Here is a 171041-nt window from a genome sequence, read left to right as displayed (position 1 = left end):
CTGCGTGCCGGGCGGCCGGCACCCGAGCCAGCACGGCCGGAGTTGCCTGATCCCGAACCGTAGGATCCGCCGGACGTAGCGCCAGTAGCGGAGGACCATACGGCCTTGTTTCCGCCGGTACGCGTCGAGGTGGTGGAAGCACTGCGCGGAGCCGAAGCTGAGCGCTGCCCGGTTGCCGGACGACCGCTGCGACCACCCTGGCCCTGCGAGCCGGGAACGTCATTGCGGTGAGTGGCACCAGCCTTGCCGCGACCGCGCGGGTTGCGGGCGACGTCGTCGTTCATTGCTGCGCGACGCTCGGCGCGGTTGACGTCGGTACGGACCGGCTCAGCCGCGACCTTTCCACGTCCTCCACGGCCGCCACGACCACCAGCGGTGGGAGCAGCCTGGTTGGAACGACGTGCGCGCTTGCGCTGGGCGTTGGCGCCGGTTGACGTGCCGCCACCCTGCGGGGATTTCGCCGCGAGGAGGGCCGCACGTGTGCGTGGGTCCACCTTGTCGGCGATGTCGCCAACCAGCTCAGCAACCAACGGGGAGTTGGCCGTGACGCGTTCGAACGAAACGTCCACTCCGGCAGCCTTCATGAGCTTCTTGACGTCGCTCTGCTGCTCGGGGAGGGTCAGCGTGACCACGGTGCCATCGGAACCGGCGCGGGCCGTGCGGCCGGAGCGGTGCAGGTAGGCCTTGTGCTCTGTGGGCGGGTCCACGTGGATGACGAGTTCGACGTCGTCAACGTGCACGCCGCGGGCTGCGACGTCGGTGGCCACCAGGACGCGGACGTCACCGTTGGAGAACTCGGCCAGGTTGCGGTCGCGGGCGTTCTGCGACAGGTTGCCGTGGAGGTCGACGGCGGGGATGCCGGCGTCGGTCAGGGTCTTGGCAAGCTTCCGGGCATGGTGCTTGGTCCGCATGAAGAGGACGCGACGACCGGCGCCGGAGGCCAGTTCAACGATGAGCTGCTTCTTGACGGTCTGGTCGTTGACCACCAGGACGTGGTGTTCCATGGTGGTGACGGCGGCCTGGGGATCGTCAACGGAGTGCGTCAGCGGGTTGGAGAGGTAACGGTTGACCAGCTTGTCAACACCGTTGTCCAACGTCGCGGAGAAGAGCAGGCGCTGGCCCTGGGTGGGGGTCATGTCCATGAGCTTCTTGACCACCGGGAGGAAGCCGAGGTCTGCCATGTGGTCGGCCTCGTCCAGCACGGTGACCTCAACGGCTTCGAGGGTCAGGATGCGCTGGCGGATCAGGTCTTCCAGGCGGCCGGGGCAGGCGATGACGATGTCGACGCCGGCGCGCAGCGCCTTCTCCTGGCGGGCCTGGGAGATGCCGCCGTAGATGACCGTGGTGTTCAGGCCCATGGCCTTGGCCAGCGGCTCGATGGTGGCGTTGATCTGGGTGGCCAGTTCACGCGTCGGCGCAAGGACGAGGCCCATGGGGCGGCCCGGCTTGCGGAAGTGCTTGGCTTCGCGCTCGGCAAGGCGTGCCACCAACGGGATGGCGAACGCGATGGTCTTGCCGGAGCCGGTGCGGCCACGGCCCAGGACATCGCGGCCCGCGAGGGTGTCCGGGAGGGTCTTGACCTGGATGGGGAATGCTTCTTCGATGCCGTCTGCGGCGAGGGATTCAGCAATGGCCTTGGGCGTGCCAAGGGCAGCAAAAGTAGTCATAAACTTCATGTCTTTCGGGCGGTGTCCAGTTGCGGACATCGGCCCCCGACACCGGTTGGGCCAGGGGTTCGCCGAGGAAAAGTCAGGTGGTCTACCGGTTCGCTGCAGCAGCGTTGGCCGGGACCAAATGGAACGCGTTCATCGACGCAGGATGTGCCTCTCACATGAAAAATGCCCCGCCGCGTAACCGTTCAGGTCACCTGCTTCAGGGCGTCACCGCACATCAAGTGTTCCCAGTCTAGCAGTGATTAGGGTGGAGCCTTGCATCGGCCAGAGTTGCGGGGCCCGCTTTGCGCGCTTCCGGGCCTGCAAAACGCGCAAAGCGGGCCTCACAACGAACCCACCTGGCGTTGCGGGGCCTGCTTTGCGTGCTTCCAGGCCCGCAAAACGCGCAAAGCAGGCCTCACAACTGGGGGTTAGGGGTGGTGCGTGAGTTCGGGTTGGGCGGTCCGGGTGCCGGATGCGCCCTTGCGGGCGGCGACCCGCGGCGCCATCACAACCCCGACGACGGCGATGACCGCCGTCAGTGCGAAGACCCCCGCAAATGGGTTCGTCGTCGTAAATGCCGCGAAGACCAGGCCCGTGGCAGCCAGCGACAGCGCACCGCCGAGGGAGTCGGAGATGGACATTGCTGCACTGTTGAAGCCCTGGTTTTCCTCGCTGGACAGCGCCAATGTCATGACGGAAAGCCGCGGGTACATGAGCCCCATGCCGCCGCCGGCCAGGATCCAGCCGCCGATGGCAACGCCCGCGGGCAGGGCAAACGTGGCGGTCGCGAGCGTCAAGACGATGGCCACCAGCACCAGCGCCGCCCCGATCCTGATGGCGAGACCATCAGGCATCCGGATCCCCAACCGCCCCTGGATCGCCGACGCCCCGGCCCACGCCAGTGCCGCACCGGTCAGGGTCAGCCCGGCGAACGTCGGCGTGAAGGCGTAACGCTCGGTCAGCAGGTACGGCAGGTACACCTCGGCCCCGAAGAACGCCGCGGAGGCCAGGCCCCTGACCAGGATCACGCTGGGCAATCCCCGCCGGGCCGTCAGGGTCCCTCGCGGCACCAACGGCCGAACAGCCACCAGCGCCAGGACAAGCGCGACGGCGGCAATCACCCCGCCCACGCCCGGAACCTCGGCGGACAGGTTCAGCCCAAGGACGGCAACGGCTGCGAGCGCCGCCCAGCCCATGCGCCCGAAGGCCCACGGAACCGTTTCAGCGGCAGGCTCGGAGTTCATCGCCCGTACTGCCGGCACCACCATCAGCAATGCGGGCACAACCAGTCCCACAACACCAAGGAACACCCAGTGCCAACTGCTTAACTGGGCAACGACACCCGCGGCAAAGGGCCCCACCAGGGAAGGGACCACCCAGGATGCGGCGAAGGCGGCAAAGATCTTGGGGTGCAGCGCCGGAGGGTAGACCCGGGCCACCAAAACGTAGAGGGCCACAGTCATCGCGCCGCCGCCCAAGCCCTGGACCAGCCGGCCCAGCACCAGGATCTCCATGCTTCCGGCCATACCGGCGATCAGCAGGCCCATGACGAACAAGGCCACCGATGAGTACAAGGGCGCGGCCGGACCTCGACGGTCGGACCAGTTGCCCGCCGCCACCATGCCCATCACACCGGTGGCCAGCGGTCCGGCGAAGGCCAGCGCGTAGAGGCTGGCTCCGTCCAGGTCACGGCTCACGAGCGGCATGATGGTTGTCACCGCGAGCGACTCGAACGCACTGAGGAACACCAGCGCGCACGCTCCCACGGTGGCAAGGAGGTAGGGGCGGCCCAGAATCCCGGCCGTTGAGGTGTCAGAGGTCATGGACGCCAGCCTAGAACCTCAACTAATGTTGAGGTCAATCCAGCAAACCACTACCGGAAGCAGCCCCATGCCCGCAGCGCCCGCCCACCGGCCCCTCACCATCGGTGAGCTTTCCGAGCGCAGCGGAGTGTCGCCGTCGGCCCTTCACTTCTACGAGCGCAACGGGCTCATCGAGGCTGAGCGCACTGCGGGCAACCAGCGCCGCTACCGGCGGGACACACTCAGGCGCGTGGCATTCATCAAGACCTCGCAGCGGGTGGGCTTGCCGCTGAAGGACATCCGGGAGGCCCTGGATTCGTTGCCGGAAGGCCGCACGCCCACCAAACGGGACTGGAGCAAGTTGTCGCTGCGCTGGGGGGAGGAACTCGACCAGCGGATCGCGGCATTGCAGCACCTCCGGAACGACCTTGATGGCTGCATCGGCTGTGGCTGCCTGAGCCTGAAGTCGTGCACCCTGCAGAATCCTTCGGACGAGCTCGGCGCCTCCGGGGCGGGGGCGCAGCGCTGGAACCAAGCCACGGAGCAGCATTAGAGGATGGCGGTCATGACGTTCCAGCCAGCCCCCACCTGCAGGTCCGCTTGCAGGCCTCCCGACTCCGTTCCGCTATAAAGCTTGAGATTTCCGATGGCATCGCGCGCCAGGACATCGGGCTGCCCGTCGCTGTTGACGTCGCCGGGTGTCACCAGCGCCGTCATGACGTTCCAGCCTGTCCCAACCTGTTTGCGTGGCAGCCATCCGCCCGTGCCGTTCCCTTCATAAAGCCACAGGGTGCCGGCTGCGTCCTTGGCCAAAATGTCCGCTCCCGGCGCCCCGAACTCCCCGGGCCCCAGAATGGTGGTCATTTGGTTCCAGCCACTTCCTGCTTTGGTTCGCGGAAGCCAGCCACCCGCGCCGTTGCCTGGGTACAGCCAGAGGTCCCCAACGGCGTCACGCGCCAGGACGTCCGCCTTGCCGTCACCATCAAAGTCGCCGGGGGTCACGACGGCGGTCATGGCATTCCAGCCCACGCCTACCTTGGTCCTGGGGAGCCAACCCGAACTGCCGTTCCCTGGATACAGCCAGAGGTCCCCGGCAGCATCACGTGCCAGCACGTCAGCATGCGCGTCTGCGTTGAAGTCACCGGGGGACAGAATGAGGCTCATGACGTTCCATCCTGAACCCACCGCCGACCGTGGCAGCCATCCCCGCTTTCCGTCGCCTGGGTAGAGCCACAAAACGCCTTCACCGTCCCGCGCAAGGACGTCGGTGGCGCCGTCGGAGTTATAGTCCTTCCACACGTTCCGTGGCGGGCCGGAGGTGTCCAGCACCCAGATGGCGTTCCCGTCAAAGGCAGCGGCATAAAGCTGGGATCCGTCCGGTGCTATCTGCCGGACGGACGCGGATACACCCAGTTGGACCTCTTCTACCAGCGGGATGGAGGACCCATCGGACCTGGCACCCCATTCTTGGATCACCGTTGACTGGGAGCGATAAAGCCGCGTTCCATCCGGGTGCATGACAATAGTGCTCCACTCCTGCCTGTCCGGAGTGGCCTGCCCCACCGTCAGGGTTTCGAGGTTGAGCTGGGACACCATCGGATTGTTTATCACCCGCCGGCCAGGCGACGGGTAATAGGGTTGGCCGTGGTCTTCGAAGAAGGCGCGTTTGCTGTCCGGAGTGAAAACGGGTGCGGACGGCTCCAAGAACGTTGAAAAAGTGGCCAGGACCGTATCAGTGGCGGTGTTTATGACGGACAGTCCCCATCCGTGCACCGTGACCAGGCGCGTTCCGTCCGGTGAGAGGGTGCCGTCCGTCCCGGTCATTGGGGTGGTGTCCAGAATTGAGCCGCTCTTCGTATCAATCACGGCTACCTCCGCTCCTCGGAGGGCATAGATCTTCGCCCCGTCGGGCGTAGCTATCAGTTTGGTGATATTGCCGCCAGCAGGTATTTGGGCTGCCACCTCGCCTTGGGCAACATCGACAACCTTCACGCCTGCGGTTTTTAGCCCGACGTACAACTCCGTTCCGTCGGGGCTGGGCACCATCCCGGCTACCCCATCGTCCATGGGGACCACTGCCTCAATGGCCATTGCTGCAGTGTCGATGATCGTGATGTTGTCACCCGTCGCCATGAATGCCGTTGATCCGTTCGAGCTCAGCACCAAGGCCGTGGTGGGCTCGGCTTGCACGGTCTTGGTTACTGCTCCCTGGGCCGTATCCACCACGGAAAGAAGGCCCTCGGGGCTCGCCACGAAGAGCCTCGTGCCATCTTTACTGAGTTCCACAAACCGCGGGCGGGCCACGTCGATCTTTTTGGGATCTGATCGGTTGGCCGTCTGGATTGCCACAGGTGCTGCCAACCCCGCGGCGTCGGACACCGGTGGAGCCGCTTGCGACGTCGGCACTGATGCCACAAACACCAAGGCCGCAAGGGCACCTGACAGGACGGCCCTAAGACTGGATTTTCGCGCTGGCAACACCATGAAATCCCCCAATTTTCAGGCGCCGTGATTCTCCAAAAGGCGCGTGTGGGTCAGAGAATACCCACCATCGATTGGAAAAACCATCCCCGGTTGCAACCCTGAACTTGCCGAAATAGCAAAGGGCATTGCCTTTGGCGGCCGCCTCGCGGGACGCTTGGGTCATGACTGAACAGACGCACGACGCCGGAACCCACCTCAGTGAACAGCCCGCCGGCGCAGCCACGCACCAGCATGGCCACCAGCACGAAGGCGCCCAGCAAGGCGGACTTAACCTCCACAAGGATGCAGACAACGCCGTGGACATGTGGGACGGAATGTACCGGGAGCGGCCAAAGATTTGGAGCGGGAATCCGAATCCGCAGCTGGTGGCGGAAGTTGCAGGACTGAAACCCGGCACAGCCCTGGACCTGGGCTGTGGGGAGGGTGGCGATGCCATCTGGCTCGCGAAGCAGGGCTGGACCGTCACCGCAATGGACGTGTCCGCCGTCGCGCTTGAACGGGCGGCCGTGCACGCCGAGGAGGCGGGAGTCGCCGACCGGATCATGTGGCAGCAACAGGACCTTACCGAATGGGATGCGCAACCGGAGTTCGATCTGGTCTCGGCGCAGTTCCTGCACTCGCCCCTGTTGCCGTGGCGTGACTCCGTCACCTCAGCGGCGGCTGCCGTGGCCCCTGGCGGAACGTTGCTGGTGGTCGGTCATCACCCGCACGGCCTCCCCTCCTGGAGTCAGCATCATCACGAGCCCGGGATGTTTTTCACTCCCGAACAGCTGGCTGGCGCGTTGCGGCTGGATCGCGAGCCGTGGTTCGTCAATGTCCTCACAGACAGGGAACGAACCGTTTCAGGGCCCAGCGGCGAATCCGGCACCACTTTGGACACCGTTCTGCGGGCCACGAAACACGTTTAGACACCCTCCGGCAACAAGTCACCGTAGGGCGGCACTACTGTTCCTGTGGCGGTCGAATCGGGGTTCAGCATCCACCCCACCCGCTTTGCGGTGTTCAGCATCACCACGCTTTCCACGAGTTCGATGCCCGGGATCCGTTGTTGGATGGTGAGCTCCATTTCCATGACGTCGGCCAGCGAGCGCAGCCACATGATCATGGTGAAGTTGGTCCGCCCCGTGGTGGACGCGGAGAAGCGGACATTGCGGATGGCCCTGAGCTCGGTGGCCGCAGCCTCATGCTGGCCTGCCGGGACATTCGCGAACCACTGCACCGTGATGGGGAATCCTGAGAACTGTTGGGCAATTTCGCAGCGGAAGGACAGCATCCGGCTGGCCAGCACGCGCCCGAGTTGGCGCTGGACGGTGGCGGGGTTGCGGTCCAGCGCCCTGGCGATCTCTGCTGCCGTGGCGCGTCCGTCCCGCGCCAGGAACGGGATGAGTGCCAGGTGGGTCTCGGGCAGCGGGGCCACTACCTTGTCCGGGGCTGACGGGTTGGCAGACTCAGGACCGGCGAGCGCCCGCAAGGCCTGTTGCTCGGCCTTGCTGAGCACGTTCAGCCGCCACGCATAGCCGCTTGTATGGATACGGGTGCAGAGTGCCGTGTGGTACTTGGTCAGCCCCCGCACTTCCTTGAGGCGGGGCAAAACGTGGGTGCTGAACTGTTCCAGGTCCGGGGTGATCACCGTCAATGTCAGGTCGCGGTTGCTGGCTGCTTCTTCCACTGTGATCACCTCGGGAAGTTGCGCGACCGCGGCTGTGACGTCGGGCCGCAGGTGCATTTCGCAGTCGATGTCCACCATGGCAAGGCACATGTCCTTGGGATCGCCCATCAGGTGTGCGGTGGTCCAGGCTGCGCCGGCGGCCCTGAGCCGGTCCCAGCGCGATGCGAGAGTGGTGGCGTGGACGCCCAGCACACTGCCGGCGTCGGACCAGCTGATACGTGGCGAGATCTGTAATGCATTGACCAGGCGTAGATCTTCTTCACTGAGCTCCATGAGTTGATTCTCCCAGATGAGCGCATGAATCCTGCTGTTTTGAGTCCGTTAATGCATATTTACAGTTGTTTCCAGACATGTGAAGCAGGTCACCCCAGAATGGCATGAGGAACACATAACCGGATAGATCCAGGAGAATCATGACCATCGTCGCCGACGCCAAGGAACTGCAGGGGGACATCGTCCGCCTCCGCCACGACCTCCACCGCGAACCGGAGATCGGGCTGCAACTTCCCCGCACCCAGGAGAAGGTGCTTAAAGCGCTGGACGGACTTCCGTACGAGATCACCCTCGGGAAGGAAACGACGTCGGTCACCGCGGTTCTGCGCGGCGGCGCGGCACACGCTTCGGCCGAGAAGCCCGTGGTGCTGTTGCGCGCGGACATGGACGGCCTTCCTGTGCAGGAGACCACCGGCGTTGACTACACCTCACGTGTGGATGGCGCCATGCACGCCTGCGGCCATGACCTCCACACCTCCATGCTCGCCGGCGCCGCCACCCTCCTTGCCGAGCGGCAGCACCAGCTGGCCGGCGACGTCATCCTCATGTTCCAACCCGGCGAAGAAGGCTTCGACGGCGCCAGCTACATGATCAAGGAGGGTGTCCTGGATGCCGCCGGCCGCCGCGCCGACACCGCCTACGGAATGCACGTCTTCTCGTCGCTGGAACCCCACGGCCACTTTGTCACCAAGCCCGGCGTCATGCTCAGCTCATCGGACGGACTGGTGGTGACAGTCCTCGGCGCAGGAGGGCACGGCTCAGCCCCGCATTCGGCCAAGGACCCCGTCACGGCCGCCGCCGAAATGGTCACGGCCCTGCAGGTCATGGTCACGCGGCAGTTCAACATGTTTGATCCCGTAGTCCTGACCGTGGGAGTCCTCCACGCCGGAACCAAGCGCAACGTGATCCCCGAGACCGCCCGGATCGAAGCCACCATCAGGACCTTCTCCGAGGAATCCCGCAGGAAGATGATGGAAGTAGTACCGCGGCTGCTCCACGGCATCGCGGCAGCCCACGGTCTGGAGGCTGACGTGCACTATCAGGAGGAATACCCCCTCACCATCAACAACGACGACGAGACCGCCACCGCGGAAAAGGTCATCGCCGGCATGTTCGGCGAGTCCCGGCACACCCGGATGGCCACTCCGCTGAGCGGCTCGGAGGACTTTTCCCGGGTCCTGGCCGAAGTCCCCGGAACTTTCGTGGGACTCAGCGCGGTCGCCCCCGGAGCCGACCACACGACGTCGCCGTTCAACCACTCGCCCTACGCCACGTTCGACGACGGCGTCCTCACCGACGGCGCGGCCCTGTACGCAGAGCTCGCCGTATCCCGCATCGCAACCCTCTCCGGCAACTAGCCTCCCACCCCCTTGGAGAACCACATGACCGCCACCGTAGGAACGTCCCCCGACGTCAAGGTCCACAAGTCCCATGTGCGCACGCTTATAGGAACCGGCATCGGCAACGCCGTTGAATGGTACGACTGGGCCATCTACGCCACGTTCTCGCCATTCATCGCCAGTGCCCTGTTCAGCCAGGCCGACCCCACCTCAGCCGTGCTGTCCACGTTGGCGATCTTCGCCGTCGGGTTTGTTGCCCGGCCGTTCGGCGGTTTCGTCTTCGGCTGGATCGGCGACAGGATCGGCCGCAAGACCTCCATGACTGTTGCAGTTGCCCTCGGTGCACTGGGCAGCCTGCTGATCGGCGTGGCCCCGACCTTCGAAGCCGTGGGCGCGTTCGCCTCGGTGATGTTGTTGATTGCCCGCCTGATCCAGGGCCTGGCGCACGGTGGCGAGTTGCCGTCGTCGCAAACGTATCTTTCTGAAATGGCCCCCAAGGAGAAGCGCGGCTTCTGGGCCACCCTCATCTACACCTCCGGCACCGCCGGCATCCTGGCGGGCACCTTGCTCGGCGCCATCCTCACCGGCGTCCTCAGCAAGGCGGAGATGAGTGCCTGGGGTTGGCGGATTCCGTTCCTGATCGGCGGCGCGCTGGGCATTTACGCCCTGTTCATGCGGGCCAAGATGAAGGAAACCGAAGCGTTCGAGGCCGAGGCTCCCAACGAGAAGCGCCTGCCGATCTGGCCGCAGATCGTCAAGTACCGCAAGCAGGCACTCCAGGTTATCGGCCTCACTGTTGGCCTCACGGTGGTCTACTACATCTGGGGTGTCGTGGCGCCGAGCTACGCGGCCACAGCGCTGAAAATGGACCGCGGCGCCGCACTCTGGGCCGGAGTGATCGCCAACGTCGTGTTCATCGCCGCCCTGCCGTTCTGGGGCAAGCTCTCCGACAGGATCGGCCGCAAGCCCGTGATCATCGTGTCCTCCGCCGGAGCCGCCTTGCTGCACTTCCCCATGACGTGGCTACTGAAAGACTCACCGTGGCAGCTGGCCGTGTCCATGTCCGTGATGCTGTTCTTCATCGCAGGCAGCGCCGCGATCGTCCCGGCTGTGTACGCCGAACTGTTCCCCACCCACATCAGGACCATCGGCGTCGGCGTTCCGTACTCCATCTGCGTGGCGGTCTTCGGTGGCACGGCCCCTTACCTGCAGACCTGGCTCGGGAGCGTCGGGCAGGGCTACCTGTTCAACGTGTACGCCGTGATCCTGCTCCTGGTGGGCATCGTGTTCGCGTTCTCGATCCCGGAGACGAAGGGCAAGGACCTCACCGTCTAGGTTCACCCAACTGAGTAACAGCAGATGTCGTTTTGAGGGCTCAAAACGACATCTGCTGTTACTTACTTGGGTTAAACGAAGCGGTCCCGGCCAGCCCGGTAGCCGAAGAACGCCGCCAACGAACCTACGATCAGGAACAGGATGCCGGCCGCCGCGAAGCCGCCTGTGGCCTGGTGCAGTTGCCCCACCATAAGCGTCCCGGCGGAACCCACTCCGTAGCCAACGCCCTGCATCATCCCGGAAAGGTGCGCGGCAGTGTGGGCGTCCCGGGTGCGGACCATGATCATGGTCAGGGCCACCGCAGTCAGTGACCCCTGCCCCAGTCCGTTGAGGCCGGTCCACACCCAGATGAATTCGGTGGGCCCGAAGATCGTCAGCGCGAAGCCGCCACCTGTCATCAAGGCCACCACCATGTTGATGATCCGCTGGTCCTTGAAGCGCGTCGCCAGGGCCGGAGCAAACAGGGAGCCGAGCATCTGCAGCACGATCGACACGGAAACAATGAGCCCGGCCGTTGCGCCGTCGATCCCCCGGTCACGCAGGATCGGCGCCATCCACGCGAACACGCTGAAAGACATCATGGCCTGCAGCACCATGAACATGGTTACTTGCCAGGCCACTGCCGAGCGCCACACGTTCACGCCGCCGTGGACGGCCTGGTGCTTGACGGACGGCTGCCGGATGGCCAGCGGCAGGAACAGCAGAAGCACGACGGCGGCAGGCGCCACCCAGAACCACAGCGCCGAAGTCCATTGGCCGGTTGCCGTAAAGACCGGATACGTGAAGCCCGCTCCCAAGGCAGCTGACGCGCAGATAGCCGTGGTGTAGAGGCCGCCCATCAAACCCAGGCGGTGTGGGAAATCCCTCTTGACCACGCCCGGAAGAAGCACGTTGCAGAGCGCGATCGCGGCACCGCTGGCCGCCGTACCCGCGAGAAGCGCAGGCAGATGGCCTGCTCCGGGGATGTCCAAGGGCCTGAGCAGTAGGCCCGCCGTAAGGACGGCCATGGCACCCAAAAGAACCCGTTCCGCGCCGAACCTGCGGGCCAGGATGGGGGCAAGCGGCGCGAAGACTCCCAGCAGGGTGACCGGCACCGTGGTGAGGACCACCAGCGACCAGCCCGGCAGACCGGCGTCGGACGTTATTTCCGGAAGGACCGCGGAGAAGCTGGAGAAGACCGTGCGCAGGTTCAGGCCGATGAGGACCAGGCAGATACCGAGGTAGACCAGGCCGCGCTTGCCCCTTAGCTGCGTGGGGTTCGCGGCGGGAACGTCGTCGATTTCGGCGTCGACTGTGAGGTCGGGGAAGACTGGCTTCTCTGCATTACCGGGGATCTTCGAGGAGGTCACACGTCCTATTCTGTCAGTGACGGACTTTGGTTTTTCGCGGATGAGGAAGCGTGCCGAACGAGCGTGCTCCTTCCAAGGAAATGGGACACGGTGAACCAACCAACGTTCAGGTTCCTCGTAGACTCACCGAATGGAATATAGCCAGAGGGTTTTTGACGGATTAGCGGACGTCGAGGCGGCAGATCCCGACGTCGTCGCGGCTCATCTCTTCGTTCGCTCTTTTGGAGATGGGATGAAAAGGTCCCAGACAAAACTGAACTGGTATCCCGTCATGAGGCATCTGGCGCAGCTCGGTGGGTTCGATTCGGAGTTCCGACTGTTTAGCCGCGGGGACGTCAGCAGACGAACGGACATGATCGTGCTGGAATCCGTGATTCTCTGGGAGTCTGCTTCGCTTGCGGGGCGAGCCATCCAAGAACTCTGGCTGCTCAGGGCGGGCCAGATGGCTCTCACGAGCATCGATCCGCTTGAAGCGACTCTTTCTGCCCTGCGACGCGACCGGCCGCAATCCCGGGACTAGCCCCGTCTTAGGTGCGTGCTGTCCTGGAGGGCACGAGGGTGGGGCCCCTCTGCAGAGCCGCCACCCGAACCCAAGTATTCTGGAAGTGATGAGTGAAACCCCAGATTCCCCGCGCCCCGTCACCCCCGGCAGCCAGGCTTCCTTCGGCACCTACGGTGGCCGGCCGGTCAGTTTCGTGCGCCGCGGCACCCGTTTGCAGGGCCGGAGGCAGGCGGCTTGGGAAGAGCACGCCGAGCGCTGGGCAATCCAGGTCCCCCGGCACGTCGCCAACACGTCCGTGCACCCGGATTACACCTTCGACGCCGAGGCCGTCTTCGGTCGCAAAGCGCCACTGATCGTGGAGATCGGTTCCGGACTGGGGGACGCCGTGGTCCATGCCGCCGAGCAGAACCCGGACAAGGACTTCCTGGCGGTGGAGGTTTACACGCCGGGCTTGGCGAACACCATCATCAAGATCAACAGCCGGGGCCTGACCAACGTGCGCGTGGTGGAAGCCAATGCCCCGGAGGTCCTCGAATCCATGCTGCCCGCAGGGTCAGTCAGCGAACTGTGGGTGTTCTTCCCGGACCCCTGGCATAAGGCACGCCATCACAAACGCCGGCTCATCCAGCCGGCTTTCGCCTCCGTTGCAGCCAAGGCACTCCAAAAGGGCGGCTACTGGAGGATCGCCACCGACTGGTCCAACTACGCCGTACATGTCCGCGAAGTCCTGGCAGGGTCCACCGAGTTCGAGAACATGCACGAAGGCGAGCGCAGCGGCGAGGAGAGCCCGCTGACCCAGGTGTGGCAATCCGGCGTCGAATCCGTTGTAGGCGGTGCACCGGTCAGGGAGGGCCGGGCGCCCGTCAGCACCGAGCACACCGGTCCCAATGAGGGCGTGGATGAGGAAGGCGGCTGGGCTCCCCGGTTCGATGGCCGGATCCGCACGAGCTTCGAGAACAAAGCCCACGAAGCCGGTCGTATGATCTTCGACCTCACGTATCGCAAGCTCTAGTCAACGGACTTTTGGGGGAATCATGAGCTACCAGCCACCGGTCGACTACTACCAACAGCCGCAGAGGCGGGGCAACCGCGGGCTGGGTGCCGGCATCACCAGCATTGTCTCGGCAGTCTTGTCGCCCATTGCCGCGGTGGTCAGCATTCCCCTCGGTCTGGCGGCCATCGCCTCGTCAATAAGCCGTTACAACCCGGACAACCAGGCATGGTGGATCGGCGCATTGATCCTGGTCGGGGTCGCGGTCCTGCTGGCCATCGTGGCCGTGATCTGTGGGCTAGTTGCCGTCTTCCGTGCTGGCCGAATGAGCGCGGGCCGCATCACCGGAATCATCGGGTTGGCGATCATGGCGGTCAACGTTTTCGGCATTGCCTTCATGGTGTTCCTGGTACTGGGATCAGGGCAGGGGTTCTGATGCCACAGGTACGGGCTGAACGTTTTATCCGGCTGGACCCCGAAACCGCTTTTGCACTCTCCCAGACAACGGGCGCGTTCCGGCTCAAGTGGGACCCCTTCATTTCCGCCCAGGCTTTCATGGATGGAGCCAAAGCGGCGGGAAAGGGCGTGCGGACCCGGACTGTTTCGCGCATGGGCCTGAAGATGGTCAGCGAGTATGTTTCCTACACTCCCCCGCGCAACGTGGGCATGACCATGGTTTCGGGCCCTTGGTTCTTCGACAACTTCGGCGGTGGCTGGCGCTTCACCCCGGACGACGGCGGCACCCGGGCAGTCTGGAAGTACACCTTTTCGTGCCGCCCGGCTTTCCTCAAGCCCGTGGCGGAGCGAATCGGCAGCTGGTTGCTCGGACGCGAGATTGAACGGCGGATCGAAGCTTTCGCAAGGGCGTGCGAGGATCCTGCACTGGTCGCCGAACTGAAGGCCCAGGCGAGCGGCGGCTAGGTTCAGGGCACCCGACGATTCAGGGCACCGAGAGATTCAGGGCACCCGACGATTCACGGCACCGAAATCGATGCCACCGTCTTCTGGGCCTCGTCCCGGAGTTCAACGCCGGCGATGCCCGCCAACTGCACAGGGGTCGCCCCGGTGATCTTGATCCGCCCACTGGGCGTTGCCGTCCACCCGCACGTGCGTTCTTCGGCCCCGTCGCGGCCCTTGACCCACAAGTACAGAGTGCCTTCAAGGGGCATGCTCCGGCCCTCAACGTCCAACTCCGTGCCCCACGTTTTCTTGACCATGCCCACCGTGAGCTGCAAGCCGCCGTCGGATTGCACCGAATAGCTCGCATCCGGTTTCGGAGGCTGGTTGAACAACGGCCCGGCCAGGAAACCGACGGCGAGGCAAGCAGCGGCAACGGCACCCACGAAAGCCGCCCACCGGCGTCGTGATTTCCGCCTGCGGACTGCAAGATCAACCAGGACCTTCTCCGGAAGTGGTTCGGGCTCAGGGGCCAACGGCGCAAGGGACGAGGATCCCGCGGCAGTCAGTGCCACGGCATCCGCGGCCGGCACCGCATCCAGGAGTGCCGGGAGGCTTGCGAGCTCCTCGAGTTCCTGCCGACAGTCGGCGCAGGAGTCAAGGTGGTCCTCAAAGGCGCGGACATCGCCAGGTTCCAGCCCACCCAGCAGGTAGGCGCCCAACAATTGGTGGACGGAGTTGCCGTTCATCGTTCCACCCCCATTTCATCGAGGATTGTTCGGAGGGCTTTCACCGCGTAGAAAGCCCGGGATTTCACTGTTCCGGCCGGGATGTTCAGCTGGAGGGCTGCTTCCACCACCGTGAACCGTTGGTAGTGCAGAGCCACCAGGACCTCCCGGTGCTCGACGCTGAGCCTGAGCAGGGCCTCCTCCATGAGCACCCGGTTCAGGAGCTCGTCAACACGTTCGGCCGCTGAGTTGTCAGGGAGGTCGTACTCCCCGGTCTCATGGGGACGCCGCTGGGCTTTCCGGTAGTTGTCGATGATCACGTTCCGGGCCGTCCTGAAAAGGTAGCTGCGCAAACTTCCCGTGATCTGAGGTGCGTGCTGCCAGACCCGGAGGATGGTTTCCTGCACCACGTCATCGGCCTGGTGCGTGTCCGAGGTACAGCTGACCACGAAGCGTTTCAGGGCGGTGCCGTGATCGCGATAAATCGCAGCCACCACATCTTCGTCCAACGGCATCGGCACCTCCCTCTTCAGCAGCCTTCGCCTATACGACGCGCCGGGCCGCAAAAAGGTTCAGCAGCCCTGAACCATTCTCACCCTGCCGGCGTCGTAGGGGTTAGCGCCGGCCCATCCCGACCGGCTCGTCACAAGGAGCTGGACATGAAAAACAAAGTTGGCTTTGGTCTGGGTGCATTGATCGTTGCAGCAGCACTGGCGGGGTGCGGCGGCAGTTCGGGAACGAGTACTTCAACTCCCCCGGCCGCTTCTTCCTCTTCCTCGTCCTCGTCCGCGTCCCCGGCATCCAGTGCCCCGACCACGGACACGATGACCAGCTCTGCTGCCGCTGAGATGAAAACAGCCTCATCCAGCGCCGGGCAGATCGTGGTGGACAGCAAAGGCATGAGCCTCTATTTCTTCACCAAGGACGTTAAGGACTCGGGAACCAGCGCATGCACCGGCGCCTGCCTGCAGGCTTGGCCCGTCTTTACGACGACGTCGGATAGCCCGGGCGTTGATGGCGTCAGCGGAACTGTGGGAACCATCGCAACGCCTGACGGGAAGAAGCAGGTCACGCTCAACGGCATGCCCTTGTACTACTACGCCAAGGACAAGGCCGCCGGCGACGTTACCGGCCAAGGGGTGGGCGGCGTTTGGTACCTTGTCAGCCCGACTGGCGAAATGATCAAGGGCGCGGCAGCGTCGGGATACTGAGGTTCGGGACCACCACCACCGAGTTCGCGGGAACCCTGTCGCCCCTCGCGCCGAGTTCGGGGGAACCCTGTCGCCCCTCGCGCCGAGTTCGCGGGAACCCTGCCAATACCCCTGCAAATTTGCAGGGGAACTCGCGGGCTTCCCGCGAACTGGGCACCGCCGCCATCATCTGAGCGCACGGAGGATGCGTTCCTTGAAAGCCCGCTCCTGGTACAGGTCCTTCCACTCGATGCGGATGAAGCGCCAGCCATCTTCCATGAGCGCCTTCTCCCGTTGACGTTCCTTGAAAATGACCTCTTCCGTGGGTTGGTAGTCGAAGTACTTTGTTCGCCCGTCGAATTCCAGAGCCAGCTTTTCTTCTTCCCAAGCGAAATCCATACGATGGCGGCCAACGCGGGACAGAACCGCGAACTGTGGCTGAGGGGGCTTGATGCATAACCTCTGCATCAGCTCCCGGGAGAGCGTCTCCCCGGCAGACTCCGAGCGCCGATCCGCGTTCTCCAGGGCCTTGCGCAGCGTACGGACACCACGTTTTCCGCTGGACGCCGCCAGCATCCTGGAGAGTAATTGGATGTCCGCGCCCAATCGCAGTCCGTGGTCCATGATCACCAGCGCTTTTGGATAGCTAAGCATCCTGGCGCAATCAAACATGGTGCGCTCAAGCGAGGTGGCCCGCAGGCCCCGAACCATCACGATTTCGTCTTCAGTGAAGCTCTCCGTGTGTCCCCGGACATCCTTGCCCCACCGGTCCGAAGAAGGCCTGGTGCCCTGCAGGATATGCACCTTCTCATCCACACCCCAGATGAAGAGACCGTGGAGCCGGGCCGCGGAGAGGTGGCTATAGACGAACCCGCCGGTTGATGTTGTCAGGGTTCCATGAGCGTGCGCCACAATGCGTTCCAAGGCCTGCCTCCTTGGACCCAATCCGTCCCATCTGCTGGCCCGGATGTAGCAGCCATACCTCAAACGACGCAGTTCGCCTGTGCCCACCAGCCTTTTGATGTTCCGGCTGTTGAGACCTATGCGAAGCAACTCGTCGGTTCGCCACATATATCCACGCACAGGGAGCTGACGGGCTGGGCGGATGGTGACTTCAGTCGATGTTGGATTCATTGGCCCAGCTTGGCAACGGCTGGGAAGCTGCACGAGGGCGGAATCGCCCTATGTGGATAGCTCGGTCCGACTGTGCCGAGGGAAGCCCGCGATATCGCCGGAAGCTTCCCTACGTGCCCGCAGGCTTGCCGCGACCTCGCGCAAGAGGGTCCCGTGCCCATGCTCAGCTAGGCTGGCAGCAAGCCACTCAGGGGGAGAGAAAATGGCAGAAAGCACGAGCACCAGGAATCCGCCGAATTTGGGATTCCTCGCATTACAGGAGACTGCCTGGACCTTGGGCGCCATAGCCATGGTCATCAACGCTGCAAGCCGAGGCTTTGACTGGATTTGGATAGGCCTGCTTGTCTGTTGGCAGGCGTCCATCATCTGGGGCTTCGTCAAGCTACGCAGGGCCTCCAGACAGCCAAGCCCTTAGCTCCGGGCGCTGCCGTACAACTGCCGGACCAGGTGTTCGATGTCTGGTTCGTGAAGTGACAGGTCGGCCACCTCGGCCCGGCTGGAGATGGCAGCAAGCACGGTGGCTGCCGAGAGCCTGCGGGGATCGAAGGAGACGCTGTGCCGGATTCCGTCGGCCTCGATGCCCTGGTGTACTGCGCCATCAGGCAGTGCCAGCAGATCAGGTGAGTGCACGGGGGCGGCAAGGTCCACCACCATGGTGCGCACGGCTCCGGCAACCTCAGCCAAACCGGTGAGCGGGCCGTCATAGGCGATGGCGCCGTCGTCGACTACCAGGACCCGTTGGCACAAACGCTGGATGTCGCTCATATCGTGGGTAGTCAGCAGCAGCGTGGTGCCGTTCGCGCGCCGCTCGGCGTCCAGGAACTGCCGTAGTTTCTCCTTGCTGATCATGTCCAGGCCAATGGTGGGCTCGTCAAGGATCACCAGCTCGGGCCTGTGAAGCAGGGCAGCCGCTACCTCCCCGCGCATGCGCTGGCCCAGGGAGAGCTGCCGGACCGGCGTGGTGAGGAAACCGCCCAGATCCATCTGATCGGACAGTTCACGGAACCTGGGCCTCCAGAGCGCCTCGGGCATTCGATGCATGGCGGCGAGGATCGGGTACGAGTCCTGCAGCGGCAGGTCCCACCAAAGCTGCGAGCGCTGCCCAAACACGACGCCGATCTTCCTGGCCAGCGCTTTGCGTTGCGGCACGGGGTTAAAGCCGCAAACGGTCACCCGTCCCGAGCTTGGCACCAGGACACCTGTCAGCATCTTGATGGTGGTGGACTTCCCGGCACCGTTGGCTCCGATGTAGCCAACTGCCTCTCCTGGCTCGATGGTGAAGTCGATCCCGCGGACGGCGTGCACAGTCTTCTTGCGCCGCCGGAACCGACCCGCTGGCTCCATGACCTGGAACCCCCGGCTCAGATTTTCCACTTCGATAATGGGCATGTCAGCCTCCTGCGCCGGTGTACTTTTTGATGGCCGCCCGCCAAAGGAGCAGCATGAGTCCGCTGAGGACGACGGCGGTCGGGACTCCCAGCCAACCCGTCCAGGCAGGGATGCCGGCAGGGCCGTCGAGCCCAAGGATGACCAGGCTCGGAGCGTAGGCCACCAGGGTTGCGGGGATGACGAACGTGAAAAGGATCTGTACCGGGAAGAACAGGGCTGCCCCGGGCATGGACGCCACGTACCGCCCGCCGTAGGTGAAGGCGTTGGCGAATTGTCTGCCGTCGAGGATCCAGAATTGCATCGCTCCTGCGCCGAGGAAAAGAGCGCAGAAGATGGCTGCCCCGGCAAGCGGTGTGATGGTGGCCAACAGTATTTTGGCCGCGTCCCACTGGACGTCTGCGATCAGTAACGCCACCACCAAGGCGGCGGCTCCGAACAACAACCGGCCAACCCGTCTCAGTTGGAAATCTGAGGTAGCCAATTGCAGCAGTACCGGCAAAGGCCGGACCAACAGCACCTCCAGCTTGCCGGACCTGATGGTCTCAGACATGGAGTCGGTCTCCCCCATCAGCAGGTCACCAAGGGCGAAGGCAACGGAGGCAAGCCCGAATACCAGAAGGGTCTGCGCCAGGGTCATGCCCCCGAATGTTGGGACGTTGTGGACGATCGCATAGAGCTCCACGAACTCGGTCACTCCCAAGAGGACCTGGCCGGCCACGTCGGAGAGGAAACTGCCCCTGTAGGCCAACTGCGAGCGCAGCCGCGCCGAGACGAGCAGCTTGAGGAGCACCAGGGTGGTCACCGGCGCGTGTGGGTCGCGGGCGCTAGCCACCCTGCACCACCAGCCTCCGCGAACCGAAGCGCACCATTACCTGCACCGCTACCAACAGCACGGCCAGCCACAGGAGTTGGAGACCCACCATCGCAAGGCTTTCGGCGCCGTCGGTCCTTCCCGCAAGAATGTCTACGGGCGTTTGAAGCATGGAGGGGAACGGCGTGGCCCGGGCAAAGTCGAGCAGCCACCCGGGGAACCAGGTGACCGGGACCAGGAACCCGGAGAGCAGGTTCATCACCACCATGTACAGCATCCAGAAACCCCGGATTTCGAGCACCCAGAAGGACAGCAGGTTGATGGCGAAGAAGCCCATGAAATTCAAGGAAACGGCAGCCAGGATGGACACGAACCCCAACAGGTAGGGTCCGGGAGTGCCCGGCATTGCCAGACCAGTCACCGCGGCCCCTACGACGAGTGGAGGCAGTCCACGTGGAAGGACGTCGAAGGCGGCGCGGCCAAGGTCCTGCGCCCAATAGGACGCGGTCAGGTTGACGGACCGGGAAAGGTCGACGGCGATGTCCCCGGACTTCACGCGACCGGCCAACTCAGCGGTGCCAAAGAGCCCCAAAGGTGCCAGAAGCGCCTGGCCCAGCCACACATAAGTAGCCGCCTCCGTTGCCGAGTAGCCGCCGATGGCGCCACCCGCCGTCGTAATTGCACTCAGCAGCAGCGATGCCCGGATCAGTCCGAAGACCGAATTGGTAAAAGCGCCGGCGACGGCGGCCGTACGGTACGTGGAATGGCGGCGGAATGATGACTTGGCCAGTTCCCAATACGCTCGCACTGGTCGAGTCTACTCACGAGTCCATTCCCACCTCCCAGAGCTCCGAGAGTGTCGCCGAGGTATCCGGGACATCGGGCCGAACGGCAGGCATCCGGAAGCGTGCGTCAAAGCGACGAAGTGGGCCCACGCCGTCCGGGTTCCTTGGCCGAGCTTGCGAGGCCAGGGGGACGGTGGGGCGCAGCACGCGTAGGATGTCAGCCGTCCGGCCCATCCAAGGGCTTACGCGTCGGCGAATTCCTCGGACTCTTCGAACTCTACGGCGGCGATGATTTCCTTCGTCTCCGGGTGGATCATGAAGGCCTCGTCGTCGTCCTCGATCATGAGGTAGTCGCCGTGGTCCGTGGAGAAGTGCCAGGCAAGGGTCTTCACACCGTCGTGCTCGTAGTTGGGATCGCCCATCGTGATCTTCTCCAGGGCATACCCGGCCACATCGCAGAGCTCGCGGATGATGACCTCGAACTCGGGGGCGTTGGCCAGGGCTTCCTCTTCGGCCTCGGCCTGGCGCTCGGCCAGATCCGGGATCCTGGCAACCTGTGCGGCGATGTGTGCCTCAATCTCTTCATCGGAGAGGACAAGCAGTTCGGACTGGTCGCGAAGGTAGGCAGCGTTGAGGTCGATGATGTCCTCCTCTTCCAGCAGGGCTTCGAACTCGCCGTCGAGCTCGTCCAAGGCAACAACGGTGGCGGGAGGCGTCTCGGACTCGTCCAGTTCGCCGTCGAGGTAGGCCTCGGCTTCGTCCTCCGTCAGCGCGTCAAATGCCCAAGCCGTGCGGTTGAACAGGTCAAGGTGCAGTTGGGCGCCCATTGCTTCAAGGCCCGCGCGGACGTAGGCATCGACTTCTTCACGCTCAGGGGCGGTGAAAACGTACTGGGCGAAACCGCCGGACAGTGCCTGGGTCAGGTAGAAATCCACAAAGTAGCTGTTGAGTGCAGCGGACGAGATCTCATCGCTGTTCAGGAGCTCCTGGTACATCCGGTTCACAACTGTGACGTTGGAATCCACTACGTCCGCGTTTCCGGCTTCGAAGCTGGTCTTGTTCAGGACCACGGGGTACTCGTTGATGGTCATGGGGAATCCTCACTGCTGAAAGCTGATGGCGCTCCGGACATCTTCAACGTACGCGTGGGAGCGGCGCCGCAATCGAGGTTGAGGTTAACGGAGGGCGAAGTTTGGGAGCTGTTTTCTGCTGACTAAGATTGAGCAGATAACCTCCTGCCGAAAGTAGCCCGACGCATGCCGTCCCACACAGACGAATCCTGGGAACTGGCCATTCAGACTCCAGCCATCAACGACCGCTCCCTGGCGGCCGGACTGGCCTATGCCATGGGCAGCAGGGTGAGCGGCATTTCCTTCGATTCGGCTACCGGCCTGCTCCTCGGCAAGGTCCGGGGCAACGGTCCGCAACCATATTCGACGTCGGCAAAACTGGTCCGTAAGCCCGCCGGCTGGAGCTGCACCGTGGGTATCTGCAGTTGCCCTGTGCGCAAGGACTGCAAGCACGTAGCGGCCCTGCTCTTCACTGCGGAGGACCACCCCACCATCCGCGCGCAGCTCCTGTCCCAGGCGCCCGGCATCCAGACCGCCAGGCCCTCGGCCAACGGCTCGGCGCGCCCTGCCTGGGAACAAGCCCTCAACAGGCTGATCACCAAGCCCGGAACTGCGCCCAGCGCCGCGGGGATCCAACTCGCCCTCCAATTCGAAGTGGAAGAACCCGCCGCCCACTTCTCCTACACAGGCCGGCGAGACCCCATGCGCAGCGTCCGCCAACTCAAGGCACGTCCGGTCATGATGGGCGCCAAGGGCAAGTGGATCCGCGGAGACGTGTCCTGGAACAACCTGAGCTATGTCAGCTTCCGGCGCGAATTCAACGAAGTCCAGGTCGAGTGGCTTCAGACTTTCCTGGCCGCGCACGGATCCAGCAACGGCCGGCAGCAACCCTCGGGCGCCATGTGGCTGAGCCTGAACGACTTCGCAGCCAAGAACCTGTGGACCCTCCTGGCCGACGCCACCAAAGCCGGCATCCCGCTCATCCACTCCGCTGGAAGCGAGCCTGTGCGCGTCGAGACGCAACCCGCCGTCGTCGGACTTAGTCTGGCGCGCCTGGACGCGAACGGAACCGAAAGCACAACGCACGACGGCGGCCTCCAGCTCGCGCCGTCGGTCACGGTCGGCGGGGAAGCCGTGGACCCTGGAACCGTTGGCTTCCTGGGAAAGCCGGCCAATGGCATCTTCTTCACCCACTCCGGGGACACGCTTCCGGGGGTGCCGCAGCAGAAGAACCTGATCACCCTTGCCCCGATCGAGGGCGCCATCACCGACGAGCTGCTGGAATTCGTTACCGAGGGGCAGACGCTCCAGATCCCGGCGGAGGACGAAAGCCGGTTCCTCACCTCCTTCTACCCCAAGCTGCGCCAATCCACGCCGGTGCAGGCGGCGGATGAGTCCGTCGAGTTGCCCACGCTGGCTGTTCCCAGCCTGTCCTTGCTCGCGAATTACGGCAACGACCACAAGGTCCGACTGCACTGGGAGTGGCACTACACCTCGGGCACGCTTGTCACGGCCCAGCCCCTCTGGCGGCACCCGGACGACCGCGGCTACCGCGACGACCCCGAAGAAGCCCGCATCCTTGAATCACTCGGCCGGCCATGGGACGTGGTTCCCGCGCTCGCGGAGTCGGCAACCGGCGGATGGGGTGCGCCGCGTCTGGCAGCCACAGCCGAACTGGGCGGCCTGGACACCCTCGCCTTCACCGAAGAGGTGCTGCCCGCGCTCAAGGAACTGCCCGACGTCGTGGTTGAAACGTCCGGTGACATCGCCGATTACCGCGAGGCCGCTGAAGCGCCCGTCGTGTCCATTTCCACCAAGGAAACCGCCAGCGGCGACTGGTTCGACCTCGGCATCGTCATCACACTCGAAGGCGAACCCGTCTCGTTCGCGGCCGTGTTCTCGGCGCTCGCAGCCGGGATGAGCCGCATGCTGCTGCCCAGCGGCGCGTACTTCTCGCTCGACCTGCCTGAACTCCACCAGTTGCGCGCCCTGATCGATGAAGCCCGCTCCCTGCAGGACAACCCGGACAACAAGGACGGCACCCTGCAGATCAGCCGTTTCCAGGCCGGGCTCTGGGACGAGCTCGCGCAGCTCGGAATTGTGGATGAGCAGGCCGCTGCGTGGCGCGAGGCGGTGGGTGGACTGCTCGACGACGGCGTGACCGGGCTTCCGCTGCCGGCCGGCCTTAATGCTGAGCTGCGTCCGTACCAGCTGGAGGGTTTCAACTGGCTCAGCTTCCTGTACAAGCACAGCCTGGGCGGGGTGCTCGCTGACGACATGGGCCTGGGCAAGACCGTGCAGGCCATCGCGTTGATCTGCGCTGCGAAAGATTTGGCCGCGGAAACTGCTGCTGCTGCGCAAGGCGCCTCTGCCGAGGTGACTCCGCGCGCCCCGTTCCTCGTGGTTGCCCCCACCAGCGTGGTCAGCAACTGGGCGCTGGAAGCGGAACGGTTCGCCCCCGGACTCGTGGTCCGGACGGTAGGTGAAACCTTCGCCAAGAGTGGCCTGTCCCCTGTCGAAGCGTTGGCGGGTGCCGACGTCATTATTACGTCCTATGCGCTGTTCCGCATTGACTATGACGCCTATGCGTCGTTCCAGTGGGCCGGCCTGATGCTGGACGAAGCCCAGTTCGTGAAGAACCACCAATCCAAGGCTTACCAGTGCGCACGGAAATTGCCGGCCCGTTTCAAGCTGGCCATCACTGGCACGCCGCTGGAGAACAACCTCATGGAGTTCTGGGCACTGACCTCCATCGTGGCCCCTGGTCTCTTCCCGAGCCCCAAGAGGTTCGCCGAGAACTACCAAAAGCCGGTGGAAAAGAACGGTGACTCGGCGCAGCTGGGCAAGCTCCGGCGTCGTGTCCGCCCGCTGATGATGCGCCGCACCAAAGAGCAGGTCATCAAGGATCTGCCACCCAAGCAGGAGCAAGTGCTGGAAGTGGTGCTGAACCCCCGGCACCAGAAGGTCTACCAAACGCATTTGCAGCGCGAACGTCAGAAAATCCTCGGACTGATCGATGACGTCAACAAAAACCGCTTCACGATCTTCCAGTCTTTGACGTTGCTGCGGCAGCTGAGTTTGGATGCGTCGCTGGTGGACTCTTCGCTGTCCGGTGTGCGCTCGTCCAAGCTGGACGTGCTGTTCGAACAGCTTGAAGACATCATCTCGGAAGGTCACCGCACCCTGATCTTCAGCCAGTTCACGGGGTTCCTGGGCAAGGTCCGCGAGCGCCTGGATGCCGAGGGCGTGGAGTACTGCTACCTCGATGGCAGCACCCGGAACCGCGGCGACGTGGTCAGCGAGTTCAAGAACGGCACCGCACCGGTGTTCCTGATTTCGCTCAAGGCCGGTGGCTTCGGGCTGAACCTGACTGAAGCCGATTACGTGTTCCTGCTGGATCCGTGGTGGAACCCTGCATCCGAAGCCCAAGCTGTGGACCGCACCCACCGCATCGGGCAGGCGCGGAACGTCATGGTTTACCGGCTGGTCGCGAAGGACACGATCGAAGAAAAGGTCATGGCGTTGAAGGCCAAGAAATCACAGCTGTTCGCGGACGTGATGGAGGGCGACGCGTTGGCCGGAGGCTCGTTGACGGCGGATGACCTGGCAGCGCTGTTCGCGGAGTAGCGCACTACCCCAGCCGCCTGTCGCTTTCACGGTTCACGGTGATGTCCGGGCGCTGGACGACGTTGATGCCCGTCACGTCCACATCTTCATCGACGCCGAAGAGACGCTGCCCGAAGCCGTTGATGTACACCCAGATTCCGCTGCCGTCGGGCATGACATCCACCACGACCCCGAAATTGGAGCCGGCGCCGGGCTGCTTCACCTCGACTTCGTCGCCGGGTATGAAATACTCCCACGCCTTGTAGTACCGCACCGGCAAGGCCTCCGGATCCCGCATCTTGAACACAGTGCTTTTCTCCACTGGAATTGCCCCCTCACTCCTCCGCTTAGTCAGCAGTGCATCGAGGGGGCGAAAAATGACGGGCCGGGTCAGTCGTCCAGGCGCACACCCCGCAGCAGAAGCATGGTTCCGCCCACGGCCACTGCAGAGGCGAGGAACACACCGGCCGCACCCAGACCCACCGCCACAACGCCGATGGCACTGGGCAGCAGCACTTGGCCAACCCGGTTTCCTGCCAACCTCAAGGCCAGCGCACGGCCCCGTTGACCGGCCGGCGCCTGCGCCGAGAGCCAGGACATGGTGAGCGGCTGCCCGATTCCCAGCCCCAACCCCAGGAACGCCATGACAACGAACAACAGCCACGCGGGCATCGGAATGGCCGCCACTGCTAAAGCGACAGTGGAGATAGCGAGGCTCAAAACCAGCAGCTTCATCCGCCCCAACCTGCGTGACATGCCGCCAAGACCGATCCGGGAAACCATGGAGAACAGCGCACGAACGGTCAGCATCAGGCCCACCGTCGCAGCGGTCAGGCCGCGCTCGGCACCCAGTGCCGGAAGGTAAACGACCGTCAGGTCCACCACAGCCAAAACAGTGGCACTCGTTGCAAGCGCCCGGACGACGCCGGGAGTCCTCAGCAACGCGATCGCGCCACCCTTGGAGGCGTTCTTGGCCTTTGCTTTGCCAGCCCGGCCACTGACTCGGCGCGAAACGACGAACGTGGTCAGGAACAGGACCAGGCTCATGCCAACCGACAGGATAAAGATGGCCTGCGTGTTCGGCCGCACCGAGGCGCCGCCCACCAACGAGATGGCCAGCGGACCAAGTGCCTGCCCCAGCGAGGCCGCGAACGTCAGGTACCCGAAAGCCGAGTCCAGGCGCGAAGACGCAGCATTGTTCGCCACCACCGCCTGTTGCCCCACCACGCACGCCAACTGTCCAGCGCCAAGAAGTGCCGTGCCCGCCACCAGCGCAGCCACCGACGTCCCCCAAAACAGCAGGAAGGCGGAACAACCAAGAACGACGGCGGAGCCGATCGCCATAAGCCGGCGCTCACCCAGTCGGTCCACCAGTCCGCCGATGGGCAGCGCGAGCAACAACGGGAAGACAGCATAACTGGCTGCGAGGACACCCAGGGCAAACGCGGGAACGTCCAGCTCAAGGGCCTGGTACGTGGCTGCAGGCCGGACCAGGAACGTCACGGCCTGGATCAACGCCGAGTGGACCAGCAGTGCCGTGGACGAGCGCCGCCCAAGTTCGCCGATCATCCGATCACGAGGCCGGTGCCTGAGATGACCCGCAAGGTTTCATCACGGGCGCCGATGACGTGATCAAAAGCTATCCTGGCTGCCCTCTCCGGGTCCTTTGACGCGATTGATTCAACCAGCAGCCGATGATTTGCGAGTGCCTCGTCACGACGTTCCGGGCCTTGGTTGGTGAAGTATCGGTAGCGTTCCACCTGGCTGGCGATCTGCTCATGAAAGCGTTGGGCCCAGGAGTTTCCGGCGATCCTGGCGATCGCGGCATGCAGGGCTACGCCGTACTTCATGGCCTCGTCGGCGAACTCCACCATCGCGGCATTCCGGGCAACAATCCCCCGAAGCTCTTCGAGGTCTTCCCCAGTGGCGTTGGCGCATGCTTCCCGTGCCATCAAGGACTCCAAGGCAGCGCGGACATCGTACAGCTCCGATATGGCCTTCTCGTCGAGCAATGGAACCAGCACCCCGCCGGTGGGCTGTTGCTCCAGCAGGCTCTCCGAGATCAGCCTGCGGATCGCTTCCCGCAGGGGTGTCCGGCTGACCTGAAGTTCGGCCGCCATCGCAGGCTCATAGATGCGCTCGCCTGGTCTAAGTTCCAGGCTGAGGATTCGCCGCTTGAGCTCGCTGTAAACCAGGTGCGCTCCCGTGTTCCGGGGTTGAGGGTCTGCCATTGGAGTCGCCATTCGGAGGTAGTGTACTTGTATACATCTATACACACAGCATCCTCCCCAGGCAACAAAAGCAACGCGGGGTCAGATATGGCCCATAATCGCGCCCAACATGGGCCGTAAGTGACCCCGCGTTGCTTGCTTTGGTTAGCTTTGCCCCCAACGGTACGGCGTCGTCGTCGAGACCTTAATCAATCCCGAGCGTTCCAGAATCGGGCGGGAGTACTCGGTTGAGTCGCTTTGAATGAAGGTCTTGCCGTTCGCCAGCGCGGCTTGGGCCCGGCGCGCGGTCAACGCACGGTAGATTCCACGGCCCCGCCACTCCGGCCGGGTTGCCCCTCCCCAGATACCGGCAAAATCAGTTCCAGCCACCGGTTCCAGGCGCCCGGCACTAATGACCCGGCCGTCAGCTTCTGCGACCCACAGTTCCATGCCGTCTTCCAGTGAGAGCCGATGCAGCAGGCCGTCAGCCATTTCGTCCGAGACGGGATCCCCGAACACTTCGTCCTGCATCGCTGTCATGGCCCGCACGTCCGGCTTCCCGACGACGCGACGCAACGTCACGCCGTCGGGAAGCGGCACGTCCACACTCAGTGGCTTGGCCTCGCCGATCATGATCGATTCGGGGGCCTCAGCGGTGAAGCCATTGGCGACGAGCGCTTCGTGGAGGCCCGGGGCGTCGTCGTGCCCGCGGGTCTTCCACTCAACCCGGGTGATTTCCGGGCGGTCCTTGTAGTAGTCGACGGCTTCGGCCACCAGACGACGGATGCCTTCCTTATCCGCCCCTCCCAAGTCCCGGTAGGTGATGAAGCCCCGGCCGCCGAGGTAGGTCGCCAGTCGCAATGGTCCATTGTTGGTGACCGTGAGGGCATCTGTAGTCTCCGCATCTGTGCGAAGTTGCTGGTCATAGGCAGCGAGGAGGCGTTTCTTTGCATCAACTTGGGTCATTGGGAGAGCCTACTTGAACCACCCAGGGCCGCGAGAGAGTCCGCTGGAGACAGCAACGCTCCCCCACCTGCAACTCCGGAGAGTTCAGTGGGAGAGCGTTGAATTGCAATCAGGCTATTACCCTGCCGAGCAGAGCTGGCCGAACCTGGAGCCGGCCTCCTGGAAGGCGGTGGTCAGTTCACCCATCCGGGCTTCATCCGGGGTCTCCTTGGCTTGCTCGTCCAAGTACTCAAGGATGGCGGTGACCACGGGCTTCATTTCATCCGAGGCCACTGACTCGATGGGCCGGACGGCGTTTGCTGCGCGGGTTGAAAGCGTCCGGCTCGGGGTTTGGGAGATGCCGCCTGCCGCGGCGACGTTAACGCGGTCGCAGGTCTCCTTGGTGGTCAGCTGCTGCTGAGCGGAACAGGCAGAAGCGGAGGCGATAAGCCCGGCAGCGATCAGGACAGTGGTGAGTTTCTTCATGATTCCCTCAGTGGTCGACGTCCCTTTGATTGTAAACAGAGCAAGGGCAAGGCCGCGCATTGGACGCCCTTAGAGTCCGGACACGGGCTGGCCTAGGCTGGAGGACATGGCGATCATTCACAAAGCAACCCTGTCCCCCACCAAGCTCGAACTCATCGCTGAATACCTGCCGACGCAGCCGTGGTTCATCCAGGACGGCACCCCGGAACTCGTCGGCGCGTACCGCTTCGACGACCCCGCCGGCGAGGTCGGCCTTGAAACACACGTGGTCACAGCCGGCGAAAGGATCTACCAGGTTCCCCTCAGCTACCGCGGCCACGAGTTGGGCGGAGCCGAGGAATGGCTGATCGGCACCATGGACCACTCCGTCCTCGGCAAGCGCTGGGTTTACGACGCCTGCGCCGACCCCATCTACGTCAAAGCCCTCGCAACAGCCATCCTCACCGGACAGCAGCAGGCCGAATTGAATGTTGAGGGCGAGTCGCAGCCCCGCCCCAGCACCGTGACGGTGAAGGGCAGCGGAACGCTCGACGGCGGCGTACCCGCCCTGAGTGCCTCGGCGCCGGTATCGGGCAGCGGCGTGACCATCATCGATGCAGGTGAGCTTCGGTTGAAGGTTACCCGCGTCCTGGACGTGGCAGCCGACGCATCGGCCACCACGGCCGCGGCCCCGGAACTTCACCATGAACTGATTCTCAAGGGTCAGTGGGCCGGCCTGGAGAAGCCAGTGGAGCTGGCCTCCGTGATCCGGAACTAGGTTCCGGGGCCCTCCTTCGGGCCTGTTGCCTGTAGGGAGCACGGCGTAGGCTGGCTCACGGGGCCATCTACTCCGTTAGGGGTGCACAATGTACAAACCGCAGAATATCTTTGCAGCGACCCAGGATCTTTCCCAGGAATGGGTAAACCACGCAGCAGAGGGAACCAGCTCACAGACCGATGCCGTGGTGCGGTGGGCCTTGGCCAGGATCAACCATGCAGACGTCCCGTCGGTGGTGCACGGCGTGATACTGACTCTGACCGGCAACCAGAGGACGGCCAAAGAGGCCCGGCGGTCAGCCGAGGCGGCAGTGAAACGGGCTACCCGGGCGCTTCGGCGCAGCTCGCCGAAAAGCGGTTCCGGTGGCGCGGCCTGGGTGGCTCTGATCGCGGCGGCGGGACTTATTGCCGGAGCGGTACTTGCCTGGCGGATGATGGTTCCCTCCGGCGAACCCTCCCCCGTCAGCCACCCGGAGAATCCGGACCGTCCTGCCCGTACCGGCGAAGACGGCGCCTAAGCACCAGTCTGCTCAGGAGCAGGTAAGCGCCTCCTCCGGCAACAAGGAACCCGGCAACACCCACTATCAGGATCTGGGTAATGATTCCGGCGATCACCAATGCGAAGCCAACAAGCAATGCCAGGCCGCCAATGATCATCCGGGCTGCGGTCCCGCGCAGCCGGCCGGACTTCAACTGCAAATCCAGATCGGGATCCGTCGCGGCAAGGCCACGCTCGAGCTCTTCGAGGCTTCTGCGCTCTTCCTCCGATAACGACATCGGAATCATTCCTCATCCCACGAGTCCACGGCGCCCTTCGGCGTCCACCGCTCATCCGTTGGCACGTACCCTGCTTGCCGTGCCCTGCCTTCATTATCTGACTGTTTATGCAGAGTAGCCACAGGCTCGCTTCCCTGGCCCCGCTACGGCCAAACCACCCGCAGGTGCGGCGATACTGTGGCAAGCTAGGAAAGCACCGGCTGACGTACGGCAAACAAACTGGAAGGCGATTCTTCCCATGGCACGACGAACTGCAAGTACATCGAAGCGCCTGAAGCCAAGAGTGGACGCGCGCCCCAAGCGCGGCCGCGCCGCCTGGTTGGTCTTCGCAGGGCTCTTGGCCGGCATCGCCGGAGGCGCTTTTGCCTGGCGGATACTGGCCCCCGAGGGAGAACCTGTACGTCCCACCGAGAGCGTCCCGGATGACGTCCAGCCCCAGGAGCTCGTAGTTCCCACCGAGCCCGTGGAAATCTCCACCCGCATGCGGCCGGGCGAATGGACCGAAGAGTCCCTGGCGGCCCGCATCGAGGATTACAAGCAGCAGATCCGGAACATGGGCGCAACCGACGCGGAAATCGTGACGAACATCGAGCGGACTGAAGAAGGCGCCTCCCGGGTGGTGGTCAGTTGGAACCGGTCAGGCGTCCAAGGCAACCACTAGCCCGCAAGTCGCTCCAGGAACAGCCTCCCCGAAAAGAACCGGCCACATCCATGCGGCGCGAGCGCATACTGTCGGTATGACCGACCGTGAAGATTTCCTGGCCTGGGTGACGTCCGATCTCCGTCACGCGGAGATCGCCCTTCATAGCGGCGATCCGGAACCCCGCCGCGCCATCTGGTCGCGCAACGAGCCCGTCAGCGTGCTGGGTGCGTGGAGGAATGCCCTGGGACAGCTCGCCTTGAACGACCTCTTCAAGCATTTGGCGGAGAGCTTCTCAGACTTTGTGTCCTACGAGTTCGAGCTCCAGAGTTATGACGTCGTTGGTGACCTGGCCTACACCGTCGGTCTGGAGCACACCACAACCTCTGTTAACGGCGAAGCCCGCAGCTATGTGCTGCGGGCTACCCAGGTCTACAGGCGCGAACACGACCAGTGGAAGGTCGTGCACCGGCACGCGGATACCGTTGGCGGCTAGAGCCTCGCCGAGACTTCGTCCGCTGCTTCACGCAGCAGGACGGCAAACTCAGCCTGGTGAGGCAAAACGTCGTCCCGCAGCCCGGCCACGGAGAGGGCTCCCCGCAGGAGGCCGTTCGAGTCGAACAACGGCACACCCAGCGCGGCAACACCAACGGTCACGTCCTGGTCGGAAACGCTGTAGCCACGCTCACGGATCCGAGCGGCATCGTCTTCCAGTTGCTTGGCACTGGTGAGTGTTTGGGGTGTGAATTCCCGGAATGGCGCAGCCTCCAAAACCTTGCTCCGAAGGGATTCGTCGTAAGCCAGTATCGCCCTGGACGTCGCACCGGCATGGGGCGGGAGGCTTTCGCCAGGCTTGAGCAACATCAGGGTGACCTTGGTGCCCTCGACCCAGTCCAGGCAAACTACGCGCCTGTCCCGGAGGGCACAGAGGTAAACGGTTTGGCCGGTCAGGTCGTTGAGCCGCTGCATCGCGGTGCGTGCCGCCGCGACTTCCGGAATTCCACTGAGGGCCGCGGAGGCGAGGTGAAGGATCCCGGTGCCAAGTTGGGCGCGCCCGTCCTGCCGCACCGTGATGAGGCCTACGTGGGCCAGCGCATCCAGGAGACGGTAGACGCTGGGCCGCGGCATGGAGATGGCATCGGCAATGTCCGCGACGCCCAAGGGTCCTTTATCTGCCAGTGCATTCAGCAGATCGGCACTGTTGGCCATGACTTTTATGGGCTTGGAAGACATCAGGCGCGCACACTTTCTTTGGCGGGGAGGTGTGACCTGCTGGTAGCTCCCAGTGCGCGGCTGACCGCCGCGGCGGCTGACACGACCATTTCCACCGGGTCGTATCCGGTGTGAAACAACCTGTGGGTTTGGCCACTGATGGATAAGGCCCCGACAACCTCATCGGCGTGGTTAAAGATCGGAGCTCCAACGCCGCCGATTCCCTGGCCCCAGTCGCTGTGGGCAACGGCGACGCCGTCGGCCGCTGTTTCTTTAAGACGGCGGCGGAGATCGTCGGCGTTCTTCGCCACAGGTCCGAAGAATTCGTCTTCGGGAAGCTCCCGCAAGTAACGCTCCACCAGTTCATCCGATTCAAACGCCAGGATGGCCCTGGGCGCTGCACCCTGTCCCAAGGGCATGGATTCACCCAACCTGAGATTGTGGATCTGCACGTCAAGGCCGTCGATCCTGTCGATGCACACTGCCCGAAGGTCCCTGCGGATACAGAGGAATGCCGTCTGGCCCGTCGCCGCGTGCAGCTTTTCGAGCTCGGGACGTGCCAGCTCCCGCAAATCCAGTTGGGCTTCGAGTTTGGCCCCCAGGCGAATGAAATCGATGCCTAGCCGCGTTTTTCCACGACGCGAGCCATCCTCAACCCAACCGATTGCCTGGAGCGTCGACAGCAGCCTGTACAACGAACTCGCTGGTTCGCCGGTGCGTTCCGCCAGCTCGCCCACCGTAAGTTCACCGGCGTCGGCGATCGCCTGGAGCACAGCGGCCGACTTGGTGACGAGGTTCATTCCACCAGTTGGGTCTGTTGCTTCCGACATTGGAAACCTCTCACGTAGCGGACAAAGACCATGACTCACGATACGGAAGGCGCGCCCCGCGACGCAAGCACGGTGATCTTCTCAATTTATCGCATGATGGACACAATGTTTGGTGACTGATAATTTAGAATACCGTCACCCCAAGCCGCCCCCGCAAAAGGAGTTGCAATGTCCACCATCACCAGTCCCGCAGCCACAAAAAGCCGTGCGGCAGTTCTCACAGGACCGGGTCAATTTGCCATTCAGCCTGTGTCGCCACCAGAACCAGGACCCGACGAGGCCTTGGTCCGCATCACCTACACAGGCATCTGCGGATCAGACTTTCCGATTGTCGATGGCGCACATCCCCGCGTTGCACTGCCCCTGGTCATGGGACACGAGATGACCGGGATCATCGAGCAGCCTGGTGGCAGCGGCCTGCCGGCAGGCACCATGGTGGCAGTCAACCCCCTCCTGCCATGCGGCAACTGCGGAGCCTGCGCGATGGAACTTCCCCACGCGTGCCGGAACCTGAGGCTACTGGGCATTGATGCTCCAGGATCGATGACAGAACTCATGGCAGTGCCAATTTCGAACATCACACCCTTTGCAGGCCCGGTTCCCGCTAGGGAGGCCGCCCTCGCAGAGCCGCTCGCGGTGGCCGTGCACGCTGTGCATCGGGCGCGGGTTGCCACCCAGGATCGCGTACTGATCTTCGGCGCAGGACCGATCGGGATTCTGGTCGCACTGGTCGCGCGGCACGCGGGCGCCGTGGTGGTTGGCATAGTCGAACCGAGCGAACGACGCCGGCAAGTGGTCGAGTCGCTCGGGCTCACCGCCCTTACCCCCGACCAGGCGCCCGTAGCCCGCTTGCATAACGACGGCAGCACCGACGTCGTTTTCGACTGCGCGGGCCACCGGAGCGTCACCCCGCGCCTCACCGAAGTGGCACCCGTCCGGGGTCGGATTGTCATTGTGGCCGTTCATCACGGCCCGGAGGAGGTGGACCTGCGCGAACTGGCTTTCGCCGAGCAGGAAATCATCGGGGTGCGTGTCTATGAACCCGAGGATTTCGCCGGAGCCGTCCAGCTGATCAGCCGCGGCGCGCTGCCCTTGGCCGACATTCCCGTCTCGGAGTATGCGCTTGCCGACGTAGCGCACGCCTTCGCAGAGGCGCGTTCCGGCTCGGGTGCCGTCAAGGTCCTCATCAAGAGTAACTAGTTTTATCATTTTATGGACATGTAGTCCGTTTCACGATAATAATTGAGTACAGACCTGCTGACACGATCAACGAGGACAAGTCATGTCAAACACAAACGCAACCCGGACCAGCACGGCCGAACTCCAGCAACTGGCAGCCGCCGGCCGCTGGCATGTCGTCGAAACCGTCGCCAAATCCAAGGCCGGTCACATCGGCGGCCCACTCTCCGCCATGGACCTGCTGGTGTCGCTCTACTTCAATGAGCTCGCCATCGACCCCCAACAACCGCAGGATCCCGCGAGGGACCGCTTCATCCTCTCGAAAGGACATTGCGCGATCGGCCTCTACGCCGTACTGGCCCTGCGGGGTTACTTCCCTCTGGAGGAACTGGCCACATTCGATCAGGGCGGTTCCCGGCTCCAAGGGCACCCGGACATGAAACTGACACCGGGGGTCGACTCGTCCAGCGGGTCGCTGGGCCAGGGCCTTTCGGCGGGGGCAGGGATAGCTATGGCGGCCAAGCAGCTCGGGGCCGGATTCCACACCTGGGTCATGCTGGGCGACGGAGAGCTGGAAGAAGGAATGGTTTGGGAGGCAGTCCACACAGCCCGGCGCTTCAAGCTGGATAACCTCACCGCAATCATCGACTTGAACGGGCTCCAGCAATACGGGTGGCCCGTCACGGAGGACGGCGACCGCTTTGACCGCTCAAACCCCTGGGCAGGGGTGGACCTTGAGGGCGTTTTCGATGGTTTCGGGTGGAACGTGGTCAGCATCAACGGACACGAATTCAATGAGATCCAGGCAGCCTTCGACCAGGTCCGCGCGGCCCGCTGTTCGGGCAAGCCGACCGTGATCCTTGCAAAGACCACCAAGGGCAAGGGCATCTCCTTCGCTGAGGGAACCTACAAGTGGCACAACGGGGTTGCCACCCCGGAACAGCTGGCCATCGCCGCTGCTGAACTCGGCCAGGCATTCGAAGGAGAAGCAAAGTGAAAGCACAACGCGATGTCTGGGGCCAGACCCTGGTGGACCTTGCCCGTAGCGACAACCGGGTGGTCCTGGTAGACGGCGACCTAGCCACCTCCACCAAGGCCGACCTGTTCGCAGACGCATTCCCGGACCGCTTTTTTGAGATCGGCATCGCCGAGCAAAACATGGTAGGTGTGGCCTTTGGCCTATCAACGCTTGGCTACAGGCCCTGGCTCTCCACTTTCGGGGTCTTCCTGACCCACCGTGCCCTGGACCCTATCCGTATGCTCGTGTCCCAAACCGGTGCACCCGTGAAGATTGCGGCTTCCTATGCAGGCCTCCTCAACGGCAGCAGCGGCAAAACGCACCAGGACATCGAAGATCTAGCGATCATGCGAGCCATGCCCGGTATGACGGTCATCGCCCCTGCCGACGCGGCTGAAGCCGAGGCAGCGATCCGCTGGGCGGCGGGCTACGACGGTCCGGTCTATCTCCGGCTCGCCCGCGACGCGGTGGCCGACGTCTTCGATCCCGGCCACGCCTTCAACCCCGGAGCAGTTCACGTACTGCGCGAAGGAAGCGACGCCATTCTGGTGTCCACGGGTGTTCAGACTTCACGGGTGATGGATGCCGCGGAGCTCTTGACCGAACAAGGACTCGAAGTCCGCGTCCTTCACGTTCCCTGCCTGAAACCCGTCGACGAAGCCGCTCTCCTGTCCGCGCTCTCCGGATCAGCACCGATCTTCACTATCGAAGAGCACAGCATCATAGGAGGCCTCGGCGGCCTGGTAAGCGAATTGGTAACCAGCACCACCTTGGGAAAAACCGTCACCCGGTTGGGTCTGGCGGATTCTTGGTCCGAGTCGGCGCCCAATGCCTACCTGCTGGACAAATACGGCCTCTCAGCCCAGCGGGTGGCCGAGCAGGTCCGGCACGCCCTGGCCGACGACTAGCCGCAGGTGCAAACAACATGAGCAGCCTCACCCACAGAACCATCCGCGGCGGTCTGGTCTACCGGTCCCGTGGTGGTGCCCACCCCATTACGCCCGCCCCATCACGGTTGCGCCAGCAGCGGGTGGTGACCCTGACGCCGTCGCCCGTTGTTGACCGCGTGTACTTTTTCACGGACCTGGTTCCCGGCACCGTCAACCGTGCGACCGCCGTCGAGGAGGGCTTGGGCGGCAACGGCATTAACGTTGCGCGCACCCTCAAGCTGGCAGGCAACCCCACCATGGCCGTGATCCCTGCCAGCGAAGCGGACAGGACCAAGGCTGCACTTCTGCAGTCGGTGTCAGCCCCGGTTGCAACCGTTCCCGTTTCCACGTCTTTCCGGGTTAACACGGTGCTGGTGGACTCCCGAGGCACCACAACCAATGCGAACCAGCGCCCTGGAATTCTTCCCCTGCGGGAATGGTGGTCCATTTGCGAAGCGACGCTGCGGGAGGTCCTGGCATTGGATGCCGACTGGCTTGTGGTCGCAGGCGCCCTGCCTCTCACGGAGGATGGCCAACCGGCCGATCTTGATTGGCTCCTTCGTGAGGCGCGGGCTGCCGGCACCAAGGTCTGCCTGGACGTCAACGGCCCTGACCTGTGCCGCTGGGCCGCCACAGGGCTCGTGGATCTGGTCAAACCCAACGTTCCCGAGCTCGAAGCGTTTGCCGGAAGGAAACTGACAACAATCGGCGACGTAGTCCGCGCGGCCGAAGCGCTCCGGCGGGCCGGCGTCGGGGCGGTCCTGGCCAGCATGGGCGCGGACGGACTCATCGGATCAGGGCCCGACGGTGTTCTGTGGGCCCGGGCGCCCAGGACCCCGGTGGTCAACACAACAGGCGCCGGAGACGCCGCCCTGGCCGGATTCCTGAGCGAGGCCTGCTTGGAACCTCAAGGCCCGGACGGACCGCGCAACCGTGCGTGGTCTTTCTCGAAAGCGTTGGCCAGGTCTGCTGCCTGGGGCGCCCTGGCCGTGGCACGTACAACGACGGCGCTCGGCAGCCTCTCCGGCGCGCCGGCCGTGTCAGTCCAAGACCCTGAAGAAGACTTCCGCCTTGGCGTGGCCTAAGGCGCACCCCGATGTCACAAAGGAGCACATCATGAACCCACGTACTGCCCTGATCACCGGAGGCGCCCAAGGAATCGGCGCCCGCGCAGCGCATACCTTGGCCGAAAAGGGCTGGCGCGTACTGCTAGCGGACCTCCACGAGGGGGCCGCCAAAGATCTCGCCGGGGAACTCAACCACATTGCACCAACGTACGCACCCCACCTCGGTTTCGGCGTGGATGTAGCGGACGAGACCAGCGTGGAAGGCCTCTTTGCCTCTGTGGCCCAGGAGACCGCCAGTTTGGACGGCTTGGTCAACTGCGCCGGCAACATCCTCCGGCAACCCGCCGAAGAGCTGGACATCGCTCAGTGGCGGCGCCTTTTGGACATCCACCTGACGGGTTCCATGCTGATGGCGAAGACCGGCTTTACACTGCTGAAAGCCAGCCACGGTTCGATCGTGAACATCGCTTCCGTGGGCTCATCGTTCGGACTCCCCGGCCGTTCCGCCTACTCCACGGCCAAGACGGGAATGCTGGGCCTGACCAGGACACTTGCCGTCGAATGGGGTAAGCACGGGATTCGTGTCAATGCGGTGGCTCCAGGTTACGTGAACACCGAGATGGTGCGCAGCGGCCTCCGGAACGGCACGCTCAGCGAAGCCTCGCTCTTGGGGCGGACGCCGCTGGGCCGGTTGGCGGAACCATCGGAAATTGCCTCCGTGATTGCTTTCCTGCTGTCTCCGGACGCATCGTTCATTCACGGCGAAGTGGTCAAGGTAGACGGCGGGCTTACCATCGACGGGACATTCGACTGACTCACCACACAAGAGGGCCGCAGCCACCGGACTTCCGGAGACTGCGGCTCTTTTGCGCTTTGGGACACGCTGGATTAATGGCACGACGGCGGAGCAACAGGCGTTGCCGTCAGGAACCATCCGTTTCCGGCTGGCAGACGGCTACGGCCCTGATGGGCGACCCTGACCCGTTGCGGATATGCAGTGGCAGTGCCATGAAAAAGAACTCTCCAGGGAGCCGGTTCAGATTGCACAGTCCTTCAAGGATGAGGATGTCCATCGGGAGGAAGTAAGTGTCGTGCCCAAACGAGCTGCGGATCTTGCCGTCCTTCACAGCGATATCGCACGCAGCGGTATCGGTTCCCACAGCCGTAGGTCCAACGCTTGCCAACCATTCACACAGATCCTCTGCGAATCCGGGGGCATTTCCACCCCACCAATTTTCCGCAGCCGCCGGCGGTTCAGTCGCATCTTTGTGCTTGTCCCAGCCAAACTCAACCAGCACGATGTCTCCCGCGCGCACGTCGACGCCTTGGCCCTCCGCGAGCTCGGTAAAAGCCCCCAGGGTTAGCTGCTCTCCAGGTTGGAGATTCAACGACGCGGCGGAGATCTTCTTTCCTGGACGGAGGAGAGTGTCCACCGGGAACGTGTCGATGGTGCGGTGCATCAGCGACTCATGAACATGGGCCGGAGCGTCCACATGGCTGCCAACGTGCTCGGGCATCACCAGCAACTGCAGGTAATAGCCGTCCTTTTCATGACTCCTCGAGTCACTGATGATGGTGATTTCCGGGTGGCTCTGCCAGCCGTCCATGCTGGTACTCAAAACAGGCGAGATGTCGATGAATCGCGCCCCGCTCAATAAGCGTTCCATCTCTGCTGTCAGCGACTCCATATGCGCTCCGATCGTTTCCAAAATCAATGCCTCTTCATAAATTATTGCCTTATAGACAACAAGTCCACAAGAAGATAATAATTTGTAAACGGGTGATGCCGCTCACGGCCCCCCACTGAAGGGGCATGGCACCCGCTCACCCAAATTCCGCCCCCTTTGCCGGGCGATGACACGAGACCAGAGGAGCAAAGACGCTTATGACAACCATGGGACGGGATCAATGAGGTCCCCACTCAACGCCCGCGCCGGAAAACTGCCGGGCCTGGCTACCAACAAATACTCTTGGATCGCCATGCTGCTGCTGTGGCTGCTGCTGGCCATGAACGACAACATGCGGTACTGGACCACCGGCGTCCTCCAGCCATCCATCGTCAACGAATTCCAAGTGGGTCCCGAGCTCATCGGCATCTTCGCCGGGGCCATGACAGTGGCACAGGGACTCCTGGCCATTCCGTTAACCGTTTGGTCCGACCGCGGCGGGCACGGTTGGGCCCGGAAGTACCGCTACGTGATCATCCTGGCCGCATATACGGTGTTCACGTTGCTGACGGGCATTAGTGCCCTGACTGCAAGCTTTGGCGTGTTCTTTATCTTCCAAGCCTTGAACAAGGTGTTCAGCGGGGCCGGCGAAGCCATCGAGGTGACGGCAGTTGCTGAGTGGTGGCCCTTGGAAAAGCGCGGCTTTGCCGTTGGCTTGCACCATACCGCAGTCCCCTGGGGAACGTTCCTGGGTGGCCTCGCCGTGTCCCTGGTCTTCACCGTGTTCGGGCCAGAGAACTGGCGCTGGACATTGCTCATTCCAGTCATACTGATCGCCCCGGTTGTTTTGGCCTACTGGCGGTTCTCATCGTCCCGGAACTACGGCCAATTCGAAGAATCCGTCCGCAGGCAGGGCGGGACCCCGCCGCTGAAAGCCTCCGGAGAAGAAGCCGTCAAACCGCCCAAGGGAGCGCTCCTGCGAGCCTTCCGTAATCCGAACCTGATGACGACCTCGATCACGGCAGGACTGGCATTGGCTGTCTACACGGGCATCTCCCTGTGGCTCCCGCTGTATTTGGCGTTCGTCGCCAACTATTCGCTGGCCGAAGTCGCGGCCTTCAGCGTCCTGTTCACCCTTACCGGCGGCATCGGCCAGATCGTCTGGGGCGGCGTGTCCGACCGAATTGGCCGCAAACCAACCTTGGTCATCACCTTCGTGTGGGTGGCCGTTGGCGTATTCCTCCTGCAGTTCATCGGCGAGGGCATTATTTGGCTGATCCTCATCCAGCTCTTCCTGGGCATGGCGACCAACGGTATCTACCCCATCCTTTATGCCTTCTCTTCCGATTCAAGCGAACCCGGTGCAATCGGCCTGGGCAACGGGCTCAACATGACAGGGCAGATGCTGGGCGGACTGGGCCCCGTGGTACTGGGTGTACTCATCGCCGCCGGGGGCGGCTTCTCCTCGCCGGACGGCTTCCTCTGGGGGCTCTACTTCATGGCGGGGGTCATGCTGCTCGGTGCATTGGCGATCATCCTCTTCACCAGGGAAAGCGTAGGCAGCTTCAAGCGGCGTGACAGGTCCTTGGTGAAGCTGGAGAACTGCCTTCCAGACCCCAAAATCAGGAACCAGGATCTCCCGCGGCAGGAAGAAACAGCCGACGCATCCGCCCTGGCCAACTGACCGCCGTCGTAGTAACCGCAACCCTAGGAGGCACAATGACCAACTCCACGCTCACCACCATCACCATCAACTCCATGCCGATGGCCGTCCGGGACACGGGGGAAGAGGGCCTTCCCGTCGTCCTCGCCCTGCATTCGCTGTTCCTTGACGGGAGGATGTTCGACGACTTCACCGCCGCCGCCCGAGGCAAATTCCGGGTAGTCAGTCCGGATTTTCGCGGCCAAGGCTATAGCGGCAGGGTCGAGGCCCCGCTGGTGGACATGGACACCCACGCCGCTGACATCGAACAGCTGATCCAGCATCTGGGCCTTAAGGAAATCAACCTGCTGGCACAGTCAATGGGCGGTGACGTGGGACTGCGCGCAGTGCACCGCAACCCCCGTCTCTTCAACTCCGTGGCACTCATTGGCTCCTCAGCGCGGTCCGAACCAATGGAAAAGCACGCTGGACTGGCTGCCTGGGTGGATAACATCAGGAAAGAGGGCTTCACCGGGGAAACCCTCGAGGAAACCATGCGGATCATGTTCGGGCCCACCACTCGCAACAGCCCGGCGCAGGCCGACGCCATGGAACTGTGGCGCTCACGCATTGCGGAAGCGGGCACCAACCTCGCTCCCCAATTGGCGGGAGTCAATGCCCGCGGAAGCCTGTTGGAAATCCTTCCTGAAATCAGCGTTCCGGCCCTTGTGATCTGTGGTGAAGAGGACATTGCGCGGCCGCCGGCATGGTCCAGGGAAATCGTGGACCGGATGCCCCGTGCAGAACTTATGGTGATGGAAGGCACCGGACACAGCCCCATTCTCGAAGACCCCACAACCGTCATTCCCAAGCTGCTGGCGTTCTTCAGCCGGTAAAGACGCGACGCAGAAGGCGGCCGGAACTGTGTTCCGGCCGCCTTCTCTTTTGCCGCCTTCTCCGCTGCAGCCAAGTGCATCAGGGCCTGGCGCCTCAGGGCACGACGGCGACCTTGGGCGCAGCGCCCCGGCCCACCTTCTCAAACGCCGCAGCGATATCATCAAGCGGGACGGTCTCAACCAGCAGTTCACCCAGGTCCGGATGCGTTAGGAGTATGGTCAGGGCAAGTTCATAGTCGGGCCGGTGGGAGCTGTAGCTCGTGATGATGTCCAGTTCTTTTCGCACGGCGACGTTGGCCGCAAGCACAGGGGGCGCGCCGTAGAGTGCCACCATCACCAAGCGGCCTCTGACCGGCAGGGCACTGACTGCTTCCTCCAAGGCAGCCGAGGCGCCGGCTGCTTCGATCCAAACCGTAGGTTTGAAACTTCCGGGCACTGATTCCACCAAGTCCAACCCGAGCCGGACGGTGAGACCAGTACGATCGGCGACGTCGCGCGCCGTGCCCTTCAGGACTACGCGGGCCCCAAGATACCGGCACACCAGGGCGGCCAGCATGCCAATTGTTCCCGGCCCGCTGACCACCACAGTGTCTTCTGCAGTGACCCCTCCCCGGGCGGCAACAGCGCGGGCTGCAACGGATAGTGGCTCCGTAAGGACGGCGGTATGGGACGGGACATCCTCCGGAACGCCCAGCAACTGCGCTGCCGGGATCCGTACGAAAGCTGCAGCGCCGCCGTCGCGGGTCAACCCCAAGGTGACCTTTCCCTCACAGCCGTTCGCATAGTCCTCCAGACAGGCCGGGCAGCTTCCACATCCGGACTGCGCAATGGCGGTGACCCTGTCCCCGACCTTGAATCCATGCCCGCCGCGGACCACGGTTCCAACAATTTCATGGCCTAAGGTTGTGCCGCAGGGTACCCAGTCGTAGCCGTCGTCGCCGTTCCAGATATGGAGGTCGGACCCGCACAGTCCGCAGTATTCGATGCGGACAAGGACCTCTCCCTGGCCGGGGACCGGGAGCTTCTTCATGCTGATGGTGACGCTGCGGGGGGCAGTCGATGATCGTACGGCGGCGGGTGCTGATGCCGGTAAATTCATTTGTTTCCTTCCGGAATGCGACAGTTCCCGGGGGCCTGGGGCACCGCCGGGAACTGCCTGTATATCCAGTGGTCGTAGTTACTGAATCTGGTCCAAGGGCTTGCCGGAGTTGTTCTTCCACCGCAAGACCACAATGGTGGAAACGGCAGCAACGGCGATGACGTAGAGGTTGAAGACCCAACCAATATCGATCGAGTTGAGCCACGTGCTGAGGTAGGACGCGGTGCCTCCGCAAATAGCGACGCCCAGGGAGATGGAGACCCCGAATATGCGGGTGCGGTACCGGGTTGGGATCTGTTCCGAGATAGCAGCCGGTTTGGAGCCCGTGATGAAGGCGACCAACAGGAGACCTGCGGTCTGGGCCACCAACAACGTCCACGGCTCGCTGTTCATCAAACCCCACAGTGGGAAGACGGTGGCGGCGATACCTACCAGCGAGATCAGTGTTGTGGTCTTGCGGCCCCAGTGATCGGAAATCCAGCCCGAGACAGGGAGGAACAAGATGTAGACCACCTGGGCAATCGCGCTCATCACGAAAGCCCGGCCCGGATCCATGCCCTTGACTCCGATCGCATAGATGGCCGCTGAGGTCACCCAGGTGTAATAGGTCAGTGTCGCCCCGGCCTCGTACAGGAACAACTTCGCGCCGGCAGCGACCACCTGCTTCCTGGTCCACGCAGGCGCTGCATTGGCTTCAGGAGCGGCAGGAACGTGCTCGCTTTCCATCATGCCCCGGCGCAGCCAGAGCGCTGCGACTGCCAGCAGGGCTCCGGCGGCGAACGGGATCCGCCATCCCCACTCCATCATCTCCGGCTTGCTTAACACGCCCGTCAGCAATGCCATGAAGAACGTGGCGAGCAGGGAACCGGATCCCACGGCAATGAAGACAGTGCTCGACCAAAGGCCGCGGCGCTTGGGCGGCGCGATCTCCGCAATGTAAGCGTACGACGTCGTCGACTCACCGCCGTGGGCAAAGCCCTGGATGAGGCGGGCAAGCAGGAGCAGCAGGGATGCCCAGCTTCCGATCGCGGCATAGGACGGGATCAGGGCAATGCCAAGGCTCGCCCCTGCCATCAGGAACATGGTGGTCAACAGCACTTTTCGCCGCCCCAGCTTGTCTGCGAGGGGGCCGAATACCAGCCCGCCGATGGGGCGCATGAGGAAGCCGACGGCGAAGACGGCCAAGGTGCTCAACAAAGCCGACATAGGGTTCCCGGAGCTGAAAAGGCTGCCGGCGATGTAGACCGAGGCAACGGTGTAGATGGTCCAGTCGAACCATTCGAGCAAGTTGCCTACTCCGGTGGCGAGCAAGGATTTGCGCTGAAGACGCAGCCGCTCGGGGCTGGTCCCCTGATTGGCAGCGTTCTGCTCAACAATCGTCATTGAATGCTCCCGCGTTGGGAAGCCACGTGATGTGGCTTGGACTCGGTAGTGGCCCGGACTCGGCGTGCGCACCTCTGGCGGGGCGCGGAAATCCGGGCTGTGGGCCGGACGGCTCACGTTCTGCGATCAACATCACCATGCGGACAAAGTGTCTGTCAAGTGATAATTTATATCCAGCGGCAGGGTGGCACAGTTCTCCCGGCCCCATTCCCAACCAGAAAACGCCGGACCGCGGCGTAAAGGAGGACCCATGGACAGGAACCTTGAGGGCAGGGTTGCCCTCGTCACCGGAGCAAGCAGCGGCATCGGGGCCAGCGTGGTCCGCCGGCTTCTCGCAGCAGGCGCCCGGGTACACGGAGTTGCACGCCGCCAGGAAGCCTTGAATGAAGTCAGCCCGGAACACTTGGCGGCCGGCCGGTTCGTTCCACACGCCCTGGATGTCTCGGACAGCGCCGCAGCCAGGGGATTGGCCGCCCAACTGGCCGGCTCCGACCCCATCGATATCCTGGTCTGCGCCGCCGGGACCAACGTTCCGGGTCGCCGGATGGCCGAGCTCACTGATGAGAGCTTCGACCAGATCATGAAAACGAACGTCTACGGCGTCTTTACGCTGCTCTCGGCAACCCTCGATCAATTGCGCGAACGCCAGGGAGACGTGGTCATTATTTCCAGCATCGCCGCGAGCTGGCCGGACCATAGCGGCGCAGCCTACGGAGCTTCGAAGTCCGCCCTGCTGGGCCTCGCCCGGGGAGCCTCGCGGGATGAGCACGGCAACGGAGTCCGGGTGTGCAGCATCCTGCCTGGCATTGTGGACACCCCCATCCTGGACCTGCGCCCCAGCCCCCCGCCACGGGAAGTGCGTGACTGGGCCATCCACCCTGACGACATTGCCGAAGCCGTGCACTGCGCCGTGAGCCTGCCACCCCGGACCAACATTGCCGAAATCAGTGTTGTTGCCACCCGACTTCAGTCCCTGAGCAACACACAGGCGGCCACTCCGGAACTTCCGGCCTCCATGCTGAGCTAACACAACAGGGCCGCCCGCCTCAGCGGGCGGTCCTGCGCTACTCCACCGTGACAGATTTTGCGAGATTGCGTGGCTGGTCAACGTCGAGTCCCTTTTCAGCGGCAAGACCAGCGGCAAACAATTGAAGCGGGACCGTGGTCAGCAAGGGCGCCAAAAGTGGCGAGGACTCCGGCACCGCGATCACTTCGTCCGCCCACTCGGCGACCACCCCATCGCCGTCGTCCGCAACGGCGACGACCCACCCGCCACGCGCCTTGACCTCCTGGATGGTGGACATGACCTTCGCGTGCAGAAGGCTGCTGTGCCTCAGCGAGGGAACAATCACGATGACCGGCTGACCCTGATCGATCAGTGCAATGGCGCCGTGCTTGAGCTCGCCCGCCGCGAACCCCTCGGCGTGGATGTACGCGAGCTCCTTGAGCTTGAGGGCGCCCTCCAAAGCCACCGGGAATCCAACATGCCGCCCAATGAAGAGCACGGATGTTGCCTCCCGCAAGTCGGCAGCCAAGGCATTAACCCGGCCCGCACGGTCGAGCGTGCGCTGGATCAGGTCCGGGATTCTCCGCAACTCCTTGGCCACGGCAAAGGTTTCCTCCCGCAATGCACTGCCACGAAATTGGGCCAGGTACAGCGCCAGGAGGAGGTTGGCGGTGACCTGGGCAAGGAAGGCCTTGGTGGAAGCAACGGCGATTTCGGGTCCGGCGAGCGTATGGAGGACGCCGTTCGATTCACGGGCAATGGTGGATCCTTGCGTGTTGCAGATGGACAGCACCACGGCACCCTGCTCCCGGGCGTAACGGACCGCCATCAAGGTGTCCATGGTTTCTCCGGACTGCGATATGGCCACCACCAGCGTCCGCGCATCGAGCAGGGGCGTGCGGTATCGGAATTCGTGGGCAAGATCGACTTCGACCGGTATCCGGCACCAGCGCTCGATGGCGTATTTGGCGATCTGCCCGCCGTAGGATGCCGTACCGCAGGCAACCACCACCACCTTGTTGATCCGGGCGAATGTGGACTCCTCGATGCCCAACCCATCCAGTCGGACAGATCCGTCAATGCCGATGCGGTCCTGGATGGTCCGGCGGACAGCTTCGGGCTGCTCCAGCATTTCCTTGACCATGAAGGAAGCATGGCCACCCTTGGATGCTGCCGCAGGGTCCCAGTCCACTGCCACTTCGGTGACCTGCACCGGTACGCCGTCGAAGTCGGTCGCCGCCACGGTGTCCGCGGTGACGGCGACAACCTGGTCCTGACCCAGCTCAACGGCACGCTTCGTAAATTCACCGAAGGCCGCAACGTCGGAGCCCAGGAAGTTTTCGCCGTCGCCAATTCCGACGACGAGCGGCGAGTTGCGCCGCGCGGCCACCACCAGCCCGGGATGCCCGGCGTGGACTGCCAGAAGGGTAAAGGAACCGTTCAGTTGCCGGCAGGCGCGGCGCATGGCGCCAACAAGCAGGTCATCACCGTCATCGGCGGCAGCCGGCCCGCGGTCATCGACGGCGGACCGGTACGCCTGCGCGAGCAGGGCGGCAGCCACCTCGGTATCGGTCTCGGATGTGAAGACATGCCCAGCGCCGGAGAGGGCCTGCCTGAGTTCCCCGGCGTTCTCGATGATGCCATTGTGGATCACGGCCAAGCGTCCGTGATCGGCCAGGTGGGGGTGGGCGTTGGCGTCCGTGGGGGCACCATGGGTAGCCCACCGGGTGTGCCCAATGGCAGCCTCCCCATTGGGAAGGGGCTTAGCGTCGATTGACGCAGCGAGGTTGCCGACCTTCCCGGCCTTCTTGCGGATATGGACCCTGCCTGCCGATTGAACGGCGACGCCCGACGAGTCGTATCCCCTGTACTCAAGGCGGCGCAAACCGCCCATGACCACATCCAGGGCACGTCGCCGGGGAGCTTGAACTGAGTCGGACCTGCCGACATAACCAACGATTCCACACATGCTGCCCAGCCTAACCGAGCTTGGAAATTTCTTCCAAACTATATTGATTGGTAGAAAATTCCTGCTAAAGTTGTGATCAACACCACCCCCCAACACCCAGCAGAGAGTTCTCTCGACAGAAAGGCCTCGAAATGACCGCTCGTACACAACGGCGTGGAATGACCGCCAAGGCAGCCGCCTTCATCGCCGCGGCCGGCCTCACGGCAAGCCTGGCCGCTTGCTCCTCCTCCGCAGCCGACTCCAAGCCACTCGTGGGGCTCATCACCAAGACCGATGACAACCCTTACTACGTGAAGATGCGTGAGGGTGCCGAGAAGAAGGCCGCGGAATTGGGCTTCGACCTTCAGTCCCTCTCCGGCCAGGGCCAAAGTGACAACGACTCGCAGGTCAAGGCGATCGAGAATCTTGTAGCCCGTGGCGCCAAGGGCATCATGATTGCCCCTTCAGACTCTGAAGCGATCCTCCCCGCCATCAAGAAGGCCCGGGATGCAGGAGTCTTCGTGGCAGTCCTCGACTCCCCCACCAACCCGACACATGCTGCCGACGCGACGTTCGCGACCGACAATTTCCAGGCCGGCGTACTGATCGGGCAGTGGGCCGCAGCGCAATTTGCCAACAAACCCGCAAGGATCGCCATGCTGGACCTCAGCCCGGCCCAGGTTGCCGTGGACGTTCAGCGAAACCAGGGATTCCTGCAGGGGTTCGGCGTGGACGTCGCGGACAAGAACAAGATTGGCGACGAAAAGGACCCCCGGATCGCGGGGCATGAAGTCACCAACGCCAACGAGGCCGGAGGCCGGGCCGCCATGGAGAAGCTCCTCCAACGGGACCGCACCATCAACCTCGTCTACACCATCAACGAGCCCGCCGCGGCAGGCGCCTACTCCTCCATCAAGGCCGCCGGCTTGGAAGGGCAGGTCACGGTGGTTTCCATCGACGGCGGCTGCCCGGGCGTCAATGACGTCAAGGCCGGGGCAATCGGCGCCACGTCCATGCAGTTCCCCATCAAGATGGCCAGCGACGCGCTCCAGGCCATCAGCGGTTACCTGAAGGACGGCACCAAGCCCGCCACCACGGATGGCCTCGATTTCACCAACACGGGCGTCACGCTCATCACGGACAAAGCCGCACCCGGCGTCACTTCCGAACCCACTTCCTGGGGCCTGGAGAACTGCTGGGGCTAAAGCCAGGCAGCCAGACCACACCGTTCATTGAACAGCGAAGGTACAACAATGAAGTCAGTATCCGCGACCCCCGGCAGCCCAGCGCCGGTCAAGAACGCCGAGGCACCGGCCCAACGCAGGGTCGGCGAGCGCCTGGATGACCAGCCACCCGTCCCGTTGCTCGGGAAGATCCAGCGCCAACTGCACGCCCACCCTCTCCTGGGGCCCACGGCCGTCCTGATCCTCGCTTGCGTCGTCTTCACCGCGATGGTGGGCCCACGGTTTATCGATCCGCTCAACGTCTCACTCATCCTCCAGCAGGTCCAGATCATCGGCATGGTGGGCATCGCACAAACGCTCATCATCCTGACAGCCGGCATTGATCTTTCCGTCGCAGCCGTAATGGTCTTCACCACCGTCATCTCCGGCAAGCTGGCCGCCGAAGCCGGGCTTCCCGCCGTCGTCGCGCTGGTTATTGCGTTGGCGACGGGTGCCGCCTGCGGTTTCCTCAACGGCATCCTGGTGACGCGTTTCCGTGTCCCCCCGTTCATCTCCACCTTGGGAACACTCAGCATCTTCACGGCCTTAAACCTGCTGGCATCAGGCAGCCAGACCATCAAGGCCAACGTCCTGCCGGACCTGCTGCTGTGGCCGGGCGAAACGTTCCGGGTCCTCGGAGCACCGGTCACGTACGGGTCCATCCTGGTGTTGCTGAGCTTCGTCGCTGTTGCGTTCATCCTCAAGCGCACCGCGTGGGGCGAGCACATCTACGCAGTGGGCGACAACGCCGAAGGAGCCCGGCTCAGCGGCATCCGCACCACGCGGGTGCTGCTCAGCGTCTACGTCGTGGCGGGCATCATTTGCGCCATTGCAGGCTGGTTGCTCATCGGCCGCGTCGGATCCGTCAGCCCGTTCTCCGGAGAAGGCGTCAACCTCGCCAGCATCACCGCGGTGGTCATCGGCGGAACTAGCCTCTTCGGTGGCCGCGGGAACGTCCTTGGCACCCTCCTGGGCGCCCTCATCATCGGGGTCTTCAGCAACGGCCTTACCCTGGCCGGCGTCGACGTCCTCTGGCAGGTATTCACTACAGGCGTGCTGGTCATCGTCGCCGTCGGACTGGACCAGTGGACCCGAAAGGTCGCAGGATGACTTCGAACCCAACCCTCACCACGCAGCCCATCCTCCAGGCACGGAACCTCGTGAAGCGGTACGGCCACGTTACCGCCCTGGCAGGCGCAGATCTGACCCTTTACCCCGGCGAAGTCCTGGCAGTGATCGGCGATAACGGTGCCGGTAAATCCTCCCTCATCAAGGCGCTCTCCGGTGCGCTGATCCCGGACGAAGGCGAAATCCAGGTTGATGGCGCCACGCAGAAGTTCCGTTCGCCCTTGGACGCCCGCAGCGCAGGCATCGAAACGGTCTATCAACACCTCGCCCTGGCACCGGCACGTGACATCGCCGCGAACCTCTTCCTGGGCCGCGAAATCCGGAAGCCCGGCCCGCTGGGATGGGGACTGCGGTTGCTGGACCACAAGAAAATGCGCAGTGAAACCGCCCGGATCATGGGCGACCTGGGGCTGCTGACCATCCAGAACATCGGCCAAGCGGTCGAGACGCTTTCCGGAGGCCAACGCCAAGGAGTAGCCGTTGCCCGCGCGGCAGCGTTCGGCAGCCGCGTGATCATCATGGACGAGCCCACAGCCGCCTTGGGCGTCAAGGAATCAGGCAAGGTCCTGGACCTGATCGCGGGCATCCGCGACCGGGGCATCCCTGTCATCCTCATCAGCCATGACATGCCCCACGTCTTCGAAGTAGCAGACAGGATCCATGTCCAGCGCCTCGGCCGCCGCATCGCCTGCGTCCAGAAAACGGACATCACCATGAACGATGCCGTGTCGCTGATGACCGGTGCGCAAACACCGCCCGCAGGGCACGATCCCGAAGCACTCCCAGCCCGGCTGGCCGTCCGATGAACGTTTACTTCACTGTTCGCGCCGAAAGTGACGGGCCCGACGTCGGGTACCTCACCCAAGCAGCCGACGACGACGGACGCCTCCGCTTCTGGTGGCTTGGCCAGGCGGGCTTCGCCTTTGAATATGCCGGACGGCGGATACTGCTGGACCCGTACCTTTCGGACAGCCTTGCGAAGAAGTACGCCGGAACCCTGTTCCCGCACACGCGGCTCCAGCCGGTGCCCGTGGACCCGGCGGAAGTACGCGGCGTGGAAGCCGTGCTGCACAGCCATGCCCACACGGACCATTTGGACCCGGACACGGTCGCCGGCCTGCTGGAGCGCAACTCCCCCGTGTTCGTGGCACCCAGGGCACGGCGCGACGTTGCCTTGGCACGGCACATTCCACAGGACCGGCTGCTTGCTGTCACCGACGGGGACGTAGCGGACCTCGGCGGCGGCGTGACCGTCACGGCCGTACCGGCGGCCCATGAAGAGCTCGAATACGACGCCAACGGCGATTCGGTCTTCCTCGGCTACATCCTGGACATCGCCGGCGTGCGGATCTACCACTCCGGCGACTGCGTCCCTTATGAGGGTCAAGCGGAACTACTCCGTAGCCACGCCGTGGACCTTGCCCTGCTGCCCATCAATGGACGCGACACGCACAGGCTGCGGAACGGCGTTCCCGGCAACTTCACAGTTCACGAAGCGGCGGCCCTCTGCAAGCAGGCGGCGATTCCCGTCGTCGTTGGCCACCACTTCGGCTTGTTCGACTTCAACACGGTGCCCCGCGAGGAAGCCGCCCGCGAACTTGGTGAGGTGGCCGGTGACCTGCAGTGGGCCCTTCCCGACGTGGGCCAATGCCACGTCATTGAGCCCGCCCACCACGCCGCACAACTGGAAGGACGCTGACATGGACCTCGAAAAATCGCTCCGTGGACTTCGGATCGTGCCCGTCATCGAAATCGCCGACGCCGACGATGCTGTCCCCTTGGGGCACACGCTGGTGGAGGCCGGGCTGCCGGTAGCTGAAGTGACCTTCAGGACACCGGCCGCGGCCGAGGCCATCGCACGCATGGTACGTGAGGTACCCGGATTGCTGGTAGGTGCCGGCACGGTCCTTTCCGAGGCGGATGTGGACGCAGCCGTCGACGCCGGCGCCCACTTCCTGGTCTCACCGGGGCTGAATCCCGCTGTGGTCGGGCGCTCCAACCGCGCCGGAGTCCCGATCATTCCCGGTGTCACCTCACCCACGGAAATCGAAGCAGCCCGTGCCCTTGGCCTCCGTTTGCTCAAGCTCTTCCCGGCTGAGGCAGTGGGCGGACTGCCGCTGGTGAAGGCCTTCGCCGCACCCTACCCGGATGTCACGTTCATGCCCACGGGTGGCATCACCGCCTCGACAGTGGAGGCCTGGCTGGACGCGCCCAACGTGGCCGCTTGCGGCGGTTCCTGGATCGCCACGAAGGCCGACATCGCCGGCCGGCGCTGGGACGACATCCGCAGCAAAGCCAGCCAGGCCGTGCGCCTGGCCTCCCCTTCAGTGGCGTCCTCCTGACGGCCACCGATCCCATCAAAACCACCTATTACAAGGAGAACCACAATGAGTGAAACATACGTCCCCCAGAACGGCGTGGCGCTGAGCGGCAAGGTCGCAATCGTCAGCGGCGCGGCATCCGGCATCGGCGAGGCCGTGGCCCGCATCTTCGCTGCCAACGAGAGCAAGGTCCTGTTGGTGGACATCGACGAGGAACGCTTGGACAAGGTCACCGCCAGCATCCGCGGCTACGGCCGCGGCGAAGTCCACTCCATCCTGGCCGACGTCACCGACGAGCAGTCCGTGATCGACCTCTTCGCCTGGGCCAAGACCAACTGGGGCAGCGTGGACCTCCTGGTGAACAGCGCCGGCCGCGACTCCCTCGCCCCACCCGTCACGGACGTCAGCCTGGACGAGTGGAACAAGACCCTGAACCCGAACCTGACCGCCGTGTTCCTGATGTGCCGCGAAGCCTTCCGCATCATGGAGAAGCAGGAGAACGGTGGACGCATCATCAACATGGGTTCCTCGTCGGCCCGCGTCGCCTCCGGTCCGGGCCACAGCCCCTACCGTGCGTCCAAGCACGGCCTCATGGGCTTCAGCAAGAACATCCTGCTGGAAGGCAAGGACAAGAAGATCGGCGTCACGGTCATCAACCCGTCCCATGTGAAGACCCCCATGACCGAAATCATCGACAAGGGCCTTTACGACGGCGATGTTCCCGCCTACATCGACGGCTGGCTGGACAAGAAGGAAATCGAGGAAGGCATCCACGCCAGCTGCATCGAGGTGGACAACGTCGCCGAGATCACCCTTTACGTGGCAACCCGGACACCGGACGTCACCATTCCGCAGATCGCCCTGTACCCCACCCACAAGGCACACCGCTACGGCATGGAGGTCTAGCCTGTCATGAAGGCTGCCATTCTCAATGGACTCAATGACCTGGAGTACCAGGACATCCCTGAGCCCGAGCCTGTAGGCGAGGACCCCGTCCTGGTGCGCGTCGGCGCCGTCGGGGTTTGTGGTTCCGACGTGCTCCGCTACGGCCACGGCAAGGCGTACCACTATCCGCTGGTCCTCGGCCACGAGTTCTCCGCGATCGTGGAAGAGGCGCCGGCGGACTCCGGGCTCAGGCCCGGTGACCGCGCTGCAGTCTTTCCCCTGCTGCACCAGCACGGGGACCCGATGTCCGAAATCGGTGAGCACGCTTTGGGGAAGGGGTACGACTACTTCGGTTCCCGTCGCCACGGTGCCATGTCCGAACGGATGTGGGTACCGGCCAAGAGCATCTTCCGTGTCCCGGAAAATACTCCCTTGACGCACGCCGCCATGGTGGAACCGGCAGGCGTAGCCCTGCACGCCATGCTCAAACTGGACATCCCCACCCACGCCACGGCCTTGGTGATCGGAGCAGGTCCCATTGGTGCCTTGGCGGCCCAGTGGCTCAGGATTCTGGGATGCTCACGGGTGCTTGTAGCCGATATCGATGACCGGAAACTGGAGATCATGTCCGGGCTGGGATTCGAGGTCCTCGATGCGAGGACCGGCGACACCGCCGACCTCGGACGGGCTGCCACCGACGGCTGGGGACCGCAGATCACCGTGGAAGCCACCGGGAACCCGAAGGCACTGGTCCAAGCAATCGACGCCGCTTCCGTCCAGGGGCAGGTAGTGCTGCTCGGTGACCTGAGCAGGGACCTCCACTTGGCCAAGGCGGAGGTATCCTCCCTGCTGCGCCGGGAACTGCGCCTCTACGGGACGTGGAACGCCAAAGTGACCCCCAAGGGTCACAGTGAGTGGGACATGGTCATCGCGCATCTGGGCAAGGACCTGAAAGTGGAGGAGCTCATCAGCCACGTCCGTCCCTTGAAAGAGGCCCCGGGCCTTTTCCGGCAGCTCACCGACCGCTCCATCTGGTACAACAAGGTGCTGTTCGCGGTCTCCGAAGAAGCGCAGGAGGAGGTGCGGTCACAGTGAAGGCTGCAAGGCTCCACTCCGCCGGCATCATCACCGTGGACGAGGTTGACCGTCCGGTGGCCGGACCCGGTGACATCGTCATCAAGGTCCGCGCGGCATCCATTTGCGGTACGGACCGCCGCATCGCCGCCAACGGCCACTTCAAGCTTCCGGAAGGAACGCCGAGGGTCCTTGGCCACGAGTTTGCCGGCGACATCGTCTCGGCCGGCGATGAAGTTTCCGGTTATGCCGTAGGCGACAGGGTCAGTGTCACCCCCAACGTAGGTTGCGGACGCTGCGCGAGCTGCCTGGTGGGACTCAACAACATGTGCCCGTCCTACGAGGCTTTCGGCATCACCATGGACGGTGGTTTCCAGGAATACGTCCTGATTCCGCGCTTCGCCATTGAACGCGGCAACGTCTTCCATCTTCCGGACACCGTGGACTATGCCGAGGCAGCCCTGGTGGAACCGCTGTCCTGCTGCTACAACGCCATCAGCAAGCTGGGCATCGGTCCCGAAACAACCGTGCTGGTCATGGGAGCCGGGCCGATCGGGGCTTGCCACGTGATGCTGTCCAAGCTCTACGGCGCCGCCAAGGTCATCGTCTCCAACAACCGCCAGGCACGGCTCGACTTCGCAGGCTCCGTTGGGGCCGACGTCCTGGTCAACCTGGGCGAGCGCGAGCTGGCGTCCGTGGTGGCGGAAGAAACGTCCGGCAGGGGCGTGGACGTTGCACTGACGTGCGTTTCCAAGCCGGAAGTCCAAGCCGAAGCGGTGGACCTGCTGGCCATGCACGGGCGGGTGAACTTCTTCGCCGGCCTCGGCAAGGCCCAGCGGGTTCCCGTGGATACCAACCGCGTCCACTACCAAGGCCTCACTATGACGGGAACCACCGGCTCCAGCAACTCCGATTACGCCGCCTCGCTGCGGCTCGTCGGACAAGGCCGGTTGAACCTCTCGCCACTGGTCACGGAGACCTTCACACTGGATGACATCGAGAAGGCCATGGACTACGCAGGATCGGGCGCGGGCATGAAAGCCATGATCCTTTTCGACTCGAAGTGAAGCGCGGGCCCACGGTTACCGCGCACGCAGAAACGGACATCTGATGACGACGAAGTACATCATGGCACTGGACTCCGGCACCACCGGAATCAGGTCAATCCTTTACAGCCAGGACCTTGAAATCGTGGGTGAAGCCAGCCAGGAGTTCACCCAGATCTATCCCAAGCCCGGTTGGGTGGAGCACGATCCCATCGAGATCTGGAACACCCAATTGGCTGTAGCCCGGCGGGCCACGGAGGCAGCGGGCATCGATCCGCGGGACATCGGCGCGATCGGTGTCACCAACCAACGCGAAACCACCGTGATCTGGGACCGGAGCACCGGCAAGCCCATCATGAACGCCATCGTGTGGCAGGACCGGCGGACGGCGGGGTTGTGCGATGAGCTGAAGGAAAAAGGCTTTGAAGAGTACGTCCGCACCACCACCGGCCTGGTGGTGGACGCCTACTTCTCCGGAACCAAGATCGCCTGGATCCTGGACAACGTTCCCGGCGCCCGGGCGCGCGCCGAGGCCGGAGAACTGTGCTTCGGCACCGTGGACAGCTGGCTGATCTGGAACCTCACTGGAGGCAAGGCCCACGTGACGGACTACTCCAACGCCGCACGGACCATGCTCTTCAACATCAACACCCTGGACTGGGACGACAAACTGTTGGACGAAGTGGGGGTTCCGCGGATGCTGCTCCCCCAGGTCCGGCCCAGCAGCGAAGTCTATGGCCACACCTGTGATGCGATCTTCGCGGGGGCCCGCATTCCCGTGGCTTCGGCCGTGGGTGACCAGCAGGCAGCCCTGTTCGGCCAGGCCTGCTTTGACCGTGGCATGGTCAAAGCCACCTACGGAACTGGAGCCAGCCTGGTGATGCACACCGGGGACGCGCCCGTGAGCTCAACCAACGGGATGCTCACCACCATCGCCTGGGGTTTGAACGGGAAGGTTGAGTACGCCCTGGAAGGCCTGATCTTTGTGGCTGCTGCCTCCATCCAGTGGTTGCGTGATGAGCTGCGCGTCATCTATGACTCGGCGGACAGCGAGTATGCCGCCATGCGCGTGGAGGACTCCGGCGGGGTCTACGTTGTGCCGGCATTCACGGGAATGGCCGCGCCGTATTGGGATCCTTATGCCCGCGGCGCGATCCTGGGCCTCACGCGGGGATCCAGCCGGAACCACATCATCCGGGCAACGTTGGAGTCCATCGCGTTCCAGATCAAGGACGTCATCAACTGCATGGAGACGGATGCAGGCATCCCGGTCTCCGAGATCCGGGTGGACGGAGGGGCCGTCCGCAACAACTTCCTGATGCAGTTCCAGGCGGACATGCTCAACGTCCGTGTGCTCCGGCCCCGGCAGGTGGAATCCACCGCGCGGGGCGCCGCCCTCCTGGCCGGGCTGGCGTGCGGAATATGGCACAGCCAGGACCAACTCCGCGAGACCTTTGCGCTGGACCGGGAATTCGTTCCGGACATGGCGGAGGAGAAGCGGCAGAAGTTGTACTCCGGCTGGCAGCGCGCCGTAGCCCGTGCCTCCGACTGGGAAGAGCACTAGACCATTGACCACTGCACATCGAGGAGAGCACCACTATGTTGTTGCCCGCCACTGAACCCACCATGTACTTCGTGGGGGTCACCACCAAGCAATCATCCATCATGCGCGTCTTCCCGGCATGGGCCGAGGAACTGGGCCTGTCCGCAGTCCTGAAGGGAATCGACCTCCCTCCGGGTGCACCGGCGCCCGACTACCAGGACGTTGTCCGTTTCCTCAAAACTGATCTCCTGTCGCTCGGCGCGCTGGTCACCACCCACAAGCTGGACATCGTCAGTGCAGCAAAGGATCACTTCGACGGCTTCGGTGAGGATGCACAGGTGCTGCACGAGATCAGCAGCATCTCCAAGAAGGACGGGAAGCTGTTGGGCAACGCCATGGACGCCGTCACCAGCGGGCTGTCCCTGGAAGCGATTGTTCCTGATGACTACTGGCAGGACAGCGGCGCCGAGCTGGTGTTGCTAGGGGCCGGTGGTTCATCCCTGGCCCTGACGTACTACCTGCACAAACGCGCAAGCGCAGGATTCCCGGTACCGGCCAGGGTCACGGTTACCAACCGCCGGGCCAGCCGATTGGAGGAAATGCGGGCCATGCATGCCAAGCTCGGCAGCAACCTGCCCATCAGCTACGTCCAGGTTGCAGACGCTTCGGAGAACGACACCGTGGTTTCCGCCGCTCCACCCGGCTCAGTGATCATCAACGCCACTGGCCTGGGGAAAGACCGGCCGGGCTCACCGCTCACGGACAAAGTGGTCTTCCCGCAGGACGCCGTTGCCTGGGACTTCAACTACCGGGGCGAGCTTGTGTTCCTGGACCAGGCCAAGGCCCAACAACCCAGCCTGAACCTCCGGGTAGAAGACGGCTGGGTCTACTTCCTCCACGGGTGGACGCGCGTGATCGCCGACGTCTTCGCCATCGACATTCCAACCCGCGGACCGGTCTTCGACCGCTTGTCCGACATCGCACTGAACGTTTCCAAGAAGGAGATTTCCTCATGAGCACCACCGCAGCCAAGACAACTGCAGCTGAGACGACCGTCCAGGCAGTATTGACAGACTTCGACGTCAAGACCGGGCTGTCCACCACGAAGCCACCGCTGCAGCGCCGGCTCTCAGCCATGGCGGACATGTATGCGGACCAAGCCGCCGCTGCCGCACAGGTGGCCGAGGACGACGTCCTGGTCTATGAATTCTTCGACATGGGCGTCCCGTCCACGTCCGGTGACGTGGCGTACGGAACCAGCATCACCTACCCGGGCAAGGTGGGTGATGAGTACTACATGACCAAGGGCCACTTCCACGAGGTTTTGGACACCGCGGAGATCTACTACTGCCTGAGCGGCCATGGCTACATGCTGATGGAGAACCCCGAGGGCGACTGGCAGGCCGCGGAATTCACGCCAGGACAGGCAGTCTACGTTCCGCGCCGCTACGCCCACCGGAGCATCAACGTCTCGGCCACGGAGCCGCTGGTGACCTTCTTCGCCTTCCCGGGCCACGCAGGCCACGACTACGGGACCATCGAGACCAAGGGCTTCCGCAAGTTGTGCGTCGAGCGGGACGGCAAGCCTGAGTTCATCGACAACCCGCGCTGGCAGGCCTGAGTGTTATGTCGCCGAACATAACGCACGACGGCGGTGCCCGCCGGATCGCGGTAACCCCCCGTTCCATTTCGGTTGGGGGGCACCCCGCCCTGCGCCAGCTCGAAAAGGCGGGGTTCGACGTCGTCTATCCCGCCCCGGGTGCCGTACCCAACGAACAGCAGCTACGCAGCGCCCTGCGGGGCTGCGTAGGCTACATCGCCGGTACGGAGCGCCTGAGCGGGCAGTTCCTGTCCGAATTTCCGGAACTCAAGGCAATTTCCCGTAACGGCGTGGGCGTTGATTCCATAGACGTTGACGCCGCCACGCGGCAAGGCATCAGCGTGCTGACTGCGCCCGGGGCGAACTCTCAAGGCGTCGCAGAGCTGACCATTGCCCTCATGTTGTCCGCAGTGCGGGGCATCCCGTGGCATGACAGTCAACTCAAGGCCGGGCAATGGGCCCGACGCCCTGGGCGGGAAGTGTCCGGGCAAACGCTCGGTTTGCTCGGTTGCGGCCAGATCGGACGGCGCGTGGCAATGATGGCGCTGGGGCTTGGGATGAAAGTGGTGGCTTTCGACGCCTACCCGTTGGAGACCTTCCGACCCTCGGAGGACTTCGCTTGGGGTTCGCTGAACGAAGTCCTGCGGTCCTCGGATGTGGTTTCCCTCCATATGCCCCCGTCGGAGGAGCCGGTGATAGGGCAGGCCACTATCGGCTTGCTTAAACGCGGAGCAGGGATCATCAACACAGCCCGGGCTTCCCTGGTGGATGATGATTCAGTTCTGGCCGCCCTGGAATCGGGGGCCGTGGCGTTCCTCGCCACCGATGTTTTCGAAACCGAGCCTCCCGGCCGCACATCCTTGGTGGGGCATCCGAATGTCATCGCGACCCCGCACATCGGTGGATACACTGGGGAAAGCGTTGACCGGGCCACCTGGGCTGCCGTGGACAACCTGCTTCAGGCCCTGGCCAACCAGCACTAGACCGGAGACTGCCATATGACGGAGACCTTTACCGACGGCGGACTGCTGCACCGGATATCGGCGCGGCTGCCTTACCTTCCGCCGTCGCTCCGTCTTGTGGCGGAAGCTGTTCTGAAATCGCCCGAACGCGCGCAGGCAATGACCATCACCGAACTGGCGCTGGCCGCAGGTGTTGGCGAATCGACCGTCTCGCGCTTTGTGCGCGAACTGGGCGTGGACGGCTACAAGTCCCTGCTGCTGGGTTTGGCCGAAGCGACCTTCATTTCCAAAGCAGCCACACAGGAGCAGACTGCGGCGTCGGACGTGGTTTACGAGGGCGTCAACCGGGGGGATACCCCCGAGGACATCGTGGGCAAGGTTGAACGCAGCAGCATCCAGTCACTGAGGCGTACAGGACAGCGCCAGGATGTAGAAGCCATCCAGCGCGCGGTGGACATGATCGATGCTGCCAACACCTTGGTGTTCTGCTGCATGGGATCCTCGAGCATTGCCGCGGAGGAAGCGGTAATGCGTTTCACCCGTGCCGGCAAGAAATGCATGTTGTACCGGGACACCACTATCCAGGTCATGCTCGCGACCATCCTTGCCCCGGGTGATCTTCTGATTGGCATCAGCGATTCGGGGCAAAGCACGCCCATCATCGAGGCGCTCCATCTGGCCCAACTACGTGGGGCAGCAACCCTGGCCATTACAGGCGCCGAAGGCTCTCCCCTCCTGGAGCACGCCGACATCGCACTGTTCACGGCCACGGCACCGAGCGGCGGTGAACTCTACGGGGAGTCGGTCACCAGCAAATGGGGGCAGCTGCTGGTCATCGACATCCTCTACGCCGCCTACGCCACACGGCACTACGACGCGACCGTTAAGAACCTCAAAGACACCTATCAGAGCAGCATCCGGCAATCGCGACGGAGTCCGTAGCTCCCTCAGCACCTACGCCCAGGCCGCTACCCAAGCCAGCAGATCCGGGGATTCCAAGGATCCGCAGAAGGCATGGGCGAGCGGCTTTTGGCTTGCCACTTGTGGTACGGCGACAACTTTCATGCCTGCGGCCACCGCAGCTTTGGCGCCGGCCTCGGAATCCTCGAAGGCGATGCAGTCCCCTGGGGCCGCGCCCAAAGCCTCCGCAGCGGCCAGGTAGACATCCGGGGCCGGCTTGGGCTGTGCCACCTCTTCAGCCGAAACCGTGGCCGTGAAATGTGATTCGAAGCCACTGCGGGAGATGGCCACGTCCAGAATGCGCCGGGCGGAGTTGCTCGCAACTGCCAACGGGACCTTAGCCCCCATGGCCTCCACAATTTCGCGGGCTCCGCGCATGGGACGCCCCGACTCCATCACAAGACGTTCATTGACATCCAGGAGCTGCTTGATGACAGAGGCCGACTCGGCACCCGCCCGCTGGGCCATGAGGGGCCCGATGCGGCTGGCAGGGAGACCCACCAACCGACGGCGCAACTCCCTGTCCAAGGCAATACCCAGTCGGGCACACACCACTTCCTGTGTGCGGGTCCACAGCGATTCGGTGTCCATCAGGAGACCGTCACAGTCGAACACAACGGCGTCCGGGCGCCATGTGCCGAAGACGTCCTGGATTGTGGAGGAGCGCTCGCCGGGAAGGGCAAGTTGCGGCGCTGCGGGGATCACCGCTGGTTCTCCTCCGACCGTGGACGCCATACGACGACGGCCTGGGACCTGCCGCGCGGACGCTGGCCCCGGGCGAGACTCACCACGTCTCCGGCAGCACCTGCGGCGAAAATGCGCGCATCCACCGGCGTGCGACGGCGCGACAACTCCTCGGTCAATTCAGCCACCCGGTACTGCAGCGCGGCCACCTGGTTTTCGAGGTCGAGGATACGCTTGATGCCCTCAAGGGAGACGCCGGACTGGGAGAGGCGCTGGACCTCCCGCAGCTTGTTGACGTCGTTCTGCGAATAGCGGCGGGACTTGCCCGGCGCACGGCTGGGCGAGACGATGCCCAGGCGGTCGTACTGGCGCAACGTCTGCGGATGCATGTCGGCAAGCTCCGCGGCGACGGAGATGACAAAGATCGGCTGGTTGACGTCGATTGCCATGGCCGCCTCCCTACAACCGGGCCTTCGCGGCCAGGTCGTGGCGCGGGTTGGCGTCCGTGGTGGCCGCAGCAAAAGCCTTCACGGCTTCTTCGGCTTCCTTGTTCAGGTTTTGGGGGACCGCGACGTCGATGGTCACCAACAGGTCGCCTGTCGCCTTGGACGTTTTCACGCCCCGGCCCTTGACCCTCAATGTGCGGCCGGCGGGTGTGCCCGCCGGGACGCGCAACTTGACGGTGTCGCCGTCGAGCGTTGGAACCTCAATGGTGGCGCCGAGCGCCGCTTCCGCAAACGTGACGGGCACGTGGACGCGGATGTTGTCGCCGTCGCGCTGGAAAAATTCGTGGGGCTTCACGCTGACCGTGATGATGAGGTCGCCGTTGCCGGCCGGGCCTACGTTGCCCTTGCCGCGTTGGCGGACCTTCTGCCCGTCCTTGATCCCGGCAGGAATCTTGACGTCGATCACGTTGCCGTTGCTTTCGCGCAGGCTCACTGTGGTGCCCTTGATGGAGCCTGCGAACGAAATGGTGGTAGTCGCCGTGCGGTCCGAGCCCTTTTGCGGAGCCCGCTGGAAGCCGGTCTGCCCGCCGCCACCGAAGCCGCCACCGAACAGGTCGGCAAACTCCGGAGGGATGCCACCCCCGCCGCCCGTAGGCTGACGAGCGCCAGGCCCGCCGCCGAAGAGGCCGCCAAAGAGGTCCTCGAACCCGCCGTTGGCACCGGCAGGACCACCACGGCCTCCGGCGCCAGGTGCGAACCGAGCACCGCCCATGGCCCGGATGGCGTCATACTGCTGCCGGTCCTCAGGACTCGACAACACCGAGTAAGCCTCGGAAATGTCCTTGAACTTCTTCTCCGCGGCAGCATCCCCGGCATTGGTATCCGGGTGGTACTGCCGGGCAAGCTTGCGGTAAGCCTTCTTGATATCCGCGTCGGACGCGTCCTTGGCGATACCAAGGATCGCGTAAAAATCCTTTTCAACCCAGTCCTGGCTGGCCAAGAGCGTTTCCTTTCGTTGTGGGAACGAGATGGCAGTTCATGCCAATGTTTCAGTCAAACACTGTCACGAACTGCCATCTCGAGATGCATTAAGCCGGAACCGCGACAATCACTTGGGCTGCACGCAGGACCCGCTCACCTGAGCGGTATCCGGAGCGCAGCACCTGGCTGACAGTGTCAACCTGGATGTCCTCGCCTGGCTGCTGGATGAGTGCTTCGTGGATGGTGGGGTCGAATTCGACTCCGGTTTCCGCGATGCGTTCCAGTCCGTACGTCTTCAGCGCGCTCTCCAGTTTGGTGGCGATGGCGGCGAAGGGGCCGTCCTCGAGGTCACCGTGCTGGCGGGCGGCGTCGACGTCGTCCAGTACCGGGAGCAGGGAGTTCAGGACGCCGATGACGGCCATCTCCCCTGCTACGGCGCGGTCGCGTTCGACGCGCTTGCGGTAGTTGACGTACTCAGCCTGGAGGCGAAGGAGATCGTTGCGGAGCTCCGCTGCCTGGGCTTCAGCTGCGGCACCGGAGGCTACCGACTCTTCAGCCGGCACCTCTACCCCGTTGAGGATTTCCTCAGCCTGGGAGAGGGCGTCGCCGTCCGTCGGAGCGGCGTTGCCTTCAGTGGGAGCCGCAGCGTCGCCTTCAGGGTGGCGGGCTGCACCGGTCTCCGGGTCAACCTTGCGGTTGTCCCGGATAACCGGCTTGCGCGGCTCGTTGCCTTCTGAGTGCTCTGCTTCGTTGCCGTGGTGAGGCATGGCTACTTCTTCGCTTCGTCTTCGTCGATGATTTCGGCGTCGACGATGTCCTCATCGGCCGAGGCAGAACCGGCACCACCGGCCGGAGCGCCTTCTGCACCGGCACCCGGAGCGTCAGCTGCGGAGGCCTGCGAGTAGATGGCTTCGCCAAGCTTGGTCTGGGAGGCCTGGAGCTTCTCGAACGCAGTCTTCACGGCGGCGTCGTCGGTGCCTTCCAGCGCGGACTTGAGGGCGTCGACGTCGGCCTTGACCTCGGTCTTGACCTCTTCAGGCAGCTTGTCGTCGTTGTCGGCGATCAGCTTGTCCACCGAGTAGGCGAGCTGCTCTGCGGAGTTACGGGTGTCCGTAGCTTCGCGGCGGGCCTTGTCCTCAGCGGCGTGCTCCTCGGCTTCACGGACCATGCGGTCGATGTCGTCCTTGGACAGTGCCGTGCCACCGGTGATGGTCATGGACTGTTCCTTGCCGGTGCCCTTGTCCTTGGCGGAGACGTGGACGATGCCGTTGGCGTCGATGTCGAAGGTGACCTCGACCTGCGGAACGCCACGCGGCGCCGGCGCGATGCCGGTCAGTTCGAACGTGCCCAGCGGCTTGTTGTCGCGGGTGAATTCACGCTCACCTTGGAAGACCTGGATGGCCACGGACGGCTGGTTGTCATCAGCGGTGGTGAAGGTCTCGGAACGCTTGGTGGGGATGGCCGTGTTGCGCTCGATGAGGTGCGTCATGACGCCACCCTTGGTTTCGATGCCCAGGGAAAGCGGAGTGACGTCGATGAGGAGGACGTCCTTGCGCTCACCCTTCAGGACACCGGCCTGGAGTGCAGCACCGACGGCCACAACTTCGTCCGGGTTGACGCCCTTGTTGGGCTCCTTGCCGCCGGCGAGTTCCTTGACGAGCTCGGAGACAGCAGGCATGCGGGTGGAGCCACCGACGAGGACGATGTGGTCGATGTCGGAAACCTTGATGCCGGCTTCAGCGATGACGTCGTGGAACGGCTTCTTGGTGCGGTCCAGCAGGTCCTTGGTGAGGTCCTGGAACTTGGCCCGGGTCAGCTGCTCATCCAGGTGGACCGGGCCATCGGGGGTGACGGAGAGGTACTGGAGGGAGATGTTGGTGCTGGTGGAGGAGGAGAGTTCCTTCTTGGCCTGCTCAGCAGCTTCGCGGAGGCGCTGGAGGGCGATCTTGTCCTTGGAGAGGTCGATGCCCTTGACCTTGAGCTGGTTCAGGAGCCACTCGACGACGCGGTTGTCCCAGTCGTCGCCACCGAGGCGGTTGTCACCTGCGGTTGCGCGGACCTGGATGGTGGAGAAGTTGTCTTCGTCCTTGCCAACCTCGAGGAGGGAGACGTCGAAGGTACCGCCACCGAGGTCGAAGACCAGGATGAGTTCGTCTTCCTTGCCCTTGTCCAGGCCGTAGGCCAGTGCGGCGGCCGTGGGCTCGTTGACAATGCGGAGGACGTTGAGGCCCGCGATTTCGCCGGCTTCCTTGGTGGACTGGCGCTCGGCGTCGTTGAAGTAGGCCGGAACGGTGATCACAGCGTCGGTGACTTTTTCACCCAGGTAGCTCTCGGCGTCGTTCTTGAGCTTCATGAGGATACGCGCGGAGATTTCCTGCGGCGTGTACTTCTTGTCGTCGATGGCGACGTTCCAGTCAGTGCCCATGTGGCGCTTGACGGAGGCGATGGTGCGATCGATGTTGTTGACGGCCTGGCGCTTGGCGATTTCGCCAACCAGGACTTCGCCGGACTTGGAGAACGCAACGACCGACGGCGTGGTCCGGCCGCCTTCTGCGTTGGCGATGACGGTGGGCTCGCCACCTTCGAGAACAGAGACCACGGAGTTGGTGGTTCCGAGGTCGATACCTACTGCACGTGACATATCTTGTTTCCTTTCAATGGCCGATGTTGACGATTGCGTCCGGCCCGCAGGGGTCCGCTGGCGCGGCCTTGCTGGTTCGGGAGCCTGCTCAACAATCGGCTAGTTGAGCGTTCTGCACTCAACTGTACTCAGCCTCGGAAAGATGTCAATCCAAAGTTGAGTCTAGTGCACTCAACTTTGTCCACGGCGCTCCAAACTTCCCCGGAATACAGGGCCTGCAGGGCTGGTTTCGCCCACGGTGAACTGGCAGACTGACGCGATGGAGATCACGGGATATCTGCCGCCGGACGAGTTCTGGGCGATGAATGACCGGATGGAGCGGGACATCCGGGAGAGCGCGCACCGCCTTCCGTTGTTCTCGTTGACGGACTGTGACTGCACGCCCATGTTGGGATCCTGGCAACTGGACGGCAATGAGGGCAGCGTGGTGCACGGCGATGCCTTTTCACCCACAGGACCTCTGGTTGACGTCATCACAACAAACCAGGATCCCCAGGGCACTGTCCGAAACCGGTGGCGCGCCTCGGCCGGAATTCCGCACAACTACGAGGAACTTCAGCAGCAGAACGCCACGTTCAATGCCCTCACCAGCCGTCGCATCACGATCATCATCGACGGCGCCGGCACGGACTTCACACTCTGGCCCGGCACGAACTCGTGGCTCGCCGCGGGCACCTTCGGCGGCTTCGGAATCGTGATAGACGCCCAACGCAAGCCGCCCTCGACGGAAGCTGTCAGCCTCAGGCGGGTCCCCGACGTCGAACCCTTGCTTCAGGCGCGCCGCGCGGCACTCAAGGCGATACGCGGCGAAGCCTAGGAACGTCCGCGTCGCTCGTATCCAGCGGCTCCGGCTTGTACACCCATGCCACCAGCACCACCGAGATGATCATCAGCAGAAACCATGCCAGGAGCTTGTCGATGGACACGGCCTGCCATCCCGCCAACTGGTTCGGATACAGCCACGCGCGCGACCATGTGCCGATATTCTCCGCGAACCAAATGAACAGCGCCACCAACAGGAACGACACCAGGATGGGCATCTTGAAGCGCTTCCGGAACACCCTGAAGTGCATAACGCACCGCCCGTAGACAAGCACGACGGCGGCGAGCAGCACCCAGCGCAGGTCAAGGATGTAGTGGTGCGAGAAGAAGTTGACGTAGATCGCGCCGGCAACCAGGGCAGTAATCCACCGCCGTGGGTAGTGGTCGAAACGGAGGTCGAAGAGTCGGAACACCCGGACCATGTAGGACCCGACGGCTGCATACATGAATCCGCTGAACAGGGGGACTGCGCCGATCCGGAGAACACCTTCGGCCTCGTAGGCCCAGGAGCCTACGTCCGTCTTGAACAGCTCCATCACCGTCCCCACAACGTGGAACAGCACGATGACCCGCAGTTCCCGCAGCGTCTCCAGTTTGAAGGCGATCATCAGGACCTGAATGACGACGGCGGCGAGGGTCAGGAAATCATTGCTGGCAAAGCCGGCGTCGGCGGGATACCAGAGTCGCACGCCGATGATCACCGCCAGCAGTGCCGCTCCGAAGACACAGGCCCACGCCTGCTTCAACCCAAAAACCACGAATTCCGTGAGCCGCCCACGCAGCCGTCCACCGTTGGCGCGATCCAGGTAGCGGTGGGCAGCAAGGTCGATCGACTGCTCCACCGATGTGAAATTACGCATGTGGCGCCTGGTCCACAGCAAGTTGCTTCAAGTAGTAGTCCCTCGGCCAGTGGCGGATCCGTTGCGGCAACCTGGGGTAGACCCGGCCCACAGTCTTCATGGTCCGGGTGAAACGCCGGGCGTGGCCGGGACTCCAGTCAAAACCGAAGCCTTCCCGGACATTTTCCGGCAAGAGGCCCGCCGTCAGGAAGCGGGCCAGCGGCATGGCCAGGCGCAGCAGTTGTGGTCCGCCGGATGGATAGAGCAGGTCCTTGGCAACCGCCAGCGCCTTCGCATCCGGCTGCAACGCCGCAACCTGCGTCTGCCAGTACTCGGCGAATGCCTTCCGGTCCCCCGGCCACAAGCTGGGCGGAAGCTGCAGGGCCGTCCCAATCCGCGCGTACTCGCGATAGATGTGGTCGGCGGCGTCGTCGTCGAGCGGTCCATGGACCTGTTCGTAGACGGTGACGGCGGTGTCGTAGAGGGTGGCAACCACCCACAGCTGGGACTCGGCGTCGAAGGCGCTGTAACCGGCGGAGGCGCCATCCGGTCCGCGCCGGACCGGCGCATGCGCCCGGTTGACCGCGCGCCGAACGGCCTTCAGTTGATCCTCGGAGCCGTAGACCACGGCGTATACATAGGTCATGGTGGCACGGAGCCTGTCCATGGGGCGCTCAGCAAAGTTGCTGTGCTCGGCCACGCCATGGCCAACCCGCGGATTGGCGATTTGCAGGAGAATCGCCCGGCCCGCACCGGCCAGCAGGACGCCCTCCGCACCAATATCCGCCAGTCCCCGAACCATTCGAATACTCTAGCGCCCCAACCTTAGAGCCCTGCGACGCCCGCGAGTACGGCCAATTGGTGCTCGAACAATTCGTCACGGGCTTTGAAAGTGTCCGGGCCGTATTGACCGAAAACCTCGAAGCTGATCGCGCCAAAAATGGAGGTCCACGCCAGCACCCCACGCGCCAGGGCCTCGTCCGGCAAGGAGAGGCCCAGTCCAGCACGGATCGCTTCCAGGTCCGCGGCAAGGTCCGGAGGAATCACGACGCCGGGACTCACCTCGGCGTTGAGCGCTCCTGCCCGCTGGGCTGCTTCGAAGATGCCTACCAAGCGGTAGATGACCCGGGTTCCCGGCGCCGTGGTGCGCTCCCCTGGAGCCTGGTATCCGGGGACGGGACTGCCAAAGAGGAGGGCATAGCTTGCGGGCTCCCGGATGGCCCACTGCCGGACCGCCCGGCCCAGTGCCCTGAATTGCCCGGCGAAGTCACCCTCCGGAGCCGCCGCAACGGCCGCATCCACCTGGTCACCGAGCTCGTTGTACCCGTCGATCAACAAGAGCGTCAGGAGTTCATCGCGGTTCTGGACGTAGCGGTAGACGGCAGAGGACACGACGCCGAGGTCCCTCGCCACTGCGCGCAAGGACAGCGCGGCGGCTCCGTGGACGGCCAAGTGCTCCCGACCGATCCGGACAATGTCCACAAGCGTCTGCGCGCGGGCCCGTTCGCGGGGAGTCGCCGGCTTGGCCTTTTTCGTTTCGAGGGACGGCATGGGACCAGCTTGCCACAAGAGAGAGCGACGTCAACATTCGAGAGCAGTGCTCTTGACAAGAACGGCTTAGGTGATCATTCTGAATGAGAGAGCAGTGCTCTCATACAGAATCACAACCTCGGAAGGAAGCCATCATGTACGTCGTCACCGGAGCAGGACCCGTGGGATACACCATCGCGGAACAACTCGCGGAGCAGGGCAATCGGGTGCGGGTACTGACCCGTTCCGGCAGCGGCCCCGAACATCCGCTGGTGGAACGCAGGCGGGTGGATGCCTCAGATCCCGCACAGCTCAATGAAGCGGTGGCCGGGGCATCGGCGGTTTTCCACTGCATCCACGGATCGGCGTACCGTGCCGCAGCCTGGGCAGCCGAACTCCCCCAGGCCGAGCAAGTGGTGATGGATGCAGCGGCAGCCGCTGGCGCCGTCGTCGTCTTTCCCGAAAGCCTCTACTCCTACAGCCAGCCGGACCGGGTCATGACGGAAGCGGGGCAGCGGACGGCGACCGGCGGCAAACGCGGTATCCGGACTGCCCTGCTGCGTGCGCGGCAGGCACATCCCGCCAATACCGTCAGCGTGGTGGCCGGCGATTTCTTTGGTCCCCGGGTGAAGACGGCCCATGCCGGCGAGCGCATGGTCACCCCCGTCCTGGCGGGCAAGGCGGTGCAGGTCATTGGAAGTTCACGCCAACCCCACTCGTTCACCTACGTTCCGGACCTCGCGGCCGCCATGATTGTTGCCGCCCGGAAGCCCGGGCTCTGGAACAGCGTGCTGCACGCTCCCACTGGAGCCGCCATCACCCAGCGGGAAATAGCGGCAGCGTATGCGAACGCCGCAGGCGTATCCGGCCCAAAGGTAGGCGCTGTGCCCGGGTGGGTGCTGCGTGCAGCAGGCCTCTTCTCCACGGACATGCGGGAACTGGCTGAACTGCTGTACCAGTTTGAACGGCCATTCGTGATGGAGTCCTCGGAAAGCCAGCGGCTCCTGGGACTTGAACCGACGCCCCTGAAGCAAGCGGCAGCGGCCACGGTGGCATGGTGGCGGGGTGGGGTAACCGCGGCCAGGTAAATACAGACGAAGCCAACTGCGGCTTGGCGCCTAACTGATATCGATACCTGTCACCGGCGCACCATTGCGGTCATAGGCGAGCAACACGGCCCCATTGGGAAATGCCTGTGGCGGCTGAGCCAGGCGGAAAGCTGCCGGGACGCCCGAGCCGTCGGGGAAGAGTCTCTTTCCCGTGCCAAAGGTCAACGGGTAAAGGTAGAGGTTCAACCGGTCAATCACATCGGCTTCAAGCAAAGAGCGTGCGAGGTCGCCGCTGCCGATCACGTGGATGTCGTTGAAACGATCTTTGAGCTCGGCAACGTCCGCAACATCCTGGAGCGCCGAGGTTCCTTCCCACTCAGGGTTGGTAAGGGAACGTGAGACCACGAACTTGGGCATGGCGTTGAAGGTCCGGGCTATATGGTCGTCCTGGTTGGGCCAGTAACCCGCGAAGATGTCGTAGGTCCTGCGTCCCAGAAGCAGCGCATCCATCCGGTCGATGCCCGCGACGTTCGCAGCTCCGGCCTCCTCATCCGAATATGCCGCTTGCCAGCCGCCGAAATCGAAACCGCCGGAACGGTCCTCGTCCGGACCGCCCGGTGCCTGGTAAACGCCGTCGATGGTCATGAATAGGTCCAAGGAGATAGTCCCCATGATGTGCTCCTGAAGTGACCGGGCTTTGTCGGGGTCATCCTAGCCCTGCTTCGGGGCTGCCGGGAGGGTCGCACGGTGGGCGGAATGGGTCTATCCTTTCGCGCATGGCCCAGGGAACGTCACCGGTGCGTGCGTGGACGGGAACAATAGTCTTCCTGTTCCTGGCGCCCGGCGTGGTGGCGGGACTTGTTCCGTGGATGATCACCGGTTGGCGCCCGTATGGATGGGGCGCGGCGTGGCCAGTGGTTTTGCTCGCTTGGATAGTCATCGCGGCCGGCGTTGTCGTCCTGCTTCACGCCTTCGCGCTGTTCGCCCTGCACCACGGAACGCCGGCGCCCGTGGTCCCCACCCGGACGCTGGTGGTCAATGGTACTTACCGTTACGTGCGCAATCCCATGTACCTAGCGGTTTTCAGCATCATCCTCGGGCAGGCCCTGCTGTTCGCCAGTTGGGGTGTGGTGATTTATGCGCTGATAACCATGGCCGTAGTTGTGGCGTTCGTGAAAGGCTACGAAGAACCGACGCTCACCGAGACGTATGGCGGGCAGTACCTCGATTACCAGCGGAATGTGCCGGGGTGGTGGCCGCGGATTACGCCATGGCGGGGATGAGCCGGAACGAGCCACCAACGGGGGAATGATTGCCAAACGAGAAGGATGATTCAGGGACAGCCCTCCGGGTAAGAGTTGCTTCCGCGCAGGGGCTGAATGCGGTAGAGGTTGCGGAAAGGGTCGCGGCCGGAAAAACCAACGCCTTTGTCCAGGACACCAGCCGCAGCGTGTGGAGCATTGTCCGTGCCAATGTGCTCACCTTGTTCAACGGCATCATCCTGGCCTGCTTCATTGTCCTTTTCGCCATTGGCCGCTGGCAGGATGCCCTCTTCGGTTTCAGCGCCATTGCCAACGCGGTGATTGGAAGCGTCCAGGAATACAGGGCCAAACGCGCTTTGGACCGGCTGGCCCTGCTGAATGCCCCGCACGCCCGCGTGATGCGGGACGGGTCGGAGGCGGAAATATCCCTGGACGACGTGGTCCTGGACGACACCCTGGTCCTCCGGGCCGGAGACCAAGTACCTGCAGACGGCGTAGTGGCCTCTTCCCGTGGGCTCCAAGTGGACGAGTCCATGCTCACCGGCGAATCCGATGCCGTGGAAAAGACAGAGGATGACCACGTCCTGTCCGGCTCCGTGGTGGTGGCCGGTGAAGGTACCGCCGTGGTGGATCGGGTGGGCGCCGATTCCTTCGCCAACTCGCTCGCTGCCGAAGCCAAGAGGTTCTCGCTGGTGGCCTCGGAGCTCCGGTCCTCCATTGACCGTGTCCTCAAATGGGTGACGTGGTTCGTGGGCCCTGTGGCGTTGCTGGTGCTGAACGCGCAGATGCTTGCCCAGGGCGGGTGGGCAGAGGCTGCGGCGAGCGGAGCGTGGCGTGACGCTGCGACGGCGACGATTGCCGCCGTCGTCGCCATGGTTCCGCTTGGGCTGGTACTGATGACCAGCATTACGTTCGCGGTGGGGGCGGTTAAGCTGGCGCGGCAGCAGGTGCTCGTGCAGGAGCTGCCCGCTGTGGAGGGCTTGGCGCGGGTGGACATCATCTGCCTGGACAAGACCGGCACGCTCACCCAGGGCGACATCGTTTTTGATGCCGCCCATCCCTTGGTTGCCCGTCCCGGCTGGGAAGCTGTCCTGTCCTGGTACGGAGTGCAGAAGGATGCCAACGCCACGGCCGGCAGCCTCGCCGGACACTTTACGGAGCCGCCCGATGATGAACCCGAAGACCGCGTTCCTTTCTCCTCAGCACGCAAGTGGAGCGCAGTGGTCTTCGGCAGTGACATGTGGATCCTGGGTGGGCCTGAAATGGTCTTCCCGGAGAGCAACCCAAGCGATCCTGAGCTTCGGCAACTTGCCACGCGAGCAGTGGAGTTGGCCGCTACCGGCCGGCGCACACTGGTCCTGGCACACGGAACGCCCACCCATGATGAAACCGTACCCGCGGATGCTGTCCCCGTGGCGTTGCTGACCTTCAAGGAAAATATCCGCCCCGATGCTGCCGGGACCCTCACGTACTTTGCCGCGCAGGACGTGGATGTGAGGATCATTTCCGGCGACAACCCCCGGACGGTTGCCGCTATCGCCCGGGAGGTGGGCCTGGACGCACCCCACGGCTTTGACGCCCGTGAGCTGCCGGAAGATGACAAGGAACTCCTGGAAGTCATCAACGCCAACGTGGTGTTTGGGCGTGTGTCGCCGGATCAGAAGAAGAGAATCGTCCTGGCACTCAAAGCCGCGGGCCGAACTGTGGCTATGACCGGTGACGGGGTGAACGATGCCCTCGCCATCAAGGAAGCGGACATCGGCGTTGCCATGAACTCCGGTGCCGCAGCCACCAAGGCCGTGGCCCGGCTGGTCCTCCTGGATGGCAAATTCTCGCACCTGCCCAGCGTCGTGGCTGAAGGCCGGCAGGTGATTGCCAACATCGAGCGGGTCTCCATGCTTTTCCTCACCAAGACCGCCTACGCCACTTTCCTTGCCATCGCTTTCGGCATCCTCCTGCTGCCGTTCCCGTTCCTTCCCCGCCAGCTTTCGGTGACAGATGGCCTGACCATCGGCATTCCGGCGTTCTTCCTGGCTTTGCTGCCCAACGCCCAGCGCTACGTCCCCGGTTTCCTGCGGCGCTCGCTCACGTTCGCGGTGCCCGCTGGGGTGGCTGTGACGCTGGGCCTTGCGGCGTACGCACGCCTCGCGGCGAACCTGTCCACTCCGGAAGCGGAGGTCCGGACGGGCTCAACCCTCATCCTCGCGATCATCGGGATCTGGATCCTGGTGGTCCTTTCACGGCCGGTCACCCGTTTCAAAGGGATGGTCATCGGCGCCATGATGGTGGGCCTCGTTGTGGTCTATTCCGTGCCTTTAGCCCGCGGATTCCTGCAGTTCACCGACCCTACGCTCCCCACGGCACTGCTGGTCCTTGGAACGTCCGTGGTTTGTATTGCCCTGATCGAGGTGGTCCGTTTCGTGCACCGCCGCGTTGCCTACCGGGACGCGCAGGAACAGTCCCGTCAGCGGCTCTCGAAGTAGCGGCGACCACGGCCAACCCACAGCGGCACAACAACCAGCACCGTGGCAATGGACTGCGAAATGACGGCGGACCAATCCCCGTCCGCAGCGACGATCAGGTCCACCACGGCGAAAGCCAGCCCAAGCAACATCACCGCCGTCGCTCCACTGCGCGCGGCCGCGCTTCCCCTCGCAACTCCCGACGCTAGCCCGATCACCAGCAAACCGAACAGGATCATTCCTGCCCCGAGCAAAGTCACGGGCAAGGCTACGCCGCCTGACTGGGCCTCGGGCGTGTAGCGCAGGAAGATCGTCAGGACTCCAAGGACCATCTGCGCGATGCCGCCGATGTACATCAGCACCACCGAGAAAGTTACCGCACCAGGCCGCTTAGGGCGCTCCCCCGTAGTCATGAATTGAGCATAGACGAGCCTCGTCCGGGCCGGAACGGCAATTAACCGTGCGTTCACACCACCCTTGAACCCAGTCAACCTGGGCTTCCTAGGGTCGGTGGCATGGAACGCATCTCCCGCAGATCCCTCATTTCAGCCGGCCTCGGAGCAGGACTCGTCGCCGGTGTTTCAGCAGCCCTGCCGCAGGCCGCCGTCGCGGTTTCAACAGCGGACGACGCCGGTCTCCGCACCGATCCGTTCACGCTTGGCATCGCCTCCGGCGAGCCATGGCCGGACGGCTTCGTCATCTGGACGCGCCTTGCAGTGAATCCCGTGGCCGAGGATGGACTGGGCGGCATGCCCTCCCGCAACGTCGCCGTCGCCTGGGAGGTCGCCGAGGATCCTGCGATGCGCCGGACCGTAGCCCGCGGCGTCGAACACGCACGGATTGAAACCGCCCACTCTGTGCACGTCGAGCTGAAGGGCCTCAAGCCTGGTCGCGAGTACTTCTACCGCTTCCGCACCGGACCGCATCTAAGCGAAGTGGGCCGCACCTTGACCAGCCCTGCCCCCGGCGAAACCCCGACTGCCCTGGCCATGGCATTCGCCAGCTGCGCCCAGTACGAGCACGGCTATTTCACTGCCTACAGGCGACTGGCCGAGGACCACCCGGACTTGGTGCTGCACCTGGGCGACTACGTCTATGAATACAAAAAGGGCAGCTACGTGATCGGTGGCGGGAACCCCCGGGACCACGAAGGCCCCGAGACCGTCAGCCTTGCGGGCTATCGCCAGCGGCACGCCCAGTACAAGGCCGACGCCGACCTGCAGGCGGCGCACGCAATCGCCCCCTGGCTGGTGGTCTGGGACGACCACGAAGTGGACAACAACTGGGCGGATGACATTCCCGAGAACACGGACGCGGGCCAACTCAACGACACCACGGAGCACTTCCGGCAGCGCCGTGCTGCAGCATTCCAGGCCTACTACGAGAACATGCCCTTGCGCACGTCCTCTGTACCGGCGGGTTTCGACATGAAGATCTACCGCACGATCAAGTGGGGCCAGTTGGCCAACTTCCACATGATGGACACGCGCCAGTACCGCGACGACCAACTCGCCGGTGACGGCTGGCAGAAAAACGTGGCCGGCCGCCTGGCCGAGAACCGCACCATCACCGGCGTCGAGCAGGAGAAGTGGTTGCTGGACGGCTTCCGGAACTCCACGCAGCGCTGGGACATCCTGGGCCAGCAGGTGTTCTTCGCCGAACGCGATCGGGACAAGGCGCCCGACATCGACGACGTCTCCATGGACGGCTGGGACGGGTACGCCGCCTCCCGCCGCCGCATCACGCAAGGCTGGGTGGACGCGAAGGTGCGCAACGCCGTCGTACTGACCGGCGACGTGCACCGCCACTGGGCCACCGACCTCAAGGTTGATTACAAGGACCCGGCGTCGCCGGTGGTCGGCTCGGAACTGGTGTGCACCTCCATCACATCCACGGGTGACGGCACGGGCTCCACCACCGATCCGACCATGGCGTGGAACCCGCACCTGAAGTTCTACAACGACAACCGCGGGTACGTGAACACCCGCATCACCAAGGACGCCATGACGGCCGACTTCCGGATTCTGGACTACGTGACCAAACCGGGCGCCCCGGCGAGCACCAGGAAGTCCTTCACCATCAACGACGGCGTCCCGGGCCTGACGTAGCGTTCCCTAGGAGCCAAGGATCAGCTCCGCTGCTTTTTCACCGATCATGATGGCGGGCGCGTTCGTATTGCCACTCGGAACGAAGGGAATGATGGACGCGTCCGCAACTCGGAGGCCCTCGATACCTCGGACCCGCAGCTGCGGATCAACCACGGAAAGATCATCGACCCCCATTTTGCACGTGCCCACTTGGTGGTGATAGGTGCCGGCGGCCTGGCGGGCGAACTCCCGGACCGCGTCACGGCCGGAGGGAGCCGACGACGGCGTGAACTCGCCCTTGCGGATCGATGCGAAAGCATCCTGCTGCCCGATTTCGCGGCACAAAATGATCGCGTCCACGAGGGCTTCGAGATCGTATTCTTCGGCCAGGATATTGGGATCCACCAGCGGGGCGAGAGCAGGATCGGAGGAAGCAAGTCGCAGCGTCCCCCGCGACCTCGGCCGAACAATTCCCGACGCAATGGTGTAGCCATGTGCCGGAGCGGGACCGCCGTCCGTGGGGTACGGGAGGTGTAGGAAGAGCGGCTGGAGGTCCGGCGCCTCCTCGTCCGTTTGATTGCTGTGGGCGTACAGCTGGCTCTCCAGGAGGTTGTGCCGGCCCGCCGGGAGCGGTTGCGAAGCCTCGTAGATGTTGCCTGCAAGCAGGTGGTCATGGAGGTTTTCGCCGACACCCGGCAAATCCACGACGGCGTCAATGTCCACCTCGCGGAGGTGGCCTGACGGTCCGATTCCGGAGAGCAGGAGGATCTTCGGTGATCCGATGGCACCGGCGCATATGATCACTTCGGCTGCCGCCTCACCACGATGCAGCTCATCGCCAACCCGGTATTCGACTGCTGTGGCGCGACGACCGTCGACCACTACACGGGTGACCAAGGCGTCCGTGGTGACGGTGAGACCAGGGTGGTCCAGCACCGGGGCGACAAAACTCTGCCATGCGCTGGCGCGCTTGCCGTTCTTGGTAGTGGTGTGGTTGAAGCCGACGCCGGTCATCTGGATGCCGTTGAAATCCTCTGTTTCCGTGTGGCCAAGCGCCTTCGCAGCGTCCACGAAGGCCTGGGCAGCCGGGTGCCGCTCGGCGATCCGTTCGACGTGCAGGGGCCCGCCTTTGCCGTGGAATTCGCTGGCACCGTCAACATGGTCTTCAGATTTCTTGAACAATGGCAGGACCTCGTCCCAGGACCAGCCCTCAGCTCCGTTGGCTGCCCAAGAGTCGTAGTCGTGCTTGTGTCCCCGGATGTAGATCATGCCGTTGAGCGAACTGCTCCCGCCCAGTACCCTGCCCCGGGGCCAGTAGAGGCTCCGGTTGTTGGCATGCTTCTGCGGTGTGGTCATCACAGCCCAGTCGTTGGCACCTGTCAGCAAGGCCGGCCAACCCTGGGGGCTGTGGATGTTGGGATCCGTGTCCACGGATCCTGCCTCAATTACGTGGACAGTGTGCCCGGCCTCCAGCAAGCGGCGAACTACAACGCTGCCTGCGGAGCCTGCGCCGACCACTACATAGTCCGAACTGTGGGTTGGGTTTTCAGCCATGGGGTTCCTCCTTGAACGGCATGAAAGTGAGCTTCCACCAGCAGTCTGTCGCGGCCCGACGTCGGAATTCTTGTCCCGGCGCGCACACCACTGCGCACCATCCGCACGCTTGTGATGCGTATCACGGCGCGCGCCGTGTTCGTGGGACACTGGGACAACCGCCTCATATGTCCGCAGCGTCATTTCGAAGGAGAGCCGACGTGTCCGGAGCAATCGCAAGACAGTCCCGCGAGGAATTCACCACGAAGGTCCTCGCCACGACCGACCGTTTCGATGCCTGGAACCAGGCAGTCAACAGCGCGTTCGTGCCACTTTCGGTGGTGGCCCGCGAGCCGGAACAGTTCGACGGCGGACTCATCAACCAGACAATCGGACCGGTGTTCCTCAGCGCAGTATCGGGGACGGCGAGCCACGTGAGCCGCGGCTCCAAAGAGATCCAAGCCAACGATCCCGGGTTGGTGAAACTTGGCCTCCAACTCAGAGGCTACTCAGTGGTCGCCCAGGATGGCCGCGAAGCCGCGCTGACCCCCGGAGACTTTGCCATCTACGACACCACGCGCCCGTACGATCTCTTTTTCGACGACGCCTTCAGGATGATGGTGGTCATGTTTCCGCCGGAAGCCCTTCACCTGAACCGCAAGAGTATCGCGGCCCTCACTGCGTCCAGGGTTTCCGGACGCCAAGGCCTGGGGTCGCTGACATCGGCACTTCTCGGCGCAGTAGCCCACCAGCTGCATGAAGGCTCCGTTGCCGAGGCCGCTACTGTTTCGGATGCCTTAATGAACCTGATCTCGGCTGTATTCGCTGAGCGGGTGCCCCCGTCGTCGCCGTTGACACCAGAGCGGCTAGCGCTCATGGAACGGATCGAGGCCTTCGTAGCTGCCCGGTTGAGCGACCCGGAACTGACGGTCGGCGACATCGCTGCCGCACATAACGTCTCCGTGCGCTACCTCCAGAAGCTCTTTGAGGAGCGCGACGACACTGTGAGCGCCTGGCTGCGCCGGCAGCGGTTGGAGAAGTGCCGAACAGACCTCGTGGACCCAAGCCTGCAGCAGCGGCCCGTGTCCGCCGTCGGCATGCATTGGGGCTTCACCGACGCATCGAGCTTTTCCCGCGCCTTCAAGAGCGCCTTCGGGTACTCGCCATCTGAGTACCGATACTCCTACCGTCCGGCGTGACCGGCACTCCATCGTTTGGAGTTGCCCATGGATCCCAGTGACTACGCGGAACAGCGGGAGTAGCCTTGTTCCAGTTGAAGTTATGGATCTTTGTCCGGCTGGGGTTCTGCCGTGGGCCATGTGCATTCGTCGCTGTCCGACCTCCTGGGGGTACTTTCCAACGCCGTCGCTCCCCAGCATGTAAGGTTCGACGACGGCTCCCCGACTGCCGGTGTTCCGCCACCTGACGCTCCGGTAACCGTCCGCGCCGTCGCACTCAACCGGGTGGGGAGGTCGCGGCGCGATGGGCCCGTCCTGGACCTCGAACTGCGGGTGGCCGTGGAATGCCATGGCCCGGACCAGCTGGACAACATGGAGCACCTGCTGTTGGCTGTTGAACTCCACGGCCACTACTCAGTGGTGTCCAGTGGAGAGTTGCGGCACGAGGAGTACTCCGACGCCATCCACCAGGGACTCGGGTTCATGGTGCGCGTTCCTGTGGCGCTGCCCTTCGAGGAACCTTCGGATCCCACGGCCGGCGAACCCGTTCCGGGCAAGGCAAGCGGGGTGCGACGCATTCGCGGCCGGTTGGTGGATGCGCACAACAAGGGGATTCCCGACGCCTACATCCATGCCCATTCATCAGCCACTGCCGTGGTCAGCGATGCCACCGGACATTTTGAAGTCCTGGCCTCAGCGGATGACCTTCAGCAGTTTGCCGTGGCAGTGGACGGCACGGAGCGGGAAGTTTCGGCAACCACCCGCAGCCTGCCAATGATTATCCGCTGGGTTTAGGGAGACTATTTCCGGAACAGTTTTCCTGCGCATGCCTGTGCCATGAAAAGATCAACCATGCGTCCCATGCAGCACTCCAGCAAACTCCAGAACGTCCGGTACGAACTCCGCGGACCAATCCTTCAAGCCGCCAAGGCCATGGAGGCCGAGGGGCACCGCATCCTGAAGATGAATCTCGGGGACACTGCGCCGTTCGGGCTGGAAGCGCCGGAGTCTGTTGTGGTGGACATGATCCATCACCTTCGCGGCGCGCAGGGCTACAGCGATTCCAAAGGCATCTTTTCTGCCCGGACAGCCATCTCGCAGTATTACCAAACGCGCGGTCTCATGAACATTGGTGTGGAGGACATCTTCGTCGGCAACGGTGTCAGCGAATTGATCTCCATGACCCTCCAGGCGTTCATGGAGAACGGCGACGAGATCCTCGTTCCGGCACCGGACTACCCGCTGTGGACCGCTGCCGTGACCCTTACCGGCGGCAAACCTGTCCACTACCTTTGCGACGAGGACGAGAACTGGTGGCCAGACATGGCCGACGTCGAAGCGAAGATCACGCCCCGCACCCGCGGAATAGTGATCATCAATCCCAACAATCCCACAGGCGCCGTCTACCCCCGGCACATCCTGGAGCAGTTCGCGGCGCTGGCCAGGAAACACGATCTTGTCTTGTTCTCGGACGAAATTTACGAGAAGATCCGCTACGTCGATGCCCCGCATATCCACACTGCAGGCGTTGCCGAGGACATTTGCGTGTTGACCTTCAGCGGCTTGTCCAAAGCGTATCGAATGCCTGGGTACCGGGCCGGCTGGGTTGCTGTGACGGGGCCGTTGACTGCCACCGCCGCGTACCGGGAGTCCTTGGAGCTGCTGGCATCGCTCCGGTTGTGTGCCAACGTGCCGGCCCAGCACGCCATCCAGACCTGCCTGGGTGGCTATCAAAGCATCGAAGCCCTCATCCGCCCGGGCGGACGACTCCGCGAACAACGCGACCTGGCTTGGAAGTTGCTCACGGCCATTCCCGGTGTCTCCTGCGTTCCCGCTGCTGGCGCGATGTATCTCTTCCCACGCCTGGATCCGGAGATTTACCCCATTGCTTCAGATGAGAAGTTCGTCCTTCAACTGCTGCAGGAACAGAAAATCCTGGTCTCGCACGGCACCGCCTTCAACTGGCCCACTCCGGACCACTTCCGGTTCGTGATCCTGCCGGCCGTGGAGGACATCGAGGAAGCCGTGCGCAGGATCTCGCACTTCCTGGCGGCGTACCGGAACCGCCCGGCGGACTGACGCAGGGGGACTACTGCGACTCTCCTTCAGCAGTAAACCGGGTCTCCCGCAGGGTCCTCTTGGCGATTTTCCCGGTGGACGTCTTGGGGATGTCAGTAACGATGACGACCCGTTCGGGAATCCACCACTTTGCCACTTTGCCTTCCAGGTGCGACCGCACGGATTCCGCAGTAACTGCGGCGTTCTGCCGGGGAGATACGTAGGCCACGGGCCGCTCGCCCCACTTCTCGTCAGGCATTCCGACGACGGCGGCCTCCCAGACGTGCGGGTGGCTCAGGATGGCATTCTCCAACTCCGTTGAGACGATCCACTCGCCGCCCGACTTGATCAAGTCCTTGAGGCGATCGACCACGTGGACACAGCCGTCCGGATCGATGGTTCCGACATCTCCGGTTTTCAGCCATCCGTCGGAAGTAAAAGCCTCCGAGCCGTCCGATGCACCGAAGTATCCTCCGGCGACCGTGGCTCCGCACACTTGCAGCTCCCCCGTTTCGTTGCCGTCGTGTGGGGCAATGGTTCCGTCCGGCCGAACGACGCGGATTTTGACCATGGGACTCGGATAGCCCGGAGCGCACATGGTGGCAAGCGCGGTGTCGGAGGCATGACCGTCCGCGCCTTGACTCCCACCAGGTGGCATCCGCGACGACGTAAGCAGCGGGCTTGCTTCGGTCATTCCCCAGGTTCCGACAAGCGCCACATCCACCCCGTCGAGGTACTGGCGGACAAGATCCACAGGTAGCGGACTTCCTCCATTGGCCAGTTTCCGCAGCGTGGACAGGTCCCGTCCGTGAAGATGCGGCAGGAGGCCCTTCCAGACTGTGGTCACCGCGGCTGACACAGTGACCCTCTCCCGTTCCAGCAGGTCGGCAAGCTTTTCTGGCGCCATCGCCCGGCCGGGCAGGACCAGGGAAGCCCCACACATCGCAGCCGCGTAGGGAAGTCCCCAGGCATTGGCATGGAACATAGGAACGATCGGCATCACCACGTCCCCTTCACCGAGGGCGAAGATATCAGCGAACAGCAGGGACATGGCGTGCAGGACAATGGAGCGGTGGTCGTAAAGCACACCTTTGGGGCGCCCGGTGGTGCCCGAGGTATAGCACAGGGCTGCTGCTGTCCGTTCATCACGGACGTCGAAAACCTCGACTCCGTTCGCGTCTCCCAGAATCGATTCGTAATCCAGGATTCGAGGATCCTGGGGCAAGGACGGCTTGTCGCAGTCGTCCATGACAACGATGTGGCGAAGGGTGGGCAGCTCATCCACGATCGGCCAGAGGACATCAAGCAGGGATCGATCAACGAAAATGACATCATCCTGGGCATCGTTGACTATGTATTGGATGTCCGCCGGTGCCAGTCGGTGGTTGATCGTGTGCAGCACCCTGCCCGAGCTGGGCACTGCGAGGTAGAGCTCGAAATGGCGCTGGCTGTTCCATCCCATGGTTGCGACGCGGGCAGACCGGGGCACGGCCATCGCGTCCAAGGCGCCAGCCAGTTTCCTGGTCCGCCTCGCGACCTCGCCATAGGTGGCGGATTCGCGTTGAGGGTGCGCACCGGTGACCACTGTCTTGTGGGCAAATATGCCTTCGAGACGCTCCACCAGCATGGGCGTGCTCAGTGAATGGTCCTGCATTAGTCCGCGCATGGTGTCAGCCTTCCTGCCGTGAATCCATAAGTTCATTGGGTGCCAGTGCCGAATCCGGGTTGCTTTCCGGCCCGGTCGTCGAGGCGGAGTCACTGTCTTCGCGCTTCAGCGCCCACGTCAGGACCGGAGTGAGGGCTACGGAAATCCCGGATGCAGCAATGATGATGAAGAAACCGGTCGCCGGATCCCCCGTCGCCGTCTCGGCCACTCCGAAGAGATAGGGACCGACGAAGCCTCCGATCAGCCCGATCGTATTGATGAATGCCAGGCCGGCAGCGGCCACAATGCCGGACATACGTGCCATCGCAATGGACCAGAACACCGGCAACGTACCGAAGATGAAGACGGCTCCGAGCGCGATGAGCACCACCCTCACCACCGGGGGCTCAACGAAGACGTAGGCAACAGCGGTGACGAGGGTACCCAACGCCATGAAGCCCACCCAAGCAGCCTCTTTGTTCGAACGTCGGAACAGCCTTGGGATGAGCAGGACGCCGATCGTCGCCCCGATCCCGACGCTTCCGGAGATCAACCCGATCATGAACGGGCTCTTCACATGCATGGACTCAATGATCGCCGGGATGTTGAACACCAATCCAACGCTGCTTACCTGGTTCAGGAAGTAGACAAGGGCAATGATCACAATGAAAGGACGGCCAAAGGCCCTGCGCAGATTCCCCCGGATGCGGTGGTCGTGCTCGTCCGGCTTACTGGCATGACGGGACAGGCTGTCGGCTTCGTCCGCGGTCAACCAGCGAGCTTGCTGAGGTGTCGACGGCAACTTGAACCACACAACGACGCCAACCACCATCGTGAGCAGGCCCTCGATCATGAACATCCATTGCCAACCGTGCAGGCCGAACAGGGAGTCCAGTTCCATCAGGGCTCCGCCCGCTGGGCCGCCGATGATGAGGGCGATTGTCGGGGCGAGGTAGATGAATCCCATAACGCTGGCACGCTGGTTCTGCGCGAACCACACAGTCACCATGTAAGCCAATGCAGGAAACAGTCCAGCCTCCGCGGCACCCAGGATGAACCGCAGGACATAGAACGACGCCTCTCCCTGCACGAACATCATGAGTGCGGAAATTGCACCCCAGGTCAATGCGATCCTGGTGATCCACGCCCGCGGCCCAACATGGTACATGATCAGGTTGCTCGGGACTTCGAGGAACGCGTAGCTGATGAAGAAGATGCCTGCGCCCAACCCGTAGGCGGCGGCGCTGAGTCCTATGTCTGCCTCAAGGTGGGTCTTGGCCAGGGAAACGTTGGTCCTGTCCACGTAGGACATGAAGTAAACGACGCAAAGCAGTGGAATCAGCTTCAACAGGGCCTTGCGGGTAGCTCGTGCGTGAACGACGTCGGTACGCAGAGATGGTTCGGTCATGGTGCCTTGATCCTCGCTCGGAGTGGTCTTGGGTGTGCCTTGAAATAGTGGGAAGTCAGCAGACTTCGAACAGACCGGCGGCTCCCATTCCGCCGCCAACGCACATGGTCACGACGGCGTAGCGTGCGCCTCTGCGGCGTCCCTCCAGGAGGGCATGGCCCACCATGCGGGCGCCGGTCATTCCGTAGGGGTGGCCGATGGAGATTGCCCCTCCGTTGACGTTCATCCGGTCGGGGTCGATCCCGAGCCGGTCGCGGCAATACAGGGCCTGCGAGGCGAAGGCCTCATTGAGTTCCCACAGGTCTATGTCCTCTACCCGCAGCCTGTGTTCCCGGAGGAGTTTGGGGATCGCGATGACCGGTCCGGTGCCCATTTCACCAGGTTCGCAGCCAGCCACTGCCATACCGCGGTAGATGCCGAGAGGTTCAACCCCCCGCCGGGTTGCAATGCCAGCCTCCATGAGTACCAGGGCTGAAGCGCCGTCGGAAAGCTGGGAGGCGTTTCCGGCCGTGACCGTCGACGCTTGGGATGCCACGCCGTCAGCAAGGACCGGACGCAGCGTCGACAGGCCCTCCAAGGTGGTCGAAGGGCGATTGCCCTCGTCCCGCGCCAGCGCGACAGCGCCACCAGGTACCGTGAACGGAACAATCTCGTCGTCGAAAAGGCCAGAGGCCTGCGCTTGGGCGGTGCGTTGTTGGGATAGGAGGGCGAATTCGTCTTGCACCTCGCGGCCTATGCCGTACCGTTCGGCCACGATTTCGGCTGTCTCGAGCATGGACAGGTACATCGAGGGTCGGTGCTCCGCCAACCACGGATCCTGCGCACGGAAGCGATTCTGGTGCTCGTTCTGCACTAGTGAGATGGACTCCACGCCACCGCCGATGGCAATGGACATTCCGTCTGCCACGATCTGCTTTGCCGCGGTTGCCACAGCCATTAGCCCCGAAGCGCATTGGCGGTCGATGGTCATGGCCGGTACGGTCTCGGGCAGCCCGGCTCTAAGGAGAGCTTGCCGGGCAACGTTGAACCCTGTGGTGCCTTCCTGCATGGCACAGCCGAGCACGACGTCTTCGACCTCTTCGGGTTCGACGTCGGCGCGTGCGACGGCGGCCGCAATTGCGTGGGCGGCCAGCCCGGGTCCGGTAGCTGAACTCAGCGTCCCTTTGTAGGCACGGCCTATGGGCGTTCTCGCCGTCGAAACGACAACTGCCTCCCTCACAGTTCGGCCTCCGCAACAGCGTCACGCTGCGCGATGGCGATATACCGCCGCGTCTGCTCGAAGGCGCTGTGAGTGAGCACGGAACCGGACATGTCACTGACCCGCGACCATTCGAGGGCTAGCTGCTCGGCTGTTCGCTTGCCCTCCGGAAGGTAGACGCCGGCCGACTCTTCCATTCGTGCGACGGCGAATACTCCCGCGCCTGCCGCGAGAATGGTCTTGGTCGGGGCATCCGGCGACACCATAAACACTGCTCCGGGAGACACGGCTTCAGGAGCCAAGCGTGCAAGCTCCTGGGGTTCAAGCAGGTCTTCGGTCATTTGCGTCGCCGCGGTGGGGGCCAGCGAATTGACCCGGATGCCCTTGCTCTCGCCCTCAATCGCCAGAACGTTCATCAAACCCACCACGGCGGATTTCGCAGCGCCGTAGTTGGCCTGGCCGAAATTGCCATAAATACCGGAAGCCGACGTGGTCATGAGGATCCGCCCATACCCCTGCTTGACCATGTGCGGCCAGACCGCATGAGAGCAGTTCACGGATCCCATCAAATGGACATCCACTACTGTGCGGAATGCCTGGAGGTCCGACTTCGCGAAGGACTTGTCCCGCAGGATGCCCGCGTTGTTGATGAGGATGTCCACGCGCCCCCAGGTGTCGATGACCTGGGCAATCATCCCGGCGACTGCCTGTTCGTCCGAAACGTCGCACAGCGCCACCATGGCCTCGCCGCCTGCATCCTGGATCTCCCGCGCAACCCCAGCGGCAGCGGACTGGCTGCCAGAGTCGCGTGCTGGCCCGCCGACGTCGTTAATGACGACCTTGACGCCCCGCTCCGCCAGCGCCAAAGCGTGTGCACGCCCCAGTCCGGCGCCAGCTCCGGTGATGATCGCTACTTGCCCGCGGAGGTCGATGCCCACAGAGGTCTCCTTTGTTCGCCAACATACTACTCAGTATTATGTTGTGGACATCACAGTAACGTCAAGGGACCACAGAGAAGCGATGGCATGATGTTTTGGGACCAATGCGTGATGGAGGATAAGTGACCAGTACTGCCGACGCCGACCCGGGCATCAGGGCGCGTGTCCTGGATGCGGCCGCTTCTGCGTTCGCACGCAGGGGATTCGCGAAGACGACTATCGACGACATCGCTATGGCCGTCGGGGCCACCAAAGGCCTGGTCTACTATCACTTCCGGTCTAAGTTCGATATCTTCCTGGCCGCGTACGAGCTCGGCATGCACAAGGTGAAGGCAGTCGTGGAACCCTTGGCCGATTCACCCGGATCCGGGCTAGAGCGGCTCAAGCGCATGGCGACGGGGCACGTGATCAATTTGATGGAGGACGTGGACTACCACCACGTGGTGCATCAAGGGGTGCGGGACCAGTCTTCGGAGTCGCTAACCGTGGGGCAACGTGAAGCCTTGGTGAATCTCAACCAGCTCAGGAAGGACTACGAGCTCCTGTTTCGGCGCGTGGTGGAAGAAGGCGTCACCGACGGCTCACTCCGGAAGGTCGATCCACCACTGGCCACCCGCGTTCTACTGAGCAGCCTCAACGCCGTCGACGTTTGGTACCACGAGCAGGAGAAGCAGCACGCGGAGGGCATCAGGGCCCTGGCCGGGGACGTGGTGGACCTCATCCTCGGTGGAATCGCCTCCCCCTGACGCGACCGCCCTGGTGCCGGGCTAGAGGGCCGGGTCCACCATGGTCATGCCGGCGGGGTTGGCCTTGTCGAAGCCGGGTAGCAGTGACGCGGCATCCTCCAAACCAATGGTGCGTTCGATCAGCAGCTGCGGCTGGAGCGCGCCCTGTTCGATCAGCGCCATCATGCCCGGATAGTCAACGGCGGCCATGCCGTGGCTGCCCAAAAGATCAAGTTCCCAGCCGATCACACGCGCCATGGGAACCTGCGGGTTGCCATCGATGGAGGGCAGCAGGCCGATCTGGACGTGCCTGCCGCGCCTGCGAAGGCTTAGGATCGCATCGGCGCAGGTCTGTTCACTTCCGACGGCGTCAATCGCCACGTGGCTGCCGCCGTCAGTCAGGCGGTTCACAGCTTCCGGAATGTCCGTACCGTCAGCCGCCACTGTATGGTCGGCACCCAAACGCGCAGCCACAGCCAGCGCCTCCGGATTCCGGTCCACGGCGATGACCCTGGCGCCCATGGCCTTGGCGATCATCACTGCGCTCAGCCCCACGCCACCCGCGCCCACAACAGTGACCCATTCGCCTGCCTTCACCTGCGCCCGGGCCGCCAAAGCGCGGTAGGCCGTGGCGAAGCGGCAGCCGAGGCTTGCCGCCGTCGTAAATTCGACACTGTCAGGAATGGCAACCAGGTTGCTGTCGGCGGCATGCAAGGCCACGTATTCGGCGAAAGATCCCCAGTGGGTGAAGCCGGGCTGCTGCTGGTTGGGGCAGACCTGCGCGTCCCCGGCGAGGCACCATTCGCAGGTGCCGCAGCCGCATACGAAGGGGACGGTGACGCGATCGCCGACGTTCCAGTGTTGGACGTCTTCGCCGACGGCCTCGATCACGCCGGCGAGCTCGTGGCCCGGCACGTGGGGCATGGCAATGTCGTCGTGACCTGCCCAGGCATGCCAGTCGCTGCGGCACATTCCCGTCGCCAGCACTTTGACCACCACACCCCCGGAAGGAGCCTCGGGTTTGGCGACCTCCCGAACTTCGGGCTGGGTCCGGACCTCATCAAAAACAACTGCGCGCACAGACTGACTCTAACAATTGGCCGCAACTGTCACACTTACGGCGCAGCCTCCGACTTCACTGTTGTAACGCACCTACTCTGAAGGGAAGTCAGCATGACCCGCATCAACATCGGTCGCAGCAACAAACTCGGCTACGCCGCCGTCATTGGCCTGGAAAGTTATGCACGCACGGCCGTGGATCCGGACCTCTATGAACTCATCAAGCTCCGCGCCTCAATCCTCAATGGCTGTGGTTTCTGCGTGGATATGCACGCAACGGATGGCCGGAAGCGCGGGATACCGGAACGGAAGCTGCATGCGGTGGCTGCTTGGCAGCATTCAAAGGTGTTCTTCGACGCCCGCGAGCAGGCCGTTCTCGCCCTGACCGACGCCGTTACCCAACTTGGCCCAGACACCGTCACCGACGAGATCTGGAACGCAGCCGCCACCCATTTCGACGACGGTCAGATGGGTGGCCTGATCCTGGCGATCTCCACTATCAATGTCTGGAACAGGATCGCTATCAGCACGCAGATGGAGCCGCCGGTGGATGAGAAGAATCCGCTGGTCTGACCGGTAACGTGGGCAGCATGTCACTCGCAGTCTCGGCCACGGTGGCGTGGCAAAGCGAACGGAACCGCCTGCTGGGGATTGCCTACCGGATGCTGGGCGACTTCGGCCATGCCGAGGACGTGGTCTCCGAGGTTGCGATCGACGCTGTCCGGCAGGAACGGAACATCGACGGCGGCCGCGTGGACTCCTGGCCGGCGTGGCTGACCACCGTGTGCGTGCGCCGTTCCATTGACCGGGTGCGCCAGCTCGCGGCGGTCCGCGAGGACTACACGGGACCTTGGCTGCCGGAACCCGTTGACACGGCGCAACTGCCGGAAGAGACAGTGGCCAACCGCGAATTACTGTCTTTGACCTTGCTGCATTTGGCCGAGCAGCTTGCTCCGGAGGCGCGGGCGGCGTTGGTCCTGCACCGCGCCTTCGGGATGCCCGCCCCGGAAATCGCGGGGATCCTGGATAAGACGCCCGCGGCCGTGCGCCAGATGATTTCACGCGCCGAACGCCGGCTGGATATCGACCCCGAGGCGCCCGCTCCCCGGGCCAAGGACCGGGCTGTACTGGAAAAGCTCGTCCAGGCCATCGAGCAGGGTGAGATCAACACCGTTGTGGCGATGCTCCACCGGGACGCCGTGCTCTGGGCCGACGGCGGCGGCAAGGTCAAGAGCGCCATGAACCCGCTGTTCGGGGCGGCGAGGATCGCGCGCTTCTTCGGCGGCATCCTGGGCAAAGCGGTGGTCTTCGACCCCGTGGAGCCGGTCCGCGCATGGGTGGTCGAGATCAACGGTGGAACGGCATTGGTGCTCCGGCATCACGGCCGCTCCGACATCATCGAGGTGGACGCCGGTGCTGATGGGAGCATTCGCGGGCTACGGCAACTGTCCAACCCGGACAAACTTACGAGGGTCTCGCGTTCCTAGCTGCGAGTTCGCGGGAAAGCTTCGCGTTCGCCGGGAAACTTCCCTGCGAGGTGGCAGGCTTCCCGCGAACTCGCCCGGCAAGGAAAGCGGCGGCACCCAGCCCCGCCGGGACGAGCAGCGCCCATCCACTGAACAGCAGAACCACAAGCATTACGACGGCGGCCACGATCACTCCGTACCAGGCTGCGGTCCGTTGCGGCAACAGTCGCACGCCCGCCGCCAAGCCGAACGCGGTGACGGCTGTGAAGCAAGCCGAGGCCGCCCCGATCTGGAACTCCATGCTCAGCAGCCCGCATGCGGCCAGCGCGAAGGAGATCGAGGTCATCACCGCCAGCGAGCCAAGGCTTACGGCCGGCACCTCCCCCGGCCCGGCGCCACGTGCCAAAGCCCGCGGCAGCACGCCGTCGGACGCCAGCCTGGCACCGAGCTTGCTGGCGCCGGCCACGAAAGTGTTCAGCGGACCGAACGTGAGCACTGCCGCCGCCACTGCGGTCACAGGTGCCGCTGCGGGGCCGAGTCCCTTCGCCAGCAACTCGGCAACCGGAACGCTGCTGCCCGCTAGGCCAGGTCCGAGGACGGCCACGCAAGCAACCACGAGTCCGATGTACACCACCCCGACGACGACGAGCGTAAGCCAGGTTGCCCGCTTCAGGTCTCGCTCGGGGTTGCGGAACTCCCCCGCCAAATGCGTCACGGCCTCCCACCCGGCGAAGCAGAAGAACAACAGGCTGGCTGCCCCACCCACAGCCAGGTAGCCGTGCGGAGCGAACGGCTGGAAGTTCTCTGTCCTCGCATACGGCGCAGCCACTGCGACGGCGAACGCAAGCAACGCCACCAGCAACACCATCAGGAAAAGCTGGAGCTTGCTCGAGACCCGGATTCCCACGGCATTGCTCACAAATCCGGCCGCCAAAATCACTCCCGCCGCGATCAGGGCTGTCTCACGGCCACCTCCCAGGGCGTGGGCGATGTACTCCCCGCCGATCACCGCAGTGGCGGGCGCACCGAACGGAATGGCGAAGTAGAACAAGTACCCGGCCACAACCGAGGCGCGCTGCCCGAAAGCGCGCGTGACGAACGTTGCGATGCCTCCGGCGTCGGGCTGCTGACGGGACATTTCCGCGAAACTGAACGCCACCGGGGTGCAAAACACCAGGAGCAGGGCCCACGCCAGGATCGACGCCGGTCCCGCAACCTGGGCGGCAATGGCGGGTAGAACCAGCACCCCCGAGCCTAGAATCGCACCGACGTAAATACCCGTCGCCCTGAACAGCCCGAGGCCCGAATTACTGATAGCTCCACTCACTACTCCACTGAACAGTATTCGGAAGGGTCCCAACAAGCAGGAAAACTGCCCGCAAAGAGCAATATCCTGCCGAATTTCCGGGAATGGAACTAGACGAGCCGCGCCTGTGTGCGCCTGAGCCGCGCCACCAGCGTTGCGGCGAGCAACGCCGTTGTGAGTTCCAAGGCGATCACCAACAGCAGTTGCCCGGCGGCGGAGGTATCAATAGCGTTCGACGCCGGCCTGCCGCCGTGGGCGTGCCCGGCACCGCCGGCTCCGAGCAGCAGGACCGTGTGCAGGGCCACCATGGCAAGGGCTGAGATGGTCACTTGGTGGAGGGCGCCTACGCGGCTGTGGCGCCAGATGTGGACTGTGCACGGTACGCAGACTGCTGCCAGGGCGATCATGAGGATGCCAATCCAGGGGTCATGGTGCCCTGAGGCCGCGAACCAGAGATGCACCATGCAGGAGACAGCCGTAAGGGCAGCGCAGATCCGGGGATGGAGGACGGGTCCACTGGTGCGGACCCGTCCTGCAGCAAGTGCCATGGCTAGTGGCAGTGCCCGGAGGCTTCGTCGTGCCCGGTTTCAGCGTCCGCGCTGTGGCAGCTCGAGCCCGAGGCATTGGCCGGCACATCAAGGACTGGGCTGCGGTCGAAGAAGCCCTCGGGGCGGAGCTTGAAGCCAACGGTGTCCACGGGCATGATGGGCCAGTCCTCCACACGCGGGAAGTGAGTCAGCCCGAAGGTGTGCCAGAGGACGATGTCCTGCCCGTCGATGTCACGGTCCTGGGCAACGTAGGCGGGAAGGCCTGCGCCGCCGGAGTGCTGGTTGACGAAGTCGCCGGTCGGGTAACGTTCCTCGTCGGCGTAGCGCGTGACCCACAGATCCTTGGTGGCGAAGGCTGCGCGGCGGGCGATGGACGAGCCCGGATCGGCAAGCAGGGTGGGCTGGTTCTCGGCGTGGAGCTTGTACCCGACGGGCTCGCCCAGGCGGTTCTTCGACTCCGGGTTGGAGATGATCCAGGTCCTTCCGGCGCGGGCATCGGCTTCACGGACTGCCTCGGATTCGCGGGCCAGGACCGTGCGCTTGCGGGAGAAAGCGTTGCCGCGTTCGTTGCCCGGGCCCATGGCCTGGCGGACTACGTCTTCTTCTTCCACGCGGTTGGTGAAGCCATCAACTGCCATATCCAGGCGGGCACTGAACAGGTGCTGGTGGAACGGGGCGCCGAGGCCCGGCGCCAGCTGGGAGATGTTGTCCGAGCCGCCTTCCGGGAACGCGGATGTGAAGACGACGCCCGTGGCCTTGGCCTCGAACTCGATGGTGCCATCCAGGTAGAGGTACCAGTAGAAGCCGTAGTCGTAGTTGCCGATGGTGGTGAAGAAGGAGATCACCAGGCGCCGGTTGCGGCGGGTGTAGTTGATGCCGGTCCAGAGGTCTGAGTGTTTGGAGAGGATGCCCCAGTCTTCCTCGTGCATGCAGATCCCGTTGCGGATTTCGCGGGGGTTGCCGAACGCGTCGCTGATCACCGGGCTGAGGTAGGTGATGTCACCGAGGCAATCGCAGCCCAGTTCCAGCGAGTTGGCGTACTGGCCCACCAGGTATTCGCCGGTGTCAAAGTAGTTCTGCCAGGACCGGATCGGCGAGGGATCACCGTAGGGAACCACCATCTCGGCAATCGAGGCACGGTTGATGATCGGCCGCCTGCGGTCCCCGTCCTGGAAGGCCAAGTTGTGGAGGACTACTCCTTCGCGGACATCGAAGCCGACATCAACGCCCCACTTTTCCCACTCCACATGGTTCCCACCGGTGACCGTGAAGCTGGGGCCCTCGGGTTGGGTGATGCTGATGGGCTTCTGGGTTCCCCGGAGCGGCCCGGTCAGCTCGGGATCGGTGTAGTTTCCGTGCTCGGCGGGGATGGGCATCACGCCAAGATCAATGACCTGAGTGACTTCCTTGTTCACCACGTCCACATAGGCCACCAGGCCATCCACGGGGTGGGCCCAGGCACTGTCCTCCGGGAAATCCTGAACAAAGGCCAAGCCACGGAGAATGCGGCGGCCACGCTCTTCCTCGTACTCAAAGACGCCGGCCGACAACGGAGCGACCCGGACTTTTTCCAGGTCCAGCCCACGGGCGGCGAGCGCGGTGAGCCAACGCTCGTCCGTTGCGAGCAGCGTTTCCACCACTTCGAATTCTTCTTCCAGCACGGGGAGTTCGCCGGAGATCTTGGTATCGAGTTCAATCGCCGACAAGACCTCGCCGCGGGTCACCGAGATCAGGACGTCTGTGGGAGCGCCTCCGGAAATGTCATGGAGAAAGACGCGGAACCGGCGGTCTTCCTCCGACTGGGCGCGGGCAGGATCCACCAACCCCAAGTACGCGATCCGCTTCTCCGGCCCCAAGTGGCCTGCAGCTTGCAGGATTCCCTGGACCGCGGAGATCTCTTCACCCGTTGCCAGGCGGTACTGGGTTGTTGTTGTGGTTGCTGTGGGAGTCATGGCTGCCTCTTATCCAGGACTCTTGGAGAGTCAGGTGTTTATTTTCTATAGTTGTAGAGAATAAGCAAAAGTAAGATGGATCACAAGACCTGTCCAGCGATTTATTTCCCGGGAGCCAACCAAGTGCCAAAGATTGTGGACCACGATCAACGACGCCTCGAACTCGTGGACGCAACGTGGCGCATCATCGCCAGGCTCGGGATGGAAGGCGCCACCATGCGCGAGATAGCTGAGGAGGCAGGCTTTGCCAACGGGGCATTGAAGCCCTACTTCCCCACCAAGGACCTGCTGCTGACCTCGGCATTCGGTCACGTCTTCAACCGAACAAACCAGCGCATCGCCGCCATGACCTCGGGTTTGGCCGGCATAGCCGCCCTCCGCGCCTTCTGCGCCGAGGTTCTGCCTCTGGATGAGGACCGCGTCAACGAAGCCCGCATCGTGATCCCTTTCTGGCAGAAAGCACTCAACGACCCCGACATGGCCGCCCTGCACAGCGAGTCGATGAACCAGTGGCACACCACCATCACGGCACATGCCGGAGCAGCCCGGGCGGCCGGCGAGATCAGCACCCCCATCCCGGACGCCGCCGTCGCCGATCACCTGCTGAACATGATGCTTGGCGCGCAGATCGTCGCAGCTTTATCCCCGGATGAGCACTTTTCGCAGGACCTTTCGGGGCAACTGGAAAACTATCTGGCACTGCTGGCTGCGTAGGCATGTGCCCTGCGTGACTCGATTACATATTGGTAGCGACATCGCTAGGAATATGTAATCAGAACGCTGAACCAGCGACTTAGCTCGTCGCTCCCGACGCCACCACGCCGGCGCCCAGCCCCGCGATAATTCCGCTGGAAGTACGCTCGACGACGGTGCTCACCTTCGGCCGTTTCAGCCACCGCATCGCTTTGAAAGCAATGACGGCAATCATCGAGAGATACGCGAAGGCGATCACCGCAACCACCACGCCCAGAATGAGCGAGGTGCCCATGGTGTCGCCGCCGTGCGGGATGAACTGCGGGACCACGGCCAGATAGAACAGGCCGACCTTGGGGTTGAGCAACGTGGACAGCGCCCCCGCGCCCAGGGCGGAGAGCCTGCTGTACGGGAGGGGTTCGTTGGAGCCTCCTCCTTGGGCGCCCGCTTTTGCCGCCTTGCGTGACTTGATGAACGACGAAACGCCGAGGTACAGCAAGTACAGTCCGCCGGCGATCTTGACCCAGCGGAACAGCTCCGCGGACTGTTCAAGGATGGCGGCCAATCCGACGCCCACCAAGGCAGCCCATGCGATCGCCCCGAGTGCTGAGCCGGCAGCTGCGGCAATTCCCGCGCTCGGCCTGTTCAACGCGATGCGAAGGACCAGGAACGTGTCCGGACCGGGGGTCACGGACAGGACAAGGCAAAGGCCGGCGAACGCCGCGAGGGAAGCAAGAGTCACAAGGTCGATTATCAAGCACCAGGTATCAGGCGCAAAGCGTTCGCTTCCCGTCAATGCCTGTTCGTGCATAGACAAGGCCCTTTGGGGTGATGCCGACCACACTGGAAACATCGCCGCGCGCCTCACTGGCCGCCAAGACTTTACTACCCGAGCGGAGTACCAATGGAGACTTACGACGCCCTGCTGGCCTCGATTACCCCGGCCCCCGGCCAGAACAGCCGCACCATCCATGACCCGGCAACGGGCGAGGCTGTCGGCGAAGCGCCCGTGCACACGGTGGAGGATCTCCAGCGCGCGGTCGACGCGGCTGCCGCCGCCCAACCCGCATGGGCTGCCTTGGGCCACGACGCCAGGTCAGCTGCGCTCATGAAAGCAGCCGACGCCGTCGAACGTTCCGCTGAGGAACTCGCCCAACTGCTCTCCCGCGAGCAGGGCAAGCCGCTGAACGGCCCGAACGCCCGCTTCGAAGTCGGCGCCTGCGCCGCTTGGCTCCGCGCCACCGCGGCCACCCCGCTGGACCCTGAAACCGTGGTGGACGACGGCGAAACCCGCGCCGAGCTGCACTACCGGCCCATCGGCGTCGTAGGTGCCATTGGGCCCTGGAACTGGCCCATGATGATCACCGTCTGGCAGATCGCACCGGCACTGCGGATGGGCAACGCGGTGGTGGTCAAGCCTTCCGAATACACACCCCTGTCCGTGCTCGCACTGGCCGCGATCATCAACCAGGAACTGCCCGAAGGCCTGCTGTCCGTGGTTTCCGGCGGCCGGGATGTGGGTGAGGCCCTGGCCGCGCACGACGCGATCGGCAAGGTCATGTTCACCGGCTCCACAGCCACAGGCAAGGCGATCATTCGGTCCTCGGCCGATACCGTCAAGCGCCTCACGCTTGAACTCGGTGGCAACGACGCCGGCATTGTCCTGCCCGATTCCGATCCCAAAGCCATCGCCGAGGGCTTGTTCTGGGGCGCGTTCATCAACACCGGCCAGACCTGCGCCGCGCTGAAACGCCTGTATGTGCACGAGTCCCAGTACGAGGCCGTGTGCACTGAGCTCGCTGCTGTTGCCGCCGCGATGCCCATGGGTATCGGGCTGGATGAGAACAATGTCCTGGGTCCGCTGCAGAACCGTCAGCAATACGAAATCGTGGCCCGGCTGGTGGAAGCCGCCCGCGATTCCGGTGCACGCATCCTGCTCGGCGGCAACCCCGACGCGGACCAGCCCGGCAACTTCTACCCCACCACCCTGGTAGCCGATATCGACAACGACAACCCGCTGGTTGCCGAGGAACAGTTCGGCCCCGCCCTGCCCATCATCAAATACAGCACCGTTGATGAGGCCATCGCCAAGGCGAACGCGCTCGACGTCGGATTGGGCGCCTCGGTCTGGTCATCGGACCTGGGTGCCGCGCGCGAGGTCGCGTCCCGTATCCAGGCCGGAACGGTGTGGATCAACAAACACGGCGCCGTGGACCCGCGTGTCCCGTTCGGTGGAGCCAAGCAGTCCGGCTACGGCCTTGAGTTCGGCATCGAGGGCCTCAAGGCACTCGGCGTTCCCCAGGTCATCAACGGCTAGCCAGGGTGGCGGGGAAGCCAAGGTCCCTGATGGTTCGGGCTGTACCGAACCATCAGGGACCGATAGCGGTCCGCTAACGATCCACCCGTCCGGAGGTGCCCGGCTTCGGCGACCCCCGAAGCTTACGGAGCCGCATCGCCCGGAATTCCCGGCGGGCCAGTGTTAATGCATAGACGGCGAAGCCTCCACTACCGGCCATCAGAAACAGCGCACCCCACATCGGACCCTGCCCTTGACCGATAGGTGCCAGGAAAAGCACCATCGAAAAGACAGTGAGCAGCGCGGCAACCACTGCAAGGATTCCCATGCCCCACCAGGAGCTCACCTGGGCTTGCCCACGGCCTGGCGTGAAGCCGATTTCGTCCCCCGGATAGCTATGCAGATCGCCGGTACTGGTGGTGCGGAGCACGCGCTTTTCTCCGGCGGCGACTGCCGCCTTGTGCTCGGCGTACACGGCGTCATTCTGTTGCTCGCGGTCGGAAACCATCGCTCATTCTTCCTTCGTTGTGGTCCTACAACCGTTTCACATTAATGTCGATGAATAACATGAGTCCGGCCGTACTCGTCCAGTCACAGGGTGGACGCGGTTGGGCTGCCGGGCGCACACCATGTAAACATGAGCAGCATGGCCCAGAAGATTGCGTACCAAGGTGAGCCCGGAGCCAATTCGGATCTCGCGTGCAAGGAAATGTTTCCGGAACTCGAAAGCGTGCCTTGTGCCAGCTTTGAGGACGCTTTTGAACTGGTCTCCAGCGGCGACGTAGATCTTGCCATGATCCCCATCGAGAACTCAATCGCCGGGCGGGTGGCCGACATCCATGTCCTGCTCCCCCAGTCCAAGCTGCAGATCGTCGGCGAGTACTTCTTGCCGATCCACTTTGACCTCCTGGGAATTCCCGGCAGCACCATTGAGGATGCCACGGAAGTGCACAGCCACATCCACGCCCTGGGTCAGTGCCGCCGCGTCATCCGCGAAGCCGGCCTGAAACCTGTCATCGCCGGTGATACGGCTGGTTCAGCACGGGAGGTGCGGGACTGGAACGATCCCCGCAAGCTTTCGCTCGCTCCGCCGCTCGCCGCCCAGTTGTATGGACTCGACGTCCTTGCCTCCGGCGTCGAGGACGATCCCACGAACACCACCCGCTTTGTTGTTCTGGCTCGTGAGCGTGAACTCCCCACCAAGGAAGAACTGCCCGGTCCTGCGATCACCAGTTTCGTGTTCCGGGTCCGAAACGTCCCTTCGGCCTTGTACAAGGCACTTGGTGGCTTCGCCACCAACGGATTGAACATGACCCGGCTTGAGAGCTACATGGTGGGCGACGAGTTCGCAGCCACCATGTTCCTGTCCGACGTCGAAGGTCACCCTGAGGATGCGCGCCTGCGCCGCGCGCTGGAGGAACTGGAGTTCTTCACCACCGAAGTGCGCGTCCTTGGCGTCTACGCAGCGGACGCGTACAGGGAACGGAACACCGTCAGCGTCTGACCTAAAAGTGCGTCGGCTCCTCCACCAAAGCCGTCGCTATGCTGTCTGCGTCTTCCAAAGCGGCCAGGTACCGCTCGGCGTCGAGAGCAGCGGAACACCCCGTGCCGGCAGCGGTGATGGCTTGACGATAACGGTGATCCACAGCATCACCGCAGGCAAACACACCGGACAAGTTGGTGCACGTCGTCGGGGAGTCCACCTTAATGTAGCCCTCAGCGTCGAGGTCAACCTGTCCGCCAACGAGTTCAGTGCGTGGAAGGTGGCCGATCGCCACGAATATGCCGGTAGCTCCCTGCTCCCGCGTTTCACCGGTCCGGGTGTCCGTGAGGGTCACGCCGGTCACCTTGGTATCTCCATGGATCTTGGTAATGGCGGAGTTCCATGCAAACGTGATTTTGGGATTGTCCTTGGCGCGCTGGGCCATGATGCGGGATGCCCGGAGTTCACCCTTGCGGACCACCACAGTTACGGACTTTCCGAAGCGCGTCAGGAACGTAGCCTCCTCCATGGCTGAGTCTCCACCGCCAACCACAATGATGTCCTGCTCGCGGAAGAAGAAGCCGTCACAGGTGGCACACCAGGACACACCGTGTCCGCTGAGCTTCTTCTCTTCCGGGAGGCCAAGCTCTTTATAGGCAGAGCCGGTGGCGAGGATGACCGCCAGCGCCTCGTGAGTCTCGCCTGCCCCGGTGACTACCCGCTTTAGGTGACCTTTCAGATCAACCTCAGTGACGTCGTCGAACACTATGCGGGCGCCGAACTTTTCGGCCTGTTGCTGGAGACCGTCCATGAGCTCAGGACCCTGGATGCCGGCCGGGAAACCGGGGAAATTCTCTACTTCAGTGGTGTTCATGAGGGCTCCGCCGGCTGTGACGGAACCGGCCAGGACCAGGGGATTCAGGCCTGCCCGGGCGGCGTAGATTGCCGCCGTGTAGCCCGCCGGGCCAGACCCAATGATGATCAATTGTTCGTTGCTCACGGGAGTCACTCCTGTTTGGGCGTCTACGGATTCTCCTGCACCTGCTGATCGGAATTCTAGCGCGGTCGACGCAAGCACAGGCCGTTTCGACGACTGCCTACGCAGTAGACGGTAGGAGTCGTCTACTGCGCAGGAAGCCGTCTAATCGGATTCCGTCAGTCACGAATTACCGCCCCACGGACGCCCCCTCTTCCTCGAGCTCTCCCCGCGGACGGGCTAGAGGCGCCGAGGACTCGCGTCCGAGCTTGCCCGGCCACCAGATCTTGCTGCCGATGTCGTAGGCCAACGCGGGGACCAGCAATGACCGGACCAGCACCGTGTCCAGGAGGACACCGAACGCCACGATGAACGCCAGCTGCACCAGGAACATGATGGGGATGACGCCGAGCGCTGCGAACGTTGCGGCCAGCACCACGCCGGCGGAAGTGATAACCCCGCCGGTGACGGAGAGTCCACGCAGGATTCCGGGCCGGGTTCCATGCTTCAGCGATTCTTCACGGACACGGCTCATGAGGAAGATGTTGTAGTCCACACCCAGGGCAACAAGGAACACGAAACCGAACAGCGGCACTGTCGCGTCGGCACCCGAGAAGCCAAAGACCCCATTGAACACCCAGGCCGAAACCCCCATCGCGGCACCGTAAGACAGAACCACAGAGAGCACCAGCAGCACCGGGGCAACCACCGAACGCAGCAGGAGCATGAGGATGAAGAGGATAACCACCAGCACGATCGGGATGATGACCACCAGGTCACGTTGCGCAGTGGTGTTGGTGTCCAAGGCTGTGGCCGTCACCCCTCCCACCAGCGCTTGCGCATCAACTTCCCGCACGGATGCACGCAGCGATTTCACGGCATTTTCAGCCTCGATCGAGTCCGCGGCAGAGTTCAGCGTGGCATTGATCAGGACCCGGCCGTCGCGGACGGCAGGCTGCGAAGGAGCTCCTGGGGCTCCGGTGATGGGCACGCTACCGTCGGCCAGCAGGTAAGCGTCGCCAACGCCGTCGGCTGCTTTGACCTTGTCCAGGACCTGCTGCGCGGAACCTTCGGAAGCGACCACGACGGCGGGGCTGCCACTGCCGGCGTCGAAATGGCGCGCCAGCGCGTCCTGGCCGTCCACGGCGTCGGACTTGGAGAGGATAACGTCCGTCTGCGGGACACCGTTGGCCTTCAACTGCAGGACACCTGTTGCAGCCACCAGGAGAAGCAGCACCGAGGCGACCCAGACTACGCGCGGACGGCGCGAGACCAAGCGGCCGGTGGCGCGCCACAGACCTTTTTGCCCCTCGAGCCCGGTGACAATCTCGGGTTCGCGTTCGTCATCGGGCAGCAGCTTGGGCCGGAACGGCCAGAACGCGGCGCGACCCAGCAAAGCCATCAGCGCGGGCAGGAGCGTGAGCGCGGCGAACAGTGAACACAGGATCCCCGCGGCGGCCACAGGGCCCAGGGCCTTGTTGGAATTCAGGTCCGAGAAGAGGAGGCAGAGCAGGGCGATGATGACCGTAGCGCCGGAGGCAAGAATCGGCTCGAAGGACGCCTTCCATGCAGTCAGAACAGCCTGCGTGCGGTTGCGGGTGTGGGTCAGCGCCTCACGGAAACGGGCCACGAACAGCAGCGCGTAGTCCGTGGCTGCGCCGATCACCAGGATGGACAGGATGCCTTGGCTTTGGCCATTGAGCTGGATCCAACCGATCTTGGCCATGCCGAAGACCAAGAGGATTGCAGCGCACAGGGCGAACACCGAGGTGAACAGCACCGCCAGCGGAAGCACCACCGAGCGGTACACCAAAAGCAGGATCACGAACACCGCGCCCAGGGCCACCAGCAGCAGAATTCCATCAATGCCGCCGAATGCGTTGACCAAGTCAGCGGTTAGCCCGGCTGGGCCTGTGACGAACGCCTTCATCCCGTCCGGGGCGCCCGGCTGCACAACCTCACGCAACTCCTTCACCACGTCACGGATTTCATTCGTGGACGCGATCGGCACGATGAACTGCACCGCCTTGCCGTCCTGCGAAGGAATAGGACCGACGACGGCGCTCCCCAGCTTGAGTGCCTCGATGTCGCCTTTCAGCTTGGCTGCTTCGCCCAGTTGGGCCGGGGTGAACGCAGCATCGTTCTCGAGGATGACAACTGCAGGGATTTCCTCGGAGTCGCGGAACTTGGCCTGCCAATCGCCGGCTTCGGTGGCTTCGGCCCCAGCCGGGAGGAAGGAGGCCTGGTCATTGGAGGAGACTTCGTCCAGGCGCCCGAACGTGGGGCCGCCGATCCCGGCAATGCCCAGCCAGGTAACAACCAACACCACGGGCACCAGCCAGCGCAGCCAGAAGGGTACTTTCTGCGGTTTCATGAGTCCTTCTTCTTGGTGAAGCTTCTGAGGGAGGTGATTGAGGGCTTTATTCCATCATAGATTATCTCTATCATGGAACTAATCCAATACTCTTTCCATCCTGATGCGCTGAAGGGACGGCCCTGGGAGTAATATCCGGAGGGCAGCAAAGACCTAAGGAGGGCAGATGTCGGATAAGTGGGGCGAACAACCCGGCAACCCCGCCGCGAACCTCGGCGTCGCTCCCGAAGGTGCCATACCGCCGTCGGGCGCCACCCAGGACCTGGTCCGGCTTCTCCAGGACTTCACACTGGAAGCCAACCATTACGTGGACGCCGCTGGCGGGCAGAACGATATGCACCGCACCGACCTCAATGCGCTGGCGGTGATCATGCGCCATTCGGCAGCCGGCCGAGTGGTGACACCAGGCGTGCTGCGCAGCGAACTGCGCCTCAGCTCCCCCGCAACAACCGCCCTGGTCGACCGCTTGCATGCCTCCGGACACGTCGTCCGCGAACGATTGGGAACTGACCGCCGCCAGGTCCAGCTCCAGATGACCCCCAAGGCCTACCGCGATGGAAGTGCCATGTTCATGCCGCTAGCCATGCGCATGGGCAAAGCGATGGCCGCTTACAGCACGGAGGAACTGGAGCTCGTTCGACGCTTCATGGCCGACATGGTGGAGGCAACCATCCAAGCCCGCCAGTCCACGGGCACCGAACCCAAGTAAGTCGCAGCCAAGCGCGTTTTGAGCGCTCAAAACGCGCACAATTGCCACTGAGTTGGGCGGGGTGGCTGTAGCGTTTCCCTATGAACGCGCAGCAGCCTGAAGATGTCTATACCCACGGGCACCACGAGTCGGTTGTCCGGGCCCACGCCTCGCGGACGGTCGAAAATTCGGCCGCGTTTGTCATTCCGCATCTCACCGCCGGGATTTCAGTGCTCGACGTCGGTTGCGGACCAGGGAGCATAACTTGCGATTTCGCGGGGCTGGTTACGCCCGGGCAAGTGATCGGTTTGGATCGCTCCGCGGACATCGTGGCACAGGCGACGGAACTGGCCAGGGAGCGCGGAGTGGACAACGTGACCTTCCAGGCCGGCAACATCTACGATCTCGACTTCGAGGACGAAACGTTCGACCTCGTTCACGCCCACCAAGTTCTCCAACACCTCACGGACCCGGTCGCAGCGCTGCGCGAGATGCGTCGGGTAGCCAAGCCCGGGGCCATAGTCGCCGTGCGCGACGCCGATTTCCACGGCATGAGCTGGTACCCGGAAGTGCCCGAGCTCGATGACTGGATGGAGCTGTACCAGAAGATCGCACGACGCAACGGTGCAGAACCCGACGCCGGGCGGCGCCTGGTTTCGTGGGCGCAGCAGGCAGGTTTCACACAAGTGGCACCAACCAGCAGCAACTGGCTCTACGCCACGGCACAGCAGCGCGCCTGGCAGTCCCGGGTCTGGAGCGAACGGGTGCTCCATTCCGCGTTCGCCGAGCAGGCGCTGGAGTACGGCCTCGCCAACGAGGCCGATCTGGCCCGGATCGCCGCCGGCTGGCACCGCTGGGGCGCCACCGAGGACGGCTACTTCCTCATTCCGAACGGCGAAGTAATAGCCCGGGCGTAAAAAGTTTTGCGAACCATGTAGAAAAGCCCGCCGCAGTTCCGACCCATGAGTGAAGCACCCAAAAAGGGCGCCACGTCACAAGGAGTTTGAGATGAAATACATGATCATGATGTTCGGGTCGGCCGAGGGAATGATGGAGACCGCCGATCCGGCCTGGATCAAGGAAATGATTGATTTCATGATCCAGATCGACAAGGACCTCACCGAGTCCGGCGAACTCGTCTTCAACGCCGGCTTGGCCGACGGCAGCACCGCGAAACTGGTCAAGCAGACCCCCGATGGCGTCATCACCACCGACGGACCGTACGCCGAGTCCAAGGAGTCACTGGTTGGCTACTGGGTGGTTGACGTCGCCAGCGAAGAACGTGCTGTGGAGATCTGTTCCAGCATCGTGAAGTACTCCCAGGTGGTGGAGCTTCGGGCTATCCCGGACGGGCCTCCGGAGGTCTAGCTGGACTCCCCCGGGGAACTGCACATCGAGGACCTGCTGCGCACGCTTGCGCCGCAGGTCCTCGCCGTGCTGGCACGCAAGCATGGCCAGTTCGATGCCTGCGAGGACGCCGTCCAGGAAGCCCTTCTTGAGGCCGCGCTTCGCTGGCCAACGGAGCCGCCGCGGGACCCGAAAGCGTGGCTGATGGCGGTTGCCTCGAGGCGGTTGGTGGATTTCTACCGGAGCGAAAACGCCCGTCGCGCCCGCGAAGAGCGGGTAATGGCGATGGATGCCGACTTCTACTACAGCTCCGCCCCGGAGGCAGACGACACCCTCACCCTGATGTTCCTCTGCTGCCACCCCGCTTTGTCGGCCCCATCGCAGCTCGCCCTCACGCTACGGGCAGTTGGAGGACTCACGACGGCGGAAATCGCCTCAGCTTTCCTGGTCCCCGAAGCGACCATGGGACAACGAATCAGCCGCGCGAAACAGGGTATCCAGAAGGCGGGTGCCACGTTCAGCATGCCGCCGGCTTCCGAGCGCAAGGCGAGGCTCGGCGTCGTGCTTCACGTCCTGTACTTGATCTTCAACGAAGGTTACGCGGCGAGCTCCGGGGCGTCGCTGCAGCGCGAAGAGCTCACCACCGAAGCCATTCGGCTGGCGCGGTTGCTGGTGGCCGCCGCGCCGTCGGAGCTGGAGGCGACAGGTTTGCTGGCACTGATGCTCCTGACCGATTCGCGGCGCGCGGCACGCACCATGGCCGACGGGACGCCGGTGCCCCTGGCTGAGCAGGACCGGACTTTGTGGAACAGGGCGCAGATTGAGGAGGGCATTGCACTGTTGTCCTCGGTGCTCGGACGCGGCGCCGCCGGACCGTACCAACTGCAGGCCGCGATTGCTGCTGTGCATGCCGAGGCACAATCTGACGCCGGGACGGATTGGCCGCAGATCCTTGCCCTCTACACGGTCCTGGAGGCGGTCGCTCCCAGTCCCGTGGTGACGTTGAACCGTGCCGTGGCGGTGGCCATGGTGAAAGGGCCGGCCGCAGGACTTGAGCTGCTCGCTGGCCTGGATGCCGCGCTTGGGCGATCCCACCGGCTGGATGCAGTCAGGGGGCACCTGTACGAAATGGCCGGCTCATTGCCGGAAGCCCGCGCGGCCTTTCTGGCCGCGGCCAAGAAAACCAACAGCCTGCAGGAGCGGCGGTACCTGATGGGCAAAGTCGCAAAGCTGGACTCCACCGGGTCCTGACCCCATATAGTCGGAACCATGGAACAGCGCATACTTGGCAGGACCGGCCGATCCGTTTCAACCGTGGGGCTGGGAACGTGGCAACTCGGAGCCGACTGGGGTTCCGTCACTGAAGGGGATGCCTTTGCCGTCCTGGAAGCCTCGGTAGAGCACGGAGTCACGTTCTTCGACACCGCCGATGTTTACGGCGACGGGCGCAGCGAGCAGTTCATTGGGCAATTCCTCAGCGCCAACCCGGACCTGAACGTCACGGTGGCCACCAAGATGGGACGCCGCGTGGACCAGGTCCCCGAAAACTACACCCTCAAGAACTTCCGCGAGTGGACCGACCGGTCCAGGCGCAACCTCCAACAGGACACCCTGGACCTCGTCCAGTTGCACTGCCCGCCCACCTCCGTTTACAGCAACGCCGAAGTGTACGACGCCCTGGATACGTTGGTCAGCGAGGGCGCCATCCGCAACTACGGCGTCAGCGTGGAACGCACGGACGAGGCCCTGGAAGCGATCAAGCGCGGGAACACGGCCTCCGTGCAGATCATCCTGAATGCCTTCCGGTTGAAGCCCCTCGACGAAGTCCTCCCCACAGCGAAGGAAGCCGGTGTGGGCATCATCGCCCGTGTGCCTCTGGCGTCGGGGCTGCTCTCGGGAAAGTACACGCAGGAAACCCAGTTCCCGGCCGACGACCACCGTAACTACAACCGTTCCGGGGCGGCCTTCGACGTTGGCGAGACCTTCTCCGGCGTGGACTTCGCCACAGGCGTCAAGGCAGCGCAGGAGTTCAGCTCGTTGGTTCCCGACGGCGTCACCACCCCGCAAGCGGCCCTCGCCTGGATCGTCGCCCAGGACGGTGTCACTTCGGTGATCCCCGGAGCGCGCTCGGCCCAGCAAGCTGCAGCCAATGCGGAGGCTGGGGACATGAAGGTTGTTGGGGCGGGTCTGTCTGACGGAGTACGCGAGATCTACGACCGGTACTTCCGCGAAGCGATCCACCCGCGCTGGTAGGCGGCAGACTGGCGTCGGTCGGCGGCAGACCGGCGTCGCTACGCGGCGGGCCGGCGTCGGGCGTTCCTACCAACCGCTCCGCGTTGGTGTGTGGCCCTTGCGGGCTTCCTCCGGCATCGACATTTCTGCCCTCAGTCCCAGGAGGCGGATGGGACGGTCGGGCTCGATCTTGGCCGTGAGGTCCAGCGCCTGAGCCAGGACTTCGTCGCGGTCATAGGTCTCTGGAATTTTCCTGGCGTAAGTCTTGGTGAAGAAGGGTTTGTAACGGACCTTGAGGGTCAGCCCGACCACGGGCCGGCCCTCCGCCGCGACGTCCTCAAGAACGCGGGCAGTCAACTCCTTGAGGGCTTCGCTGATCTGGTCCGGTTCCGTAAGGTCCTGCTGAAACGTCGTCTCGCGGCCATGTGCCCGGGCAACCCAAGGGGTGTCGTCCACTTCCGTGGCCCCCTCGCCACGGCCCAGTTGCGCGTACCACGGGCCCATTTTCGGCCCGAACTCCGGCACCAGGCTTGCCGGGTCCGCGGCGGCGAGTTCGTTCACCGTGGTGATGCCGTGGGTGGCCAGGCGCTTGGAGATCTTGGGGCCGATCCCCCACAACCCGATGGTGGGCTTGTCCCCCATGACGTCCAGCCAGTTGTCCTTCGTCAGGCGGAAGATGCCGGCGGGTTTGCCAAAATCCGTGGCGTTCTTGGCCCGGACCAGGGTGTCCCCGATGCCTACGCTGCAATGGAGTTGGGTGTTCTCGAGGACGGCCGCCTGAATGCGCCGGGCGTAGCCTTCGGGGTCCTCGGTTTGGATGCCGACGAAGGCTTCATCCCAACCGAGCACTTGCACCGTGGCTCCCGGCTGCTCGCGGAGGGTGTCCATCACGGTCTCCGAAGCAGCCAGATACGCCTCCTGGTCGACGGGCAGGATGATGGCGTCCGGGACTTTCCGGGCTGCGATGCGGAGCGGCATTCCGGACCCGACGCCAAACGCCCTGGCTTCGTAGGACGCTGTGGAAACGACGGCCCGCTCGGTGGGGTCACCGCGGCCGCCCACGATGATCGGCTTGCCGGCCAGCTCAGGCCGCCTGAGTACCTCGACCGCCGCAATGAACTGGTCGAGATCGACGTGCAGCACCCATGGAGTTCCGCTCACGGGATCAGTCTGCCTCATTGTGTTGGAGCTTGGCTGTACCTTCACGACCCTCTTTCAGCTCCATCGACCCTGAAATCAACCGATTCCGGGTGCCTTAGCCGCTCAGCGAGGGCAAAGTGGGTCGTGGCGGCACAGGGCCGCGTCCCAGCTTTGTCCACATAGGCCTACTGCCGCCGCCACTCGATGCCGATACGGCTGTAGCTTCAAGGCATGATCATTCAAAGCGGCTTTGACTTCCAGGTGCTGGCCCGGCCATACATACTTCCCAATGGCGTTCTGCTCCCCCGGCTCGTGGTGGTCGGCCTCGACTCTGACATGTGTTTCAGAAGCGCCGGCATTGCGAGTTTTCAATTTGACGGGTGGCAGGAACCACTCATTGACGACATACTCGAGGTGCTTCCGGCCGATGGAACCAGATACTTTGCCATCGCGTACCCCGGTTTCTGGCGAACACATAACTTTGAGAGTGCGCAGCCCTCTGCCGCTGACGTGGAGAGCCTCCGGGAACGGGCCGGCGAGCGAGGCTTGTACCTGCTTGGGCATTTCGGCATCGGCGAAGAGCATGAAATGCAGGTCAATCTGGAGTCGTACTTTGACCAGAGCGAGATGGTGGTGCCTCGGACCATGCTCCACTGGCGCCATTCGGTCTTGCCCAATTGTCCTTAGCCCGGATGCCCTCCGTGGGCACTTCACGTCAGCGGCCGGCGTCGTACATAGGGTCGACAACACCTCCGCGACCCACTTTCAACCCGAAGCCGACGGGAATCAACCTGTTCCTGTCGCCCACGGCCGCTCAGCGCGGGCAAAGTGGGTCGTGGCGGCACGCGTCCTGACCACCCGCCACCCCCGCATAAGCTGACATGGTGCAGTTTTCACTTTGGCTGGCCCTGGTAGGCGCCGGCACCCTCATCAGTTTCACTCCCGGCGCCGGCGCGATCTTCACCATGAGCAACTCGCTCAACTCGGGGTTCCGTCGTTCCATCTGGGGCATCATGGGCCAACAGGTGGCCCTCGTCATCCACATCCTGATCGTCGCCCTGGGTGTTGGCGTCCTGGTGTCCAACTCGCCGGTCATCTTCAACGTCATCCGCTACGCCGGCGCCGCCTACCTGGTGTATCTCGGAATCCGACAATTCCTGCACAAACCCGATCTGGACAAAGAACGGGTCGATGACAAGAAGAACGAGCCCGCACTTTCCATGTTCCAGCGGGGTGTTTGGGTGAACCTGCTGAACCCCAAAGCGATCGTTTTCTTCCTGGCCTTCATGCCCCAGTTCATCCGCCCGGACCAGCCCCTGGTGCAGCAATACGTGGTGCTGACCGCCACCGTCCTGGCGATCGACATCATGGTCATGTGGTTCTTCTTCGCCTTGGCAGCCCATTCATTCCAGCGGTTCACCCACGACCAACGCGGCCAGATGATCCTCAACCGCATTTTCGGTTGCTTGTTCGTGTTGGTGGGCATCCTGCTGGCGGTCATCCACTAGCCACTTCCAAGCCGATGCTACGGTCGGTCTCATGGAATCGGACTGGATCGAGCACCGGCGCGCGGACGACGGCGAGCATGTTGGTTGGATGAAGCCCGTCGACGACGGGTTCGTCGCCATCGACCTCTTGGGCCGTCCGCGGACCGAAGTTGTGGACTGGTTGAGTGCGGAGGAGGTCCTTGATGACCTCGGCTTGCGCTACCTTGCCGAGCCACACGAATTACGGCTCGACGACGGCGGTTGGCTGCGCGTGCGGATCGCGGAGGTAACGCCCTCGGCGGTTCGGGTAAAGAAAGACGATTGGGGCGACATGACCGCTCCCCAGATCTATTTCACCGTCTCGCTGCCCGTCACGGATGAGCAACTCCGCCCGTTAATCCGCTAGGCCGTGGCTACGTCGTAGATCCCCGGACCACCAGCGAACTCTCCAGCGTCACGTGCGGCTCGTTGAGCGGCAAACCCTCCATGAGACCCCGGAGTTGCTCCCCCGCCTTGCGGCCCAGCGGCGTCGCGGGCAGGTGCACGCTGGTGAGGCTGGGGTTGCTGGTAGCCGAATAGGGAAGGTCGTCGAAGCCCGCCACGGCCAGCTCTTCAGGGATCCGAACGCCCTCCACCCGGGCTTCTTGCAGCACGCCATAGGCATGCGTATCCGTACCGCAGACGACGGCGGTCACCCCCTGGCGCTGCCAACCCGGCCAAGCCTTGGCGAATGCGTCGGCGGCAGCACCGACGTCGATCGCTGTACTGATGATGTGCCCGGCGTCGACCACCAGCCCGCAGGAAGCAGCTTCGTCGAGGAAGGCTTCACGGCGCAGCTGGAAGGTGGTGGTTCCCGTGATGCCGTCAACGTAGGCGGCTCGGGTGTGACCGGAAGCGGCCAGGTGCCGGGCAAGCTCACGCGCACCCTGGGCGACGTCGAGGTTCACGGACGGAGCAAAAGCCTCCAGTCCCGGCGCATCCAGCAGCACCAGCGGACCAGCCGCGGAAAGTTCTTCCAGGAACCCGGCGCTAGGAGCCCCAACCAGCAGCCCGGCCGGTCGGAGGGCCAACAGTTTGCGCACATCTGAAGCCTGCGGTGATTCACCGGCGTCGGTCACTGAGAGCAGCAGCTGGTACTCCGCCCCCAGCGATTCCCGCACTCCGGCGATCACATTGGCGAAGAACGGGTTGGACACGTCGGGCGTCACCAGGATGACGATGGAACTGACCCCGCGCGCCAGAGAGCTGCCGATACTGTCAACGACGTAGCCAAGTTCGGCGATGGCGGAGCGGACCCGGGAAATGTTGTCCTCGGATACGCGCCCCTGGGTTTTGCCATTGGCCACAAGGGAAACCGTGGCCGTGGAAACCCCTGCCAGCGCGGCCACCATGGCAGCTGTCACCCGGGGCGTGCGATGTGCCCGGCTACTGCGCCGGTCCAGGGATTCCATGCATCGATCGTAGCGTTGTTGTGCGGCCCTGACCTGCAGCAAGGCATCAAGCGCTTGACGTCCTCAACGTTAAGCGTTTGACGTAACCCGGAAAGCAGTGCCAAAATCACCCTGAGTGCTTATCGCCCTGCCCGGGGCAAGTTCCTGGCAGGCCCCAATGACGTGGAGAGAAACGTGGACCCCAACACACGCAAAAAGATCATTCTTGACTGCGACCCCGGCCATGACGACGCCGTAGCGCTGCTGCTGGCGCACGGCAACCCGGACATCGAACTGCTCGCCGTAACCACCGTGGTGGGCAACCAGACGCTCGAGAAGGTCACCCGCAACGCCCTCTCGGTGGCCACCATTGCCGGCATCACGGGCGTTCCGTTCGCCGCAGGCTGCGACCGCCCGCTGGTCCGCACCATCGAAACGGCCCCCAGCATCCACGGCGATTCCGGCATGGACGGCCCGGAGCAGCCCGAGTCCGCCATCGAGCTGGACCCGCGCCACGCCGTCGACCTCATCATTGAAACTGTCATGGCACACGAGCCGGGCACCGTGACTTTGGTCCCCACCGCCGGGCTAACGAACATCGCGATGGCGGCACGCAAAGAGCCGCGCATCGTGGAGCGCGTCAAAGAGGTTGTCCTCATGGGCGGCGGCTACCACGTAGGCAACTGGAGCGCGGTAGCTGAGTTCAACATCATCATCGACCCCGAAGCCGCGCACATCGTGTTCAACGAGAAGTGGCCGGTTGTCATGGTGGGCCTCGATCTGACGCACCAGGCGCTGGCCACGGACGAGGTGGTTGAGAACATCGCGAAGATCGGCACCAAGCCCGCCAAGTTCGTCCTCGAGCTCATGGAGTTCTTCAAGAAGACCTACAAGGACGCGCAAGGCTTCGACTTCCCGCCCGTCCACGACCCGTGCGCCGTTGCCTACGTCATCGACCCCTCAGTCATGACCACCCGCAAGGTTCCCGTGGACATCGAGCTGCAAGGCAAGCTCACGCTCGGCATGACCGTTGCCGATTTCCGCGCCCCCGCGCCTGAGGACTGCCACACCTCTGTCGCCGTTGACTTGGACCACAAGAAGTTCTGGGATTTGGTCACCGATGCGATCGAACGGATTGGCGAACCCACGCTCGACGGCGGCACGCCCACAGGCGGGCCCGTCACCGAAACTGCCGGGGCAGTCCTTGCAGGAGAGGCGAAGTAATGAGCACCTCCACCAACACCAAGGGCAACGTCACTGCCCTCATGGTCGCCCTGCTGGCAGCCTGCGTGGCCTTCCAGCTCAACGCCTCCATGCTCAGCCCGGCCCTGGTGACCATGGGCAACGAACTCAACACTGACCAAGCCACCATCGGCCTGTCCCAGACCTGGTTCTTCACAGCCGCCGCGCTCTTCTCGCTGTTCCTGCCCCGCCTCAGCGACATCGTCGGCCGCAAGAAGATCCTGGTCGGCATGATGCTCCTCATGGCCATCGGATCCGTCATCGCCGCGATGGCGCCGGATGTCACGTGGCTCTTCGTTGGCCGCATTATCCAAGGCGTCAGCGGACCGACGGTCCCCCTCTGCCTCATCATGCTCCGCTCGGCCGTGAGCAATCCCCGCAAGTACGGCACCCTCATGGGCCTCATCACTGCGGTCAATGGCGGCGTGGCCGGCGTCGACTCCTTCGTTGGCGGCTACTTTGCCGAGAACTTCGGCTTCCGCAGCATCTTCTGGCTCATGGTTGCCCTTGCCGTGGTGGCCACCATCCTCATCGCCGTCCTGGCCGGCGAGAGCAAGCCTGCCGCAGGCACCACCATGGACTGGCTGGGCGTGTTCTTCATCGTGATCGCCGTGGGCGCGCTGCTGACGGCACTGAACGAGGGCGCCAAACTTGCCACAGCCTTCGACGCCGGCACGCTGACCCTGGCGATAAGCCTGACCGTGATTGCCGTCGTGGCGTTCTTTGCGTTCTGGACCGTCGAGAAGCGCGCCAAGCAGCCCATGGTGGAAACTGTCCACCTGCGCCAGCGCTCCACTTGGGCTCCGCTGTTGACCACCACCCTCACCATGACGGGCATCTTCGCGGTCATCAACGGCATTGTTCCGGCCTATGTCCAAGCTGCCGATCCGGGCTTCGGCGTTGGCCCCACCGAGATGTCGCTGATGATCCTGACTCCCTACGCCCTGCTGGGTTGGATCTTCGGCCCGATCAGCGGCCGCCTCGCACCGATCCTGGGTTACACCAAGGTCCTGCGCATTGGCCTCATAGGCAGCCTGGTAGCCCTGGCCATCATCGCGTTCTTCGGCCTCAACAACCTCCCAATGATGATCCTGGGAACGGCTTTGTTGGGCATCATGTACGCCGGCACCGTCAACATCATGCTGAACGGGCTGGGCGTGGTTCTTTCGCCGCAAGGCAACCCGGGCTTCCTCCCCGGCATGAACGCCGGCGCGTTCAACCTGGGAGCCGGCCTGAGCTTCCTGGTCCTGCCTGCCGTGCTCGTCGCGACAGCTGCCCTCAACGACACCAAAGCTTCGTACCTGACCGTCGTTGTTGTGGGCCTGGCCATCACGCTTGCGGCCTTCGCCGCGTCGCTGCTGATCCCCAAGCCTGTTGACGCGGAAGTTCACGACGACGCCGAGGTGGCCGCGTGAGCAACGCTCCCAAGGCGGGAATCGTCGTCGTCGGATCCCTGAACGCGGACCTCACCATCTACACCGACCGCCTCCCCCAGCCCGGCGAGACCGTGCACGGCAACGGCTTCGCCGTGAACCCAGGCGGGAAGAGCGCCAACCAGGCGGTCGCGGCCAGCAAGCTCGGCGGCCAGGTCAGCCTGATCGGCGCCGTGGGCAACGACCCGAACGGGAACATGCTCCTGGACTCGACAGCCAGCGCCGGGGTGGACGTTTCCCGCGTCCGGCATTCGGACACGGCAACGGGAGTGGCTGTGATTTCCGTGGATGCGGGCGGCGAGAACAGCATCATCATCTCGGCTGGCGCCAACGGCACGCTGAGGCCATCGGACGTGGAGGCTGCTGCATTCGCCGACGCCGCCGTCGTCTGCCTGTGCCTTGAGGTGGGCATCGATACCGTGATTGCAGCCGCCCAAGCAGGGCACGACGCCGGAGCAACAGTCTTGTTGAACCTCTCGCCCTATGCGGAAGTGCCCGGGGAGCTGGCCGGCCTGAGTGACGTCCTGCTGGTTAACGCGCACGAGGCCTCGCTGTTCCTGGGCGCAGAGGCTGACATCCCGGACCCATCGGCCGAGCCAGAGGCATGGGAGCCGGTCCGGGAGCAGTTCGCCCACCGCGGTTTGCAGCGGGTGCTGGTGACCCTCGGCTCGCAGGGTTCAGTGGTACTGGATTCGTTGGCCCAAGCCGGCGATCGGATCACGCGCATCTCCCCCACGCGCGTTTCCGCCGTGGACACTACGGGTGCCGGCGACGCCTTCACGGGTGCCGTGGCTGCCCGCTTGGCGGCTGGAGATTCCCTGGCGGACGCTGCGGCCTTTGCTTCCGTGGCCGCCGCCCTGGCCGCAACCAAAAAGGGCACCCAGGCGGCCTACGCGAGCCTCGAGGACGTCGAGGCTGCCCGCGCGTCCTAACCCCTGTGTACCCAACTGGGTAACAGCACACGTCCTATTGAGACGTCAGTGGAACATGTGCTGTTACCTACTTGGGTTAAGCGGACTTGCGGGCTGCCCGCTGGGCGGAGCGTTCCACGGCCTTGCGGGATAGGGCGCCGTGCCCCGCCATGAGACGCGGCACAACGAGGTAGACGGCCGTGGGAACCACGAAAGCGGTCAGCACCAGGGCGCGAAGCACTGGGTGCCAAGGCTCCATGAACGGGCCGAGGAGCAGCATGCCGACAGATACGAGCGGGAAGATAGCGAGCCACGTGATGAGCGCCCGCATGTGAACGGACGGTCCGGCCGGACGGGCGACGGCGGTCGCTGCGTTGGGCGCGACGGCGGGGGTTTCGGGGGCAGTTGTTTCGGCGGCGACTTGGGTCGTCATCGGATTCTCCAACCAGATAGTTGCAATTGACGTGAGATCACCATAACCCCGCCGCGGAACAATTACAACCACCTGGTTGGAAAATGCTAATATGACCCTATGGCATGGGACACAGAACGGACCAAAGCACTGCTGCTCGAGGCCGCAACCTCCGAGTTCCGCACGTTCGGACTGGCAGGCGCCCGCATCGACAGGATCGCGTCCGAGGCCGGCGTCAACAAGGAGAGGATCTACCAGTATTTCGGCAACAAGAACGCCCTGTTCGACGCCGTGATTGTCGCCGCGCTCAGCTCGCTCATGGATGAAGTACCCATTGAGGGCGAAGGCCCGGAGGCCATGGCGGACTACGCCGGCAGGCTATTTGACCATCACCAGGAAGACGCAACGGCGCCACGGCTGCTGTTCTGGGAAGGCCTGGAGCGAGGGACCGAAGTAGTCGGACTGCCCAAACGCATGGCCAACTGCGCGTCGAAGGTCAACAGCACCATCGCAGCCCTGCCCGGAATCTCCCGCGAGGATGCCGGAGACCTCCTCATTACGATCGTTAGCCTCTGCGACTCCGCCCCGGTTCTGCCTGCCCTCGACGGACTCATGGCCGGCAATGACCCCGGCCGCGTCCAACGGCGACGTGCCGCCGTCGTACGCACCGTCTACCTGGCCGCCGCCGCACTGGCCGCCGAAGCGACAGCCCCCGCCACCGCCTGAGCGCAGCGCCCCACAACACGCCCTTGTGACAGCTTTGACACCAAAAGTGACTCACTTGTGAAGTTGCCCCTAGCCAAGAGGGGGTGACATCAACCATGCTTGCTGCATGTACTCAACGACGAGCCCATACCGCATCATCACGGTCTGCACTGGAAACATCTGCCGCTCGCCCATGGCTGCGCTGATGCTGACCGAAGCCTTCGCAGCGGAAGGGCTCGGCAAACGGGTAGAGGTGGACTCAGCGGGGACTACCGGGTACGAGGTAGGCCACCCGATAGACCCCAGGGCCGCCCGCGTCCTGGCCGCCCAGCACATCGCCTCCGAAGACCACGTAGCCCGGGAATGGCGGCATGAATGGTTCGCCGGACGTGACCTGATCCTTGCCCTCGACGTAGACCATTTCGGCTGGCTCCAAGAAGGGGCGCCGGACCGGGCCTCCTTGGAAAAAGTCCGCATGCTCCGGAGCTTCGACCCCCGGATGGCAGGCCGCAGCTCCCTGGACCTTGGCATCGAGGACCCTTGGTACGGCGGCCACACAGACTTCGACAACACCTGGACGCTCATAAAAGCCGCCATCCCGGGAATTGTTGAGCACGTCAAGGCCGCTATCGCCCAGGCTGACACCGAAGCAGGCCACGAGCACCAGCAGGTAACCTCTATGACATGACCCCTGCACCCGTGATCATCGCTCTTGACGGCAGGTCCGGCGCAGGCAAAACCACACTGGCCGTCGAACTGGCGGCCCGGCTGCGGCAACACCACAAGGTTTCACTCTTCCACCTGGAGGACATCTATCCGGGATGGAATGGACTGCGTACCGGCATCGAACGCTATGTGGCCACTGTCCTCACGCCGCTGAGCCAAGGCACGGCTGCTGAATGGGTCAGCTGGGACTGGGAACGGCATTACGACGGCGGACCGAACGTCACGCTGCCCGCCGAGATCGTCATCGTGGAGGGTGTTGGGGCTGGCGCGGACGCCGCCCGTCCCCTCGTAGACGCGGTGGTTTGGGTTGAAGCGCCGGGCGACGATCGCCGTCGTCGTGCCCTGACCCGCGACGGAAGCACCTACGAACCCTACTGGGATACGTGGGCGGCGCAGGAAGAGGAGTGGCTCTCCGCGGACTCCGTAGTCATCGACGCCGATATCCAGATCCAGAATCCTGCCGATGGCAGCGCCCTGGACCAACTCCTGCAGGCCCTCATGTACCTTCCGTCGCTCGCAGCCATCCTGTCCCCGGAGCTCAGCTCACGGCGCGGACTGCAGCTTCGGTCCGAAAAAATAGACGCGACGCCGGACGCCGCACAGCTCTTCGAGTCCCTCTACGGCAGCTCAACGAACGCCGTCTGGCTTGACTCCTCCAACGCCGCCGCGGTTGCCGGCCGCTCCCAGGCTGCGGCCCGCAGCCGCTTCAGCATCCTGGCCGACGACGGCGGTACTTTCGGCCAGTCCGTCCTGCACCGCTCGGGAGCCACAAGGGTGACGGCAGGCTCCGCCACCGTGACCACGTCCGGCCCCTTCTTCCGCTGGCTGGACTCGGTGTGGGGCAGGCGGGCCCTCCGCGCACCCCAAGGATACGATGGCCAATTCACGCTCGGTTGGCTCGGGTGTCTGGGCTACGAACTCAAGCGCGAAACCGGCGGCAACGATGTCCAATCCGACACCCCCGACGCTGCGCTCCTCTTTGCGGGCCGGGCCGTGGTGCTGGACCATCGCGAGCGCACAGTCTGGCTGCTCGCCCTGGAAGCCCCCGACGCCGGCGACTGGCTGCGCGAGGCGCGTGCCGCCGTCGTCCGGGCTTCTGGCGGTGGTGACGGCGTTGGTGCCGTTGTTGGTGCTGCCGCTGTTGGTGCTGCCCCCGAGTTCACCAGCCGCGATTCTGCCACCGACTACAAACGAAAAATCGCCGACTCCCAGCACCAGATCAGCGAGGGCAACTCCTACGAAATCTGCCTGACGACCACCCTTGAAGCGCCCGCCGGTGACCTCGATCCGTGGAGCAGCTACCTTGCTTTACGACGTCGGAACCCGGCCCCGTTCGCCAGTTACCTCCGGTTCGGCGGCCTGGAGATTGCAAGCACGTCGCCTGAGCGGTTCCTCCGGATACTTTCCGACGGCGGTATGCGCGCCGAGCCGATCAAGGGAACCCGTGGCCGGTCTGCCGACCCCGACGCGGACGCAGCCCTGCGGCAGGAGCTGGAGACATCGCTGAAGGACCGCGCCGAGAACATCATGATCGTGGACCTGCTGCGCAACGACCTCAGCCACTTCGCGATCCCCGGCTCCGTCACCGTCAGCAGGCTGTGCGCCATCGAAAGCTACGCCACAGTCCATCAAATGGTGAGCACGGTGGACGCACACCTCCGCCCGGGCGCTCCCCGGGCGGAAGCGGTCGCGGCCGCGTTCCCGGCGGGCTCCATGACCGGGGCACCCAAGATCAGTACCATGGACATCCTCGACCAGCTTGAATCAGGGCCACGCGGCATCTACTCCGGGGCGATCGGCTACTTCTCCCTGAACGCGGCCACCGACCTCGCTGTGGTGATCCGCACCTTGGTGGTGAACCCCGACGGCGAAGGCGGGCGCACGCTGACGCTCGGAGTGGGTGGGGCCATCACGGCGGATTCGGTAGCTGATGACGAGTATGAGGAGATACGGACCAAGGCTTTTGGCGTGCTCTCCACTCTCGGAGCCGATTTTCCGGACTGAGTTTTTTGGACAGCTAACACCCTTATAAAGGCCCCTTGGGAGCATTGGCTGTACAAAACTACTGGAGCGTCGCGGTCAATCTGGCCACGTTATCCACATACTTGGCCAGAGGGGGCCTGTCCATCCAGTCCTCCAGCATAAGCTCACGGGATACCTCGCGATACGTGGACTCCACGGCCCGCATGAGGTTCACGGTTTCGGCGCCCAGCAGCATCACCGAGACCTCCATATTCAGGGAAAAGGAGCGCATATCCATGTTGCTGGAACCAAGAACGGCCACCTCGTCATCAATGGTGAAGTGCTTGGCGTGGAGGACGTACGGGGCACGGTACAGATAGATGCGCACCCCGGCATCCAGCAAGGCCTCGTAATAGGAGCGCTGCGCGTGGTGCACCAGGAACTGGTCCCCCTTCTCCGAGACAAACAGCTCCACGTCCACTCCCCTCTGGGCGGCAGTGGTGATCGCGTAGAGAAGGGAATCATCGGGGACGAAGTACGGGCTGCAAATGGAGATCCGGTGCTGCGCGGAGTAGATCAGCGTGTTGAAAAGGCGCAGGTTGTTTTCGGTAGCGAACCCCGGTCCGCTGGGGACCACCTGCGCGGTGACCTGGCCCGGAGACGGGAGCGCCGGGAGTCGCAATTGGTCCTCCAGGGATTCGTCCGTTTCGCTGAGCCAGTCCGTCGCGAAAACCACGTTGAGGGTGGGCACGATCGGTCCTTCAAGCCTGGACATGAGCTCCACCCACTTGCGGCCAACCTTGTGGTGCTTGGGGTTGTTGTAGGAGGGCTCAATCAGGTTCTGGGAGCCGGTGAATGCAACCTGGCCGTCGATCACCATGATCTTGCGGTGGTTCCTCAGGTCGGGGCGCCGCCACTGGCCGTGGATGGGCAGCAGCGGGAGCATACGCTTCCACTGGATCTGGCCGGCCTTGAGCCTGCGGATCAGTCGTCGATAGCCCTTGACCCGGAGCGTTCCGATGTGGTCGAAGAGGAGCCTCACCGTGACACCCCGTTCAGCTGCTTTCTCCATCTCGGTCAGAAGCTCGTTTGTCACCGAGTCACTGCTCATGATGTAGAACTCGGCATTGACGTAGTTCTTGGCACCCCTGACGGCCTCGGCCATGGCCTTGATGGATTCCTCGTACCCGGGAATCAACTCCACCTTGTTGCCGTCCACCATCGGCAGCGAGCCCAGCCGATGGTTTAGCTCACCCGCCGACTTCACCCATTCGGGTCCGGAGTAGATGCTCACGGGATCCGACAGGTCGGAGGTTACTGCCCGAACACGTCGGTTGACTTCCTCCTGCTGTTCACGCCGGCGCCGGGAGAGCTTGAAATTCCCAAAAAGCAGGAAGAGGACAAAACCCACGGATGGGATGAGAAACACAGCAAGGAGCCACGCCATGGCGGTAGTGGGCCGTCGGTTGCCGGGGATGATGCCCAGCAGGACGATGCGCATGATGACTTCCGCGATGGCCCACGCGCCCAGCAACCAGGTCCACTCCTGGCCAAACGGAAAAGGAAAGAGCACGTGACAAACCCCCACGGTTCATGGACAACAGTGACCACAGCCTATCCGGCAAAGTCACCAGCGGCGGCCCAGCACTAAGCTTGGACCATGACTTCTGCAGCTCCCACGGTCCTCGTTTTCCTGGACCCCGCATTCGAAAACGGCCGAATCGCCGATTCCAGCCAACCCCAGCTCATGGCTACAGACCTGGGAGCTACACGTGGCGATGGCGTCTTCGAATCACTCCTGGCGGTGCAGGGGCGCCCGCGCAAAGTCCAGGCACACCTGAACCGACTGGCCGGTTCCGCGGCCGCGCTGGACCTGACACTGCCAGGGCAGGACTCTTGGCGGAGGGCCATCGACACTGCCATCACGGAGTTCCGCGATGTCCACCCTGCGCCTACGCCGGAGGAAGACGAGGTGGTGGTCAAGTTGATCGTCACCCGCGGCGTCGAAGGCGCGGCGAGCCCCACCTGTTGGGTACAGGCTTCGCCCTCGCCCGCGGGCAGTCGCCGTCAGCGCGAGACGGGCATCGACGTCGTGCTTCTGGACCGCGGTTTCGACACCGAAGCCGGCGAGCGCGCGCCATGGCTGCTTCTGGGCGCCAAGACACTGTCATATGCAGTCAACATGGCCGCTCTGCGCTACGCGCACAAGCAAGGTGCCGATGATGCGATCTTCACCTCGACCGATGGGCGCGTCCTGGAAGGACCGACGTCCACAGTGCTGCTGGCACACCTGGAGACAGTGGACGACGGCGACGGTACGGTCAAGACGGTTCGTCGCCTCATCACGCCGCAACTGGACAGCGGCATCCTCCCGGGCACCTCGCAAGGTGCGTTGTTTGCCGCTGCCAAGGCGGCCGGCTGGGAGCTGGGCTATGGGCCGCTGGAGCCGCAGGACTTGTTCGACGCCGACGCAGTGTGGCTCATCTCAAGCATCCGTTTGATCGCGCCGGTGAACCACATCAATGGCAAGGAAGTAGGGACCCCGGCCATCCGGAAGCAGCTCACCGCGGAGCTGAACGAATTGTTCGCGGGTATCGAATAGGGCTCTGCCAAGGACTTGGACAATGTGGCATCTGCCAAGGATGCTCCGCTTGGAACCTAGCAGGTCACAAGTAGAGTAATTGCTCGCATGACTCATTGATTAGGAAGTCTTGGCCTAGGGCAAGAGCTTTTTAGGCGTTCGATCGCATTTCTTATCCTCCTTGAAATGGTCATTCGTCATGTGATGAATCTTGTTCTCGTGTTAGTTGGATCACGTCCAATTGGTACTACTTCAGACTTTGCTGGCTAACTTCCCGGAGGGAACATGGGACTCAGCTCCCCCACAAAAGCCGAAGCATCGGCAACCGAAGCGCAGTCCGGTACTGCCGCTTCACCATCAGGACTCCGCCGGTCCATGGAGGCCCGGCACCTGGTCATGATCGCGATGGGTGGTGTCATTGGTTCCGGCCTGTTCGTCAGTTCCGGATACACCATCGCCACCGCGGGCCCCTTGGGCGCGGTACTTGCCTTCCTTATCGGCGCTGTCGTGGTCTATCTCGTGATGGCCTGCCTCGGGGAACTCGCTGTTGCGTTCCCCGTGTCAGGCGCATTCCACATTTACGCCGCCCGGACCATTGGGCCGGCCACAGGCTTTGCCACCGCGTGGCTTTACTGGCTCTGCTGGGCTGTTGCGCTGGGCTCTGAATTCACCGCAGCGGGCCTGCTCATGCAGCGCTGGTTCCCGGGTGTCGATGTCTGGATCTGGTGCTTCATTTTCGCCACGGTCCTGTTCACCTTGAATGCCATTTCATCGCGCGTCTTTGGCGAATCCGAGTTCTGGTTCGCGCTCATCAAGGTCGCCGCCGTCGTCGGCCTCATCATCCTGGGTGGAGCCGCGCTTGCCGGCTTCCACCCCCTTGCCTCGGGCGACTACCCGTCATTCGGCTCGAACTTCAGCACCCCCGACGGACTCTTCCCGAACGGCTTCACCGGCGTCTTCGTCACCTGCCTGGCGGTCTTCTACGCGTTCTCCGGTTCCGAACTGATCGGCGTCGCAGCGGGCGAGACCGCAAACCCCGGCGCCAACATCCCCAAGGCCATGCGCACCACGGTCATCCGCCTCATGATCTTCTTCGTGGGTGCCATTACCGTCATCGCTGCCACCATCCCGTATGAAAAAGTCAGCGTGGATGAGAGCCCGTTCGTCACCGTCTTCTCCATGCTCGGCATTCCGTACGCGGCGGACATCATGAACTTCGTGATCATCACCGCGTTGCTCTCGGCAGGAAACTGCGGGTTGTTCTCTTGTGCCCGCATGCTGTTCTCGCTGGCTGACGAAGGCCACGCCCCGCAGGTCTTCAAGAAACTCACCAAGCGCGGCATCCCGATGGTTGCCCTCTGCGTGAGCATGCTTGGCGGACTGGCCTCACTCATCAGCAGCGTTGTGGCCCCGGCTACCGTTTACCTGGTGCTGGTCTCGGTGGCCGGATTCGCGACGGTTGGGGTGTGGATGTCCATCGTGGCTTCCCACTTCATCTACCGGCGCACGTTCGTAAGGAACGGCGGTGACGTCAACACCCTGCCCTACAAAGCGCCGCTCTTCCCGCTGGTGCCGATCCTTGCGTTCGCACTGTGCGTGGTGTCGTTGATCGGCATTGCCTTCGACCCCAACCAAGTGGCGGCTCTCCTGTTCGGGGTTCCCTTTGTGGGCGCCTGCTATGCGTTCTTCTACTTCAAGTACGGCCGGCGGCGCTCCCTCAAGAAAGCCCTGGATGCCTAGCACCCTGGCTTCCTGACCCAGTTTGGATACAGATCAGCCCTTGGACAACCTGTTCCGGTTGCCCAGGGCTGATCTTGTTTCAAGAGAGGTCAGGACGCTCCCCGTACCGCCACCACCCGCTTTGACCACCCAATGACCCAGCCCACGCCGATTCCACGGCATGTCAGATGAAGTCTCCGGCCAAAGTGGGTGGTGGCGGCACGCTTTAGCCTCGACCGTCACGAGGAAAGCACGACGGCGGCCCCTCCTCGCTGCACGGGCTCACCTCCATGGCTTCCTGCCCATGTTTGGATACAGATCAGCCCTTGGACAACCTGTTGCGGTTGCTCAAGGGCTGATCTTGTTTCAAAAGAGGCCAGGACGCTCCCCGTACCGCCACCACCCGCTTTGACCACCCAATGACCCAGCCACGCCGATTCCACGGCATGGGAGATGAAGTCTCCGGCCAAAGTGGGTGGTGGCGGCACGCGCGCTGGTGGCTCTGGGCCTACTTCTTGCCGGCCCTGACGGGGTGCTCGCTCAGAATGGAGAGCCGGTTGAACGCGTTGATTCCGATCGCCGCCATGCAGAGGACACTGATCTGCTCGTCACTGTAGTGCTGACGTGCCTGGGCAAAGAGTTCCGGACTGGGACGGGAGCTGCTCATCCTGGTTATCTGCTCGGCGATCTCCATTGCCACGACTTCGGCGGGCTCGAAGAGTTGCACTTCCTTGTACACAGCCACCAAGGACAACCGCTGCTCAGTTTCCCCATACTTCAAAGCCCGGCGATGGTGCAGATCCAAGCAAAACGCGCAGCCGTTGATTTGTGAGCACAGGTAATTGATGAGTTCGAGTGTTTGGCGCGGAATACCTACCCGGTCAGCTTCGTCAACGAGTTGCTGCGAATAGTGACTGAGCGTCGCATATAGATCGGGTTGCTGCTTATCGAGATAACCGGCCAACCGGGGTTTTGTTTCCTGTTCAGGCATGGTTGGAGCTTAACGCACACGGGATGTGAGCGAGCGTCCGCCCCAAAGGGAGGATATGTGAGCGAGCGTCCGCCCCAAAGGGAGGATACGTGAGCGAGCGTCCGCCCCAAAGGGAGGATACGTGAGCGAGCGTCCGCCCCAAGGGGAGGTTACGTGAGAGAGGGTCAGTCGGGGGCGTCAGCGGAGAGGCGTATGCCGTTTTCTGCCAGCCACACCGGGTTGAAGGCTTTGCTCAGGTAGTTCGTGCCGGCGTCGGGCGCTATGGCGACCACAACCGAACCGTGGGGCGCGGCTCGGGCTACCCGCACCGCAGCAGCCACAGCCAGTCCCGAAGAAGGCCCCAAAGCAAGCCCCTCATCGTCCAGTAATCGGTGGACTGTGGAGTAAACCTCGTCGTTGGGGATCCGCAGGAAACGGTCCACCACGGAGCGGTCGAAGATCTTCGGCCATTCTGCCTGGGGCCAGGAGTTGCCCACTCCGTCCACCAGGATCTCGCCGGGATGGCCGCCGCTGTAGGCAGAGCCATAGGGGTCGGCGCCCACTACTTCCAGGTGCCCGCCCGGCCGCGAAGCTGCCACCTGTTCCTTCAGGTACCGCCCGTTGCCACTGATGGTCCCGCCGGTTCCGATGCCGGCAACAAAATGCGTCACGAGGCCACCTGTCTGTTCCCAGATCTCCGGCCCGGTCGTCTCGTAATGCGCCAAGGGATTTGCCGGGTTGTCGAACTGCATGGGCCGCCAAGCGCCGGGAGTTTCGGCGGTGATGCGTGCAGCCACGGCCCGGGCATTCTCCGGGGACTCCGACGGCGCATTCCAATCCGTCAGGATCACCCGTGCGCCGTAGTTGTGGAGCGCCGCGAGTTTCTCCTGCGAGATGGTGTCGCCGGTGACCACCACTACCGGGTGGCCTGTGAGGTGCCCGATCAGCGCCAACCCGATCCCTGTGTTGCCGGACGTGCTCTCCACAATCGTGGCACCAGGCTGCAGCTCCCCCGAACGCTCAGCTGCGCGGACCATGCTCAGCGCAGTGCGGTCCTTGATGGAACCACCCGGGTTCTCGGACTCCAGTTTGACGTGGATGGCGCTGCCAAGACCACGGCTGAAGGACTCCAACTTCAGCAGCGGCGTGTTGCCCACCTTTTCCAGAACCGAGGCGTCGAGTCCGTCCAGACCTGCGGGCTTTGCGTGCACTCCATGCTTGCGGGTGGCCGTGCTCATGATGACGCCTCCTCAGGAAACAGTTGTTGCACGACTTCCCAAAGCACTGTCCGCGCCCGCTCCACGAGGTCCGCCGCCGAAGGCCGGTCCGCCAGGACATCGGCAAGCCGGCCCACTACCAAGCCTGTCCCATTGCCGAGCGGCTGCGCGGCTTCGGCCTCCAGCAAGAGATAGGAGGCCGTCAGGGCCTCGATGGCCAGGAGTTTCTCCGCGGCATCGATGGATTTCTCCAACTGCTGCAAAGCCAGCGGTGCAAGGGTGGAATGGTCCTCGACGTCGGCGGAGAGGGTGGGCGCGCCCAGGGTCGCGGGAGCGGCCAGGAACTTGAGCTCGGCCAACAGTCCTGCCGCGGAGTACCAAAGCAGTCCGGGCAGCTCTTCCTGGATCAAAGCCGACGCCGAACCAGGCTCCAAGGACGCAGCAGCCAGGTGCCGTGCCCGGATGGCCCGCTGCGGCGGATACAACTTGGCGATGCGCCGCTCACTGGAGATGCCCACATGCGCCAAGGCCAGACGCAAGCCCTCAAAGGACATCGCGAGCTGCATGGGTTGGAAGTTTCCGCCGGACACCATAGCGCCCGACTCCACATCAACCAGCGGGTTGTCCCCTCTGCCGTTCAGTTCCACTTCCAGGGCCAAACCCAGCTGCGACACCAAGGAACGGAAGGCCCCATGGTTCTGTGGGGCCGCCCGGAAGGACAACGCGTCCTGAACCGATACTTCCGGCCGGACCTCCTCAAGCCACCCACCACCCAAAAGCCTGCGCACGGCGGCGGCCGAGTCCCGCTGCCCGTCCACCTCCTTGGCTGCCTGGATAATTGGCGAAAACGGGCTGAGGTTCCCGCCGCCGTCGTACCTTGCGATCGTCTCCAGAGAGAGTGAAAGCGCGACGTCGGCCAGCCTCGCCAGCTGCTGGAGGCGAACCAGGGCGAGTGTTCCGGCGCCCACGGAGTAGGCGTTGGCGCTCACCAAAGCCAGCGCTTCCCCGGCCGCGGGCTGGAGCGGTTGCAGTCCGGCGTCCGCGAGCGCTTTTGCGCCGGGCACCAGCATGCCCGAGGCGTCGAACGCTTCGCCCTCGCCCAGCGCAACGGCGGCGACGGCGGCAAGTTGCGTCAGGTCCGAGGAGCCCACCGAGCCTTCGCTCGGGATGGCGGGAAAGACGCCCCGGTTGAGCAGTTCGGCATAGAAACTTGCTGTCCCGGGTCGCACGCCGGAGCCGCCGCGGGTGAACCCGATGAGCCTGGCGAGGATCACGGAGCGGGCAGCAGCCCGGTCCAGGTACGGTCCGACGCCGCTGTTGTGATACCTGACCACCTGAACCTGGTAGGCCAGGATGGACTTCTCCTCCACAACGGTGTCCCGGCCCGATCCGAGCAGCGTGTTAAGTCCGTACACCCGCTGCCCGGAGGCGGCCGCTTGTTCCACGACCTCCCGCGCGCGATGCATCAAACTCAACGCATCATGGGTGATTTCCACGTGAAACGTTGGATCTGCCGCTGCCCGAGCGAGCGCCAATGCGGAAACAGGCCCGGTCCCGATGCTGAAAGTTCCCACTAGAAATCCAAGAGGTTCTGCCGGAACCCGCCGTTGCCGTAGCTCTTCCTCAACAGGCCGCGCCGCCTGAGTTCGGGGGTGAGTTTGTCCAGGACGCCATGAACGGTCACGGGATCCACGAAACCGGAAAACAGGAAGCCGTCGCCTCCCACAGCGGAGCCGGTCTCCTCCAAATAGTCGGCAATTTCGCCAACGGTCCCAATGATCGAGTCCCCCGCTCCGCCGCTTCGGGCCTGCAGGATTTCGCGGAGCGTAGACCCGGGAGGGGCCGCCTTGGCGAAATGCTCCAGCGTGCCCTGGTTGCTGTTGGTGCTCAATGCAGGGAGAGGGGCGTCGAGGTCGAACTGCTTGAAGTCGATCACGGAGAGGTAGGAGATGGAGTTGAGCTGGCTGTCGATGTCCCGTTGGGTGAGCTCACGGCGCTGCGCCCGCAGTTCCTCGGCCTCCGCAGAAGAACCAACCACGGTGGGCTTCAGGACGAAAAGTACCTTGACGTCGTCGGGATTCCTGCCGGCTTTGGCCGCCTCGGCGCGGATCGAATCCCGGTAAGCCTTCATGCCCTCCACGCCACGCGCCAACGCGATGGCCACATCCGCGTGCCCACCCGCGAAAGCCTTGCCCCTCGGAGAAGCACCGGCCTGGACCAGCACGGGTTCTTCCGGCAAAGGCGCAGTGTTCAGCGGTCCGCGGACCTTGAAGAAGTCGCCGTCGTGATTGATGGGATGCACCTTGGTGTGATCGGCGAATTTCCCGGCCGAAACGTCCTCGAGGACCGCGTCAGGTTCCCAGCTCCGCCACAGCCGCCTGACGACGTCGACGAATTCTTCCGCTTTCTCATAACGGAGGTCGTGTTCAATCTGCTGGTCCAGCCCGTAGTTCTGAGCCGCGAGGTCGCTGCCCGAGGTCACCACGTTCCAGCCGAGTTGCCCCTCGGAGAAGTGCTGCAGCGTGGCCAGGAGCCGGGCCGCGGTGAAGGGCGGATAGAAGGAAGCGCTGACGGTAGGAACGATCCCGAGGTGCTCGGTCGCTGAAAGCAAGTACGGCACCAAGGCCAAAGGATCGTGCTTGGGTGCGAAGGAAGCGTGCGCCAGGGAAACCTCGGCCGTGCCGCCGTAGGTGTCCGGGACAGTCAGGGAGTCCTCGATGATGAACAGGTCCAAACCCGATTGCTCGAAGGCCCGGACAGCCTCCTGGTACAGGGCGGGCTTCTTCCAGTCGTAGCCCAGGCTGTAGCCCGGAGTTCCCCAGCCCTGGACACCGAATCCGTGCCCCACAAACCAACCAAAATGCAGCATGGGCTTGAGTGTAGAACTGCTCTGTCCGTTCACCGCGACCTGATTTCACACGAAGTTACAGGGGGTCGTACTGCGTCAATTATGCTCCCGGGACGTCTTAATTGGACCTGTACTCCACCACCGTCCGATTACGCAACATGACGACGGCGTCACCACCGCCACGTGCGGCTTCGCCATGCTGAATGCTACGTTTTTCTTGAGTAATGAGAACCAGCGCGAAGCCCTGACTTGCTGGTCGGCAACCCTCTCTCCGGCGGGGTGCCTCAGGTGACTACTCGGCGTATCGACAATTCGAACTGCAAGCGTGACTGAGGAGCACCAGCAATGCCTGAACCCACTGAAGAAAAACTTTCCTACCGCCTGATAACAGGCCCGGATACCCGTGACTTCTGCGAGCGGATCACCAACGCCCTGGCGGAAGGGTACGTGCTGCACGGCAGCCCCGCGGCAACGTTCAACGGAACCGAAGTGATCGTCGCGCAGGCCGTCGTCCTGCCCGCCGCGATCGCCAGCGCCGATGCCGCAGTCGCCAATGCTGTTGACGAACTGGATACCGACGACGAAGAAGCATTCGAGGGCCACGCATGAGCTACGCAGGTGACCTGACCCCGCACGACGCGTGGGCCAAGCTTGAACAGGGCGCCATCCTGGTGGACGTCCGCACCGAGGGCGAATGGGCCCACATCGGCATCCCCGATACCAAAGCCACCGAAAACGATCCCCTGTTCATCCAGTGGAACCTCGCCGGAGGCATCCCCAACTCCCGCTTCATCGAGGACCTGCAACAGCAGGCACCCGAGGACGACGGCGTGGAGCTCGTGTTCATCTGCCGCTCCGGCCAGCGGTCCATTTCCGCTGCCATTGCCGCCACGCAGGCAGGATTCACCTCCTACAACGTGCTGGAAGGCTTTGAAGGCGAGCCGGACCGTTACGGTGAGCGAACTGTGAATGGTTGGAAGAACCGTGGACTGCCGACGAACTTGGGGACCGAGTAAGTGACTTTCAATCCCGATGCCGCCGGCTGGAGCCCTGACACCCAGGCCGTCCGCGGTGGCCTTGACCGCACCAATTTCCAGGAAACGGCCGAGCCCATCTTCCTGAACTCCGGGTTCGTCTACGAATCCGCCGCCGCAGCAGAACGCGCCTTCACAGGCGAGGACGAACGCTTCGTCTACTCCCGCTACGGCAACCCCTCCGTCGCCACCTTCCAGGAACGGCTGCGCCTGCTCGAAGGAACCGAAGCGTGCTTTGCGACGGCGTCCGGCATGTCCGCTGTGTTCACCGCCTTGGGTGCCCTGCTGGCTGCCGGCGACCGCGTGGTTGCTGCCCGCTCCCTCTTCGGCTCATGCTTCGTGATCCTCAACGAAATCCTGCCGCGCTGGGGCGTGGAGACTGTATTTGTCGATGGCCCGGACCTTGACCAGTGGCGTGCAGCCCTGTCCGAACCCACCACCGCTGTGTTCTTCGAATCCCCGTCCAACCCGATGCAGGAAATCGTCGATATCGCGGCCGTCAGCGAACTGGCGCATGCCGCGGGGGCGACTGTCGTCGTCGACAACGTCTTTGCCACCCCGTTGCTGCAGCGCTGTGGCGAGCTGGGTGCAGACGTGATTGTCTACTCGGGAACCAAGCACATCGATGGCCAGGGACGCGTCCTCGGCGGCGCAATCCTGGGCACCAAGGAATTCATCGACGGACCGGTAAAGCAGCTCATGCGGCACACCGGCCCATCGCTTTCGGCGTTCAATGCCTGGGTGTTGACCAAGGGTCTTGAAACCATCGGCCTGCGGGTGAACCACAGCTCGGCGTCGGCCCTGAAGATTGCCGAATGGTTGGAACAGCAGCCTGCCATCAGCTGGGTCAAGTACCCCCTGCTTAAGTCGCACCCGCAGTACGAGCTGGCCGCCAAGCAGATGAAAGCCGGCGGCACTGTGCTGACGTTCGAGCTCTCACCTTCCGCCGGGCGTTCGGCCAAGGAAGCGGCGTTTGCGCTGCTCGATGGACTCCGCGTCATCGACATCTCCAACAACCTGGGCGACTCCAAGTCCCTCATCACCCACCCGGCCACCACCACCCACCGGGCCATGGGTCCGGAGGGGCGTGCGGCGATCGGGCTCTCAGACGGCGTGGTCCGTTTGTCTGTTGGGCTCGAGGACGTGGACGACCTCATCCTGGATCTGGAGAAGGCCCTCAAACAGGTCTAACCTTGCTGGCATGAGGCATCCATACCGCCAGGCGGGGGCTGTCATAGTCACGGGTTCGGTGGTGTGGTTGGCCGGTATTTCGCCGGGGTCGCGCGTTTACCTCATGCACGACCCCGCGGAACGCCTGCGCTTGCTGGTTGACAGTGAGCGTGGATGGGTCATCGGCCACCACTTTGCAGCTGCCGGAACTGCGGCGGTGCCGATGGGCGTTGTTGCGTTCGCAAAAGCCCAACGCCGCGGTCCCGCCAAAGCGTGGGCGTCCGCGGGAGCAGCAGGGCTGCTCGCGGGAGCGCCGTTATTCATCTACAGCTTGTCGCGCCGGGCCTCCGACATTGAACGATTCGCTTCTTTCCGCGGATCCAACGCGCCGTTCCTCGGATACTCCTGGCTGCATGTGGTTGGCCTGGCAGCGCTGGGTGGCAGCCTCCTTAGTTCCCCTGCCAAACGATGGGTGGGGATCGGGTCAGCAGGAGTGGCAGCGGTTTCCGGGGCAGTCCTTGCGACCACCAAGGACATTCCGCCACTGGTCTTCTATCTCACCGAAGGAGTGGTCGGGGCGTACCTGATGTCTTGGTCGGAACCCCCTGACGCCGGGCAAGTCGAAGACCAGGGCCTCTCGGGGACTAGGGCCGCCGCACCCTGGTCATCATGGGCGTGGGGATCTTGAGCGCGTTGGCCGCGGTGCCACGAACGGTCTCTTTCACGGCATGCGCGACGACGGCGGCGAGGGTTTCGGCGTCGGGCTGACTCACGGGCGGGTTGCGCCCGTCCCCGTAGCGCGTCGCCGCTTCGCGTTGCTCAAGCGCACCGTTGCCACGCTCCAGGATCCCGGCAATACCGGCCTTGACGAGGGTCAGTTCACCTTGGTCATCCAAAACAGGGCTCAGGTAATCCACCAACGCCCACACCACATCCGCGGCGGGTTGGGGACGGAAATCGCCGAAGTCCAGAAGGTCTCCACGCAAACCGGAGTTGCTGGCCCGCCAACCCGCCATCCGCAGCAGCGCGGTCGGCACCGGGGTGGGATCAACGCCGTCGAGCATTTCCAGGGAAGCTGTCTCCACCAACGCCCGCACCAGCACCGCAATCAAGGCTGCGTCCTCGGCCCTCAGGCAGACGTCGGCCACTCGGACCTCCACGGTGGGGTGGTTCCTGGAGACCCGGGCGTCGAAGTAGATCATGCCCTCATCCAGGATTACCCCGGTATCGAGAAGCCGCTGCACGACGCGTCGATAGGCCGTGAGCGAGCCAAAAATGGAAGAAGGCCCGGACGTTGGCCAGCGGTTCCACGCTTGGGTCCTGTAGCTGTCGAATCCGGAGGGAAGCCCGCGCCAATAGGGTGAGTTGGCGGAGAGTGCGGTGAGCACGGCGAGCTTGTCGCGGATATGGTCCAGCACCACCACGCCTTCCTCTGGCGACTCCACCGAGGTGTGCACGTGGAACCCGCAGGTCAGCTGCTCGGTGGCGATGATCCCGAAGTGGTCCAGCATGGTGGCGTACCGGGGGTCCGGGGTGGTGTGAGTGGTGGAGGCCAGCGGTGAAGTGGCAAGCGCGGCAACCCTGGCGCCGTGTTGCCGGGCGGCTTCGTCGGCCATGGCACGGCCCCGGCGGATCTGCTGCAGGAGTTCGGCGTACGTGTGGCAGGGCCTTGTCTGGGTTTCGATTTGCTCCAGTTTGAGCTCCTGGCTCAATCCGGTGGCCGTCGCGGGTTCGTCGTGGCCAGCGAGAAGCGCGTCCGCGAGGGCCAACGGCGCGCCCGTCACAGGATCAACGATGAGCAGTTCTTCCTCCACCCCGAACGTCCGCATGCTCCATTCTGCGCCTCAGGCCACGCACATAACAGCAACGCGGGGTCACTTATGGCCCATGTTGGGGGGCCCGATGGGCCATAAGTGACCCCGCGTCCTCCGGAGACTAGTCCTGGAAGTACTCGACCTTCGCGCCAATGGTGTTCAGGCGCTCCGCCAAGTCCTCGTAGCCACGCTCGATCACGTAGATGTTGCGGAGCTCAGACGTACCCCGGGCGGCCAGCATGGCCAGGAGCAGGCAGGCGGCGGGGCGCAGGGCGGGCGGGCAACCAACTTCTGCGGCACGCCATTTGGTGGGTCCGTTGACGTAGATCCTGTGCGGGTCCAGCAGCTGTACCTGGGCGCCGAGCTTGTTCAGCTCCGTCAGGTAGATGGCACGGTTCTCGTAGACCCAGTCGTGGATCATGGTCTGGCCCTCGGCATTGCCGGCGATGACGGCGAAGAAGGGCAGGTTGTCGATGTTCAGGCCCGGGAACGGCATCGGGTGGATCTTGTCCTGCGGGGCATGGAGTTCTGATGGCTTGGTGGTCACGTCCACCAACCGGGTGCGGCCGTTGCGGGCCATGTATTCACCGGAGACCTCCAGCTTCTGGCCCATCTGCTCCAGGGTGGCCAGTTCGATCTCCATGAACTCGATGGGAACGCGGCGGATGGTGACCTCGGAGTTGGTCACGATCCCGGCGGTGATCAGGCTCATGGCCTCGATGGGGTCCTCGGACGGGAAGTACTCGATGTCCACATCGATGGCTGGCCGGCCCGTGATCTTCAACGTGGTGGTGCCGACGCCTTCTATTTCCACGCCCAATCCCTGCAGGTAGAAGCAGAGATCCTGGACCATGTAGTTCGGGCTGGCGTTGCGGATTACCGTGGTGCCTTCGCGGTGGGCAGCAGCCATGATCGCATTTTCAGTGACCGTGTCGCCGCGCTCGGTCAGCACGAAGGAGCGGTGATGTCCGTCGGCCGGAGGAGCAGCCACCGAGTAGAACCCGGACTTGGCTTCAACGGTCAGGCCGAACTCCCGGAGCGCCTGCATGTGGGGTTCAACGGTTCGGGTACCAAGATCGCATCCTCCGGCGTAGGGCAGCAGGTATTCGCTGGTCTCATCCAGGAGCGGTCCCAGCAGCATGATGACGCTGCGGGTGCGGCGGGCGGCGTCGACATCCATCGACTCGAGGTCCAGGACCTCGGGCCGCCGAATGCGCAGATCGCTGCCATTGAGCCAGGTGCACTCGACGCCGATCGATGTCAGGACTTCTACAATCCTGTTGACCTCTTCGATGCGTGCCAGCCGGCGGAGCGTGGTGGTGCCGCGGTTAATGAGGCTCGCGCACAGCAGTGCCACACCGGCGTTCTTGCTGCTGTTGACATCCACTTCGCCCGAAAGCGTCCGGCCACCTTCGACCCGAAGGTGGGTCATCTGCGGTTTGCCTACCTTGACGATGGAACGGCCGAAGATCGCTTCGAGGCGTTCGATCATCCGGAGGCTCAGGTTCTGCTTACCTTGCTCCATCCGGGCGATCGCGCTTTGGCTGGTTCCCAGCTCAGTAGCCAACTGCCCTTGCGTCCAGCCCTTTTCTCCACGTGCGTTGCGGAGCAGGAGACCTACATGTTCTGGCGTAGCTTGCGTCATAACCAAGAAATATCATAGATGAGTTAGAACTGGCCACCCACACGCCGATTAGGCGGCAAACGTCACACCCTACCCGTACCGTGCGATAAAAGCTCGACGGCGGCACTCACCAACCGGGGCCGCCCGCCATCGTTGGGGCTACAGCTCCCTAGGCCCGCCAGTAGCCCAACGCATCAATCCGATGCTTGTCCACCCCCAAGCCCTTCCGCAGATGCTTGACGATTGCCCGGGTACTTGACGCTTCGCACGCGATCCAGAAGAAGTCCTCCGCCACGGCCACGGAATTGGACGTCAGCGAACCACAGACGTCTTCCACCAGGGCAGCACCGTCCCGTTTGCGGGGTATCCACGTGACCACATCGCCAGGGGCCGTCCGCACCTCAAGTGAGGTGTCGGCGTCGTGCTGGTACTCAAGCCAGGCCGTGACGGGGACCGTTCCCCGCGCATCCAGCAGCGAGTTGATGGCGGGGATGGAAGCGGGGTCCCCAACCACCCAAATGCGGCGCTGGGTGGGCTCCGGGAGGGCGAAGGAGCTGCCCTGGACCGTGGCATCGATGGTGTCGCCGATTTGGACAGAACGGGCCCAATCGGCCGCAACCCCCTGGTGCATCGCGAAATCCATGCTGAAGGTGCCGTCGGCGGGGGACGCGTTCACCAGGGTGTATGCGCGTTGGTGGGCCTTGCCGGAGTCGTGGAACCAGAGCCGGATCCACATGGTCGGATGCAGGCCGCTGGCCTTCAGGAGTCCGCCGTCGCGCACGTGTACGCGCAGGAAGTCCGGCGTGATCTCTTCCCGGCCGGTGACTTCCAAAGTGAAGTCCTTGGCGCCCATGACCTTAAGGACGACGCCTTCCCAATTGCGCTTCAAGCAGCACTCCTTCACAGATGGCCGCGATTTGTGCGCCGGACCAAAGACATTTATCTTGAACTTAAGTAAGCCTAACCTAAGCTCGAAAGCAGACAGAGATCATGACGCCTGCCCCGACGCAACACTCCGCCCCGGCAGGCGGCCCAGGAAGCTACCGCGACGACTGGGGAATCCCGCATCTGTGGGCTGAATCGGCCGACGATCTTGCCTTCCTCCAGGGGCGGAACGCCGCGATCGACCGCTCGTGGCAGATCGAGCTGGAGCGCTGGCGTTCGGAAGGCCGGGCTGCCGAAGTTCTGGGGTCCGACGCCGTGGTCTGGGACCGGTTTGCCCGCCAAGTGCGGCTGAATGACACCGCGCGCCGTTGCTTCGACAAACTCCCACACCACACGCAGCGCTGGTGCGGACAGTACGTTGCCGGCATCAACCAGGCCCTCGCCGACGATCTCCGCGGCAGCCCTGAGTTCGATGAAGCCGGTTGCGCCCCGGAGCCGTGGCTCCCGTGGACACCCTTGGGCGTCTTCCTGGTCCACCACATCCTGTTCTCCACTTTCCCCAACAAGCTGTTCCGGGCCCACGTCGCACGGACACTCGGGGAAGACGCCGTGGATCTGTTCAGCATCGAGGCCCCTGTCTGGTCCGGCAGCAACGCCTGGGCCGCCCACGGTTCGACGACGGCGACCGGGCAGCCGTTGATCGCCGGGGACCCGCACCGCCTCATGGAGCTGCCCGGCGTGTACCAGCAAGTGCGGCTCGCGTGCCCGGAGTTCGACATCGTGGGCTTCGCGTTCCCCGGTGTCCCGGGCCTGCCGCATTTCGCCCACACCGGCTACACCGCCTGGGCCGTCACCAACGCCATGGCCGATTACCAGGACCTCTTCGTGGAGGAACTCCGCCGGATCAGCGACAGCAACGGTGAACGCATCGAGGCGCGCGGGGCGAAAGGTTGGGAGTCCGCCGTCGTCAGTACCGAAACCATCAGCGTCCGGGGCGGCGAAGCCGTGACCGTTGAGGTCATTGAGACTGCGCGGGGTCCGGTCATCTCCGATACGCCCGACGGCGGTGCGCTGAGCTTGCGCTTCCCTGCCCGGGTTGAGGGGCGGCTGGGTTTCGAGGCCCTCCTGCCGCTGTTGCGGAGCCGGAGCGTCGCCGACGTTGAGGCGGCCTTTGACGCCTGGGTGGAGCCCGTCAACAGCGTTGTGGCCGCGGATTCGTCCGGAGCTGTTCGGCATTTCGTTGCCGGTTTGGTTCCGCAGCGCAACCCTGCAAACCGCCGCCTCCCCGCCCCGGCCTTTTCGTCCCGCCACGCCTGGGACGGACAGTACGCCGCGTTGCCCCGCACCGAGGTAGGACGGTTTGCCGTGAGCGCGAACGACCGCGCCGCAGGTGGTGGAGACAAGGTGGCGATGGAGTTCGCGCCTGCCTACCGCGCCCTTCGGATTCGGGAGCTGCTGGAGTCCTCCCCCGATCGGACGCTGACCGGGGATGACATGCAGTCCATGCACACCGACACCCTGCTGGGTCCTTGGCCCTTCTTCCGCCGGCTCCTGGCCGCCATGGACCCGTCAGATCTGTCCCTTGCGGCAAAGGAACTGAGATCGCAGCTGATGGTTTGGGATGGCCGGATGGATGCCCATAGCCACCAAGCGGCCATCTTCGCTGCCTGGCGTGGTGCCTTGGTGCAACGCCTCGGACGGCACGCCGCTCTTGCTCCGTTGAACGCGCCGAACGGCTACTCCCCCTTGTTTGGACCGTGGCTGTCCGTGGCATCGCGGATCGGCTTCGCTTTGGAGACTCTGCTGGTCCGCGGCTCCGAACTCGGCATCGTAGGTGGAGTGGAAGTCGCGGCTGCGTTGGAGGACGCCGCCCTGGAGGACGCCCTCGTGGACGGTGCCCCATGGGGTGACCGACACCAGCTGTTGGCAGTCCATGTCCTCCCGGATGCCCTTGCAGCAAGGGTACCGACGGCTGACCTCGGCGGAGACACAGGCTGCGTACTGTGCACCGAGAGCCTCCCTGGCGTGGAGGACCGCAGTTTCCGGGGACCGGCGGCCCGTTACGTCTGGGATCTGGCCCGCCGTGGCAACAGTCGCTGGATCGTGCCTTTCGGAGCCGCTGGAACGCCCGGACACGAACACTTCGCCGACCAGCTTCCGCTCTGGAGCGAAGGCCGGATGGTCCCTGTAACCACGGACTGGTCCGCCCTGGCCAAAGACCCGAACTGACACCAGACACCCGCCTACCGAAGGAACACATGAGCACCGTCACCCAGGACTTCTCTGTCCGCACCACCGTCTACTCCGAGAACCTCGAAGGCTGGGGTGAATTGCGGATCGTCCCGTTGAAACCCACCGAGGACATCGGGCTCATCTTCGAATGGGTCACACAACCCCGCGCCAGGTTCTGGGGCATGACGGAGAAAACCCGCGAGGAAGTACTGGAGATCTACGGGTTCCTTGATTCATTGGAGACCCACCACGCGTTCCTGGCCCTCCTTGATGGCGAGCCCCTGGCGCTTTTCCAGACCTACGAGCCCCTGCACGATCCTGTGGGCGAGGCCTACCCCGCCCGTGAGGCGGACATCGGGATGCACTTGCTACTGGCGCCGGCAACACGGCCCATTCCGCATTTCACGCCCAGGCTTGGCACTTCCCTTATCCGGTACATGTTCTCGCTCCCAGGCAAGGACAGGATCATCGTGGAGCCCGACTCACGCAACGCGAAAGCCCTGCGCAGGCTGGAAGCCACCTGTTTCGAGTTGGGCCCCATCATCCAGCTGGAGGAAAAGGAAGCCCAGCTCGGTTTCCTGACGCGAGCCGACTTCGACGAGATCCAGGAACTACCGGCCCGCTAACGCCATACGAAGCTCCACGTCCCGGAACCCACGGCCGTGAGCACGGCCCCGGTTGCTATGACCACGCCGCCCAGAAGCACCCAGGCGTCCAGGAGCGAGTACGTGGACTCACGCGCCCAGGTCCGTTGCCCACCACCAAAACCTCGGGCCTCCATGGTCACGGCCAAACGCGATGCCCGGCGCACAGCTTGGACCAGGAGTCCGAAGCTCTGCCCAAGCGTGGCCTTCAGGCGTTGGATCGGGCTGCCCTGGGAGCCGACACCGCGGGCGCGGCGCGCCATCCCGATGGTCTGCCATTCCTCGGCCATCAGGCCTACCAGCCTCATGGCCGCAAGGGAACCGAGGACAAAGCGGTGCGGCAGCTTTGCTTTCTGCGCCAAGGCATCGGCCAAGTCAGTCGGGTCGGTGCAGGACATCAGCAGGATCGCCGGGAGGGCAATCGCCAAACCACGCAGCATGAAACCCAGCCCCAGCTGAAGGGAACCTTCGCTGATGGACCAGAGTCCGACGTCGAGCAGTACAGCGCCGCTGTCAGCGGCGACGATCGCGGTGCTCCAGCCACCAATGACGGCCGCGATGATCAAGGGCCACGCCCGCAGCCACAACAGCCGCAACGTAAGGCCGGCCAGCGGGAAGAGGGCCAGTTCCGCGATGAGCGCCGTGGAAGCGGAAACCCAGTCGATGGACAGTGCCAGGACCAGCGAGATAAGGAAGACGGCCACGAACTTGGCCAAGGGGTTGGCGCGGGTCAGGAGTGCGTGGTTTCCGCGCAGGTTCAAGGCGTCCCTCATGCGGCACCCGCTTCCTGATGCGCAGTTTCGCCCTGAGATACCGGCCCCAGCCTCAGTTCCGCCCCACCCAGGACGGCGCTGAACTCCTGGTCGTGGGTAACGGACACCACTGCTGTTCCGGCGTCCAACAACTCGGACAGGAACGACGCCAACTCGGCCCATGTGTTGGCATCCTGGCCGAACGTAGGCTCGTCAAGGACCAGCACCTTGGGGTGGGCGCCCAGCACCGTGGCCACCGAAAGCCTGCGCTTCTCCCCGCCGGACAAAGTGTAGGGATTGGCGTCCACCAGATGGCCCAGCCGCAGCCGCTCCACCAGTTCGTCCACGCGGTCCTCGCCATGGCCCAGGTGCTTGGGACCGAACATGAGCTCGTCCAGGACTTTACCGGTGACGAACTGGTGTTCCGGCTCTTGGAAGACAGTGCCGATCCTTGAGATCAGCTGGTCTGCTTTCCACTTGTACGGGTCAATGCCGGCCCCCTCTGAAAGCCCGACGCCGGCACTCACCGTACCGGCCACCGGCGCCAGAAGGCCGGCCAAGGTGAGCGCGAAAGTGGACTTGCCCGCCCCGTTCGGCCCTGTAATGGTCAAGGCCTGGCCAGCCCGGACCTGGGCGGTGATGTCCTTCTGCGCGGGAACGGGCGGGATGGTTTTGAAGCCCTTCCGCTTGGGCTTTTCCCGGGACACGGCCAGGTCCTGGGTAGCGATGAGGAGTTCGTATGGCCCGGCCACCTGCGTCCGCGCCCGCGTCGGGGGAACGTATCCGGGAACCCACACGCCTGCAGCCATCAACATGGAACGCGCTTCCGTGAGGACCTGGTCCGGTGGTCCGTCCAGGAGCACACCTCCACCGGCAGCCCCGGGTTGCAGGACCACAATCCGATCCACAAGGTCCTTCCACACGGACACCCTGTGCTCCACCACCACCAAGGTGGCACCTGTCTTGTCCAGGCACCGTCCAACCGCATCCCGGACCTCGAGGACCCCCGCGGGATCGAGGTTGGCCGTGGGTTCGTCCAACAGGATCAGGCCAGGACGCATCGCCAAAATGCCGGCCAGCGCAAGGCGCTGCTTCTGACCTCCGGAAAGCGCCGCCGTCGGGTGATCCAACGCCAAACCGCCGCCGGCAGCGGTACGCAAGCCAACGTCGTCGAGCGCTTCATGGACGCGGGACCAGATCTCGTCCCTCGGCACGGCCAGGTTCTCGGCACCAAAAGCGACGTCGTCGCCGACGCGGGAGAGGACCACCTGCGTTTCAGGGTCCTGCTGCATCAGGCCGGCGCGGCCACGCTGGCCGCGGGGAGGGACGCCGTCGATCAGCAGCGAACCGGTCTCGTCGGAGTCGTCTTCCTCGTCACCGAGTACCCCGGCGAGGGCGTGCAGGAGCGTGGACTTGCCGGCACCGGAAGGACCCAGAAGCAGTACGCGTTCCCCCGGTTCGATCCGCAGATCCAGTCCCTGGATGGCAGGCGTGGAACGGCCGGCATGCCGCCACCCCCACCCCTCGGCGGAAATGGCGGCAGGCCGCACCGTGCCGCTGTGTGTGGCGGGCATCAGCTGAAAACTGGCTCCGAAGCGGCCTTGCGCGACGCGAACGAGCTCAGGACGCCCGTCTTGGCCAGCCCGCGCGTCGCAATCCAGGACAGTGCACCGGCGATGATCGCGCCGGAGATCGTGGTGAACGTGATGTAGGTCAGCTTGTCGATGGCCTCATAGGCGATGTTCCAGCCCCACGGGAGGAAGGAGTCGTTCAGGCCGCAGAAGAGGCCCGCACCTGCGCCCGCGAGAAGCGAGGTGGGCAGGTTGAACTTCTTGTAGCGGAATGCGGCGAAGATGAGCTCGGCGCCCAGGCCCTGCAGGATGCCCGAGATCAGCACGGTGGTGCCGTACTGCGAGCCCATGATGAGTTCGCCGGTGGCGGCCACGGCCTCGCAGAACAGGGCCGCACCGGGTTTGCGGATAATGAGCATGCCCAGAACGGCGGGGATCATCCAGCCACCTGCGATCAGGCCGGTGAGGGGCGGGTAGGCCGCGTTCATGGGGATGGATACCAGTGCGGCGCCCTGGGACCAGGCCCAGAAGATCACGCCGCCGGCGATGGCAATGAGGGCTGCCACCACGATGTCTACAACACGCCAGCTATAGCTGGTCTTCTTCACGTTTACCGTGGTCATTTTCTGCCTCCTGAGGTTACAGGAGGGGAAAGTGCTCCCCGGATTGCGGTTGGCTTGCGCCGCCCGGATCCGGACACTCTGAGAAGCTCGACTCCCTTGCGCCGGTACTAACCGGATCAGGTTCGAGGGTCTGCGGCTGTCCGCACTCTCAGCGCCCTCGCGTCTCCTGCGTGGTACAGGATTCGACGGCGGCGCTCCCCTGTCGTTATCAAATCTGCCCTGATGGGCTGGTTCAGTTTACACCTCCGCGTGCATCGGTGGGCGGGGTGGGGTCACATTCGGATCCCACCCGTTGCGAGGCCTGCCCTGCGCGCTCCCCATGGGTTTTGGCACGCAAACCAGGCCCCACAACGCACACCTGAGAGAATGGCTGTATGACGGATCTCCGCGGTTCCTCCAGCCCAGTGCCCGAGCCCCGCCTGGCTGCCAGCGTGATTCTGCTCCGCGACGCTCCGGCCGGGCTCGAAGCCTTCGTCCAGCACAGGGTCCGCACCATGGACTTCGCCGCGGGCATGGTGGTCTTCCCGGGCGGCCGGGTGGACGCCGCGGACCAGGCCGGATGGGATTATCCGGCCGAACTGCTCCGCAGCCACGCTGAGGCCTGGGCGCAGAGCTCTATCGCCGAAGACACCGCCCAAGCAGAAACGAACTCGGGAGCGGTTCTCGCAGCTGCCATCCGCGAAGTCCAGGAAGAGGCCGGACTGGACATCAGGGCCGCAGACCTGCGCCCGTGGGCCAACTGGATCACTCCCGTTGACATGCCCAAACGTTTCGACACTTACTTCTATGTCGCCAAGCCCGCACCCGAAGCCCAGCCCCGGCACCAAACCACGGAGGCCTGGCAATCCCTGTGGATGCCGGTCAGCGGGATTTTGGAAGCAGAAGCAGCAGGGCAACTGAAGCTCATGCCGCCCACGTACTACCTGCTGAAGGAAATCGAAGGCTTCGATTCCGTGGACGCCGTTTGGTCAGCCGAGCACCCGGTTGTCCCGGTGCTGGCCCCGGTGGGTTCTTTGACCGCCTTCCTCAAGGAGCGGGAAAGCCGCAGGTAGCCCGGGGACAGTTAGGCTGGGGGCATGAACCTCTTTTTCAAGCTCTTGGGCGCCGGGGTAAGCCTCGGCGCAGGCTTTGTCGGTACCAAACTCGTCAACAAAGGCTGGGAAAAAGCCACGGGCAACAAGCCGCCCACAGGCAACGACGACATGGAAGCGAGCCTCCGTTCAGCCCTGACTTTTGCGCTGATTTCCGCTTTCGTGAGCACTCTTATCCAGGTGCTGGCCAGCCGCGGCACGCAACGGGCCATTGCCCGCTTCGCCAAGAGCGCTGACATCGTCTAGTCATCACCGCTACAAGCAACGCGGGGTCACTTATGGCCCATCCCGACAGGGTTTATGGGCCATAAGTGACCCCGCGTTGCCTTTAAGGTTCCAAGGGTTCCTGGCCGGCAGCAGCCCTTTGGACCACGGCTTCAAGTTCGTCTTTGGTGAGCTTCTCGCGGTGTCCGTGCTTGGTGCGGTAGGCGGAGCGGCCCACCATGTGGGCCGAGACCGGTGCCGTGAGGAGCTGGAAGATCCACGCCACCAGCAGGACGGGCCACACCCACCAAGTGCGCATCTGCAGGCCGATCGCTGCGAGCATCAGGAACAAGCCCAACACCTGGGGCTTGGTGGCTGCGTGCATGCGGCTCATGAGATCCGGAAACCTCAGCAGGCCGATTGCCGCGCCCAGCGACATCAGGGCACCGACTATCAGGAACACCGCGGTGACGACGTCGATCACCAGGTCCAGTCCGGTGGCGTCAGGACTCATTGTTCTGTTCCCTCCGCTCGGCTACGAACCTCGCAACTGTCACCGAGCCAATGAAACCGATCACTGCAAGTGCCACCAGCAGCATCAGGTTGTTGAGGTGCTGGTTCACTGCCATGTCGATGGCAAGGGCCGCACCGAGGATGGCCAGCAGAACGTCGGAAGCCAGGACACGGTCCAGCAGGGACGGACCGATCGCGATGCGCACGATCGCACCCGCTGCTGCGAGACTGAGGATCACTGCGGTGGCCAAAAGAACAAATTCCTTCACGACGCCGCCCTTTCCGTTCCGGTAACAGCTTCGGCTTTCAACGCTTCGACTTCTTCCCGCGTGCCCATGATGCGGATCAGTCCCGCCTCAATATCCTGCGTTTCCCGGCGTATCTTGTCGATGTCCGCTTCCTGGTAAATGTTCAGTGCGTGGAGGTACAGGGTTGAGGTGGAGCGGTCCACTTCCACCACCAGGGACCCGGGAATCAGCGATATCACATGCCCCGTTGCCGTCACCATGAGGTCTGAATGGCTCCGCAACGGAACGGCGACGACGGCGCTGCGCACCTTGGGTCCCTTAACCACAGCCAGATACAACACCAGGAAGCTCGCTGCCACCACTTTTGCGACGAACAGCAGGGCGAACGGAATGGCACGCAGCAAGTTGAACCGGCCGCTGAGCTCAACGGGCGGAAGGTAGAAGAACTTTGCCACCAGCACGGCAATCAGGGCGCCAAACAGGAGGTTGCCCGGGCTGAAATCCCGCCACAGGGCACCCCACACGATTACCAACCAAATGAGCAGCGGCAGCTCCGTGCGGAACGAGATCGGCTTGCGGCTCATTTCGCACCACCGTTCTGCGGCAGCGGTGGGACCTCGACGGAATCACCCAGCACCGAGTGGATGTAGGCCGAGCGATCCAGCATGATCTCCGCGGAACCGTCCGACACCTGGAAAAGCGGTCCGGCGAAGACCGTCAGCGCCACACCGAACACCACCAAGGCCGCCGTGGAACCCACCATCGTACGTGGCAGAACTCCCACGTTTCCGGGGGTCAACAGCACGGGATCCGGATATTCGGCATCCTCTGGTTTGCGCCAGAAGGCCCTGTTCCAAACCCTGGCGATCGCCAGCAGGGTCAGCAGGCTGGTGACCACGCCACCCACCACCAACACGATCGCCAAAGGTGTGCCGAGCTCCACTCCGGCCTGCAGGAGACCCAGCTTTCCAAGGAACCCCGAGAACGGCGGAATGCCTGCCAAGTTCATGGCCGGGACGAAGAACAGCAACGCCAGCAATGGCGAAAGCTTGGCCAGGCCACCCAGCCGGTCAATGGACGAGCTGCCACCACGGCGTTCTATGAGGCCCGTGACCAGGAACAGGCTGGTCTGCACGGTGATGTGGTGCGCAACGTAGAAGACTGCCGCGCCCAGACCGGCCACGGAACTCATGGCGAGGCCGAACACCATGTAACCAATGTGGCTGACCAGGGTAAAGGACAGAAGACGCTTGATGTCACTCTGGGCAAGGGCACCCAGAATACCCACCACCATGGTGAGTAGCGCCACCACCATCAAAGGGACGTTGAGGGTGTCGCCAGGGAACAAAAGGGTCTCTGTCCGGACCATGGCGTAGACACCGACTTTGGTCAGCAACCCGGCGAACACCGCGGTGACGGGTGCCGGTGCCGTGGGATAGGAGTCCGGGAGCCAGAAGGACAGCGGGAACACTGCGGCCTTGATGCCAAAGGCCACCAGCAGCATCACATGCAACAGGTTCTGGGTGCCTTGGTCCAGCTCGGCGAGTTTTACGGCAAGATCTGCCATGGTGATGGTGCCGGTAGCCCCGTAAATCATGGCGATGGCTATGAGGAACAGGACCGATGACACCACGGAGACCACCACGTACGTGACACCGGCACGGATGCGCGGTCCCGTCCCGCCCAGGGTCATGAGCACGTAGCTTGCAGTCAGCAGGATCTCGAAGCCGACATACAGGTTGAAAAGGTCTCCGGTGAGGAAGGCATTGGAAACACCCGCCACCAGGATGAGGTAGGTCGGGTGGAAGATCGAAACGGGAGCTTCATGGTCGCCGTCGGCCATTCCCTGACCGGTGGCGTAAATCAAAACGGCCAGGCTCACCACGGACGAAACCACCAGCATGAGCGAGGAGAACTGGTCCACCACCAGCACCACGCCCCACGGCGGCAGCCAGCCACCCAGCGTGACCGAGGTGGTTCCACCTGTCCAGACGGAGAACAGCAGAAGGCATTCGAGGAGCAGTGTGCTGCTGAGGATACCGATGCTGACTACCCGCTGGGCGGTCTGGTGCCGGATCAGGAGGAACGCCAGCGCGGCGCCAAGAATCGGAAGGAGGACGGCCAGCGGTGACAGGCTTGCGAGATTCACGCGCTGCCTCCTTCCTGCGTTGTTGACGAGTTGGGGGTCTCTGTTGCTTCCGGGTGGTTCCGGTCCTGGGTGCTGGACGGCGTGATCGCGAACTCCGAGGTTTCCAATGGCACGATTGCGTCGTCCTCGGCATCGAAGCTGGGGGTCTTGGCCACGCGGACGTCTTCGAGGTCGTCCTGGATCTCGTCCTGGCGGGCAAGGACCCAGGTGCGGTAAATGATGCCCAGCATGAATGCTGTCACGGCGAAGGAAATGACGATCGAGGTCAGGATCAGTGCTTGCGGAAGGGGGTCACTATAGGAATCCGGGTTCGTTTCCTTGGTGAAGAAGGGCGCCAGCCCTGCGTACCCGCCGGTGCTCAGGATCAGGATGTTGGTGGCATTGGCCAGCAGCATCAATCCCAGCAGCACGCGGGTCAGGCTGCGTTCCAGGATGAGGTAGATGCCGCAGGCGTAGAGCACGCCCATGACGATCAGCAGGGTCAGGTTGATGCTCATGCGGTACCTTTCCCGGACGCGACCGAGTCGGCGGCTTCCTGGGCCAGTCCGGCTTCTTGTGCCATCCCGGCTTGCTCGGCGGCGTCTTCCTCAGTGAGGGGCGCGCCCTTGCCTTCAAAGTGCTCGTCGATTTCGGCGCCGAGGCTGCGGAGGACGTCCAGCGCCAACCCCACCACCACGATGTACACGCCGATATCGAAGATGGTGGACGTGACGAACTTGACGTCTCCAAAGACCGGCAGCCAGAACTCGATAATGGCGCTCTGGAATACCTGCCCGCCCAGGAACAACGGGACCAAGCCGGACGCGGCCGCCGTCGCAAGTCCTGTTCCGAGAAGCGTTCCGGCACTGATGGTCGCTGCCTCGCTCAGCTCGAACCGTCCGCCGGCAAGATAGCGGATGGTCAGGGCGAGCCCTGCCGTCAGGCCGCCTGCGAACCCTCCGCCGGGCAGGTTGTGCCCTGCCAGGAGGAGATAGATGGAGAAGACGATCATCGAGTGGAAGATGAGCCGGGTGACCACTTCGAAAATGATCGAACGCCGTTCCGGAGCCAGAGTACGGCCGGCCACCAGCCAGGCATCGCGGGTGACGTCGGTGAACTTCCTCGCCACTGCCAGCGTGGCGCCTGCCCGGGAATCACGCTCGACGCCGGTGCGGCGCCCCACGCTGCCTTCCGGCACCGCCTCGGAGGTCTTGATGCGGTCGCCACGGCTCCGGACGAAGATCAGGCTCGCGACACCCGTGGCAGCGATTGCCAACACGGAAATTTCGCCGAACGTATCCCAGGCGCGGATGTCCACGAGGGTCACGTTGACCACGTTGAGTCCACCTCCGCCCTCGTAGGCCAGGCGGGGGAAGTCGAGGGAAACGGGGGTGGCAACGCGGGCACCCATGGCGTAGATGGCCACGAAAATCATGGTGATGCCAAAGGCTGCGCCGATGATGACGCGGATGACCCTGAGCCTGCCTCCGGTCCTGTCCCTCAACTCCGCGGGCAGGCTGCGCATGGCCAGAACGAAAGCCACCAGCACAATGGTTTCCACCAGCATCTGCGTCAGCGCCAGGTCCGGAGCACCTTGGAGCGCGAACATGAGGGCAATGCCGTAGCCGGTCACGGAGACCATGAGCACCGCGAGGAATCGTTTGTTGGCACGTACAGCGGCCAACGCCCCGACCACGATTCCGGCTCCCGCCACCAGTTGCAAGGGCGAGTTGGGGTCGATGAAGTAGACGCCGTCCGGCAGGGGCTTGTTGGCCATGATCAAGGCGGTCAGCGGAACAGCGAACGCGACAGTCAGGATCACTGCCAGGTAGAAGTACAGCGAACCACGCTGCGTGCGGCCCGTCACCCAGACGGCAACATCGTCCAGGGCGCCAATGGTGTTTTGGTACGCGCGGTCGCCGTCAACCCAGTCGGGAACCAGGCCCTGGAGACGGGCAACGATGTTCCGCCCGTAGAACATGGCCGCGCCCAAAGCGAACGTGATCGCAGTCAGCCCCAGCGCAGGGGTGACGCCGTGCCATAAAGCCAAGTGGCCGGCGTCGACCGCGTCCGGACCGTCAGCGAACAACGCAGCGTAAGGCTGGATCCAGGTGTCCACGGGTGCGGGCCACAGGCCGTACACGATGGTGAGCAGGCTGAGGATGGCCGGGGCTGCCAGGAACGCGGGCTTGATGGGTTTGAAAGGGGTGGCTTCCACGCCGGGCTTGACCGCGAACGCACCCCACATGAAACGGGCGCTGTAGGCGAAGGTGAGAATTGAGCCGATGACCAGACCCACCAGGATCCAGATGCCCCAGGCGGTGGCCTCGTGACCGGTTCCGTAGTGAACGAAGGCTTCGAACACCGATTCCTTGGCGACGAAACCGGCCAACGGCGGCACCCCCGCCATGGATGCGGCCGCAATCGCCGCAACCACACCCAGCGCCCGGGAGGAACGGAAAACTCCTGAGAGCTTGCGGATGTCGCGGGTTCCGGATTGGTGGTCGATGATACCGACAACCAGGAACAACGTGGCTTTGAACAAGCCGTGAGCCAGCAGCAGCCCGAGACCAGCCAGGGCGGCGTCGGGCCGTCCCAGCCCCACCACCATGGTGAGGAAGCCGAGTTGGCTCACCGTCCCATAGGCAAGGATGAGTTTGATGTCCGTCTGCCGCAGCGCGCGGTAGCCGCCAACCAGCATCGTGGCCAGTCCAAGCCCCAGCACCACCGGCAGCCAGAAGTCCGACGCGGCAAAACCCGGGGCCAGCCGCGCGACGATGTAGATGCCGGCCTTCACCATCGCGGCCGCGTGCAGGTAGGCACTGACCGGCGTAGGTGCGGCCATGGCGCCTGGGAGCCAGAAGTGGAACGGAACAAGCGCCGATTTGGTGATGGCACCCACCAGGATCAGTACGACGGCGGCGGTCACCGCGCCCTCCATCGGTCCGCTCATGAGCGTCCCGGCCTGGTCCAGAATGGTCGAGATGCGGTACGTTCCCGCCGCTTGGCCGACGATGATGAGGCCCACCAGCATTGCCAGTCCGCCCGCGGTAGTGACCATCAGCGCTTGCAGGGCCGACCGGCGTGCCGCCAAACGGGTGCGGGCATAACCAATCAACAGGTAGGACAGGATGGTGGTGAGTTCCCAGAAGATGAACAGCATCAGGAGGTCGTCGGAAGTGACCAGGCCGAACATGGCACCCGCGAAGGCCAGCAGCTGGGCACCGAAACCACCGAGGCCCGGATCCTTGTTCTTGAAATAGCGGGCGCAATAGACCAGCACCAGCGCGCCGACACCCAGAATCAGCAAGGACATGACCCAAGCCAAGGGATCCATCCGGAATGCGAGTTCAAGCTGCAGGCTGGGAATCCACGGCAGCACTTCTTCTATGCCGCCACCGGAATATACGGGGCCGTACTGAAGGACCAGCCACACGAAGGCGGCCGCAGGGACGGCGGCCAAAACGTAGAACGCGTTGCGTCCAAGTGAGCGGAAGATCAAGGGCGCCACAGTTGCCGCTACAAAGGTGATGGCGAGAACTGTGATCACTGTTTTCTCCGCAAAGTCAGGAAGGAATTGTCAAAAGTTGGAGCAGGCGGTCATACGTTGGGTTCAGTCCACCTAGTTTATCAAGGGGGCCCGACAGTTTTTGGCCACGTGTGCAGGCTGGCGGACGGCCCTGGACCTGACGGATCCCTCGGGTTGTCCACACACCGCGGTCTGTCATCTGCCCGCGGCCCTCCCTGCCCCTATAGCATTCACACTATGAACGCGGCCGCAGTTCCCGAAGCCTCCCACCCGACATCCGAGCTCGCCTCGGGCCCAGTCGCCTCCAAAAAAGGCCAGATCCTCGCTTGGGCGTCCTGGGATTGGGGCTCGGCCGCCTTCAACGCGGTCATGACGACGTTCGTCTTCACGGTTTACCTCACGTCCAATGCCTTCGGCGGAGAAGATGCGGCATCGGCGGCCTTGGGTGCGGCCCTGGCCATTGCAGGCCTGGCCATCGCACTGTTGGCACCGGTAACTGGGCAGCGCTCCGATGCCGGGGGCAGGCGGAAACTCTGGCTCGGCGTCAACACAGCGGCGACGGCAGTACTCACCGGACTTTGTTTTTTCGTCTTCCCGCGGCCGGAATTCCTGCTGTTGGGAGTCTGCCTGATCGCCTTGGGCAATGTGTTCTTTGAGTTTGCTGGCGTCAACTACAATGCCATGCTCGCCCAGATCTCCACTCCCCGGAATATAGGCAAAGTCAGCGGTTTTGGTTGGGGAATGGGATACCTGGGCGGGATCGTGGCGCTCCTGCTCGTCCTGCAACTTTTTGTCCAGCCTTCCTTCGACTGGTTCGGCGCATCCACCCAGGACTCTCTGAACATCCGGCTGGTGGCTGTCTTCTCTGCCCTGTGGTTCTTCATCTTTGCCCTCCCCGTGATGTTTGCGGTTCCTGAGGTGTCGGTGAAGAAGGATACGGCGGCTTTGGGCTTCTTCGATTCCTACAAACTGCTGATCCGCAGGATCCGGGCCATCTACAAAACCAGCCCGCACACCATCTACTTCCTGCTGTCCAGCGCCATCTTCCGCGACGGCCTCGCGGCCGTGTTCACCTTTGGTGGCGTGATCGCTGCTGGAACCTTTGGATTCGAACTCAAAGAGGTCATCTTCTTCGCAATCTTCGGCAACGTTGTGGCCGCTGTGGGCGCGATTATCGGCGGCTTCCTGGATGACAGAATCGGACCCAAAGCAGTCATTGTCCTGTCCCTGATAGGGCTGCTGACCGCGGGGACCTTCATCCTGATCCTCGGCAACGGCGACTACGTCTTCTTCGGCAACCAGTGGCCCGGATCTGCCACGTTCTGGATCTTTGGACTTCTCCTCTGCCTGTTCGTGGGACCCGCGCAGTCCTCCTCCCGGGCCTACCTGGCCAGGCTTGCCCCGGCTGGCGAGTCCGGCGAATTGTTCGGCATTTACGCAACCACTGGGAGGGCCGTCAGCTTCCTGGCTCCCACACTGTTTACTCTGTGCATCGCCATCGCCTCCCCGCTCGTTGCTGCCGGAGAAGCCCAGCGCTGGGGCATCCTCGGGATCATGGTTGTGCTCCTAGCCGGGCTCCTGGTGATCCTGCCGGTTAAGCCTCCGGCCAAAGTGGAAATAGCGGTAGTACCAGAGCGTTAACTACATAGGGACGGATGGCGTCAACAACGTACCGGACCGGTTCAACAGAGTTTAGGGTGGAGCTATGAACGTGGATGAGACCGAACTTCCGGGCCTTGGCATCCGGAAGGACTTCGTGACGGCCTCGGGCCGCCGTATTGGCGTAGTCGAATTGCGCGAAGGCGAAACCGAACTTTTCGTGTCCACGTGGGACGACCCCGACACTTGCCAGGCCTCCATCCCTTTGACCGCGGACGAAGCATCAACCTTGGGGAACCTCCTAGGCGGGCAGCACATTGCCATGCGCCTGGCCGAGGCGCACCGCGAGATTCCTGGTATCGTCACACGCCAGTTCTCCATCACCGCTGATTCTCCGTTTGTGAACCAGGCAATGGGCAAAGCCCAAATCCGCACCCGCAGTGGCGTTTCCATCGTGGCGATCATGCGCGAAGGCGAGGTTGTCCCGTCGCCGGCGCCCGACGTCGTACTTCACACCGGTGATCTGCTCGTAGCGGTCGGCACCCAGGAAGGACTTGACTCGGCAGCCGACATCCTCCGCAACGGCTGACCCGGGATGGATCCGCTCGCAGTAGCCCTCATTGAACTGGGGGCCGTCGTGTTCTGCCTCGGCCTCCTGGCTCGGTTAGCGGGCAGAATCGGCATGTCTCCCATTCCCCTCTATCTGGTGGGTGGCCTGGCGTTCGGTGCCGGCGGGTTCGTCAAGCTGGACGGCATGCACGAGTTCGCCCACCTCTCCGGCGAGATGGGCGTCATCCTGCTGCTGCTTATGCTCGGGTTGGAATATACGGCTTCGGAGCTGGTTACGGGGCTTCGCCGCTCCTGGCAAGCGGGCGTCATGGACTTTGTGCTCAACTTCCTGCCGGGTGCCGGATTGGCCGTCCTGCTGGGCTGGGGCCTCGTTGGCGCGATCGTCATGGGCGGCGTCACCTACATTTCGTCCTCCGGCATCGCCGCGAAAGTCATTACCGACCTTGGCCGGATCGGCAACCGGGAAACTCCTGTGGTGCTGTCCATCCTGGTGTTCGAAGACCTTGCGATGGCCATCTACCTGCCCATCCTCACCGCCATCCTCGCCGGCGTCGGATTCCTGGGTGGTCTGCAGACCGTCGGCATTGCGCTGGCGGTGGTCACAGTGGTGCTGGTGATCGCCCTCAAGCATGGCCATCGGGTGTCACAAGCAATCCACAGCGAGAACTCCGAAGTCTTCCTCCTCAATGTCCTGGGGCTGGCATTGCTGGTGGCCGGGATCGCATCGGCTCTCCAGGTATCGGCCGCCGTGGGAGCGTTCATGCTGGGGATCGCGATCTCCGGCGCGACTGCCCACAATGCCACCCGGATCCTTGAGCCCCTGAGGGACCTGTTTGCCGCGATCTTCTTCGTAGCCTTCGGACTCAACACCGATCCCACCTCGATTCCCCCCGTCCTGGGCTGGGCCCTCCTGCTTGCAGTGCTCACGGCCGCCACCAAGATGCTCACGGGGATCTGGGCAGCCAAGAGAGCCGGCATCGCCATGCCCGGCCGGTTCCGCGCAGGCGCCGCACTCATTGCCCGCGGAGAGTTCTCGATTGTCATCGCCGGCCTCGCTGTGGCTTCCGGCGCCGTCCCCCACGAGCTCGCTGCACTGGCCACGGCTTACGTCCTCATCATGGCCATTGTTGGTCCCTTGGCCGCCCGCTTCGTGGAGCCCGTGGTCAAGGCACTCCGGCGGTCCCCGAAGACCCCGCCCCGCACGACGGACCGCGCCCCGGCCTAACCTGCCCCCGAGGGGCGAGATCCCACCCCACGAGGTGCACCGAGGGGCGACATACCAACCAAAAAACCCCACCAAAAAGGCGAGAGCTAACCCCTCGAAACCCAGCCCCCACGGACAAGGGCCTCCCGGATTTGCCCGGCGACTCCGGCATAGCCACGTTCCCTCACTTGCTCGGCAGTGACGACCACTGAGATCCAGCCATTCGCTGCGAGTAAGGCTTCCCGCCGGATGTCGGATTCCTTCTGGGCGGCACTGAGGTGATGGTCGCCGTCGTAATTGACCGCAACCTTGAATTCCGGAAAGGCGAGATCCGGCCATGCCACTTCCCGGCCCGAGGGCTCCAGCACCACATAACTTAGTGTTGGTTCTGGCAGGAAAGCGCGGCCGATTGCCAGCCGCAGCCGGGTCTCCGGCACCGAATCGGCTCCCACCCTGGCCAACTCCAACGCGGCCCGCGCCTTCCTTATCCCCCTCGCGCCGGCATGCCTTTCCACTTGTTCCTTCAAATCTTTCAGCGAGCAGAGAGGAATGCGGTTGTGCCCGAAGCTCCGTGTCTGGCTGCAGATGAAATGGTCGGCCGCCGCCACCAAATCCTCGAACGGCAGCACTGCGGCGAGATCCAGCCATGTCCGGGAAGGACTCGTCAGAGGAATGCCGTCCTTGTACGCGACGTCGGACGCGCCCAGCACCATCCGATGTCCACGGACGCCCTTCCGCTGCGGCCTAAAAGCACCGTCCGCCCGGGTCAGGTGAACCATGAAATCCAGCTGCTCGGCCCACGGCAACGGGCATCCCCACAGCATGGCCGCCGTTTCCCGGCAACAAATGGCCCCGTCGCTCATGTCGGTGAGGAGCCGGGCAGTGTGTGCCGGATCCTGCTCCTGGCCCCAGGGAACACGGATTCCCCTACTGGCAACGCGGAGATCGCCGTTCCAGGCGCGATGATCCGGTAGGCCTGCCGCCCGCTGCTCGGCAAGGGAGAATGAACGGCCTTGAAGCACGGCTGGAAGTGGCGGAGAAGTCCTCATCAGCCATTGTTTGCACGGTCCGGCATCCCGTGGGCGGTTACCCACAGTGTGGAGGAGTAGTGGGGTCCAGGAAGGCTCGCCGAGGGGCGACATACCAACCCTTAGAACCCACCAAAAGGGCGAGAGCTAACCCCTCGGCGCAAACCAAAAGTTGCCCACACACCCGGCTCGCCGAGGGGCGACCTATCAACCAAAAGAACCCGCCAAAAGGGCGAGAGCTAACCCCTCGGCGCAAACAAGCGCAAACCAAAGGGGCGGGAGCTAACCCCTCGGCGCAAGGTGGAGCGCGAGGTACAAGAAGGTGGCCCGGCTGCTAGATGGACGTCCGGTGAAAGTTCTGGTGGCTGCGGCTGGCGGTAGGGCCACGCTGGCCTTGGTAACGGTTGCCGTATTCGCCGGAGCCGTAGGGGTGCTCGGCAGAGGAAGTGAGCCGGAAGAAGCACAACTGGCCAATCTTCATGCCCGGCCACAGCTTGATGGGAAGCGTGGCCACGTTGGACAGTTCCAAGGTCACGTGTCCGGAAAAGCCCGGATCGATGAAGCCGGCCGTCGAGTGCGTGAGCAACCCGAGGCGCCCCAGGGAGGACTTGCCTTCAAGCCGGGCAGCGATGTCGTCGGCCAGGCTCACAGTCTCGTAGGTCGAGCCGAGCACGAATTCTCCCGGGTGCAGAATGAAGGGCTCGTCGCCTTCCACCTCCACCAGCCGGGTCAGCTCGGGCTGCTCCTCGGCGGGGTCGATGTGGGCGTATTTGTGGTTGTCGAAGAGCCGGAAGAACCGGTCAATACGCACGTCCACGGAAGACGGCTGCACCATCGCGGGATCGTACGGCTCAAGAACAATCCGCTGGGAGTCTATTTCGGCACGTATATCGCGGTCAGAGATCAGCACGTCATCAAAAATACCCCAAATACCGCATGCATTGTCGGGACAGCCCCATGGGACTATAGTTCCCGGACATGTAAAGCCGCGCCCGTACTTGGGGGCAACGAGCAAACGCGGGGTAATTGTGAAGAAACTGGCAGCGCCTGCCGCTCTTGTGCTGGCTGGCGCGCTGGCGCTTTGCCTGGCCGCCTCCAGCCAGATCCTGCCGGCAACGGAGGCCGCCCCTGGCGCAAGTACCACCGCGTCGTCGAGCGTCCCGTCCGGATTGTCAGCACCCGAGGAAAGCACGACGCCGGTTACGGCACCTTCGGTGGTGACCCCCGCCGTCGGTGACGCCGACAGTCCTACGACTCCGACAACGCCGGAGCCACCCACCAAGGCCTCTGCGTCGAACAGCGGGCCGGTCGCCGTCGACCCGGTGTTTGAGACGCCACCGCCGGTGCCGAACATCGGACCGTCATGGGGTCCCGACAATGCATCGGATCCCGGCCCAAGTGCTACCACTCCCGCGACAACCGAGCCGACGGAGACGGCCCCCTCTCCGGAGGAAAGCACGGACAGCACGCCAGCAGCGACGCCCCCGACGGCCGAGGCCGCTGGGCCGACTCCCACACCAATGGCAACCCCCACCCCAACGGAAACACCGTCGCCCACGCCGTCCCCCACCCAAACGCAAGCACCGGAAACCCCAACCCCCACCACGCCACCGGCAACCACCCAGCCCGAAGCAACCGACTCCCCCACGCCGTTCCCCGGCAAGGCCCCCAGCGGCGAACCGAACCTGGACAACGGCGCACTGGCGCTCCTTCCCGACAGCAACACGGCCGCGATCCTCACGGTGTTCAACGCGATCAACAGCTACCGGGCGTCCCTGGGCCTGGCGCCGGTGAAGTACCACGCAACGGTGGCTAATTTGGCGCAGGAGTGGTCAAACAGCATCGCAACCCGTGAAGTGATCCAGCACAGGCCGAACTTCTGGACTGACCCGAGAGCCATGAATCCGAACAACGGCGCGGGCGAGGTCATCGCTGTCCGTTGGGACCGCGACGCCGCACAACTTGTTGAGTGGTGGAAGGGTTCGCCGGGGCACGATGCGTTGCTTCGGGATCCGCGGTTCAACGTAATGGGTATTGGCATCACCTACACGGACGGCAATTGGCAGACGACACCCAACCGCTACACGCTCTGGGGCGTGGTGAATTTCTTCGGCTACACAACCCTGCCCGCCGGGACCACCACCAGCCCGGGTGGCACGGTGACCCCGCCCACTGACCCTGTGGGGGTCTGTGAACCGGACGCCAAGCACCAACCGCCAACAGTGGACCTCAGTGCAGCGTCCATCGGGAGCGCCGCGGACCTTGTATCCATCGGCCCCGACGGCACCGTCTACTCCTATCAATCCTTGGGCAACGCAAAGTACGGCGCAGCGCGCACGATCGGCGTCGGCTTCACGGGCCTCAAGGAGCTCTTCGTGTCCGACTGGGACCGTGATGGTGTCTTCGACCTCATCGCCCAACGCACCGATGGCGCCCTGTTGGTCTATCCGGGTCGGCAGTCGGGTGGCTTCGGATCGCCAGGGGTGCTTGGCCACGGCTGGCAGTCCTTGAACATTTCCGTGGGCAACTGGTGTGCCAACAACCGCCTGCCGCAGATCGTTGCCATGGACGCTTCAGGCGGGCTCTGGTTCTACAAGAATTCGGGGATGTCGTACATCCGCACCCAGGCTGCCATCGGAACCGGTTACCCGGCCACCCGGCTCAGCATGGTGGATTACAACGCTGACGGGTTCCAGGATCTTCTCACCGTCGAAGCCAACGGTTCCCTGCGGTTGTACCGCGGCAGCGGACTGGCAACGCCCAAACAGGAAGCCAGGCCGGTAGTGGGCGCAGCATGGACGGATTACTCCGGGCTGCGTGCGCTGCAAGGAGTCACCGGAGCGGGAACCGCCGGCATCTCGGGCCTGGGCAACAACGGGGTTCTGGAGTACTGGGACCTCACCTCTGGAAGGCTGACGACGCCGGTCGCAGTCGGTGGCGGTTGGAGCGGCTTCAAGCTTGCCCAGTAGGCATCAAAGCCCGTAGCAGTAAGGAGACGGCTCAAACCACGGAGCGCGACTCCATCACGGTCTTGAGTTGCTCCAGTTGGGCTACTTCGCCCTCCATGGTCTTCTGGATCATGGCGTTCATGAGCTTCTGCAGGCCCTTGGGGTGGTATTCGAGCGCGAACCTGAGTCGCGTTGTTGACCCCTCGGTGCTCAGGTAATAGCCACCGGTTGGCCGGGCAGGACCGGCCACCACGGCAAAGCGCACTTCTGCTCCGGGCCGGGCTTCGGTGATCTTGAAGTCGGCTGCAATGGGGCGTCCGCCGGGGCCGCTGATGGTTTGCTGGTAGAGGGCACCCTTTTGACCACGGATGCCTGACCGCACTGAAATGCTGCGGATACCCGAGCGCCACAGGGGATTGTTCATGCCGTCCATCAGGAACGAGTAGACGGTCATGGCGTCCCGGTGGATCACCACTTCATAGGCTGCAAATGCCACGGATACCTCTTTCGGCGTACGGTTCGAAGTCGTAGCCCGGTTCCCCATACGCTGCAGCTAACACCTTCAGAATAGTCAGCGGATGCCCCGCCGGCGCACCTCGGGAACGAGCCTTGACCGAATGGTTATGTGGCAGCCAACAAGGTTACGGCTGACATACCTGGCCCCGGGCGGTAGAGTTCCGGAGGCTGGCAAAAACCGAGGTGGGGGCGTTATGCGGGTTCAAAATCATCAAACGTTTGCAGGCAAGGCCCGACGACGGCTGGCTGCCTGCGCGGCTTTCCTCGCCGTCGTTGTGGGCGGCGGCGTCGTTTCAGCGGCGCCCGCGGTTGCGCTGACAGCGCCCGCGACCGCGGTGCCGGCAACAGCGAACCCTCTGCCGAGCGCGGACCCGATCGGAAACCCCGCGAGCTTTTCTGTACTTGTCAACAAGTCGAGGCCGCTGAATCCAGCCAGCTACGCCCCCAATGACCTCATCAATGCCCGCGGCTCCGGCCAGTACATGCGGGCTGAAGCCGCCGCCTGGCTCAATGGCCTGTTCCAAGGAGCGGCCGACGCAGGGACTGGCGGCCTGTCGATCGTGAGCGGCTACCGCTCATACGAGCAACAGCAGCAGGTGTATTCCTACTACGTCAGCATCTACGGGCAGGCCTACGCTGACACCATCTCGGCCCGGCCGGGATACAGCGAGCACCAGACCGGCCTGGCAATGGACATCGGCAACGCCGCTGGAAACTGTGGGCTCAGCACCTGCTTCGGAGACACGGCCGCCGGTCAGTGGGTCGCTGCCAATGCCCACAAATACGGCTTCATCGTCCGCTATCCCAACGGGTACACGGCCACCACGGGTTACAGTTACGAGCCATGGCACCTGCGCTACGTGGGCGTTGACCTGGCCACGGACATGAACCGACGAGGGTTCGCCACCCTCGAGCAGTATTTCGCCGGTAACACCGCGGCTGCGGCCAGCATCAAGTCGGGCGCGGACCTGGTGGCCGCCGACGCATCGGGCCGTCTCCTGCGCTACCCCGCGACGGCGGTCGGCGGATACGCGAATGCCGTCCAGATCGGTTCGGGCTGGACCGGCCTGAAGCAGGCCTTCGTGGTGGACTGGGACATCGATGGCGTGTACGACATCCTTGCGCAATGGAACAACGGCGTACTGGGCGTGTATCGAGGCCTCCCGGGTGGCGGTTTCGCCGGCCAGGTTGTTGTAGGCAACGGCGGCTGGGATCGCATGACCATCACCGTTGGCAAGTGGACGCACGCGGACGGCCGGCCCGGCGTCGTCGGATATTTCCCGGACGGTGTGCTGCGTTACTACCCGAACACCTTTGGCGGTGCGCTCAGCGCCCCGCAGTTCATCGGGACCGGCTGGAACGGCATGGAACTGACAATCGCCGATTGGGAAGGCGACGGAGCCAACGACATCCTGGCGCGGACCGCTACTGGTTCCTTGATCAATTACCGTGGCGACGGTTGGGCCGGCTTCTACGGGCCGGCCACCACCGTGGGCACCGGCTGGCAGTACATGCGCGTCCTTGTCCCGAGCTTCGGGCTGACCGGAGCGGGCACCCGCGGCATCACGGCGCAGACTGTCGATGGCAACCTCTACAACTACGGTTTGGGTCGGGGCCAATGGACCACCTACAGCCAGGTGGGCTACGGATGGAACAGCCTGAGCCTGTTCAGGTAGGCTGCCCACCGCCGACGGTGTGCCTGTCATGAGGGCCCCCGCAACTGCGCTAAGCTAGGACTCGCTCGGGGGATTTTCCCGGGCAGTGCGGGCGTAGCTCAATGGTAGAGCGCTAGCTTCCCAAGCTCGATACGCGGGTTCGATTCCCGTCGCCCGCTCGCGATGAACCCCGGATCCTGAGGATCCGGGGTTCTTTTGTTGCAAGGGAGCCGCTCGACGGCGGCGCTTGCCTGGGCGGCGATCAAGCCGTCTGCGGCTCCTGCACAATCCGCAGGACACGCCGCCTGTCGCGCAGGTCCACCTTGATGTGCAGGGAGGACTTCCGGGCCAGTACGACGGCGACTGCCGCGGCTGCGATGGCCGGAACCCCGCCTGCCACGAGGATCGCCAGATGCGGACCGAGGTGCTCGGCGAGCCAGCCCATCATGGGTCCGCCGATGGCCTGCCCGCCGATGAGCACAACGAGGTAGAGGCTCATGACGCGGCCGCGGATGCTCATGTTGGAGCTGGTCTGGACCATCTGGTTGGCCGCGGTGAGGAACATGAGGCACCAGAACCCTGCGAAAACCATGGTGACGCTGAACCACACCATGGACGGCATGAGCGAGGACACGCACAACATGAGCCCGTACAACCCGGCTGACGTTACTACCGATCGCAACCGGAGCTGCCTGCGGCGCGTGGATGCGACCGCGCCGGTAAGCGCACCGAGCGCAACCATGGCGTTCAGCAGGCCGTAGCCTCCGGCGCCGGCGTCGTATACGTGGTCCGCGAACGCGGCCAAAAGCACTGGGAGGCTCATGGCGAAAACTGCCACGAAGCCGGCCATCAGCCACGGCCAGTAAATCGTGGGCTTGCTGAGGGCGTAGTTGAGGCCCTCGCGCAGCATGCCCTTCTTGCGCGGCGTGGGCTGGCTGAGGTGCAGCTGGTCCTTGCGCAACAGCATCAGCATGGTCACGGTGGAACAGCAGGCCACAGCGTTCGCGGCGAATGCCCAACCGGCGCCTACCGCAGTTAGAAGCACACCGGCCAACGCCGGCCCGATCAGGCCGCCCAGCTGGAAAGTGGTGGAGTTGACGCTGATCGCGTTGCGCAGGTACTTGGGCCCAACGAGTTCGTTGACGAACACTTGCCGTGCGGGCTGGTCCAGGACCGTCACGAAGCCCAGCACCAGCGCAATAATGTAGACGTGCCAGACCTGCACAACGTGAGTGAGCGATAGCACCGCCAGGGCCGCTGCGAGAACCGCCGCTGCCGACTGGCAGATGATGAGGATCTTCCGTTTGGGGAAGCGGTCGGCAATCATGCCGCCCCACGGGCCAAGGAAAAGTGACGGCATGAACTGCAGCGCCACGGTAATTCCGACGGCGGTGACGGAACCGGAGAGTTGAAGCACCATCCAGTCCTGGGCGATGCGCTGCATCCATATCGCGATCACCGCAATGAAGTGGCCGATCGCGAAGATTCTGAAGTTGGGGACCTTCAAAGAGATGAAGGTGTGCCGCCAGGGCAGCCTTTCACTCACGACGGCGAGTGGCTGGGTGACGGTGTCGGGCCGGCTTGGCTGCGTGGGACCGGCAGACAGGGAATCGATGACGGGCTGGCTGACATGTGCCGCTGAAGGCGGTGGGGGTGCCAAAGGTAGTCCTCGGATGAGAGTTTCGGTGGGATGCGTTTAACGCTATGGTTGCCACCAGCAATTATGGAAGCGTATTGCGCCTATAACTAGCATTGCGGAACGCAATGAGCCTCCCGCAGGCGCCGCAGTACTCTGGCCCGGCACTGACCTGCGCTTTAGGAGTTCCATTGTTCGAACCTGTCCAGCTCCGCTCTTTCCTGGCCGTCGCGGAAACGCTGAGTTTCACCAAGGCCGCCGAACGTCTGGGGCTTGCCCAGCCGACGGTGAGCCAGCACGTCCGCAAGCTCGAAGCCGCCGCCAAGCGGGTCCTCGTAGCCCGTGACACCCGTGAAGTCAGGCTCACTGACAACGGTGACGCCATGGCCGGCTTTGCCCGCAGCATACTGGCCGCCCACGATTCGGCTGCGCGCTACTTTTCGGGTTCGGCCATGCGCGGACGCCTCCGCTTCGGGACGGCGGACGACCTCGCCATCACCGGCCTCCCCCGGATCCTCCGTGAATTCCGGCAGTTGTACCCGCAGATCAACCTGGAACTCACCGTCAGCCAAAGCGATCAGCTCTACAAAAGGCTCAATGCCGGGCAATTGGACCTTGTGTTCGTCAAATGGGTGGCCGGGGCCAAGGAAGGCACGGTAGTGCGCCATGACAACTTCGCCTGGGTGGGCGTGGAACAAACGGTCCTTGAACCCGGCGCCCCAGTTCCACTTATCGCCTACCCGGCGCCGAGCCTGAGCCGAAAACTTGCCATCGATGCGTTGGAGGCCGAGGGCCGAACCTGGCGGATCACCTGCAGCACCAAGCAAATCAGTGGAGTCCTGGCAGCGGTGCGGGCAGGCATCGGCGTCGCAGTGATGCCCGCTTCCCTGGTTCCTGAGGACCTGAAGGTGATCACCCAACGCTTTGGGCTGCCGCCAGTGGGTGATGTCGACTTCACCCTGATCCGCAATCCACTGGCCAACGCGGAAGTCATTGACGCACTCACGCAGGCCATCATGGGCCGGACGTTGAACAAGTCGAACTAGCGGCTGGCCCTGTTTTGCCGGAGGCGGGCAGGCAGTCCGTGCCACCACCGCACCGCGCGAAGGTCGTCGAGGCTGAAGCGGCCGTCAGGCAGGGCAGCCCGGATGCGTTCGTCGTCGAAGGGAAGCGCAGGACGCAGCTCCTCCGGGAGCCAGGGCGCGTAAGGTGACGGCTCGCTGACCCCCTCTGCGAGCATCTGCGCTTGGGCTTTCGCGACGAGCGGCACCACCATCAACCACTCAGTTAGCCGCGCCAGCATACGGATGGACCACACAGGCACGGGGACATACAGCGGACGACCGCCCGCAATGCGTCCGATCCTTCGGACAGCTGTTCCGAGCTCAAGTTCTTCCGCGCCGACGACGGCGACCGTCGGGGTGGAAATCCGGCCCTCCAAGCCGGCAACGAGCGTGTTGACGGCTTCCTCCACCGGGATGGGACGAACAGTCCGTTCCCGAAAGCCGACTGTTGCGAAGATCGGGAAGGTGCGCACAGCACGGGTTACGTGGTCCACCATGTGGTCACCCGGTCCGTATATCATCCCCGCCTTGAGGATCGTGTGCTCGATTCCGGAGTGGCGCAATAGTTCCTCCGCAGCCCATTTGGTCTCGTGATATCCGGATCCACAATCGGGACGGGCCCTGAGGAAGCTCAGCATGACGATTCTTTTCACGCCAGCCCTTCGGGCAGCTTCAATGACGGCACGGGTGCCGTCAACGTGGACCCGCTGGAAAGTCTGATCACCGATCTCCCGGTTGATCCCGGCACAGTGAGCTACGGCATCACACCCGGCGAAGGCCGCCGCCAGGGCGTCGACGTCATCGATCGGTGTCCCTGTTCGACGTGAAACAACGACTGTCTCCGTCGTCCCGAGCCGCTGGGCCAGATGACGTCCAACAAACCCCGTACCACCGGTAATGGCTACACGCATGAAATTGCTCCTTCGCTTATTAGCAATGAAGCTAAACTGTATATAGCTACTGTGCTATATTGCAAACATGGCAGATGCAGCATCGGAGATCTTCGCAGCCCTGGCACACCCCACCAGGCGGCAGATCCTCCAGGACCTCAAGGACGGCGAAATGGCCGCCGGTGAAATCGCCGCGCGGTTCAACGCCACAGGCCCAACCATTTCCCGGCACCTGAGCGTGCTGCGCCAGGCTGGCCTGGTCACCGAGCGCCGCGACGCAAACCGCATTTTGTACTCACTCGTGGGCGAGCGACTGGCCCTGTCCGTCGGCGACTTCCTGTCCACGGTGTGCCCGGAGCAGATTGTGCTCCGCGAGGTCCGGAAGCGAACCCCCGCCCGCCGCTCCGCCAAGGGACCCCAAGCCATCAAGGCATCCGAAGCCTGATCCTGTCGGCGTAGTACGCTCACCCAATGACTCACGCCAAGCTCACACAGCCATCCGCGGGCTTCCACGCGTCCTGGCTGGAAAGTTTCCAAGAGTGGGGCACTCTCGACCAAGACGGTTCTGCAGCATTCCTGGCCGCACGGTACGACCTTGATCTCCGCGAGGCAAGCCATTTCGCACAATGGGTGGACCTGCTCCATCAGATGGCCGTGGCAAGTTTCCGGCCACCGGAAGGTCTGGCCAACCAGACCACCCTGTGGATCACCGAGGGCACGGACTACCTCGGAGCCGCCAGCCTCAGGCATTCCCTGCTCAATGAATACCTGAAAGAAGTGGGCGGACATATTGGGTATGGCATCAGGCCGAGCGCGCGAGGAAAGGGCCTGGCCAAGCTTGCCCTGGCCGGAGCCTTGGAAGAAGCGCGCGGCATGGGACTTAAGCGGGTGATGGTGACCTGCAAGCAGCCCAACGTGGCGTCAGCACGCACCATCGAGGCGTGCGGCGGCGAACTGGAGGGCGTCCGCCCTCCGGAAAGCTTCTCCCCTGAGCTGGGCGTCACCGAACCGATCCGGCGTTACTGGTTCCATCTGTAGAGCACTCCTGTCCGGGGCCATGGTCATGGCAGGACTGGCACGCCCACTTCCGCCGCACCCTTTCCGCCGTTTGCACCCGTAACCTCTGGTGCGATTAGCGGTAGCGGGTGCGCTACGGGCGCGAAAGGGTGCGCCCGGCGGGAGCGGGTGCGGAGCCGAGGTGTTCATCAGGCGATACCCGCTCCCCGGGTAAGCGCATTCCCGGTATTGTGGACTGAATGACCGACCACCCTATTCCGGCTGACCTCACGCCAGGCATTTGCTCCGTCACACTTCGCTCCCACGGGATTGAGGGGGTGGTCCGGATCTCCGCTGAGGCCGGACTGGCCGGAATCGAGTGGGGCACAGACGTCCACGTCAGTGATGCTGCGTCGGCCGCGCGGGCAAAGGAAGCCACCGGGAGTGCCGGAATGACGGTCCTGTCACTCGGCTCCTACTATCGATGCGGCGCTTTTGGGGATTTCGACCGCGTCCTGGAGTTGGCCACGGGCCTCGGCGCTCCAAGGGTGCGGGTCTGGGCCGGGGAACTCGGCTCGGCGGGTGCCAGCCAGGAGCACTGGGACTCCGTAGTGAAGGACACCCAGCGCATCGCCGGGCTGGCCGCCGAACGCGGAGTCGCCGTCGCTTTCGAGTACCACGGCAACACGCTGACGGACTCCCCCGCCACCACCCTCGAACTGCTGGACCGGGTGGACCACCCCAACGTCGGCACCTACTGGCAACCCGCCGTCGGGCTTTCCGACCAGGAGGCAATCGACTCGCTCCACCAGGTCCTGCCGCACGTCGTGGGCGTGCACTGCTTTTCCTGGGGACCGTCGGCGGAGCGCTTTCCGCTGCGGAACCGGGCCATGCTCTGGCAGACCGTCACCGAAATCCTGCGCGACAACGGCAAGGATCTGGACGTCATGCTCGAATTCGTCGAGGACGATCTTCCGGAGAATGTACACAGCGATGCCGCTTTCCTGCACTCCATCACGTTGGGCGAGGATTAAAGCCCACGCGCCGCAACCAGTCTGCACAGAGCCGCGTCCATTGCCCGGCGCCGGGTTCGTCCCGGGCCAGGCCGAGCCCATGGTTGCCGTGCGGGAAGACGTGAAGTTCCACCGGCACTCCCGCCCCACTGAGCGCACCTGCGTAGGCAAGGCTGTGGCTGAGCGGGACCGAGGCGTCGTCGGAGGTGTGCCACACGAAGGCGGGCGGCGTCGCTGCACTGACGTGCAGTTCCGCTGACAATTCGCGCAAGGTCCCCTCGGGAGCATCCACTCCTGCGAGGTTGTCCACAGAACCTTGGTGCACAGAGTCCACGAAGGAGATCACGGGATAGCAGAGGATGCTTAGATCAGGCACCGCCGCGGCAACGTCCAACACGGGATCACCGGTGGCCACGCCCACCGACAAAGTAGCGGCAAGGTGTCCACCGGCGGAAAAGCCAAGCACTCCCACGCGGGATGGGTCGACGTTCAGGCCGTGGGCGCCACTGCGGATCCAGAGCATCGTTTCCTTGGCGTGCTTCAGCGGCGCCGGGTGCCTGTGGGGCGCCACCGGATACCGCAGCACAAACGCGTGGATCCCCAGTGAGGCGAGCCATTCGCCCACCGGCTCGGCCTCATGATCCGCTTGCATTGCGTAGCCGCCTCCGGGAAGCTCCAGAACGGCCGGGGCCGCTTGGAGGGACGGCCCGACGGCGGGAATCACCGTGAGTGCGCTGGGCCCGGTTTCGAGGGAACCCGTCACAGCTGCGGGCCCACCGGAGCCTCCGTGCTGCGGCGCAGCTTTACTGTGCCGGTGATGGGAGGAGTGTCGGGATCACCGGCTGCGAGACGCCCAATGTCCTCCAGCGGCAGGTGGACGGTGGACAAGGCGGGCCGGAAGTCCCGCAGCGTTTCGATGTCGTCGAAACCGGCCACGGTGGCATCGCGGGGAATCCATACTCCCTCGGGGCGCAGGGCAGCGGTAACCCCAATGGCCATGACGTCGTTGACCGCGAAAATACAGAGCCGTTCCTTGGATCCCTTGATGCGCTCCGCGAGCGCCTGCCCGGCCTGGAACCCACCGGCGCGGTTGAAGCCGGTGCGGATGACTTCGGCGGCCGGCCGTCCGGCGTCGGCGAGTCCTTGCTGGAATCCACGCACGCGGTCGTCGGACGTATACAGCCCTTCGGGTCCGGCAATGATCACGAACCCGCCGTCGTGCGTGGCCGCGAGTTGCCCGGCGAGGCCGGCAGCAAGTTCCTCGTTGGGAACCTCTACCACGTGATATCCATCGGCAGCACTCGCGCCAACAACGGGGTGGCCCACGACGCCCACCTGGCCGCCGTTCCGGCAGTAGCGGTCCAACTCCGCCGCGAGTTCGGCGTTGCCCTGCTTGTCTTCTTCACGTACTGAGCGTGAGCCGGCAATCACCATCGAATCTGCACGGCGGGCGGCGAAGGCGGCCACAGCTTGCTTTTCATCTGCTGGCGTACCGGAAGTACTGGCCAGCAACACCATGCGGTTCTGCTGACGTGCTGCTTCCTGCACGCCGCGCGCGATGGCCGAGAAATAGGGGTCGGCGATGTCATGGACAACAAGGCCGATCAGTCCCGAACTGGATTTGGCGAGGGCCTGGGCTTGCGCATTCGGGACGTAGCCGAGTTTGTCGGCAGCATCCCGCACGCGCTCCGCGATGTCCTCCGCGGGCTTACGTGAGGACCCGTTGAGGACCCGGGATGCCGTGGCCAGGGAAACCCCGGCTAGACGGGCAACTTCGCTGAGCGTGCTGGCGGCCACAGGGGTCTCCTCTTTCTTCAAGCGTCGGGGCTGGCGCTAAGAAAATTATGGCAGTCTCCGGCGAATTCGGGAAAGCGCTTGCCAATCCGGCGTGGCATGGGGCATGATCGATGGCAATGGGAATGCGCTTTCCCAATCATCGAGCAAGCACCGGCATCCGCAGAGCGACCGGCACACAAGGCACTGGAGAAAACATGGGCTTCGAAACAAAGACGATCCGCATCGCCATGAATGGCATCACCGGCCGGATGGGCTACCGCCAGCACCTGCTGCGGTCCATCCTCCCCATCCGCGACGCCGGCGGCTTCACGCTGGAAGACGGCACCAAGGTCCAGGTGGAACCGATCCTTGTAGGTCGCAACGAAGCCAAGATCCGCGAACTCGCCGAACTCCACAAGGTTTCCGAATGGTCCACCGACCTGGACGCCGTCATCGCCGACCCCACCGTGGACATCGTCTTCGACGCTTCCATGACCAGCCTCCGCGCCGCCACGCTGAAGAAGGCAATGCGCGCCGGGAAGCACATCTTCACCGAGAAGCCCACGGCCGAGACCCTCGAAGAAGCCATTGAACTGGCACAGATCGGCAAGGAGTCCGGCGTCACCGCAGGCGTCGTGCACGACAAGCTGTACCTCCCCGGCCTGGTGAAGCTCCGCCGCCTGGTGGACGAAGGCTTCTTCGGCCGCATCCTCTCCATCCGCGGCGAATTCGGCTACTGGGTCTTCGAAGGCGACGTCCAGGCAGCCCAGCGTCCTTCGTGGAACTACCGCAAGGAAGACGGCGGCGGAATGACCACCGACATGTTCTGCCACTGGAACTACGTCCTCGAAGGCATCATCGGCAAGGTCAAGAGCGTCAACGCCAAGACCGCCACCCACATCCCCGCACGCTGGGACGAGGCCGGCAAGGAATACAAGGCAACCGCCGACGACGCCTCCTACGGCATTTTTGAGCTCGAAACCCCGGGTGGCGACGACGTCATCGGCCAGATCAACTCCTCCTGGGCCGTCCGCGTCTACCGCGACGAACTGGTTGAGTTCCAGATCGACGGCACGCACGGTTCCGCCGTCGCCGGTTTGAACAAGTGCGTTGCGCAGCAGCGCGCCCACACCCCCAAGCCGGTCTGGAACCCGGACCTTCCCGTCACCGAATCCTTCCGCAGCCAGTGGCAGGAAGTCCCCGCCAACGCCGAACTCGACAACGGCTTCAAGCTGCAGTGGGAAGAATTCCTGCGCGACGTCGTCGCGGGCCGCGAGCACCGCTTCGGCCTGCTCTCCGCCGCCCGCGGCGTCCAGCTGGCCGAGCTTGGCCTGCAGTCCTCGGCCGAGCGCCGCACCATCGACATCCCGGAGATCACCCTCTAATGACGTCACTGATTCTTCCCACCGACGACGGCGGCACCCGCGAGTACCGCCTCCAGGGCGCTACTTCCTGGGCCAAGCCCACAGCTCCCCTGACGGCACGCCGTGCTTACGCAGCAGCGCACGTCATCCCCGAGGTCGCCGCCGACAACACCCCCGGTGCCCCGGCGCAGCTGGATTGGGAGGCCACTTTGGCCTACCGCCACGAGCTGTGGTCCTACGGCTTGGGCGTTGCCGATGCCATGGACACCGCACAGCGCGGCATGGGCTTGGACTGGGCCGCAACCCAGCAGCTCATCAAGCGCAGCGGAGCGGAAGCGGCTTCCGTAGTGGCAGCGGGCAACGCGGCCATTGCGGGCAAGTCCGTCCGTGACCTCGTTTCGTGCGGTGCGGGCACCGACCAACTGGACATCACCGCGCTCCCCGACGGCGCGGCCGGCATCCAGGCCGTCATCGAGGCCTACCGCGAGCAGATCGCCGTGGTGAGCGAGGCCGGTCCCAAGGTCATCCTCATGGCGTCCCGCGCCTTGGCCAAGGTGGCCACCAGCGCCGACGACTACCTTCACGTCTACTCGACGCTGCTGCAGGAAGTAGACCAGCCCGTCATCCTGCACTGGCTCGGCACCATGTTCGACCCCGCTCTTGCCGGTTACTGGGGGTCCGAAGACGTCTCCGTCGCCACCGAGACGTTCCTCAGCCTCATCCGCGAGCACTCGGACAAGGTGGACGGCGTCAAGGTTTCCCTGCTGGATGCTTCCCACGAGGTAGCCCTGCGCGCCGCACTTCCTGCCGATGTGCGCTTGTACACCGGCGACGACTTCAACTATCCCGAACTGATCGACGGTGATGACAGCCACCACTCGGACGCCCTGCTGGGCATCTTCGCGGCCATCTACCCGGCCGCTTCGGTTGCGTTGCAGAAGTACGACGCCGGCAAAGGTGCTGAAGGGCGCGCCATCCTGGACTCCACCCGTGAGCTCGGAAAGCACATCTTTAGTGCACCGACGTTCTACTACAAGACCGGTATCGCCTTCATGTCCTGGCTCAACGGCAAGCAGCCCGGCTTCCAGATGGTGGGCGGCCTGCATTCGGGTCGTTCGGTGCTGCATTTGGCGAAGACCTTCGAACTGGCAGACCAGGCCGGACTGCTGAGGGACCCGTCGCTGGCGGCCTTCCGGATGTCCGACTACCTGCGGATCAACGGGGTGGGCGCATGAGCACGGACTTTTCACGCCTGTCCCTGAACAGCGCAACCACCAAGAAGTGGACCCTGGCTGAGGCCGTTGACGGCTGCGCCCGGGCGGGCATTCCCGCGATCGGGCCGTGGCGTGACCGCGTGGCCGAGGCCGGTCTGGACAAGGCAGCCAAGCTCATCAAGGACGCCGGACTCCGTGTTTCCTCGCTGTGCCGTGGCGGTTTCCTCACGGCAGCAGACGCCGAAGGGCAGGCTGCAACTTTGGCGGACAACTTCGAAGCTGTCCGCGAAGCTGTTGCGCTGGACACCCAGGAGTTGTTCCTGGTGGTCGGCGGCCTGGCCCCCGGCGAGAAGGACGTGGTGGCTGCCCGCCAGCGCGTGGCCGACCGTCTTGAGGAACTGGTCCCGTTCGCCTCCGAAAACGGCGTTCGCCTTGTCCTCGAGCCGCTGCACCCCATGTACGCTGCTGACCGCGCACTGATCTCCACCTTGGGGCAGGCTTTGGATCTCGCCGCGCCGTACGACGCAAAAGCCGTCGGCGTCGCCGTCGACACTTTCCACGTCTGGTGGGACCCGGAACTGAAGGCGCAGATCGAACGTGCCGGGCGCGAAAACCGCATCGCCTCCTACCAAGTGTGCGATTTCAACCTGCCGATCGCGGCTGACGCTCTGCTCTCCCGCGGCATGATGGGCGACGGCGTCATCGACTTCGCGACCATCGGCACCTGGGTGCGGGACGCCGGATACACCGGTGACATCGAGGTTGAAATCTTCAACCAGGAGATCTGGGACGCCGATGGCGACACCGTCCTGGAAACCATGAAGCAGCGCTACGCGGAGCTCGTTCTCCCGTACGCCTAACCACGTGGTCCTTCCGCGGATGCCCTAAGCTCCGCGGAAGGGCTGCTCCAAAGCCAGCGGGTCCCTGCCAAGGTCACGGCGGGGGCCCGCTTTTTTGTGTCTCGCCACCCACGCCGCCGTCGGGCGCTTTGGTGTGGCTGGCGGCCGGGGGCGTGCGGCTACCACCCACTTTATGTCAGCATGCAGCTGACACAGCGCATTCCGCGGGTGTCGCGGGGGCTTTGGGTTTCAAAGAAGGTGGCGACGGCACACCTGCCAGGCAACCAGAAAAAGCTCGACGACGGCCGTCGGCTGAGCGCCGCCGTCGTGTCCCTTTGTGTCCGCTGTATGTCGACAAAGAGGCACGTGAGCGAGCCCGCCCCTGTCTTTACGACGGAACGGCTCACGTCCAGAGCCTGGGAGGGCTGGCGGCATGATGCCGATCAGGGTTTCCCGGCGGAAGCCTGATCCCTCAACGGGTTTCCAGTCCGTCCCAGGACCACGCGGGAATCAGCAGACCGGCCGGGACATCGTCTGCTGAATGTTCATAGCGGGCCATGGAGTTGCTGGTGGTCCAGGCAAAGTAGTCGTGCAGGACACCGTGCAGGCGGGCATCCAAAGGCCCAACATCCGCCAGGGCCTGGTCGAAGCAGTCAATGGCGCGGCGGTCCATGTCTGTATGGGGTCCGTTTCCGCTGTGCATCCTCACCACGGACGACTCATCTCCGTAGACGCCCGAATACAGCTGCGGACCACCCAGTGCCTCACTCCAGTAGGCCGCCAGCCTCTGGGTGTGCTCGGGATGTACTCCGTGGCGGAACGCGTGCCCCACTACCTCGTCTGCGACGACCCTGGCGTGCCAGGCAGCGGCCAACTTCACGAAAAACTCGCTACCGCCAGCCGCTTCATACACCGTTTCCATGGTGAAAACGATTGCACGCGGATGGTCGCACGTGAAGGGCAAGGCGCAATGCCGGAAGGCTATGAGGCTTTCGCAGCGAGCGCCACGCGGGTCTTCGGCAGACCGATCAAGGTGACCGATCCTCCGTCGTGCCCTTGCAGTTCAAGCCTGATGTTCGGTGAATCATCCTGCGGTTCCACCGAACTGACCCGGAAGACCTCATCGCCGATCCGCAGCCGGTCCCCATTCCTGACGGTCTTGAGCTTCTTGTCCTTGGTCCCGGGCATGATCGCTCCCATTACTTCTCTTTTCCGGCGTCGTTGCCATGGTCTTCCCGAAGTTCCTCGCCACGGCGCACCACTTCTTCTTCCTTTTGCTGCTGCTTGTCGCTCCGCTTGGTGTCCCGAGGAGGCAGCTGGAGGCTTTCTTCGGCCTCGATGCCGCCTTGGAGCTGCCGGCCGCGTTCCATCTCGGCGTCGAACTCGGCACCAAACAACAAGGACATGTTAAGTATCCACAGCCACAGCAACATGATGATGACGCCGGCCAGCGCACCATAGGTCTTGTTGTAGTTGCTGAAATTGGCAACGTAGAAGCCGAAGCCCAGTGACGCCAGGGCAAAAATGACAAGTGCGATCAGCGAGCCCATGCTCATCCAGCGGAACTTGGGTTGCTTGACGTTCGGGGTGAAGTAATAGAGGACAGCAATGATGGCCACCACGATCACAATGAGGACCGGCCACTTGGCGATGTTCCATACGGCCACGAATGCCTCGGAGAGGCCGATTACCCCGCCGATGGTCTCTGCCACAGGGCCGCTGAGGACCAGCATGGCGGCCACGAGCGCCGCTCCCACTACTGCCACGACGGTCACGGCGAGCATGGTGCCCCGCAACTTCACGAAACCGCGGCCTTCGTCGACTTCGTAAACCCGGTTCATGGCGCGACTGAAAGCCGTGGTGTATCCGGACGCGGACCAGAGGGCCACCACGATGCCGAGGATCAAGGCGAAGCCGGCAGCGTTGGAACGGGTCAGCTCCTCGATGGGCTGGCGCATGGCGTCGACGCCGGGTCCGGGCGCGAATTGCTGGACGATATCAAGGATGGAGGAGGTGGTTTTGCCCGCATCGCCGAAGAGGCCCAGCAGGGACACCAGGGCCAGCAGCGCCGGGAACAGGGACAGGACGGCGTAGTACGTCAGCCCTGCCGCGGCGTCGGGGCATTGGTCCTTGCTGAACTCGCGCAGGGTGCGCTTGGCGATGTAGGTCCACGTAGGCTTGACGAGGTCGTTGGGACTGTCCGGCTTACGCGAGTCTTCCGGGGAGGGCGCGGTCTGCGCCTTGCTTGTGCTGGTGTGGGCTGAGTCTTGTGTGGTCATGAGGCACTCGTCCGTGGGTAGTTTGCGCGAACAGCTGACCCATCAATAGTAAGCATACTGATGATTACTTCGAAAGGACTCTGGCGAATTTAAACCCGGGGTCAGGCCAATTTGCTCGCGAGCAGGAACTCGAAGGGCGACTCGATAACCGAGCGGATCACCTGACCGGCCGCGCCCAGGAGTGTCCCGGAATGCTCCAAGCGGGAAATCGTCAGGTTTTCCGGCGCCAACAGCCCCGGCGCATAGCGTTCCAGGCTGGCCAGCAATGACGGCTTGAGCCACCCCCCCAGTACGGCGAAGTGTCCACCGAGGACCACCGCTTCGATATCCATCAACCGCGCGGCCGAGGCCAGGGCGACGCCAAGGTAGCGGCCGGCGTCGCTGACCGCTTGCGTGGCCTTTGGTTCCTGCGTCCGCAGGGCCGCGAGCAGCATCCCGGTGCGCTCGCCCAACGTGCCGCCAGCAATGCCCGCTGCCTCGAAAATGGCCTCCTGCCCGGCAAAAGTCTCCAGGCATCCGAACCCGCCGCATGAACATTCAGGGCCTTCCGGATGCACCACGATATGGCCAAGCTCGCCGGCCGACCCGCCAGGGCCGATGTACAACTCAGAGCCGATGATGACGCCACCACCGACGCCCACCTCTCCCGAGACATAGAGGAAATCCGGCTTTCCCCCGCCATACCAAAGCTCACCGAGGGCTGCGCTGTTGGCCTCGTTGGACAGCTTTACGCCAAGTGGCGCCCCCTCCAGCAGGGACGTGGGATTCAGCTGCTCGCTCTCCCAATGGAGGTTCGGGGCAGACAGCACCACGTTGCTCTTCTCGTCCACGAGCCCGGGCACAGCCAGGCCGCCACCCAGGATGGCGATGCCCTCGGCTACCGCTGCGGCTTTTGCCTCGGCAGCCAGGCCCGCAAGTTGCTCCATGACCTTGGCGGGTGGCATCCCACGGTTGCGGGACTCAACAGCAGAGTGGAACCGGAGGTTGCCAGCAAGATCCACCAGGCCCACAGCCAGGTAATCCACATTGATTTCCATGCCCACCACGCCCCGGCGGGAGTTCAACTCCAATCCCTGGCCGGGCCTGCCCCGCTCTCCGTCGCGATACAGGCCTACCTCGGAGACCAGGCCCGACTCCACAAGATCGGCCACAAGGCTGGAAACAGCCGCCTTGGTGAGCCCCGTTCCGGCAGCAAGTTGCGCGCGGCTCGGCTTGGCATCAACGGTTTTGGCGATCGAGTCCAATACGAGCGAGAGGTTTCGACGGCGGACGTCGCCCACGCGTCCGGGCGCGGTTGGCTCATTCATCAGCAGTGGACCTCCTCGCGGATTCAAAAATTTTTTGCGGACTTCCATTGACCATGATCCATCATCCCCCATATAGTTCAGATTGAAAACTAATTGGAATGACTTTCTGTCGCCTCTTTCCCGTTGCCTTGCAAAGGAGCAATCATGACCCCGCAGCCCACCCCTGCAGACAAGTTCACTTTCGGTCTCTGGACTGTCGGCTGGACCGGAGCCGACCCCTTCGGCGTTGCCACCCGGGCACCCCTGGACCCGGTAGAAGCAGTCCACAAGCTCAGCGAGCTTGGCGCGTACGGCATCACTTTCCATGACAATGACCTCATCCCCTTCGACGCCAGCGCGTCAGAGCGCGACCTCATCCTGAAGAACTTCAAGGCAGCCCTGGCCGAGACCGGCTTGAAGACGCCCATGGTCACCACCAACCTCTTCAGCCACCCGGTCTTCAAGGACGGCGGATTCACCTCCAACGACCGCTCCATCCGCCGCTTCGCGCTGAGCAAGATCCTCCGCAACATCGATCTCGCAGCTGAGCTTGGCGCCGAGACGTTCGTGATGTGGGGCGGCCGCGAAGGCAGCGAGTACGACGGCTCCAAGGACCTCTCCGCAGCACTGGACCGCATGAAGGAAGGCGTGGACACAGCTGCCGGCTACATCAAGGAAAAAGGCTACGGCCTGCGGATCGCGCTGGAACCCAAGCCGAACGAGCCCCGCGGCGACATCTTCCTCCCCACAGTGGGCCACGGCCTTGCCTTCATCGCGCAGCTGGAACACGGCGACATTGTGGGCCTCAACCCGGAAACGGGCCACGAGCAGATGGCCGGGCTGAACTTCACGCACGGCATCGCCCAGGCACTGTGGGCTGACAAGCTCTTCCACATCGACCTCAATGGCCAGCGTGGCATCAAGTACGACCAAGACCTCGTCTTCGGCCACGGCGATCTCACCAGCGCGTTCTTCACGGTGGATCTCCTGGAGAACGGCTTCCCCAACGGCGGGCCCAAGTACACCGGCCCCCGCCACTTCGACTACAAGCCCTCCCGCACCGACGGCTACGACGGCGTGTGGGAATCAGCCAAGTCCAACATGTCCATGTACCTCCTGCTGAAGGAACGCGCGCTGGCTTTCCGCGCCGATTCCGAGGTCCAGGAAGCCCTGGCCACCTCGGGCGTGTTCGAACTCGGCGAGAGCACGCTGGGCGCCGGGGAAACCACTGCCGACCTCCTGGCCGATGCCAGCGCGTTCGACACGTTCGACGCCGATAAAGCGGCCGAGCGCTCGTTCGCCTTTGTCCGCCTCAACCAGCTGGCCATCGAGCACCTGCTCGGCGCCCGCTAAAACTCCACCACACCGCAACCCCGTCGCCGGGCTGGTCCAGGATTTCTCCTGGGCGGGCCCGGCACGGTTCGCCAAAGGAAAAACGCATGCCCCTCGTAGCCGGGATCGACAGCTCCACCCAGTCCTGCAAAGTGGTCATCCGGGACTCAGTCACCGGCGCCCTGGTCCGCCAAGGCCGCGCCTCCCACCCGGACGGCACTGAGATCCACCCGGATCACTGGTGGACAGCCCTACAGGAAGCAATCGCGGCGGCAGGCGGCCTGGACGACGTCGATGCCGTTTCCGTCGGCGGACAGCAGCACGGCATGGTCTGCCTCGACGAAACAGGCGAGGTGGTCCGCCCGGCCCTGCTATGGAACGACACCCGCTCCGCGCAAGACGCTGAAGAGCTGATCCTCGACGCCGGACGGGGCGATGCTGGGGCCGGCGCCGCCTATTGGGCAAGCAGCACGGGAACAGTTCCTGTGGCTTCCCTTACCGCCACCAAGCTGCGTTGGCTGGCACGGAACGAGGCCGAAAATGCGCGACGCACGGCGGCTGTGTGCCTCCCGCATGACTGGTTGTCCTGGCGATTGGCCGGCCATGGACCGGCAACCGGCCCGGCTTCCCTGCAGTTCCTCCGGACTGACCGGTCTGACGCTTCGGGTACTGGCTACTACTCAGTGGCCACCGGCGAATATCTGCCCGAGGTACTCGAAAGCACCCTTGGACATGTTCCCGTCCTGCCGGTGATTGTGGGCCCCCTGGAAACAGCGGGCAAAACCTCCACAGGAACCCTGATCGGACCTGGAGCCGGCGACAACGCCGCTGCAGGCCTTGGCGTCAGCGCCGCCGTCGGCGATGTTGTTATCTCCATAGGGACGTCCGGGACGGTGTTCGCGGTCTCGGACACTCCCGCGCAGGATCCAAGCGGGCTGGTGGCCGGCTTCGCTGACGCAACGGGAAACTATCTTCCGCTGGCATGCACGCTCAACGCAACGCGAATCTTCGATGCCACGGCCGCACTGCTGGGCGCGAGCCTGAACGAGCTGGGCACACTGGCGCTCTCAGCTCCTGAAGGCGCCGAGGGATTGACCATGGTCCCTTACTTCGAAGGCGAGCGAACTCCCAATCTGCCCGACGCAACGGGCTCACTCCACGGCATGACCCTCTCCAACTACACACCCGCCAACCTGGCGCGCGCCGCCATCGAGGGTGTTATCTGTTCGTTGGCTGACGGGTTGGCTGCGCTTCAGGCTCAAGGTGTAGCGGCCCGGCGCATCATCCTGGTGGGCGGCGGCGCTCAATCCGAAGCCGTTCAACAGGTGGCGGCCTCGGCCTTCGGCTTGCCCGTCTTCGTTCCCAACCCGGGAGAATACGTCGCCGATGGCGCTGCGCGTCAAGCTGCGGGTGTCCTCACGGGCCAGTTGCCGGATTGGCCAGTGGACGGAGTGACCGTGAACCGGGAGGGCAAGGACGTGGCGCCGTTCCTGGATACGTACCGCCATTACGCCGCCAAGGCCGCCATCGGCTGATCATGCTTGCCAGTGCTCTATCGTGACAGGGTGAGCTCTGAACAATCTGCATCAGCCCGTCCGCCCGTCATGGAGGACGTTGCACGCGTGGCCGGGGTTTCCCA

Annotated in this window: 166 protein-coding genes, 1 tRNA gene and 2 riboswitches (1 of these 169 cut by a window edge); of the genes, 89 read left to right on the top strand and 78 right to left on the bottom strand. The window is 63.7% G+C overall.

Annotated elements, in window-relative coordinates:
* Together PJL15_RS03590 and PJL15_RS03585 are read right to left on the bottom strand one after the other, a co-directional pair.
* A partial coding sequence (locus PJL15_RS03590) for a DEAD/DEAH box helicase (protein WP_281449840.1) occupies window positions 1-1667 on the bottom strand: 1667 nt, incomplete at its 3' end.
* Window positions 1668-2083: 416 nt separating this feature from the next.
* A complete protein-coding gene (locus PJL15_RS03585; RefSeq protein WP_281449839.1) occupies window positions 2084-3478 on the bottom strand; it encodes an MFS transporter in 1395 nt (464 codons plus the stop codon).
* Between PJL15_RS03585 and soxR the strand changes: the two genes are divergently transcribed.
* Window positions 3477-4010, top strand: a complete 534-nt coding sequence (gene soxR, locus PJL15_RS03580) for a redox-sensitive transcriptional activator SoxR (protein ID WP_281449838.1) — start codon at window positions 3477-3479, stop codon at window positions 4008-4010. The two genes, PJL15_RS03585 and soxR, sit on opposite strands and share 2 nt — an antisense overlap.
* On the opposite strand, the gene PJL15_RS03575 is transcribed toward soxR, so the two are convergent.
* Window positions 4007-5941 carry an FG-GAP-like repeat-containing protein gene (locus PJL15_RS03575; protein WP_281449837.1) on the bottom strand — a complete coding sequence of 645 codons (1935 nt, stop codon included), beginning with the start codon at window positions 5939-5941 and terminating at the stop codon, window positions 4007-4009. The genes soxR and PJL15_RS03575 overlap by 4 nt on opposite strands.
* Window positions 5942-6102: 161 nt before the next feature.
* On the opposite strand from PJL15_RS03575, the gene PJL15_RS03570 reads away from it, so the two are divergent.
* Window positions 6103-6849, top strand: coding sequence for an SAM-dependent methyltransferase (locus PJL15_RS03570; RefSeq protein WP_432443791.1), 747 nt, complete (start codon window positions 6103-6105; stop codon window positions 6847-6849).
* Here PJL15_RS03570 and PJL15_RS03565 read toward each other — a convergent pair.
* The gene (locus tag PJL15_RS03565) at window positions 6846-7883 is read right to left on the bottom strand and encodes an Lrp/AsnC family transcriptional regulator (RefSeq protein WP_281449835.1); all 1038 of its coding nucleotides are present in this window, start codon (window positions 7881-7883) and stop codon (window positions 6846-6848) included. The genes PJL15_RS03570 and PJL15_RS03565 overlap by 4 nt on opposite strands.
* Before the next feature lie 140 nt (window positions 7884-8023).
* On the opposite strand from PJL15_RS03565, the gene PJL15_RS03560 reads away from it, so the two are divergent.
* Together PJL15_RS03560 and PJL15_RS03555 are read left to right on the top strand one after the other, a co-directional pair.
* Window positions 8024-9241, top strand: coding sequence for a M20 metallopeptidase family protein (locus tag PJL15_RS03560; RefSeq protein ID WP_281449834.1), 1218 nt, complete (start codon window positions 8024-8026; stop codon window positions 9239-9241).
* A 24-nt stretch (window positions 9242-9265) separates the two neighbouring features.
* Window positions 9266-10558: an MFS transporter gene (locus PJL15_RS03555; RefSeq protein WP_281449833.1), complete on the top strand. Its 1293-nt coding sequence runs from the start codon at window positions 9266-9268 to the stop codon at window positions 10556-10558.
* A gap of 71 nt (window positions 10559-10629) precedes the next feature.
* Here the strand turns inward: PJL15_RS03555 and PJL15_RS03550 are convergent, their stop codons facing one another.
* On the bottom strand, window positions 10630-11907 hold the full coding sequence (locus PJL15_RS03550; RefSeq protein ID WP_281449832.1) for a CynX/NimT family MFS transporter: 1278 nt from the start codon (window positions 11905-11907) through the stop codon (window positions 10630-10632).
* 130 nt (window positions 11908-12037) lie between these two features.
* Here PJL15_RS03550 and PJL15_RS03545 point away from each other — a divergent pair, with 130 nt between their 5' ends.
* The 4 genes from PJL15_RS03545 to PJL15_RS03530 all read left to right on the top strand — a co-directional run bounded on the left by PJL15_RS03545 (window position 12038) and on the right by PJL15_RS03530 (window position 14321).
* Window positions 12038-12427 (top strand): hypothetical protein, encoded by a 390-nt coding sequence (locus PJL15_RS03545; RefSeq protein WP_281449831.1) that lies wholly within the window; start codon window positions 12038-12040, stop codon window positions 12425-12427.
* 88 nt (window positions 12428-12515) lie between these two features.
* A complete protein-coding gene (gene trmB / locus PJL15_RS03540) occupies window positions 12516-13421 on the top strand; it encodes a tRNA (guanosine(46)-N7)-methyltransferase TrmB (RefSeq protein ID WP_281449830.1) in 906 nt (301 codons plus the stop codon).
* A gap of 22 nt (window positions 13422-13443) precedes the next feature.
* Window positions 13444-13836 carry a hypothetical protein gene (locus tag PJL15_RS03535; protein ID WP_281449829.1) on the top strand — a complete coding sequence of 131 codons (393 nt, stop codon included), beginning with the start codon at window positions 13444-13446 and terminating at the stop codon, window positions 13834-13836.
* A complete protein-coding gene (locus PJL15_RS03530; RefSeq protein ID WP_281449828.1) occupies window positions 13836-14321 on the top strand; it encodes a type II toxin-antitoxin system RatA family toxin in 486 nt (161 codons plus the stop codon). Before PJL15_RS03535 ends, PJL15_RS03530 begins: the two co-directional genes overlap by 1 nt.
* A gap of 53 nt (window positions 14322-14374) precedes the next feature.
* On the opposite strand, the gene PJL15_RS03525 is transcribed toward PJL15_RS03530, so the two are convergent.
* Both PJL15_RS03525 and PJL15_RS03520 read right to left on the bottom strand, forming a co-directional pair.
* Window positions 14375-15046 carry an anti-sigma factor family protein gene (locus PJL15_RS03525; protein ID WP_281449827.1) on the bottom strand — a complete coding sequence of 224 codons (672 nt, stop codon included), beginning with the start codon at window positions 15044-15046 and terminating at the stop codon, window positions 14375-14377.
* A complete protein-coding gene (locus PJL15_RS03520) occupies window positions 15043-15540 on the bottom strand; it encodes a sigma-70 family RNA polymerase sigma factor (RefSeq protein ID WP_281449826.1) in 498 nt (165 codons plus the stop codon). Before PJL15_RS03520 ends, PJL15_RS03525 begins: the two co-directional genes overlap by 4 nt.
* 144 nt (window positions 15541-15684) lie before the next feature.
* On the opposite strand from PJL15_RS03520, the gene PJL15_RS03515 reads away from it, so the two are divergent.
* Window positions 15685-16236, top strand: coding sequence for a COG4315 family predicted lipoprotein (locus PJL15_RS03515; RefSeq protein ID WP_281449825.1), 552 nt, complete (start codon window positions 15685-15687; stop codon window positions 16234-16236).
* A gap of 165 nt (window positions 16237-16401) precedes the next feature.
* On the opposite strand, the gene PJL15_RS03510 is transcribed toward PJL15_RS03515, so the two are convergent.
* The 5 genes from PJL15_RS03510 to PJL15_RS03490 form a co-directional block, all read right to left on the bottom strand.
* Window positions 16402-17349: a hypothetical protein gene (locus PJL15_RS03510; RefSeq protein ID WP_281449824.1), complete on the bottom strand. Its 948-nt coding sequence runs from the start codon at window positions 17347-17349 to the stop codon at window positions 16402-16404.
* Window positions 17350-17760: 411 nt separating this feature from the next.
* Complete coding sequence (locus tag PJL15_RS03505; protein WP_281449823.1) at window positions 17761-18738, bottom strand: ABC transporter ATP-binding protein; 978 nt, start codon at window positions 18736-18738, stop codon at window positions 17761-17763.
* Between the two features lies 1 nt (window position 18739).
* Window positions 18740-19570, bottom strand: coding sequence for an ABC transporter permease (locus tag PJL15_RS03500; protein WP_281449822.1), 831 nt, complete (start codon window positions 19568-19570; stop codon window positions 18740-18742).
* Entirely contained in the window at window positions 19563-20357 is a 795-nt protein-coding gene (locus PJL15_RS03495) for an ABC transporter permease (protein WP_281449821.1), read from the bottom strand. Before PJL15_RS03495 ends, PJL15_RS03500 begins: the two co-directional genes overlap by 8 nt.
* A 219-nt stretch (window positions 20358-20576) precedes the next feature.
* Window positions 20577-21425, bottom strand: coding sequence for a DMP19 family protein (locus PJL15_RS03490; RefSeq protein ID WP_281449820.1), 849 nt, complete (start codon window positions 21423-21425; stop codon window positions 20577-20579).
* A 165-nt stretch (window positions 21426-21590) separates the two neighbouring features.
* Between PJL15_RS03490 and PJL15_RS03485 the strand changes: the two genes are divergently transcribed.
* Window positions 21591-25031: a DEAD/DEAH box helicase gene (locus PJL15_RS03485; RefSeq protein ID WP_281449819.1), complete on the top strand. Its 3441-nt coding sequence runs from the start codon at window positions 21591-21593 to the stop codon at window positions 25029-25031.
* Window positions 25032-25035: 4 nt separating this feature from the next.
* On the opposite strand, the gene PJL15_RS03480 is transcribed toward PJL15_RS03485, so the two are convergent.
* From PJL15_RS03480 to PJL15_RS03460, 5 genes are all read right to left on the bottom strand, one after another.
* Complete coding sequence (locus PJL15_RS03480; protein WP_281449818.1) at window positions 25036-25332, bottom strand: hypothetical protein; 297 nt, start codon at window positions 25330-25332, stop codon at window positions 25036-25038.
* Window positions 25333-25400: 68 nt separating this feature from the next.
* Window positions 25401-26579 (bottom strand): MFS transporter, encoded by a 1179-nt coding sequence (locus PJL15_RS03475; protein WP_281449817.1) that lies wholly within the window; start codon window positions 26577-26579, stop codon window positions 25401-25403.
* Complete coding sequence (locus tag PJL15_RS03470; protein WP_281449816.1) at window positions 26576-27241, bottom strand: GntR family transcriptional regulator; 666 nt, start codon at window positions 27239-27241, stop codon at window positions 26576-26578. Before PJL15_RS03470 ends, PJL15_RS03475 begins: the two co-directional genes overlap by 4 nt.
* Window positions 27242-27385: 144 nt before the next feature.
* Window positions 27386-28186, bottom strand: a complete 801-nt coding sequence (locus tag PJL15_RS03465; protein WP_281449815.1) for a GNAT family N-acetyltransferase — start codon at window positions 28184-28186, stop codon at window positions 27386-27388.
* A gap of 117 nt (window positions 28187-28303) precedes the next feature.
* Complete coding sequence (locus tag PJL15_RS03460; protein ID WP_281449814.1) at window positions 28304-28651, bottom strand: hypothetical protein; 348 nt, start codon at window positions 28649-28651, stop codon at window positions 28304-28306.
* Window positions 28652-28757: 106 nt separating this feature from the next.
* On the opposite strand from PJL15_RS03460, the gene PJL15_RS03455 reads away from it, so the two are divergent.
* Together PJL15_RS03455 and PJL15_RS03450 are read left to right on the top strand one after the other, a co-directional pair.
* Window positions 28758-29408, top strand: a complete 651-nt coding sequence (locus tag PJL15_RS03455) for a CG0192-related protein (protein WP_281449813.1) — start codon at window positions 28758-28760, stop codon at window positions 29406-29408.
* Between the two features lie 88 nt (window positions 29409-29496).
* A complete protein-coding gene (locus PJL15_RS03450) occupies window positions 29497-29925 on the top strand; it encodes a hypothetical protein (RefSeq protein WP_281449812.1) in 429 nt (142 codons plus the stop codon).
* Here the strand turns inward: PJL15_RS03450 and PJL15_RS03445 are convergent.
* On the bottom strand, window positions 29870-30184 hold the full coding sequence (locus tag PJL15_RS03445; protein WP_281449811.1) for a DUF3040 domain-containing protein: 315 nt from the start codon (window positions 30182-30184) through the stop codon (window positions 29870-29872). The two genes, PJL15_RS03450 and PJL15_RS03445, sit on opposite strands and share 56 nt — an antisense overlap.
* 238 nt (window positions 30185-30422) lie before the next feature.
* Here PJL15_RS03445 and PJL15_RS03440 point away from each other — a divergent pair, with 238 nt between their 5' ends.
* Both PJL15_RS03440 and PJL15_RS03435 read left to right on the top strand, forming a co-directional pair.
* Window positions 30423-30845, top strand: a complete 423-nt coding sequence (locus PJL15_RS03440) for a hypothetical protein (protein ID WP_281449810.1) — start codon at window positions 30423-30425, stop codon at window positions 30843-30845.
* Window positions 30846-30921: 76 nt separating this feature from the next.
* Entirely contained in the window at window positions 30922-31320 is a 399-nt protein-coding gene (locus tag PJL15_RS03435) for a nuclear transport factor 2 family protein (protein WP_281449809.1), read from the top strand.
* Here PJL15_RS03435 and PJL15_RS03430 read toward each other — a convergent pair.
* Together PJL15_RS03430 and PJL15_RS03425 are read right to left on the bottom strand one after the other, a co-directional pair.
* On the bottom strand, window positions 31317-32057 hold the full coding sequence (locus PJL15_RS03430) for an IclR family transcriptional regulator (protein WP_281449808.1): 741 nt from the start codon (window positions 32055-32057) through the stop codon (window positions 31317-31319). The genes PJL15_RS03435 and PJL15_RS03430 overlap by 4 nt on opposite strands.
* Window positions 32057-32866 (bottom strand): IclR family transcriptional regulator, encoded by an 810-nt coding sequence (locus PJL15_RS03425; RefSeq protein ID WP_281449807.1) that lies wholly within the window; start codon window positions 32864-32866, stop codon window positions 32057-32059. The genes PJL15_RS03430 and PJL15_RS03425 overlap by 1 nt, the downstream gene beginning before the upstream one ends.
* Window positions 32867-33034: 168 nt before the next feature.
* On the opposite strand from PJL15_RS03425, the gene PJL15_RS03420 reads away from it, so the two are divergent.
* From PJL15_RS03420 to PJL15_RS03400, 5 genes are all read left to right on the top strand, one after another.
* Window positions 33035-34066, top strand: a complete 1032-nt coding sequence (locus PJL15_RS03420) for a zinc-dependent alcohol dehydrogenase (protein ID WP_281449806.1) — start codon at window positions 33035-33037, stop codon at window positions 34064-34066.
* Between the two features lie 82 nt (window positions 34067-34148).
* Complete coding sequence (locus PJL15_RS03415) at window positions 34149-35042, top strand: transketolase (protein ID WP_281449805.1); 894 nt, start codon at window positions 34149-34151, stop codon at window positions 35040-35042.
* Window positions 35039-35971 carry a transketolase family protein gene (locus PJL15_RS03410; RefSeq protein WP_281449804.1) on the top strand — a complete coding sequence of 311 codons (933 nt, stop codon included), beginning with the start codon at window positions 35039-35041 and terminating at the stop codon, window positions 35969-35971. Before PJL15_RS03415 ends, PJL15_RS03410 begins: the two co-directional genes overlap by 4 nt.
* Window positions 35972-35988: 17 nt before the next feature.
* Entirely contained in the window at window positions 35989-37077 is a 1089-nt protein-coding gene (locus tag PJL15_RS03405) for a 1-phosphofructokinase family hexose kinase (protein ID WP_281449803.1), read from the top strand.
* Window positions 37078-37108: 31 nt separating this feature from the next.
* A complete protein-coding gene (locus PJL15_RS03400; protein ID WP_281449802.1) occupies window positions 37109-37873 on the top strand; it encodes an SDR family NAD(P)-dependent oxidoreductase in 765 nt (254 codons plus the stop codon).
* A gap of 109 nt (window positions 37874-37982) precedes the next feature.
* Here PJL15_RS03400 and PJL15_RS03395 read toward each other — a convergent pair whose 3' ends face one another.
* Window positions 37983-38747, bottom strand: coding sequence for a cyclase family protein (locus tag PJL15_RS03395; protein WP_281449801.1), 765 nt, complete (start codon window positions 38745-38747; stop codon window positions 37983-37985).
* A 220-nt stretch (window positions 38748-38967) separates the two neighbouring features.
* Here PJL15_RS03395 and PJL15_RS03390 point away from each other — a divergent pair, with 220 nt between their 5' ends.
* On the top strand, window positions 38968-40410 hold the full coding sequence (locus PJL15_RS03390; protein WP_281449800.1) for an MFS transporter: 1443 nt from the start codon (window positions 38968-38970) through the stop codon (window positions 40408-40410).
* A gap of 35 nt (window positions 40411-40445) precedes the next feature.
* Window positions 40446-41264: an alpha/beta fold hydrolase gene (locus PJL15_RS03385; RefSeq protein WP_281449799.1), complete on the top strand. Its 819-nt coding sequence runs from the start codon at window positions 40446-40448 to the stop codon at window positions 41262-41264.
* A 94-nt stretch (window positions 41265-41358) separates the two neighbouring features.
* On the opposite strand, the gene PJL15_RS03380 is transcribed toward PJL15_RS03385, so the two are convergent.
* Together PJL15_RS03380 and PJL15_RS03375 are read right to left on the bottom strand one after the other, a co-directional pair.
* Entirely contained in the window at window positions 41359-42363 is a 1005-nt protein-coding gene (locus tag PJL15_RS03380; protein WP_281449798.1) for an alcohol dehydrogenase catalytic domain-containing protein, read from the bottom strand.
* Window positions 42364-42441: 78 nt separating this feature from the next.
* Window positions 42442-43746, bottom strand: a complete 1305-nt coding sequence (locus tag PJL15_RS03375; protein ID WP_281449797.1) for an MFS transporter — start codon at window positions 43744-43746, stop codon at window positions 42442-42444.
* 250 nt (window positions 43747-43996) lie between these two features.
* Here PJL15_RS03375 and PJL15_RS03370 point away from each other — a divergent pair, with 250 nt between their 5' ends.
* Entirely contained in the window at window positions 43997-44773 is a 777-nt protein-coding gene (locus PJL15_RS03370; RefSeq protein WP_281449796.1) for an SDR family oxidoreductase, read from the top strand.
* A gap of 37 nt (window positions 44774-44810) precedes the next feature.
* On the opposite strand, the gene glmS is transcribed toward PJL15_RS03370, so the two are convergent.
* Window positions 44811-46721 (bottom strand): glutamine--fructose-6-phosphate transaminase (isomerizing), encoded by a 1911-nt coding sequence (gene glmS, locus PJL15_RS03365; protein WP_281449795.1) that lies wholly within the window; start codon window positions 46719-46721, stop codon window positions 44811-44813.
* A gap of 131 nt (window positions 46722-46852) precedes the next feature.
* Between glmS and PJL15_RS03360 the strand changes: the two genes are divergently transcribed.
* From PJL15_RS03360 to PJL15_RS03300, 13 genes are read left to right on the top strand one after another with little or no spacing between them, the layout of a single operon-like run.
* Window positions 46853-47905, top strand: coding sequence for a substrate-binding domain-containing protein (locus tag PJL15_RS03360; protein WP_281449794.1), 1053 nt, complete (start codon window positions 46853-46855; stop codon window positions 47903-47905).
* 48 nt (window positions 47906-47953) lie between these two features.
* Complete coding sequence (locus tag PJL15_RS03355) at window positions 47954-49033, top strand: ABC transporter permease (protein ID WP_281449793.1); 1080 nt, start codon at window positions 47954-47956, stop codon at window positions 49031-49033.
* The gene (locus PJL15_RS03350; protein WP_281449792.1) at window positions 49030-49857 is read left to right on the top strand and encodes an ATP-binding cassette domain-containing protein; all 828 of its coding nucleotides are present in this window, start codon (window positions 49030-49032) and stop codon (window positions 49855-49857) included. Before PJL15_RS03355 ends, PJL15_RS03350 begins: the two co-directional genes overlap by 4 nt.
* The gene (locus tag PJL15_RS03345; RefSeq protein WP_281449791.1) at window positions 49854-50750 is read left to right on the top strand and encodes an MBL fold metallo-hydrolase; all 897 of its coding nucleotides are present in this window, start codon (window positions 49854-49856) and stop codon (window positions 50748-50750) included. Before PJL15_RS03350 ends, PJL15_RS03345 begins: the two co-directional genes overlap by 4 nt.
* 1 nt (window position 50751) lies before the next feature.
* The gene (gene eda / locus PJL15_RS03340) at window positions 50752-51393 is read left to right on the top strand and encodes a bifunctional 4-hydroxy-2-oxoglutarate aldolase/2-dehydro-3-deoxy-phosphogluconate aldolase (RefSeq protein ID WP_281449790.1); all 642 of its coding nucleotides are present in this window, start codon (window positions 50752-50754) and stop codon (window positions 51391-51393) included.
* Window positions 51394-51438: 45 nt separating this feature from the next.
* Complete coding sequence (locus tag PJL15_RS03335; RefSeq protein WP_281449789.1) at window positions 51439-52278, top strand: SDR family oxidoreductase; 840 nt, start codon at window positions 51439-51441, stop codon at window positions 52276-52278.
* Window positions 52279-52284: 6 nt separating this feature from the next.
* A complete protein-coding gene (locus PJL15_RS03330) occupies window positions 52285-53352 on the top strand; it encodes a galactitol-1-phosphate 5-dehydrogenase (protein WP_281449788.1) in 1068 nt (355 codons plus the stop codon).
* Window positions 53349-54398, top strand: coding sequence for a zinc-dependent dehydrogenase (locus PJL15_RS03325; RefSeq protein WP_281449787.1), 1050 nt, complete (start codon window positions 53349-53351; stop codon window positions 54396-54398). Before PJL15_RS03330 ends, PJL15_RS03325 begins: the two co-directional genes overlap by 4 nt.
* A gap of 43 nt (window positions 54399-54441) precedes the next feature.
* Window positions 54442-55941, top strand: coding sequence for a glycerol kinase GlpK (glpK, locus tag PJL15_RS03320; RefSeq protein ID WP_281449786.1), 1500 nt, complete (start codon window positions 54442-54444; stop codon window positions 55939-55941).
* Window positions 55942-55976: 35 nt separating this feature from the next.
* The gene (locus PJL15_RS03315; protein WP_281449785.1) at window positions 55977-56936 is read left to right on the top strand and encodes a shikimate dehydrogenase family protein; all 960 of its coding nucleotides are present in this window, start codon (window positions 55977-55979) and stop codon (window positions 56934-56936) included.
* The gene (locus PJL15_RS03310) at window positions 56933-57541 is read left to right on the top strand and encodes a glucose-6-phosphate isomerase family protein (protein ID WP_281449784.1); all 609 of its coding nucleotides are present in this window, start codon (window positions 56933-56935) and stop codon (window positions 57539-57541) included. The genes PJL15_RS03315 and PJL15_RS03310 overlap by 4 nt, the downstream gene beginning before the upstream one ends.
* A 5-nt stretch (window positions 57542-57546) precedes the next feature.
* Entirely contained in the window at window positions 57547-58503 is a 957-nt protein-coding gene (locus PJL15_RS03305) for a phosphoglycerate dehydrogenase (RefSeq protein WP_281449783.1), read from the top strand.
* Between the two features lie 15 nt (window positions 58504-58518).
* A complete protein-coding gene (locus tag PJL15_RS03300) occupies window positions 58519-59424 on the top strand; it encodes a MurR/RpiR family transcriptional regulator (protein WP_281449782.1) in 906 nt (301 codons plus the stop codon).
* A 12-nt stretch (window positions 59425-59436) separates the two neighbouring features.
* On the opposite strand, the gene PJL15_RS03295 is transcribed toward PJL15_RS03300, so the two are convergent.
* From PJL15_RS03295 to dnaK, 5 genes are all read right to left on the bottom strand, one after another.
* Window positions 59437-60147 (bottom strand): HAD family hydrolase, encoded by a 711-nt coding sequence (locus PJL15_RS03295; RefSeq protein WP_281449781.1) that lies wholly within the window; start codon window positions 60145-60147, stop codon window positions 59437-59439.
* Window positions 60144-60575 (bottom strand): heat shock protein transcriptional repressor HspR, encoded by a 432-nt coding sequence (locus tag PJL15_RS03290; RefSeq protein WP_281449780.1) that lies wholly within the window; start codon window positions 60573-60575, stop codon window positions 60144-60146. Before PJL15_RS03290 ends, PJL15_RS03295 begins: the two co-directional genes overlap by 4 nt.
* Before the next feature lie 10 nt (window positions 60576-60585).
* A complete protein-coding gene (locus tag PJL15_RS03285; RefSeq protein ID WP_281449779.1) occupies window positions 60586-61572 on the bottom strand; it encodes a DnaJ C-terminal domain-containing protein in 987 nt (328 codons plus the stop codon).
* An 88-nt stretch (window positions 61573-61660) separates the two neighbouring features.
* On the bottom strand, window positions 61661-62320 hold the full coding sequence (locus PJL15_RS03280; protein ID WP_281449778.1) for a nucleotide exchange factor GrpE: 660 nt from the start codon (window positions 62318-62320) through the stop codon (window positions 61661-61663).
* Window positions 62321-62322: 2 nt separating this feature from the next.
* Window positions 62323-64194, bottom strand: coding sequence for a molecular chaperone DnaK (gene dnaK, locus PJL15_RS03275; RefSeq protein ID WP_281449777.1), 1872 nt, complete (start codon window positions 64192-64194; stop codon window positions 62323-62325).
* Between the two features lie 259 nt (window positions 64195-64453).
* Between dnaK and PJL15_RS03270 the strand changes: the two genes are divergently transcribed.
* Window positions 64454-65011, top strand: coding sequence for a hypothetical protein (locus PJL15_RS03270; RefSeq protein ID WP_281449776.1), 558 nt, complete (start codon window positions 64454-64456; stop codon window positions 65009-65011).
* Here the strand turns inward: PJL15_RS03270 and PJL15_RS03265 are convergent.
* The 3 genes from PJL15_RS03265 to PJL15_RS03255 are packed head-to-tail and all read right to left on the bottom strand — an operon-like array spanning window position 64986 to window position 67406.
* Window positions 64986-65876, bottom strand: coding sequence for a DUF817 domain-containing protein (locus PJL15_RS03265; protein WP_281449775.1), 891 nt, complete (start codon window positions 65874-65876; stop codon window positions 64986-64988). The genes PJL15_RS03270 and PJL15_RS03265 overlap by 26 nt on opposite strands.
* Complete coding sequence (locus PJL15_RS03260) at window positions 65869-66657, bottom strand: oxygenase MpaB family protein (protein WP_281449774.1); 789 nt, start codon at window positions 66655-66657, stop codon at window positions 65869-65871. Before PJL15_RS03260 ends, PJL15_RS03265 begins: the two co-directional genes overlap by 8 nt.
* A gap of 23 nt (window positions 66658-66680) precedes the next feature.
* Window positions 66681-67406: a TetR/AcrR family transcriptional regulator gene (locus tag PJL15_RS03255; protein ID WP_281449773.1), complete on the bottom strand. Its 726-nt coding sequence runs from the start codon at window positions 67404-67406 to the stop codon at window positions 66681-66683.
* Window positions 67407-67540: 134 nt separating this feature from the next.
* Between PJL15_RS03255 and PJL15_RS03250 the strand changes: the two genes are divergently transcribed.
* Window positions 67541-68473, top strand: coding sequence for an NAD-dependent epimerase/dehydratase family protein (locus PJL15_RS03250; RefSeq protein WP_281449772.1), 933 nt, complete (start codon window positions 67541-67543; stop codon window positions 68471-68473).
* 30 nt (window positions 68474-68503) lie between these two features.
* Here the strand turns inward: PJL15_RS03250 and PJL15_RS03245 are convergent, their stop codons facing one another.
* Window positions 68504-69106 (bottom strand): dihydrofolate reductase family protein, encoded by a 603-nt coding sequence (locus PJL15_RS03245; protein WP_281449771.1) that lies wholly within the window; start codon window positions 69104-69106, stop codon window positions 68504-68506.
* Window positions 69107-69210: 104 nt separating this feature from the next.
* Here PJL15_RS03245 and PJL15_RS03240 point away from each other — a divergent pair, with 104 nt between their 5' ends.
* Both PJL15_RS03240 and PJL15_RS03235 read left to right on the top strand, forming a co-directional pair.
* Window positions 69211-69717 carry a methyltransferase family protein gene (locus PJL15_RS03240; protein WP_281449770.1) on the top strand — a complete coding sequence of 169 codons (507 nt, stop codon included), beginning with the start codon at window positions 69211-69213 and terminating at the stop codon, window positions 69715-69717.
* 29 nt (window positions 69718-69746) lie between these two features.
* Complete coding sequence (locus PJL15_RS03235) at window positions 69747-72179, top strand: HAD-IC family P-type ATPase (protein ID WP_281449769.1); 2433 nt, start codon at window positions 69747-69749, stop codon at window positions 72177-72179.
* Here PJL15_RS03235 and PJL15_RS03230 read toward each other — a convergent pair.
* A complete protein-coding gene (locus tag PJL15_RS03230) occupies window positions 72161-72571 on the bottom strand; it encodes a hypothetical protein (protein WP_281449768.1) in 411 nt (136 codons plus the stop codon). The genes PJL15_RS03235 and PJL15_RS03230 overlap by 19 nt on opposite strands.
* A gap of 102 nt (window positions 72572-72673) precedes the next feature.
* Between PJL15_RS03230 and PJL15_RS03225 the strand changes: the two genes are divergently transcribed.
* On the top strand, window positions 72674-74266 hold the full coding sequence (locus PJL15_RS03225) for an alkaline phosphatase D family protein (RefSeq protein ID WP_281449767.1): 1593 nt from the start codon (window positions 72674-72676) through the stop codon (window positions 74264-74266).
* Between the two features lie 6 nt (window positions 74267-74272).
* Here the strand turns inward: PJL15_RS03225 and PJL15_RS03220 are convergent, their stop codons facing one another.
* Entirely contained in the window at window positions 74273-75799 is a 1527-nt protein-coding gene (locus PJL15_RS03220) for a GMC family oxidoreductase (RefSeq protein ID WP_281449766.1), read from the bottom strand.
* A gap of 200 nt (window positions 75800-75999) precedes the next feature.
* Here PJL15_RS03220 and PJL15_RS03215 point away from each other — a divergent pair, with 200 nt between their 5' ends.
* The 3 genes from PJL15_RS03215 (at window position 76000) to PJL15_RS03205 (ending at window position 79035) form a co-directional block, all read left to right on the top strand.
* Complete coding sequence (locus tag PJL15_RS03215) at window positions 76000-76977, top strand: helix-turn-helix domain-containing protein (RefSeq protein WP_281449765.1); 978 nt, start codon at window positions 76000-76002, stop codon at window positions 76975-76977.
* Window positions 76978-77088: 111 nt separating this feature from the next.
* Window positions 77089-77751 carry a hypothetical protein gene (locus PJL15_RS03210; protein ID WP_281449764.1) on the top strand — a complete coding sequence of 221 codons (663 nt, stop codon included), beginning with the start codon at window positions 77089-77091 and terminating at the stop codon, window positions 77749-77751.
* Window positions 77752-77808: 57 nt separating this feature from the next.
* Window positions 77809-79035: a pyridoxal phosphate-dependent aminotransferase gene (locus PJL15_RS03205; protein ID WP_281449847.1), complete on the top strand. Its 1227-nt coding sequence runs from the start codon at window positions 77809-77811 to the stop codon at window positions 79033-79035.
* 10 nt (window positions 79036-79045) lie between these two features.
* Here the strand turns inward: PJL15_RS03205 and PJL15_RS03200 are convergent, their stop codons facing one another.
* The 4 genes from PJL15_RS03200 to PJL15_RS03185 are packed head-to-tail and all read right to left on the bottom strand — an operon-like array spanning window position 79046 to window position 84203.
* The gene (locus tag PJL15_RS03200; RefSeq protein ID WP_281449763.1) at window positions 79046-80680 is read right to left on the bottom strand and encodes a long-chain fatty acid--CoA ligase; all 1635 of its coding nucleotides are present in this window, start codon (window positions 80678-80680) and stop codon (window positions 79046-79048) included.
* 4 nt (window positions 80681-80684) lie between these two features.
* A complete protein-coding gene (locus PJL15_RS03195; RefSeq protein WP_281449762.1) occupies window positions 80685-82067 on the bottom strand; it encodes an MFS transporter in 1383 nt (460 codons plus the stop codon).
* Window positions 82068-82122: 55 nt separating this feature from the next.
* Window positions 82123-83286 carry an acetyl-CoA C-acyltransferase gene (locus PJL15_RS03190; protein WP_281449761.1) on the bottom strand — a complete coding sequence of 388 codons (1164 nt, stop codon included), beginning with the start codon at window positions 83284-83286 and terminating at the stop codon, window positions 82123-82125.
* Window positions 83283-84203, bottom strand: a complete 921-nt coding sequence (locus tag PJL15_RS03185) for an SDR family NAD(P)-dependent oxidoreductase (RefSeq protein ID WP_281449760.1) — start codon at window positions 84201-84203, stop codon at window positions 83283-83285. Before PJL15_RS03185 ends, PJL15_RS03190 begins: the two co-directional genes overlap by 4 nt.
* Before the next feature lie 122 nt (window positions 84204-84325).
* Between PJL15_RS03185 and PJL15_RS03180 the strand changes: the two genes are divergently transcribed.
* Window positions 84326-84949, top strand: a complete 624-nt coding sequence (locus PJL15_RS03180) for a TetR/AcrR family transcriptional regulator (RefSeq protein WP_281449759.1) — start codon at window positions 84326-84328, stop codon at window positions 84947-84949.
* 21 nt (window positions 84950-84970) lie between these two features.
* Here PJL15_RS03180 and PJL15_RS03175 read toward each other — a convergent pair whose 3' ends face one another.
* The gene (locus tag PJL15_RS03175; protein WP_281449758.1) at window positions 84971-86008 is read right to left on the bottom strand and encodes a zinc-dependent alcohol dehydrogenase family protein; all 1038 of its coding nucleotides are present in this window, start codon (window positions 86006-86008) and stop codon (window positions 84971-84973) included.
* 93 nt (window positions 86009-86101) lie between these two features.
* Between PJL15_RS03175 and PJL15_RS03170 the strand changes: the two genes are divergently transcribed.
* A complete protein-coding gene (locus PJL15_RS03170) occupies window positions 86102-86560 on the top strand; it encodes a carboxymuconolactone decarboxylase family protein (protein ID WP_281449757.1) in 459 nt (152 codons plus the stop codon).
* 17 nt (window positions 86561-86577) lie between these two features.
* Window positions 86578-87474: a sigma-70 family RNA polymerase sigma factor gene (locus PJL15_RS03165; protein WP_281449756.1), complete on the top strand. Its 897-nt coding sequence runs from the start codon at window positions 86578-86580 to the stop codon at window positions 87472-87474.
* Here the strand turns inward: PJL15_RS03165 and PJL15_RS03160 are convergent.
* The 3 genes from PJL15_RS03160 to PJL15_RS03150 all read right to left on the bottom strand — a co-directional run bounded on the left by PJL15_RS03160 (window position 87452) and on the right by PJL15_RS03150 (window position 91259).
* On the bottom strand, window positions 87452-88780 hold the full coding sequence (locus PJL15_RS03160; RefSeq protein ID WP_281449755.1) for an APC family permease: 1329 nt from the start codon (window positions 88778-88780) through the stop codon (window positions 87452-87454). The two genes, PJL15_RS03165 and PJL15_RS03160, sit on opposite strands and share 23 nt — an antisense overlap.
* Before the next feature lie 89 nt (window positions 88781-88869).
* Entirely contained in the window at window positions 88870-89307 is a 438-nt protein-coding gene (locus tag PJL15_RS03155; RefSeq protein ID WP_281449754.1) for a hypothetical protein, read from the bottom strand.
* Between the two features lie 2 nt (window positions 89308-89309).
* The gene (locus PJL15_RS03150) at window positions 89310-91259 is read right to left on the bottom strand and encodes a primary-amine oxidase (RefSeq protein ID WP_281449753.1); all 1950 of its coding nucleotides are present in this window, start codon (window positions 91257-91259) and stop codon (window positions 89310-89312) included.
* A 123-nt stretch (window positions 91260-91382) separates the two neighbouring features.
* Between PJL15_RS03150 and PJL15_RS03145 the strand changes: the two genes are divergently transcribed.
* Window positions 91383-91973, top strand: a complete 591-nt coding sequence (locus PJL15_RS03145) for a TetR/AcrR family transcriptional regulator (protein WP_281449752.1) — start codon at window positions 91383-91385, stop codon at window positions 91971-91973.
* 79 nt (window positions 91974-92052) lie between these two features.
* Here PJL15_RS03145 and PJL15_RS03140 read toward each other — a convergent pair whose 3' ends face one another.
* Entirely contained in the window at window positions 92053-92694 is a 642-nt protein-coding gene (locus tag PJL15_RS03140) for a LysE family translocator (RefSeq protein ID WP_281449751.1), read from the bottom strand.
* Window positions 92695-92856: 162 nt separating this feature from the next.
* Here PJL15_RS03140 and PJL15_RS03135 point away from each other — a divergent pair, with 162 nt between their 5' ends.
* Entirely contained in the window at window positions 92857-94269 is a 1413-nt protein-coding gene (locus tag PJL15_RS03135) for an aldehyde dehydrogenase family protein (protein WP_281449750.1), read from the top strand.
* 73 nt (window positions 94270-94342) lie between these two features.
* Here PJL15_RS03135 and PJL15_RS03130 read toward each other — a convergent pair whose 3' ends face one another.
* Window positions 94343-94756 (bottom strand): hypothetical protein, encoded by a 414-nt coding sequence (locus PJL15_RS03130; RefSeq protein ID WP_281449749.1) that lies wholly within the window; start codon window positions 94754-94756, stop codon window positions 94343-94345.
* 138 nt (window positions 94757-94894) lie between these two features.
* On the opposite strand from PJL15_RS03130, the gene PJL15_RS03125 reads away from it, so the two are divergent.
* The gene (locus tag PJL15_RS03125) at window positions 94895-95752 is read left to right on the top strand and encodes a prephenate dehydratase (RefSeq protein WP_281449846.1); all 858 of its coding nucleotides are present in this window, start codon (window positions 94895-94897) and stop codon (window positions 95750-95752) included.
* A gap of 1 nt (window position 95753) precedes the next feature.
* Here PJL15_RS03125 and trxB read toward each other — a convergent pair whose 3' ends face one another.
* Both trxB and PJL15_RS03115 read right to left on the bottom strand, forming a co-directional pair.
* Window positions 95754-96731, bottom strand: a complete 978-nt coding sequence (gene trxB / locus PJL15_RS03120; protein WP_281449748.1) for a thioredoxin-disulfide reductase — start codon at window positions 96729-96731, stop codon at window positions 95754-95756.
* Window positions 96732-96897: 166 nt separating this feature from the next.
* A complete protein-coding gene (locus PJL15_RS03115) occupies window positions 96898-99081 on the bottom strand; it encodes an MMPL family transporter (RefSeq protein WP_281449747.1) in 2184 nt (727 codons plus the stop codon).
* 166 nt (window positions 99082-99247) lie between these two features.
* Here PJL15_RS03115 and PJL15_RS03110 point away from each other — a divergent pair, with 166 nt between their 5' ends.
* From PJL15_RS03110 to PJL15_RS03090, 5 genes are all read left to right on the top strand, one after another.
* Window positions 99248-99790, top strand: coding sequence for a MarR family winged helix-turn-helix transcriptional regulator (locus PJL15_RS03110; protein WP_281449746.1), 543 nt, complete (start codon window positions 99248-99250; stop codon window positions 99788-99790).
* A gap of 80 nt (window positions 99791-99870) precedes the next feature.
* A complete protein-coding gene (locus PJL15_RS03105; RefSeq protein ID WP_281449745.1) occupies window positions 99871-100686 on the top strand; it encodes a class I SAM-dependent methyltransferase in 816 nt (271 codons plus the stop codon).
* A gap of 91 nt (window positions 100687-100777) precedes the next feature.
* Entirely contained in the window at window positions 100778-101137 is a 360-nt protein-coding gene (locus tag PJL15_RS03100; RefSeq protein ID WP_281449744.1) for a YciI family protein, read from the top strand.
* Window positions 101138-101203: 66 nt separating this feature from the next.
* Complete coding sequence (locus PJL15_RS03095; protein ID WP_281449743.1) at window positions 101204-102367, top strand: RNA polymerase sigma factor; 1164 nt, start codon at window positions 101204-101206, stop codon at window positions 102365-102367.
* An 18-nt stretch (window positions 102368-102385) separates the two neighbouring features.
* A complete protein-coding gene (locus PJL15_RS03090; RefSeq protein WP_281449742.1) occupies window positions 102386-103369 on the top strand; it encodes an aldo/keto reductase in 984 nt (327 codons plus the stop codon).
* A 66-nt stretch (window positions 103370-103435) separates the two neighbouring features.
* Here the strand turns inward: PJL15_RS03090 and PJL15_RS03085 are convergent, their stop codons facing one another.
* Window positions 103436-104527 carry a DNA polymerase IV gene (locus tag PJL15_RS03085; RefSeq protein WP_281449741.1) on the bottom strand — a complete coding sequence of 364 codons (1092 nt, stop codon included), beginning with the start codon at window positions 104525-104527 and terminating at the stop codon, window positions 103436-103438.
* A gap of 192 nt (window positions 104528-104719) precedes the next feature.
* Between PJL15_RS03085 and PJL15_RS03080 the strand changes: the two genes are divergently transcribed.
* The 3 genes from PJL15_RS03080 to PJL15_RS03070 all read left to right on the top strand — a co-directional run bounded on the left by PJL15_RS03080 (window position 104720) and on the right by PJL15_RS03070 (window position 106381).
* Window positions 104720-105175 carry a hypothetical protein gene (locus PJL15_RS03080; RefSeq protein ID WP_281449740.1) on the top strand — a complete coding sequence of 152 codons (456 nt, stop codon included), beginning with the start codon at window positions 104720-104722 and terminating at the stop codon, window positions 105173-105175.
* 194 nt (window positions 105176-105369) lie between these two features.
* The gene (locus PJL15_RS03075) at window positions 105370-105996 is read left to right on the top strand and encodes a LysE family transporter (protein WP_281449739.1); all 627 of its coding nucleotides are present in this window, start codon (window positions 105370-105372) and stop codon (window positions 105994-105996) included.
* A gap of 31 nt (window positions 105997-106027) precedes the next feature.
* Complete coding sequence (locus PJL15_RS03070; protein ID WP_281449738.1) at window positions 106028-106381, top strand: hypothetical protein; 354 nt, start codon at window positions 106028-106030, stop codon at window positions 106379-106381.
* Between the two features lie 7 nt (window positions 106382-106388).
* Here PJL15_RS03070 and PJL15_RS03065 read toward each other — a convergent pair whose 3' ends face one another.
* Complete coding sequence (locus PJL15_RS03065) at window positions 106389-107426, bottom strand: LacI family DNA-binding transcriptional regulator (protein WP_281449737.1); 1038 nt, start codon at window positions 107424-107426, stop codon at window positions 106389-106391.
* Window positions 107427-107600: 174 nt separating this feature from the next.
* On the opposite strand from PJL15_RS03065, the gene PJL15_RS03060 reads away from it, so the two are divergent.
* Genes PJL15_RS03060 through PJL15_RS03050 form a run of 3 tightly spaced genes read left to right on the top strand, consistent with a single transcriptional unit; the run spans window position 107601 to window position 111012 of the window.
* Window positions 107601-108629 (top strand): nucleoside hydrolase, encoded by a 1029-nt coding sequence (locus PJL15_RS03060; RefSeq protein ID WP_281449736.1) that lies wholly within the window; start codon window positions 107601-107603, stop codon window positions 108627-108629.
* Window positions 108629-110062, top strand: coding sequence for an MFS transporter (locus tag PJL15_RS03055; RefSeq protein ID WP_281449735.1), 1434 nt, complete (start codon window positions 108629-108631; stop codon window positions 110060-110062). Before PJL15_RS03060 ends, PJL15_RS03055 begins: the two co-directional genes overlap by 1 nt.
* The gene (locus PJL15_RS03050; protein ID WP_281449734.1) at window positions 110059-111012 is read left to right on the top strand and encodes a ribokinase; all 954 of its coding nucleotides are present in this window, start codon (window positions 110059-110061) and stop codon (window positions 111010-111012) included. The genes PJL15_RS03055 and PJL15_RS03050 overlap by 4 nt, the downstream gene beginning before the upstream one ends.
* 76 nt (window positions 111013-111088) lie before the next feature.
* Here PJL15_RS03050 and PJL15_RS03045 read toward each other — a convergent pair whose 3' ends face one another.
* Window positions 111089-111424 carry a hypothetical protein gene (locus tag PJL15_RS03045; RefSeq protein ID WP_281449733.1) on the bottom strand — a complete coding sequence of 112 codons (336 nt, stop codon included), beginning with the start codon at window positions 111422-111424 and terminating at the stop codon, window positions 111089-111091.
* 99 nt (window positions 111425-111523) lie between these two features.
* On the opposite strand from PJL15_RS03045, the gene PJL15_RS03040 reads away from it, so the two are divergent.
* The 3 genes from PJL15_RS03040 to pabB all read left to right on the top strand — a co-directional run bounded on the left by PJL15_RS03040 (window position 111524) and on the right by pabB (window position 114838).
* Entirely contained in the window at window positions 111524-112129 is a 606-nt protein-coding gene (locus PJL15_RS03040) for a TetR/AcrR family transcriptional regulator (protein WP_281449732.1), read from the top strand.
* A 106-nt stretch (window positions 112130-112235) separates the two neighbouring features.
* A complete protein-coding gene (locus PJL15_RS03035; protein WP_281449731.1) occupies window positions 112236-112796 on the top strand; it encodes a low molecular weight protein-tyrosine-phosphatase in 561 nt (186 codons plus the stop codon).
* A complete protein-coding gene (gene pabB, locus PJL15_RS03030) occupies window positions 112793-114838 on the top strand; it encodes an aminodeoxychorismate synthase component I (protein ID WP_281449730.1) in 2046 nt (681 codons plus the stop codon). Before PJL15_RS03035 ends, pabB begins: the two co-directional genes overlap by 4 nt.
* A gap of 58 nt (window positions 114839-114896) precedes the next feature.
* On the opposite strand, the gene cls is transcribed toward pabB, so the two are convergent.
* Complete coding sequence (gene cls / locus PJL15_RS03025; protein ID WP_281449729.1) at window positions 114897-116369, bottom strand: cardiolipin synthase; 1473 nt, start codon at window positions 116367-116369, stop codon at window positions 114897-114899.
* 87 nt (window positions 116370-116456) lie between these two features.
* On the opposite strand from cls, the gene PJL15_RS03020 reads away from it, so the two are divergent.
* Both PJL15_RS03020 and PJL15_RS03015 read left to right on the top strand, forming a co-directional pair.
* Window positions 116457-117398, top strand: a complete 942-nt coding sequence (locus PJL15_RS03020; RefSeq protein WP_281449728.1) for an aminodeoxychorismate lyase — start codon at window positions 116457-116459, stop codon at window positions 117396-117398.
* A 264-nt stretch (window positions 117399-117662) separates the two neighbouring features.
* On the top strand, window positions 117663-119117 hold the full coding sequence (locus tag PJL15_RS03015; protein ID WP_281449727.1) for an amino acid permease: 1455 nt from the start codon (window positions 117663-117665) through the stop codon (window positions 119115-119117).
* A 487-nt stretch (window positions 119118-119604) separates the two neighbouring features.
* Here the strand turns inward: PJL15_RS03015 and PJL15_RS03010 are convergent, their stop codons facing one another.
* The 4 genes from PJL15_RS03010 to PJL15_RS02995 all read right to left on the bottom strand — a co-directional run bounded on the left by PJL15_RS03010 (window position 119605) and on the right by PJL15_RS02995 (window position 124185).
* Window positions 119605-120087 carry a carboxymuconolactone decarboxylase family protein gene (locus tag PJL15_RS03010; protein WP_281449726.1) on the bottom strand — a complete coding sequence of 161 codons (483 nt, stop codon included), beginning with the start codon at window positions 120085-120087 and terminating at the stop codon, window positions 119605-119607.
* Between the two features lie 164 nt (window positions 120088-120251).
* Window positions 120252-121304, bottom strand: a complete 1053-nt coding sequence (locus PJL15_RS03005) for a PLP-dependent cysteine synthase family protein (protein ID WP_281449725.1) — start codon at window positions 121302-121304, stop codon at window positions 120252-120254.
* Window positions 121301-122857 (bottom strand): aromatic amino acid ammonia-lyase, encoded by a 1557-nt coding sequence (locus PJL15_RS03000; RefSeq protein ID WP_281449724.1) that lies wholly within the window; start codon window positions 122855-122857, stop codon window positions 121301-121303. The genes PJL15_RS03005 and PJL15_RS03000 overlap by 4 nt, the downstream gene beginning before the upstream one ends.
* Window positions 122857-124185: an NtaA/DmoA family FMN-dependent monooxygenase gene (locus PJL15_RS02995; RefSeq protein WP_348651468.1), complete on the bottom strand. Its 1329-nt coding sequence runs from the start codon at window positions 124183-124185 to the stop codon at window positions 122857-122859. Before PJL15_RS02995 ends, PJL15_RS03000 begins: the two co-directional genes overlap by 1 nt.
* Window positions 124186-124351: 166 nt before the next feature.
* A riboswitch (SAM riboswitch) is annotated at window positions 124352-124463 on the top strand.
* Between the two features lie 13 nt (window positions 124464-124476).
* Here PJL15_RS02995 and PJL15_RS02990 point away from each other — a divergent pair.
* The 4 genes from PJL15_RS02990 to PJL15_RS02975 are packed head-to-tail and all read left to right on the top strand — an operon-like array spanning window position 124477 to window position 127023.
* Window positions 124477-124740, top strand: a complete 264-nt coding sequence (locus PJL15_RS02990) for a DUF1737 domain-containing protein (RefSeq protein WP_281449722.1) — start codon at window positions 124477-124479, stop codon at window positions 124738-124740.
* Window positions 124737-125147 carry a rhodanese-like domain-containing protein gene (locus PJL15_RS02985; protein WP_281449721.1) on the top strand — a complete coding sequence of 137 codons (411 nt, stop codon included), beginning with the start codon at window positions 124737-124739 and terminating at the stop codon, window positions 125145-125147. Before PJL15_RS02990 ends, PJL15_RS02985 begins: the two co-directional genes overlap by 4 nt.
* Window positions 125148-126356 (top strand): O-succinylhomoserine sulfhydrylase, encoded by a 1209-nt coding sequence (locus tag PJL15_RS02980; protein ID WP_281449720.1) that lies wholly within the window; start codon window positions 125148-125150, stop codon window positions 126354-126356.
* Between the two features lie 10 nt (window positions 126357-126366).
* Window positions 126367-127023: a hypothetical protein gene (locus PJL15_RS02975; protein ID WP_281449719.1), complete on the top strand. Its 657-nt coding sequence runs from the start codon at window positions 126367-126369 to the stop codon at window positions 127021-127023.
* Here PJL15_RS02975 and PJL15_RS02970 read toward each other — a convergent pair.
* The 3 genes from PJL15_RS02970 to PJL15_RS02960 all read right to left on the bottom strand — a co-directional run bounded on the left by PJL15_RS02970 (window position 126980) and on the right by PJL15_RS02960 (window position 130662).
* Window positions 126980-128164, bottom strand: coding sequence for a glutamate--cysteine ligase 2 (locus tag PJL15_RS02970; RefSeq protein WP_281449718.1), 1185 nt, complete (start codon window positions 128162-128164; stop codon window positions 126980-126982). The two genes, PJL15_RS02975 and PJL15_RS02970, sit on opposite strands and share 44 nt — an antisense overlap.
* A gap of 106 nt (window positions 128165-128270) precedes the next feature.
* Window positions 128271-129794: a UDP-N-acetylglucosamine 1-carboxyvinyltransferase gene (locus tag PJL15_RS02965; protein ID WP_281449717.1), complete on the bottom strand. Its 1524-nt coding sequence runs from the start codon at window positions 129792-129794 to the stop codon at window positions 128271-128273.
* Window positions 129795-129942: 148 nt separating this feature from the next.
* The gene (locus PJL15_RS02960; protein WP_281449716.1) at window positions 129943-130662 is read right to left on the bottom strand and encodes a siderophore-interacting protein; all 720 of its coding nucleotides are present in this window, start codon (window positions 130660-130662) and stop codon (window positions 129943-129945) included.
* 101 nt (window positions 130663-130763) lie between these two features.
* Between PJL15_RS02960 and PJL15_RS02955 the strand changes: the two genes are divergently transcribed.
* Together PJL15_RS02955 and PJL15_RS02950 are read left to right on the top strand one after the other, a co-directional pair.
* A complete protein-coding gene (locus tag PJL15_RS02955; protein ID WP_281449715.1) occupies window positions 130764-132887 on the top strand; it encodes a penicillin acylase family protein in 2124 nt (707 codons plus the stop codon).
* A gap of 29 nt (window positions 132888-132916) precedes the next feature.
* Window positions 132917-133516: a GNAT family N-acetyltransferase gene (locus PJL15_RS02950; RefSeq protein ID WP_281449714.1), complete on the top strand. Its 600-nt coding sequence runs from the start codon at window positions 132917-132919 to the stop codon at window positions 133514-133516.
* Here PJL15_RS02950 and PJL15_RS02945 read toward each other — a convergent pair.
* Genes PJL15_RS02945 through PJL15_RS02935 form a run of 3 tightly spaced genes read right to left on the bottom strand, consistent with a single transcriptional unit; the run spans window position 133513 to window position 136480 of the window.
* Window positions 133513-134307 carry an energy-coupling factor transporter transmembrane component T family protein gene (locus tag PJL15_RS02945; RefSeq protein WP_281449713.1) on the bottom strand — a complete coding sequence of 265 codons (795 nt, stop codon included), beginning with the start codon at window positions 134305-134307 and terminating at the stop codon, window positions 133513-133515. The two genes, PJL15_RS02950 and PJL15_RS02945, sit on opposite strands and share 4 nt — an antisense overlap.
* Window positions 134304-135860: an ABC transporter ATP-binding protein gene (locus PJL15_RS02940; protein WP_281449712.1), complete on the bottom strand. Its 1557-nt coding sequence runs from the start codon at window positions 135858-135860 to the stop codon at window positions 134304-134306. The genes PJL15_RS02945 and PJL15_RS02940 overlap by 4 nt, the downstream gene beginning before the upstream one ends.
* On the bottom strand, window positions 135860-136480 hold the full coding sequence (locus PJL15_RS02935; RefSeq protein WP_281449711.1) for an ECF transporter S component: 621 nt from the start codon (window positions 136478-136480) through the stop codon (window positions 135860-135862). Before PJL15_RS02935 ends, PJL15_RS02940 begins: the two co-directional genes overlap by 1 nt.
* A gap of 75 nt (window positions 136481-136555) precedes the next feature.
* Window positions 136556-136691, bottom strand: a riboswitch (TPP riboswitch).
* Between the two features lie 163 nt (window positions 136692-136854).
* Here PJL15_RS02935 and PJL15_RS02930 point away from each other — a divergent pair.
* Complete coding sequence (locus tag PJL15_RS02930) at window positions 136855-137532, top strand: NUDIX hydrolase (RefSeq protein WP_281449710.1); 678 nt, start codon at window positions 136855-136857, stop codon at window positions 137530-137532.
* Window positions 137533-137556: 24 nt separating this feature from the next.
* Window positions 137557-137817, top strand: coding sequence for a DUF4235 domain-containing protein (locus PJL15_RS02925; protein ID WP_281449709.1), 261 nt, complete (start codon window positions 137557-137559; stop codon window positions 137815-137817).
* Window positions 137818-137899: 82 nt separating this feature from the next.
* Here PJL15_RS02925 and mnhG read toward each other — a convergent pair whose 3' ends face one another.
* The 6 genes from mnhG to PJL15_RS02895 are packed head-to-tail and all read right to left on the bottom strand — an operon-like array spanning window position 137900 to window position 144214.
* Complete coding sequence (mnhG, locus tag PJL15_RS02920) at window positions 137900-138289, bottom strand: monovalent cation/H(+) antiporter subunit G (protein ID WP_281449708.1); 390 nt, start codon at window positions 138287-138289, stop codon at window positions 137900-137902.
* The gene (locus PJL15_RS02915) at window positions 138279-138557 is read right to left on the bottom strand and encodes a monovalent cation/H+ antiporter complex subunit F (protein ID WP_281449707.1); all 279 of its coding nucleotides are present in this window, start codon (window positions 138555-138557) and stop codon (window positions 138279-138281) included. The genes mnhG and PJL15_RS02915 overlap by 11 nt, the downstream gene beginning before the upstream one ends.
* Entirely contained in the window at window positions 138554-139120 is a 567-nt protein-coding gene (locus PJL15_RS02910) for a Na+/H+ antiporter subunit E (RefSeq protein ID WP_281449706.1), read from the bottom strand. Before PJL15_RS02910 ends, PJL15_RS02915 begins: the two co-directional genes overlap by 4 nt.
* On the bottom strand, window positions 139117-140685 hold the full coding sequence (locus tag PJL15_RS02905) for a Na+/H+ antiporter subunit D (protein WP_281449705.1): 1569 nt from the start codon (window positions 140683-140685) through the stop codon (window positions 139117-139119). Before PJL15_RS02905 ends, PJL15_RS02910 begins: the two co-directional genes overlap by 4 nt.
* Window positions 140682-141182, bottom strand: coding sequence for a Na(+)/H(+) antiporter subunit C (locus tag PJL15_RS02900; protein ID WP_281449704.1), 501 nt, complete (start codon window positions 141180-141182; stop codon window positions 140682-140684). The genes PJL15_RS02905 and PJL15_RS02900 overlap by 4 nt, the downstream gene beginning before the upstream one ends.
* On the bottom strand, window positions 141179-144214 hold the full coding sequence (locus tag PJL15_RS02895; RefSeq protein WP_281449703.1) for a Na+/H+ antiporter subunit A: 3036 nt from the start codon (window positions 144212-144214) through the stop codon (window positions 141179-141181). Before PJL15_RS02895 ends, PJL15_RS02900 begins: the two co-directional genes overlap by 4 nt.
* Before the next feature lie 216 nt (window positions 144215-144430).
* On the opposite strand from PJL15_RS02895, the gene PJL15_RS02890 reads away from it, so the two are divergent.
* The 3 genes from PJL15_RS02890 to PJL15_RS02880 all read left to right on the top strand — a co-directional run bounded on the left by PJL15_RS02890 (window position 144431) and on the right by PJL15_RS02880 (window position 147587).
* Window positions 144431-145834 carry an MFS transporter gene (locus PJL15_RS02890; protein WP_281449702.1) on the top strand — a complete coding sequence of 468 codons (1404 nt, stop codon included), beginning with the start codon at window positions 144431-144433 and terminating at the stop codon, window positions 145832-145834.
* Between the two features lie 64 nt (window positions 145835-145898).
* Window positions 145899-146381 carry a cation:proton antiporter regulatory subunit gene (locus PJL15_RS02885; RefSeq protein ID WP_281449701.1) on the top strand — a complete coding sequence of 161 codons (483 nt, stop codon included), beginning with the start codon at window positions 145899-145901 and terminating at the stop codon, window positions 146379-146381.
* Window positions 146382-146387: 6 nt separating this feature from the next.
* A complete protein-coding gene (locus tag PJL15_RS02880) occupies window positions 146388-147587 on the top strand; it encodes a cation:proton antiporter (RefSeq protein ID WP_281449700.1) in 1200 nt (399 codons plus the stop codon).
* 86 nt (window positions 147588-147673) lie between these two features.
* On the opposite strand, the gene PJL15_RS02875 is transcribed toward PJL15_RS02880, so the two are convergent.
* Window positions 147674-148615 (bottom strand): endonuclease domain-containing protein, encoded by a 942-nt coding sequence (locus PJL15_RS02875; protein WP_281449699.1) that lies wholly within the window; start codon window positions 148613-148615, stop codon window positions 147674-147676.
* Window positions 148616-148928: 313 nt separating this feature from the next.
* A complete protein-coding gene (gene dcd, locus PJL15_RS02870; RefSeq protein WP_011776299.1) occupies window positions 148929-149504 on the bottom strand; it encodes a dCTP deaminase in 576 nt (191 codons plus the stop codon).
* A gap of 610 nt (window positions 149505-150114) precedes the next feature.
* Between dcd and PJL15_RS02865 the strand changes: the two genes are divergently transcribed.
* Window positions 150115-151563 carry a CAP domain-containing protein gene (locus tag PJL15_RS02865; protein WP_281449698.1) on the top strand — a complete coding sequence of 483 codons (1449 nt, stop codon included), beginning with the start codon at window positions 150115-150117 and terminating at the stop codon, window positions 151561-151563.
* Window positions 151564-151594: 31 nt separating this feature from the next.
* Here the strand turns inward: PJL15_RS02865 and PJL15_RS02860 are convergent, their stop codons facing one another.
* On the bottom strand, window positions 151595-152038 hold the full coding sequence (locus tag PJL15_RS02860) for an SRPBCC family protein (RefSeq protein ID WP_281449697.1): 444 nt from the start codon (window positions 152036-152038) through the stop codon (window positions 151595-151597).
* A gap of 214 nt (window positions 152039-152252) precedes the next feature.
* On the opposite strand from PJL15_RS02860, the gene PJL15_RS02855 reads away from it, so the two are divergent.
* Both PJL15_RS02855 and PJL15_RS02850 read left to right on the top strand, forming a co-directional pair.
* The gene (locus PJL15_RS02855; RefSeq protein WP_281449696.1) at window positions 152253-153734 is read left to right on the top strand and encodes a M15 family metallopeptidase; all 1482 of its coding nucleotides are present in this window, start codon (window positions 152253-152255) and stop codon (window positions 153732-153734) included.
* Between the two features lie 87 nt (window positions 153735-153821).
* A tRNA-Gly gene (locus PJL15_RS02850) sits at window positions 153822-153892 on the top strand.
* Between the two features lie 83 nt (window positions 153893-153975).
* Here PJL15_RS02850 and PJL15_RS02845 read toward each other — a convergent pair.
* On the bottom strand, window positions 153976-155373 hold the full coding sequence (locus PJL15_RS02845; RefSeq protein ID WP_281449695.1) for an MFS transporter: 1398 nt from the start codon (window positions 155371-155373) through the stop codon (window positions 153976-153978).
* Between the two features lie 167 nt (window positions 155374-155540).
* Between PJL15_RS02845 and PJL15_RS02840 the strand changes: the two genes are divergently transcribed.
* Window positions 155541-156395, top strand: a complete 855-nt coding sequence (locus PJL15_RS02840) for a LysR substrate-binding domain-containing protein (RefSeq protein WP_281449694.1) — start codon at window positions 155541-155543, stop codon at window positions 156393-156395.
* Here PJL15_RS02840 and PJL15_RS02835 read toward each other — a convergent pair.
* Window positions 156392-157324, bottom strand: coding sequence for an NAD(P)H-binding protein (locus PJL15_RS02835; protein ID WP_281449693.1), 933 nt, complete (start codon window positions 157322-157324; stop codon window positions 156392-156394). The genes PJL15_RS02840 and PJL15_RS02835 overlap by 4 nt on opposite strands.
* A 67-nt stretch (window positions 157325-157391) precedes the next feature.
* Between PJL15_RS02835 and PJL15_RS02830 the strand changes: the two genes are divergently transcribed.
* The 3 genes from PJL15_RS02830 to PJL15_RS02820 all read left to right on the top strand — a co-directional run bounded on the left by PJL15_RS02830 (window position 157392) and on the right by PJL15_RS02820 (window position 159333).
* Window positions 157392-157748, top strand: a complete 357-nt coding sequence (locus tag PJL15_RS02830; RefSeq protein WP_281449692.1) for a metalloregulator ArsR/SmtB family transcription factor — start codon at window positions 157392-157394, stop codon at window positions 157746-157748.
* A gap of 26 nt (window positions 157749-157774) precedes the next feature.
* Window positions 157775-158341 (top strand): GNAT family N-acetyltransferase, encoded by a 567-nt coding sequence (locus PJL15_RS02825; RefSeq protein WP_281449691.1) that lies wholly within the window; start codon window positions 157775-157777, stop codon window positions 158339-158341.
* Between the two features lie 218 nt (window positions 158342-158559).
* On the top strand, window positions 158560-159333 hold the full coding sequence (locus PJL15_RS02820) for a sugar phosphate isomerase/epimerase family protein (RefSeq protein ID WP_281449690.1): 774 nt from the start codon (window positions 158560-158562) through the stop codon (window positions 159331-159333).
* Here PJL15_RS02820 and PJL15_RS02815 read toward each other — a convergent pair.
* A complete protein-coding gene (locus tag PJL15_RS02815) occupies window positions 159314-160075 on the bottom strand; it encodes an alpha/beta hydrolase (protein WP_432443790.1) in 762 nt (253 codons plus the stop codon). The two genes, PJL15_RS02820 and PJL15_RS02815, sit on opposite strands and share 20 nt — an antisense overlap.
* On the bottom strand, window positions 160072-161109 hold the full coding sequence (locus PJL15_RS02810) for a LacI family DNA-binding transcriptional regulator (protein WP_281449689.1): 1038 nt from the start codon (window positions 161107-161109) through the stop codon (window positions 160072-160074). Before PJL15_RS02810 ends, PJL15_RS02815 begins: the two co-directional genes overlap by 4 nt.
* Window positions 161110-161303: 194 nt before the next feature.
* Between PJL15_RS02810 and PJL15_RS02805 the strand changes: the two genes are divergently transcribed.
* The 3 genes from PJL15_RS02805 to PJL15_RS02795 are packed head-to-tail and all read left to right on the top strand — an operon-like array spanning window position 161304 to window position 164526.
* Window positions 161304-162473 (top strand): Gfo/Idh/MocA family protein, encoded by a 1170-nt coding sequence (locus PJL15_RS02805; protein ID WP_062068445.1) that lies wholly within the window; start codon window positions 161304-161306, stop codon window positions 162471-162473.
* Entirely contained in the window at window positions 162473-163687 is a 1215-nt protein-coding gene (locus PJL15_RS02800; RefSeq protein WP_281449688.1) for a dihydrodipicolinate synthase family protein, read from the top strand. Before PJL15_RS02805 ends, PJL15_RS02800 begins: the two co-directional genes overlap by 1 nt.
* Window positions 163684-164526: a sugar phosphate isomerase/epimerase family protein gene (locus PJL15_RS02795; protein ID WP_281449687.1), complete on the top strand. Its 843-nt coding sequence runs from the start codon at window positions 163684-163686 to the stop codon at window positions 164524-164526. Before PJL15_RS02800 ends, PJL15_RS02795 begins: the two co-directional genes overlap by 4 nt.
* Window positions 164527-164977: 451 nt before the next feature.
* On the opposite strand, the gene PJL15_RS02790 is transcribed toward PJL15_RS02795, so the two are convergent.
* The 4 genes from PJL15_RS02790 to PJL15_RS02775 all read right to left on the bottom strand — a co-directional run bounded on the left by PJL15_RS02790 (window position 164978) and on the right by PJL15_RS02775 (window position 168091).
* The gene (locus PJL15_RS02790) at window positions 164978-165427 is read right to left on the bottom strand and encodes an oxidoreductase (protein ID WP_281449686.1); all 450 of its coding nucleotides are present in this window, start codon (window positions 165425-165427) and stop codon (window positions 164978-164980) included.
* Between the two features lie 59 nt (window positions 165428-165486).
* On the bottom strand, window positions 165487-165705 hold the full coding sequence (locus tag PJL15_RS02785) for a hypothetical protein (protein WP_281449685.1): 219 nt from the start codon (window positions 165703-165705) through the stop codon (window positions 165487-165489).
* Window positions 165705-166784 (bottom strand): YihY/virulence factor BrkB family protein, encoded by a 1080-nt coding sequence (locus PJL15_RS02780; RefSeq protein ID WP_281449684.1) that lies wholly within the window; start codon window positions 166782-166784, stop codon window positions 165705-165707. The genes PJL15_RS02785 and PJL15_RS02780 overlap by 1 nt, the downstream gene beginning before the upstream one ends.
* A gap of 101 nt (window positions 166785-166885) precedes the next feature.
* Entirely contained in the window at window positions 166886-168091 is a 1206-nt protein-coding gene (locus tag PJL15_RS02775) for an ROK family transcriptional regulator (protein WP_281449683.1), read from the bottom strand.
* A 144-nt stretch (window positions 168092-168235) separates the two neighbouring features.
* On the opposite strand from PJL15_RS02775, the gene xylA reads away from it, so the two are divergent.
* The 3 genes from xylA to PJL15_RS02760 all read left to right on the top strand — a co-directional run.
* Window positions 168236-169423: a xylose isomerase gene (xylA, locus tag PJL15_RS02770; protein WP_281449682.1), complete on the top strand. Its 1188-nt coding sequence runs from the start codon at window positions 168236-168238 to the stop codon at window positions 169421-169423.
* 86 nt (window positions 169424-169509) lie between these two features.
* Window positions 169510-170937 carry a xylulokinase gene (gene xylB / locus PJL15_RS02765; protein WP_281449681.1) on the top strand — a complete coding sequence of 476 codons (1428 nt, stop codon included), beginning with the start codon at window positions 169510-169512 and terminating at the stop codon, window positions 170935-170937.
* Window positions 170938-171006: 69 nt separating this feature from the next.
* On the top strand, window positions 171007-171041 hold the 5' portion of the coding sequence (locus PJL15_RS02760) for a LacI family DNA-binding transcriptional regulator (RefSeq protein ID WP_281449844.1). It continues 949 nt past the right edge of the window; only the first 35 of its 984 coding nucleotides appear in the window; its start codon is at window positions 171007-171009; its stop codon lies off the right edge, out of view.

Origin of the sequence: Paenarthrobacter nitroguajacolicus, from assembly GCF_029952445.1 — a bacterium.
In the GTDB taxonomy this organism is placed as follows: Bacteria; Actinomycetota; Actinomycetes; order Actinomycetales; family Micrococcaceae; genus Arthrobacter; species Arthrobacter nitroguajacolicus_B.
The sequence above is the reverse complement of the archived record's forward strand: the minus strand, read 5'-3'. Positions and strand labels throughout refer to the sequence as shown.

Coding starts and splice junctions, on each gene's coding strand:
- glmS (WP_281449795.1), bottom strand. CDS start 46,721: ATGTGTGGAATCGTTGGTTATGTCGGCAGGTCCGACTCAGTTCAAGCT.
- PJL15_RS03485 (WP_281449819.1), top strand. CDS start 21,591: ATGCCGTCCCACACAGACGAATCCTGGGAACTGGCCATTCAGACTCCA.
- PJL15_RS03370 (WP_281449796.1), top strand. CDS start 43,997: ATGGACAGGAACCTTGAGGGCAGGGTTGCCCTCGTCACCGGAGCAAGC.
- PJL15_RS03200 (WP_281449763.1), bottom strand. CDS start 80,680: ATGCGCGGACTAATGCAGGACCATTCACTGAGCACGCCCATGCTGGTG.
- PJL15_RS03385 (WP_281449799.1), top strand. CDS start 40,446: ATGACCAACTCCACGCTCACCACCATCACCATCAACTCCATGCCGATG.
- PJL15_RS03535 (WP_281449829.1), top strand. CDS start 13,444: ATGAGCTACCAGCCACCGGTCGACTACTACCAACAGCCGCAGAGGCGG.
- mnhG (WP_281449708.1), bottom strand. CDS start 138,289: ATGAGTCCTGACGCCACCGGACTGGACCTGGTGATCGACGTCGTCACC.
- PJL15_RS03425 (WP_281449807.1), bottom strand. CDS start 32,866: ATGTCGGAAGCAACAGACCCAACTGGTGGAATGAACCTCGTCACCAAG.
- PJL15_RS03040 (WP_281449732.1), top strand. CDS start 111,524: ATGGCATGGGACACAGAACGGACCAAAGCACTGCTGCTCGAGGCCGCA.
- PJL15_RS03075 (WP_281449739.1), top strand. CDS start 105,370: ATGGTGCAGTTTTCACTTTGGCTGGCCCTGGTAGGCGCCGGCACCCTC.
- PJL15_RS02970 (WP_281449718.1), bottom strand. CDS start 128,164: ATGCGGACGTTCGGGGTGGAGGAAGAACTGCTCATCGTTGATCCTGTG.
- PJL15_RS03085 (WP_281449741.1), bottom strand. CDS start 104,527: ATGAGGCAGACTGATCCCGTGAGCGGAACTCCATGGGTGCTGCACGTC.
- PJL15_RS02935 (WP_281449711.1), bottom strand. CDS start 136,480: ATGACCACGGTAAACGTGAAGAAGACCAGCTATAGCTGGCGTGTTGTA.
- PJL15_RS02950 (WP_281449714.1), top strand. CDS start 132,917: ATGAGCACCGTCACCCAGGACTTCTCTGTCCGCACCACCGTCTACTCC.
- PJL15_RS03100 (WP_281449744.1), top strand. CDS start 100,778: ATGAAATACATGATCATGATGTTCGGGTCGGCCGAGGGAATGATGGAG.
- PJL15_RS03055 (WP_281449735.1), top strand. CDS start 108,629: ATGAGCACCTCCACCAACACCAAGGGCAACGTCACTGCCCTCATGGTC.
- PJL15_RS03020 (WP_281449728.1), top strand. CDS start 116,457: ATGACTTCTGCAGCTCCCACGGTCCTCGTTTTCCTGGACCCCGCATTC.
- PJL15_RS03105 (WP_281449745.1), top strand. CDS start 99,871: ATGAACGCGCAGCAGCCTGAAGATGTCTATACCCACGGGCACCACGAG.
- PJL15_RS03395 (WP_281449801.1), bottom strand. CDS start 38,747: ATGGAGTCGCTGACAGCAGAGATGGAACGCTTATTGAGCGGGGCGCGA.
- xylB (WP_281449681.1), top strand. CDS start 169,510: ATGCCCCTCGTAGCCGGGATCGACAGCTCCACCCAGTCCTGCAAAGTG.
- PJL15_RS03570 (WP_432443791.1), top strand. CDS start 6,103: ATGACTGAACAGACGCACGACGCCGGAACCCACCTCAGTGAACAGCCC.
- PJL15_RS03445 (WP_281449811.1), bottom strand. CDS start 30,184: ATGTCGTTATCGGAGGAAGAGCGCAGAAGCCTCGAAGAGCTCGAGCGT.
- PJL15_RS02830 (WP_281449692.1), top strand. CDS start 157,392: ATGGCAGATGCAGCATCGGAGATCTTCGCAGCCCTGGCACACCCCACC.
- PJL15_RS03135 (WP_281449750.1), top strand. CDS start 92,857: ATGGAGACTTACGACGCCCTGCTGGCCTCGATTACCCCGGCCCCCGGC.
- PJL15_RS03355 (WP_281449793.1), top strand. CDS start 47,954: ATGAAGTCAGTATCCGCGACCCCCGGCAGCCCAGCGCCGGTCAAGAAC.
- PJL15_RS03375 (WP_281449797.1), bottom strand. CDS start 43,746: ATGACGATTGTTGAGCAGAACGCTGCCAATCAGGGGACCAGCCCCGAG.
- PJL15_RS03310 (WP_281449784.1), top strand. CDS start 56,933: ATGAGCACCACCGCAGCCAAGACAACTGCAGCTGAGACGACCGTCCAG.
- PJL15_RS03110 (WP_281449746.1), top strand. CDS start 99,248: ATGTCGGATAAGTGGGGCGAACAACCCGGCAACCCCGCCGCGAACCTC.
- PJL15_RS02900 (WP_281449704.1), bottom strand. CDS start 141,182: ATGAGCATCAACCTGACCCTGCTGATCGTCATGGGCGTGCTCTACGCC.
- PJL15_RS03010 (WP_281449726.1), bottom strand. CDS start 120,087: ATGCCTGAACAGGAAACAAAACCCCGGTTGGCCGGTTATCTCGATAAG.
- PJL15_RS02780 (WP_281449684.1), bottom strand. CDS start 166,784: ATGACCACACAAGACTCAGCCCACACCAGCACAAGCAAGGCGCAGACC.
- PJL15_RS02795 (WP_281449687.1), top strand. CDS start 163,684: ATGAGCACGGACTTTTCACGCCTGTCCCTGAACAGCGCAACCACCAAG.
- PJL15_RS03080 (WP_281449740.1), top strand. CDS start 104,720: ATGATCATTCAAAGCGGCTTTGACTTCCAGGTGCTGGCCCGGCCATAC.
- PJL15_RS02775 (WP_281449683.1), bottom strand. CDS start 168,091: ATGAATGAGCCAACCGCGCCCGGACGCGTGGGCGACGTCCGCCGTCGA.
- PJL15_RS03415 (WP_281449805.1), top strand. CDS start 34,149: ATGTCAAACACAAACGCAACCCGGACCAGCACGGCCGAACTCCAGCAA.
- PJL15_RS03035 (WP_281449731.1), top strand. CDS start 112,236: ATGTACTCAACGACGAGCCCATACCGCATCATCACGGTCTGCACTGGA.
- PJL15_RS03265 (WP_281449775.1), bottom strand. CDS start 65,876: ATGCGTAATTTCACATCGGTGGAGCAGTCGATCGACCTTGCTGCCCAC.
- PJL15_RS03530 (WP_281449828.1), top strand. CDS start 13,836: ATGCCACAGGTACGGGCTGAACGTTTTATCCGGCTGGACCCCGAAACC.
- dnaK (WP_281449777.1), bottom strand. CDS start 64,194: ATGTCACGTGCAGTAGGTATCGACCTCGGAACCACCAACTCCGTGGTC.
- PJL15_RS03240 (WP_281449770.1), top strand. CDS start 69,211: ATGGCCCAGGGAACGTCACCGGTGCGTGCGTGGACGGGAACAATAGTC.
- PJL15_RS03525 (WP_281449827.1), bottom strand. CDS start 15,046: ATGAACGGCAACTCCGTCCACCAATTGTTGGGCGCCTACCTGCTGGGT.
- PJL15_RS03195 (WP_281449762.1), bottom strand. CDS start 82,067: ATGACCGAACCATCTCTGCGTACCGACGTCGTTCACGCACGAGCTACC.
- PJL15_RS03270 (WP_281449776.1), top strand. CDS start 64,454: ATGGAGATCACGGGATATCTGCCGCCGGACGAGTTCTGGGCGATGAAT.
- PJL15_RS03045 (WP_281449733.1), bottom strand. CDS start 111,424: ATGACGACCCAAGTCGCCGCCGAAACAACTGCCCCCGAAACCCCCGCC.
- PJL15_RS02820 (WP_281449690.1), top strand. CDS start 158,560: ATGACCGACCACCCTATTCCGGCTGACCTCACGCCAGGCATTTGCTCC.
- PJL15_RS03430 (WP_281449808.1), bottom strand. CDS start 32,057: ATGTCTTCCAAGCCCATAAAAGTCATGGCCAACAGTGCCGATCTGCTG.
- PJL15_RS03515 (WP_281449825.1), top strand. CDS start 15,685: ATGAAAAACAAAGTTGGCTTTGGTCTGGGTGCATTGATCGTTGCAGCA.
- PJL15_RS03005 (WP_281449725.1), bottom strand. CDS start 121,304: ATGAGCACGGCCACCCGCAAGCATGGAGTGCACGCAAAGCCCGCAGGT.
- PJL15_RS03150 (WP_281449753.1), bottom strand. CDS start 91,259: ATGACTCCCACAGCAACCACAACAACAACCCAGTACCGCCTGGCAACG.
- PJL15_RS03565 (WP_281449835.1), bottom strand. CDS start 7,883: ATGGAGCTCAGTGAAGAAGATCTACGCCTGGTCAATGCATTACAGATC.
- PJL15_RS03205 (WP_281449847.1), top strand. CDS start 77,809: ATGCGTCCCATGCAGCACTCCAGCAAACTCCAGAACGTCCGGTACGAA.
- PJL15_RS03490 (WP_281449820.1), bottom strand. CDS start 21,425: ATGACCATCAACGAGTACCCCGTGGTCCTGAACAAGACCAGCTTCGAA.
- PJL15_RS03170 (WP_281449757.1), top strand. CDS start 86,102: ATGACCCGCATCAACATCGGTCGCAGCAACAAACTCGGCTACGCCGCC.
- PJL15_RS03475 (WP_281449817.1), bottom strand. CDS start 26,579: ATGATCGGCGAACTTGGGCGGCGCTCGTCCACGGCACTGCTGGTCCAC.
- PJL15_RS02805 (WP_062068445.1), top strand. CDS start 161,304: ATGGGCTTCGAAACAAAGACGATCCGCATCGCCATGAATGGCATCACC.
- PJL15_RS03130 (WP_281449749.1), bottom strand. CDS start 94,756: ATGGTTTCCGACCGCGAGCAACAGAATGACGCCGTGTACGCCGAGCAC.
- PJL15_RS03305 (WP_281449783.1), top strand. CDS start 57,547: ATGTCGCCGAACATAACGCACGACGGCGGTGCCCGCCGGATCGCGGTA.
- PJL15_RS03455 (WP_281449813.1), top strand. CDS start 28,758: ATGGCGATCATTCACAAAGCAACCCTGTCCCCCACCAAGCTCGAACTC.
- trmB (WP_281449830.1), top strand. CDS start 12,516: ATGAGTGAAACCCCAGATTCCCCGCGCCCCGTCACCCCCGGCAGCCAG.
- PJL15_RS03065 (WP_281449737.1), bottom strand. CDS start 107,426: ATGGAATCCCTGGACCGGCGCAGTAGCCGGGCACATCGCACGCCCCGG.
- PJL15_RS02835 (WP_281449693.1), bottom strand. CDS start 157,324: ATGCGTGTAGCCATTACCGGTGGTACGGGGTTTGTTGGACGTCATCTG.
- PJL15_RS02985 (WP_281449721.1), top strand. CDS start 124,737: ATGAGCTACGCAGGTGACCTGACCCCGCACGACGCGTGGGCCAAGCTT.
- PJL15_RS02880 (WP_281449700.1), top strand. CDS start 146,388: ATGGATCCGCTCGCAGTAGCCCTCATTGAACTGGGGGCCGTCGTGTTC.
- PJL15_RS03460 (WP_281449814.1), bottom strand. CDS start 28,651: ATGAAGAAACTCACCACTGTCCTGATCGCTGCCGGGCTTATCGCCTCC.
- pabB (WP_281449730.1), top strand. CDS start 112,793: ATGACCCCTGCACCCGTGATCATCGCTCTTGACGGCAGGTCCGGCGCA.
- PJL15_RS03440 (WP_281449810.1), top strand. CDS start 30,423: ATGGCACGACGAACTGCAAGTACATCGAAGCGCCTGAAGCCAAGAGTG.
- PJL15_RS03380 (WP_281449798.1), bottom strand. CDS start 42,363: ATGAATTTACCGGCATCAGCACCCGCCGCCGTACGATCATCGACTGCC.
- PJL15_RS02940 (WP_281449712.1), bottom strand. CDS start 135,860: ATGCCCGCCACACACAGCGGCACGGTGCGGCCTGCCGCCATTTCCGCC.
- PJL15_RS02885 (WP_281449701.1), top strand. CDS start 145,899: ATGAACGTGGATGAGACCGAACTTCCGGGCCTTGGCATCCGGAAGGAC.
- PJL15_RS03245 (WP_281449771.1), bottom strand. CDS start 69,106: ATGGGGACTATCTCCTTGGACCTATTCATGACCATCGACGGCGTTTAC.
- PJL15_RS03155 (WP_281449754.1), bottom strand. CDS start 89,307: ATGGCACTTGCTGCAGGACGGGTCCGCACCAGTGGACCCGTCCTCCAT.
- PJL15_RS02945 (WP_281449713.1), bottom strand. CDS start 134,307: ATGAGGGACGCCTTGAACCTGCGCGGAAACCACGCACTCCTGACCCGC.
- PJL15_RS02975 (WP_281449719.1), top strand. CDS start 126,367: ATGAGGCATCCATACCGCCAGGCGGGGGCTGTCATAGTCACGGGTTCG.
- PJL15_RS03520 (WP_281449826.1), bottom strand. CDS start 15,540: ATGCCGTTGGACGAAGATGTGGTGGCTGCGATTTATCGCGATCACGGC.
- PJL15_RS03300 (WP_281449782.1), top strand. CDS start 58,519: ATGACGGAGACCTTTACCGACGGCGGACTGCTGCACCGGATATCGGCG.
- PJL15_RS02990 (WP_281449722.1), top strand. CDS start 124,477: ATGCCTGAACCCACTGAAGAAAAACTTTCCTACCGCCTGATAACAGGC.
- PJL15_RS02890 (WP_281449702.1), top strand. CDS start 144,431: ATGAACGCGGCCGCAGTTCCCGAAGCCTCCCACCCGACATCCGAGCTC.
- PJL15_RS03560 (WP_281449834.1), top strand. CDS start 8,024: ATGACCATCGTCGCCGACGCCAAGGAACTGCAGGGGGACATCGTCCGC.
- PJL15_RS03505 (WP_281449823.1), bottom strand. CDS start 18,738: ATGCCCATTATCGAAGTGGAAAATCTGAGCCGGGGGTTCCAGGTCATG.
- PJL15_RS03470 (WP_281449816.1), bottom strand. CDS start 27,241: ATGGCAGACCCTCAACCCCGGAACACGGGAGCGCACCTGGTTTACAGC.
- PJL15_RS02910 (WP_281449706.1), bottom strand. CDS start 139,120: ATGAGCCGCAAGCCGATCTCGTTCCGCACGGAGCTGCCGCTGCTCATT.
- PJL15_RS03290 (WP_281449780.1), bottom strand. CDS start 60,575: ATGGCAATCGACGTCAACCAGCCGATCTTTGTCATCTCCGTCGCCGCG.
- PJL15_RS03555 (WP_281449833.1), top strand. CDS start 9,266: ATGACCGCCACCGTAGGAACGTCCCCCGACGTCAAGGTCCACAAGTCC.
- PJL15_RS02925 (WP_281449709.1), top strand. CDS start 137,557: ATGAACCTCTTTTTCAAGCTCTTGGGCGCCGGGGTAAGCCTCGGCGCA.
- PJL15_RS02955 (WP_281449715.1), top strand. CDS start 130,764: ATGACGCCTGCCCCGACGCAACACTCCGCCCCGGCAGGCGGCCCAGGA.
- PJL15_RS03350 (WP_281449792.1), top strand. CDS start 49,030: ATGACTTCGAACCCAACCCTCACCACGCAGCCCATCCTCCAGGCACGG.
- PJL15_RS03545 (WP_281449831.1), top strand. CDS start 12,038: ATGGAATATAGCCAGAGGGTTTTTGACGGATTAGCGGACGTCGAGGCG.
- PJL15_RS03345 (WP_281449791.1), top strand. CDS start 49,854: ATGAACGTTTACTTCACTGTTCGCGCCGAAAGTGACGGGCCCGACGTC.
- PJL15_RS03315 (WP_281449785.1), top strand. CDS start 55,977: ATGTTGTTGCCCGCCACTGAACCCACCATGTACTTCGTGGGGGTCACC.
- PJL15_RS02875 (WP_281449699.1), bottom strand. CDS start 148,615: ATGAGGACTTCTCCGCCACTTCCAGCCGTGCTTCAAGGCCGTTCATTC.
- PJL15_RS03250 (WP_281449772.1), top strand. CDS start 67,541: ATGTACGTCGTCACCGGAGCAGGACCCGTGGGATACACCATCGCGGAA.
- PJL15_RS03255 (WP_281449773.1), bottom strand. CDS start 67,406: ATGCCGTCCCTCGAAACGAAAAAGGCCAAGCCGGCGACTCCCCGCGAA.
- PJL15_RS03335 (WP_281449789.1), top strand. CDS start 51,439: ATGAGTGAAACATACGTCCCCCAGAACGGCGTGGCGCTGAGCGGCAAG.
- PJL15_RS03125 (WP_281449846.1), top strand. CDS start 94,895: ATGGCCCAGAAGATTGCGTACCAAGGTGAGCCCGGAGCCAATTCGGAT.
- glpK (WP_281449786.1), top strand. CDS start 54,442: ATGACGACGAAGTACATCATGGCACTGGACTCCGGCACCACCGGAATC.
- PJL15_RS03390 (WP_281449800.1), top strand. CDS start 38,968: ATGAGGTCCCCACTCAACGCCCGCGCCGGAAAACTGCCGGGCCTGGCT.
- PJL15_RS03260 (WP_281449774.1), bottom strand. CDS start 66,657: ATGGTTCGGGGACTGGCGGATATTGGTGCGGAGGGCGTCCTGCTGGCC.
- PJL15_RS02855 (WP_281449696.1), top strand. CDS start 152,253: ATGCGGGTTCAAAATCATCAAACGTTTGCAGGCAAGGCCCGACGACGG.
- PJL15_RS03115 (WP_281449747.1), bottom strand. CDS start 99,081: ATGAAACCGCAGAAAGTACCCTTCTGGCTGCGCTGGCTGGTGCCCGTG.
- PJL15_RS03070 (WP_281449738.1), top strand. CDS start 106,028: ATGGAATCGGACTGGATCGAGCACCGGCGCGCGGACGACGGCGAGCAT.
- PJL15_RS03230 (WP_281449768.1), bottom strand. CDS start 72,571: ATGACTACGGGGGAGCGCCCTAAGCGGCCTGGTGCGGTAACTTTCTCG.
- PJL15_RS03575 (WP_281449837.1), bottom strand. CDS start 5,941: ATGGTGTTGCCAGCGCGAAAATCCAGTCTTAGGGCCGTCCTGTCAGGT.
- xylA (WP_281449682.1), top strand. CDS start 168,236: ATGACCCCGCAGCCCACCCCTGCAGACAAGTTCACTTTCGGTCTCTGG.
- soxR (WP_281449838.1), top strand. CDS start 3,477: ATGGACGCCAGCCTAGAACCTCAACTAATGTTGAGGTCAATCCAGCAA.
- PJL15_RS03405 (WP_281449803.1), top strand. CDS start 35,989: ATGAGCAGCCTCACCCACAGAACCATCCGCGGCGGTCTGGTCTACCGG.
- PJL15_RS02965 (WP_281449717.1), bottom strand. CDS start 129,794: ATGACGCAAGCTACGCCAGAACATGTAGGTCTCCTGCTCCGCAACGCA.
- PJL15_RS02865 (WP_281449698.1), top strand. CDS start 150,115: ATGGCAACCCCCACCCCAACGGAAACACCGTCGCCCACGCCGTCCCCC.
- PJL15_RS03585 (WP_281449839.1), bottom strand. CDS start 3,478: ATGACCTCTGACACCTCAACGGCCGGGATTCTGGGCCGCCCCTACCTC.
- PJL15_RS03360 (WP_281449794.1), top strand. CDS start 46,853: ATGACCGCTCGTACACAACGGCGTGGAATGACCGCCAAGGCAGCCGCC.
- PJL15_RS03280 (WP_281449778.1), bottom strand. CDS start 62,320: ATGCCTCACCACGGCAACGAAGCAGAGCACTCAGAAGGCAACGAGCCG.
- eda (WP_281449790.1), top strand. CDS start 50,752: ATGGACCTCGAAAAATCGCTCCGTGGACTTCGGATCGTGCCCGTCATC.
- PJL15_RS03225 (WP_281449767.1), top strand. CDS start 72,674: ATGGAACGCATCTCCCGCAGATCCCTCATTTCAGCCGGCCTCGGAGCA.
- PJL15_RS03220 (WP_281449766.1), bottom strand. CDS start 75,799: ATGGCTGAAAACCCAACCCACAGTTCGGACTATGTAGTGGTCGGCGCA.
- PJL15_RS02930 (WP_281449710.1), top strand. CDS start 136,855: ATGACGGATCTCCGCGGTTCCTCCAGCCCAGTGCCCGAGCCCCGCCTG.
- PJL15_RS02800 (WP_281449688.1), top strand. CDS start 162,473: ATGACGTCACTGATTCTTCCCACCGACGACGGCGGCACCCGCGAGTAC.
- PJL15_RS03015 (WP_281449727.1), top strand. CDS start 117,663: ATGGGACTCAGCTCCCCCACAAAAGCCGAAGCATCGGCAACCGAAGCG.
- PJL15_RS02785 (WP_281449685.1), bottom strand. CDS start 165,705: ATGGGAGCGATCATGCCCGGGACCAAGGACAAGAAGCTCAAGACCGTC.
- PJL15_RS02825 (WP_281449691.1), top strand. CDS start 157,775: ATGACTCACGCCAAGCTCACACAGCCATCCGCGGGCTTCCACGCGTCC.
- PJL15_RS03090 (WP_281449742.1), top strand. CDS start 102,386: ATGGAACAGCGCATACTTGGCAGGACCGGCCGATCCGTTTCAACCGTG.
- PJL15_RS03510 (WP_281449824.1), bottom strand. CDS start 17,349: ATGAATCCAACATCGACTGAAGTCACCATCCGCCCAGCCCGTCAGCTC.
- PJL15_RS03165 (WP_281449756.1), top strand. CDS start 86,578: ATGTCACTCGCAGTCTCGGCCACGGTGGCGTGGCAAAGCGAACGGAAC.
- PJL15_RS02790 (WP_281449686.1), bottom strand. CDS start 165,427: ATGGAAACGGTGTATGAAGCGGCTGGCGGTAGCGAGTTTTTCGTGAAG.
- PJL15_RS03400 (WP_281449802.1), top strand. CDS start 37,109: ATGAACCCACGTACTGCCCTGATCACCGGAGGCGCCCAAGGAATCGGC.
- PJL15_RS03435 (WP_281449809.1), top strand. CDS start 30,922: ATGACCGACCGTGAAGATTTCCTGGCCTGGGTGACGTCCGATCTCCGT.
- PJL15_RS03465 (WP_281449815.1), bottom strand. CDS start 28,186: ATGACCCAAGTTGATGCAAAGAAACGCCTCCTCGCTGCCTATGACCAG.
- PJL15_RS03450 (WP_281449812.1), top strand. CDS start 29,497: ATGTACAAACCGCAGAATATCTTTGCAGCGACCCAGGATCTTTCCCAG.
- PJL15_RS03420 (WP_281449806.1), top strand. CDS start 33,035: ATGTCCACCATCACCAGTCCCGCAGCCACAAAAAGCCGTGCGGCAGTT.
- PJL15_RS03330 (WP_281449788.1), top strand. CDS start 52,285: ATGAAGGCTGCCATTCTCAATGGACTCAATGACCTGGAGTACCAGGAC.